The organism is Marinomonas pollencensis, assembly GCF_003387375.1.
GTDB lineage: Bacteria > Pseudomonadota > Gammaproteobacteria > Pseudomonadales > Marinomonadaceae > Marinomonas > Marinomonas pollencensis.
In genome coordinates, this window is sequence record NZ_QUNG01000001.1 from 439,194 (window position 1) to 633,630 (window position 194,437).

Below are 194,437 nucleotides of genomic sequence, written 5' to 3' on the forward strand. Positions count from 1 at the left end.
TAAGGGCTCTTGGGGCTAGCAGTGTCCTATTAAAAGGCGGGCATTTAGAAAACCAAGCAGAAAGCCTAGATTTGCTTATTAGCGCAAACACTGTGATACGACTTTGTGCACCACGCATCAATACAAAAAACACCCACGGCACAGGCTGCACCTTGTCTTCAGCTATTGCCTCCTATTTGGCTCAAGGAAAAAGCCTAGAGGATGCCGTCAGCCTAGCTAAAAACTACATTAGCCAAGCCATTACCCAAGCAGATGAACTCGCCATTGGACAAGGCCACGGCCCAGTTAATCATTTTTTTGCCTTGCCCAAGGGTGAGAGTAAAGCATGAAACAAACGCCGCTTGGTCTCACCATTGACAATGCAGGTTTACGCTATCCAAATGTAAATCAAGCCATCTTAGATAAGCTATCAATGCAAATTCCCGCAGGACAATGGACTTGTTTATTGGGCCGCAGCGGCAGTGGTAAAACCTCATTACTGCGTTACCTAGCGGGATTATTAGACTCAAATGTTGAATGGCAAGGTAACGTCATCTGCAGCGATGGGCTAGCCCTGCAACAGCGAATTGCTTATATGGCCCAGCAAGACCTACTTTTACCTTGGCTGTCTGTTGTAGATAATGTCTGTTTAAGCTATCGCTTTAACAAGCAAAAAATCACCCCTGAGGTGACAGAAAAAGCACTCGCCTTGCTCGATCAGGTTGGTTTATTAGCTGTTCGCCACGCCTTGCCACAGACACTTTCTGGAGGAATGCGGCAGCGCGTTGCACTGGCCCGCACCTTGATGCAAGACAAGCCTTTTATCTTAATGGATGAACCTTTTTCCGCTCTCGATGCCGTCACTCGCCATAAATTACAACAACTGTCCTACACACTATTAAAAGACAAAACCGTCATTTTAATTACCCATGATCCACAAGAGGCTGTGCGTCTTGCTGGACGTCTGTACATTCTAACGGGGCGCCCTGCACAGGCTGAGCACATCGCTCTGCCGATCTCCAGACCACCAAGAGACATAGATGCTGATTCTGCGCTGGTTCAGCAACGTATTTTTCATCTTTTGGAGCAAGACTATGCCTGATCTAAGCCCACTTGCTAGCACCCCGTCACGCCACCAACACACGGGGCAAAAGTCCACTCAACACCGTACACGGTCTGCGTCATTAGTTCGCGGCGTTATTATCCTCTGCGTTATGCTCGCTTTGTGGCAAGGGTTGATCTACGCCTTTGCCTTACCCTCATTTATCCTACCGACTCCCTTATCGGTGCTTGATCGCCTAGTTGCGCGGTATCCAATCCTGTTAGACCACACCTGGGTAACCGCACAAGAAATTATTCTAGGCTTATTACTTGGTCTGAGTATGGGACTTTTTTTTGCCCTTCAAATGCTGTTGTTTAAGCCAATAAAGCGCTGGCTATTACCGGTACTCATTGCCAGCCAAGCGATTCCTGTTTTTGCCATAGCTCCGGTTTTAATGCTGTGGCTCGACTACGGTATAGCGTCAAAAGTCGTCATGGCCGCCATTATTATCTTTTTCCCCGTGACGACCTGTTGCTATGACGGGCTGCGCAATACTCCTAGAGGTTTTCTTGACCTAGCCCACACATTACAAGCCAGCCGTTGGCAGCAACTTATTCATATTCAGCTGCCAGCAGCATTGCCCGCCTTAGCCTCAGGTATTCGTGTCGCCGTTGTTATTGCCCCCATTGGCGCCGTCGCCGGTGAATGGGTTGGCTCCAGCGCAGGCCTAGGCTACCTCATGCTACAAGCCAATGCCCGTATGATGATAGATGACATGTTTGCGGCTTTATTGATTTTGTCCTTGCTCTCTGTGGTGCTGTATTTCGTTACAGATTTCACTCTCAAAAGGGCCATACCTTGGGAACACTGACCAGATCCGAAAATGTAATCTCGCGACCAGTAACCAGCTGGTAGCGTGCCCACTTTACTAATAACAAAAGGAAAACTCGTGAAAAAACTGATCGTAAACACACTATTAACCTTAGCCACTGCCCTTGCCGCTGGCCACGCCCTGGCGCAAACACAGAAATTAACCCTCATGCTAGACTGGTTTGTGAACCCTAACCATGGCCCCATTGTAATCGCTCAGCAGCATGGCTACTTTAAGGAGCAAGGGTTAGACGTCACCATTCAAGAACCAGCTGACCCAAGCACGCCCGCTAAATTAGTGGCCGCAGGAAAAGTCGACCTAGCCGTTTCCTATCAACCCAGCTTGATTATGGATATCGCCCAAGGCCTACCTTTAGTGCGCTCTGGCACCTTGATTGCTACGCCTCTTAATTCGCTGATCACTTTGCAAAAAAGCGGTATCGATAGCCTAGCTAAACTAAAGGGAAAAACCATTGGTATTTCGATAGCGGGCAATGAAGAAGCCACTGTAGGCACCATGCTACACAGTGCTGGATTAAGCATCGATGATGTAAAAATCGTCAATGTCGGTTGGGCGCTTTCTTCATCCCTTGCTTCGGGTAAAGTCGATGCGATTTGGGGTGGGCTGCGTAATTTTGAAAAAAACCAACTGATCACTGAAGGCTACCAGCCTGTTATGTTTTACCCTGAAGAAAATGGCGTACCAAATTACGATGAACTGATCTTTGTCGCCAATGCTAACAAGCATAATAAAGAAGCCATTCGCGCTTTTAATACTGCCATTGAAGAAGCTACTACCTATATCCTGAATCACCCTGATCAAGCATGGCAAGAGTTTATTGCTTATGCACCAGACACTCTGGATAACAAGCTCAATAAAATGGCTTGGCAAGACACACTGTCGCGCTTTGCTTTGCGCCCTGCGGCGGTCGAAGTCGCACGCTATGATCATTACGCTCGCTTTTTATTGGAACATAAAATCATTACCAACTTGCCAGAAGCCAAAGACTACCTTCCTACTTTTTAAACGGGTGATTTATGCAATATCAAGATTTAATCGACGCCTGCCAAACAGAATGGCAAGCCTACACCAAGCATGATTTTGTTACCCAGCTAGCTGCTGGCAGCTTACCTCAGGAAAGCTTTTTACATTATTTAAAACAGGATTTTTTGTTTTTAAAACAGTATGCCAGAGCCTATGCTCTGGCGGTCTACAAAGCCAATTCTCTAGCGGATATGCGCCAAGCCTTGCCGACATTGAATGCGTTATTGAGCAGCGAGATCAGCCATCATGTTAGCTTTTGCCAAGACTGGGGCTTAAGCGAAGCGCAAATGGAACAAGAAAAAGAAGACTTTGGCACGCTCGCTTATACTCGATATGTGCTTGATGCGGGCATGAGTGGCAACCTAGTAGACCTATATGCCGCCCTTGCGCCTTGTGCGATAGGTTACGCCGTCATCGGTCAACAAATCAGTCTCGACCCTGATACTCTTTGGCACAACAACCCATACCAGAGTTGGATCGAGCTATACGCAGGAGAGGAATACCAAAACCACGCAAATCAAGGCGCTCTATACTTCAACAGCCTACTGGCCGAGATTGATATCAAGAGCGAGCGTGGCCAACAGCTGGTTGAGGTATTTAGTACCGCCACAAGAATGGAAATTGCCTTTTGGCAACAGGGCTTAAACGCAACCAACTAGGAGGATTGTTATGCATACACAGTTAATTCTCAATGCACTCCGCTCCTTGAGAGAACAAAAGCCATTAGTGGTTAATATTACTAACTACGTGGTAATGAACAACACGGCCAACGCACTATTGGCCGTAGGGGCATCGCCTATTATGGCGCATTCTCGTCAAGAAATGGCTGACATGATGAGCTTTGCTGGCGCCCTAGTCATTAATATTGGCACCCTAGACAGCGTCTGGATTGAACGTATGACGTTTGCCATTGAGCAGGCGAACCAGCATCAAAAAGTGGTTGTACTTGATCCTGTTGGCTGTGGTGCTAGCGCTCTTCGCACCGTGACATCCCGACGTTTTGCAGAACTGGCCGAACGCTTGATCATTCGCGGCAATGCCTCGGAAATCATCGCATTAGCTGGCGAAGCTTCTCAGGGTAAAGGAGTCGATTCACAAGACAGCAGCAATAGGGCAATCAAGGCCGCTATGATGCTAATGAAAACCTATGGTGCAAGCGTTGTCATTTCTGGAGAAACCGACTACATCATCCATCAAGCCTTTATCGAGCAAGAGAAGAATATTCTTGCTTTAGACAATGGTCATTCTATGATGCCGCTGGTAACAGGGATGGGCTGCTCTCTTTCTGCACTGGCTGGGGCATTTGCTGCCATTGGTGAAACCAGTGGCTTGGCTGCTGCTGCGGTGTTTGGCGTCGTTGGAGAGATCGCCGCCGAGCAAGCAAACGGCCCCGGCAGTTTGCAACTGGCGATTCTAGATGCGCTCTATCATCTCGATGAGGCGACACTCGCTGAGCGTTTGGCATTCACAGCAATCGATACCTCTGACAAAATCATAGGTTAATACCCGATGAACCCTTATCAGCTTTATTTAGTCACGGATGAGAACCTCACTCTAGAGCGGCTGAAATACGTCGTTCGTGAAGCCGTACAAGGCGGTGTAACCATGGTGCAGATTCGCGAAAAGCACCATGATGTGCGCGCCTTTATTGAACGGGCAAGCGCCATCAAAACCCTACTAAAAGGTACAGGTGTGCCGTTGATTATTAATGACAGAGTGGATGTGGCTTTAGCTGTGGATGCCGATGGCGTGCATTTAGGTCAATCAGATATGCCAGCAACGCTAGCACGACAGCTGATCGGCCCGGATAAGCTGTTGGGCTTGTCCATTGAAAACCATCAACAGTTAGACCATGTTCACCAACTGCCGGTTGATTACATAGGACTGAGTGCCATTTTTGCTACTCCGACAAAAACCGATACGCTCCACCATTGGGGAATTCATGGTTTAAAAGCCGCATTGCAAAGCAGCTCATTGCCGATAGTGGCCATCGGCGGAATCAATCACAACAACCTCAAAGAAGTCGCTACTACCGGTGTTCATGGCATTGCTCTGGTGTCGGCCATTTGCCAAGCCAAAGACCCTCGAGCCGCCACAGAACAAATCAAAGCCTTATTGTAGAACAAAAAAAACCAACCATTGGCCTTATCCAATGGTTGGTTTTAAAGAAGAGGCGCTTAATTTACCTCTTCCGTATCCTTGTCCATAAGGGCTAATTCGCCATTACAGTGACAATGTTTTTTCGCCGCGAGCCACGCCAGAAACACCAGTACGAACCACTTCAAGAAGATGTGCACCACCTAACGCTTGAAGGAAGCCATCCAGCTTGTCAGATTCACCAACAATTTGGACAGTGTAAATAGACGGTGTCATATCAACAATATTGCCACGGAAAATGTCTACCGTGCGCTTAACTTCTGCTCGTTGAGCGCCAGTTGCACGTACTTTAACCAGCATTAATTCACGCTCAATGTGCTGCCCTTCCGTTAGATCTACTAACTTAATGACATCAATTAACTTGTTTAATTGCTTGGTAATTTGCTCAACCACTTGGTCTGAACCAAACGTGGTTAGCGTCAAACGAGACAAGGTCGCGTCATCAGTAGCAGCAACGTTCAACGATTCGATGTTGAAATTGCGCTGTGAAAACAAACCAACAACACGTGACAAAGCACCTGGTTCGTTTTCCATCAATACAGAAATAATATGTCTCATGTTAGGTACGCTCCGTCTTGCTCAAGAACATATCGCGCATAGAGCCACGAGGCACTTGCATCGGATAAACGTGCTCTTCTGGGTCCACATAGCAATTAATGAAGACCAGCTGATCTTTCATTGCAAATGCTTCTTCCATCTTAGCGTCCAACTCATCTTTGCTGCGGATTTCTACGTATTGGTGACGGTACGCATCCATCAATACTTTGAAGTCAGGTAAAGAATCCATGTAGGAGTTAGAATAACGACCTTCATAGTTCATATCTTGCCACTGTCGAACCATGCCAAGATAGCCATTATTCAAACATAGAATCTTAACCGGCAAGCCGTACTGCAAGCAGGTTGAAAGCTCTTGAATATTCATCTGAATACTACCTTCGCCTGTAACACAGACTACGGTTTCTTCAGGGAAGCTCATTTTTACGCCCATCGCCGCAGGCAAACCAAAGCCCATGGTACCAAGACCACCGGAGTTGACCCAACGATTAGGCTTATCAAACTTGTAGTATTGCGCGCTGAACATTTGATGCTGACCAACGTCGGAAGCCACATATGCGTCCCCTTTCGTTGCTCTCCAGCAAGCTTCTACAGCCGCTTGAGGCTTAATCTTGTCGCTTGATGTGTCATAACGACCACCATGAACAAGACGCCATTCATTAATCTGCTTCCACCAGTTAGCGACCGCATCTGCGTTCGTGCTTTCACCTTCAATAAGTGACAGCATTTCTTCCAACACTTGGTCGACTGGACCGACAATCGGCACATCAGCACGGATAGTTTTCGAAATCGCAGCTGGATCAATATCAATATGAATGATTTTTGCGCCAGGACAGAATTTATCAGGGTCATTGGTAACACGATCATCGAATCGAGCCCCTACTGCCAAAATCAAATCACTGTGGTGCATTGTCATGTTGGCTTCATAGGCACCATGCATACCTAGCATACCCACAAATTGGCGGTCCGTTCCTGGGTAAGCACCCAAGCCCATTAAGGTATTCGTTACTGGAAAATCAAGTGTTTTAGCCAGTGTCGTCAGCAAATCAGACGCACCACCTAAAATCACCCCGCCTCCGGCATAAATAATCGGACGTTTGGCTGCCAGTAATAGGTCAACGGCTTTTTTAATTTGACCGCTGTGGCCTTTTGCTGGCGGCGTATAAGAGCGCAAAGAAACAGATTCAGGGTACTTATATTCAAACTTTTCGCCTGGCATGGTCATATCTTTAGGGATATCGACAACCACAGGGCCTGGACGACCTGAACTGGCAATGTAGTACGCTTTTTTGAGAATCATTGGAATCTCAGAAGGATGCTTAACCGTAAAGCTGTGTTTCACGATAGGGCGTGACACACCAATCATATCGGTTTCTTGAAAGGCATCTTCACCGATCAGGTAACTCATTACCTGACCACAAATCACCACCATTGGTATCGAATCCATATACGCTGTGGCAATACCTGTCACAGTATTCGTCGCACCTGGTCCGGATGTGACCAGTACGGTTCCTGCTTTACCGGTTGCACGAGCATAGCCATCGGCCATGTGCGTCGCGGCTTGTTCGTGTCTAACCAAGATATGCTTTACGTCAGATTGACGATGCAAAGCATCGTAAATATGAAGGGCGGCACCACCTGGATAACCATAGATATACTCTACTCCCTCATCTTTGAGAAAGCGGGCGATCATTTCACCACCGGATAATAACTCCACCTTGTTACCCTCTATTGTATTTATCTGTCTGCTAGTGTTATGCCGCTATTGTAACCGCATACGCCAAGCAGATAAAAGTTGATAGCACGAAGTTTGCAAAACTAATGAGACAACCTAAAACAAAGGAAAACTCAAACGCAATAAATCGCAGTGTTTACACTGTCCGCGTGTTTCGCGAGGAAGAATACAATAGGGCAATCATTTCGCCATATTCTATTTGTGCTTATCAGACATGCGTCTGATTGGAGGGGCTGATGGCCCACATATTAGGAAGTAATCGGCATGGGTAGCGCCGATAAATATAGACTAAGTATTCTCGCAACCAGACAAAAAACTGTCAACCCAAAGCCGCAATTTTGCAGGATAAAACTTGCTCTGACACGCACTTCGTGGTGTTATAGCCAGATAATTTGATTAGGAGTTTTACCCATGGCGAATGAGCTCAACCAACAGCGTATTATTGATGAATTTCTGCGCTGCTTTCGTAAAATGTTGATGGACCCAGAGCTTGCTGGAGACCTAGTTCGTATTGCAAAAGAAAACATCAGTGATCCCAATGCTTACCAGCGCATTGCCGAAGAAGTGTCTAATCAGACCACACTTAAAATTCAAGAAGAACACACTGAAGCTGATCGTATGTTTATCAAATTGCTTATGGACGTCGTCAAAGGTGACTCTCAGCTGTATTGATAATTAAACCGGCTAGGTGTCTCTTTCTCAGCACCTAGCTAGACCCCTTTTCTGGAAATTGTTTTGCTTCCTCCTTCTTTTTCTGACCCTCAAGACCTCGTCTCACTAGTTGATGATATTAAGTCATGGGCAATTGAATTTGGCTTTGCTGAAGCCCGCATTGTCGAGCCTGATTTAGAGCAATATCGTGACGGCTTTAACAACTGGCTTGCACAAGACTACCACGCTGGCATGGACTATTTAGCTAACCATGGTGACATTCGCTTTCAGCCTAACAAGCTTCATCCAGGTACCCGCCGCGTCATTTCTTTGCGCATGCACTACTTGCCGCAATCGGTCGCCACTGTAGAGCGCCTCAAAACCAAAAAACAAGCCTATATCGCACGCTACGCCCTCGGTCGTGACTACCACAAATTAATTCGTAAACGCTTAACTCAGCTGGCCAAAAAAATAGAAGAGAGAGTGGGAGAGCATGGCTACCGTGCCTTTGTTGACAGCGCTCCGATACTAGAGCGCCAAGTTGCAGAACAAGCAGGCATGGGATGGATTGGAAAAAACACCCTACTGCTCACCCCCAAAGCTGGCAGTTGGTTTCTGTTAGGGGAAATCTTTACTAACCTGCCGCTTCCGGTTGACCCACCCACTAAAACACGCCACTGCGGCAGCTGTGATGCTTGCCTGACTCAATGCCCAACCGATGCTTTTGTCGAACCTTGGGTGTTGGATGCTGGCAAGTGTATTTCTTACTTAACCATAGAGCACAAAGGTGCTATTCCTGTCGACCTGAGAGCAAAAATGGGCAATCGTATTTTTGGCTGTGATGACTGCCAACTCGTCTGCCCTTGGACGAAATTTGCCAAACACACCACAGAGCAGGACTTTCAGCCAAGACACAATTTGGATGCTGAAGATCTCGTCAGTTTATTCTTGTGGGATGAAACGACATTTTTAAAAAACACAGAGGGCTCGCCAATACGCCGTACAGGGTATGAGAATTGGCGACGAAATATTGCTGTTGCACTGGGTAATGCCCCCACAGAAGCCGCAATTATTGCGGCCCTTGAAAGCGCAGCAGACTCAAACTCAGAGCTGGTAAACGAGCATGTTCGCTGGGCCTTAGAACAACATGACATCCGCCTTAAAGGCGCATAGAAAAACCAAGACTTAGCCTATAACCGCTCCGAATCTTCAACGAAATAGCGGTCAACGCGACTCACCTATTTTCTGCTGAGCTTGAATAACACGATTGCGGCCTTTATCTTTCGCCCCATAAAGCGCCGCATCGGCGCGTTTTAATAACCTAGCTGCCGACTCACCTCTCGCTAATTCAGCAAGCCCTACGCTCATGGTAATATGTATATCATGCTCTTCAAATGAGGCATTTTCTAATGCGATCCGTAATTCTTCAGCCACCGTTGCCGCTTGATCTTGAGCATAATAAGGCAGCAGGATAACAAACTCTTCCCCTCCCCAGCGTGCGACGATTCCTTGATTAGCTACCTTATCGGAAAGCAGTTGGGCCGCTTTTTGCAGCACATGATCTCCAACCTGATGCCCATACCTATCATTAACCAACTTAAAATCATCTAAATCCACCAGCAACAAAGACAAAGCCGTTTGGTGCCTGACAGCTAACTCAACATGCTCCCTAAAGAGCAAATCGAATCGAGAGCGATTGTATACCTGAGTTAAAGCATCCGTGTTCGCCAAAATAGACAACTTTTGATTGAGCTCTATCAAGGTGGCGTTTTTTTCTTCAAGAGAGGCCGTTTTTTCATGGATTCGTGATTCTAGGCTCGCGTTCAATACAGCCAGCTCTTTGCGAGATAAAGCCAGGCTGTGCAGCATGCGATTGATGCTCGCCATCAGCTTCTGATATTCGACAAAACGAGATAACCTAGGGTCCCCCTGAAAGGGCTGAGGCTGATTTAAATCCAAAGACGCTAATTCACGCATCATAATATTCGTAGAGCGAGCGATGACTTTATTAAGCAGGTAGCGCAGTAAAAGCAGTAACAGTAACATTTGCACGCCGAGAAAAAAAAGGCAATGCAAGGCCTGTTGAACAACCGCATGCTTGATTCCCAAGCCTGACACTGTCAAAACAAGTTGTGCCGCGCTGCCAGCTTGAGGAAGTGGGTAAGAGTAAGTGCTCCCACTCTCAATTTCATCGGTTTCAGTACGTTCCACCCGCACCGGCACCACCAAGTCTTGAGTAATGATGGCAGCACTCACGATATTACTTAGGCTTTCTTGATTATCAAGCAAAGGGGCTAATTGCTTTTGCAATTGCGCCTTGTCTGATAAATCTAAAGGAGCCTCCCGTAAAGAGTGCTCAAAATCGCGCGCCAGCTTTGCTGCACTTTGTTGTTGGGCATCCGTTGACTCATAGTAGGTTACCATCAGCACTAGGGTGTAAACACACAAGGCAACAATAAAATAACCAGCTAAAATCTTATATAAAACATACGATGTGAAAGACTGCTGCTTAGCCACAAAAACCTCAATATCATCCATGAAAAGAGCTGTACCTCAAAGCATCTTAACCTGCGCTTAGCCGTGTCATCTTGACCCGTGTCACCCCAGCGCGAAAACCCTACCTTGAAATACCATTCGCTTTATTAATGCAACCACTAAAAGAGTATTAAGCGGGAGGTAAGTTAGCATACTCTCGCCGTTTTCCAACCCTATTTAATCTCTACCCTTAGGCCTTTTTGTTATAACGTATCAAACCTTCTTGCGCCGTCGATGCAACCAACTGCCCTGACTGATTAAATATCTGCCCTCTAACAAAGCCCCTTGACTGACTCGCTGACGGAGAATCGGCAACATACAACAACCACTCATCCAAACGGAATTCACGATGAAACCACATGGCGTGATCTAAGCTGGCAATGTTTAAATAAGGGTTACCTATTGATATGCCGTGGGGCATCAATGCTGTTTCTAAAAAACCATAATCTGTTGTGTAAGCCAGCATGGACTGATGCACTAAAGGGTCATCCGGCAGTTTATCCACACTACGTATCCACATATGTCGCTTAGCAATTCCAGGGCGCGGTCGAAAGGGGTTTTGGTTTTCAACAATGCGATATTCAATAGGCCGATCGGCGGTAAACAACTCTCTTACCTTTTGAGGAATTTCGTCCGCATGCTCCTGGTATAAGGACAGCTCAGACTTAAATAACTCAGGACCAGGCACATTTGGCATGACTTCTTGATGGTCAAACCCTTGCTCCGCTCTTTGAAACGAAATCGTCATCACTAAAATGCTTTTGCCAAACTGAGACGCGGTAACCCGACGCACACTAAAACTGCCCCCATCACGGACGATTTCAACATCGTATTCAATCGGCTGATTAGAATCCCCTGGGCGAAGGAAATAACAATGCAAGGAATGGGGCTGTCTATGCTCCACTGTTTGCGTGGCGGCGCTTAAGCTTTGCCCGACAACTTGCCCGCCAAAGACCTTAGGAAACCCTAAGTCTTGGCTACGACCAATAAACTTTGTCGTGGATAAGCGCTCGAGTCTTAACAGATCAATTAAGTTATTTACTACTTGCTTCATATTTGAACTCTACTGAATATAATTTGAGCTATTATGTAAGTAATTAAAACGGCAAACCTGTGATAAATATGCAGTTACCTAGGAAGCTTGCTCCTTAGTCGCCTATCCCTTTGAATTTGCCCGTTTACGTTTTGCCAAATGTACGTTTTTTTGCTTTGATGGACACTCACTTAACAAGGTATTTCACTTAGTAATGTCATCTTTAATTGATCCATACGGCCGTAAAATTGATTATCTTCGCATTTCGGTAACCGACAAATGTGATTTTCGCTGTACTTATTGTATGGATGAAGATGTTACCTTTTTGCCAAGAAACCAAATCCTCACGCTGGAGGAGATCGTCAAGGTCGCTAAAACTTTTATTGCCATGGGCACCAAGCGCATTCGTATCACGGGTGGCGAACCCTTAGTGCGTAAAAACCTTCTCTGGGCGCTAGAACAAATAAGCAAACAGCCGGGGCTAGAAGAGCTCACTATTACCACCAATGGCTCTCAATTATACAAAATGGCAGAGTCTCTTCTCAATGTAGGGGTTTCTCGGATAAACATCAGCCTAGACACCCTAAAAGCAGATCGTTTTTACGCCCTGACACGACGCGATAAATTTCAGCAAGTCATCGATGGTATTGAAAAAGCCGCTTCCTTAGATTTTAAGAAGTTGAAAATCAATAGCGTCATGCTTAAACACCATAATGACGATGAATTGCAGAACCTTGCGCAATTTGCGCTAGACCGACAGATGGACATTAGTTTCATAGAAGAGATGCCATTAGGCGTCATTACCGACCATGACCGAGCCGCAGCCTATTTGTCCAGCGATGAAGTAATAGAGCGACTTGAAACAAACTTTTCGCTCACTGAAAGCCAACACATTTCCAGTGGCCCTACTCGCTATTACGACGTTGCCGGCTATCGAGGGAGAATTGGCGTCATATCTCCACATAGCCACAATTTTTGCGACACCTGCAATCGTATTAGATTAACCGCCGAAGGGCGCTTGCTACTTTGCCTAGGTAATGAACACTCCAAAGATCTCAAACCTTTTTTAAGAGCGCCACAACAAGCCATGTCATTGGAACAAGGCATTATCGATGCGTTGGCGTTAAAACCGCTTAAACACCACTTTAATCTTGAAGAAGCCCCACAAATACTTCGTTTTATGAGCGCAACTGGAGGCTAAATAAGGACCCCTAATGAGTAAAATTCCAACCCCATTTCGACCATTGCAAATCAGTGTGTTAACGGTTTCAGATACACGCTCACTTGCCGAAGACACCTCAGGAGACGCACTGATTGCTCATCTTAGCGCAGCAGGACATTCACTTTATCAACGCCAACTAGTGAAAGACGATGTGTATGCCATGCGCGCGGTTGTCTCCCAATGGATAGCAGATTCTAACAATCATGTTGTATTAATCACTGGCGGCACGGGTTTTTATTCCCGCGACAGCACCCCGGAAGCGATGATTCCTTTATTTGATAAGCAAATAGAAGGTTTTGGCGAACTCTTTCGACAGATTTCTTACGAGGAAATAGGCACTTCTACTATTCAATCTCGCGCGGTCGCAGGCCTGGCAAATAAAACGCTTATATTCTGTTTACCAGGTTCGACAGGCGCTTGCCACACCGCCTGGAATGGCATTCTTAAAGAGCAATTGGACGCCACTCACCGCCCTTGTAACTTTGTTGAATTGCTCCTTGGTGCTTATCAACCAAAACTGCACAAGGTATAAAATGATGTCTGAGCTATTGCCCTTTGAAGAAGCTCTTGCCGCGATGGAAAATATCCAGAGCACACCACCTAATGAAGAACAAATTGAGCTAAATAAAGCCCTAGGTCGTATCACTTGTAACGACATTATTGCCACGAGTTTTGTGCCACCTGATGACAATAGCGCCATGGATGGCTATGCCTTTCGCTTCTGTGATTGGAGTCCTGAAAAAGTTTTCCCGATCAGCCAGCGAGTGCCCGCTGGACAGGCCCCAGCCCCTCTTGAAGAAGGCACCTGTGCACGTATTTTTACTGGTGCAAACATTCCCAAAGGCGCAGATACCGTAATTATGCAAGAGGAAGCACAACCACAAGAGGCTGGAATCCTCTTTCCTCACGCCAAGGCCAACAGCAACATTCGCCCACAAGGGCAGGACATTAAAAAAGGCCAAGTGATTATTCATAAAGGCACGAAAATCACACCAATGCATATTGGCTTACTGTCGAGTTTGGGACAAACAAAAGTCTCCGTTTTTTGCCCCCTCAAAGTCGGCATTTTAACCACAGGTGATGAGTTAATTCCTGCGGGAAACACACTTGCAGAAGGCCAGATTTTTAATTCGAATGGCCCCATGCTAAGCGCGCTCATCACGCAAGCTGGCTATCAGGTTTCTCAGTGCCTACATGCAAAGGACTCCCCACAAGCAACCGAATCTGCCATTCAAACTCTGCTTGAATGCAGTGATGTGATTCTGTCATCAGGTGGCGTGTCGGTAGGAGAAGAAGACCATGTTAAAACTGTGCTGGAGAAGCTCGGTAAGGTTCACTTATGGAAAATAGCCATTAAACCGGGTAAACCGTTAGTCCATGCGACCTTGGGCAACACCCCTTTTCTCGGCTTACCTGGCAACCCTAGCTCCACTTTGGTGACCTATCATTGGTTTGCTCGACGCTTACTCGCACGCTGTGCAGGACAAGAAAATCTATTCGATATTTCCTACCCAGTAGACGCCGGCTTTAATCGGAGTAAAACCATTAAACGAGACGAGTTCTTACGCGTTTCAATCAGCTCTGATGGTTTAGCCTATGCACACCCACAACAAAGCTCTGGCGCCTTAATCGCGGCCTGCGAAAGCCAAGGGTATTTACACATCAAAGCGCACACGCCAATCGAGTATGGCTGTTCTTACGCTTTTTACCCGTTTTCAGGGTTCTAGCCCCATCACTAGCTAGCAATAAGACACGCTACTTAGTCGGCTGGCCTTCTTCTTCGATAAAGGCGTGTCTTAATAAACCACGAAACCATTGATGGGCTGGATCGTGTTGAAAACGCTCATGCCAAATCATGGAGTAATCAAATGGGCGACTCGCAAAAGGCAACTCATATAATGCTAACCCTGATGCGGTCGCCACCATGTCTTCCGCAAACAGACGCGGCACCGTCAATAATAAATCACTGTCCATCACCACCCTAGCCGCTGGCACAAAAGTGGGTAACTGAACTGTCACATGACGCTTATGCCCCAGCCGATCCAGCTCTTTATCAACAGCAAAATAGGCTCTACGTCCCAGTACAACCTGCACATGATTCGACTGTAAATACGCTTCTAGAGTCAACTCCCCATGAATTTTAGGGTGCCCTTTACGCGCCAGACACACCATATAATCACTTTTCAAACGCATTGCCCTAATACCACCAGGAGGCTCTTTGGAAAGCACCGCTACCGCTAAATCTACCTCCATATGATCCAGCTCATTGGCGGTTTCTTCATCCCAAGCTTTCACATCCAAAATAGCATTGGGTGCAGCCTGCTGAAAACGATCTAACATTTTTGGCAAAACAGTTAAGGTACCAAAATCTGTGGTAGACAATACAAACCGACGCTGACTGGTTAAAGGCGTAAACTCACTTGGCTGAATCAAGCTTTCTAAGCCTTTTAACATATCAATCAGCACTGGAGTGAGTGTTTGAGTTTTCGTGGTGGGCGATAAGCCATGGGAGGTGCGAACAAACAGCGGGTCATCAAAGATATCCCTCAACCTAGAAAGCGATCGGCTAACCGCTGGCTGAGAAACATCCAGTCGGGCAGCGGCCTTGGTCACATTTAACTCTTCGATCAGGACTCGAAAAATATACAGTAAGTTTAGATCGATATCTGACAATCTTATTTCTGACAAGCGATTACTCCACCCAATAAGCCCAACAAGCCACCACTTTAATAATTAATTGGCTATGTCGCGGATTTGCTTAGAAGACATGCCTAGCAGGTATAAAATGCCATCTAAACCTAAATTATTCATAGGGCATGGGGCCTGCTCTCTAACCAGAGGCTTAGCATGCAATGCAACACCTAAAGCCGCTTTGTTAAGCATTAATAGGTCATTCGCACCATCGCCACACGCCAAGGTCTGGGCCCAATTAACCCCTGTATTTGCCACGATCTCAGACAACAACAGCTGTTTACGCTCAGCATCGACTATTGGTCCTAAATGCTTGCCTGTTAGCTTGCCCGCTTCTATTTCCAGTACATTGGCATGAACTTCCGCCATTGCATATTGATGCTGCACTCGATCTGCAAAATAAGTAAAGCCACCGGAAAGTATAGCAGTGTGCCAGCCAAAGTGATGTAACACCTTCATCAAGGTTTCAATGCCATCCATATGTACAATACGCTGATAGACGCCGTCCATCACATCGCTGCCTAGACCTTTTAATAGTGAAAGGCGCTGTACGAAGCTTTCCACAAAATCAATTTCACCACGCATTGCACTGGCCGTCACAGCGGCAATCTGCTCACCAATTCCTGCCTCTACCGCCAATTCATCCATTACCTCGGCTTTAATCAAGGTTGAATCCATATCAAATACAGCCACCCCTTGCTGATATAAGTCAGGTGTTTTTGATTGATAAATATGATCAATTTTTGTTGTGTCTGATAGCGCCAACAATGTTTGCTTAATATTGGCAAGCTGCTCATCAGGCAAGGCTTGCTCAAGCGCCACTTTAACCACGGTGTAAGCGTCTTGATCATCGCTCAATGTGTTGAACGTCCCAATGAGATGATGTTCATTTAACCAAGACTCAAATTGATTTAAATAAGCGTGTTGAAAAGACCCAATTAAAGTGATGCTGGCAGACATAAAAGCTCCTAATACAATAATCGCGCTACTATACCAAATAGCCCCATAGAAACTAAGCACTGCTTGCACTTTAAAGAACCAAGAAAAACAATGACACCCTGTGTATACTTTAGCGATTGTTTTATTGGTGAGTTTGAAGGACGTAAATGGAGACGCACATCAAAACCAAAAAATTAACACTTTTCCTCAAGAAAAGATTAACGGCATCCGCGGCCATTATCACGACATTCACTGGCTTGATGGTACTCACAGTCTGTCTTATTTGGTTTACTATGACTCAAGCTCTAGGGAGCTATTTGAACCAGCAAACCGAAGTGTTAGGCAGTAGCCTAGCCACTCAAGCGGCGTTCAATGCAACTCAATCCATCCTAACCAATGATTTATTAAGCTTGAATGTATTGCTGAACCGACTCGTGGTGGATGACAATATTCTCAGCGCTAGAGTCTACAATAAAAAAGACGAGCTGCTTGCCGAAGCAGACAGTGGTAACTCTGATGTTTCTAAAAATATCGACTTAAGACCTTCTGATAAACACCGCCTTTACAGCTCCAGCATTCGGTTTCGCGATGAAGTCGTTGGCCATGTTTTAATCACCCTGGATAGGACGCCAACCCAATCAACCCTTAAACACCTTAGCAATTTGCTTATTGGGGTCTCCATTTTTATCTGTGCAATCGCATTGTTATTGGTGATTCTGCTAGCTCGCTGGCTCTTTTCACCCATCAACGACGCCACCGATGCCTTAAAGGCATTAGCAAAAGGACATAAAGATACCCCTTTACCAAGCCCGTCATTTAAAGAAGGTCGTAAACTGTGCCAAGCCATTCAAAGCGTACAAACACTGGATTGGCCCATCAAAGAAGAGCCCGTGACGATCAAACCTGAGAGCCTTGAGCCTGCTAGCAAAACACAACTGGAAATGGACTTTGATAAAATCTTTGAAGAATCCAACAAGCGTAGCTGCCTGCTTTACTTTGACATCCTCAATATAAATGACTGGCACGAGGAAATGACGCAACTGCAAGTAGCCAATTTATTAACCCCGATATACCGTGCTATGTTTCAAGCCAGTGAAACCTTTATGGGGCAGGTACATCAATATAACAATGATTCTGTGGTTATCTTTTTCAGCGCGTCCACCAGTAAAGACAACCTATACCTTAACGCCATTAGCACTGGGCAACTCTTTTTAGGTCTTATGGAAGAGCTGCTGAACAATGAACTATATCAAGACACTCCAACACTGAACTTCCACCTTGGCTTGCACAAAGGAGGTCCAGAAATCACTGAAATGATGGCGACCAACACGTTTGATCGCCAAGCAATTCAACCCTTGCTCAACCAGGTCGAACAACTCAGTCACTCACAGAGCGTCAATAAACTAGTACTCAGTGACTCTATTTTTATGCTGAATGATATCCAACATCGTGTTTTTACAGGCCTGCCTGAAGTTATCGATATCGATGGCGATGAGGTATTGGCTTACGAAGTAAAAGGCATGGCCGAAAAGCTTCAAGAAAAAGTAAAGCAAAAACGTTTTGAAATACAGCAACACCAACTCGAATAAAATACGTTTTACAGAAACAACAAAGCCAGCTTGATAAAGCCGCTCAATCATGAGCACTCTATCTTGCTGGCTTTGCTTAGCGCAACTTAGCGCAACTTAGCGAGTAGAAGTAGGCACAAGCCCTCTCGCCTAGCTGTCAAAGCGAATAACATCGTCCAATGAAAGACCTTCTTTGTCCATCATTAGTCTTAGCTTACGCAGTGCTTCGACTTGAATCTGTCTTACTCGTTCACGGGTCAAACCAATCTCAGCGCCCACATCTTCAAGCGTACTAGGCTCATAACCACGCAACCCAAAACGTCGCGCTATCACTTCACATTGTTTTTCATTCAGCTCGCTCAACCAGCCCTCTATATTCTGTAATACATCCCCTTCCTGACGATCCTCTTCAGGTCCCTGATGCTGAGTGTCTGCAAGTACTTCAACTAAGCTTTTGTCATTATCCTCGCCACCCACAGGAGAATCTATTGAACTCACCCGCTCATTAAGGCCGAGCATTTTCTGCACATCCTCAACCGGACGATCTAGCATAAAGGCGATTTCCTCTGCGCTCGGCTCATGATCCAGCTTCTGTGTTAGCTCACGGGCTGCTCGCAGATACACGTTCAACTCTTTGACCACATGAATCGGCAAACGAATAGTTCGCGTTTGGTTCATTATGGCTCGCTCAATGGTCTGACGTATCCACCAAGTGGCATAAGTCGAGAAACGAAATCCCCGTTCTGGATCGAATTTTTCTACGGCTCGAATCAGGCCTAAATTACCTTCTTCTATCAGATCTAATAATGATAAGCCCCGGTTTAAATAGCGACGTGAAATTTTCACTACTAAACGCAAATTACTTTCAATCATACGCTTGCGGGCTTTTTCATCGCCTTTCAATGACAACCTAGCGAAATACACCTCTTCCTCAGCAGAAAGTAGGGGAGAGAAACCAATTTCGCTCAAATATAACTGCGTAACATCTAGCACTTTTCCACTGTCATCATCGCTATAACGAGCGCTAACAGCAGACTCAAACTCTTCATCTGTTGTATCAACTAATTCATTGTTATCTACATCAGGGTCATAATTAGACGTGTCTGGAATTCGTTTTGCTGCACTATTATTCGTTTCAATTGCTTTCATATTTCCTCCTTGTCCCCAGCTTTCTTTTATTTTCGGGGGAGTACTTTTAGCGGATCTATAGGTTGCCCATCACGACGAACTTCAAAATGCAGTAATGATTTTTCACTGCCTTTACCACCGATCACAGCCAGTGCATCACCAGCGCGAACAGCTTGTTGCTCTTTTACCAGAATCCTTTCGTTGTATGCATAAGCGCTAAGATAAACATCGTTATGTTTCACTATGACTAAATTGCCATAGCCAATCAAACCACTTCCCGCATAAACCACAGTTCCATTTGCAGCGGCTTTTACTAAATTGCCTTTTTGCCCCTTAATGTCTATACCTTTACTACTAACTCCGCCGCTTGAAAACCCCTTGACCACGGTACCATTAATTGGCCAGTGCCAAGATGAGACGACATTTGAACTTGAACTAGAAGATTTCGAAGCGACTTTTGGACGCGGTTTGGTTTTTTGCAGTTGGATATCTGAGGCGCTTTTTTTAACAACTGGGGCCCTAGACGGAGCTCTGGCTGGAGTAGCTTTGACGCTTTTCGCCATGGATCGACCTTTACTTCTTAGCCAAATTTTTTGCTTTGGATAAATAGTATAAGGCGAACGGATTTTGTTTAAACTCGCCACTTCTCTATAGTCAAGCCCATAGCTAAAAGCAATAGAAAACAAAGTTTCACCGCGTTTAACTCGATGATAACCAGAAGAAGGAACGGAACTCACACTAGCATTATTTGAGCGGTAGGATTGGCTGTTTTTGTTAGGAAAGTTAATGACCTGATAAGAACAGCCAGAAATAAAAAAACACAGCAACACCCCAACCTTAATTCCCCAGGAAGAGAGCCATGCCGTCGTTTTTTTAGACACAAAATTATTGATAACCTACCACCTCAAAAGTCACCTAAAAAACGAAAATATTACTTGTATGTTTTTCGTAAAGAAATGTAAGAAATAAGCAGAACACTCAAGAAACCCGCAAAAACAAAGATCAAAGGAAGCAATAAATTCTCCCAAGTTTGATAGCTAGCCGATTGCCAAGGCAGTATTAAATGTCCTTCTAATGGCAGTTTTTTATCACCAACAGTGACCCAAGCATCTGTCACTTTCCATGGCCAAACCTTCACCAAAGCACCTAACATAATACCCGTCAAAAGGGCTAAGGTCGTTTGCTTTGCATGCTGCAGCAAAGCATTAAGCAGTTTAGAAAAACTCAGCAGGCCCAGCAAAGCACCACTGGCAAAAATCGCCATAACCATTAAATCTAGGCTTTTAATCGCACCAATAATAAACCCATACATTCCCATCATCAGCAGCAAAAAACTACCTGAAATGCCTGGCAATAGCATGGCGCAAATAGCAATCATGCCTGATATAAAGATCATTGTATTTGAAATGTCTATTTGTATCGGCACGATCAGCGAAACCGCGGCACCAATCCCCACACCGATCAATAAAAGCAACAGATGACGCCCTGAAAACCCTTCTATCTGAGACGTTAAAAAAAACGCCGACGCCAAAATCAAACCAAAAAAGAAACTCCATAAATATTCAGGGTATGTCCCTAGTAAATGAGCGATTAGGCCTGCAATAGCAAAAATACTGGTTAAAATGCCAAGCCCAAGAGGCAATAAAAAACGCCCATCAAAATGCGCCCATAAGCCTTTAAAGTCCCCTTTACTAAGCAACTTAATACTGTCTTTATTAACACCACTTAATGCCTGAATTAAACGATCATAGAGACCTAATATAAACGCGATAGTACCACCTGATACACCAGGAACAACATCGGCTGCTCCCATCATTACACCACCCAGATATATTTTTAGCCAATTAGGCATATTCTTTACCTTCTAATAAGGGAACAAAATGCGCTGGCGCCGTTCCTAAACATTTCCACTGTTGACCTTTCTTTTGCCAGCAACCGATACAGGACGCTGGGCTATCAATTGGCATAATCAGAATGCCATTCTCTTTCAGGCAGTCGGTGAGTGCCAAAGGCACCTTACTTGCCATAGCGGTAATAATAACCGCATCCATGTCGATTTTTTGTGGCCATCCTGCCTGCCCATCACCAAAGTGACACTCCACATTATTCACCGACATTTTAGCCAAACGTTCTTTCGCTAATAAATACAAAGACTCTTGGCGCTCTATGGTATGAACTTTATTAAAGAAATGCGCCAATATGGCTGTCTGATAGCCAGACCCAGTGCCAATTTCCAACACACGACCACGACGCGCATGCTCTAATAGCCATTGGCTCATGCGTGCAACAGTGAGTGGCTGACTGATGGTTTGGTTACGACCAATGGGTAATGGTGTTGCTGAATAGGCAAGATGAGAAAAAGCAGGCTCAACAAACTCATGGCGAGCAAGCCCTCCCATCACAGCTAACAACTCTAAATGATGAATGCCCTGCTCTTTTAACTGAGCCACCATTTGAGCCGTTCTCGGCTCTGTATGCTTTACCAACCAGTTCAGATCGTATGGACTCATAACGTCAATGAAACAACCCAATCTTCTAACGGTTTTCTGGCTTCATGGCAGGTCATATCCGTGTGAATTGGAGTGATCGAGACATACCCTTCTTCAACCGCATGAAAGTCTGTTCCAGGTGATGCATCATGGGGCTCAGAAAGCGCGCCAATCCAAAAGCTCGGCAAGCCTTTAGGGTGTTGCGCGCTGATCGCCTCTTGTGCTCGATGGCGATAACCTAAGCGGGTAACTTGAACCCCTTTCAGCTGCTCATAAGGTACATCCGGCACATTGATGTTTAATAATATACCAGGCGCCAAAGTGAGCCTTGAGGAGTCTTCTATCAATTGCTGAACCACTTTAGCAGCCGTTTCAAAATAGGTGTCTCCCACTAAAGAAACAGCCAATGCAGGACGCCCAAGATGACGCGCTTCCATTGCCGCCGCCACCGTTCCAGAGTAAATAACATCATCCCCTAGATTTGCACCATGGTTAATACCAGAAACCACAAGGTCGACTTGTCCAGCAATGACTCCCGATAGAGCCAGATTGACACAATCTGTTGGTGTGCCATCCACTCGATAACTGTTTTCAGATACCTTAGTTGGCTGCAATGGCCTGGTTAAGGTAAGAGAGTTACTTGCCCCACTGCGATTACGATCTGGGGCAACCACTAACACTTCATAGTCCGTTGCTAAATTAAGCGCTAGCGTTTGTATCCCTAGCGCATCGATACCATCGTCATTGGCGATCAATATTCTCATGATGTTTCTCTACTGACATGTCTCTAAAATCCATCATTTCGCGCAATATACTGGTCGCAAAACACCCTTTAGACAAAGAGAACTCAACAATAAGCTGTGGCTTCTCATTAGCCCCTTGTAGCAATTCCCAGGCCATATTCATTGGCATTAACCTAGCCAGCCGACTCTCTCGAGAAAGGCCAAAATTAATTAACGCCTCAACCAGTTCTTGATTACCTGACAAACTTTCTTTTATCGCCAACTCACGCTGTGGCCCAGTGCCGGCTTCCCAGCCTTCACAAATCAGCGGCAACACTGGATGAACACCTCCTTGCATTGCCGTCAAATGCAGTCCTGCAGTCATATCCTTCACACGGAACTGCTCATCTTTTGCCTGATATTGAGCAATATCTCCATCACACAGGCGAGCCCACATCCCCGATTCGACCTGTTGACTCAGCGCTTCATTGAAACACCAAGAACGAATTGCAGATAACCAGAAGGATTCGGTCTTCGCCAGCTTGTTGCGGCCTTGCCTACCTTTAAGCACAAAGCCTTTGCCGTTATGCAAATTATTGCCGTTTATACCAAAGCGCTGAGGACCATAATAGTTTGGCACACCGCCTAATTTAATGAGCTCAAGACGGCTTTGTAATTCATCTAAATCCCCTTCAAGCTCACGTAATCTGAGGACAAAACGATTCGCAATATGACTGCCTGTTCGCAACTTTTTAGAATGGCGAGTTTGGCGAATAACACGCACACTTTCGGGTTCACGAAATGCATCTTGAATCCCAGAAAGATCTGGCGTTTGATTCAACACATGAAGACAAAACCACTGCCGTGTACAGGCATGACGATCTTTGACGCCACTATAGGTCACTTTATTAGGGGCAATACCCGCAATTTGAGCCAAGCGTTTCGCTAAGAAATCGGTGTTTACACCTTGTTTTTCAACAAAAACAAAACAGAACTCACCTTGTTCATCCGGCTCAAAACCCAGCACTTCCTCGACATAAAAGTCCTGCACATAAGTTTTTAAATCACCGCTAATCGTTGGCTTTGACCAAGCATATCGCCATTCGGTATTCATCATTCACCCTGCTTCACTATCAGCGCGACTGCCTCAACGGCAATCCCTTCTTTACGGCCGGTAAAGCCCAATTTTTCAGTGGTGGTCGCTTTCACATTTACCTGCTCTATGGTGACTTCTAAATCAGCAGCAATGTTCGCTCGCATTAAATCAATATAGGGACGCATTTTCGGCGCTTGGGCAATAATAGTGACATCCACATTGCCCACTATAAAACCCAATTTTTGAATTTCTTGGTAGGCGCGCTTTAATAAGATTCGGCTGTCCGCCCCAGCAAAAGCAGGGTCCGTATCAGGAAAGTGGGTACCAATATCCCCTAACGCAGCCCCGCCTAGCAAAGCATCGGTTAATGCATGCAGCACCACATCCCCATCGGAATGAGCAACCAAACCTTGAGAATAAGGAATACGCTCCCCACCCAAAATAATATGATCCCCATCGCCAAATTTATGTACATCAAAACCATGACCGATACGAAACGGTACCATGATAAAGTCTCCCATTTGCTAATTAGTGTCGTTGAGAAATAAGCGCTTCGGCAATCAATAAATCTTCTGGCAAAGTCACTTTAATATTACTACTTTCACCGACTACAAGGTCTGGATGCCAACCAATAAGCTCCATTGCAGAGCACTCATCGGTAACCGCTAACGCTTGTTGATCGGCTTTTTTTAACGCCTCATATAAAACGTCTGCGGGGAACTTCTGTGGTGTTTGTGCAAGCCAAATATGGTTGCGATCCAAGGTACCTTTTACCTTTCCAGTGTCCGTCTGGCACTTAACCGTATCACGGGCCGGAATCGCTAAAATGGCGCCTTGCGGATGATTATTCTCCACTATCCGCGCCAAACCAGTGGCGGTCAATAACGGGCGGGCAGCATCATGCACTAACACAGACTGACACCCTATTTGCTGCTGCTCATGTAGAAACTGCAGGCCATTACGTACCGTATCGCTGCGTGTGGAGCCGCCAACAAAAACCGCAACCTGCTTATGGTTCCGCCACTTGGAGTCTGGCCAATAGCCATCTTCGGCCCCCAATCCCACAGCAATACCCGCAATCATAGGGTGATCAATAAAAATCGAAATGGTTCGGTCTAAAATAGTGTCGCCAGCTAACGAAAGGTATTGCTTAGGAAAGCCTGCATTCATTCGCTGACCAACGCCAGCAGCAGGAATAATAACCCAGAGAGCTTGTGTCATTTTTCTACTATCCGATAAAAAACTTCGCCGTCTTTAATGTATTGAAGCTCGGTGCGAACATGCTCTTCCACCGCCTCTTCCCCTTGACGGAGATCATCCACCTGCGCTCTTAGCGCTTGGTTGCGATGTTTAAGGCGCTGATTAACGCGTTCTTGATATTCAATTTGCTTGGCCAACTCTTCCTGTCGCTTTATTCCTTGCTCGCCGTAATACAGGTGATAACCCTGATAACAGATCGCACAACTAAACAAAAAAAAGATCAATCGCGGCATAATGCCCTCAGCCTATCTACTCTCAATCCCTTATTATCAAAGGAAATAGAATAAAAAAAAATAAAAAAAAGGGAGAACCATGTTCTCCCTTTTTCAGATCAGTTTACATTACTGACCTTTGATCTCAGAAAGACCCTTGTATGGGGCTTTTCCGCCTAATTGCTCTTCAATACGAAGCAATTGGTTGTACTTAGCAACACGGTCAGAGCGGCACAGCGAGCCAGTTTTAATCTGTCCAGCCGCGGTTCCTACTGCTAGGTCAGCAATGGTTGCGTCTTCTGTTTCACCTGAACGGTGAGAGATAACAACAGTGAAGCCAGCGTCTTTCGCCATTTTGATAGCAGCCAAGGTTTCACTCAAAGAGCCAATTTGGTTGAACTTGATCAAAATAGAGTTAGCGATGCCATTGTCGATACCGCGCTTAAGAATCTTAGTGTTAGTCACGAACAAGTCATCACCCACTAACTGAACTTTATCGCCCAACAATTTAGTTTGATGCGCAAAACCTTCCCAGTCAGACTCGTCAAGGCCATCTTCAATAGAAACGATCGGGTATTGCTTAGTAAGATCTTCTAAGAAGAAGTTAAATTCCTCTGAAGTGAATTTTTTACCTTCACCCTTAAGATCGTAGATATTCGCTTCTTTATCGTAGAACTCAGACGCTGCACAGTCCATTGCTAGAGTAATGTCTTTACCCAGCTCATAGCCTGCCGCCGCAACGGCTTCTTTGATCACAGCCAAAGCTTCCGCGTTAGAGGCCAAATCCGGTGCAAAACCACCTTCATCACCAACCGCTGTATTCAAGCCACGACCATTCAAAACTTTTTTCAGAGCATGGAAAATTTCCGCACCGTAACGCAACGCCTCACGGAAATTTGGCGCGCCAACTGGCTGAATCATAAACTCTTGAATATCAACGTTATTGTCTGCGTGCTCACCACCATTGATGATGTTCATCATTGGCACCGGCATGGAGTACACACCAGGTGTGCCATTGATGTCTGCGATATGTGCATAAAGAGGCACTTTTTTAGCAGCAGCGGCGGCTTTTGCCGCGGCCAAAGAAACCGCTAGGATAGCGTTCGCACCAAAAGTAGATTTGTTTTCCGTGCCATCAAGATCAATCATGATTTGGTCAAGCTCGGCTTGTGCTAGCGCATCTTTGCCGATCAAAGCATCACGAATAGGACCATTAACAGCAGCAACGGCTTTTAACACGCCCTTGCCCAAGTAACGGCTCTTATCGCCATCACGTAATTCTAAAGCTTCACGAGAACCGGTAGAGGCACCAGACGGTGCACACGCTGAGCCTACTGAACCATCCGCCAATATAACATCGGCTTCAACAGTAGGATTACCACGAGAATCTAATACTTCTCTGGCTTTAATATCAACGATCTGACTCATAACAAACCTCTTAAAATAAATGAAAAACCACAAACTTTCTGTTTGTGCTAATTATTTTTCTTTACCTGCGTGCTTCAATGCTGCGTGAACAAATGCACTGAACAGGCCATGTCCATATCTAGGTGTAGAAGTAAATTCTGGGTGGAATTGACAAGCAACAAACCAAGGATGATCGGCGATTTCTACCACTTCAACCAAAGAATTGTCTTCTGAACGACCAGAGATCGTCAAGCCTGCTTTTTCTAACGCATCCAAATAAAAGTTATTTACTTCATAGCGATGACGATGACGCTCAGTAATAACTGCTTCGCCGTATGCTTCGAATGCCTTCGTGCCTGCGGTTAGGTTACAGTTCTGAGCACCTAGGCGCATCGTACCACCTAGATCAGATTCCTCTGACCGGATTTCTTTGGAACCCTCTGCATTGGTCCATTCGGTAATCAGACCAACAACTGGGTTCTCTGCTTTTAAATTAAATTCTGTACTGTGCGCGCCTGACAAGTTGGCCACGTTACGAGCAAATTCGATAACCGCAACCTGCATCCCCAAACAAATACCTAAATAAGGCACTTTGTTTTCGCGGGCGTATTTTGCGGTGGTAATTTTGCCTTCCACGCCACGCTCACCAAAACCACCAGGGACAAGAATCGCATCCATATCCTTAAGGATTTCGGTGCCATTCTCTTCGATGCTTTCCGAATCGATGTAATGCAACTTCACTTTTGTACGGGCATGAATGCCAGCGTGATCCATGGCTTCAATTAAGGATTTATAAGCGTCCAATAACTCCATGTATTTACCAACCATGGCGATATTGATTTGCTTCTCTGGATTTAATTTTGCCTGCGTTACTTTATTCCAGATACTCAGGTCTGGCATATCACAGTCAAGATTAAAACGCTCAACAATCAAGCTATCCAAGCCTTGGTCATTCAGCATTTGCGGAATGCGGTAAATCGTGTCCGCGTCCGGTAGAGAAACCACAGCGCGCTCTTCTACGTTAGTAAACAAAGAAATCTTTTTACGCTCTGGCGCTTCAATCGTCACTTCAGAACGACATACTAGAATATCAGGCTGAATACCAATTGAACGCAACTCTTTAACAGAGTGTTGAGTCGGTTTTGTTTTCGTTTCACCTGCCGTACGAATGTAAGGCACTAAGGTCAAATGCATGAATAAAGCGCGGTGAGAACCGACTTCTACCTTCATTTGACGAACCGCTTCTAAGAAAGGTTGTGATTCAATATCACCTACAGTTCCACCAATTTCAACAAGCGCAACATCCGCTCCTTGAGCGCCGGCTATGACACGACGTTTGATTTCATCCGTGATATGAGGAATAACCTGAACAGTACCACCTAGATATTCACCACGACGTTCTTTCTTCAGAACATGCTGATAAATACGACCTGTCGTAAAGTTATTACGCTTGCCCATTTTTGTTGAAATGAAGCGTTCATAATGGCCAAGGTCTAGATCGGTTTCGGCGCCGTCTTCGGTAACGAAAACTTCACCGTGCTGGAAAGGACTCATGGTGCCAGGATCCACGTTAATGTATGGATCCAATTTTAGCATGGTGACTTTCAGTCCACGCGATTCAAGGATTGCCGCTAGAGATGCTGCCGCTAAGCCTTTACCAAGTGATGAAACCACGCCGCCTGTGACGAAAATATATCGTGTCGCCATGAGTGTTTAACCCGCCTTAAAGAATGAGAAAATGAGATTTGATGGCGCATAATAATACACCTTCAGGACGGGAGAAAATGATAACATCGCCAGCCTTTTCACTCAATGTAAAACGCACCTGTTTTATAGGGAAGAAAACGAAAATAGCCTCTAAATTTTGCCAACACCTTGTAAATAGAGACTTAGATGTCAAGTTCCAGCATTGAGGTTTTTGCTCGTGAGCAACACGGCATGATCAGTTTACCTGAAGCTCGTTCACGCTCGCTAAGAAATGTATCCCTATGTTCAGGCACACCATGCACCACTGCCGTTTGGCAAGTACCACACACACCTTCCTCACAAGACACTGGAATAAACACACCATGCGCCTCTAACACTTCAGTGATGGTTTGCTCCGGCGCCACCTCTAACACCTCACCCGTGCTGTGGATTTTAATGCTAAAAACCGTGTTCTCAAGTGCTTCATGAGCGTCCTCTGGAGCAGAGAAATACTCTTTATGCACATAATCTTGAGACCAGCCAAAGCTCAATGCTTGTGATTCTAACTGCTGAATAAGGCCTGCAGGACCGCAAACATAAAGCCTTGTATTTAGCGCCTGTTGAGACAGTAGATGTACACAGTCCAAACGTCCAGAGCCTGACTCTTGACTAAAATGAAACTGCACTTTATCGGCAAAGGGTGAATCGGTGAGCCAATCAACAAAGGCCGCATTCTGCGAAGATCGAGCACAATAATGCAGCTCGAAAGGGCGTGCTGTTTTGTCTAGCTGCTGAGCCATTGCCAGCAAAGGCACAATCCCAATCCCCCCAGCCACCAGCACAAACTTACTTCCCGCATCGCTCAAGCTAAAATGGTTCTTAGGCTCGCTGATGGTGAGTTTTTCTCCTACTGAGAGGCGATGCATTTCTTCTGAACCACCCTCAGACGACGGTGTTTTCAGCACAGCCACCTGATAACTTGCTGCCGCCTCCTGCAACCAACAAAGTGAATAGGGTCGTATTCGACCACTTGGTAAATGCACATCAATGTGCGCCCCCGCCTCATACTCAGGCAACCGGCTTACCTCCTCGGCCTGAAACACAAGCCGCACAATACCTTCAGCTTCAATATGTCGCTCAGCAACAATAACAGAAATCATATGTCCCCTTAGCAAACGGTTATATGCGCATCAATTCTGCGCTTCCTTGCCCTGTGTCAATGCTCAGGTTTTACTTTATTGCTAAACATTAACTGCGTCATTCGTACTTAAAAAAGACCGTCATCTGGTTTACATCTATCACTCTGACGGCAACAATAAATCCCATCATGCCACGGTAAACGAAGGGAACCAATCAACAACGATCACTTAATAGGAGACGGTCATGAATCCAGAGCAAATACATAATTTATACGCCTATTCAAGCGACGTTGAGCAAGCGCTTATAAAACTTGAAACCCTGCTACAAAAGCCAACACGGTCAATTGTCGGCTTAATTGGATATCCAGGAGCAGGAAAAAGCACACTTGCTAACTACCTAGAATCAAGAATGGAAGAATTGCACCCAGGTCAAGTTATCAGCCTCTCCATGGATGGTTTTCACTTCCCCAAAGACACTCTTAAACAGTGGCCTAACGCTTCAGAGGCGCTTGCTAAGCGAGGCGCTCCTTGGACATTCGACAGCGCTGCATTGATTAATCGAGTTCACCAACTTCTCTTCCAATACCAGCAACAAGACGTCAAATGGCCTAGCTTTGATCACAGCGTAGGCGACCCTATTGAAGAAGATATCCTGATCCCACAATCCGCTAAAATCGTTATTATTGAAGGACTCTACCTTTTGCATAATGCAGATGGCTGGCAAGAATGCTGCCATTTACTCGATCAATGTTGGTTTTTAAATACGCCATTGGAGCTTGCGCTCGAGCAACTCGCCAAAAGGCACATGCAAGATTGGGGCTGTGACTATGATCAAGCTATGCTAAAAATTCAGCAAAGCGACGCGCCGAATGCGAACCTCGTACTGGCGAGCAAATCGGCCGCGGACTGGTCTCTCACCGTTTAATATGACTGAGCTTAAGCGTATGGGCAGTGCCTTAACACTTCCAATCAGTGTTAAGGCTTTCCTTCGGCAACCATGCTAGCACTGCGTTTTAAAGACAAGTTTATCCGCTGAAACATACCTTCAATCATGTCCGTTTGTGGCGAGTTTCCCACCCGCGCCACCAATTCATTGTGCAACTGCCGACAAGCGCTCTCAAACTCCTCGGTATGCTGTCCTTTGGTGGCAAATATAAAAGTCTTGGCTAATGCCGCTTGCCATTTCTCTAGCGCCTTTACATCCCCTCCGGCGATAGCTTCACATAAAGAATGCAGCCTGATGGAGACGTGCCCAAGATTTAAACCTGTCAGTCCCAAGTCCGTCACCACACGCGTTGTCGATCTTTGATCATAATTAATCAGCCGCAATAAACGATCTTCCATGCGCCCATTAAACCAATCTGCTGAATGGCTCTTGCGCTTTAATTGCGCCAGATCAGCAGTCGTTGCCTTAAACAAGCGACGCACTAACAATTGGTTACTGGGACCTTCTACTAGTTCAAAGACCCAATATAAAAGGCATACCCCAACAAAAATTGCCATCGCTGAGCTTAGCGTGTAATCCACAGAAAAGGGCAGCGACATATCCATCCCCGGACGGACTAAAATGCTAAATGGAATACAAAAACCTAGGCCATAAGGCAAGGTGTCACGCCTACCTAAAACCAACAAGCCCAGAAAAAATGGCCCTGCTAATACCAATAATAAGATTTCTAATTGGCCTGCGCTTTTCGCTAACAAATTAAGCGCATAAAAAATCGCAACGGGTATCGCGACCAAAACACCAACGAGAATCCGTCGCAACACCAACTTTAAAACCATACGCGGCAAACGCGCCAACATAATGGAAAAAATAGTCGGCAGTATCATAATCATTAAAGCAGCACTGGCTCCCGTGCTAATCCAGATTAAAGCGCCAAGCAAAAAAATTGCTGCCGTGCGTCCCCCAGTGACCAACCCCAGCAAAGGATCCCGGTGTGTTTGTGCACTTGGTGCTTTAAGCAGGCTATTATCCCTGTTTTCTAAAGCCCCGAAAGCGCGCAATAAAACCGCTAGATCTGCGGTTAAGTCTAACCCTACGGTAAGCATTCTTACTTCAAATGGCTGATCACTCGTGGTTTGTTGGCGTAATTCAATAAGCGTTTTTCGCAGCGCTCGAACGCGTTCATAACAATCATCAAAATCGTCCGAGGCCGCAATTTTACTAAAGACTTCCCTAAAGTGTTCCAACAATTCATTTAACGCTGGCGTCATCATTTCTGCATGCTGACGCTGCAAACGACCAAAAATCTGTATCACTGCTAACAAAGACAATACCTTATGACTTATTTGCTTAGCAGCACGAGCCCTCCCTGGTCCCTCTGGGCCTTCGTAGGCCACTGCGCTGGAATCATCACTGACCAAACTGAGCGTTTGAATAATACTGTCAATGTGCTGATGGCGTTGCTCATGGGTGCCAGACAGCGCCAACTCAGCCACCAAATAGTTTAACGTTTGGTTAATTACAGATCGTGACTGGGCTTGCAGCCCGTGTTTCACCTTCACCGGCCAAAACAAGTGGCTTACTAGCGCGGCACATATCGACCCTAACACTATCTCGCTTACTCTGGCTTGGGCCACATCAAACACCGCCTGACTGTCGGCAGTTGCAGGAGATACCATCACCAATAAGACTATGATTTCAGCCGTTACTCCAGCCATGGCGAAACCATAAATAAAATTGGCTTGCCTGACCATGGCGGAAAACGCCGCATTGAGACCAAGCCACAAGGTCACAATAGCAATGGCTAGGTAGGGGTAAGGCATAAAATAATTTAAAATGAGAATCCCGACCACACCACCAATAAGTGTACCGGCAATTTGGCAGATGGCTTTTTCAATTACCATGCCGCCTTCTGGTCTCATCTGTAAAAAGACCGCTGAAATTAATGCCCAATAAGGCCGGTCTAAATTCAGATACATGGCGATAGTCAGAGCCATCGCCATTGCGATGACACCTTTTAATGCGAACAGAATCGCGTAGCGCTCAGGTAAAAACAGTGCTTGAAACACAGCTGACATGTTATCCCCTACTGCTCTGAGAGGTGAATGGATACCGTCATACCAGCACTAAGCCGAATGTCTTGGGGAACAGAAGCTAACTTAATATCAACAGGAATGCGTTGCGCTAAGCGAACCCAATTAAATGTTTGCTGGATTTGTGGCAACAACTGATTATCGCTCTGTGTATTTGTATTCGCGATGGCCCGCCCTATACTCGCCACCTCACCTGTGAGCTCGCCCCCACCTAATAGGGTCACAGTGGCGTGCTGCCCCAGATGAATTAATGGAAGTTTCGTTTCTTCGAAATAGCCAGTTACATAAAAAGAGTCTGCTTTAACAATGGCTAAGACGGGCACACCTTGGCTAACATAGTTTCCTTGTCGCAAGTTTAAATTGATGATGTTACCCGACTCAGGGGCGTAGATTTTGGTTCTGTTAACATTTAACTTGGCGGTTTCTAACTCTGCTAATGCTAGCTTATAGTTAGCTTCTGCTATTTGGGTATTGATCCGTGCGACCTCTAGGTCTTCTGCACTAATTGATTGGCTTTTAACAAGCTGCTTACGGCGCTCGTATTTATGTTGCGCCAGTGCCAATGCATATTTTTCATTCTCGGCTGTCGCTTCACTTTTTGCTAACGCGGCATGATAGCGCTGGGCATCTACCTGAAACAACAATTGGCCTTTTTTCACCACGGCATCATGACGTACATCAAGTTTAGTGACCCAGCCAGATACATCTGGCGCGACCGTAATAATATCCGCTCTAACACGACCATCCCGAGTCCATGGTGAATACATATAATCATTCCAAACCCATGAGCCCGCACCCCCAGCAATCAGCACCAGCAATACAGTCACTAACACTCGCATCGTTTTCATCATAAACTTTATCTTCCACCTAATAAGTAGACCGTTGCGGCCAAGTAACAGAAAAACAAAGCAACTTCAAACCACGCGACCTTCCAAATTCGCTCACGAAGATGAAGCCAATGTAAAATAAAACGCGTTGCAGCCACCAATAAAAATGCAACCGGCAGTAAAACAACCAATGGACTAAACTCTAATCCTGCAAAAGAGACGGTTTGTAACATTTTACCTCACCATACGAGCTTATAAAGCAGCCGCAGACAGCCCTCAAAAAACCAACAATGGAAACAGACCTGACACAGTGCCGAAATTGGTCTTATAGCGAATAATAATTAACTCGCATAAGCCAGCAGATTCTCAAACGCGACTCGACAATAAAGTTCATAACTGTTTTTCTCAACATACCCAATGTGCGGCGTTGCCAATACATTTGGCATAGACAACAGAGGGTCTGATGGCGCTAAAGGCTCCTGTTCAAACACATCTACAGCGGCAAAACCTGGCGTACCTGCGCGTAACGCGTCCACCAAAGCGCCTTTTTCTAGCAATTCTGCGCGACTGATATTAACCAGTAAGGCATCACGCTTCATTTGTGTAAGATCGTCCTTTGTTACTATTCCTTTGGTCGTGTCATGCAACCTTAGATGCAGCGACAATACATCACTCTGGGCAAAAAACATCTTCTTAGAAGAGGCCGCGTCATACCCTGCATCGATTGCTTTTTGTCGAGACTCTTCACTGCCCCACACCAGCACCTTCATTCCAAAAGCGCTGGCATAACGGGCAATACGCTGGCCAATTTTACCAAAACCCCAAATACCGAAGGTTAACCCAGCTAACGTTCGCCCCAATCCTAACGGGCCAGAAGATTGCCACTGACCTTCCTCTAGGCGGCTAGCATAAGGTACAAGGTGGCGTGAGGCAGCCATCACAAGAGCCCAACACAGTTCAGCTGGCGCCACTGGAGAACCCACTCCCTCAAGCACAGTCACACCATATTTACGACACGCTTCTGGGTCCAAATGGTTACTGATTTTACCTGTCTGGCTAATAACTTTAAGATTCGGCAACGCGGCAAGAAAAGCCTCATCAATCGTGGTTCTCTCACGAATTAACACAACCGCCTCGATCTCTTTTAAAGCCTGTATTTTTTTTTCAGGGGTTAGAATATCGCTAACAATGGTAACGTCATGGGCTTCCAATAAGGACATGCAATCCAAATCTTTAATGACATTTTGATAATCGTCTAATATCGCAATTTTCATTCTAACCTCGTTCTAAAAGCGCTTGTTCAACAGGGAATGGCAGTAAGTCGTTTAACTGCCACTCGAAGGTAATATCCAAGTAACTAGGGTGCCGCCATAATGAGCCAATTGCAATCAACTCCCCCTCTAAATACAAATAAGGCAAATGATCACGCCACCAACTGGGTATTTTAAGATCATTAAACCATTTCTTTATTTTTCGCCTATGCCCATTGGCAAGCAGCAGCACAGCGCCTTGAGGCCGCTCACCTAAACAAAAACGCCCTTCCCCTAACACCAGTACTTGATCGAAAGCGCGCCGCAAAGGGACTCCAGAATGAAGCTCTCCAAGCTCTGCTGGTTGCTCCACCGGCAATACATATAACACGCCTTGGTGGCGCATAATCCGTCCAGTTGGAAAACAAAACTCGGGCTGCTTATGCTCCTCACCAAATACCATAGACAGCACATTTTCTAATTGTGCATAAGACAATGAAATACTTTTACCCTGTAAAAAAGAGCGCAACCAAAAGCGTTGCTTATCCTCTGGTAAGGCCTCCAAATGACGTAAAATTAATCCACCTGATAGATTGCACCAGTCCTTTAGTTGCACCTGTGCAAATTCCGCCAACATGGCGTAATCTGTTGCTATGCGCTGTGCTGCAGAGGCAATATTTTGTTCCATCTTAGGAAAACGCACCTCTAAGGTAGGCACTATTCGGTGGCGAATAAAATTACGCGTAAACCGCTCATCCTGATTTGATTCATCCTCCACCCAACAAAGCCCATGATGCTTGGCATAGGCATTAATACTGGATTTGGACATGGTCAGCATAGGTCGCAGCAACGCCCCCTTGCCTAACGCACGTATAGCGGGAATACCAGATAGCCCTTTTCCCCCAGTGCCACGCAACAAACGAAACAAGACTGTCTCAGCTTGATCTCCTCCATGATGCGCCATAAGCAGTACATCATCTTGGCTCAAGACCTCTTCAAACACTTGATAACGCGCTTTGCGAGCGGCGTCCTCCAGTGACGCCTGAGATGCTAAGCAAACTTGCCGAGAAACAAACTTCACCCCTAATTGCTGACAAACTGATTGGCAATGTTGCTGCCAACGGTCCGCATTTTCACTTAGCCCATGGTGTATATGTATTGCGGTTAATTTGGCTTTCTGCTCAACATTCAATACCGACACCAAAGCATGCAGCAACACATGAGAGTCGACACCACCGCTAAAACCAAGCCAGATTTGAGCATCACCTGAAAATAGAGCTGCAACCCACTCAGGGTTAAAACTCACGGTATCAGTCGAAGCCATTGGGGGCTGAGAAAAATAAGCATGCATAATCGAAATTGAAGGGCTCTTTTATTAAGGAATCAAGGGATACTATACCGAACGGGCAGTTTCTATAAACAAAAAAGCCCCCTAATATAGGAGGCTTTTAATATCCGAAATAAGTCTTATAGTCCGTAAGACATCAAACGATTATAGCGTCGAGCCAATAACTCTTCAGTAGTCAGTTCATCCATACGGCTTAAAGCAGTAAGGATATTTTCTTTTAAGCTATGGGCGATTTGCTCATGGGCAATATGTGCGCCACCCATTGGCTCCTTAATAATGGTATCCACAAAGCCAAGCTCTTTTAGTCGGTCTGCTGTGATGCCCATGGCCTTCGCCGCATCGGAAGCACGCTCAGCACTCTTCCAAAGGATAGATGCACAACCTTCTGGGGAAATAACCGAATAGGTACCGTATTGCAGCATCATTAGCTCATCGCAAACGCCAATCGCTAAAGCACCACCAGAGCCACCTTCGCCAATAACGGTCGAGATGATTGGCGTTTTAAGACGTGACATGGCAGCAAGGTTAAAAGCAATCGCTTCACTTTGTCCACGCTCTTCCGCACCGATACCTGGATAAGCCCCAGGTGTGTCAATAAGAGTAATAATGGGCATCTTAAAGCGTTCTGCAGTTTCCATTAGGCGCAACGCCTTGCGGTAACCTTCTGGGCGTGGCATACCAAAGTTGCGAAGTACTTTTTCTTTTACTTCGCGGCCTTTTTGATGACCAATGATCATCACAGGACGGCCGTCTAGGCGAGCAATACCACCGACAATAGCACGATCATCAGCGTAATGACGGTCGCCGTGCATTTCTTCAAAATCGGTGAAAACATGTTTGATGTAATCTAGTGTGTAAGGGCGCTTTGGATGGCGCGCTAATTGCGACACTTCCCAAGCTCCTAGATTACTAAACAAGCTTTTAATTAGCGCAACCTTCTTGTCTTCAAGACGGCTGATTTCATCACTAATATTGAGTTCGTTGTCGTTGCCAACTAAACGTAACTCTTCAATTTTTTGTTCGAGTTCAGCAATCGGCTGCTCAAATGGTAGATAATCTAAATTCATTGTTAATTACACTGCTGTTTGGTTGCCATCAAATACAAGACAAAAGACTTTTTGCCATCTGCTCTGTCGGCGCCGCTTCTCGCAACGCGCTTTTGTACAAATTATAAAATGAGGCTAAGTATACACTAGCTGAACATTTTGTTTACCGTATTGTTTCTGAAGTTCATGAATTAATTCGTCATCAGGTAAAATTTTCCAATTAGACCCGAGTCGAATATCACCATGAGCTTGATCCGTATCAAAGCCTATCACTACATCACAGCCGTTCCCTCGAAATGGTTCCATGTATTTAGCCAGCTGTTTAATCGCTTCACTTGTTACCGACGCTTCATCCCAGGTGATGCGTAAAGCCTCAACATAACGCACACGAGCTTGAGGAATATCAAAGATATTACGCGCAATCACTTTTTGACCGCCGCGAAACTCATCAACATTGATCTCCCCTTCTACCACAACCACTTCATCTTTTACGATGACACCTTTTAAGGTTTCGTAGTTATCTGGAAAAACGGTCACCTCAATACGAGCCGAACGATCATCCAAAGTCACAAAGGCGATATTGCCACCTTTTTTACTTTTGGTAATCCGCAAATCAACAATCAAACCAGCCATCACCTGAGTATCACCACGCTTTGGCTGCAAATCGACGATACGAGAACGCGCAAAGCGACGTATCTCTTTTTCGTATTCATCAATTGGATGACCTGTGACATACAAGCCTAACGTATCTTTTTCACCATCTAGCCGCTGTCGACCTGGCCATTCGTGACGAATGCCAACTTCGTCATAGGCATTTTCCGTGGGCTCTTCCACCGCAATACCAAACAAATCCATCATACCAGCGTCGTGGCTTTTGGCAGCTTGATCTGCTCGTTTCAGGGCCCCATCTATCGAGGCAAACAAAGTCGCTCGGTTTGGTCCAATCGTATCGAATGCCCCAGAACGCACTAATGCTTCCATTACACGCTTATTGACCTTGCGGCCCACACGTTGACAGAAATCAAAAATATGTTCAAATGGCCCATCCTTCCGAGCTTCAACAATGGCTTCAATCGGACCTTCACCAACGCCTTTAATTGCCCCTAATCCGTAGACAATTTCACCCGCTGGCGTCACGGTAAACTTGTAAACAGACATGTTCACATTCGGTAACTCTAGCGGCAGCTTCATGGAGCGACATTCTTCGATAAAAATAACGATTTTGTCGGTATTCTGCATATCGGCTGATAATACTGCCGCCATAAACGGCGCAGGGTAATGCTTTTTCAACCAGGCGGTTTGATAAGACACCAAAGCATAGGCTGCCGAGTGAGATTTGTTAAATCCGTAGCCCGCAAACTTTTCCATCAAGTCAAAGATATTACCGGATAACTCTTTGTCTACATTGTTTTTCAGCGCCCCTTCCATGAAGATTAAACGCTGCTCAGCCATAACTTCGGCTTTCTTTTTACCCATCGCACGACGCAATAAGTCAGCGCCGCCTAAAGAGAATTTAGCCAATACCTGAGCAATCTGCATAACTTGCTCTTGGTACAAAATAATACCGTACGTTGGCTCCAATACAGGTATCAGATCTTCATGTTGATAGTCTGGATGAGGAAAAGCCAGCTCGGCACGACCGTGCTTACGGTTAATAAAGTCGTCTACCATGCCTGACCCAAGCGGTCCAGGTCGGAACAAGGCCACCAAAGCGATAATATCCTCAAAACGCGATGGCAATAGCTTCTTAATCAATTCTTTCATACCACGGGATTCCAGCTGGAACACCGCGGTGGTTTCCGCCCGCTGCAACAAATCATAAACCGATTTGTCTTCAAGGTCGATTAACGCAATATCAAGTGGCGGCTTACCCGCAACCTCATGAATTTGGTTAATATTTTTAACCGCCCAATCCACAACCGTCAGTGTCTTCAGGCCCAAGAAATCGAACTTGACCAGGCCGGCCTCTTCCACGTCATTTTTATCGTATTGGGTCACCAAACCTGAGCCATCTTCTTCACAATACAAGGGTGAAAAGTCGGTCAGTTTAGTCGGGGCAATCACCACCCCCCCCGCATGCTTACCAAAGTTACGCACCACACCCTCAAGTGAAAAGGCCATTTCCATGACCTCTGCGGCGTCTTCATCTCCGGCCAAAAATTCAGGTAAAGCAGGCTCTTCTTCTAACGCTTTTTTCAGCGTCATGCCGATCTCAAAAGGGATCAGTTTAGACAGTTTATCACCCAGGCTATATGGCTTACCTTGCACCCGCGCCACATCACGAACAACGGCTTTCGCCGCCATGGCACCAAAGGTAATAATCTGTGATACCGCATCTCGGCCGTAGGTTCTTGATACATAATCAATCACTCGGTCACGATTATCCATGCAAAAGTCGATATCAAAGTCAGGCATAGAAACCCGCTCTGGGTTCAAGAAACGTTCGAAAAGCAAATCGTATTCAAGTGGATCCAAATCGGTAATTTTAAGTGCATAAGCTACCAAGGAGCCGGCACCAGAACCTCGTCCAGGCCCAACTGGAATATCGTTATCCTTCGCCCACTGGATAAAGTCCATCACGATCAAAAAGTAGCCTGGAAAGCCCATTTGATTAATGATGTTCAATTCGAAATCAAGACGATCCCAATATTCTTGACGACGCTTTTCTATGCGTTCTCCGTATTTATTAACGAGAAAATCAAAGCGTTCTTGAAGCCCGTCATAGGAGATTTTTTTGAAGAAGTCTTCCATGGTCATGCCGTCTGGCACAGGGAAGTCTGGCAAGAAGTATTTGCCCAGCAGCACATCAACACTACAGCGCTTGGCAATTTCTACGGTATTTTCTAACGCCTCTGGAATATCTTCAAATAAAGCTTCCATTTCATCGGCGGTTTTTAAGTACTGCTCTTCTGAGTAGCGGCGCTTACGGCGCGGGTCATCCAAGGTAACGCCATCATGAATACACACTCGCGCTTCATGGGCTTCATAATCTTCACGCTTAAGAAAGCGCACATCATTCGTTGCCACAACCGGACAACCTAGCTGGGCCGCGATGGGCACAACTTGATGAATAAAGCTTTCTTCACCTGGTCGGCTAGTACGCTGTAACTCGACATAAAATCGATCAGGAAAAACCGACATCCAATGCGCTAATTGCTGTTCTGCTTCGGCTGGGTGACCTTTTTCTAACAACAAGCCCACATCACCTTCACGGGCACCCGATAAGGCAATCACATCATTACTGTGCTCCTCGATCCAGGCTCGCTTAATAATCGGACGACCTTCCACCTGACCTAACTGATACCCTTTAGAAATCACCTTGATGATGTTCTTGTAGCCTTCATTCGACATGGCCAATAAAGTGAGGCGGGAGCGAGCACCAATCACGGCGTCTTCTTCTAGTACGACATCCGCACCACAAATCGGTTTAATTCCTTTGTCCATCGCGCCCTTATAGAAACGCACAAAGCCACACAGATTATTCTCATCAGTAATGGCCACTGCGGGCATGGTCATGCTTTCAGTCGCGCTCAACAGCCCTTTCACTTTCACTAAGCCGTCGACTAAAGAAAACTCTGTATGTACGCGTAAATGGATAAACGATGTGGACAAAATATTAGCCTTCTAAAATTTTCTTCACAGGCCCAAACGTACGCCTGTGAATCGGAGTTATTCCATATTGCTTGATGGCGGCAAGGTGCTGCGCCGTTGGATAGCCTTTGTGCTTTTCGAAGCCATATTGTGGATACTGTTGCGCCATTTTGACAATCTCTCTATCGCGCGTCACCTTTGCCAAAATTGAAGCCGCAGAAATAGCTGCATGACGAGCATCCCCTTTTACCACAGCTTCAGCCGAGCACGTTAAGTCTTTGGGCACACGGTTGCCATCAATCAAGGCATGCTCAGCAACAACAGGCAACTGCTGGATCGCACGGCTCATGGCAAGCATGCTGGCATGGAGAATATTGAGCTGATCAATTTCCTCTATACTAGCACTTGCTACCGCATAGGCTAATGCCTTGTGTTGAATTTCGACAAACAGGGCTTCGCGCTTTTTCTCAGTTAGCTTTTTCGAGTCAGCAAGGCCTGCCACTGGATTTTTTGGGTCCAGAATCACCGCTGCGGCAACGACTTCTCCGGCCAGAGGCCCCCTTCCTGCCTCATCGGCACCGGCAACAAGGTCACCAAAATATACATTACTTACGAAGGGTTCCATTAATCACGCTTTCCTTCAACTAGATCGACAATGGCTTGAGCGGCCGTTTCACCCGCATTTTTACGTAACAGCCGATGCAACGCCAAATAACGAGCTTGAATATTCTGATCCCCAATAAAAGACTGCCAGGTTTGCAATAACCGACAACTCAAGTTACTGGCGGTGGCCTGATCTTGAAGCAGCTCGGGCACCAACTCATCATTTGCCAATAAATTCGGCAAAGAGACATAAGGTACTTTTAGCATTCTCGACATAATCGCATAGGTTAGCTTACTAAAGCGATATGCCACCACCATAGGGCGCTTTACCAACATGGCTTCCAAAGCCGCGGTGCCTGATGCTAATAACAAGGCATCACTTGCTGCCATGACTGTCCTCGACTGACCGTCAATTAAAATTGCTTCGGCGTTGGCTTCCTGCAATAAAGCTGCAATTTGCTGTTTACGCTCTTGATTGGCTGCGGGGATTAAAAAACATGCCTCTGGCTGCTGTTGTTTAATCAGCTTCATAGTGTCAATAAATAAAGGCGCCAGCTTCGCAACCTCTCCTCCTCTAGAGCCTGGCAAAATACCAAAAACTGGCCCCGTCATTGCTGGCAAGGACAAAGCATTTCTAGCCGTTTCAGCATGGCTCTCTAAAGGAATTTCATCCGCTAATGTGTGCCCCACGCAGACCACAGGAATGTTATGCTGGTGATAAATAGGCAACTCAAATGGGAATAGTGCGAGCATTAAATCGACGGACTTTTTGATTTTAAAAATCCGTTTTTGGCGCCAAGCCCACACAGAAGGGCTGACATAATGCACCGTCTTGATACCCGCTTCTTTTAATTTTCTTTCAAGAGGAATCGTAAAGTCTGGGGAATCTATACCAATAAACGCTGTCGGTGGATCGGCAAGACAAGCTTTATATAACTGTTTGCGTATCCCTAATAACTCACGCAATCGACCGAGCACTTCGACTAGCCCCATTACGGACAGACGCTCCATTGGCACAACACTGGTCATACCTTGGGCTTGCATTAATGGGCCACCGATGCCTTCAAAGATCGCATCGGGCTGTAACAGTTTGAGATGAGCAATGAGGTTGGCGCCGAGAATATCGCCAGAAGCCTCTCCTGCTACAAGAACATAACGCGTCACCGCCATTCAATTTCTTCCATTCTGGGTAATAAAAAAACCCCGAAATAGTCCGGGGTTTTCTCTAACAATGCCAAGCAAACATTGTTTAACGAACAATGCCGCGTTCTGAGCGACGGATAGACAAAACAAAGTTGGCTACTTCCGGTATTTGATAAACAGCATCCTCTTCAAGCTCAGTCAACGCTTGCGTTAACGTCAGCCCCTTTAGATAAACCGTTTTATACGCTTTACGAAGCGCTTTAATCACCTCTGGTGATAGCCCCCTGCGGCGCATTCCCTCGAAGTTCATACCATGGGCTTTGGCTGGGTTGCCAGAAACCATCATAAACTGAGGCACATCCTTTGCCACCATAGACCCCATACCACACATGCTGTACGAGTTTACTTGGCAAAATTGGTGAATGCCTGTATAGCCACCTAAAATAACAAAATCCCCGACCTTTACGTGCCCCGCCAAAGCGGCGTAATTAGCAAAGATATTGTTATTGCCGACGATACAATCATGCCCGGTATGGGTGCTCGCCATAAACAAATTATGATCACCAATTTGGGTCAAACCATTATCTTGAACAGTGCCACGGTGAATCGTCGCATTTTCACGGATACTATTATGGTCACCAATAATCAGTTTTGTTGGCTCGCCTTTGTACTTCTTGTCTTGGTTCGCTTCACCAATCGAAGCAAATTGATAAATTTCATTATGGCAACCAATCGTCGTATGACCATTAATCACCACATGAGATTTAATAACGCTACCCGCGCCAATCTTTACATGAGGTCCAATGACAGAAAAAGGACCCACTTCAACACTGGAGTCTAATTCTGCTTTTGGGTCAACTAAAGCTGTTGGGTGTATCGTCACTATAATTTCCTGTCTGCACACATAATAGTTGCGGAACAAGCAAGCTCGCCATCGACGGTTGCTTTACATTCGAATTTCCAGATACCACGTTTTTCAGTAAGAATCTTAGCTTCTAATTGTAGTCTATCACCAGGCACAACAGGACGCTTAAAGCGCGCCTTATCAGAACCAACAAAGTAATAAATAGAACCATCTTCTGGGGTTTTACCCATTGTTTTGAAGCCCAATACACCCGCCGCTTGGGCCATAGCTTCAATAATCAACACACCAGGCATAACTGGGTGATCAGGGAAATGCCCGGTAAAGAAAGGCTCGTTCACTGTTACATTTTTATAAGCGACAATTGAATCATTTAGATTAATCTCAACAACTCGATCTACCAGTAGAAATGGGTACCTATGGGGTAAGTATTTACGGATTTCGTTTACGTCCATAATCATTTAGCATCAACCTTTTGTTAAAAGCTTATTAACTTGTTGTTCCAGTTTTGAGATTTGCTTTGCCATGTCATCGATTCTTCTTAGTCTTGCCGCCGAACGTCGCCATTTATCCGTCGGTTCTAAACCTGTCCCAGAAGAATATGATCCTTCTTGCAGAATTGATTTACTTACCAAACTCATCGCCGTTATATGTACACAGTCGGTTATTGTTAAATGACCAACTATTCCAACGCCTCCTGCAATCGTACAGAAAGCGCCTATTTTAGTGCTTCCAGCAATCGCTGCACAGCCTGCTATCGCGGTATTATCCCCAATAACAACATTATGAGCAATTTGAACCTGGTTATCGATTTTAACACCATCACCGATTTTTGTATTCTCTATGGCGCCACGATCAATCGTCGTATTCGCACCAATCTCAACTCGACTGCCTATTTCCACCGAACCAAGCTGATGAATTTTTTTCCAGCCATCTTTAGTTGGTGCAAAACCAAATCCATCGGCCCCAATCACTGCGCCACTATGGATTATGCAATCTGAGCCTATTATAACATCGTGATAAAGGGTGACATTAGGATAAATAAAGCATTTTTTAGAAATTCGAGCACCACGACCAATAACCGTACCCGCACCAATCACGCAACCTTCTTCAATAACTACGTCATCGTCTATCACCACATTCGGTGCGAGCACCACATCCTCAGCAATAACGGCCTTATCTGACACAGTACAGCTTGCATCCATGCCAGCCCATTTATGGGTAGCTGGAACAAACAAATGACTTAAGGCGGCAAAGGCAAGATAAGGATTTTTCACTACAATCGCGTTGTCCAACACCGCCGCTAGCTCATCACTTTTAACCAATACCGCACCAGCAGACGTCGTTGCTAACTGACTTTTGTATTTTGGGTTTGCTAGAAAGCCAATGTGATTTGATTTGGCATTTTCAAGAGTGCCTAATCCATCAATCCTTAACTCTGGGTCTCCTTTCACTCTACCCTGAACCGTTTCTGCTAACTGGGCTAGAGTATATTCCATGCTTTATTTACCCTTATTCATGCGTTCTATTAATTCTTTGGTAATATCGGCATTCGCCTTAGCGTAAATAATAAGCTCTCGATTCAATACTAAATCTAACTTACGCTCTTTGATGATTTCTTTTAATGCCGCTTCACCTTTAGGGGTCAGCTTCTGAATCAACTGTTGTTCTAACTGTTTCGCTTGACGCTGCATACCTGCCGCCATACTACGAACTTTATTTTGCCCTTGGGCGAGCTCAATCCTGCGCTTCTTTAACTCATCTGGCGCTAACGTCAATTCATCACGCTTCAAATTATTCGCCATTGTTTTCAGCTTTTCTTGCTCAGATTTCAGACGCGCATCCATTTCAGCCACTTGCTTTTTAGGCTCTACCGCTTCTTGTTTGCCTACATCACTTTGCAACAAAGCCGCGCGAAAATCGACAACAGCGACCTCATTAGCGTGCACACTGCCGATCAATAAAAGCCCGACAAGTGCGCCCAATAGGTTTTTCATATTCTATTCCTTTTTTATACGTTGCTATTGTTACCTTAGAAAGTAGTACCTAACTGAAATTGGAATACATCGGTGTCGTCTCCACTTTGCGCATTAAGTGCTTTCGCCAAATTAAATGACAATGGCGCAATCGGAGTAATCCAAGTCCAGCTAAAACCAACACTGTAACGCAAATCGCCTAAATCAACGCCTTCCGTACAGTTGGTACTCACAGAATAACAAGAGTCTGTGAATACATTACCTGCGTCTAAGAAAATAGAGGTTCGTACCGATTTATGATCTTCTACCATTGGCAGTGGGAAAATAATTTCCGCTGTACCTGTCATCAGGATATTACCACCCATCGCATCACTATCATTATCACTATCTGAGCTATAAGAGTTCTGCGGCCCTAAAGAAGACGAACTAAAACCACGAACAGACCCAGTACCACCGGCATAATAGTTTTCATAAAACGGCAAATATTCAGTATCGCCATAGCCATTACCATAGCCTGCACGGCCTTTTACATGGAACAGCCACAGGTTCGAGTTCTGAATATTCCAATATCTCTGCGATGTTAAACCTAACTTGAAATATTGTTGGTCACTACCAGGTGTTGCCACCTGCAAACTTGCACTGGTTGAATAACCATTGGTTGGCAATACACCACCGATCAAATCACTGTCACTCCACGAAATAGAGGCGATCAAATCGGTAAAACTATCCCCATTAGTATCCACAAAGTCGCTTGTTTCAAGTGATGGGTCATCACTTAAATTAATCGATGTTTGCTGCACCGTCGCACCGAAGGTAATACGCTGGGTGTCGGAAATTGGGTAACCATAAGTAAGCCCAGCTCCGACTTTATCCAGTTGGTAATCCTCGATATCGTCGTCATCATAGTCACTACTTTGATAGTAAATTTTCGCCCCACGACTGACCCCATCTACCGTAAAGTAAGGGTCGGTGTAACTAATAGTGTAATTCGTATAACTACTACCACGGGTCGCATTAAAAGCCAGCTTATTACCGCTCCCCATAAAGTTAGATTTAGAAATACCAAACCCTAAGATCAAACCATCTGAATCAGAAAAACCTATGCTCGCTTGAATGCTGCCAGAAGCCTGCTCTTCCACAGTGACATCCAAATCCACTTGATCCGTAGTACCAGGTACGCGACGCGTCTGCAGATCTACCTTACTAAAGAAACCTAAACGCTCTAATCGACGCTTTGACGCCTGAATTTTAGAATGCGTTGCCAATGCCCCTTCAAACTGAGTCATTTCGCGGCGCATTACTTCATCTTGAGTCTCGCTGTTGCCACTAAAGATAATTCGGCGCACATACACTTTAGGCCCTGGCGAAATTTGATAGGTCAAATTTACCGTATGATTATCAAGCTTTTCTGGAATCAAATTTACATTAGTGAACAAGTAACCATGATCACCCAGTTCTGCAGATATGTTGTCAATAATTGTCGTGACATGACTACGGGAAAATACATCGCCTTTTTTCTGATCAACTTGTTTCCACACCAAATCTTCAGAAATAGGCAAGCTACCACTTAACGAGATATTGTTGATGGTATAAGGCTTACCCTCTTCCACATTGACAACAATATATACATCACGTTTATCTGCCGACAAACTCACCTGGCTAGATTCAATATTGAAATCCAAATAACCATGGTCGAGGTAAAAACTCTTCAGGGTATCTAAATCCCCTTGCAGTTTCGCTTTGCTGTATTCATCGGCTGAGCTGAACGGGTTCCAAGAAGCACCTTCTTCACCAGATTGAAAATCTTTCGTTAGCTCTTCATCACTAAATGCTTGATTGCCGACGATATTAATATGGACGATTTTGGCTGTTTTACCTTCGTCTATGTTAATCGCTACCCGCACACGGTTTCGCGGCATGTCCTTGATCGACACGTCCACAGTGGCACCATAGCGACCTAAGGCATAGTATTGACGCTGCAGCTCTTGCTGGATTTTATTCAGTGTCTCTGGCTTGTAGATTTCACCTACTTCCAAGCCAGACAACTTAAGACCTCGTTTAAGGTCTTCCGTTTTAATTAGGTCATTACCTTCTATGGTCAAATCACCAATAGACGGCCTTTCATCAACCTTGAAGGTTAAGACATCTTTGTCTTCATAAACATCGATATTGCTAAAGTAACCGGTACCAAACAAAGCACTGATAGCCTGATACACTTTATCAGAGCCATAAGGCTGACCTTGTTCAAAACCAATCACATCAAAGGCTCTAGCTGATGGCATTTGCACTAAGCCGTCAATCCGTACGTCTTCTATATTTTTAGCGATACTTTGCACGCTTATCAAAGCCAGCAGTACTGCTGAAACGACTTTCATATATACCTCACTACAAACGGGCAATATCGTTAAAAATGGCAATCGCCATCAAAGTAAACAATAAAGAAGCGCCTATACGATAAGCCATACTCTGGATTCTTTCAGAGACAGGCTTTCGACGAACCGCTTCGATGCCAAAAAACATCAAGTGACCACCATCTAACATAGGAATAGGCAGCAAATTTAACACACCCAAACTCACACTAAGGTAGGCCATAAATTTAAGAAATGATTGCAAGCCGGAATCTGCTGATGCACTAGCAACTTTGGCAATCGTAATTGGACCTGACAAGTTATCAATGGAAATAAGGCCTTGTATCATTTTTCCAATAGAAGAAACCGTTAAAGCAGTCATTTTCCAGGTTTGCTGAGCGCCGTAATTCAGAGACTCGAACAAATTAAAATGGCGTTCTCGCAGTACACTCTCATCTAACTTAGGTGGCACTACTGCCAACCCAGCATAACCAACAATATCGTTACCTCGCTCTATTGAGCTAGGAACCATATTCAACACAGTACTTTTCCCTGAACGCATCACTTCAACAGCAACACGACTGCCTGGGTGGTTTTGAATCAAGATAACAAACTGCGTCCAACTATCGATAGGCTGTCCATTTGCCGCCACGACGCGGTCGCCCGCTTTGAACCCAGCCGCTTCAGCCGCGCCTTTCTCAACCACCTGAGCAATAACAGGAGCCACCTTGGGCTGCCATGGCATCACTCCAAACTCTTGAATCAAATTACTTGGATCTTGCCCTTTCAGCCAACGGTTTAATGTCAGCGAATCGCTTTCATTTTCTTTACTTATTTCTTCCTGATAGCGAACGGTAATGGTTCCGCTGGTTCCAATCAAGTCTGCTAACACTAAATTTACATCTTCCCACGAGCTTACCTTGCTACCATTAATAGCTAAAAGCTCATCACCAGGCTTAATATTGGTTTCAGAAATCGGACTATTGGGGGAAATATGACCCACTTTAGGTGCAAGTGACTGCAACCCCATAAGCGCAACCAATGCATAAATAACCACGGCTAAAATAAAATTCGCGAGCGGGCCTGCTGCCACAATAGCAATCCGCTGCCATACCGTTTTATTATTGAATGCCTGAGACTTCAAGGCGTCAGGGACATTACCTTCACGCTCATCGAGCATCCGAACATAGCCACCCAAAGGAATCATCGCAAGAGTAAATTCAGTCCCAGTTTTACCAATAAAGCGGTAAATGGGTTTGCCAAAACCAACCGAGAAACGCAACACCTTAACACCGCACTTACGCGCAACAAAAAAGTGACCAAATTCATGAAAGGTAATCAGCACACCCAGCGCGACAACAATGGAAAGAATGTCCTGAATCATAGCCAACCCTTCTTATTAATAATATTTGCTGTCGCCTGACGCGCTAGATGATCCGCCTCAAACACCACCTCCAGGGAGGTAACAGCATGACGATCAAGCTGATTCAATACCGCTCGATTGATTGTGGCAATATCAAGAAAGCCGATTTTCTTCTCAAGAAATGCGGCGACACTTACTTCATTGGCCGCGTTAAGGGTCGCCATCGCAGTACCGCCGGCATACCAAGCGTCTGACGCCAACTGTAAATTAGGGAAACGCTCTAAATCTGGCGCTTCAAAGTTCAACTGAGCAACCGACACCAAATCAAGCGCAGGCACCGCAGTTGTGATTCTTTCTGGCCAGGTCATGCCATAAGCAATGGGGATTTTCATATCAGGATTACCCATTTGCGCAATGACAGTACCGTCAACATAAGACGCCATTGAATGAACAATGCTTTCTGGATGCACCACCACATCAACCTCTGCAGGCGTTACCCCAAACAGCCAACAAGCCTCAATCAGCTCTAAGCCTTTGTTCATTAAGGAGGCGGAATCTATAGATATCTTTTGCCCCATAGACCAATTAGGGTGCTTACAGGCCTGTTCAGGCGTTACATGACGCATTTCTTCAAGCGACCAAGAGCGAAAAGGACCACCGGAGGCGGTGAGTAGCAATTTTTCGACGTGCTTTTTGTGCGCCCCTTGGGCATGCTGCGGAAGACTTTGAAAAATGGCATTGTGCTCACTGTCGATCGGCAGCAGCAATACATCATGATGCGCCACCTCATCCATGAATAACTGACCTGCGGTTACCAAAGACTCTTTATTAGCAAGCAGGATTCGCTTCTTTGCCCGAATGCCAGACAAGGTCGGCTTCAATCCAGCAAACCCCATGATGGCAGCCATCACTTGGTCGACATCATCATCCGCGGCAATGTCGGCTAACGCGTCTTCACCCCACTCAAAAGAGATATCCAGACCTTGACACTTTCGCGCCAGCTCATCACGCGCCTCAAGCGTCCCCATCACCACTCGATTTGGCTTAAAACGCTGACAGATATCAGCCATCTTATCGACACTAGAATGGGCAGAGGCGCAGACCAAATTGAATTTATCTGGGTGCTGCGCAATAATTTCCAGCGTACTTTGCCCAATAGAGCCAGTCGCACCAAGCAGACAAATACCTTGCATCACAACCACCCACAAATACTTAGCAGTAGCACAAATACAGGCGCAGCCGCCGTTAAACTATCCACGCGATCCATCACACCGCCATGCCCTGGAATCAAACGGCTTGAATCTTTTAATGACTCGTGGCGCTTAAACAAACTTTCAGTCAAATCTCCCAACACAGACACAGCCACAGTCAGCAAGCCGATCGCGGCTAACAGGGCCCATTGCAACCAGGAAAAATGAGAGATAACCGAAAACACCAGCAAACCAATTTGCGTAAACAACAAACCGCCAATCACACCTTCCCAAGACTTCCCTGGACTAACATGCACCGCCAGTTTATTTTTACCAAACGCCTTACCTGAGAAATAAGCACCCGAGTCTGCCCCCCAAATCAAGCCCATTAGCAACAACACCCAAACCACAAAGTTACTAGACTGTTTGAGCACGACTAAAGAAGCCCAGGTGGTAACAAGAATCAGCAAACCAAACAATAGACGGCCTATCGTATGCTGCCATCCCTTTAATGCTGGGTAGCTCATTACCCAATATAACGCGATCAGCCAAAGTATTGGGGCAACATATAGGATAGACTTCTGCAAATCCTGCTGATAAGTCAGCAGGCACAAGACGCCAACCAAAACAGAAAACGCTATTCGAGAAAATGCCTTTTGAACACCCGATAACCTTGCCCACTCCCAGCCAGCCAGCAGCACAACACCACCCATAGCCAGCATAAAGTTAGTTTCTTCTAAAACAAAGACAGCACAAACAAACAAGAAAACCATCACGATGGCACTGAGAATACGAGGGAGTAACATGAATTATCGACCACCATAGCGACGTTGGCGTTTTTGATAGAGCTGAATCGCTTCATCAAAATGCAATTGATCAAAATCCGGCCATAACACCGAAAGGAAGACAAACTCAGAATACGCGGTTTGCCATAATAAAAAATTACTTATGCGCTCTTCTCCAGAAGTGCGAATCAGCAAATCAGGCGCAGGAAGGTCCGCAAGCTGCATATGCTGCGCCAGCATCTCCTCATTAATTTCATCCGCTGAAATATTTCCTAACGCGACTTGAGCGGCAACTTTTTTAGCGGCTTGTGTAATATCCCAACGACCACCGTAGTTAGCCGCCACCACCAAAACCATCCCCGTATTACCAGAGGTTAACGCCTCAGCTTCTTGAATCTGTTGCTGGAGCTTTTCGCTAAAGCCAGACAGGTCTCCAACAATACGCAGGCAGATCTGGTGCTCATTTAAGCGCTTCACCTCTTTTTTCAGTGAACGCATAAACAACCCCATTAAGGCGTCTACTTCAGCCTGTGGGCGTTTCCAGTTTTCACTCGAAAAAGCAAACAAAGTAAGCACCTTAATGCCCGCTTTCGCTGCCATTTCTACCGTGCGACGAACCGCTGAAGCTCCTGCGGTGTGTCCTGCAATACTAGGCAGCAATCTTTTTTTCGCCCACCTATTATTACCATCCATAATAATGGCAATGTGACGTGGGATAGCATCAGAACACGTCCCTGATCCTGTCAATTTCGACATATATCTACCTTAGCCAATAAAAAGGGTGAGTCTAGCCCACCCCTTTCATTTAGATTTCCATCAAGTCTTTTTCTTTCGCAGCAAGACGCTCTTCAACTAAAGCAACGTATTTATCTGTGATTTTTTGCACTTGATCTTGACCACGACGCTCGTCGTCTTCGGAGATCTCTTTTTCTTTGACTAGGTCTTTCAAACTGCCATTCGCATCACGGCGAATATTACGGATCGCAATACGACCGCTTTCTGCTTCAGATTTTGCTTGTTTGAAGTAGTTACGGCGCGTTTCTTCCGTCAAAGCTGGCATAGGAATGCGAATCAAGCTGCCATTAGTAGCAGGATTCAGGCCTAAGTCAGACTTCATGATGGCTTTTTCAATTTCCGGAACTAAGTTGCTCTCCCAAGGCGAAACGCCTAGGGTACGTGCATCCTCAACGGTAATGTTCGCCACTTGGCTTAATGGTGTCTCAGAGCCGTAATAGTTCACTTTAACAGAATCCAAAATACTTGGGTGTGCACGCCCAGTACGGATTTTTTTAAATGCAGATTCAACAGAAGAAACCGCTTTACCCATGCGCTCTTCAGCATCTTTAAGAATTTCGTTGATCATAATATCCTCACTTAATCAGTGTGCCTTCGTCACCACCCACCATGATATTAGTCAAGGCGCCTGGCTTATTCATATTGAATACACGAATTGGCATAGCGTGGTCACGGGTTAAACAAATCGCAGTTAAGTCCATGACCCCTAATTGTTTTTCCAACACTTCGTCATAGCCTAATGTATCATACTTGACAGCAGATGGATCTTTCATTGGATCGGCAGAGTATACGCCATCCACTTTTGTCGCCTTCAACACCACGTCTGCATCAATCTCAATACCGCGTAAACAAGCAGCAGAGTCAGTAGTAAAGAAAGGGTTACCAGTACCAGCAGAAAAAATCATCACATCGCCTTCTTTAAGCAAACGCATTGCTCGGCGACGATCATAAGGCTCAACAATCCCAGTCATGGTAATCGCAGACATGACTCGAGTACGGATATTGGCTCGCTCTAGTGCATCACGCATTGCCAAGGCATTCATTACTGTTGCCAGCATCCCCATATGATCACCAGTCACACGGTCCATGCCCGCATTACTTAACGCTTGGCCGCGAAATAGGTTGCCACCACCGATAACAATACCCACTTCAACACCGATGCCACGCAACTGACCGATCTCAAGCGCAATTCTGTTCAATACTTTTGGATCAATACCAAATGATTCATCACCCATCAGGGCCTCACCACTCAGCTTAAGCAAAATTCTTTTGTAGTTTGGGCTCTTTTCTTTTGGCATCTCAATCTCCGACTAAGGTTATGTCTAAGGCAACAGATGGGTCTATTGGAACGACCTTTTTTCACACTCTTCTCTTCATAAAAAGGGGCAGTAAAACTGCCCCTTTTTTGAAAGACGTTACAGCAAGGATTAACCTTTAAGCTGTGCCGCTACTTCTGCAGCGAAATCTACTTCAGCAACTTCAATACCTTCACCCACTTCTAGGCGAATGAATGAAGCAACTTTAGCGCCAGCGTCTTTTACAAGTTGACCCACTTTAACTTCTGGGTTCTTAACAAAAGGCTGCTCAACTAGGCTGTTTTCAGCCAAGAACTTCTTCATACGACCAACAATCATTTTATCAACGATTTCAGCAGGTTTGCCCGCCATATCTGGTTGCGCACGAATAATTTCTTCTTCTTTCGCCAACACATCAGCAGGCATATCATCACCTTGCACAACGCGAGGAGAAACAGCAGCAACGTGCATAGAAACATCTTTAGCCAATTCAGCGTCACCGCCTTCAAGCTGAGTCAATACAGCGATTTGACCGTTACCGTGAAGGTAACCACCAACTAGACCACCCTCAACGATAACCGCACGACGAGGTGTGATGTTTTCACCGATTTTTTGAACTAGCGCTTCACGTGCTTGGCCAATTTCGCCAGCAAGCAATACTGCCATGTCAGTTTCTTTTGTTGCAAAAACAACATCAGCAACTTTGTTTGCGAAAGCAACAAAACCTTCATCGCGTGATGCGAAGTCAGTTTCAGAGTTGATTTCAACCAATACGCCGTAAGACGCATCGTCAGCAACACGCATAACGATAGTGCCTTCAGCAGCCGTACGACCTGCTTTTTTAGCAGCTTTCATACCACTAGATTTACGTAGCTCTTCAATTGCTACTTCGATGTCAGCGTTTGCTGCTGCTAGTGCTTTTTTGCACTCCATCATACCCAAGCCAGTGCGATCGCGTAGCTCTTTTACCAATGCTGCAGATACTGCGGCCATATCCAAATCCTCTTAATACAATTCAAATTTAAAAAAGGGGGCGAGATGCCCCCCTTTAGAAACCAGAACAAACTAAATAGTTTGCTTACGCTTCTGTAGCTTCGTTTACTTCAACAAACTCATCTGCAGAACCAGCTGTCGCAGAACGACCTTCTAGAACCGCATCAGCGAATGCAGAAACGTACAATTGAACAGCACGGATCGCATCATCGTTTGCAGGAATTACGTAATCGATGCCATCAGGATCGCTGTTTGTATCAACAATACCGATAACTGGAATACCAAGCTTGTTCGCTTCTTTGATGGCGATACGTTCGTGATCAACATCAACAACAAACATAACGTCTGGAAGACCGCCCATGTCTTTGATACCACCCATAGAAAGCTCAAGTTTTTCAAGCTCACGAGTACGCATCAAGGCTTCTTTCTTAGTTAGTTTTTCGAAAGTACCATCAGACATCTGAGCTTCAAGCTCACGAAGACGCTTGATAGATGTACGGATTGTTTTGTAGTTAGTCAACATACCACCTAACCAACGGTGGTTAACGTATGGCATGTTTGAACGAGCAGCTTGCTCTTTGATTGTTTTAGATGCAGCACGCTTAGTACCAACAAACAACACCTTGTTTTTGTTCTCAGCCATTTTCTTAACAAGCTCTAGTGCTTCGTTAAGAGCAGGAACAGTGTGCTCAAGGTTGATGATATGGATCTTGTTACGAGCACCAAAAATGAAAGGTTTCATTTTTGGGTTCCAGTAACGAGTTTGGTGACCAAAGTGTGAACCAACCTGCAATAGGTCGCGCATAGAAACTGTAGGCATTTTACTATCCTTTAATTTGGGTTATTTAAGCTTATCAACTAAGCGCATCAGCCAGACAAGGTTTAAAGCAACCATTGGCACCCCAGACACACTCACTTCACGTGATAAGATCGTTAGTTTAATATTTAGTTTTGCTTGCATTTGAGCATTAGCCCAACAAGCGGGCGATTTATACCATATTCTAGAACAAACCAAAAGACCTAAAGGGCGTTTTGCCAACGGCACATCCTCGCTTTTTTCACCGACAAAGGGGCGATTCTGCACAACAAGTCATGTAGAATAGCCACAAATTTAATACATCAAATATTGAAGACATTTTATTATGAGCAACGACATTTTAAAAAAAGTAGAAGCACTAACAAAAAATGGTCGCAGCGACGTTCCTTCATGGACACCTAGAGCCGCGGCCACTCGTTTTACTGATATCAGCGACATTGAAGGCATGCGCACGGCAGGAAAACTCGCGGCCGACGTTTTAGTTATGCTTGAAGAATTTGTCGTCCCTGGCGTCACCACCGAACAGCTAGACATCATCGCTCACAATTACATTATTGATGTGCAAGGCGCCATCCCTGCTCCACTAAATTACCACGGCTTTCCAAAGTCTTGCTGCACCTCAGTCAACGATGTTATCTGCCACGGCATCCCCAACGACAAAGCGCTAAAAAAAGGCGACGCCGTGAACATCGACATCACCATCATTAAGGACGGCTACTACGGCGACACCAGCCGCATGTTTTTTGCCGGTGACGCAGCCCCTCACATCCAGCGCCTTTGCAAAGTCACCCAAGAAAGTCTTTATCTTGCTATCGACATGGTTAAACCGGGCGTTCGCCTTGGTGACATCGGTGCCGCTATTTCAGCTTACGCCCACAAACACCACTACTCAGTTGTGGAAGAGTATTGTGGTCACGGTGTTGGCACCACTTTCCATGGCGAACCTCAAGTAGCCCATTACGGCACACCTGGAACGGGAGCCATTTTAGAAGAAGGCATGACCCTAACCATCGAGCCAATGATTAATGCGGGCAAAAAGCAGGTCAAACACACAGGTCCTGACAACTGGATAGCAAAAACTAAAGATGGCCGCCCTTCAGCTCAATATGAGCACACACTATTAGTGACAGCGACTGGCGTCGAAGTATTAACAAAACGCCCAGAAGAAACACGCTTCTATTAATATAGAAGCGTTCAGTCAGCCGTAACAAACACATTTAAGCTAATTTCTTGACCACCTACGCTCCGAGGCTTTTGTATGGATTTTCCTGCTTTTCCAGATGCTCCGCCGTTATTAACACAAGATGAAAAAGACGAGCTGGCAAAGCCATCCTGTCCAATACAGCGCTACAAAGCCATTTTGGAAGAGAAGACCGCCGCCTACGACAACCTTTTTCATTCTCTATACCCAATAGAGAAACTTGTAAAAGGCTTGTCTGCAGTTTACGACGAAGCCCTTCAATCGGCTTGGATTGCTAACGGTTTAGACACAGAAGAATCTGTCAGCTTGGTTGCCGTGGGTGGTTTTGGACGCAGCGAATTACACCCAAAATCCGACATCGACTTGCTTATTTTGGTGAAAGACGGCGCGACCCCAGAAAAAGATAAAATCGAAGCGTTTATTACCCTATTGTGGGACATTAACCTAGATGTCGGACATAGCGTGCGCACCATTAGCGAATGCGTCGAAATGGCTGCACAAGACATTACCGTCATTACCAACCTCATCGAATCCAGAACCCTATACGGCCCAGAAGAGCTGCTGGCCAATTTAAAGCTACACACTGACACTGCCCACATGTGGGACGGTCACACCTTCTACAAAGCCAAGCTAGAAGAACAAAAACGCCGTCACGCAAAGTACCAAAATACCGCCTACAACTTAGAGCCCAATCTCAAAGAATGCCCCGGCGGCTTACGAGATATGCAAGTCATTGATTGGGTTGCCAAGCGCCATTTACACACTCACCGCTTAAGCGCCTTAATTGATAAATCTTTTTTATCTGAAGATGAATACATACAACTAAAAGGCGCCGTTGGGCACCTTTGGCGCATTCGCTGGGCCCTGCATATGAATTCAGGACGCAAGGAAGACCGCTTACTGTTCGATCACCAGCGTACTTTAACCAAGGTATTCGGCTTTGACGACGATGACCTAAAGCGTAACGTCGAGCGTTTTATGCAAGGCTATTATCAAAGCGTGGCCGCTATTCAGCAATTAAACGATCTTCTATTACAACATTTTGAAGAGTCATTTTTATTGGCTGACGCCCAAGACGCCATCGAAGTACTTAATGAACGCTTTCAAACCTGCAATGGTCAGCTGGAAGCCAGATCCCCCACTTTATTCCAAGACAACCCGTCTGCCATGCTGGAAATGTACGTACTGCGAGGCAGTCACGAAAACATTAAAGGGATCCGCGCCAACACCATGCGTCAATTGCGCGACAGCCTAGATTTAGTCGATGACACATTTCGCAACGACAACAAAAATACCGCTCTATTTTTAGACATCATTGCCAGTCGATACCGACTGACCAGCATACTGCGCTCAATGAAACACATCGGCTTATTAGGGCGTTATTTACCTGAATTCGGCGCCATTATCGGCCAGATGCAACACGATCTTTTTCACATTTACACCGTCGACGCACACACTCTTCATCTGGTGGAAAACTTACGTCGTCTCTGGCTCCCAGAATTCAAGCAAAAGTTCCCTATTTCATCGCAAGCGATCCGCCACCTACCCAAAGTAGAACTGCTCTATATTGCTGGCCTATACCACGACATAGCCAAAGGCCGTGGCGGCGACCATTCCGAACTTGGCTGCATCGACGCTCAAGCATTTTGTGAACGTCACGGCCTCTCCAAAAGAGACACTGAACTGGTCGTTTGGCTAGTTCGAAACCACCTTTTCATGTCGGTTACCGCACAACGCAAAGACATCTCTGACCCTGAAGTAATTTGGGAATTTGCCAGCTACGTAAAAGACCAAGAACACCTTGATTACCTGTTCATCTTAACCGTCGCTGATATTAATGCCACCAACCCTACTATGTGGAACAGCTGGCGTGCCTCTTTAATGAGACAACTGTATCTAGAAACAAAACGCGCCCTACGTCGTGGCCTAGATTATCCAATAGACGCAGACATGCAGAGCGACGAACACAAACAACGCGCTTTAGAAGTCCTAATCGAACGCAACGTAGATTTTACCGATGCAGAAGAAGTCTGGTCACAAATTGAAGAGGAGTATTTCATTCGCTCAAATGGTGATGAAATTGCTTGGAACACTGAGGCCATTCTACGTCACCGTCCGAGCGTCAAACCTCTTGTGGCGATCAGCCCACTAGGAGGACGAAATTTCTCTGGTGCTAGCAAGGTCTTCATTTATACCCCAAACAGCCGTCATTTATTTGCCGTGACTGCCGCCATCTTCGAACAACTCGGCTTAACCATTCTCGACGCCAAAATCAGCAACACCACAGACAACTACACTCTAGACACTTTCGTGGTAATGGACGTTAATGAAAATGAAACCAGCCTGCATCTAGACCAACAAAGAATCACTGTGATTCGAGAAACACTGACGGAACAGCTCAACAATCCATCTATGTACGAAAGTCTAGTACAGCGCTACACACCTCGTATTTTAAAGATATTCAACTCCCCCGCGACCGCTCATTTTGTTAGCCAACCAGAAGAAGTCTGGTCAGCCCTTGAAGTAACAGCACCAGATCGCCCTGGTTTATTAGCCTTGATCGGTCAGTTCTTTGTGAACAACAAAATCATGTTACACAAAGCCAAGGTCGCGACCCTGGGCGAACGCGTAGAAGACACTTTTTATATCACCGAAGAAGATGGTGAGCTCATTACCGACAATGATCGAATGCGCTCTATTTGCGATCTTTTAAAAGAAAAAATTGACCGCTTTTCACAAGCCATGGACTAATTAGCCAATGAACCCTTTTATTGATTCTTTGCACCCTTATCCTTTTCAAAAGCTCTCTGAGCTTTTAGCAGGACATACACCCAACCCAGATAAGCCACTTATCCGTCTTACTATTGGGGAGCCGCAACACGACTCGCCAAAAATTGTCTTAGACACCTTGGCCAACACCCTCAATGGCGTCAATAAATACCCCAGTACCAAAGGGGAATTGGCCTTACGCAGCGCCATTGCGAACTGGACCAAATCACGCTTCCAACTGGATGAGCTTGACCCCGAAAGCCAAGTTCTGCCCGTCACTGGCACCCGTGAAGCCCTCTTTGCTATCACCCAGACGCTAGTCGGTGAAAAAGCCAATCCACTTGTCGTCAGCCCTAATCCGTTTTATCAGATCTATGAAGGGGCGGGTATATTGGCTGGCGCTGAACTTCACTTCTTGCCTTGTGGGCCGGATACCGCCTATAAAATCAACTACCAAGGCGTTAGCGATGACGTTTGGGCTCGCTGTGAATTGCTTTTTGTCTGCTCGCCGAACAATCCAAGCGGCAGCATCACCAGCTTAGAGGATTACGAGTTCCTGATCGCCAAAGCCAAGCAATTCAACTTCACCATTGTCGCTGACGAGTGCTACTCAGAAATCTATTTTGGCGACAACGCCCCTTTAGGATTGTTAGAAGCGTGCCAAAAACTGGGCAATACTTCATATGAGCATTGCCTGATTTTCCAATCCCTATCCAAACGCTCCAATTTGCCTGGCTTACGCTCTGGCTTTGTAGCCGGCGATGCAAGCTTACTTAAGCCGTTCTTGCTGTATAGAACCTATCAAGGTTGTGCCATGCCTATTCATCATCAAGAAGCGTCTATTACTGCCTGGAACGATGAAGAACATGTCGCACAGAATCGCGAAATCTACACACGTAAATTCAACAGCGTTCTCGAGATACTCAGCCCGGTAATGAAGGTCAGCAAACCAGAAGCGGGCTTCTATCTATGGCCGGAACTGGATATGGACGATGAAGCCTTCTGTATTGCACTGTACGAACAAGCCTCAGTACTGGTTTTACCTGGCAGCTACCTTGGCCGTGACGTTAACGGCAAAAACCCTGGCAGTAAACACGTCCGAATGGCTCTTGTTGCAGAAGAAGCACAATGTGTTGAAGCCGCCAAACGTATTCGCGACTTTATAACCACAAACAAATTAGCTAACAAATAATCCCTTAAAAACTCACTGGAGAACATAATGAGTGATCAAATTTTTGCATTCGGTCTTGGCATCGGCACCCAAAATAAAGAAGGCGACTGGCTAGAAGTTTTCTACCCTACACCAAGCACCAATGCAGAACAAAGCACCCTTGACGCCCTACTAGAAAGCACTAACTACGAAGGCGGAAACAGCACCCTAGTACTAGAAGAAGGCGACCTGAACCGCCTACACATGAGCCTTCTAAAAGCCGGCAACATTGAGCAAGCTGAGCTAGCGTCTCGCCTTAAAGCCTCTACACAACCTGTTGTATTGTGTGTTCTTGCGACCAATGAAGCCCCAACTAACCCAGCAGAAGCTTATCTTAAACTGCAACTAATCTCTCACCGTCTTGCACAACCACACAGTGTTGTTTTAGACGGCATGTTTGGTCTACTGATCAACACCGCATGGACGAGCGAAGGCCCAATTGATGTTCGCGAATTGGCAGACCGCCAACTCAGCGCACGCATGCAAGGTCGCACTATTGAAGTATTCAGTGTCGATAAATTCCCTAAAATGCTCAACTTTGTTGTACCTACCGGCATTCGTGTTGGCGATGGCGCACGCATTCGTTTAGGCGCACATCTGGGCGAAGGCACAACCGTTATGCACGAAGGTTTTGTAAACTTCAATGCCGGTACATTAGGCTCAAGCATGGTAGAAGGCCGTATTTCTGCAGGCGTAGTGGTTGGCAATGGCTCTGACCTAGGTGGCGGCTGTTCAACCATGGGCACATTGTCAGGCGGTGGTAACATAGTAATTGGCGTTGGCGAGAAATGCCTAATCGGCGCCAACGCTGGTATCGGCATCGGTCTTGGCGACCGCTGTACAGTAGAGTCCGGTCTTTACATCACAGCTGGTTCAAAAGTGGCCGTACTAGACGAAAACAACCAAGTTGTATCGACTGTAAAAGCCCGTGAGCTGTCAGGACAATCAGATCTACTATTCCGTCGTAACTCTGAAACTGGCGCAATCGAATGCAAAACCAATAAAACGGCGATTGCATTAAACGAAGCACTTCACGCACACAACTAATCAAACAAATAAGCCATGTCGACTAAGCTGACGACATGGCTTTCTTGGAGAGTAAAATGATTAGCATTTATGGCATAAAGAATTGCGACACCATGAAGAAGGCATTTCGCTGGCTCGATGAGCACAATATTGAGTATCAATTTTTCGACTACAAAAAAGTCGGTGTTGATAGCAAACTGGCAAAGCAATGGCTTGCTCAGCAAGATTGGCAACAGATCATTAATAAACGCGGCACTACTTGGCGCAAACTAGATGACGAAACAAAAGACGCCATGGACAACGCCAACGCCCTAGAAATCATGCAAGCTCAACCTTCTATCATTAAACGACCTCTTATTATCAAAGACAGCGAGATAATTTTAGGCTTCAATGCAGAAGAGTATCAGCGTCAATTTCTCAATTGACCGCTGATGGGTACACTCGTGGCAACTCTTTAGTTTGTTTTTTTACCACGGGTGTGACGCTAGGTCGATAACCTGCATTGGTAACATCAGACTGTATAACAGGGACAAAATAACTTTCCTGGGCAACCGGAGGCTCTAACAAGCTACAAGCACTCAACATGAACCCTAAAACAGCAATGACACTTAATTTCATAACCCACCTTTATCAAACATCCTGAATCTAGACAGGATAATTTATAAAGCAGTGAAAACCAATACAAAGGTAAAGAATGACTAACTTGTCCCCAACCCTAAAACTGGCCATCGACCTAATTTCTCGCCCTTCTGTGACACCAGAAGACGCTGGCTGCCAAGAAGTAATGATTCAACGCCTAGAACGTCTTGGTTTTCACGTTGAGTCCATGCCATTTGGTGAGGTTAAAAATTTCTACGCGAAACGCGGCTCATCTGGCCCTAATCTATGCTTTGCCGGCCATACAGACGTCGTACCAACAGGCCCTGAAGAAGAGTGGAAAGTTCCACCTTTTGCCCCAGAAATAGTCGACGGCATGCTTTATGGGCGCGGCGCAGCAGACATGAAAGGCAGCCTTGCAGCCATGGTCACCGCGGTTGAAAACTTTGTCACCGAACACCCGGACCATAAAGGGCAAATTTCCTTCCTCATTACCAGCGACGAAGAAGGCCCTTTTGTTGACGGCACCACTCGTGTTGTGGACGCACTCATGGCGCGCAATGAAACCGTAGATTGGTGCATCGTAGGCGAGCCTTCAAGCACAAATACATTGGGCGATATCATTAAAAACGGCCGTCGTGGCTCATTCAGTGGCAACCTAACCATTCACGGTAAGCAAGGCCATGTTGCTTACCCACACCTCGCAGAAAACCCAATTCATTTGGCTGCACCAGCACTTGCAGAACTGTCGAATACACACTGGGATGACGGTAATGAGTTTTTTCCACCTACCAGCTTTCAAGTGTCTAACATTCAAGCTGGCACGGGTGCCACTAACGTCGTCCCAGGAAAACTGAACACTCAATTCAACTTCCGTTTCTCATCAGAGTTAGACTTTGACACCCTAAAAGAACGCGTCATCGAGATACTTGATAAACATCAACTACGCTACGACGTAGAATGGACCTACAATGGCTTACCCTTCTTAACTCGCCCAGGTGAACTCGTTGACGCCATTACGACCGCTGTGCAAGATACCGTCGGCATTACCCCAGAACTGTCAACATCAGGCGGCACATCAGATGGCCGATTTATTGCTAAAATGGGCACCCAAGTTGTTGAACTTGGTCCTATTAACGCCACCATTCACCAACTGAACGAATGTGTTGATGCACAAAGCCTGAATCAGCTTAGCGATATTTACCAAGGCATATTAACCAATTTATTCGCCAACACTAGCCAAGCATGAAAATCCAAAGCCGCTTACATAAGTTAGCCATGAGACTGGGCAACAACCCCAGGATTGCGCTAATCAAAATGATCCAAGGCGGACTTTTATTTGCTTTTGGCGTTCTCATGATAATGGTATCCAACCAAGTTCTTAGCGACTCCATTAGCCAAGAATTTATCGCCCTTATTGGACTAATAGTGGCTGGAGCGGGCATACTCTGGAGCGCTGTTGGCTACCTATCAATGAGCGTATTAAGGCTGTATAACATGATCAATAAAAAGGATTAAAGGATGCAACCTGACATCGAAATATATGTATTATCCTGCCCAACTGATACTATTGTCAGCTGGCTGAGTCAGACATTTACTCTGCTCGAACAAAGCCAGCCTACTCCACTATGCACTAAAGTGACGCTGGAATTTAATGGCCACACCATCCCGGTAACCATTTTAGAGCAAGCTTCAGGAAAGCGTTTCACCTCCATTTGGTTTGACTCTAGCCATACGCCTTGGGAAACAGATATTCTCTGCGCCAAAGACGCTTACAGCAGCTTAAACTGCGAAGTGCGCTGCAATTATCAAGGCTGGGAAGAAGAAGGCGACCAAGACCCAGATCAATGGTGGAAAATTAACAGTCACGGTGAAGGTCCTTTTGTCTGGAACTGAATAACCGTCACACTCCTACTAACTATTCTATAAAACGATTAAGCGAGTCGATTCATGCAAATTACACTTCTAAAAGGCAAACTTCATATGGCAAGCGTCTCCCAAGCAGAGCTTTGGTATGACGGTTCATGCGCTATTGATAAAGACCTTGTAGAATTAGCGGGGTTTCGAGAGTTTGAAAAAATAGACATCTATAATGTTGATAACGGCGAGCGTTTTCACACTTACGTCATCCTAGCAGAAGCAGGCTCAGGCACCATTTCGATGAATGGCGCGGCGGCGCGAAAAGTTCAAGTTGGCGACCGAGTGATCATTGCCACTTACGGCCAGTTCGACGAGAAAGAAGCAGATAACTTCGAACCTAAACTAGTCTACTTAAACAAAGACAATACCGTCGAGCGCACGACTAACACCATCCCAGTGCAGAAAGACTAATCCGCTGCCAGCGCCAACAAAAAAGCCAGCTATTTAGCTGGCTTTTTGATTTTTAACGCAATACTTGATCTAAAGCAGGATTAACCTAATACAGCCAAAGCGGCATCATAATCAGGTTCATCTGCAATTTCAGCGACTTGCTCTGTGTACAGAACGCTGCCGTTTTCATCTAATACAATTACCGCACGAGACAACAAACCCACCAGCGGACCTGTGCTGAAAGTTAGACCGTAGTCATCGCCAAAAGAAGAACGGAAGCTTGAACCAGTATCAACATGATCAATGCCTTCTGCACCACAAAAACGCGCTGCAGCGAATGGCAGATCCGCAGAAACACAAAGCACATTAACCCCTTTTAAAGCGGCAGCTGACTCATTGAACTTTCGCACGGAAGTGGCACAAGTTGGCGTGTCAATAGAAGGAAAAACATTTAGAACTAGCTTAGCGCCTTGGTAATCACTCAATGTCGCCAAAGACAAATCCGTCTTTACTAATTCGAATGCTGGCGCCTGCGTACCAACAGCAGGAAGCTCACCTACTGTCTCGATTGGATTACCTTTCAGTGTTACTGATGACATGATCTTTTCCTTACCTATTTATAAGAATGTACTAGCCGCGAACAATAGATACGTTCTCAGCCTGTTTACCCTTTTCGCCTTCTGTTACATAGAAGCGAACCAGCTGGCCTTCAACTAAAAAACGGCGACCACGGCCACGAATAGCGCGGTAGTGAACAAAAACGTCGTCTCCATTTTCCATGGTTAAAAAGCCGAAGCCTTTTGAAGAGTTAAACCATTTTACCGTGCCTTGCTCACGATCGTCATCCTCATCTTCTTCAGATTGAGACGCCGCACTTGAGCCACGCTCTTGACTCACCATAGCACCAACGTAAACAGACACGAAAAGAAACGCAAAATAAACCAAATAGTTGCTACCTATTTCATCACCTAATACTGCGGCAATTAATAAAGGAACAACAAGAGCAATAATTAGACTGGTAACAAACGCACGCATTGAAAATAAAGCAGAACCAACAGAAGATCCTTTGTGACTCGTAACATTATCCTGATGATCATTCATAACTGTGTCTCTTGTTAAATTAATATATTTTATGATTCGAAAGGAGGAATTACCTAAGTAAAAAATCTCTCGTTAAACTCGTACAAATGTGAAAAGTTAAAAGTTTTTACCACTCTCTTACTAAATTAGCGTGTGAAGCGACATAAGATCATAGTAAAATAGCTTGCTTCTTTCAAAAGCAAACTCCGCGCCATTTTCTATTCTAATGTGCAAAGAAGATGCATGCAACATATAGAAAGGCTCCGAAATTAAGAGCTTAGCATATTAAGGTTAACATACTGATGCCACCAATGAATACCTTAGACACAGAGCAGCGTATTGACGAACTCGAATACAAACTTCAATTTCAAGAAGACACGATCGACAGTCTAAATCAGTCCCTAATTGTGCAACAAAAAGACCTACTGTTGATGAAAGAAAAACTCATCATGCTGGAGAAACAATTAGAAGCCAACCGCCAACAGCAAAATATCGTGGAAGGCGAAACACCGCCTCACTATTAATTAACTGTTACTGCATTTATCATCCAGCGATTTTAGAACATAAACATCAAAACGCCCTGCCTTACCCTCTAATTGATAAGTAGGCTCTGTATTATTTAAATAAGGAGCCCCTTTTGGGCGTTTTACCACCACACGGTAATTTGCAACTTCCAACGCTTTTGGCAGCAATAAATCTGCATCTTCGTCTTTCCCTACTAGATCCCTAAAAAACGCCATTTCTTTTTTCGCAGCAGCAGAAGATTTATCTGTATGCGGATACATGGGGTCAAGAAAAACCACATCAAAACGCGCCTCTGTGACACTCTTAATAGTTCCCTCCAGTAACGGCATACGAGCAACGATAGTAGACACTTCAGAATGATTTAAGGCACGACGCAGACCATCTTCTAATAACGCCCTAACAAACCCTACTCGCTCACATAAAGAAACGTGACAACCAAGGCTTGCTAACACAAATGCGTCTCGACCAAGTCCTGCGGTGGCATCTAATACGGATAAATTAGACTGCTTATTCAGCCCCACTGCTTTAGCAATATCCTGCCTTTTACCACCACCAAACCGTCGCCGATGGTCCACCGCCCCAGAAGTAAAATCAATCACCACTGGCTTTGGCGCACCTTTGCCGGTTTTCGCCAAGGCTAAGCTATGCTCACCCCTGATCAGTAGATAATCGAATTCATCAACGTATTTCAGCGCCACCTCTAAAGAAAAGTATGGCAACAAAAGTGCGCTCGCTAATGCTTGCGCATCGGCTTCACAACAAGGCGTATCAGTAGCAACAGCAAGAGAATTTAACAAAGCGCTTGTTCCAATAAGAAAATGACTAAAAAAAAGCAAGAAAGCACGGCGCACTAAGCGCAAGAGGAAACGAGAAAAACAATACTAAAGGAAACATAGAAAGGCGAGGAATAAAGAGAGCAAAAGAGCGCTTTGATGATTAAAGCCACTCTCCTTTTTCCTGTTTTCGTTATCTTTTACCTATTTTTGGCGCCTGCTTTTCCCAAGTAATTTCATCTCGTAAATAAATCGGCATCGCGTCATAGGCGGATACGGTTTTTCCTTGAGAGAATAACTCTTGGGCTAGCTGCGCAATACACGCTGCTCGTGGCGCAACCTCCAAGAGGACTTGGTCAGGCTTGCTTGGCAATAACTGGCTTAGCACTTCGTCATAAAGCCAACCAGAACCAACACCTTGGTAACTAACATCAAATTTAGGCAGGTTTTCAGGTTTGGCGACCTGCTCATCAAAGAGACAGTCAATCAGGTAATGCCCCTCGACCTTATTCACATGGTAGCCAGCCACATAAACTTCTCCCATACGAGCATCCAAAGCCGACAACCAATATGGCTGCCCAGTCTTTTGAAAACCCTCTAATGCTTGGGCTGCCAAGGTAGAAACGGGGATCACAGGCAGGTCAGCACCATATGCCAAGCCTTGAACCACGCCAGCACTGATCCTAAGCCCAGTAAAGGAGCCTGGACCACGACCGAACGCAATCGCGTCCAGATCAGCCAAAGCTAAGCCCGCTTGCGCAAGAATCTGTTCTACCATAGGCAAAATCAGGTCATTATGTTGACGCGGTGCCATGCGAAAATCTTCTAACACCACCCCATCAATGTTCAACGCCACTGAGCAAGCTGGCGTTGATGTGTCCAAAGCTAAAATTGCAGTCATTAAAAATTAAGCCTTTAATGAAGCCAACAAGCTTTGTTTGATTTCATTTAAATCACCCACGCCATTCACTTTCACAAACTTAGGGGCGTTAACGCTGTCCGCTTTCAACCAATCTTGGTAGTAACCGATTAGCGGAGCCGTTTGCTCATGATAAACACCAAGACGTTTGCGTACTGTTTCTTCTACGTCATCAATACGCTGAACAAGGTCTTCACCTGTCACATCATCTTTGCCTTCCACTTTAGGTGGATTATAAACAACGTGGTAAGTGCGGCCTGATGCTTCATGCACACGACGACCGCTCATACGTTTAACGATTTCTTCGTCTGCCACATCGATCTCAACAACATAATCGATTTCTACACCCGCGTCTTTCAATGCATCCGCTTGTGGAAGAGTACGTGGGAAACCATCAAACAAAGCACCTTTAGCACAATCATCTTGCGTTAGACGCTCTTTAACCAACCCAATAATAATATCGTCGGAAACTAATTGTCCGGCATCCATTACCGCTTTCGCTTTCAGCCCTAACTCACTACCTGCTTTTACCGCGGCACGCAGCATGTCTCCGGTAGAGATTTGTGGAATGCCGAACTCTTCCGTAATGAATTGTGCCTGAGTACCTTTACCAGCGCCTGGCGCACCTAATAATATTACTCGCATAAAAAAGTCTCCAAAAGTCAGTCTATAAACTGAAACACAAGTCTATCTGCCGTACTTTAAACGCACGCAAAAAAGGCGCGAAAAGACAGCGTAAAGGCAGACAACCTGCAAAGTAAAAATTGAATGGCTGCCAAGCATACCCAAGCAAGCCTTCAAGATGCAAATTTACTGTCCTATTTTCGCTATTTTCGCGCCTTTTTTGGTTAAAAACTAACCGTTTTTGATTTAGCCCGTGTTTTGCATGCCGCTCGCGATGCCAGCCATGGTAATCATCAGAGCTTTATTCACCTCAGGGTTTTCAGCACTCTTACGACTACGGTAGAGCAATTCAGCCTGTAAATAGTGCAGAGGATCAATATATGGGTTACGCACATCAATAGACAGGCGAATCGTTTTATTGTCTTCAATTAAACGCTGTTGCTGCTTAAGCTCTTTCACCAAACGACTTACCTGAGCTAACTTATTGCGTAATAGGCGCCCTAAACCTTGCAGCTCATCACCTACTAAACGCTTTTCATAATATTCGGAAATCTCAGGCTCGGCTTTTGCCAGCACCATGTCCAGCATATCTAAATAAGCACCGAAGAAAGGCCACTTACCGTGCATTTCTCGTAACTTGTCTAGATTACCCGACTCTATCGCCTGCTCCAGTGCGCTTTCAGCCCCTAACCACGCAGGCAGCATCAAACGAATTTGCATCCAGGCAAAGATCCAAGGAATGGCCCTCAAGCTCTCTACGCCGCCGTCAGAGCGTCTGCGGGCAGGTCTTGAGCCAAGCGGCAACTTAGCCAGCTCTTGCTCTGGCGTAGTGGCCCTAAAGTAAGGCACAAAATCCTCATGACCCAACACAATTGAGCGGTATTGATTCATCCCCACTTCAGCCATTTCATCCATAATGGCGCGCCACTCTTCTTTAGGCTCAGTCGTTGGCATTAATGTCGCTTCCAGCACCGCTGAGCAATAAAGCTCAAGAGAGCGTACTGCTATATCAGGGATACCAAATTTGAAACGGATCATTTCCCCTTGTTCCGTTACCCGAATCGCACCGTTTACCGACCCTGGAGGCTGAGACAAAATAGCCACATGAGCAGGACCGCCGCCACGACCAACAGTGCCGCCACGGCCATGAAATAAGGTCAGATGCACGCCATGTTTTTTGCATAAGCGAGTCAGCGCTTCTTGCGCGCGATATTGCCCCCAAGTGGCGGCTATTTGGCCAGCATCTTTTGCTGAGTCCGAATAACCTATCATGACTTCTTGGCGACCATCGATATAAGCTTTATACCAAGGCAAAGAAAACAATTGCTCGATAATTGGCTCGGCGTTATCAAGGTCTGCTAGGGTTTCAAAAAGCGGCACAATGCGCATTGCAAACGACACCCCAGACTCTTTCAAAAGCAACGCAACGGCCAGCACATCCGATGGCGCGCTTGCCATAGAAATCACATAGGAGCCAAATGAATTCGCCTCGCCTTTAGCAATCATCGAAAAAGTGTCTAGTACCTCTTTAACATCCGCGGTGGGAGACCAGCTTGAAGGCAACAAGGGGCGTTTAGAATTCAGCTCGGTCAATAGAAAAGCCTGTCGAGATGCTTCATCCCACTCTGCGTAATCCCCCACCCCGTAAAAACGCGTAATAGCAGATAGGGCTTCAATATGGCGCGAAGCATCTTGTCGTACATCCAAACGCACCAGCGTCATGCCAAACGTCGCGGCACAGCGAATCAAATCAAGCAAAGAGCCATTGGCAATCACCTTCATTCCGCAATCAATCAAAGACTGATAACACAACACCAAATCGTCGTAGAGCTCTCGACTGTTTAACATAATGTTATCATCCGCCACGGCTTTCCCATCGAGGCGGGCTTTGGCCCAATTTTTGGTGGCTACTATTTTGCTTTCCAAACGGCGTAATACATCCCGATATGGTTGCGCACTGTCACCAACACGAGCGCGCAACGCCGCATTACATTGCGTCATAGAAAATTCAGAACGCAATACACTCAAATCTTTAATATATAAGTCTGCCGCCATCCAGCGAGCCAGCAAAGTCACCTCTTCAGTCACTTTATGTGTCACATTCGGGTTGCCATCACGATCCCCACCCATCCAAGTGGCAAAGCGAATCGGAGCTAAATCAAGAGGTAACTGCAAGCCTTCAGCGTGCTCATTTATCTGCGCATCCAGCTGCCTGAAGAAACGCGGTACGGCTTGCCATAAAGACTGCTCTATAACCGCGAACCCCCACTTAGCCTCATCAACTGGCGTCGGTCTGTCTTCACGGATTTCATCCGTATGCCATGCTTGCGTGATAATTTCTTTGAGACGGCGTATATGCTTAGTTTTTTCCAGCGGCAATATATTGTCTTTGTCTAGCGCTTCTAATTCAGTGGAGATATTGTCGTATTTACGAATCAAAGAACGACGCACGACTTCGGTTGGGTGCGCTGTAAGCACCAACTCAATAGATTGTTCTTGCAAAGACGCCAACATTTGCTCACCCGACACTCCTTTGTCAGATAAACGCGAAAGCAAATCCCCCACTGGGTTGTGATACACCCCTAAACTCTCATTGGTACGGCGACGGTGAACTCTATGGTATTGCTCAGCAATGTTAGATAAGTTGAGAAATTGGTTAAACGCACGAGCAACGGGAACAATATCTTTATCATCCAGCGCTTCAAGGGCTTCGATTAACGCAGCAGAGTCCCCAGTTTGACGCCCCTCTTTTGATAGCAATCGAATGTTTTCAACTTTTTCTAAAAATGCATCCCCTAGATGATTACTCATGGTTTCCCCAAGGCAATCTCCTAAAAGTCGGACATTTTCCCGTAACGATGCTTGATTATCACTCACTTCACCCTCCTTCCGCTAAAAAAACGTTTCTAATTATTATGATGTATTAACCGTTTTTATTTACAAACCTTCTGCTTTTGCTTGCTCCCAATATTGATCCAATTCTTCAAGGGAACAATCTGTTATTTCTTTATTTTGAGACAATAGCAAGCTTTCAATTCGAGCAAAGCGTCGACGAAATTTTACATTGGTTCGATTCAAAGCCACATCTGGGGAAACCTTAAGATGGCGTGCTAAGTTGCTCATCGCAAACAATACATCGCCCATTTCTGCTTCAATATGATCTTTTTCTAAATCCTGAATAGCCGCCTCTAATTCGTCTAGCTCTTCTCGAATTTTGGCAAATACTGGTCCACTGTCTTGCCAATCAAAGCCCACTTTTGAGGCTTTTTTTTGCAATTTGGCCGCTTGCATTAGGGCCGGCATAGAAACCGGCACCTCGTCCAACAAACTGCCGACCTGTTGCCCTGCTTTTTCTTCGGCCTTAATTGCTTGCCACTGGGCTGATAAGTCTGCTGTCGTATTACTTGCACCCTGCCCAAAGCTCGTTAACCGGCCATCAGGAAAGACATGAGGGTGCCGACGGAGCATTTTCTCAACAATCCCCGACACCACATCATTAAAATCAAAATGACCGTCTTCTTTACCGATCTGTGCATAGAACACGATTTGGAACAGCAAATCACCAAGCTCTTCTTTTAAATGCTGATGATCTTCTCGCTCAATAGCATCGAGTACTTCATAGGTTTCTTCTAATGTAAAAGCCGCAATGGTTTTGTTGGTCTGCTGCTGATCCCAAGGGCAACCATGCTGCTTATCCCTAAGACAGGCCATCAAAGTTAGTAGCTGATTAATTACGTCACTCAAAAGTCTTTTTCTCTGAATACATTCAATACATTAGGCAACTGATCAATACGATGCAGCAATTTGCTCAATACGCCTAACTCTCCCACTTCAATGGTAAATCGTATGGTCGCGGTGTGACTATCTTGGGCAGACAAGGTATTCATCGACAATAAATTCACCTTCTCATTTGCCAACAAGCTAGTGATGTCATTCAGCAACCCTGTGCGATCATAAGCTTCAACCTGTATATTGACCGGGTACAGGTTATCCACCTCTTCACCCCAGTTCACTTCCACCATACGCTCTGGCTCATCCAAACTCATTTGCACTACATTAATGCAGTCCTCTTTATGAATAGAAACACCTCGGCCCTGGGTGATGTAACCAACAATGCTATCGCCGGGAATCGGAGAGCAGCATTTTGCCATCTGCGTTAATAACTTACCGACACCCAATATGTGTACATCATTGTCTGAGGATTTATGACGACTCTTTTTAAGACGAATTGGTCGTACGGTAGGCGTGTTACCATCCAAGCCATATAAATCATCAATCGCATGCAGCACACGCGATAACTGAATATCACCCGCTCCCAACGCGACATAAATATCTTCAGCATTCGAGAAATTAAATTTCGCAGATACTTTTAGTAAATCGACCTTACTGTCTTCCACCCCTAAGCGCTTCAGCTGTTTATCCAGTAAGCTTTTACCCGCTTCTAAATTTTTCTCGCGGTCTTCTTTTCTAAACCAATTTTGGATTTTTGCACGGGCCCGATTGGTTCGCACATAGCCAAATGTAGGGTGCAGCCAGTCGCGGCTAGGCACTCCCTCTTTGGAGGTTAAGATCTCAACCTTGTCACCCGTTTTCAAATGCGTCACAAGGGAAATAATCTTACCGTTCACTTTCGCACCACGACAGCGATGGCCGATCTCGGTATGAACCCGATAAGCAAAGTCAATCGGGGTCGAATTCACCGGTAGATCAACCACATGACCGTCTGGCGTAAAGACATAGATACGGTCTTGCTCAATGTCACTGCGCACTTGCTCAGAAAGAGATTCCAAATTACCTTGCACTTCATGGAAGTCCAAAATAGTACGCAGCCACTGTAACTTTTCTTCGTAGCTGGTACTGTTCGAACTAAGGTCTGTGCCTTTGTATTTCCAGTGTGCACACACCCCAAGCTCGGCATCTTCATGCATTTTATGAGTCCGGATTTGTATTTCGAGTGCGCGCCCTTGTGGCCCAATCACCGCCGTATGCAGCGACTGATAACCATTGGTTTTAGGATTGCTAATATAATCATCAAATTCTTGTGGAATGGGGCGCCAAAGGTTATGCACCACCCCTAAAACGCCATAACACTCCATTGTTTCATCGACTAAGATACGCACTGCACGCACATCATAGACTTCGTCAAAGCCAATATTTTTACGCTTCATTTTGCGCCAAATACTGTAAATGTGTTTAGCACGCCCCATTAGATCCGCATGAATATTAATATTTTCCAAACGCTCTCTAAGAACATTGATAACATCATCAATATACTGCTGACGATCTAATCGTTTTTCATCTAGCCAAGTTGCAATTCGCTTGTAATCTGAGGGATAAAGGTAACGGAAAGAAAGGTCTTCTAACTCCCATTTTATGTGGCCAATACCAAGTCGGTGAGCAAGCGGTGCGTATACACTTTGCACTTCTAGGGCAACCGCGACGCGCCTTGCCTCATCTTGGTGCTTAGCTTCTTTTATCGCGCAGGCGCGTTCCGCCAGTTTAATCAGCACCACACGCACATCATCAATGATGGAAACCAGCATCTTACGCAAAGATTCTAATTGGTTCTCACTGCTGCCTAATACTTCTGCTGCGGTATCCGCGGTGAGATTTTTAGAAACCTCACCCATACGAATAACCCCTTCAATCAAGGAGGCAACTTTACGCCCAAACATGTCGACAACACGAGACAGTGGCAACTGATCTTCGCGCACAGCTCGGTATAAAGCCGCGGCTAACAACGAATCTTGATCCGCACGAAAACCAGATAAAATCTCAACCATTTCAAGGCCGGCACGGAAGGTACTCGCTTGCGGTCCCCAATAGGAATGTCGTGGTGATTGAAGCTCTGCCTGACGTGCCAGTTCACAAGCCATGCGTAACGGCACTCTAGCGCCTTCATCTACTTTATCAGCAAATTGCTCCATCCAACGGTCTATATCAACCGTACCATCCCCTAAAATCGGGTGGTCTTTTCTGACTGTTACCATTTACTTGCCCTTCAATTTACTTCTTTTTTGCAGCAACATCATGGTCTCAACATGGGAAGTTTGTGGAAACATATCCATCAAACTCACCCGTAAGACCTGATATCCTTTTGCGACTAAATACTCGGCATCCCGTGCCAAAGTAGAAGCGTTGCAAGAAACATACAATATTTGTTCTGGTTTAATCTTTATAATGCTATCAAGGAACTCTAAAGCGCCAGCCCGAGGTGGGTCAAGCAACACTTTTGTCACACCCATTTTGACCAAGTCAGTCGAAACCGGTCGCGTTAAGTCTGCCGCCAAGAAGGTCACCTTGTCCAGTTGATTTCGTTGAGCATTTTTCTTGCCAGCTTCAACCATCGTTTCTTGAACTTCGATACCTAACACCTGCTTCGCCCGTTTCGCCAACGGTAATGAGAAATTTCCAACGCCACAAAACAGATCCAGAACAACATCATTTTCATGCGGTGCCAGCCACTCCATCGCTTGGCTAACCATCTTTCTATTTAAGGCTTCATTGACTTGTATAAAGTCTTGCGGATGATAATGAAAAGTCAGCCCATCTAACTCATAGCGTCTTAGAGACTCATCAGCTACAGGTGCCTTCGCTTCATTCGATTGCTGCCAATACAGCATGACACCGAGATCATTTGCCCAAGACTGCCACTCATTTCTAAGCGGGTCTGTGATAGATGCCGTTAAGCGAAATAATACCGAGCAACCTTGGCTATCTTCCAGTAACTCCAAATGACCTATTTTACTGGCTAAGGAGCTCTGTGCTAACTTATCTGACAGGGCTGAGTAAATCGCCTGAAGAGGCTTAGTAAGAACCAGGCATTGGTCTATCTGAATGATGTCTTTAGAGGCTTTTCCTCTAAACCCAATCAACAACTTGCCCTTTTGAGAGTGAACTGAGATACGCGCTCGGCGTCGATAATAAAGAGGTTGATCCGTTAGCATTTCCAGATCAAGATCGGCAGCAACATTGCGCAGCTGGCCTTGAAGCCATTGCTGTTTTGCTTCCAATTGCTGTGGTGCCGCTAGGTGTTGAAAACTACAGCCGCCGCACTGAGCAAAATGAACACACTCAGGCACAACTCGATGAGGGCTGGCTTCACTCACGTGAATTAACCGAGCTTCATCGAAACGTCGTCCTGTTTTGAAGACTTGAGCTTCAACAACCTCCCCAGGTAATGCACCATCAATAAAAGTGACTTTCCCTGATAGACGCGCGACCCCTTTTGCTTCGTGGGTCAAGCCATCAATTTGATAGCGTTGAACTGGGCCAAGTGGTTGTGCTTTTGGGGAACGGCGTGGCGCCTTTCTTGTTCTCAATGGTGACTCTCTAATTAAGCAGGGATCGATAAATTGCGCTATTCTAACGCATCTGCTTATTGATCCCTACTATTTATCACCTCACCACCAACAGCAAATTATGCTGGGTTAAACACGCCTGTCGAAAGGTAACGGTCACCACGGTCACACACGATGGCAACAATAACGGCATTATTAACGACTTTTGACAATTCCAAAGCCGCATAGACAGAGCCACCAGAAGAAACACCACAAAACACGCCTTCCTCTGTGGCTAAGCGACGCATGGTCACTTCCGCGTCTTCCTGACTGACATCCATGACTTTATCCACTCGTGTTTCATCAAAAATTGCGGGCAAGTAAGCCTTTGGCCAACGTCGTATTCCTGGAATACTGGCACCCTCTGTTGGCTGTAAGCCAACAATTTCAATCGCTGGATTTTGCTCTTTCAAATAATGAGACACACCCATAATAGTTCCAGTGGTCCCCATCGAGCTGACAAAATGCGTCACGCTACCTTGTGTTTGTTGCCAAATTTCAGGCCCTGTACTCACATAATGAGCATTCGGATTATCTTGGTTACCAAACTGATTTAACACCTTACCAAGACCTTGATCCTGCATTTCCATTGCTAAATCACGAGCACGCTCAATGCCTTCTTCTTTGGTGACTAGATGCAAGATGGCGCCATAAGCCGTCATTGCTGACTTACGCTCTTGGCTCATATTGTCTGGCATAATAAGGTGCATTTTATAACCTTTGATCGCCGCAGCCATCGCCAAAGCAATGCCAGTATTGCCACTGGTCGCTTCAATCAAGCTGTCACCTGGCTGGATATCACCACGACGTTCCGCTTGCACTATCATATTCAAAGCAGGTCGATCTTTTACTGAGCCAGCAGGATTCTGCCCTTCTAGCTTCAATAGCACAGTGTTACTTGCGTTTGGATTAATACGCTGCAAGCGTACTAAAGGCGTTTGACCTATAATGGACTCTATTGTTGGGTATTGGCTCATAAAAACTTCATTGACATTAATAACGTGGGGAATGAAACTTAACATTTCAATATATTTAAAAACACTCTTACTGAAGAGTAAAATAAGAAAGCGTTATAAACTTAGCCAAGAATTCACATTTGGAGCAAAAATATGCGCAGTTGTCTGTATGCAACCACATTAATTTCGCTATTGTTAGTCGCTGGCTGCGATATGTTTGCCGGGCCTTCTGCCGACATCCCTGATCGTGAACTCAGAAGCAAATGGCGCGAATGCAAACAAATTAAAAACCCTTCTCGCACTAAAGTGTTAGCCTGTGAAAACTATGAGCGCGAATGTGACCGTCGTAAAAACAAAGGCAACCTAGTGTGTTACTAAAGAAAACCTGCCATGCGAGTTAACATAAAGCGGCTCCCTCTTTCATTCAGCTTATCGCCAAGTCTCAAGCTTTTTTGGACCTTGTTCGCGCCAATTTTTACGCTGTCTCTGTTTTTCTGCATCTTTATTTTCATTTATCGCATACACGATTTAACCGCCCAGCTGGAAAACAAAGCCAAAAACATCACTCATCAGTTAGCGATCACTAGCGAATATGCTATATCAACCTCGAACGAGCAATTGATTTCACAACTTTTAGAACATGCACTGAGTTATGGCAATATCAATAACATCACGGTTTTCAATCAAAACAAGGAAGTGTCTTCTGAGATCGGACCAGCGGCCCACTTACCCACGCCCCCATTAACCGAGCAGACTTATAGCCAAAAATCCAATAGCTACCTAGTCACTACACAAGCTATTTACCTTAACTCACCACCGATTAACGACTTAGGCAACCAACCTGGCACCTTTAACAACAAACTCCAGCCCCGTATTATTGGCTGGGTAAAAGTAGAAACCAACATATCTCAACTTAACATCGCGCAATACCAACTTTTCTTTTTACTGCTATTTTTATTCACTGTTTTTAACGCTCTGTGCGCCTACCTTGTTTCACGAGTCACGACGGCACTTATTCAACCAAGTGAAAAGCTATCTATAGCACTTCGAAAACTAACCAAAGGGCAATATTCAGCGGCTAAGTCCATCAAACTACCCGCACAATACTCAGAAACCCAAAAAGACCTATTCGAACTCGCTGAGCGGCTTGAAAACCACAAAAAAGAACTGATGGCAGGCATTGAGCAATCTACAGAAGACATGCGTAGAAACATGGACAGCATGGAAGAAAAAAGTGCACAACTCTTCATCGCAAACAAAGAAGCAATGGAATCAAACCGCCTTAAATCTCAGTTTCTTGCTAACATTAGTCACGAGGTAAGAACCCCACTCAACGCTATTTTAGGCTACACAAAAATCCTTCAAAAAAACGTCAAGGACAACCAAAACAAACTCTATGTCGACACCATAGAGCAAGCGACTAATAGCCTATTGGCAATTATCGGCGACATTTTAGATTTCTCAAAAATAGAGGCAGGAAAACTCAGCCTAGACTATAGCCCAATCAACATAAGAGAACTGGTTGATGAGGTATACCAAACCCTAAGTGCCAACCTACTAACAGACGACAAGCAAATCGACCTAGTAACAGATTTTTCTCCCGACGTACCGAGCATCATGATTGGTGATAGCATTCGCATTCGCCAAGTACTGACAAACTTAATCAGTAATGCCCTTAAGTTCACCAATAAAGGAGCAATCACCACAAAAGTGATGCTCTCAGATAAGAGCGCAGACCAGCTCACACTTGCTTTTCGTGTCATCGACACGGGAATTGGTATTGCTGAAGATAAAATCAACCAATTGTTTAAGCCCTTTTCACAAGTGGATACCAGCACCACTCGAAAATTTGGCGGCACTGGCTTAGGTTTGGTGATTACTAAAAAGCTCGTGGAGCAAATGGGCGGAACAATTAAGATCAGCAGCACGCCAAAAATAGGCTCCACTTTCCACTTCAGTCTACAACTTAAACCCTCTAACAAACCTCAGCCAAAACCAGAAAAACTGGACAAAGTCGTCGTGTTTTTAGAGCCTAGCAATACTTATCGTCATTACCTTAAAAATTACTTTAGTGAAATTGGCGCCACAGGAATCGCCTGCTCTGGCGTTGAACAGGTCATCTCAAAACTTAACCAACAGCACGCCAAAATTGATGCCATTCTAGTTAACCTAATTCCGAACAAACAAAATGCCATGGATGCTATGGAACTGGCCACCTATGCGAGCACACAATTCAACATCCCTTGCATTTTAATGATTCAACCACCAGGCCAAATAAATCACTACCCTGAACTGAAATCGATCTGCAGCAACATCCTGCTTAAGCCTATCAGCCACAAGCATTTGTTTAATACACTGCAACATATTCAACCCCCTAACACCTTGCCAGCCATCGAGCAGACTTCCCATAATGAGCCCCCTGCGCCAGCCATTTCCAGTAAGCTTACTGGGTTAAAAATTCTGGCGGTCGATGACACCCAAATAAACTTACAACTTTTAAGCCATTGGCTTACCCCCCATGGACTGGAGATTTTTCTAGCCCGTAGCGGCCAAAAAGCAATAGACATGGCAAAAGAGCAGCAGTTTGACTTAATTCTTATGGATATACAGATGCCTGAAATGGATGGTTTAGAGACCACCCAACATCTGCGCAGTTTAGCAACCTACAAAGACACTCCCATTGTCGCGCTAACAGCACACGCTCTTGGCTCAGAGCAAGACAGAATATTAGCCTCCGGCATGAACGCCTATCTATCAAAACCGGTCGACGAACAGATTTTAATCAACACCATAGAAAAATGGTGCTTAAGAAAAGAAAGTGCGCAACAGCACATCAACACCCAAGTAACAAACGCCTTTGACCTCAGTAAAGCGCTGTCTATCGTTAACCAAAAAAGCGATATCGCCAAAGAGATGTTTGACATGCTGGCGGACTCTCTAAGCGATGAGAAAAAGCTTTTAAAACACCACTTTGAGCTCCAAGACACAGAAAAACTGATTCATGTTGTACACCGCATACATGGGGCCTCCAAGTACACGGGAACAATCGAATTGACTCGCCACGCAGGCTTTTTGGAAACTCACCTGAAAGAGTTTGGCATGGAAGATGTTGAAGGGGTTTTAAACGACTTTCTAGAAAGCATCGATATGCTTCTGGAGGTTAGGAGCTTTATTCCTTGGCCTCAAGAATAACAAACGCCTGCGCGTACGCTTTTTCATCCGTTAAGCTTAAATGCCATGTTACTGGCGAGGTAAAACGCGATGCTATTTCAGCACTCACCACTAAAATCGGTTGGCCGGTAGGTAAATTTTCCACTTGGAAATGCTGAAAACTGACCCCACGCCCAATCCCTGTACCCAAGGCTTTTACTGCGGCTTCTTTGGCTGCAAAACGTTTTGCCACAAACGCATCCCGTTTTAGTGGGTTCGATATCAGCGCCCATTGCTGCTTTTCATCTTGGGTTAAAATACGATCAATAAAACGCTCACCCAATTTAGCAACGGAGTCAGAAACACGAGCAATGTCGACTAAATCCGTTCCAATTCCAATAATCAAAATCACTTACCTACTGTCAATTTAAAACCATGATGGGCGCACCAGATAGCAATCTACGCTCATCTCCCCCAAGATCACACCAGGGCTCGAAAAATAGGCACACCATGCAAGCGTTCGCCTTGATAAGTCTGCTTAGGCAACAAGCGCCTAGCGCTGATTGACCTGCCATTAAGCAATCCGTCCAACCAAGAACGATGCAGCTCTTTAGCCAAACTTAAAACCTGCTTATTGGTCCAAGCGCCAGCATGATAATCCAATGCAAGCTGCCCTTCCACATACAGCAAGGGCAACTGTTTCGGCTTTTCTCCATGATATGGCCTTAAACCAAATTTGTGATGAAATTGATAAAGCTGCTTATGCTGCAAGGACTCACCACGACTCGTCGTTGCCATATTTATGGTAACCCCTAACTCAGCAAACAACCCGACTTCAAAGCGTCTTAAAATTGGCGCGACAGGAACACCAGCATGCAAACTACTGATCAGCCATTGATAAAGCTCATAAACCACGGGCAAAGGCAAATTAAGTGGCAGCAGCCTTTCTATTATTTCATGAATGTATAGACCGGCATAAAGCGGCATACCTTCTAAGTAAAAACCAGCCTGTACGGACTCCATACTTTTAATGGTTTTTAATTCGCCACGACCACTGCACTCAACTTCAAAGCATAAAAAAGGCCCAGGTATAACCCGAGCCTCTTTTTTAGGTAAGCGCCATACTCCTCGTATTAAACCTTGTTCGAAGCTAAGCAAATCCACTAGGATTTTGCCATCTTGAAAAGGACGAGTATGAATAACATACGCAGTCACGCGCATTCTGTTTACCCTTTGATAAGCAAATTATTCTTCTTGGTAGCCCAAGCTGGCAAGGGCACGCTCGTCATCAGACCAACCAGAACGCACTTTAATCCACAAATTCAGCATAACTTTGTGCTGGAATAAGTTTTCCATATCAATACGTGCTTCTTTACCAATCAGTTTGATTTTTTCGCCACGCTCACCAATGATGATGCGTTTTTGACCATTACGCTCAACCAAGATCAAGGCGCTAATATGAATCGCCGATTCCTCAAACACAAACTCTTCAATCTGTACCGCGACTTCGTACGGCACTTCTTGACCTAATTGTCGAGTGATCTTCTCACGAACAATCTCAGCTGCCAAAAAACGCGAGCTACGGTTGGTAATTTGATCTTCTGGGTAAAAGGCTGTCCCCTCAGGAATATAGCCTTCCACCAAGTGTTCAAGACGATCTAGATTTTTATTACGCAACGCTGAAATGGGTACTATCTGAGAGAAGTTCATGCGCTCAGACAAGTTCGCAAGACGCGGTAAGATATCGTCTTTATTTTCAATCTGATCGACTTTATTCGCCACTAGAACCACAGGACAACGAGCGTATTTTACTTTTTCTAAAACCGACTCATCTTCTTCCGTCCAGCGATTGGCGTCGACCACAAAAAGGATCACATCAACATCTTTTAATGCCGCTGAGGCTGTTTTGTTCATAAAGCGGTTAATCGCTTTTGTTTCGCCCAAATGGAGCCCAGGTGTATCCACATAGATAGCTTGGATATGACCTTCAGTTTTAACCCCTAGAATCTGATCTCGAGTTGTCTGCGGCTTACGCGAGGTAATCGACAGTTTCTGACCCAAAATATGATTCAGTAAAGTCGACTTACCAACATTCGGACGACCAACAATCGCCACATAGCCGCAATGAGTAATTTCTAGCTCAGACATTATTTCTTTTCCAGTTGTTTGAGGGCTTTAGCGGCCGCGTTTTGCTCAGCAATTCTACGGCTATTGCCTCTGCCTTCAATGGGCTCATCACTTAGTTCTATCTGACAATGAACAAAAAAGGTTTGATCATGGGGTTCACCGACGATTTTTACCACCTCGTACTGTGGCAAGCCATGCTTTCTTGCCTGCAAGAATTCCTGCAAGCGCGTTTTCGCATCCTTAGTGACAATTTTCAGTGAAGTCGCATCAAGGCGATCTTTATACCAAGCCAGTATGTGTTCACGACAAACGTCCATACCCGCATCTAAATACATACCACCAATGATCCCTTCTACGGCATCCGCAAGTATCGAATCGCGACGAAAACCACCACTCTTCAATTCACCTGCGCCCAACTTAAGAAAGTCACCCAATTGAAACTCACGAGCCAACTCTGCCAAAGTGTCACCTTTTACCAAAGACGCTCTAAGACGACTTAACTCGCCCTCTTTCGCCTTTGGGAAACGATGAAATAAATCTTCAGCAATGACATAGTTTAAAATCGAGTCGCCTAGAAACTCTAGGCGCTCGTTATTTTTACCCGCAAAACTACGGTGCGTTAGCGCCAGCTCAAGCAGTCCAAGGTCAGCAAAAAAATACCCTATACGCTGACACAACTTCTGATACAGTGAACTCAAAATTTCTCCAAAAATACTTATTCAATCAAACCATTATTTTTAAAACTTGGGATACTCAAAAACGAATTCCAATGCAGCCAAACGTAAAACGCTCGACCTTTTAGGTTCGCTTCCGGCACAAAGCCCCACTCTCGACTGTCCGCACTGTTATCACGGTTATCACCCATCACAAAGTAATGACCCTTAGGGACAATCCAGTCACCATCTGGCGCACCACGATGGTAAGAATTATAAGTTTCGTGCTCCACTCCACCTAGATCTTCCTGATACACCCGCACCGGCTCTTGATTTGGGTTCAGGGATATAGGCAGTTCAGCCAAAAACGATTTGCTCACCACCTCACCATTCACCATCAAGGTTTTATTGTGGTAACTAATAACATCACCTGGCAGACCAACTAAACGCTTAATATAGTTTAGACTAGGATCTCGTGGGTATTTAAATACCACCACATCGCCACGCTTAGGTTCCGTTGTTTCAATAATTTTAGTATTTAAAACCGGCAATCGAATGCCATAATCAAATTTATTAACCAAAATAAAATCGCCAATTTTTAACGTTGGCAACATAGACCCTGATGGAATTTGGAACGGTTCAACCACAAAAGAGCGCAAAAAGAAGATGACAGTGATGATGACAAAATAGGACTTCACCTCCGCCACATATTTTGGTGTGCTCGCCAATAGTGGCAAATCGCTCTTTTTCAACGCTGAACGTGCTTCTTCAGGCATGTCTGCCAAAATAGCTTTACGCTTAGGCGCAAAAACAATTCGGTCATACAACCAAAAACCACCTGTCACAAAAAAAGCGATGGTTAGTATTAATTCGAAATCAAGACCCATACATCTGTCTCCATAAGGGCATGAATCATCATGCCTGCTCTAGTGTCACGACAATTAGCTATCGATTTTTAACGCAGCAAGGAAAGCAGATTGTGGCACTTCAACATTACCTACCTGTTTCATTCGCTTTTTACCTTCCTTTTGTTTCTGTAATAGCTTTTTCTTACGACTCACGTCACCGCCGTAACATTTGGCAATTACGTTTTTACGTAACGCTTTTACCGTAGTACGAGAAATAACTTTTGCACCCACCGCACCCTGAATAGCAACATCAAACATTTGACGAGGAATCAATTCTTTCATCTTTTCACACAAAGCACGCCCTTTATACTGAACGTTATCCTTGTGCATAATCAACGCCAAAGCATCCACTCGCTCGCCATTAATAAGAACATCTAAACGCACCAATGGGGCTGGACTGAAGTGAGAAAAGCTGTAATCCAAGGAAGCAAATCCACGACTGCAAGACTTCAATTTATCAAAGAAATCTAAGACCACTTCATTCATTGGTAGTTCGTAGCGTAATTGCACTTGCTTACCAACATAAAGCATGTCTTTTTGAATACCGCGTTTTTCCACACAAAGGGTAATCACGTTGCCTAAATACTCTTGAGGAACCAAAATATTGGCTTCAACAATAGGCTCTCTCATTTCTTTAATGTTGCCTGGGTCTGGCATTTTAGATGGGCTATCAACATTAATAACATCGCCGTTATTAAGTTCCACCTCAAACACCACCGTTGGCGCGGTAGTAATGAGATCTAAGTCATATTCACGCTCTAAACGCTCTTGAATGATTTCCATATGCAACATGCCAAGGAAACCACAACGGAAACCAAAGCCCAGTGCATCAGAACTTTCTGGCTCAAAGAACAAAGACGCATCGTTTAGTGTCAATTTGTCCAACGCCACACGGAAGTCCTCATAGTCATCAGAACTTACAGGGAACAAACCGGCATAAACCTGAGGCTTTACCTTTTGAAAGCCTTCAAGTTGAGGCACATCAGGCGTACTAGAATGCGTAATGGTGTCACCCACAGGTGCACCATGTATGTCTTTAATACCCGCGACAACATAGCCTACTTCACCAGCTTTTAAGATGCCGGTTTCTTTGCGTTTAGGGGTAAAAATACCTGCCATATCCACAGGATGAACCTGTTTTGTGGATTTAATGAAAATCTTATCTTTTTTACGCAAGGTTCCTTGCTTGATACGCACCAAGGATACAACGCCTAGGTAGTTATCAAACCATGAATCGATAATCAGAGCCTGTAATGGCGCATCCACATCCCCTTCTGGAGGCGGAACCGTGGCAACAAGGCGCTCTAAAACATCTTCCACACCCATGCCAGTTTTTGCAGAACACGTTACCGAATCCATTGCATCGATACCGATAATCTCTTCGATTTCAGCACAAACGCGTTCAGGTTCAGCCTGTGGCAGGTCAATCTTATTTAAGACTGGCATTACCTCAAGGCCTTGCTCGATTGCGGTATAACAGTTAGCTACCGATTGAGCTTCCACGCCTTGAGCGGCATCCACCACCAGCAATGCACCTTCACAAGCAGCAAGCGAGCGGGATACTTCATAAGAGAAATCAACGTGCCCTGGAGTATCGATAAAGTTAAGCTGATAAGTCTGTCCATCTTTGGCATGGTAATCCAAGGTCACACTCTGGGCCTTGATAGTGATGCCACGCTCTCGTTCAATATCCATTGAATCAAGAACTTGAGCCGACATTTCACGCGCACTCAAGCCTTCACAATTCTGAATGAAGCGGTCTGCTAACGTCGATTTACCGTGGTCGATATGGGCGATGATCGAAAAATTTCGTATGTGCTTAAGATTATTTGAAGACACTATTTACTCACACTTTAAAAGCGATATTTGTTTGAATAACGGTTAATACATCATATGCGCTATCGATGATTGCTCAATAGTGCAGGCCTTATGCATGATTTACACAGCCATTTTGCCACTGCTATAACGCATTAACAGATTCTCAGGATAGAAATTGGCGAGCATTCTACCGAAAATCAACCAACTACTCCATTTATTTAAAAGTATGGTGACTTTCTCACAAAAGCTGCATCACTGGGTGTTTTTGTTCGCCAACCTCAAATTGTTATATAGCGCTATATCAAGGTAAAAGAATACCGCGTTCTTTTAACATACGCTCAACCGTGTCCACTGTTGCTTGAGTATGAGCATCGATTTCTAAATTCACTTTATCACCCAGCGTCAATTGCCCAAACGTGGTTAATCGTAAGGTTTCCGGAATCAATGAAACTTCAAGCCAGTCTTCACCAATATCACTGATGGTGAGACTAGAGCCATTTAAGCCTACATAACCCTTATCAAATAAATAACGTCGCGCATCCACTTCTTGCTGCCGGTCCGTCGTAAAGCGAATATGGACACTCTCTCCAACTTGTTCAATGCGAGAAACCGTCACCGAGGTCATAATATGGCCGGACATAACATGCCCTCCAACTTCATCGCCCATTTTGGCGGCACGCTCAAAATTCACGCTATCGCCAGCATTTAGCAAACCAATATTAGTTAAAGCCAACGTCGTATCGATTACATCAAAACTCAAAACATCATGGGCTAGAGCGGAAACCGTCAAGCAGACCCCATTAATGGCAACACTCGCACCTAACTGTTGATCTATCATAGCGCCAGCGGGGAAGAGGATTTCTAGGCGCTTATTGCGGCCAACCTCTGTTGAAGATTTCACCGATGCCACACCTTGAACAATGCCAGTAAACATGAAAGATCCTTTATAGAATTCAGAAGTATTTAACGTTAAAACAGCACTGATTTGATAACTTACGAGCAAATGAAGAAGAAATGAACAGCTTATCTCAAAGCACCGCTACATCTAGCATGACGCAAGTTATCACACAGTCACTAATAGGGTTATCCACAGCATGCGGGGATAACCCAAACTGCTCTAAGAAATGCGATCGAAATTCCATATTTCAAGGCAAACCGTGAATTAGATCCAGGATATTTGACTTCAATGGTCCATGCTTAGCGGTACATTGCAGGCGCTACCATAACGCCTGCAATATCATTAAATGCTATTTTTCCAGCAGTGCTTCAATCATAGCCTGAGTCACTAAAGTGATTCCGTCAGAATTACGATAAAAACGTGAAGCATCCGCTATTGGGTCTTCCCCTATTACAGTGCCTTCTGGTATTCGACAATCGGAGTCAACAACCACCCGAGTTAAGCGACAATTGCGAGCAATATCACAACGCGGCAGTACCACGGATTTATTCACATGAGAGTATGAGTTAACCCGCACATTATTGAACAAAATAGATTGCTCAACCGTCGACCCAGAAACAATACAACCAGCGGATACAACCGAGTTTAATGCGGTGCCGATACGTTCTTCATAATTGTAATTGAACTTCGCTGCTGGGCGCTGATAATGCGCTGTCCGAATGGGCCATTCTTCATCGTATAAGTCCAACTCGGGGACCAACTTTGTCAAGTCCATGTTGGATTCCCAATACGCTGTCAAGGTACCAACATCCCGCCAATAGGGTTTATTCGGGAAACTCTCATTGGCGATACAACTCTTGGAAAAATGGTGTGCCTTAATTTTGCTACGACCCACAAACAATGGAATCAGGTCTTTGCCAAAATCATGGCTAGAAGCGGTATCGCTGGCATCGGATTTTAAATGTTCACACAAAAACTTAGTATTAAAGATGTAAATACCCATACTTGCCAACGACACATTAGGGTTACCTGGCATGGTTGGCGGCGCACTCGGCTTCTCTTCAAAGGCGATAATATTATCACCCTCATCAACGTGCATAATGCCAAATTGGTCAGCCTCTTGCACCGGCACTTCAATACAAGCAACAGACACATCCGCCCCACTTTCCATGTGCTCTTTTAGCATAATGCTATAGTCTTGTTTATACACATGATCCCCAGCTAGGATAAGCACGTACTCACTATCCAAACCGTCTATCATGGTTAGATTCTGATAAACCGCGTCCGCTGTGCCTTGATACCAACTGCCATCGGTAAGCTGCTGCGCAGGCCAGAGTTCAATAAATTCATTAAAGTCAGAGCGTAGAAAGTTCCAGCCCCGCTGAACATGTTGGTTAAGGGTATGAGAGCGATATTGGGTGAGGACGGCAATGCGCCGCATGCCAGAGTTAATACAATTGGAAAGAGGAAAGTCGATAATTTTATACTTTCCAGCGATCGGGACAGCAGGTTTAGAGCGGTTGTCCGTTAACTGCTTCAGCCTAGAACCTCTACCACCAGCGAGAATGATAGACAAAGTTTTCATACATGCGGTATTTAAATCCATAATTTACCCTTAAAAGTTATCTACTAACTCTACTCCGAATTATATTTAGGTATACTATTCTCAACATGCCAAATCAATAAGATACGATATGATGAGAATACTATTTGCCGCATCCGAAATTTACCCTTTGATAAAAACAGGCGGTCTTGCCGATGTCGCCGGGGCACTTCCTGTGGCCCTCAGAGCGAAAGGACATGATGTAAAACTTATCATGCCTGCCTACAAAGGCATATTAGAAAAAGTCGAAGCCATCCATAAAAAAACTAATTTAGGAAACCCATTTGGGGTTGGCGACCTGATCCTCCTCGAAACACGCATTATAGAAAATGACACACCTATATATCTTCTGCAATGCCAAGCCTTGTTTGAACGTGATGCTGGACCTTATCTAGATCAAGATGGCACAGACTATGTTGATAACCACTTGCGCTTTGGTGCCTTTTCTTGGGCCATTGCTATGCTCGCCCAACACGGACACTTAATTGGTTGGCAGGCGGATATTCTGCACCTCAATGATTGGCAAACCGGTTTCGCTGCGGCTTATTTAAAAAGCTGGAAACTCAACCATATTCCAATCATCAGCACAGTGCATAACTTACGCTACAACGGCAGCTTTGAAATGAATAGATTTCCTGACATGAGGCTGTCCAGTGAACTGCTCGACATGCATGGCATGGAATTTTATGGACGTTTTTCAGGATTAAAAGCAGGCCTGGTTTATGCCGACGCCATCACCACGGTCAGCCCAACTTACGCGAAAGAAATAGTAACCAGTGAGTATGGTGACGGCCTGGACGGCACCCTAAGAGCAATGCGCTATAAGCTGCACGGCATCTTAAACGGCGTCGATTACGAACAATGGTCACCTGAAAAAGACCAGCTAATTTCACAAGCCTATAGCATTGATTCTATCGAGAAAAAGTGTGCGAATAAGCTCGCGCTACTCAATGAAAACAAGCTCCCAGAAGACCCCAGTACATTGCTATTCGGTATTGTCAGCCGCCTTACCGAGCAAAAAGGGCTGGATTTAGTATTAGAAGCGATTCCGGCGTTATTACAAAAAGGTTGCCGACTGATTGTATTAGGCTCTGGTGACAAAGCATTAGAATCAGCTTATCTGGCACTTCAGCAACAATACCCAAATCAGGTGTCCATCAAAATAGGCTACGATGAAGCCTATTCTCATCGTTTACAAGCGGGTGTCGATGCCCTATTAATTCCTTCACGCTTTGAACCTTGTGGGCTAACACAGTTATATGCTCTCAAATATGGCACCTTGCCATTAGTAAGAAAAACGGGGGGATTAGCTGACAGTGTGTTTGAAACGGGCGAACAAGCAAATGGCTTTGTCTTTGAGCAAGCCAATGCACAAGCCCTTAAAGAAGCTATGCTACGAACCCTGGCTTGCTTTGAAGACATTAACGCATGGCGTGAAAAGCAAAGTAATGCCATGGCTTATGACTTTAGCTGGGAGGGCACTACTGTTAAATGGGAGCAACTCTATAGCAGCTTATTAAATTAACTCGCCGCTCACTATTTAGTGATCATGCTGGCTCGCGCCTAAATTAAGTAAGGCCATGCTCTTCAGGCGCGACTGCTGCCACTCTTTTACCCCTTCAAGCAAGGCCTGCTCAGCAAAGCCTTGCTTATGAATATCGTATAAAGCCAACGCAATTTTGCGTTTTATCTCTGGCGTATTGCAGGGCGACGCTTTCGATAAGGTGAGATATAAGCCTTCACTACTCACAAAAGGCTGCACCATTTCTACCTTGTTATCCAAGCCAAGCATAGAGACATAAGCAATACCTGGGTTTTTCTCGTACAAAACATAATCCACATCATCTGCCATTAACATTTGAAATGCCGTCGCGACACTTGCCACAGACAAGATGTTTAACTTTTCTTGAGCAAAACGGTCAAATGCTTGACCAAAACTGTTACTCATTAGGGTTGCCCCCCACTTACCTTGCAAATCTTCCTTAGCGTAAAAAGGGAACCTTTTATCTTTACGCTGCCAGATCACACTCGTGGTATGTAGCATCACAGGATAAAAATAGTCCATGTAACTGGCTCGTTTATTGGTATAAAAAGCGCCCGCCATAATATCCACCTTGCCTCCCTTAACGTATGACAACGCATTGGACCAAGGACCTACATCCTCGAGCACAATAGGGATTTGAATACGGCGGCTCAATTCATCAATAATTAAACGATTGGCGCCCAGCAATTGTCGCTTTGCATCACCTACACGCCACAGAAAAGGTGGGTATTCCAAATTTCCTGTCGCCGTCAGAGAAGTGCATACAGCTTGATTGTGCGATTCACTGTTCGCAGCCTGAGAAAAGCTACTCACAAAAGCACTAGTAATAAAACACAGGGCGAGTGCTTTTTGTAATCCCATGGCGTGAAGACCCCTTTCAACAAAAAACCAGTAAAACATGCCTTACAATACGTAAGCTATTTCAGATCAAAATGGCCATATACAAGACGAAGAGCTTTTCGGCTGAGTGGCAGATAAAAATGCCAATGACACGGTATCATCACATCGGTCCGCAGCAATGCTAAATGATTTATTTAATACATTATAACGCGCAGCGCCCTGTGGCAACGCCTGTGGTAAAGATCGCGGATTAGTATGCTGAGTAAAATCGATCCATACTTTTTGCGCCCCCGTTGCACCGGTTATATTCATTGGCTCGTTGTCATCCATCCCCAACCATACTGTACTCGCATAATCCCCTGTAATCCCCTCAAACCAACTGTCTCGTAAATTATTACTAGTGCCAGTTTTCGCGGCAAAGGTCAGATTTGGAAAGTGCCCCTGAGCTGCCCTTGCGGTCCCTATTTTAGGTACTTTTGTCATCCCATCTAAGGTAATGGCCAACAAAGCATCACTAAACGGCACTCGAGTCGATCGATCAAAACGCTTAATAAGGTGGTCTTTTTGATCCATAACAGCCAACACGACGCCCAACTCACTACTTTGACCCCGCGAAGCAATCGGCTGATACAGCCTAGCAACTTCAAAAGGCGACAATTCCAACGCCCCCAATGCCATGGCCGGATGCATAGTAAAAGAACGCTTCACACCTAGCTTACGCAAGGTATCGCCAACACGATCAAACCCCACTTGCTGGGCCAAATTGATGGTTGCCAAATTATAGGATTTAGCCATCGCCTCATAGAGGTGGACTACCCCATGAGTTTCACGGTCGTAGTTTTCTGGCGCCCAAATTTTGCCAGCAATATCAAACCTAATACGTTTGTCTTCTATCGGCGACCACCAGGTAAATTGCTTCGTCGCTAAAGCTGACATATACAAAGGGGGTTTAACTAGAGAGCCAATTGGCCGCACCGCCCCTAAGGCACGGTTAAAGCCGGAATAGTATTTATCACTTGACCCAACAATAGCCCGCACCTGACCATTTAACCGATCGGTCACCACCATCGCACCTTGTAGCCCTGGTAATTTACGAGTGCGGCTAATCGCCTCCACTTGGCGGCGCATTGCTTGGCTGGCAGCTTGTTGTGCTCTAATGTCTACGCCGGTGTAGATTCGTAGATTCTCCGTTGCCAATGTTTTTTGATCAAAATCTCGAGATAACTGCATCGACACCAGATCCAAATAGTCGCCATATACGGAGCGTTCTTTATGCTTATCAGCCAAACGAATAGGCTGCTTTAACAACACTCGATAATCAGATTCCGTTAAACGTCCTTGATCTTTTAGTACCGCTAGCACCGTATTACGCCGTGCCAAAGCGCGTTTAGGGTGACGCTCAGGGTTATAAATAGAAGGGCCTTTCACCATACCAACTAGTAAGGCAAACTCGTCAATATTCAACTCTTTTAAAGGTCGGCCAAAAAAGTGTTGGCTGGCGGCGGCAAAGCCATGCAAACCTTCCCTACCGACTTGTGCCAAGTACACTTCGTTCATATAAGCGGTAATAATCGCCTGCTTCGAATAGTGATATTCAAGCAGCAAACTCATAACAACTTCAGTTAATTTGCGTGTGTAAGTGCGCTCTGAAGTGAGAAACATATTTTTCACTAACTGTTGGGTTAGTGTGGAACCCCCTTGTCGACGGGAGCCATGGGTTGCATTGACCCATGCCGCTCGAGCGATCCCTGTTAAAGAAATGCCCCAATGGTGATAAAAGTCGCGATCTTCTACTGTGGTTAGAATGTCAATCAGTGGCTGTGGAATGTCTTCATAAGAAAGAATTTCACGACGCTCAGTATTACCACCATATAAAAAACCGATGCGCTGCGGTTCAATACTCGCCTCAGCAACAGGGTCGCCATTGAGAGCTTGAATCGATAGCTTGCCGCCATCAAACGAGAAGATGCGTCGCTCACTAGGGTGGTAACCCGAGTAATCAACATAAGAGCGTAGGTGTGCACTGACCTTGGTTCGACTTCTTGCCGCCCACCCCACTTTTTGACTATTACGACCAAAACGGTAACCAGTCTCTTTAAGCAAGGCTTCAAGATCGGCTTTTTTCCAAGGGGCACCATTTTTCAGGTGAATCGGGGCACTATATACTTCAGAAGGAACTTGCCACTTTTGCCCCTCGAAGCGAGCGACAACTTTCTGGTCCAACCACCAGACCCATCCAGCAAACGGCATACTACCGATCAGACCAATAATGAGGCCCCATTTAAAAATAAAGCGCCATAATTTGCCCAAAAAGGAAGTTTTCGCTTTGCCTTTTCGATTCTTTTTCATTTTTGAAGTCGTCGACTTACGCGGAGATTTTGAGGGGGTTCTATTAGCCATCAAAGGAGTATAAGGAGCTTATCTCTGGCCCGCAATAAGCATTCAAAAACTATTACTTTTTCTTGAATTGATCGACAAAATTCCATCATTTAGGCCACTTTATATTGACAACACCCATCACAATCTGACACTTTCATGAGTACTCTATTGCAATGGATAAAGGAACATTTAGCCATGACAATAAAAAGATGGCATCTAAAAGCCACACCTGCGGTTAAACCTAAAAAAACTAAGAGTTCGATTAACATGAGTATGGTTTCTTTAGAAGATTTATTCAGCCCTATTGAAAAATTAGCAGCATTCCGCCAAAACAAAAAAATGGCTATTTCTTTACCTATTACTGTGTGGTCTCAGCATGTTTGATAAACACCTTATCCCCAACGCACAACATTTATCAGAAGGCAGCGCCTTACACTTTCAAACCGAGCAAACCGATTTTGTGATCGTAAAGCAAAAAGGAGAGCTGTTTGCTTATGAAAATCGCTGCCCTCACCAAAAGCGCTCATTAAACTGTTCTACAGAACCTTTTTTGGACGAAGAAGGTGATTATTTAAAGTGTCATCATCATGGGGCGCTTTTTACGCCTAATGATGGCCAATGCATTGCAGGGCCATGCCAAGGGAAAGCGCTAAAACGAGCTATACTAGGAGTAGAAAAAGGGAATTTTTATCTGCTTATTGGCGAGAATAACGCGGCAGTAGCCTAACATAGCCAGGCTTCAATAGAGTCTGTAACAGGGGGTGTCGTCAGGGCTTCTGAATAAAAGATATCACCAACAGATTCGGAGAACTCGATGAAACTTTATCAATATCATCACTGCCCATATTGCGTTCGTGCTGACATGGTGGCGAACTATAAAAACATACGTCACGAGAAAGTATATTTACTCAATGACGATGAACAAACCTGCCTGCAGCTCGTTAACCAGAAGATAGTCCCCATACTAGCCCTCGAAGACGGCACAGTGTATACAGAAAGTCTTAAAATAGCCGCTTATTTAGACAAGGTTGGCGATCACACAAAAACCATACGAAAAGCGCACGATAATGATGCTTTCAACCCAGTATTAGATGGCGTTCAGGACTCGATCAAGCGCCTACTCTACCCAAGAAACATCCTGTTGGGCCTGCCAGAATTTGTCACCCAAAGCGCCCGCGATTATTTTCAACTGCACAAAGAAAAAGCCCTAAATAGCACCTTTAATAAAGCGCTAGAAGAGTCGCCTAAACACATCAAAAATGTTTCAATGGCCCTAGCTCGGTTGCCGACATTGCCACTTCCTTCACAACACAACAACACCATTAGCTGGGACGATGTTCTGCTGTTTCCTAGATTAAGAAACCTCACCATGGTTTCGGGTCTCGTTTTTCCAGATCAAGTCATCAGATATTTAGAAGAAGTCTCAGCTTTAACCGACGTCCACACTTACTTTAACTTTGAGATTTAGTTTATATGTTTCACCCTTTACAACGCCGCTCTACCGCTCTTTTTTCAATTGTTTTAAAATTTCTCACCTTTGGCGCCTTTGGCATTTTTTCCGCTACCCTGCTCGCCCAACCATTACGTATTGCCGTAGCCTCAAACTTCACCGCGCCCATACAAAAATTAGCCCCTATATTTGAACAAGAAACCGGGCATAAAGTGCAGCTTTCCTTTGGCTCGTCTGGCAAGTTTTTCGCGCAAATACAGCATGGCGCTCCATTTGATGTTTTTTTATCTGCCGATCAAGCAAAACCAGATAAGCTGATCAAAAACAACCTAGCCATTAAAGACAGTAAAATCATTTACGCTAAAGGCGCTCTCGCGCTCTGGTCTGCCAACCTCAGCTCTGTTACTCCCATAGAAGCAACCCTGTTAGAGGCGCATAAAATCGCCATCGCCAACCCTAAACTGGCCCCTTATGGCCAAGCTGCAAAAGAAACATTAAACAAACTTGGGCTCTGGTCAAAACTGCAAGGTCATTTAGTTCAGGGTGAAAACATCGGTCAAACCTACCAGTTTACTTACAGTAGAAATGCCGATCTTGGCTTTGTTGCTCTGTCACAAGTTCTTGCGGGTGACAACAAAGGCCATTACTGGAAAGTACCCGCGCAGTACCACAAAGACATCAAGCAAGCCGCTGTTGTACTCAACAGCTCCCAACAGAAAACTACCGCGAGTGACTTCCTCGACTTTCTTATGCGCTCAGATATACAACATAAAATTGCTCAGTTTGGTTACCAAAGCGCAACTCAATAAGGCCTTCTAGATGCTATTAAGCGCCGGTGACATAGAAGCAATTTGGCTAACCATCAAACTGGCTGTACTGGTCACCTTATTACTGCTGATTGTTAGCACACCAATCGCTTGGTGGCTGGCACGCACAGGTTCTTGGTTAAAAGCGCCAATCAATGCCATTGTTGCTATGCCTCTCGTGTTGCCACCAACAGTATTGGGGTTTTATTTACTGATTTTTTTAGGCCCGGATGGCGCCTTGGGAGCTAGGTTAAATCAGCTTGGCCTGTCGCCACTGCCGTTTAGTTTTCGCGGGCTGGTAGTCGCATCCATGGTGTATTCTTTGCCTTTTGTTGTGCAACCGATTCAACAGGCTTTTTCCGCCATGGGACAGCGACCACTCGAAGTCGCGGCAACCTTGCGCTCTTCTCCATGGGACCGCTTTATTCATGTCGCCTTACCCTTGGCCAAACCCGGCTACCTAAGCGCAGCGGTTCTTGGCTTTGCTCACACGGTGGGCGAGTTCGGTGTTGTGCTCATGATTGGCGGTAATATTGAAGGGGAAACTCGTGTGCTTTCGGTACAGATTTACGATCACGTTGAAGCCTTAGAATACGGCCAAGCCCATCTACTTTCCTTACTGATGGTCGCATTTGCCTTTTGTGTATTAGCCCTACTTTACGCGGTGCAAAAACGCAGCAACAGCACCACAAGTATCGGACCTTATTAAGCATGAATGAGCTAACCATACGCATTAATAAAAAACACAGTGAAGCGTTTTCTCTGACGGTAGACTTGTTACTCCCCAATCGAGGTGTAAGTGCACTGTTTGGTCGCTCAGGCTCAGGAAAAACAACGCTTCTAAGATGCGTTGCTGGTTTAGAGAAAAGCGAAGATGGCGAGATTAAACTGAACGGTAAAAGTTGGCAAAGCGCTAACTATTGGCTGCCTGCACACAAAAGGCCAATTGGCTATGTTTTTCAAGAAGCGAGTTTATTTCCGCACCTTACCGCTAAGGGCAACTTAGACTTTGCGATAAAAAGAGCCGACAGCAAGCGAAAGGTTATTGATTACGCAGATGTTATCGACTTGATGGGCATAGCCCCCTTATTAGAAAAATACCCTCATCAACTTTCAGGTGGAGAACGCCAGCGTATTGCCATCGCGCGCGCGTTATTGATTCAACCAGAAATATTGTTGATGGACGAACCGCTATCGGCCCTTGATGATGAGCTAAAACATGACATTTTGCCCTACTTAGAAAACCTATGTCAGCGGGTGCAAATCCCTATTCTATACATCAGCCACTCAATTGATGAAGTCATTCGTCTGGCGGATTATTTGGTCATTTTGGAAAATGGAAAAGCCGTCGAGCAAGGTGCAACTCAGGCCGTGCTTGGTAAATTGCCCACTACCTTTACGCAACACCAAGATACCAGCATCTTAATTACTGGCACCATCATTGAACAAAACAACGAATGGGGACTGTCTACCTTACACTTTGACCAACATCGGATGATGATCAGGCAAGGTGATGAAAATATAGGCGACGCGGTACGTTTAAGAGTCCAATCAAGAGACGTGAGTATTTCACTGTCGGAAGAAGACAATTCAAGCATCTTGAACCGCTTGCCTGTGGTCGTTGATGCCCTAATCAAAGACCCACAAGATCCAAGTACCATAATGGTTCGAATGTTAGCCGGCAACACGCCTATTTTGGCGAGTATCACAGCCTTATCTGCTCAAAAACTTAAGTTGCACCAAGGCCAGCAAGTCATCGCGCAAATAAAATCTGCTGCGGTATTACGTTAAGCCAAAACAAAAACCGTTTGCAGCAGCAAATAATCACTCTATTTCCTCAGCAAGTTGATCCAGAAATGCATGCATTGATTGCTCTCTTAGCTTGCCTTCTTTACGAGCCGCATCAGTATGTAAGGTATTGGCAATGTGAAACAGCTTACGATAAAAATGATCCACACTAAAAGCGCTGTCGTCTGGCTCACGGTGCTCGCAAAAAGGATCATCTAATGAGTACAAGGTGCGCCCTAAGGCGCCGCTGACCTGCAAACAACGAGCGATACCAATCGCCCCTAAAGCATCCAGCCGGTCTGCATCTTGGACTATTTTTGCCTCTAAAGTGTCTGGAGCCACATTGGCACTAAAACTATGAGCTCGTATCGCATGATGAATTGCGTCAAAATAGCTTGATGAATAACCTATCTCGGACAAAAAACCTATGGCTTTATCTGCTGCCATGGTTGACGCCTTAGCCCTGTCTGGGTGATTCTTAGGTAAAGAAACACAATCGTGCAACCAAGCCGCTGGAACAATAACAGCCAGTTCAGCACCTTCAACTTGAGCGATTTTTTTCGCGACTGTAACCACTCGTTCAATATGATGAATATCATGAGCAACATCGGTTATCGCGGCTTGCTCAACAAATTGTCGGCATGCTTGTTCACATGCACTTAGCCTTGTATCCGGCATAAAAAACTCTCTAATTACCTTGATTGCTAGGCATCATACTCGGATTTAAAACGAACTTTAATAACGAGAGAAAAACCAAGCCTTCTCATTCGAGTGCTTTTTCTATACATTGCCGCTCTATTGCTGTTTTTTTTACTATCAACAGGAACACTTGATGGAGCCGTTTATTTCTCTTGTACTCGTCTCCGGTAAAGTGGGACTTGATATGGCTTTGCCTTAGAAAGTGCTCAATAATGCTATCTCACTCTATAGTCAGGTGATCAGGCTCAGGCTTTAACAAGTATCGCCACTGAAGACGCAATACTAAGGAATGTTGGCCCCTTTCAAAGCATCGCAATACAGAGTGACATTTTCTCTGAAACCCCCGGAGGACATGACCTAAAAGCTTGTTTTCTTTGTTAAGCATCTCGTCAATAGGCCCACTATTCACATTCAATGCTCGCCTCGAATAACAAGCTTTTATCCACATAATAAGGCCAGAGGCGGTGTTCGCACCTGCCCTAGAAGGAACAAGAAAAATGCTATTAACTGGGTAAAAACTCTTTCCCCCACCCCGTAGCTACAATCCCTTTCTCCAACATTAAATTAATCTTACGTTTACTATACCCTAAGTTAGTAAGAACCAACTTTGTAGAGCTGCCAAATTTCTCTGCTGGAGTAACCGCTGATACTTTTGATTCAGTCGGGCGAATGGAGTATGGATCCACTTGTGTGACCCTATGACCACTTGGGTGATCTGGGTAAATTGAAAAAGCATAACTGCCTCGCTCAATACCACTCGTATTATCTGATAGTCGACTATTTTCTTCTCGTAATGTTTGAATCGATAAGGGCTCTGCAGCGGCGATATCTGCCTGAGAAAATACCTCTAACCAATAAGAAGTTGAATGTTTTTTAAACTTATTCGCTAAAAAAAACATCGGATCATGACTAAACCAAATACCTTCCAACCCTCTTATACTATTCATTTTTTCTATCTCACTTTGATCAGAGTCTAAAAATAGCCAACCGTCACTCGTCTGATAAAAATGCGAAAATGGATGATTGCCAAGCGCTTCACGTCCAGAAGGCTCGTCGAAGGGGGCACGCCCTTCATAATCAAAAGCAAAAGGTATTTGCGCAATATTCGCTACCGCAGAAAGCGATGTTCTTACACGACTCACTTTGCCCGTTTTACGCTTTTGATAAAGAGCAACAGCTAACCCAAAAGCAGCCGAAAAACCACAATTGACATCAAGAGTACCTAAATGTGCGTGTTCTTCCGGAGTTTCTGGCTTACCAAAACGACTCATAATTCCACTGTTTGCCTGGGTAACATCATCATATCCAATATAGTTCGCTTTACTGCCATTACGTGGTCCGCCAAAACAATCTAAACGACAAAAAAGAATATCGGGGTTTATTTCCAATAAACTTTCATTATCAAGTCCTAATGGCTTCATCTGGCGTTCAACGGCATTAATTACTACGACATCGACACTTTTAATTAAACGCTCAAAGACTTCACGTCCTTCAGAATTTGTTATATCAATCAGAGTACTCTTTTTACCGACTCCTGTTTGGAAAGCAAACAAAATCCCAATTAGTGGATCATACAATGGAGTAACCGGGTCTAATTTAATAACTTGCGCACCAAAGCGAGACAGAAATGCGGTCGAATGAGGGCCAGCAATGACATTAGTTAAATCTAGTATACGCAGATCTTTAAGCCAACCATCTCCACTTGCAGGTAGAATTTTTTCACCTGTTGGTCGTGTAATAACCTCTGCATCTGATATTCTTTTCAATTTCTCCAATGCAGCACTATAGGTTACGTCTTCACGAGGCGTGGGAGTTAAAACCTCATCTTCCTGCTCTTCAAACCAAACAATTGGCCCTGGCTGACGCATTATGCCAAATTCAGGATCATTCACATCGACAAACAAACCAGATTCTTTATTGTAATTACTATTCACCCACTCTTGAGTGGTTCTATGTGGCGCACCAGGAATTTTCTCCTCACCAAAAATAACCTCCCACTCTTCTGAAGTCTTTTGTAAAAAAGCTTTTTTCATTTTCAAAGATATAATGTCTGCCCATTTTTTCGGTAAAGGGTAAACACCAATAGAGGTTTCTCCGTCCCACTGACTAATAGGTGCATGAAGGTCTTTAACTTCTGGTAACCCCTCTGAAATTAATTCATCATATATACCCAACACTTTTAAAGCTCGTTCTGCATGGTTTCTATGCGAAGGACAGACACAATAGAACATACGCCCATCTGCACACTGATAAGTACGATAAAAAGGATCAAGGTACTCCTGAAGCTCATGATAGCTAAGATCCATATCAATATTATTTTTCTGACGATGCTCTATCTCTAGCTCTCGCATCGTTTTGTAACGCTCTGGAAGAGCATCTATTAAATATGAGTTGTAAGACAAACCTTCCATTAAAGCTGCAGCAATAGGCACTTCAATAGTATCGCCTCTGCCTGTTTTTTCTCTTTCATAAAGCGCCAAAGCAATTGAACTTGCCGCTAAAGTAATTGAATAGGATGACCCGAGAGGAAGTGGAGAAAAACTAGGATTTACTCCCATTAATACTCTATTAAAACCCATATCGGTAAATACGCCTGAAGCGGCTGCGACAACAGCTTCTGTCGCTTTCCAGTCACGCCGTAGCTCATCATTAGTTGCAAAACCCGGCATAGATAAAGTAATTAATTCAGGGCGATTTTGACGCAGTTCAACAAAATCAACACCTAGTTTTTTCATAACACCTGGGCGAAAGCTTTCGATGACAATATCTACATTAGCAATAATTTCCTGCGCTTGTTCTAGCCCTTCTGCCGTTTTCAGATCAAGACGCAAGGTGGATTTGTTTCGGTTCAAAATAGCGTTAGCTGGATGCTTCCAGCTAGGCCCTAAAGGTGGATCAATATGTATCACCGTAGCACCTAGATCCGCCAGAACCATTGCAACCGCTGGACCTGCAATCTGCTGACCAAAGTCTGCGACTCGAATACCTGATAATGGCAACTTATTATTTTTGTTCATATTCGCTTCCACCATAATTAACCTAACCCCAACTAATACATTTTCTATATATCAGCCGAATCCATTTAGTTTAAATACAGCACTGAAAAAACTTTAAAATAGGTTTTAACAACCTTTCTCTCCAGCGCATCGGTAAAGCATACTATTAGCGTTTCACATACTGATCCAACAAAATAAAAACAGGCAAAGGCATCGTTTTTTTTATAGCAGCTAAAAACACCTCACCAGCACTAAGCCATAAATAAAACAGATACATAGACCTATTTTATTTTGCTTCTCAGCTTAGCAACACTGCATAACAATACTTCGGAAACATAAAAGAAGATCTATCCCACTGCATAAACAAATGATCAACATGATAGATTTATAAAACACAATAAAAATAAAGAAGTGAGCTTTTATCATGAAAATAAAAACAACAGATAACACCACCTCCTCAGAAAAACATTCCTACTATCAGAAACATGTTATGGAGGTAGGTAAATATGATTAAAACTACGTTTAAAACGCTTCCTAAGGCTGGATTTTTGAGCGGTACTAATCCCGTCATGGCAATTGGATCCGCAATAATTGTTACTGCCTTTGTTCTTTTTACAATCATCAACCCTTCTTACGCAAATAACGTTTATAGTTCAGCAAAAAGTCTTATCGCCTCAGAACTTAGTTGGTATTACATAGGATTAATGAGCTTCTTCTTGTTCTTCTCTGTGTGGTTAATATTTAGCCGCTATGGGTCTATTCGATTAGGAAAAGACACAGATCGACCCGAATTCAGTAACTACGCTTGGTTTTCTATGCTATTTGGTGCGGGAATTGGTATAGGAATTTTATTCTGGAGCATTGCTGAGCCTATCTACCACTTTCAAAGCAACCCTTTTATCACCTTAGGACAACAACAAACGGTAGAAGCCGCACAAGTAGCTATGCGCATCGCGATTTTCCATTGGGGGTTACATGGTTGGGCTTTATTCTCCGTTATTGGACTAATTTTGGCTTACTTTTCATATAGAAAAGGCTTACCTCTATCTATTCGCTCCAGCTTACATCCACTGTTTGGTGATCGAATTTATGGTCCTATTGGCCATATTGCTGACTTATTAGCCGTTTTCGGCACAGTGTTTGGCATTGCCACTTCGCTTGGCTTAGGCGCCCAACAAATGAACGCCGGTCTTTCTTACTTGATGGGAATTGATGTATCGATTTCTAATCAAATTATTTTGATAACAGTACTGTCTATCATTGCAACAGCATCCGTCTTAACCGGGGTCAATAAAGGAATCCGCATTCTTAGCGAGTGGAATATGCACTTAACGATTCTAGTTCTAGGGCTATTCCTTGTTTTTGGTCCAACCGTTTATTTACTCGGTGCTATTGTGACTAACTTAGGGGACTATTTCACACATGCTGTCCAACTAGGCTTTTGGGTAGACCCTAATAAAAATGATCATTGGCAGGCATCTTGGACGATATTTTATTGGGGGTGGTGGATTGCATGGGCACCATTCTGCGGTGTATTTATTGCACGTATTTCAAAAGGTCGAACTATTCGTGAATTTATCTTAGGCGTGTTGATTACTCCGACTTTACTCGCTGCTTTATGGATTACTATTTTTGGTAACACGGGCATGTTTATTCAACTTTTTGGATCTGGCGGAATTACTGAAGCAGTCAACACAGATTCAACTATGGCTCTATTTACAACCATTCAAAGCATGAATACCAATGGGCTAATTACTACTATCATTTCATCAATTTGTACTTTAATGTTGGTGACATACTTTGTAACTTCAGCTGATTCAGCCACACTCGTTATTTGTATGTTAATTTCAATGGGGAGTGAGCACCCACCCGCTAAGTTTCGTGTTTTTTGGGGTGTTGCAGTCGGAGCCGTAGCCGCTGTATTACTTTATGCAGGTGGTTTACAAGCACTACAAACAGCATCAATCATTGCTGCACTTCCTTTTTCTTTTATCATAATTTTAGCGACCTATGGATTAATAAAATCATTAAGAGAAGAGGTTCCATTAAAAAAACAAATACCCATTGGCATAACAGAGTGAGTGAAAAACGATTTATTTTATCTCTTAAATGTCAAAAATATAAAAACAATATAAACCAGAGTTCTTAAATAAATTTTAGAGGCTTTATATGTCTACTCAAATAATTCTCCCACGGATTTTGCAAGTTGGTGAAAATGCAAGTCATGCTGCACCAAATATACTAACCAGCCTAGGGTGTCATCGCCCATTGATAATCACAGATAAAATGATGGTTCAATTAGGTTATGCTGATGTCATTCAATCCATGCTCTCAGAACAAGATGTGCAGGCGGATATCTTTGATGATACCGTGCCTGAACCAACCATTGCCTCTATTCAAGCTGGTGTTGAAAAAGTTCAAAGCGGTAACTATGACAGTATTATTGCTTTAGGTGGAGGAAGCCCAATTGATAGCGCTAAGGCAATAAGCATTTTAGGAAAATTTGGTGGCGAAATGCGAGATTTTAAATTTCCTCGCATTGTCAGCGAAATGGGATTGCCAATTATTGCCATTCCAACCACGGCTGGTACCGGTTCAGAAGTGACAAAAGTGACAATTATCACCGATGAAAAAAACGATGAAAAAATGCTCTGTATGGGAATGGGCTTTATGCCGATAGCGGCGCTCGTTGATTATAGTTTAACGCTTTCTTTACCCAGCAGAACCACTGCAGATACCGGCATAGATGCTTTAACTCATGCAATGGAAGCTTACGTCAGTAAAAAGGCCAGTCTCTATAGTGATAGCCAAGCATTAGAAGCTATGCGCCTTATTGCACCTAACTTGCGCCGTGTTTACCACAATGGCGCAGACAAAGAGGCTCGTAAAGAAATCATGCTCGGTGCCACACTCGCAGGCATTGCATTTTCCAATGCCTCAGTCGCTCTTGTTCATGGTATGAGCCGTCCCATTGGCGCCGCCTTCCATGTGCCCCATGGATTATCTAATGCAATGCTGTTACCAACGGTTACTGAATATTCTATTCCCGCGGCGACTAAACGCTATGCAGATTGTGCCCGTGCTATGGGAGTAGCTAAACAGCAAGATGATGACTCTAGCGCAAATGAGAAGCTATTAAATGAACTCAAAGCACTCAACGATGAATTACAAGTTCCGACACTGGAACAATTTGGTGTTTCAAAAGAACACTTCATGGCACAGCTTTCTACAATGGCAGATCAAGCCCTTGAATCCGGTTCTCCAGGAAATAACCCAAGGGTACCAAGTGCAACGGATATTGTAGAACTTTATAAAAAACTTTGGGTGTAAATCGGCCTTATTCAAACTATAGAGAAAGTGCATGGCACTTTACTTCGACAGCTTATTCAGAGGAACGGAAAATGAAAACAATTGGACATTTTATTAACGGTGAAGTTTTTATCGAAGGCAATTGCCAACAAGATGTATATAACCCATCAAATGGTACTGTGAGCAAAAAGGTGGATATAGCCTCCAAAAAAACAGTTGAAGAAGCTATTGCTATTGCTCAAGCAGCCTATCCAGAGTGGCGCAATACGCCGCCAATAAAACGTGCCCGTATAATGTTCAAATTTAAAACATTATTAGAGGAGCATGCCGATACTATTTGTAAAATGATTGGCGAAGAGCATGGTAAAATTATTCATGACGCAGCAGGTGAACTGCAACGGGGTATTGAAAATGTGGAATATGCCTGTAGCGCACCAGATCTATTAAAAGGTGAACACAGTAAAAATGTTGGACCAAATATAGATGCTTGGAGCGAGTTTCAACCTCTTGGAGTCGTTGCTGGAATTACACCATTTAACTTCCCTGCTATGGTGCCTTTATGGATGTTCCCTATGGCTTTGGTGTGTGGTAATTGCTTCATTCTTAAGCCTTCGGAGCGCACTCCGAGCTCAACCCTTTATATTGCTCAATTATTACAAGAAGCTGGATTGCCAAATGGTGTCATGACAGTTATAAATGGCAACAAAGAGGCGGTTGATACTATTCTGCATGATGATCGAGTGAAGGCCGTTAGCTTTGTTGGCTCTACCCCTATTGCTGAATATATTTACAATACAGCCGCAGCCAATGGTAAACGTTGCCAAGCATTAGGTGGAGCTAAAAATCACGCAATTGTGATGCCTGATGCCGATATAGATAATGCCGTCAATCAATTAGTTGGTGCCGCATTTGGCTCATCTGGTGAACGTTGTATGGCGTTATCTGTCGCTGTTGCTGTTGGCGATCTTGCTGCTGACGCCCTTATATCTAAAATGAAAGAGGCCATGAAGACATTGAAAGTCGGCGCTTTTTCCGACGCAAGCAATGACTTTGGTCCTGTGATAACGAAAGAACACCAACAAAAGGTTATTGGCTATATCAACAGTGCAGAACAACAAGGTGCAGAGATTGTTGTTGATGGACGAGAGCTAAAAGTAACAGATCATGAAGCAGGCTTTTTTATTGGTGGAACCTTAATAGATAAGGTAACCCCAGAGATGCTTAGTTATAAAGCTGAAATTTTTGGCCCTGTGTTACAAGTTATTAGAGTGGATAGTATGCAACAAGCAATGGCGCTCATCGATGATCACGAATATGGAAACGGAACCTGTATCTTTACTCGTGATGGAGAAGCCGCCCGCTATTTTTCTGACAACATTCAAGTGGGCATGGTTGGTATTAACGTGCCTTTACCTGTACCAGTTGCTTATCATAGCTTTGGTGGCTGGAAGCGTTCATTATTTGGCGATTTGCATGCCTATGGACCAGACGCCGTACGCTTTTACACTAAGCGTAAAACAGTGACTCAACGTTGGCCTTCTGCAGGAGTCAGAGAAGGTGCTGAGTTCTCCATGCCAACGATGAAATAAGTTAAGGAAGGGTTTATTGGTACTTTCCTTAAACTAAATAAAAACAATAACATCTAGCCATTACGGTTTATAGTTATGGCTTTTTAACTAAAAATTGATGCGCAATGAAGAATATCATTTTTCATTGCGCATCAATTTTACATTGAGCTACAGCTTTGAGTTTATTTTATGAAAAAAAGACTACCTCCTTTAAATTGGCTACGCTCTTTCGAAGCTTCAGCACGTCATCAAAATTTCACATCCGCCGCGAATGAATTAAATTTAACTCAAGCAGCAATCAGTCAGCAGGTTAAAAACTTAGAGTCTCAATTAGGCGCTGTATTATTCAAACGGTTACCCCGTGGCATAGAACTAACAGATGCTGGGCTAGCTTATATGCCTGCGGTTCATGAATCCATTAATCGATTATCTTCCATCACAGATGAACTGTTTGGCAACAGCCAAAATCGACCTCTTATTATAAGAGCTAGTCTAGTATTCTTCACCACCTGGTTAGCACCAAGGGTCAATCGTTTTTATCAAGAGTTTCCTGATATTAACATTCGATTTACTAGCAATATTTGGCGAGAGGATAAAGATAAAAAGAACGAATACGACCTAGACATTCGTTATGGGCAAGGTAACTGGCCTGACATTAAAGCAGAGCAACTAACTTGGGACGAATTATTTCCAGTTTGTAGCCCTAATTTATTAATGGGGCTGTCTTCTCCTTTATCAATTGATATATTGAAAGAACATACATTGTTACACGTATTAGGCTACGAGGAAGGCTGGGGGTATTGGTTAAACACAGTAAATTCTGATAAAAAGAGCAAGCATTCAGGAATCCAGTTTGACACACTTATCTCGGCTTTAGAAATGGCGAAATTAGGTCAAGGTTTTGCTCTAGGTAGGACATCGTTAGTGAAAAGTATGTTAGAGAATGGAAGCCTAGTCGCTCCTTTTGAAGAAAGCATAAAGACCTCAGAAGCTTTCTATCTAACCTATCCAAACCACCAATACTTGACGCCAAACGCAGAGAAATTTAGACAATGGATATTAAATGAAAGCAAAATCTAGATTTCAAAATAAAACTATAAGATGAGGAATATCTTAAATGCAAAGTTTTACTAAAAAGAAAACAAGACTAGCTTTATGCTCTCGATTAATTGCCAAACAGGTACAGTCAACTCTATTACCTACTCACTAATCGGCGGCTTAATTGGCATGCTATTCCGCGGCGTATTGCACTTAATCATTTTCTAAGCCGCTCCTTTATAAACATGTATTTTGCCAGACACTTTTTTCCAGACAATGTAAAACGCCCCTATATTGGTTCTCTCATACAGGGGCGTTTTCGTAATCTTAACTTAGCTAGGGGCAATCACCTTTTAGAAGGTATAACCCACACCAAGCATAACGCTAACAGGGTCAATTTCTGTATGGATAGTACCAACTGCAGTGCGAACATCGGTATCAATATCCATGTACCAAACAGACGCATTGGCAAACCAGTTTTCAGCAAATTTGGCATCCACCCCAGCCTGCACCGTCCAACCCATAGAATCATCTACACTCACATCCGTTCCGGATAAAACCCCTTTGCCCTCTTCATCAAAGAAAAAAGTGTAGTTCACACCAGCCCCCACATAAGGGCGAATATCACTGTTTGCTTGACCAAAGTAGTATTGCGCCATCAAGGAAGGAGGCAACTGAGAAACTTCAGCCACTTTATCCCCATCAAGCTTAACATCATGGGTAAAAGGGGTTGCTAATAGTAACTCAACACCAATATTGTCTGTTGCCATGTAAGTAAAGGTTGCGGCTAGCTGAGTGTCATCATCAATTTTTAGCTCATTGCCATTATATTCATCACTGCTCTCATTGGGCATTACAATCGCGGCGCCACCACGAACGAAAAAATCACCTTCGTTATGAGCAAGCACAACAGAAGAACAAAGAGCAGAAACAAGAGCGACAGGGATAAATGCTTTCATCATCAGATTCCTTTTTGGTCAAACAAAATATCAATGACCAGCAAGGTAACAAGTCTGATAAAAATAAATCTTAATCTAGATCAAGGTTTTACAGAAACAAGCTTCCAAGCTGAGCAAATACTGGACCTAGATCAATAAAAGCAAAGTTTTCGTATTTGATCTGTTCCTAAAAAAACTTTTTTTAACCTGTTGAATCGCGCCAATGACAAAAACACACCACCAGTAAACCTAACCTTTTATTTAGGTAAACAGATTTACCAAAACCAGCGAAGTCGTTAAACTTAGCGCCACTTTAATGAACTTTTCTGGAATTTACCCCCATGCCAATACTTATTGCCGTCACCTTCTTATGGGCATTCTCATTTAGCCTGATCGGCGTTTATCTTGCAGGACAAGTGGATGCTTGGTTCTCAGTGTTAATGCGTGTCGCCCTTGCTACTCTCGTCTTTTTACCCTTCTTAAAATGGCGTCAAATAGAAGCAAAAGTCGCCATAAAGCTCATGATCTGCGGCGCTTTGCAGCTCGGCATCATGTATGGTTTTTATTACCAGTCCTTCTTATTTCTGTCAGTGCCTGAAGTCCTTCTCTTCACTGTCATGACTCCCATCTACGTAACTCTGATTAATAGCTTATTGGATAAGCGCTTTAATATTGGTTTTGTGATTAGTGCCGTGCTGGCGGTATTAGGCGCTGTCGCAATTCGCTATCAGGGGGTTAATGAAGGCTTTATTAAAGGCTTATTCATTGTGCAAGGCGCCAATTTAAGTTTTGCAGCAGGACAAGTAGGCTATAAACGTTTAATAGAAAAAGACCATGGCGAGCTACCACAGCGCACTATTTTTGGTTGGTTCTTTATCGGCGCTTTACTGGTCGTTACGCCATGCTTCTTATTCCTTGGCAATATCGACAAACTGCCCACTACGTCGCTGCAATGGGGCATTTTGACCTATCTTGGCGTCGTAGCCTCTGGCTTGGGCTATTTTACCTGGAACAAAGGGGCGACTTTAGTCAACATTGGGACCCTAGCGGTCGCCAACAACTTATTAATCCCACTCGGCATTTTGGTCAACGTGCTGTTCTGGAATCGTGATGCCGACATACTTCGTCTGGCTATTGGCGGCGGCATTATTTTGTTTGCCCTATGGATAAACGATCAGTTCAACCAAAGATTTATTAAACGCTCAGAAGCGAATAAGGCCTAATTGCGAAAGCAAAAAAAAACCTGCTTCATATGAAGCAGGTTCTTACTATTTTGACGCTAAATGCAATCTGTGCTGGTTTATTGAAGTAACCAAACTTGGAATGCTTTACGCTCTTCCGGTGTAGACTTGTTAAACCAGAATGTCAGCATTTCGAAATGCGTGTTTTTGACTGCGGGTTGATGCGTGTTATCGACCATCCAGACACGGAAATCCTTACGTGTCGCAGCATCCGATTTATTAAACCAGAACTGCATCATTTGGAACTCATTGGTTTCCGCCACTTCTTTTGGTGGTGGTGTAGGCGCAAAGGTAGATGCAGAACTCGCACTGCTCGCCACTTTCACACCAGTAAAGAGTTTGATCTCTTCTAAGTAATCCCGTGTTGGTTGAAACCCTGACTTCATTGGCAACATTTGATCTTGGTAATCATATTTGTTGCCTGTGTCAGCATCTACAATAGTAAATGTCGGCTTATCAGCGTATTTAGATGCTTTCTGATCTGAACGAATATACGGCGCTTTAAGCTCAAGTTTGGTGTCCTGCTCCACATCGAAATCGATGATGATAGGCTCTGAACGGTAGAGGTTTAAATCATCGCTGTTACGGATACTTTGGTTATAGCGAACAACGACTTGGTGATGACCTTTATCAAGCTGAATATCAAAATCTGAGCCAAATTTATTGGTGTTTTTCAGGTCAACGTACATAATTTCGTATGATACTGGGACTTTAAATTCTGCGGCCATTGCATGGCTTGTCATAGCTCCAAGTAAAATAGAGCCAGCTAAAAGTGTGGTGTGCTTAAAACGCATATTTTGCTCCCTAAAAGCGCGATTTGTGTGCTTCACAAATCTATCTTAAGTGATGTTATTATTCCGAATAAAGTCCGACTTCTGTTCTGTGACTCAATCTACCATAAAGCTAAAAACAGTGGCGATTTATCTTTCTATTCTTTGGCAAATTGTGGCTGTGACTTTTCCAGATATAAAGCAACTCATTAAATCACAAGCCATCAGGTAAAATAAATCCTAGCCAATAATAAAAAAGACGCCGTAGCGCCTTTTTTATTATCTGTGATGTGAAACATGACCTGCGTGCCGCCCGCCATGATGCCCATGAGGCATAAACACACACGCCGTTAAGCTCATCAATACCGAGGCTAACACAACCACTTTTACCGTATGCTTAAACGCTTTCATTTCACACTTTCTCCATCTTGCTCTTTAGCAAGAGTCTAAAACCATCATGGTTTAAGAGTAAATGAGAGCGTGCGAATAACCTTCAGCTATCCTTAATAATCACAAAAATCATTTGTTTGCTGACAAAAGCGGTGGCCGGTGATGGACATGCGCTATTGACTCGCCGTCGATAAATCTACGTTAAGCACATACAAACGGTTGTCGTCGACACGCTTCTGGTCTAAATATTTTTGCTCTAATTTGCCTTGCGTAGACCAAGTAGCAAAATCATCATCGTTTAAAACACCTAAATGATGTTGGTCAATCACCCATAAACCTTCCATTTTATCATGGGGATAATCCAGCCTTTTTGCCACATCAACCACTAAGGTTTTGCTCACAGGTTTAATGCCTTTCTTAGCTAATGCTGACCAACCTTCTTGTCCAACATATTGCTCTAATGTCAAACCATCTATCATCAAGCCAAGCTTAGCGTCCCGCGTCACACTGGCAGACAGGGCAACACTTGATAACGGGGTACCGCTGTTTAAATCAATTCGATAGACTTGTTTTTGGACATTCGGATTGGCTTGCCCACTCAAACCACCAAACATAAATCCACCGTCTCGCTCATCCACTAGGAATTCATGACCGCTTAACGCGGCTAACTCAGAGTTTGAATTCTGGGCTTTTTCTTGACGATACAAGTATTGTTCCGTTTGACCATTGTCTAAGCGCACACTTACGATACGAGTAACATCGCTTTTTTGCGCCGCTTTATTTGGATTCGCCAAGGTTGACTGCATAATCCCCACTAAGGTGCTGTTGTCCGGCGTCACAGCTAAGCCTTCCATTCCTCGATTTGCTCGGCGATTTTGTAACACGGCAGGCAAGTGGTAGGTGACTCTTGGATCATTTTTAAAGGCATTAATGCGACCTATTTCCACGCCATTGGAATCATAATGAACCAGATGTGGCCCATACTCATCACTGACCCAGAAAGTGCCGTCTTTCATTGCCACTAAGCCTTCACCGTCTAAACCATAATCGTCCAGTTTGATGGGATTCGTCTGTTTATTATAAGGCTGACTAGGGTCTTCTAAGATGGCATTACCTTGTGCATCATAGGGCGTTTCTCCAGTGCCCCCTAGGGCTGACGAATTTGGCAGGCCAGTAATCAAAGACGCATCGGGGCGTCTTAACAGAATGGTTTCTAATTGTTTTATCGAACCATCAGCTTGTACTTCGAACAGGCCAATACGCGGCGTATAGTCGGCTACGGGGAACATCTTGCCTTTTCCTAAAGCCCCAGTGTATGTGGCATTAGGGCCACGGTCCGTTAATGCATAAAACTGATTCGGATGATCAGGATGCCCTGTCATAGCAGAGCCGTAACCGCCGTTACGAATTTCAAACGCTTTACCTGTTCTGACATCCTGCAAGTCATTTCGCAACACCTGATAAGGTAATGGGCTACCGGTTTTCGGTACCGCATCAACAAAACTGCGCGGCTCTGTGCTACTACTATTGGCAGCACACCCTACTAATACGCCCACAGACACCACACTCACTAAGCAGATTTTATACGACATCTTTCCATCCCTTTGCTTTAGGGAAGACACAAACACCCCCTCTACCCCCTGCATGTCACTAAAACCTGTTGTTCGAGACGGGCATCGAATCTGAATAGTGGCTATCGACAAGATGCTTAACCAAGAATATAAGCTTTAGAGCACGCCCTTCGGGACTGAGACAAGTTATTCGCACCTTCCTGAACCTAATTCGTAGACTATTTTCCCTTGAGATAAACTAGATCAACAAAATGACATTGATATGAATAAGATATGACAAGCTTACTTGCCCAAGCACAGAACAAAAAAAAACCTGAGGACTCAGGCTTTAGACTCTTAATAGCGTCAGGTCACAGCCAACGCAGAGTAGGCGTTACTCAAGCAAGCTACTTGGACCGCCGCCTCTGTGATCACCACCTAGATACACCTCTTCAGTAGAGCTCTTTGCTGGAAGCTCACTCTCTTGGCTTGCCTCCTCAGCCGCTGGCACCTCAGCATCAATAACCTCAGGCGCAACACTCTCTATCTCCTGATTAGACAAAGGACCGGTAGGGCCGCCACCACGATGGTCGCCACCAACATAGGGGGCATTTTCGTCTTGCTCGGCTTTTATGTCTTCAGGGGCAATTTTCTGCGCCATTTCGGTTCCTGTTAAAGGCCCAGTCGGCCCACCGCCACGATGGTCGCCGCCTTCATAGCCCTCATTTGAGAACAACGCACACCCTGTTACCCCCATTATTATGGCAGAGGTGAATGTCACCATTTTTAACCCACTTTGCATTAGGCTCACTCGGTAGCCTCCTTTTTTTAATGTATTAAGCTAATGCTAAGTAGCCCAACGAACAAAGGCAAACCCATTGAAAGTTTATTCAGAAAAATACAGAAAAAAGGCCAGCAATCACAATATTGCTGGCCTTACAAAGACACACTTAAGGAAAATAGTTAAGGGAATAAACTAACCCTAAGAAGAAACAGCGAACTGATTCATCGTATTGTCTTTGCCTGACGCCTTCAGTGCCTGAGCCCCAGAGAAGTACTCTTTATGGTCATCACCTATATTCGAACCCGACATGTCTTGATGTTTAACACAAGCGAGTCCTTGGCGGATCTCTTTACGCTGCACTTCTTTCACATAGCCGAGCATTCCTTGCTCGCCAAAGTAGTCTTTCGCTAAATTGTCAGTGGACAAGGCCGCCGTATGGTAAGTCGGCAAGGTAATCAAATGATGGAAAATGCCCGCCTGCTGCGCTGCGTCTTTTTGGAAACAACGAATACGCTCATCGGCTTCGTTTGCCAATTCCGTGCCATCGTATTGAGAGGACATCAACTGATCACGCTGGTAATCTTGAGTGCTCTTACCTTCTTCCAACCAAGCATCAAACACTTGCTGACGAAAGTTTAACGTCCAGTTAAATGATGGGCTGTTGTTGTAAACCAGCTTGGCATTTGGCACCACGGCACGAATACGATTCACCAATTCCGCAATCTGGCCTATGTGTGGTTTTTCTGTTTCAATCCACAGCAAATCAGCGCCATTTTGCAGTGAAGTAATACAATCCAAGACCACACGATCCGCCCCTGTATTGGCCTTAAAACGCACCAAACCATTGGCTAGACGCGTAGGTTTGATCAAACGCTCTCCCTGTTTGATCGCCATGTCACCAGAGTACATATCCGCCAGTGAAGTCACCTCTTCACCATCAAGGTAAGCATTATATTGATCCGCCAAGTCACCTGGCTCACGAGACACTGGAATTTTTTGCGTCAAACCAGCACCAAGAGAATCTGTACGAGCCACAATGACGCCATCGTCTACCCCTAGCTCCATAAAGGCGTAACGTACCGCGTTAATTTTCGCTAAGAAATCTTCGTGAGGCACAGTTACCTTACCGTCTTGGTGACCACACTGTTTGGCATCAGACACTTGGTTCTCGATCTGAATACAGCAAGCCCCCGCTTCGATCATTTTTTTCGCGAGTAAATAAGTCGCTTCTTCATTACCAAAGCCTGCATCAATGTCGGCAATAATAGGCACAACGTGAGTTTCAAAGTTATCAATTTGTGTTTGTACTGCTTGCTCACGTACCTGGTCTCCCACCTCACGGGCTTCGTCTAAGTCTTTGAATAAATGCTGTAGCTCACGAGCGTCGGCTTGTTTTAAGAAAGTATAAAGCTCTTCGATCAAAGCTGGCACCGAGGTTTTCTCATGCATGGACTGATCAGGCAAAGGACCAAACTCGGAGCGCATTGCCGCCACCATCCAACCCGATAGGTACAGGTAACGACTGCGAGTGGTACCAAAGTGTTTCTTAATTGAGATCATTTTTTGTTGGCCAACAAAGCCATGCCAGCAGCCCAAAGATTGGGTGTAATTTCCCGCATCTTGATCATAACTCGCCATGTCTTCACGCATGATCTTGGCAGTGTATTTTGCAATATCTAAACCTGTGGCAAAACGATTTTGTAATTGCATTCTGGCCACGTTTTCAGGGTTAATTGCCCCCCATGTGCCTTGTTGCTGAATCGTTTGTGCTGCCTGCTGAGTTTTATTTTTGTAGTTTTGCATGGTTTAGCCCTCTTATTTAAGGTTAGGTTTTGAATCGTTTGGCATCTGCCAATAGGTTTTAAATAATCACAATCAATACTTGTCGGTGACTACTGCTTAGCAGCGGCTTTCGCACGTACCCGATAACTGTGTAATAAAGGTTCGGTATAACCGTTAGGCTGCTCCGTTCCTTTGAAGATCAAGTCTTTCGCTGCGTTAAAGGCAAAACTTGAATGCTCGTTCGCCGTCATGCCTGCTGGCGCCATAGGTTGATAACCAGGGGTAGCTTGGTTTTGCTCGTCCACCACCTTGGCCATGCGCTCCATCACCGCCATCACCTGAGTTTTGTTACATATTCCATGTAGCAACCAATTGGCCAAATGCTGGCTGGAGATACGCAAGGTGGCACGGTCTTCCATCAGTGCGGTATTGTGAATATCCGCAACTTTTGAACACCCCACCCCAGCTTCTACCCAGCGCACCACATACCCCAATAGCCCTTGGACATTGTTCTCAATTTCACTCTCAATGGTGTCGGAGGATAAGGCTTGTCCTGGTGCGATAACCGGAATCCGCAATAAGTCACTGAAAGTCGCGGGCGCTCGCTGTTTAATGGTCTCTTGTTCAGCAAACACATCCACTTGGTGATAATGCAAAGCGTGTAACGTGGCCGCTGTTGGCGAAGGTACCCAAGCGGTATTGGCACCCGCTTGCGGATGAGCGATTTTTGCTTTCATCATGGCCGCCATCTCATCTGGCATGGCCCACATTCCCTTACCTATTTGCGCTCGGCCTTGTAAGCCACACTGCAGGCCAATTTCCACATTACGGTCTTCATACGCTTGAATCCAAGCTTGCTGTTTGATCTGCTCTTTAGGCAAAAACGCCCCCGCTTGCATGCTGGTGTGAATCTCATCACCGGTGCGATCCAAAAAACCGGTATTAATAAACACCACACGCTCTTTCGCTCTACGGATGCATTCTTTTAAGTTCAGCGTGGTACGTCGCTCTTCATCCATAATGCCGATTTTTAAGGTGTTATTTGCCAACCCTAAAAGCTGCTCAACACGGGATAAAAGCTCGCAACTAAAGGCCACCTCTTCTGGTCCATGCATCTTAGGCTTAACAATATAAATACTGCCTGTTTTGCTGTTGCGTAGTTCTTTATCCTGTTGCAGGTCTAACGCACCGATCAAGGAGGTAACCACGGCATCAATAATGCCTTCTGGTACAAAGTCGCCCCGTGAATCTTGGATCAGGTCCGATTCCATTAAATGACCAACGTTTCGAATGAGCATCAAAGAACGTCCAGAAACGCGGTAAGTGCCACCCTCTAGATCGGTAAAAATACGATCAGGATTCATCCGACGAATCTGCATTTCACTGTCTTTCTCAAAACGCGCTTGTAATGTGCCTTGCATCAGACCCAACCAATTTTGGTAGACCTCTAATTTGTCTTCAGCGTCCACGGCGGCCACAGAATCTTCGCAGTCCATAATGCTTGTTAGAGCCGACTCAACCAGAATGTCATCAATATTCGCCTTGTCTGTGATGCCATTTTTGCCATTGCGATCAAACTTAATTTCCACGTGTAGGCCGTTATTTTTCAGCAACAGAGACTCTGGATCGGCTTTTTGGCCATTAAGAGCGACGAACTGGCAAGGTTGTTTTAACCCGGTTTGACGACCATCAGCGAAGAAGGCCAACAAATGGTGGTAATACACCATGTAACTGGTGACATCATGATGGGACCCTTCATCAAGCGGAAAAGTCTCATCCAGAAAATCTTTTGCTTTCGCGATAACCTGCTCACCACGCTGGGCATCAAAGCCACCAGCAAGAGGTTGCTCGCTCCCTGCTATCACATCAGTACCGTAAAAAGCATCATACAAACTGCCCCAACGCGCGTTCACCGCGTTTAATGCAAAGCGAGCATTTTTCAATGGCACCACTAATTGAGGGCCTGCTAAATGCGCGATTTCCTCATCAACATTGTCAGTCGTTACCGTGAAATCCTCACCTGCTTTTACTAGGTAACCGATCTCACTTAGGAAAGATTCATACTCGGCCGTGTCTATTGGCTGACCCTGCTGATCTTTGTGCCATTGATCTATTTTCTGTTGCAGACCATTTCGTGTCGCGAGCAACTGGCGATTAACCGGCGCCAGATCACCAATTAGTAGAGTCAATTCACGCCAAAATGTCTCAGAGTCCAGGCCATGTAGTGGCAGGACATCGTTATCAAGAAAGCGACGAAAATCATCATTTACCAACAGGTTAAAGCCATGTTGCATGTCATTATTTTTATTTTGTGATTGCTTCATCTTACTTTCCTTTTCTTATTTTCCGACCCTAACGGATCTTAGTATGTGGTTCCGATTGCTTGATTTTTAGTCTATGACAAACTAAATTAAAATTTCACAATAAGAATTACACAGTGTAAATTTTACAAAAATGAAAAATAAAAATAGCCTTATCCGTAAAGCCCATTTTTTGGGTACCAAAATCCGCAACCTCAGAAAACGTAATCGTTTGACGATGGAAGACTTGTCCGCAAGATGTGTAAAAGTGAACGCAGAATACGCACCGTCTGTGTCCTATTTATCCATGATAGAGCGCGGAAAGCGGGTTCCCAGTGAAGAAGTGCTGGAGATTATTGCCAGTGTTTTTCAGAAAAATATCGATTGGTTTTTGGATGACATCCCAGAAGAAGACGCTATTGTTCCGCAAAAAGGCTCTGCAGGCGGCATTAATGGCATGGCGCTTGAACCAAACTTCCTGTTCTCAAAAGAAATTCTGCAAATTGCCATTCCTGAAATGCTCTCGCAAACCGGCACCAGTGGACGTCAGTTTGCTCATCTGTTAATCCGTGCTCACCAAGAACACCATCAAAACCATTTCCCCGATTTGGAGCGCGCTGCGGAAGAAGTTGGCCTCAAACGTTTGCCCTTAAGTTTGGATGAGATCATCGCTATTACAAAACAAATGGGCTTACAAATTAAATGGTTCCGTAAAACACCTCTGTCTGTATTAGAGAGCATGGGGGTCAGTGACCATCACCTAGTCACCTCATTTTTTGAGCCACCCAATCAGATTTATATTAATCAAATCATGAAGTCACAGCCCCAGCGGCTGAAATACAACCTAGCGGTACACATTGGTCATGCGGTGCTACACGATAAAGATGGCATGAGAAATGTGCTGGTGACAGGACGCAATGAAATCTCTCCTTTACAAGCCCCCCATTCTCGTACTCAGGCCTCGGGAATGGACGCTCAAGATATTCTCTACGCATGGCGGGATTTTGAATGCAGTTTTTTTGCCGGTGCCTTACTTTGTCCTAAGGTTCCTTTTCGGCAGCTACTTGACCGAAATGGTTATGAAATTAATACAGCTAAGCTGGCAGGAGTATCCGCCTCAGTGGCGATGCGCCGTATGACCGCAGTGTCCCCCTACCCACATTGGCATTATTTTGATGCTTTCGCACCGGGTAAACTCAAAGCCGTGTACCGTGGAAACGGCATTCCTTTGCCTTGGGGCAACATGAGTGAGGTAGAAGACCCTTGTCAAAATTGGGCCGTTTTTCGCATGATCAGTGCGCCCACTTCGGGCACATCAGCCCAAATCTCCATCTTAAATAACGGCGACGAACCGCGCATTTATGCCTGTGAATCCATCAGGGTAGAAGACTTAACCGGAAGCAGCCATGTACTCTGCTCTGGCATCGATTTAAACCCCGCGATTGCCGCTCAAGGCAAAGACGCAATTGCCATTGCACAACAATTAAAACAAGCCTGTTTTAGTGGCGGCGGCACATCGGCGATTCCAAACGCGATGAAAAAAGACTTAATGAGCGTGGCCAAAATACTCAATATTAACTGGGTAGAACGCGGCATAGACAATGACGCTAGGCTAATTTGCCCGCGAGGTTCGGTTTGCCCAAGAACCCCAAGCTGTTATCAGCAGTGCGAAAGCTAGGGCTAGGGCATCAAAAACAGTCAGGCTTAAATAAGAAAAATCTTATCTGATATTTGCCCTAACGTCTTTGCGGCACAAAAAGAACCTAGAACCAAGGTTAGATATGTTTTTCATACGAATAAGAATCAGTTACAAACTATCTTAAAACTAATCGACGATTTCTTCCCATCGACCCTATCGCAATACGTCGACAAGTATTAAAATTGACACTATCCCCATACCCCCTCTAGTTAAGGATCTTTCATGACTTTGTCGACCGGTCAGCCAGCTAACATCGTAGTTGTTAGTAACTCTTCCGATAACCCATTTGCTATTGATATCGCCTATGCTATGGGCCAATACGATGACATTGCTGACTTGATCAGCATGAAACAATTCATGAACTCTGAATTCTGCCCGCGGTTTATTTCCGACGAAGCAGACTTTGAAAACATTGGCCGCAAGCTAAAAGGCAAATCGGTCATCATTGTCAGTACTGGCAGCCACGTAAAAACCCGCCAAGAGCTGGCAATGTCGAACTTCATTATCGCTAGGGCAGCGAAAGAAAACGGCGCCGCTCGTGTTATTCTTGTAGAACCAGACCTGTTTTACAGTGCTCAAGATCGCGGGCCTCACAAGAGCTTAGGTGAAACCAGCTTTGAACGTGATGTAAAAGACATCAAAAAATTTGATGGTCAGCCGTTTACTGCCAAGCTATACGCACAAATGTTGAAATTGTCTGGTGTCGATACCATAATGACAATCCACAACCACTCAGATTCAGTGCAAAAGATCTTCAATGAAGTTTTTGAAGGTGATTTCCATAACCTTATCCCTTATGAAATTTACGCCCACTATTTACTAAACTCAGATATCTTGCACTACGGAAAAGATGGTGAAGGTTTGGTACTGTGTGCACCAGATAAAGGGGCTCGTGATTTCGTTAAAGAAATGTTTAATACCCTTGGTCTGAGCAAAGCGAAATTCATCATGCTCGACAAAGAAAGAACCAATGAGCGCAAAGTTGAGATCACACTACACAAAGAAAGTGAGCACACTTTCGACGGCCTAGACGGTGCCAGCATTGTGCTGTTTGACGACATGGTTCGTACCGGCTCTACTGTGGTTAAATCTTGTCAGTTCTTACAGCAAATTAATCCTCAACGCATGGTCTTTGCAGTATCGCACTTTTATGCCAGCGACGAAGGTCGTGAGCGTATGGCTCATCCTGCTTTGGGTGAGATTCTAACGCTAAACACGCTACCTACTATTTTGAACCGTGACGAGCAAGGTCGTCTACGTAAGAAAATGGTGGTACTAAAAGTCGAGAAGTGGCTGGCTCAAGAACTTTGCAACATCCTAGGCTTCCCTCAAGCCCAAGAAGCCAACCCTTATAAAATCGACATGTCTTCTAAAAACCCGCGTTTCAAGCGTAAAATTTGGTTTAGCGAAGAGCTGTCTGAGCTTAAACCTGAGTAATTCATTAGCTTTATCAGCTCTTTGTACTGCAACAAATCATAAAAAAGCCGTGTTTTCAACACGGCTTTTTTATTTGTCACTTGATTGGCTAGAATATTCGTTAAGCTCGAAATGTCAGCAGTAAAATATCTTTTACTTTGCGGTTAATCTCGATGTCTGCGGTATCAAAATCTTCTTTTGTTGCCTTGTATAAAAGCGGCTGAACAGCACGTAACTTTTTAATCGCTTGAGGGTCTTCTGTCAGTAACACAGCCACATAAGAAAAAGCATCATAGTATGCTGGAACTTTTTCCCGCAATGCATTGAGATAGGAATCCACCGACTCTTCACCAAATACCTGCTTAATCGCCATAATCGCACCATAGATCACGGTCCCCTCACACAATGTAGTGCTGTTATGATCTTGTTCAGGGGCGGGAAATAAACCTCGTACCATTTCTTGGATAACATCCGCCAACAACATCACATCATTACTAAAACTGCGTGCTGGCATCTGGATCTTATACTGATAAGGAGCCGTCTCATTTTCAAATAAAGCCACAGGTTTTGCTGATTCTGGGTTCATTTCAAAACCTACAAATTCGGCTTCTGGTGCAGCTTCACCAAACAAAAATTCCACCGCTGGCAACCAAGCGCTACGCAATTTTTCTAATTTACTGATTTCTATCGATTGAGCGTCGGACACAACCTTTTTCCTCTAAATACGTCAATAATGTCTGTGCGCTTGTGACAAAACTGCCTTCGCACTATGAATAGCGGAACCTTACCACACAGAAGCACTTTGAGCAGTGAGAAATCCACAAGCAATAAGGATCCACTCGGTTAAGGCTGAACAGGAAAAATTGAGCCTATGAGTAACACAGGGTGGCACCACAGAAGTAGACACTACAGTCTACTTTTGCCACTATAATGGATCATTAGGAGCCATTATGAACACCAAACGCAAAATCCTTATCGACACAGCCCTTACACTTTTCTATCAAAACAGCATCTATTCTGTTGGCATTAATGAAATACTCAGTGTCTCTGGCATTGCCAAAAAAACGCTCTACCACCACTTTTCAGGGAAAGAGGCTCTGGTGCTAGCCACCCTAGAAAAAAGAGATCAAGGTTTCCAACAATGGCTAACAACTCAGCTATCAGGGGCAAAAAATGACACGGAAGTGATACACCAACTGTTTTATGGTTTAACGGACTGGTTTCATAGCCGAGTCCCAGAACTTGGTGATTTTCGTGGCTGCTTTTTTACTAACACATCGGCCGAGTTCAGTGATGAAAAAAGCGCGATTGCTCAATATTGTCGCCAGCATAAACAACAGGTTCGCCAGCTTATTAAACAAGCTCTCAAGCGTCAGGATGAAGCGTTTCTTGATTGGGTCTGCTTATTAAAAGAAGGCGCGATTAGCAGTGCTTATGTTAGCCAAGACCTTGACGCCGCTTTAAAATGCATCGCCATTTTAACCGCCTCAGAAGTGAAATATTAACGTCATAACGTCACTTTTTATTCGCCAAAAGCCTGCCATAAATCAACTCTCTGCTCAGCATAGAATGCCACACTCACCACTAGGTTATATAACCACTACCACTACTTGAGGTGAGGATAAGGTCATGAGCAGCACATTTTATATTCCAGCGGTTAATATTATGGGCGAAGGGGCACTTAATGATGCCATTACGCAAATCGAAAACCTTGGTTTTAAGCAAGCCTTGATTGTAACGGACCCAGGAATGACAAAACTTGGTGTGGCGGATGAGCTAACCGGCTTGTTAATAGAGCGCGGCATACAAAGCTTAGTCTTCGATGGCGTTCAACCTAACCCAACAGTCAACAACGTTAACGCAGGATTAGACGTATTACACACGCATCAATGTGATTGCGTTATTTCCCTAGGTGGCGGTTCAGCTCACGACTGTGCCAAAGGCATTGCTTTGGTGGCAACCAATGGTGGACACATTAGCGATTATGAAGGGGTAGATGTTTCCAAGAAGCGGCAGCTTCCCTTGATTGGCATTAATACCACGGCGGGAACGGCTTCAGAAATGACGCGTTTTTGTATCATCACAGACCAAGATCGCCATATCAAAATGGCCATTGTCGACCAAAATGTCACCCCGATTCTGTCGGTAAATGATCCTAGACTAATGGCAGGCATGCCAGCTTCCCTAACCGCTGCAACGGGTATGGATGCACTGACACACGCCATTGAAGCTTATGTTTCTACCGCAGCAGATCCCATTACAGACGCTTGCGCAATTAAGGCAATTGAACTTATCCGTGACAACTTGCACGAAGCGGTTCATAACGGCAGCAACATGGAAGCCCGAGACAAAATGGCCTATGCGCAATTCTTAGCAGGCATGGCGTTTAATAATGCATCATTAGGTTATGTTCACGCCATGGCGCATCAATTAGGAGGTTTCTACGACTTACCTCACGGTGTCTGCAATGCGGTATTACTGCCTCATGTGCAAAGCTTCAACGCGCAAGTCGCCGCGCCACGCTTAAAAGATATCGCCAGCGCCCTAGGTGCAGAAGTCAACGGATTAACTGACAAAGCCGGTGCGGATGCCGCCATTGCAGCCATAGTTAAACTGTCGCAAAGCGTTAACATCCCAGCAGGCTTAACCGAGCTTGGCGCAAAAGAAGAAGACTTCGCGACCCTTGCTGACAACGCAATGAAAGACGCCTGTGGATTAACCAATCCCATTCAGCCAACTCATGAAGATGTAGTCGCCATCTTTAAAGCTGCGATGTAACCGTAGAAAGCCATACCAAGCCTTGTCACTCTGAGCGACAAGGCTTTTAACGGCACGCATTAAGCCTATTATTTATCACGACCTCTAAAGCGTTTTATCATAAACAAGCTACCAGTGATCTGTTAGTCATTCTTCTATGGATTTAATCAGCAGGTTATTATTTTATTTAAACCACATTCTAAGCCCAGTAAAATCGTCAAGAAAAGTGACTTAACAGATATATACACAATGTGCTTATTTCTAATGAATACGATGATTAATTTGAATAATAGAATCTAAAGTGACACTGTGCTGGATAACATTTTTATTTTTCGTTTAGCTGATATTATTTAAAAAATAGAAACAACGTAGTCAATATGTCTATTAAACGAATTATATTTAAGGTGATAAATTATGAAAACTATTCTTAAAAGCGCACTAACTTTTCTAGCTGTATCTTCTATTGCTACTATGGCTTTCGCTTCACCAGGCGATGCTACATACGGTAAATCTGTACGCTCTCACGTTAGCTCTATTGAGGCTCAAGCACAAAACGCCAATGTAGGCCTTGATACTAATGCGGCTTACGCACCAACTATCAAAGCTTCTGCTGATAACGCACATCGTGCTGAGTTCTTGCAAAACCAAGTAAACTAAGCTTAGATAATTTTTTCTGTCTAAATAGACTAAAAAACACCTTATTAGCCAGCATGGGTAACTATGCTGGCTTTTTAATTGGCTAAAACTACTATCCCCCTCAATTAACACATCTACATTAAATATTTAACATAACACCCGGTACAAGCTTCCTTTCTTTAAAAAGCACTTCTTAAAACTAACGTCACTTTTATTCATAAAAAATAAAGGGGCGAACAGCTTTTTCCAAAAAAGACAAGCATTAGTTAACTCCCTCTATTACTTGCGCGCCCATACCAGTAGAAAGTTATTGGCTGGCATCAATATCTTTTTTGTTAGCTCCATATCCGGCGCCCACTCAATCAATTCTTCTATATCACGAATGCCGCCATAAGCATTTTGTTGCAACTGTTGATCAAATTCTCGGTTACCCTCACTGGTGTATTCACCATTTACATTCATCGGCCCATACTGACAAAATACACCGCCCGACTTTAAGTTAGCAGCTATAGTTTCCATCATTAATTTCGCGTCATCACGCTGCATAATATGGGTCGTATTGGCCGTAAAAACAGCATCCACGTCTAGCATTGGCCAGTCATTTTTACCAAAATGAAAAGCAATAGGAGCAACCAAGTTACTCAGTTTTTCATCATCGATCCATGCCTGAATACTGCCATGGTAGTCTGGCATATCACTGGTGTTCCAAATCAAATGCGGAAGATTTTTGGCAAAGAAAACAGCGTGTTGCCCTGTGCCAGAACCTATTTCCAACACTTGCTTAGAGTCTTTAAAATAAATTTTGAGTTGCTCAAGAATCGGTTGTTTATTTCGCTCACAAGAAGGGGAAAAAGATTTTAGCGTATGCTTTGTCATAAAAACTCATTGGCCAAATATGAAATAAATAGAGAATTGCTCTTAGCAGAAAACAGCCTCATAAAAGCTCATTTATTATCTGGTAAGGCATCGTAGTGAGGCAGTTCATCTGTCACATTGAACCAACTTATTCTTTCACTATCAAATACATGCCTTTCAGGCGGAAAGGCTTCCGGATTGTCTAAACTAGCAACAAAGAACCCCATAACAAGCTGGCCTTGCCACTCAGCCTCATAAGACAGTGACGTGCCACAACCAGAACAAAACGTCCTAATCACTCCGGGTGACGATTGATAGCTTTTTCGCTGGCCTTTAATAAACTGAACCTGATCAGGCAAATACACAGCATAAACAACCGCTAGCGCACCAGTAGACCTTCGGCAATCCTCACAGTGGCAAAAAGACACATACACAGGCTTACCGTCCAGCTGATATCTAATAGCGCCACAATGGCAGCCTCCAAATTGCGTTTCATCCCTTTTGTTCATGATCACCTTTAATAACCAGTTGATAGAAATAAAAGTTACCAGATTCCCAACTATTGCCCTTATAAAGACTCAGAGAGCTTGCTCCATTTTTGTTTTGATTCAGGATTAACCATGCCTGTCATAAATGGATTAACTAGCCCCAAGAAACGGACATTTTGAAGTACGAAATACCTGACTTTTGAAACTCCTCGCCTTCAACGCACAAGCCATATTTTTGATAAAAAGAACGAGCTGTGGCTCGAGCGTCACACCAGAAATAATTCACTTTAGCAAATTTCAAATCATCGACGAGATACTCAATTACCTGAGAACCAATTCCTCGACCTTGATATTCAGGCAAGGTAGCAAACTTTCTAAGCCTAGCCTCATGCCCGTTTCGATATACAGATGCGACGCAAACCAATGTATCCCCAATAAACGCACCATAATGCGTCGCAGAGTCATCCCCCTCCACCTCACAAAATGAAGGTAATTTATCAGGCCATAAAACTTGATGCCTAATAGGCAAAACCTCTTCTGTAGTGACTTGCTGTATATACATCTTTCCCTCTAAATTCATAGCCTCACACTATGCTTCAACCCACAATGAAAACACAGCCCCCCCAAATATGACAGGCACAAATCTATCTTTGACAGGCACAGTATAAAACCACTAAATACAAAGCCCCTAGAACAAGACAGGCAGCTTTTAAAAGCAGTAAAAACAAGCAATGAATGAACCGACTAAGAAATAATTAACTTGAACAAAGTACATGGGGAAATATTCGAGACGAAATCGCTCAATATTCCCTAAAAATGGAAGCATTAGTTTTTTTTAAACACCAGAACGCCTCAGCACAAGGCCGATAAGCAATAATGTGATTTTCTATTAGGCCAGTAGCTTAATGCTTTTCCTATTGCATTGTCGCTGGTGTGATTCACAGTAATGATCGATAGACAGTTCTTGTCCAACAACAGAACCTGTTCTCGCTTCAAACTCTGTCGCAATACAAAGCCAGTTTTCAGATGATATGTTCAACCTTTGCAGAATAGGAAGTAACGACACATCGATAGACCCTCTTTTACCAGCTTTCACTATTCGCCCTGTCATATCGAGCAGCACCAAGTAATCCACTAGTTCAAAAGGCAAACCGTTTGGGCTGCCTGTTCGTGGATTTCCAACAAAAGGGTATAACGCCTTGGGTTGATGCTTTGCTTTCACTGCCACCACTCGCTTCTTAATACTGGTGAAGTCTGAATCTTCTGGTGTCTCGCTGATACCTGACCTTATTGGATTTAAATCGACATACGCCATACAAGCCATAACCGCCGCTTCATCAAGCAGAGCCTGAGATTTAAAGCGACCTTCCCAAAAATGACCCGTACACTTATCTTCCGCATTGGCCTTTCGAGCAATCGGCTCATTCAGCTCTTTCATAAACCAGCTTAAATCTATTAAGCGTGCCCGATAGGTTTCTGCTGCGGCTTCTGCTAAAGCAATCACATAGGCGGGAAGCGTACCGCCGCCCACATATTGTTGAGTAAACGACGTACCTTTATGAAGTCGATGCCAACGCTCTAGCACCTCAAACACAGACCAATTTTTTGCGCTATCTGAATCAATATGGAGCACCACATGAAGATGGTTAGTCATCACAGCATAAGCACAAACATCTATCGAAAAGACACTCGCTAGAAACAGTAAACGACTCTCTACCCAGCTTCGTCTATGCTCGTAACTGGTACCGGTAAACGAGTCCTCACCACATAAAAATGCCCGGCGAACACATCGCGCAACACAATGGTAATAAGGGGTATCGTCCAAACAGACTTGCTGGCTTCTTGGCATTGGCATCCTTCAGCTCCTCTTCCTTGAGAAAACAAACCGTAAGTATAGAAGAGGTCTGGAAAATAAGCTGAAAAGAACTCAAAGGCGGTTATTCATTGACTTTGTAATATGCCTGTCTTGGTTGGACTTGGCATTAGCATCCTTCAGCTCCTCTTCCTTGAGAAAACAAACCGTAAGTATAGAAGAGGTCTGGAAAACAAGCTAAAAAGAGCTCAAAGGCTGATATTTATTGACTTTGTGATATGCCTGTCTTGGTTTGGAAGGGAAGGTATCTGTGATCTATACGTCAAATGACGTACCTCTCTGGGTCATTCTGCGAATACGTTTCTTGTGGCTTTCTAGGGATACTGGTCTGGCTCACGGAATACGAGGGTGTTTAGCCCACTACTCTGTTCTGTCATCAAGATTCCCCATTAGAAAGATAACGAATAGGAAGACTCAACAATGAAGATTAAAACGTTAGTTTCTGCGCTTGCTTTAACCGGCGCCACGCTGGTTGCTGTGCCTTCTTGGGCTGCAGACACGATTAAAGTCGGTGTGTTGCACTCTTTATCAGGCACCATGGCAATTTCTGAAAGCGCTTTGAAAGACACTGTGTTGATGCTGATTAAAGAGCAAAACGAGAAAGGTGGTTTGCTCGGTAAGCAGATTGAACCTGTGGTGGTTGACCCAGCGTCTAATTGGCCTTTGTTTGCGGAGAAAGCCCGCGAGTTAATCAGTAAAGACAAGGTCGATGTGATTTTCGGTAGTTGGACATCCGTGTCTCGTAAATCGGTGCTTCCTGTTCTTCAAGAGCTCAATGGCTTGATGTTTTATCCGGTGCAATTCGAAGGGGAAGAGTCATCTAAAAATATTTTCTACACCGGCGCTGCGCCAAATCAACAGGCTATTCCTGCAGTGGATTACCTAATGAATGACCTAGGTGTGAAACGTTTTGTACTGGCAGGCACAGATTACGTATACCCACGTACCACAAACAAGATTCTAGAAGCTTATTTGAAATCCAAAGGCGTCCCAGAAAAAGACATCATGGTGAATTACACGCCATTTGGTCAGTCTGATTGGCAGTCCATTGTTTCTCAAATCAAGAACTTTGGTAGCCAAGGGGTTAAAACCGCCGTGGTCTCCACCATTAATGGCGATGCCAACGTGCCTTTTTATAAAGAGCTTGCCAACCAAGGCATTTCGTCAGAAGACATTCCAGTGGTCGCTTTCTCTGTGGGCGAGCAAGAGCTTTCTGGTCTAGATGCTGAGCCCTTAGTCGGCCATTTGGCTGCTTGGAATTACTTTCAAAGCGTAGACACGCCTGAAAACGAGCATTTTATTGAGTCTTGGAAAACCTTTAAGCAGGATCCAAACGCCGTCACCAATGATCCGATGGAAGCCACTTATATTGGTTTCAATATGTGGGTTAACGCGGTGGAAAAAGCCGGTACCACAGACGTAGACAGTGTAGAAAAAGCCATGATAGGTCAGGAGTTTCCAAACCTGACAGGTGGCACTGCGGTAATGAATAAAAACCATTACTTAAGCAAACCGGTATTAATTGGTGAAATCCAAGACGACGGCCAATTCGAGACAGTCTGGGAAACCGACGGCACCGTGGCGGGGGATTCTTGGTCAGATTATTTACCAAGTTCTCAAAACGTGATTGCTGATTGGACTGCTCCGATCCATTGCGGACATTACAACACAGTGACTAAGAAGTGTTCAGGCGAGAACTAATTTCTCACCTGTTGCACACACCATAATAGACCTCTCCCAAGGTTGTTTGGGCTCTCCCCTAGCTAGGGTCGGAGCCCACTTTTTTCTGCTCGTAGTGGTTAATTCTCTCAGTTCACACTACGAGACTTGCAAGCGACATCAAGTTATTCATCACCCACGGAGCATGACCTTGAGACACTTCCTTGTACTTTTATGCTGTCTTGTCGGCCTCTTTTCTTCACCGGCTTTCAGTGCAGACTCTACCACCTCACACAGCCTCTCTGACAATCAGGCACCACCAGCGCTGGCTCCTCTGATGCTGAAACTTACCCAAGAAAAATACAGTAAGTTACTGCCCGTTTTGAAGGAGATCGAGGCCAATAGCAATGAAACTACTGCCTCTTTGTTTCGCATTATGATGCAGGGCGATTTGTATTTCATCAAAACCAACAAACAATTAGTCCAACATTTTAAAGACAATGGGAAAGACCTATATCAAGGAATTTTCAGCCAAAAAGTGATCGCTGATGTAACCAAGCGCAGCGTGACTAAAATAAAAGTGAATAATCGCTTGCGGGGTTATTTGCGCACTGCGATTGCTCGTATTCAGTTAACCTCTGCTTCTGCCGAGATACGCCTAAGCGCAGTCCAAGAGCTATTATCTAACTTAGATGATGACACCGTCGCCATGATAGAAGCCCTCTATTCCAGCGAAACGAACAAAGACGTTAAAGCAGAAATGGGGCTCGCCTTAGCCATTAACACCGCCCTAAGCACTGAGCTGCCGAACTCCACTCGTATTGCTGCAATACACCGCTTATCTAGCAGTTTGGAAAACACCGTACGTAATAAGCTCACTCAACTCACTAACCAAGACAACCCTGCTATTAAGACAGCGGCACAACAAGCGTTAAGTAGCATTAGCCAGCGCACCGAACGCTTTGCTTTTTTAAATCAATTATTTTTTGGTCTTAGCCTAGGTTCAGTACTGCTGCTGGCTTCCATCGGTTTAGCCATTACCTTTGGGGTGATGGGGGTAATCAATATGGCCCACGGTGAAATGATCATGCTCGGCGCTTACACCACGTATGTGGTTCAGTTGATGATGCCTAATTACATCGACTACTCGATTTGGGTAGCGATCCCGGCGGCCTTTATTGTGTCAGGCTTAGTCGGCGTGTTGATCGAGCGCCTTGTGATTCGCCATTTACACGGCAGGCCATTGGAAACCTTGCTGGCAACCTTTGGTATCAGTCTAATTTTGCAACAACTGGTACGTACTATTTTCTCGCCATTGAATCGTCAGGTGGCTTCCCCAAGCTGGATGAGTGGTTCCTGGGAAATCAACCCAGTGCTCTCCCTCACTTTAAATCGTTTGTATATTTTAGCCTTTTCCCTATTGGTATTTATGGCGCTGGTGATGGTGCTGAAGAAAACCTCTTTAGGGTTGAACGTGCGCGCCGTGTCGCAAAACCGCAACATGGCTAAAGCCATGGGCGTGAAAACAGATTGGATTGACGCCATAACCTTTGCTCTAGGTTCAGGTATTGCTGGAATCGCAGGGGTGGCTCTGAGCCAACTGACCAATGTCGGGCCAAATTTAGGTCAAGATTACATCATCAATTCCTTCATGGTTGTGGTGTTTGGCGGGGTAGGAAATTTGCTGGGCACCTTAGTCGCTGCGTTTAGTTTAGGCATTGCGACCAAGTTCTTAGAACCTATGACAGGAGCGGTTCTGTCCACCATTTTAGTCTTGGTATTTATTATCTTGTTTATTCAAAAACGTCCTAAAGGACTCTTTCCACAAAAAGGCAGGGCCGCAGAATGAGTTCCATTATTCAGTATTTTTCAGCTGGACGTCAGTCCGGTAAACACACCATGCCATTCGTGATTATTCTATTAACTGTCACTGCCTTGGCGTGTGTGTCTAATCTCTATTTGCCTGCAGATTCTGCCTTGCATGTGAGTACTTACTCCATCACTTTGCTCGGCAAATACTTATGCTATGCCCTATTGGCGTTGGCGGTGGATATTATCTGGGGATATTGCGGTATTTTGAGCCTAGGACACGGGGCTTTCTTCGCCCTAGGTGGTTATGCCATGGGCATGTATCTAATGCGCCAAATCGGTGACCGTGGCGCCTACGGCAATCCAGATTTACCCGATTTTATGGTGTTTTTAGGCTGGAAAGAGCTGCCATGGTTTTGGCACGGTATGGATCAGTTCTGGTTTGCCATGCTCATGGCGGTGCTGATTCCTGGCTTATTGGCGTTTGTGTTTGGCTGGCTGGCCTTTCGCTCACGGGTAACTGGGGTGTATTTATCCATCATGACGCAAGCACTCACTTACGCTCTGTTACTGGCTTTCTTTCGCAATGAAATGGGCTTTGGCGGTAATAATGGCTTAACTGACTTTAAAGATATCTTAGGCTTTAGTTTGCAGTCTGACACCACTCGAGTCAGCTTATTTGCTTTAACCGCTCTGGTGCTCGCGGTGGTGTTTGTTGTCAGCCACAAGATCCTTTCCTCTCGCTTTGGCAAGGTGGTGTTGGCGATCCGTGATGCGGAATCTCGGGCGCGCTTTATCGGCTATCGTACCGACCGCTATAAGGTTTGGTTGTTTGTTTTTTCTGCGGTCATCGCCGGCATTGCAGGCGCTTTGTATGTGCCTCAAGTTGGCATTATTAATCCTGGGGAGTTCTCCCCTATTAACTCCATCGAAATGGTGATCTGGGTCGCGGTTGGCGGTCGCGGCACCTTGATTGGCGCGATCATTGGCGCTCTCTTGGTGAATTATGCCAAAACCCGTTTCACCGCGATTTTACCCGAGGCTTGGCTGTTTGCTTTGGGTGGTTTGTTTGTCCTAGTCACTCTGTATTTGCCGAAAGGCATCGTGGGGTTATACACGCAACTGCTGTCAAAGCGCCAACCACCAGCCACTAAGGAGTCCGAAGCATGAGCGCGATTAAAAATACCGTAGAATCACTACGTGAGACCTTCCGGCCTGATCAGGTGTGGCCTTTTTTAGCACCCACTAATACTAAGGTGAATGTAGATAAAGAAGTCATTCTTTATGTGGAAGACGTCAACCTCAGCTTTGATGGCTTCAAAGCTCTAAACCATTTAAACCTTTATATTAATGATGGTGAATTACGCTGTTTGATTGGCGCCAATGGCGCAGGCAAGACCACCTTAATGGATGTCATCACAGGCAAAACCCAATGTGATTCAGGCAGCGTCTTTTTCGGTCAAAACCACAATCTTCTCAATAAAGGTGAAGCTGAAATCGCCCAGCTCGGTATTGGTCGAAAATTCCAAAAACCCACGGTATTCGAAGAGCAAACCGTGTTTGATAATTTAGAACTTTCACTTAAAACTGACAAAGGTGTGCTGCCGACACTCATCTCTCGACTTACGTCAACGCAAATAGATCGTATTGATGATGTGCTCAATATCATCGGTCTTGCTGGGCATCGTTTTTTGCTCGCAGGTGCCTTATCCCACGGCCAAAAACAATGGTTAGAAATTGGCATGTTACTTGTATCTGACCCTAGGCTGTTATTGATAGATGAGCCTGTCGCAGGCATGACGGCGCAAGAAACAGAACGCACCGCTGAGCTATTAACCTCTTTGGCGGGAGAGCGAACCGTCATAGTCGTGGAACACGACATGGAGTTTGTGCGCAGCATTGCTCGTACGGTCACCGTATTACACCAGGGTTCGGTGCTTGCTGAAGGCACTATGGATCAGATCCAAAACAACCAAGATGTGATTGAAGTCTACTTAGGAGAAGAGAGTCAAGAAGACGAGAGCCAAGGAGCAAACTCATGATTTCAATAAAAAATGTCGATCAGCTATACGGTGGCACGCAAATTCTCTGGGGGCTGGATCTAGACATTGAACCCGGTTCAATTACCTGCATTATGGGTCGAAATGGCGTCGGTAAAACCACCCTACTCAAGGCCATCATGGGGCTATTGCCAATAAAAAATGGTGAGATCATTATGAATGATACCGCTATTAATAAACAAAACCCTGAAAAACGCGCCTATGCAGGAATCGGTTACGTACCGCAAGGGCGAGATATTTTCCCGATGCTCACGGTAGAAGAAAACCTACGCATAGGCTTGCCGGTACGAAATAAAAAAAGCAAATTAAAAACCAACGAGATACCAGAAAAAATCTTTGATCTGTTTCCGGTATTAAAAGACATGCTACATCGTCGTGGTGGCGACCTTTCTGGCGGACAACAACAGCAATTGGCCATTGGCCGTGCACTAGTATTAGACCCAAAAGTTCTGATACTCGACGAACCTAATGAAGGCATACAACCCAATATTGTTAAGCAAATCGGCGATGTAATTTTAAAGTTAAACGCCGAAGAAGGATTAACCGTCATTCTTGTCGAGCAAAAACTAGGCTTTGCAAGACGTGTCGGGAAGGAATTCCGTTTAATGGAAAAAGGTCGTATTGTAGCAGCAGACAAGATGGACAAACTGAACGATACCCTGATCAAACAGTATTTGGCGGTGTAGCCCTAAATACTGCCTCAGGGCAATTTTTTGTTAAGGAAAAAATGCATAATAATCATAACCTTGCCTTGGTAACGCAGCCAGACACGAGTCAGCAGGAGGCGCCTCTCAAAAAGAGTGAGCCTTCTCAATGGCATGCTTTTTTAACCCTAGGTTTTCAAAAAACCGCACGCGGTACAGTTCTAAAAACCTGTGACCATAAAGGCCCTCTTTATGTACAAAAGCCGTTTTACCCAGAAGGAGCAGACACAGCTCACGTCTACCTGCTGCACCCACCTGGTGGCTTGGTCTCTGGTGATCGCTTAACCATTACCGCTAATCTTAGCGAAAACACCCATGTACTGATTACCACACCTGGCGCTGGCCGTGTTTACCGAGCGCGCGACGACAAAACCTTGCAGCACCAAGTCACTCAGCTCAATGTACCAAAAGACAGTGTCATGGAATGGCTGCCACAAGAAGCCATCCTTTACCCTAACGCCCACACCCGTCTTGAAAACCAAATCAACCTCACCGAGAACGCCAAATTTATTGGCTGGGAAGTCACCTGTTTTGGCTTACCCGCGAATCAAGCAGACTTTGCCGACGGGCAGGCAGAGCAAGGTTTTGAAATTCGCCAAGATGGCCGTTTAAAAGTGCGCGAGCGTTTGGTTATCGACGAACAAAGTCGAGCTATCTTCAAAGCAAAAGCGGGGTTAGCCAATAATCCAATAAATGGCCTGATGATTGCAGGACCTTTTGACCGATCGGACAAATATGACGAATTGATAGACACACTGCGCAGCCATTGCACTGAGCACCTTTCATTAAGCGGTGTGACCTTAGTCGATGAATACATCATTATCCGCAGTCTCCATCATGACTCGGAAAAGATGAGACAGCTGTTTACGCAATGTTGGCGAGAAATACGCCCAGCACTTATTAATAAAACCGCCTGTGAACCAAGAATTTGGGCGACCTGATCTAACATTAAAACTCAGTCAGGCACCTCAGAATAACGAAAAAGGGTTTAACAATGGAATTACTACCAAGAGAAAAAGACAAGTTACTCGTCTTTACTGCGGCATTATTAGCAGAACGTCGCTTAAATCGCGGCCTCAAGCTTAATTACCCAGAAGCCATGGCTTATATCACCATGGAAATCATCGAGGGCGCACGCGACGGAAAAACCGTCGCTGAGCTAATGAGCTTTGGGAAAACCTTACTCAGTGCTGACCAAGTAATGGACGGTGTGGTGGATTTGATCCATGAAGTGCAAGTGGAAGCCACCTTCCCTGATGGCACCAAACTCGTGACGGTACATAACCCGATCAACTAACCCGTTTTTTCCTTCTCTAAACGAACAGGGAGACACACCATGATTCCAGGTGAAATACAGGTAGCCGATGGTCATATTGAGCTCAACGTTGGCCGTAAAACCTTAACCATTCGAGTTGAAAACACGGGCGATAGACCTGTGCAAATTGGCTCCCATTATCATTTTTACGAAGTCAATCCAGCACTGTCCTTTGATCGCGAACAAAGCAAGGGCTTTCGCCTCAACATCGCCTCTGGCACTGCGGTTCGCTTTGAACCAGGACAAGGTCGAGAAGTCGAATTGGTCGAATACGCGGGCAGTAAAACCATTTACGGCTTTCGCGGTGAAGTCATGGGACCAATCAATAAAGGAGCGCAGTAATCATGGCGAACATGGACAGACAAAGTTACGCGCAAATGTTCGGCCCAACCACAGGGGACCGGGTTCGCTTGGGCGATACTGATATTTGGATTCAAGTTGAAAAAGACTTCACCACTTACGGCGACGAAGTAAAATTCGGTGGCGGCAAGGTGATCCGAGATGGCATGGGTCAAAGCCAGGTAACCAATGACATTGCTGTCGATTTGGTAATCACTAATGCTTTAGTGCTGGACCATTGGGGCATAGTAAAAGGCGATGTCGGCATTAAACAAGGTCGCATTTACAAAGTGGGCAAAGCCGGTAATCCAGATGTACAAGACAATGTGGATATCGTCATTGGGCCAGGCACAGAAGTCATTGCAGGGGAAGGCTCCATCCTGACTGCGGGGGGCATTGATGCGCACATTCATTTCATTTGCCCACAACAAATTGAAGAAGCCTTAACCTCAGGCGTGACCACCATGATAGGCGGTGGCACCGGGCCGGCGACTGGCACCAACGCCACCACCTGTACACCAGGGCCTTGGTATCTGGGTAAAATGTTGCAGGCCACCGACAGCATGCCGATGAACCTTGGTTTTCTTGGCAAAGGTAATGCAAGCCAGCCTGAAGCCTTAGCAGAGCAGCTCGAAGCCGGTGCTTGTGGCCTAAAACTGCATGAAGACTGGGGAACAACACCAGCCTCCATTGATTGCTGCTTAAGCGTGGCAGAAAAGTACGATGTGCAAGTAGCGATTCATACCGACACCTTAAATGAATCTGGCTTTGTCGACAGCACTCTTGCCGCGTTTAAAGACCGAGTCATCCACACCTATCACACCGAAGGCGCTGGGGGCGGACACGCACCAGATATTATCCGCGCCGCCGGTAACAAAAACGTTCTACCCTCATCGACAAATCCCACCCGCCCCTATACTCACAATACTGTCGATGAGCACTTAGATATGCTGATGGTATGCCACCATTTAGACAGTAATATTCCAGAAGACGTGGCCTTTGCCGACTCACGTATTCGCAAGGAAACCATTGCAGCAGAAGACATTTTCCACGACCGTGGTGCGTTTAGCATGATCTCTTCTGACTCCCAAGCCATGGGACGTGTAGGTGAGGTTATCACTCGTACTTGGCAAACAGCACACAAAATGAAGCAGCAATTTGGCCTGTTACCAGAAGACCAAGAGCTAGGTGCCGACAACTTTCGAGCTCGCCGTTACATTGCCAAATACACCATCAACCCTGCCATTGCCCATGGTATCAGTCACGAAGTGGGCTCTATTGAAGCGGGCAAACTGGCGGATTTGGTGTTATGGAAACCGGCGTTTTTTGGGGTAAAACCTTCCATGATCATCAAGGGAGGCATGATTGCCAGCGCCCCCATGGGTGACCCAAATGCCTCTATTCCGACGCCGCAGCCAGTGCATTATCGACCTATGTTTGGCAGTTTCGGCAAAGCCTCAGCTGCCACGTCAGTGACCTTTGTCTCCAAAGCCGCACTGAAAAATGGTTTAGCAGAGAAATTTGGCTTAGACAGAACCTTAGTCGCTTGTGGTAATACTCGTTCAATTTCAAAGCTCGATATGATCCACAACAACTGGTTGCCAGAAATAACGGTCGATCCGCAAACCTATGAAGTACGCGCCGATGGCGAGCTATTAACCTGTGAGCCAGCAAAGACATTACCCTTGGCTCAACTTTACACCCTATTTTAACCCTGGGCTTGACCCAAAAACTCACTTAGAGCGAATGCTTTAAGCAGTAGGAAAGAAGATGCTAGATATTTATCAACGACTTGGCACCCATTGCCATGAAGCCGTCTACACCACAGTCACTCTTACCCATGAGCAACGCGATCGTGGCCGACTAAAACTGGTTGGCGACAACAGCGAAGAAGTAAGGGTATTTCTTGAACGAGGAAAACCGCTCCAAGTTGGGGAGTTTTTGAGGAGCGAGTGCAACAAAATAGTGCAAATAAAGGGCGCTGTTGAAGAAGTCGCCCATGCAAGCTGCAATGATTGGGAAGCGTTTTCGAAGGCTTGTTACCACTTGGGCAATCGTCACACTAAGATTCAAGTCGGCGAACGCTGGTTACGTATTAAGCCTGATCACGTGCTGGAAGAAATGCTGCACCTATTAGGTTTGGTTGTCAGTCACGAAAATGCGGTCTTTATTCCTGAGTCTGGAGCCTACAGCCATGGTCATCACCACCACGGATAGTAGTTTATTACGCCTTTTACAATTGAGTAGCGTCAGTTTACCGGTAGGCGGCTATGCGTTTTCTCAAGGTATGGAATACGCCATTGACCAAGGTTGGGTGAGAAATAAAGCCCAGGTAGGCGATTGGTTAAGCTTACAAATGCAACAGTCTGTGGCGCGGGTAGACTTGCCTATTTTGCGTTTGTCCATGCTGGCAGCCCAGCAACAGGACAAAACTCGCTTATTAGAACTCAACGACCTTTCACTGGCATGCCGAGAAACCAAAGAGCTACGCCTGAATGATACCGCCATGGGCGAAGCCTTATCACGCTTACTAAGAAGTTTGAGCATATCGACACCGTTTCAGCGTTCAGAAGACATAAGTTTTGTCTGCTTATTTGCCGTAGCAGCGAATCATTGGGCGATCAACTTTGACACCGCTGCGCTGGGCTTTACTTGGTCTTGGTTAGAAAACCAAATTGCCGCGGCAACCAAGCTGGTTCCCCTTGGGCAAACCCAAGCACAAGAATTGCTGGGCGAATTACAGCCTCTAATCAGTGAAGCGATAAGCACCTCATTAAACATAGAGGAAGATAGAATTGGTGCAGGCTTACCGGCGATCGCCATTGCCAGCGCACAACACGAAACACAATATTCACGGCTATTCCGCTCTTAACTTATATTAGCAATAGCCATCATTTTAAGAGGACATAACATGAGTAAACCTAAACAAACATTACGTATCGGCGTCGGTGGCCCGGTCGGCTCTGGCAAAACGGCGTTATTGCGCTCTTTGTGCTCTGCCCTGCGAGACCATTACAACATCGCCGTGGTCACCAATGATATTTACACACAAGAAGACGCGAAATTCCTCACCGAGCATCAAGCTCTAGACGCGGACCGTATTCTCGGTGTTGAAACCGGTGGTTGCCCACATACTGCTATCCGCGAAGATGCTTCCATGAACTTGGCAGCCATTGATCAGCTACTAGATCGCCATGGTGAATTAGACGTGGTGTTCGTCGAAAGTGGCGGTGATAACCTAAGCGCTACTTTTAGCCCTGAATTGTCTGATCTGACCATTTATGTGATCGATGTCTCAGCCGGCGATAAGATTCCACGTAAAGGCGGCCCAGGCATTACCAAGTCGGATCTTTTGATTATTAATAAAACCGATTTAGCGCCATTGGTTGGCGCCTCTTTAGAGGTGATGGACAGAGATGCCAAAATGATGCGCGGTGAACGCCCTTTTGTTTTCTCCAACCTGAAAAAAGCCCAAGGCTTAGATGAAATCATTCAATTTATCATTACCGAAGGTATGTTAGAATCCAAAACGATTCCAGCCGCAAGAGCGGTGGTTTAATTCATTACTTTATTATTTAGGAGAACATCTATGCGTCTAAATACGCTAAAAGTGGGATTAGCCACTCTAATCGCTGCCCTTCCAACCTTGGCTCTTGCACACCCAGGTCACGAGCACACCACCAGCTTTTTCAGCGGTTTTATGCACCCTATGGGTGGCCTTGATCACCTATTGGCTATGATCGCAGTTGGCCTTTGGGCAGCAAGTATGGGCGGCAAAGCACTATGGGCCGTTCCTGCCGCGTTTGTTGGCACTATGATTCTTGGCGCCGCTTTGGGCATGGCCGGACTACAAGTTCCCTTTGTTGAACAAGGTATTGTGATGTCTGTGATTTTGATGGGTGCTTTATTGGTTGGCTCAGCGCGCTTCTCAGTGAGCACTTGTGCTGGTATTGCAGCACTCTTCGCCTTTTTCCACGGTGCAGCACACGGTATGGAAATGCCGCTAAACGCTCACGGTGCAGAATATGCACTAGGGTTTGCCGGCGCCACAGCCTTGTTACACCTTGTCGGCATGGGCCTTGGTAAAACCGTTTCTCGTATTCAAGCCCCAATCGTGACACGCATTGCTGGCGGCGCTATTGCTGCTGCTGGCGTTATGATGGCAGTCGCATAAGACCAACACAGCCACTATCAGCAGGCCCCCATATTAAGTTTTCTAAGGGCCTGCTTCAGTGGCTGTTGATTACCTTTATTAACACTTTGCCGTCACTTTGTTTATTTTTATAATCAATTTGTTATGTGTTATTGCACTGTATTTATTTCCCCTTTCATTCCATGTATATTCACCGCTACTTACTGATGCACTTTTTTGATTCGCCATTGATAAAAAACAATCTTTCTCATGTCTCTATTTCAATGGACTGATGCTATTTCAATCGCATCTATCAAACAGTAGAAAAGGAATGTATTGTTGATAAAAACAGAGCTAAAACAACACTTTGCGATTCTCATTGCCGGCATCATTTTTATCGCTGTTGTACTTTTTGGTCTTTATTGGACTTATTCGTCAAATCAAACAATCATCAAAGAGCAACAATTGCTTCTCGATGGTTTATCTCGCACTCAAGCCTCCACAATAGAAAGACGTTTATCCCTAGCCTTCACATCGACACAATTGTTAGCCATTGAAATAGAGCACCATAATGATGATTTCGATGGCGCTGACGATTTCGACGACTTTGATGAATACTCAAAGCACCTTATGAGCTTCATTGAGGGAATCTCCAGTTTGCAGCTCGCACCGAATGGTATTATCCAGAGAATTTTTCCATTAGAAGGGAATGAAGCCGCCATCGGCCTGGATATTTTTGCGAACTCAAAATATCGTGAGGCAGCACTTCAGGCAATCGAAGAACATAAAATGATTGCAATCGGCCCAGTGTCTTTAGTCCAAGGTGGCACTGCCGTCATTGGCCGTTCCCCTGTTTACCTTTATCGCGGCACACAAAGAGAAGTTTTTTGGGGCTTCGCATCCGCAATTATTAACCTGAATGATCTGTTAGAACCCACTCGCTTAAAAGAACTGGAAGCAGATGGCTACCAATACAACTTAACTCGCAAGCACCTAGATACAGGGAAAAGCTTAGTCTTTGCGCAGTCAGAAAAGCCCCTCAGCACTCCCCTTGCAACAGCACAGATCCACCTGCCTATTGGCGTATGGCAAATCAATATGAGCCGCGATATCCACACGCGCCTAGAAAGTAATTTCTTTGCTGGCGCTATGTTAACTCTGATCGTGGCGCTGCTAATTACCATAGGTTTTTACGCTATCTTAATTCAGCCTCTGCGTCTCAGTACCTTGGTCAGAGAAAAAACAGAAGAGCTACAACGTCTTGCTTACAACGACCCGTTGACGAAGCTGCCAAACCGCCGTTATCTCAATGATCAGTTACCTGCCTTATTAAAGAGAAATAAAAAACGCCGTCAGATCTCTGCCTTTATCTATTTTGATCTTGATAATTTCAAACGCATTAATGACACCATCGGCCATGATGTAGGTGATCAGGTGTTAGAAATTGTCGCCCAGCGACTTGATTCCTTATGTAAGGATGACGATAAAGTCGTACGTTTAGGTGGCGATGAATTTGGTATTTTCCTCAGCAATATTGCTAATAAACAAGCAGCAAAAGAACACGCTGAGCGTATCCTTGCTTATATCCACTCACCCATTAGTCTTGATACAAGAGAGTTTTTTCTAAGTACCTCTTTAGGCATTGCGATGATCCCAGAACATGGGAACACTCTCGTTTCCATCATGCAAAATGCCGATATGGCACTGTATCAAGCTAAGCAACGGGGTAAAAACCAGTCTGTTTTCTATTCTCATGATATGAAAACCACTGCCCTAGATCTTGTTGAAGCAGAAGAGGATTTGACTAAAGCCTTACAAAACAACGAATTTGAGCTTTACTATCAACCACAGTTCGACCTAAACACAAAACAGATTTTTGGTGCCGAAGCGCTGATCCGTTGGAACCATCCAACCAAAGGACTTATCTTTCCAGATCAATTTATTCAATTGGCGGAAAACACCGGACAGATTATCAAAATTGGACACTGGGTATTAGAAAATGGCATTTCATACCTAGCCAGACGCCGAGAACAAGGACTGCCTTATATTCTGTTGCATGTGAATTTATCCTCTCAACAGCTCTCTGATCCAAATTTAGCCACTATCGTCAAAGCCCTGCTCTATAAATATCAGGTACCTGCAAAATGGCTTGGAGTAGAAGTCACTGAAACCTCTTTATTAGAAGACGTCAGCTTAGCTAAAGCGCTCTTACAAACACTAAAAGACATGGGAATGTGCATTGCGATCGATGACTTTGGTACCGGCTACTCTTCATTGGGACAACTCAAAAACCTGCCAGTCAACTTGCTTAAAGTCGATCGCAGTTTTGTGATGGACCTAGAGCGAGATAAAGCAGATAGAAAAATCGTTGAAGCGATTATCGCAATGGCCCATAAATTAGGGATCAAGGTATTAGCAGAAGGCATTGAAACCAAAGAACAATGGGAGATGCTAACCGGGTTTCAGTGTGACTTTGGACAAGGTTATTATGTTAGTCGTGCAGTACCTGAAAAGGACTTTAACCAAGCCCCGCCTCTATACTAAGAAACTAGCCATCATAAAAAAACCGATTATTGTTCAACAATAATCGGTTTTTTTATCTCTAGACGAATTTAAGAGGCAAGGCAAATAGCACGACCGTGTTCATGCACTTCCACCAACTCTTTATGAAGACTACAAATAGTGCGCTCATAATCTTCTTCATCAACCACAAACTGCATATCTACTTGGCGCATCGATTGGTGCATTGCAATGACGTTAACATCTTGCTCTGCAATCGCTTTTACCGCTTTCGCCAACATACCTGTGGTTTTCATATCACTGCCAATGGCGGATACAATCGCCACTTTGCGCTGAGTAATTTCGGCATCAGGAAAACGCTCATGCAACACCTTCATAACGCGTTTAAGGATCTTCAAATTGATCGCTAAATAGTGAGTAATGGTATTGGCATTAATATCTTTAGCAATAATATGGATATTAAACTGACGCAGTACTTTAAGAATAGAAACATCAAATAAATCGATATCACCAGACATGTCTTGGTCAAATAACTCGACGGCAAACACACCACGAGAACCTGCGATAATCTCAACACATGGTGCATCACTGACATAATCACCGGTGATCAGAGTGCCTGTGTGTTCCGGCTCAAAGGTATTTTTCACCCGCAATGCGATGTTATTTTGACGTAGGCCTTTCGCCGCTTTAGGGTGGATAGCTTCCATCCCTAGGTTCGCTAGCTGATCGGCCACATCATAGTTAGTACGACCGATTGGTACGGCATTTTTCTCACCGACCAAGCGCGGATCTGCACTGCTTAGATGGAATTCTTTATGAATAACCGCTTCACGAGCCTGTGTTAAAACCGCAATACGACTAAAGATCATTTCGCTGTAGCCACGATCAAAGGTCGACATCAAACCGGTTTCGCTGTGGGCATAGCCAGTTGCGATTGGTAGCTGAGTATTCAAATCAACACTTTTAAAGGTGTCTTCAATACGCTCATCCAATGACATGTGCTGAGGACTATTCCAACCAGTTAGGTCAACAAATACCGCATTAACACCATCGCGCTGCAATAAGGTCGCCGTATTCCAAGCACTATGGGCTTCACCAATACTGGCTAACATTTCTCGCACTGTGGCTAAATGTTCACTTAGGGAGAAATGACCATGTTGGCACAAACGATGAAGGTCTTCTAAGCACTCTCTTGCGTCTTGCAAGCGGTGATTAATAAAGTCATTGGCTTTGTGCAGTAACTCACCTTCAAACAAAGAAGCATTAATTGCCAACATCGAATCGCAAACATCTTGCAATGCCGCCGACCAAGAGTCTTGTTTGCGTTCTAACGCAAATAACGCATAAACACCTGGCTCACCGGTTTTCTTATGCTCAAGCAACTTGTCTGTCATACCGCCGTAGGCCGATACAACAAAAACTCGATTATAAAGATCGTTCGTTTGAACGGGTTTAAAAATTATATTATCACGCACCGAATGGTAGTCACTCATGGACGTACCACCGATCTTTTCAACTGTATGTTGTCCCATTTTGCTTAACCTAATAAATTAAAGGGCTGTAGAGTAAACTTTAGCCATGTTCAAACGCTGTCACTATAGTGTCATAAGGTATGTGAAAAATTAAGTAGAAAAGCGACTTTTTAGCGCTTAAATCATGGCTGAGTGCCCTACTTTATTGCTCTTTTATTATTGACTAAATAGACAAGTTTTTCTTTAAAACTCAACGAATCTAGTTTCGCTAACTTAGCAACTAAGACCATGGTTTGAGACAGACTCTAGAGTGAGTCCTAGCCAACAATAACAAGAAGATTTTATAAGGTAGGGGCTAAATACGTCAGCCGTTAGGCCAACAAAGGCATCTTAGTCTTTAGTAGCGCTTTATTATAAAGCGCTACTAAAGAGGTATTTAATCAAGGAGCTCGTAGGCACCTTCTGAGTTATGCACTTCTTTTCCGGTAATTGGCGGATTAAAGACACAGGCTAACTTCAGCTCTTTAGAAGCTCGCAATGTGTGGGCATCGTGCTTATCTAATACATAAACCACACCAGGCTTAATCTGGTGCTTTTGACCAGTTTCACGGCTTTCCACTTCCCCTTCGCCAGAAATACAGTACACAGACTCAAGGTGATTTTGATAATGCATATCAAAATCTTTGCCTTCGTATATGGTAGTGATATGAAAAGAAAAACCCATATTGTCTTCTTTTAATAGCAAACGAGTACTTTCCCAGTTGCCATCAGGGGATACCACACGACGGTCCGTTTTTTCGCATTCAGCTAGATCACGTGCAAACATTTAGATACTCCTTAAGATAATAGAATCGGTAAAAGTGTCGGTGACTCAATCATCACCGACTAGAAACTTGAGGTATCGCAGTTATAATGTAAAACACTCAAGTATTTGCTAGGAACACCGCTTTCAAAACATAAAAACGGTGCTGGAGAAAGAAGCTAGACAGCGATGTCATAGTTCTCATCAAAGTAGCTTTTTGCTTCTGGCATATCGTCTTCTTTGGCACAAATATCACGAATGGCTTTTTCAAGAATATCGATGCCTTCTTTTAAGTCTTCATCAGGAATAATCAATGGACATAAGAATTTAACTACTTGATCATCCGCCCCTGACGTTTCGATCATCAAGCCGTTTTGGAAACATTTTTTGGTGATCTTGCCAGCCAATTCACCGCTTACACAGTTAATACCGCGCATCATGCCACGGCCTTGCAAAATGAAATTGCCTTCACCGTATTGATCTACAATCTCTTGAGTGCGCTGGTGAATATAATCTCCTTTGCGCTTGATCTCTTTTTCGAACGTATCGTCTTTCCAAAAAGTTTCAATGGCTGCTTTTGCGGTGACAAATGCCAAGTTATTACCACGGAAAGTACCGTTATGCTCACCCGGCTTCCATTCATCTAATTCTGGCTTCATCAGTACCACAGCAAATGGTAGTCCGTAACCACTCAATGATTTCGACATGGTCACTATGTCTGGAGTGATGCCTGCGCCTTCAAAGCTAAAGAAGGTACCAGTACGACCACAACCCGCTTGAATATCATCGACAATGAGTAAGACATCATGTTTTTTACAAACCGCTTCTAGATTTTGCAACCAATTAAAACTAGCAGCATTAATACCACCCTCACCTTGTACCGTTTCAACAATAACCGCAGCAGGAAGATCCACACCACTGCTTGAGTCACTTAACACCTTATCTAGGTACTCTGTTGTTTCAATGCCATCACCCAAGTAGCCATCAAAAGGGACAGTAGAAACACCTGCACCTAGACTAGTGCCGGCTGCACCACGGTGATGGGAGTTACCTGTTACGGATAGAGCACCTAGACTGCAACCGTGAAAACCGTTGGTGAAACTGACAATATTTTCTCGACCGGTGACGTTACGAGCCAATTTTAAAGCCGCCTCAACAGCGTTGGTACCTGTAGGTCCAGTGAACTGCATCATGTATTGCAGGTGACGAGGCTTTAAAATATTCTCGTTAAAGCTCTCCATAAACTCAGCTTTTGCCTTGGTATGAAAATCAAGACCGTGGGTAATGCCATCTTCCATGATGTATTCAACTAATTTTTTCTTAAATACTGGGTTGTTATGGCCGTAATTAAGAGTGCCCGCACCGGCAAGGAAATCAATGTACTTGTTACCGTCTTCATCAAACAGATGCGCGCCCTGTGCTCGGTGAAATACGCGTGGAAATGCTCGCGCGTAAGATTGTACTTCTGATTCCAATTCTTCAAAAATTTTCATGCTATTGCTTCCTCTTAATTAATCTAACAATGATCGACAGGGTGCAGGGATCAGGACGCCTTTAAAAAGGACCGATACGAACCAAATACTCACTGTCATGTTTGCCTTTAAAATGTGTTTCTTGATCGAATTTGACAGACTCTTCTAATGGCGCATTGAGTGCCTTTGCCAAACTTCTAAACAACGCCCAAGAACCGGCATTCGCTTGGGTAATGGTGGTTTCAATAAAGCGTACTTGCGAGCACGCAGAACGCGACAAAATCTCATTAAGCATTCGCTTCGCTAAGCCTTTACCACGCACCGTTTCACTGACGGCAACCTGCCAAATAAATAAGGTGTCTGTGCTAGCTGGTATTAAATAGCCAGATACAAAGCCTACCAGCAGCTGATTTCGCTCAGCCGCAACGCTGGTTTCTCTAAAGTGATCACATTGCAGCAGATTGCAATAAACCGAATTGCGATCTAGTGGCGCACAATCTGCAACCAACTGATTCACTTCCATACCCTTTAACGCACTTGGTTTTTTTAATTCTATTTTTTCTACAGTCATAACTTGACCCATTAGACAACAAAACAATAAATCAATATTAGGCCTACTCTAAGCTTAAAAAACGCTTCTATATCAACAAAAAAATCCGTGTATATGGAAGATCAGCGTCCCAAAAATTGATTTGATGTCTAACCATTCTATCTGGTTAAAATGCAATGTCCAGAACTTATTTAGAACACTAATGTTTTGTTGTGGAAGTATTTTCCAGTAAAAAACGCGCAATCCCTTGCTGTGTCTTGGTTTCCAAGAAATCACCGAATCCTTCATTTTTCAGTAAAAAATGTCATTTTTTGTTGCATGATGAGAGCAAAATTCGGAAAATCTTGCCCCTAAATAAAGTCATCCCTAAAAATAGATCCCTTAAATAAAGTGGGAATTATTGAGTGGTCTTAATAAGACGAGGCTTTGTTCGCTGTTTACGTATTTTGTTTTCAACTATTTAGAGATCATTTATGCAAGAAAAAACATCCATCCAGGGCTCGTGGGCGAGTCGTTGGATCTTTATTTTGGCGGCTACGGGATCGGCCGTTGGTCTAGGTAATATATGGAAATTCCCTTACATTACGGGTGAGAATGGTGGCGGTGCTTTTGTTCTCGTTTACTTAGCCTGTATTTTATTGGTGGGTATTCCTATCATGATGTCGGAAGTTTTTATTGGCCGCCGCGCACGTAAAAACCCGGTTCACGCATTAGAGGATAACGCAGAAGAATCTGAAACAACTCGTGCTTGGGGCTTGATCGGTGTGATGGGGATGCTGTCTGGCGTGCTTATCTTCTCTTTCTACTCTGTCGTGGCAGGTTGGGTACTTCATTATATTAAAGCGATGGCAACTGGCGAGCTGGCAGGTGCCACCTCAGAACAAGCCGGTGCTGCATTTAATGCTTTACTCGCCGACCCAATGACACTACTTGGTTGGCACACTCTGTTCACCATCATGACCATTATTGTTGTTGCCCGTGGTGTTAATAAAGGGTTAGAAACTGCCACCCGCATCATGATGCCTGCACTTTTCGTATTGTTATTGGTGTTGTTTGGTTATGCCATGACGACGAGTGGTTTTGCAGCTGGCTGGCACTTCATGTTTGATTTTGACTTCAGTAAAATCACTTGGGATTCTGTATTAGTCGCTCTAGGTCACTCTTTCTTCACTCTGTCTTTAGGGATGGGGACTATCATGGCTTACGGCTCTTATATGCCTAAGAAAGCTTCTATTGGTAGCACTGTGTTGGCCATTGGTGCTCTTGATACACTCGTCGCTTTAGTCGCTGGTCTATGTATTTTCCCGGTTATCTTTGCCAATGGCATGGACCCAGCAGCGGGCCCTGGCTTGATGTTTATCTCTTTACCTGTGGCATTTGGACAGATGCCTGGCGGACAATTCTTTGGTTTCTTATTCTTTGTTCTTGTCGGCGTGGCGGCTTGGACTTCGGCGATCTCCCTTATGGAACCAACCGTGGCCTACCTAGTTGAACGCTTCAAGATGGGACGCTGGAAAGCATCCATTGTTTTAGGCGCCGCTGTTTGGGCGCTGGGCATTGCTTGTCTAGGTTCTTTCAGCTTTATGAGTGATGTCACTTTATTTGGCAAAACCACTTTCGACTTCTTAGACTATATAACGGCGAATATCATGATGCCACTTGGTGGTATTTTGACCGCTATTTTTGCGGGATGGTATGTGAAGAGTCAATTTTCAAAAGAAGAGCTGAATATCTCTGAGAAATTTTATGCTTTCTGGCGCTTCTCGATACGTTTTATTGCACCAATCGCCATCGCGGTTGTGTTCTATTTAAACCTATAATCGAAAGCTAGTACAAAAAAGCCCTGTTGATGAAAGTTCGTCAACAGGGCTTTTTTATCGTCATGATAAAATGGAGAAAAAGCATCACAAAACACTCTAGTTAGCTTGCTGATGCACGAAACTTAAAGACCTCTCAAAGCATAGCTCTCACTCGCCGCTTGCCATGTACTATTGAATTTGGTGGTTTTTTTCGCACTCTCAAGCTTCGCCCAAAAGCGTTCATGAAAATAAAAAGCAACGGTGTTAATTGCCGGCTCGACGATGGCAACTAAGCCACCAACAATAAAGCTTCCAGTCAATAAATAAGCAACGCTAAAAGCGATCGTGAAATGCATAACAGCAAAAGTAATTGTCTTCGTCATGTGATTCTCCTTGGTTAATCTCTGTAGTAAAGATTAGCCAAGAAGCAAAAATAGATAAAATATATTGTATCTATATATCTGATAGCTTTATCAATGTCACAAAAAACAAAGCGCCGCCAGTTATTCAGAAATGCTTTCAACACCCAGTTTTTTTAGCATCATCAACACCCCTTCTAGCGCTTCAGAATACACCCGAACCCTACCAAGCTCAGTGATGTTATTACTGTGGGCGGCGAGCCAAAAACTGGCGCCGATTAATGCAACAGGCTCACCATAGGTATCTAAGCTGGCCAGTAACCTAGATGTTTTGGGTACCAACTCGGTTTCACAAAATGCCACAACCGCATTTGGGTCAAGCCCTTCTATTAAAGCTTGCCAGTCTTTTTCAGACGACATATGTGGTTGTACGCTACATGCAAAACCATGATCACTAAACAAAGCTGCCGCCATATAACACCACAGTGTCCGTTCACCGAATAAACCAGTAATCAACACACTAGGTGCATTCGTATGCTGATTTTTCAAAGAGGCCAGACGGCCCGCCAGACAACGACTGATAACGGCTTCACAAAAACGAGCATGAACGCCAGCTCCTAATTGCTCCAAACTTGGTAACAACCAATTTTTAATCACCACCAATGGTGGATATTGTGAGAACAACTGTTGGTACAAGTGCTCTATTTTGTCTTCATTAAATTGACGGGACAGAGAAACAAGTTCAATTTGCCACTCCAACCACTCCGTGCTGGGAGGAACATTCTCAATGCTTTCTTCTCGATCAAGCAAGGCTCTCACTTTACTGACAGCAACACCCTGCTGCATCCAACGGACAATCGCATCGACACGGGCAACATCCTCATCACTATAAAGCCTGTGGCCCTTTTCGGTACGTTTGGGTTTCAGTAACCCATAGCGACGCTCCCATGCCCTCAATGTAACCGAGTTTACGCCCGTTTTAGCCGATAAAGTACGAATCGGAAAAGATGTCGTTTCATCTTTTGTGCTTAATGTATTTTGATCCTGGCTCACGCAACCACTTCCTTTTCTATTCAGCCAATATATAGGCCATCTCATTACTCTTGTGGCCTATTTCATTTGCAAGCTAATTCATCATAGATCATAAAAAAATATTATACATTGTTTTTATTTGTACAACACTGTTGATTTATTATACATAGAACTATACTGTACAAGAAAATATGATACAAAATATAAGGCTGTACAAGTATGAATGACCATTTAAAGCACGACGAGGTTTCATCAACCTACGATGTCGCCATCATAGGTGCCGGCATTGCAGGCAGCCTTTGCGCCAACATATTGTATAAGGCTGGGCTTAAGGTATGTGTTCTAGAAAAGAGCCGCGGCACAGGCGGTCGAGCAAGTAGCAAACGTAGAAACCATTCTCCTAGTTGTGACCTAGGCACACCTTATATTTGTGCAACACATGCTCAGACACAAGCAACACTAAGTGCGCTAGAAGAGGTTGGCATTGCCACTCAGTGGCAAGACCCAGCCCTCGAGAAAACATCAAACAACCGCTGTTTTTATGTTGGTAATCCAACAATGAGCGCTATTACTCGACACTGGCTAGACACAGTTGACCTTATTACAAATACCCGTATTCATCATATTGAACGCGCAAAAAAAGACCATCAAGCAGGCTGGTTACTTCAAGATTACCACCTAGCCAAAAGTTTTTTTACGAAATACATCATTATTGCAACGCCCGCACCACAAGCCGCCATCTTACTGGCAAATATTGAGGACTCGGAAATATTGCTGCAACAAGCCACACAAGCTGGTGAAAGCTATCAAGCTCAGTGGGCTTTGTGGGTGGAAACGGAAAAAACTTCATTGCCAGCGATAGTCGAGCCGACTAACTCCCTTTTAAAACGTTTAATAAAAGACAGCCAAAAGCCCAATCGCGACACCAACCCACACGACTTATGGGTATTGCAAAGCACGCCTGAGTGGGCACAACAGCACTTAAACAACGAACCGAAAGACATTGCTGCACGACTAATATCAGCCTTTGAGGAGCACACCAAGCTCACTCCAAAAGCTTATGGCACGCCCCATCGCTGGTTATTAAGCCGGTCTCAAGCCGCAAAGGGAAACCATCCCTATATATGGGACAAATTGCAGGGTCTTGGCCTAACCGGTGACTGGCTTTGCCAAAATGATGCAGAAGGCGCCATGCTCAGCGCATATGCCTTGTGTGAACAAATTTTAAATGAAATCAATAACTAACGCACTTTCGCTGGAGAACATCATGACAAATATAAACGATATTTCAGGATCATCCTTCTCAGCAGACCAGTTAATTCACAAGATTCCTGTTGGCATCAGTGCCTGCTTATTAGGAGATAACGTTCGCTTTAATGGAGGCCACAGTCGCTCCGCTTTTTGCGACACTAATTTGAGCAATTATTTTGAGTTTCAGAAATTTTGCCCAGAAGTAGCCGCTGGGTTTGGCACCCCTCGACCAACAGTGCGCCTCGAAGGCGATCCTAAAAATCCTAGGATGGCGTACTCTAATCAAAAAGGCACTGACCTAAGTGACACTTTTATGGATGCCACACGCCCTTATTTAGATAAATTAGCCCATCTCGATGGCTATATTTTGATGAAAAACTCACCAAGCTGTGGCCTTGAGCGCATTAAGGTGTACCAAGAAAACGGCCATCCTCATATGGAACGCAGTGCGGGGTTGTTTACTAAAGCCCTAAAAGAGCGTTACCCACTACTTCCAATGGAAGAGGATGGACGCTTAAACGACCCTGCACTCAGGGAAAACTTTTTACTGCGTGTTTTTGCGCACCATGAGTTTCGCCATTGTGTCGCGGCTAAGCCGAGCATGAAAGCCCTCATCGTTTTCCATAGCCGCTACAAATATCTTGTTATGGCACACTCACAACCAGCTTATAAAACACTAGGAAAAATGCTTTCTGGTAACGATCCAAGGCCATTAAAAGAATTGCAAGATGCCTATTTTTATACCTTGATGACGACCCTATCTGAACCAGCAAAACGTAAAAACCATTGCAATGCTCTGTTTCATTTAGTCGGATATTTAAAACATTCGGTAGACGTATCGATTCGCAAAGACATTATTAGCGTCATCGAGCAGTACCGACGTGGTGAGGTCAACTTAGCCACCCCTATGACTTTGCTAACCCACTACCTAAATCACTACGGTAGCCAGTATGTTAAAGAACAACGCTATTTCGCTCCTTATCCGAGCGCGTTAGGCATTCGCAATATAATTTAGGAGCGTAAAATGGCGATAAAACACCTTGTATGGCTACGTAATGACTTACGCTGGCGGGATAACCCCGCCCTTTACTACGCCTCTCTTTCAGGCTCGATTCGAGTGCTGGTAAGCGCCACGCCTGAGCAATGGCAAGAGCATAATGAATCTAACGCCAAAACAGGTCTTAGGGCTGGCTTAATTCAGCGTTTATTTGAGCAACTGGCAACCTTAGGCATACCGGCAGAAGTGATTTGTGCACCGCGTTTTGAGGATCTTCCAAGCGCTATGGAAGACTATTGCTTAATGCATGGTATTGAGCACATTTGGTTCAACCAAGAGCTTCCTATCGATGAACAGCAACGGGACCAAATGGTCTGCCAGCAACTAAAAAGCAAAGGAATAGAAAACCACCCTCAAGCCACAGATTTACTTGTTTCACAGCCTGTTTTGAGCCAACAAAGCACGCCCTTTAAAGTCTTCACCCCCTTTTTCAAACGTTGGCTGAGCTTATTATCGGTACAAGATTGGCAACCACTTCCAGAGCCAGAAAAACAAGCCGATGCAATATCTTTTAAAGCCCCTGAAATGCCTTGGATACAGCCTTATCGTGAAGATTTATGGACACCAGACCAAGAAGTTGCTAAGCAGAAACTATGGCACTTTTGCCACACAAAAGAAGCGGACTATGAGACGCAACGCAACTACCCTATTGACCCAGCAACCAGCACCCTGTCCCCTTATTTAGCGCTGGGAGCGCTGGGCCCCAGAGAGTGCATATTTGCTATCATGTATGCTTGTGAGCAAGCTGGACGACGGTGGCAGGAGAGTGTCTGGCTTAAAGAGTTAGCATGGCGAGATTTCTACCGCCAATTAATGGGACACTTTCCTTTCCTCGCAATGGGTAAACCTTTTAAAGCTGAAACAGATTTTATCCAATGGAACCAAGAGGAAACCCTGTTCAATGCATGGACTCAAGGTAATACTGGTTTTCCTATTGTCGATGCTGCCATGAGACAACTGAATCAAACCGGCTGGATGCATAATCGCTTACGGATGATTAGTGCCAGTTTTTTAAGTAAGTTAGTTTTTGCAGATTGGCGCAAAGGGGAAGAATACTTTATGCGTCACTTAATAGATGGTGAGTTCTCCGCGAATAATGGTGGTTGGCAATGGAGCGCCTCCACAGGTTGCGATGCCGCACCTTATTTTAGGGTGTTTAACCCTACTCGCCAATCTGAAACCTATGACGCTAATGGAGACTTTATCCGACGCTTTGTTCCCGAGCTCGCAGAACTAGACGCTCGCTCCATTCATAACCCATCCGCGTCACAGCGAGCACAATGTCACTACCCTTTACCTATTCTAGATTATCGGACATCAAGGCTCGCGGCGATCCAAGCCTTTGCAGATTTAAAGGAGATAAAAATGCAAGGCTAAGACTACAGACACCCAGCAAATATGACTTGGCCGCTCACTTTCCCATTTTATAAATGCAGACTATGATTAGAGCTATAAATTGTTTATCTTATTAGAGGCTTACTCACCTAAAGTTAATAATTATAAAGAGTTTAATCGATAGCTTTGAAAGCATATAATTTGCGGAAATTTTTATGGATACCCCAAGCAAGATGTCAGAATCTCAACACCTTCATGATGTGCTCGTTCATCTGAGACGCATCATTCGCGCCACGGACTTACAATCAAAACGTGTTGTTAAAGCCTGCGGTCTTACTATCCCTCAAATTATGGTGCTACGCTCAATTGAAGAGCTCGGTGACGTGACTGTGCGTAAAATTTCCGACAGTGTTTCACTCAGTCAGGCAACGGTAACAACCATTTTAAACCGTCTTGAAGACAGAAAACTGGTGGAACGCGTTCGTGGGCAAAAAGATAAGCGTATCGTTAATGCCCGACTGACTGAAATCGGACGCTCTATTTTACAAACCACTCCACCACTATTGCATGAAAAATTTATTAGTGAATTTGAATCATTACAAGGTTGGGAACAAACCCAGGTGCTGTCTTCCCTTCAACGAATTGCGATTATGATGGACGCTGAAACAATCGATGCTGCTCCATTACTGGATATAAATTCACCAAACATTTAATCATTAACAAATTAACACAAAGCCCGCTTGGTTTAACTTAGCGGGCTTTTTTGTCATTTCAGCCGTGTAAATTAGCTAAATCTTGGTTAAATTCATCATCTACTAGTCTTTTTCAACAAAAAAATAAATCCCCTCTTTGCGCAAACATGACAAAAATTTGATAAATTTATTTAGATGTGTAAACTAAATTTAGTTTGATGACTAATAATTATAGATCAAAATAGGAACCGCATCATGTACAGCAAAAGCCTAATCGCAGGTGTTTTTACGCTTGCAGCAACCTCATCCTTTGCCGCCAGTAGCTGCGGCAAAGTAGAAATCGCAGACATGAACTGGAACTCAGCGTCTTTCATGGCCAATGTAGATAAATTTATTTTGGATCACGGCTATGACTGTGATGCAGAATTAGTGCCGGGGGATACCATGCCAACCAGTACTTCTATGATTGAAAAAGGTCAGCCTGATATTGCCCCAGAAATGTGGACCAACGCAGTCAGCGAACTGATTGAACGTGGGGTCAAAGAAAAGCGTCTAAGCATTGCAGGAAAATCGCTTTCCGATGGTGGTGAAGAAGGTTTTTGGGTACCAAAATACATGGTCGATAAGGACCCTTCACTCGCCACAATTCAAGGTATCATTAAACACGCAAAAGAATTCCCAAACCCAGAAAATAGCGCGATATCTGCGTTTTATGGCTGTCCGGCTGGTTGGGGCTGCCAAATCAGTGGCGGCAACTTATTTACAGCTTTGAATTTAAAAGAAGCGGGCTTTGAATTAATTGACCCAGGTTCGGCGGCGGGCTTATCCGGCTCTTTAAGTCGTGCATATGAGCGCCAACAACCTTGGTTTGGTTATTACTGGGCACCTACCGCTATTTTGGGTAAATACCCTATGGTGAAAGTCGATTTCGGCTCAGGTGTAGATAAAGAGCATTACATGAAGTGTATCAGTAATAACAGTTGTTTAGACCCTAAAGTCACCATGTACCCGCCTTCCCCAGTATACAGCATCACCACCACTGAGTTCGAGAAACGAGCACCGCAAGCTTACGCTTACACGGTAAATCGCTCGTTTACCAATGCTCAAATGAATACACTTCTTGCTTGGATGGAAGACAATCAGGCTGATGGTGAATATGCCGCTGAGAACTTCATGCTCAATCATGAAGAGATTTGGTCTAAATGGGTCAGTAATGACGTGAAAGCGAAGCTTGACAAAGCGATCGATAATCTATAATTCATAACAAAGAGCCATGCAATAGCATGGCTCAATACCCTGTTTTACTCTTTGAGATATTATTTATGATAGACAGCTCCTGGTTAACAGAATTTCCAGATATGAGCCGACGAGATCTTCTGGCCATACGACAAACCCTAGACGGCGCCTACCGAACTTTTTCACGCGCTTACGGCCAATCGATCGAGGACTTTTTTAACCCTCTCCTACACTTTCTTATTTGGTTTGAGAACCTGTTAATACAGACACCTTGGTGGATCGTATTAATTGCAATTATCGGATTAGTGTACGCCGCCACTAGATCATGGAAGCTCTGCACTGGGGTGCTGATATCCTTCCTTGCCATCGGCTATTTTGGCATGTGGGAAGACACCATGCGCACCCTCAGCATTATTACCGTTTGCACCATACTCTCCATTTGCATTGGGATACCAATTGGCATCTTGATGGCAGGCTCAGATCGAGCTCGCTCCATCATCACCCCTTTGCTCGACATTATGCAAACGATGCCCGCCTTTGTGTATTTGATCCCTGTGGTCATGCTGTTAGGTATAGGGAAAATACCCGGCGTTATTGCGGTTGTTATTTATGCGATTCCTCCTGTTATACGCTTAACCAACTTGGGCATTCGCTTAGTTAACAAAGAAACGTTAGAAGCCGCGACCGCCTACGGCGCGACGGCAACTCAGCGTTTATTCGGCGTGCAAATCCCTTTGGCTATGCCAACCATTATGGCGGGTATTAACCAAACAATTATGATGGCCTTAGCCATGGTTGTTGTTGCCTCCATGATAGGGGTTAAAGGCCTTGGACAACCAGTGTTGAAATCCATTACCAACCAATACTTCACTCTTGGACTGCTCAATGGTTTGGCCATCGTTGCCCTAGCCATCATTTTTGACCGAGTCTCTCAAACCTATGCAAAACGCGCTCAACGACATATGGAAGGGAGTGATAATGGATAATAACCGCGAAAACCTAATCGAAATTGAAGGCCTTTACCAAATCTTTGGCGAGCAACCGGATGATGTGCTGCCCAAAGTAAAAGCAGGCGCGAGCAAAGAAGATGTATTGGCAGAAACTGGACATACCGTAGGCCTTAGAGACATTAACTTAACCGTCAAACGCGGTGAGATATTTGTCATTATGGGGCTTTCTGGCTCTGGTAAATCCACGCTAATTCGCCACTTCAATCGCCTTATCGACCCAACAGCTGGGAAAATTAAAGTTGAGGGCGAAAATATCATGGAGCTTTCGCCAAAAGACTTAATCACCTTTCGTCGTCATAAAATGGCCATGGTTTTCCAACACTTTGGCTTGATGCCACACAGAAGCGTCTTAGACAATGTGGGTTATGGCTTATCTATTAAAGGGGAAAAGAAAACTGACTGGACCCCTAAAGCCACTCAATGGCTTGATACAGTAGGCCTTTCAGGCTATGAAGAACAATACCCTTCACAGTTATCAGGCGGGCAACAACAACGTGTCGGTCTAGCCAGAGCCTTATGTACAGACGCGGAAATACTGCTGATGGATGAAGCCTTCTCCGCTCTGGATCCACTGATCCGTAGCGAGATGCAAGAACAGCTGATTGAATTGCAGGAAAACCTTCACAAGACGATTATTTTTATCACCCATGACTTGGACGAAGCCTTGCGTCTAGGCGATAGAATTGCCGTATTGAAAGACGGTAAATTGGTTCAAATTGGTACACCTGTCGATATTATGCTGCACCCTGCTGATGATTACGTCAAAGCCTTTGCCAGTGATGTAAACCGCGCCAGAGCACTGTCAGTACAGACAGTGATGACCGCCAACACAGAAAAGCTAGAAGCGAATTCTGTGGCAGAAGCAAAAGCCAACTTCCCTCAAGACAAAGAATATGCCTTTGTCTTTAATAGTGAAGGCTATCAAGGCGTTTTAAGTAAACAGCAAATCGCAACTTTAAATGATGAGAACTCATTAAAAGAAGTGCTGCATCCGGTGCCTTCGGTACGCAAAGCCAATCTATTGCAGAAGGTTATTCCCCTGTCCCTTAACACTCGCTTTGACTTGCCTGTGGTCAATAAAGCAGGTGAGTTAACCGGACGACTTGAGGCTAGAAAATTAGCCGATGTGCTGTCTCCAGACTAATATTTAGCACTGAGTGTCTAGCTACAAAACAACATGAGCAATAAAAATGGCCGCAATTGCGGCCATTTTTTTAGTGTCTTAACGAGCCACTATTTCAGGTTCAATACATCCTGCATATCATACATAGCCGCAGGCTTGCCTGACAGCCAATTGGCGGCACGTACTGCGCCCTTGGCAAAAGTCATACGACTGCTGGCTTTGTGTACGATCTCAATTCGCTCACCTTCTGTGGCAAACCAAACGCTGTGCTCACCAACAACATCGCCTGCACGAATGGTTTCAAAACCAATTTCTTTTTGTGTACGAGCACCAGTCTGACCTTCTCGACCATAAACCGCACACTCTTTAAGATCGCGGCCTAATGCATCCGCGACCACCTCCCCCATACGCAGAGCGGTACCAGAAGGAGAATCAACTTTATGCCTATGGTGCGCTTCTACTATTTCAACGTCATAGTCATCACCAAGGATTTCTGCGGCCGTTGCAAGCAGCTTTAAGGTTAGGTTTACGCCAATACTCATATTCGGCGCAAAAACCACAGGAGCTTGCTCTGAAAAAGACGTAAGCGCTGCTTTCTCATCATCATTTAAACCAGTGGTCCCAACGACAATCGCTTTATTATGTTGCGCGCAAAAAGCCGCATTTTCTAACGTGAGTGCCGGCGTAGTAAAATCAATCAACACATCAAAGTCAGCAACACAATCTGCCAATGACGCTACCGCCACCACACCGAGCTTACCAATGCCTGCTATTTCGCCAGCGTCCGCGCCCACCAAAGAGCTTCCAGCTTTTACAATCGCGGCACCAAGAGAAACCCCTTCGGCTTCATGTGCAGCAATAATTAAATTTTTTCCCATGCGCCCAGACGCACCAATAACTGCTATTCGCATCTTTTTTCACCCTTAACAATAGATTGCGCAAACCATAACAAATACTGACGATTTTCTCAGCTATTAATACCATTAAAAAAGCCCAGAAGCCGCCCAGCAAAAATCACCAGCTCGTCTCCTAGGCCTTCTATTTAAAGCATTTTCTGGCGCTTTATTAAGATTTCATTCGCTCAGCAAGATTCCCCTGCTCATACGCTTCTTCTTCGATATGAGCGATGTTGGTCACGGTATTTTCCGCTCTTTCAATACTCACTAAGCTTAAAGCATCCACTTCTTGCATCTGATCATTCAAATTGCGGGCAACACCAGCCTGCTCTTCTGAAGAAACATTGATCTGTGCCGTCATCTCAACAATGTGTTTAATAGAGGCTTCTATTGTTTGCATTTTTTCAGCCACTTGCTCCACTCGGCTCACACCTTCTTGAGCAACGACACTGCCTTTATCAATCGCTACAGAGACATCTGAAGTGTTTTTCTTTAGCTCTTCTGTCATTTCATTAATACTTTGAGTTGCCGTTTGCGTACGGATAGCCAAGGCTCTCACCTCATCGGCCACTACCGCAAAGCCACGACCTGCCTCACCAGCTCGCGCTGATTCAATGGCCGCGTTCAAAGCCAATAAGTTAGTCTGATCAGCAATATCACTGATAGAGTTCACCACATTATTAATGCTATCACTACGTTCTGCGAGCACATCAACCACACTTTTCGCAGCGGATATGTCCGAATAAACTTGTCTCATCGTATCGCCAGTATCCAGTGCCAATGTTTGGCTTTCACGAGCTGAAACCGCCACCAACTCAGTTGCTTGCGCCGCACGGCCTACATGCTCCGCCACATCATTTACGCTTTGCAAAAGCTGCGAGCTCGCCGCAACCACACTTCTAAAGGTATCGCGCTGCTTGGTAAAGTTGTCTAGGTTTACTGCCACACTGGCTTTTACATTAGAGGCGCGTTTACGTAATTGCTCCGAGCTTTCATGTAAGCGATAGCGAAACGTGTGACTGGCAGCGTCTTGATGCGTATGAGCAAAACGTATTGCCGCTTTACTGCCTACCGTTTTACAGTACAAATATTGTCCAATTGGATTTTGAGCTTCGATTGGCAAGTTGCGTAAAGTGACCTCGAGCGCCTGTTTTTGAAGCAATAACAGCCACACTCCTAACGCGCCCGCAATAGCTCCAACAATTTGCAGAGGCAAATTTGCCGACAATAACGCCGCCACAGCCATTAGCAAGACAACGAACAACAAAGGCCATACACTGTTACTGAAAAAAGCAGCTACTTGTGTTGCCGTCGGGATCGCTTTTTTACCCGCATTCAATCTGTCATAAAAGGTTTGGGCATGAACAATTTCATCCCGTGTTGCTTTTCGGCGCACGGATTCATAGCCAATAATCTTACCGTTATCCAACAAAGGACTAACGTGGGCACTCACCCAATAGTGATCGCCGTTCGCACAACGGTTTTTCACCAAGCCCATCCAACTATTGCCTTTTTTCAGGTTGCTCCACATATCAGCAAACACAGCTGGCGGCATATCTGGATGGCGAATAACATTGTGAGCCTTACCGATTAATGACTCACGCTCATAACCAGCCACATCACAGAAGTGATCATTAACAAAGGTAAGACGCCCTTTTGTATCCGTACTTGAGACAATCTGATAATCCGCTGGAAAATCATACTCTTTGTTGGTAACTGGCATTTTTTTCATAAATTATTCCTGATCTCTTCATCATATTATTAGTCACAAACCTTGTGACTTTATTGTTGTCTTTATGGGAAGTTTACATGGCTCTAGTGACGAACCAATGACGCTTACTCATCATCAAAATCACGATAAGCATCGGGGGCAAGATCTTCAAACCGAGTGTATTTACCAACAAAGGCCAAGCGACAGGTACCTATTGGACCATTACGTTGCTTACCTATGATAATTTCAGCAATACCTTTATGCGGAGTGTCTTCGTGATACACCTCATCACGATAAACAAATGAAATAACGTCCGCATCCTGCTCGATCGCTCCAGATTCACGCAAATCCGAGTTAACAGGGCGCTTGTTTGGCCTATTCTCCAAACTACGGTTAAGCTGAGACAGCGCAACAACTGGGCATTCCATCTCTTTAGCGATGGCTTTTAATGATCGTGAAATTTCAGAAATCTCGTTGGTACGACCTTCTGTGTAGCCTGGTATTTGCATCAACTGAAGGTAATCGATCATGATCATCGCCACACCACCATCACCATGCTCTCGTGCAATTCGTCGTACTCGAGAACGCATTTCGGTTGGGCTGATGCCTGCGGTGTCATCAATGAATAACTTACGGTCTTTCAGCATTTTTACCGCTGACATCAATTTATCCCAATCTTCTTGTACCAATTGACCAGAACGCATCCGTGTCTGGTCAATCCGCCCCAGTGAGGACAACATACGCATCATTAGCTGCTCAGAAGGCATCTCAAGACTGAATACAATGACCGGCTTGTCTGTGATCATGGTGGCGTTTTCCACCAGATTCATGGCAAAGGTAGTTTTACCCATAGACGGACGACCCGCGACAATAATTAGGTCAGACTTCTGCATTCCTGCCGTCATACCATCTAGGTCAGTAAAGCCGGTACTTAAGCCGGTGATCGAACCCTCTTGATGATAAAGCTCATCAATCTTATCAACCGTCGAGCTTAAGATGTCGGAGGCAATCCGCGGCCCACCTTTTTTTTCACCGCCCTCGGCGATTTGAAAAATTCGCCGCTCAGCTTCATCCAGCACTTCTGCGGCGGTCATTCCTTCTGGGTGGAAGGCTCGAGCCGAAATTTCATTGGTGGTCGATATTAACCGTCGAAGCACCGAGCGCTCACGAACAATATCGGCATAAGAGGCAATATTTGAAGCACTGGGGGTCGCTTCTGCTACCTCAACCAAATACGCCATACCGCCAATCGACTCTAAGTCTCCGCGCTTATCAAGGCGCTCACCAATGGTTACCACATCAATCGGTTCCGACTCATCGGCCAGACGCGCAATCACGCCGAAAATTAGCTTATGTTCAGGGCGATAAAAGTCATCGGCAATGACCAATTCAGATACTTTTTCCCAAGCTTGTGGGTCCAGCATCAAGCCACCAACGACGGAGCGTTCGGCTTCAATGGAGTAAGGCGGTAACTTAATAGAAGCAACTTCAGAATCGTTTAATTGCACGTAAAAACACCCGAACCAGAATAGTAAGAAAACAAAGGGGTTAGCTTATCATGCCCACAAAAAAAGGGCATCTTGCATTGAGCAAGACACCCTTTTTTATTGGTCAGTTTTCGTCGTAACGAATTACTGAGCAACCACTTCCAAAGTAACAGTAACAACCACTTCTGGGTGTACTTGAACGTCAACTTCGAAAGAACCTGTGTGGCGGATAGCGCCTTCAGGAAGACGAATTTCAGCTTTAGAAACTTCTACTTCTGCAGAAATTACTTCAGCGATATCGCGAGTACCGATAGAACCAAAAAGCTTACCTTCATCGCCAGCATTCGCTTCGAATTTGAAAGTTTTGCCTTCTAGTGTTTGAGCACGAGCTTCAGCAGCCGCTTTACGCTCTGCAGCTTGTGCTTCAAGTTCAGCACGACGCTCTTCAAAGCTAGCCAAGTTAGCTTTAGTTGCCATTACAGCTTTTTTGTTCGGAATCAAAAAGTTACGAGCATAACCTGGTTTAACGACTGCAACGTCACCAATACCACCTAGCTTGTTTACTTTGTCGAGTAGAATAACTTCCATCTCGATCACCTCTAATTAATCATTCGCTATCACTTGATGCTGGATGATTTATCTTGGATTCGCTCTCGAATATTCACAAAACTATCAATCACACTGAGTACGATTAATATGTTTGTAAAATAAACATTTAGAACAAAGAATCCCACAAGATAAAATGCAATCAGTCCAACAATCCCAATTCTTTTTTTTGCTAGAACACCATGTACTAATGCAATGCCAGGCAACACTAAGGCTGGTACAGCTGCTTGGGATAAAACAAGGTACGATCCTCCTAGGCTTTCACCTAGCAACACCATTGCACCCAAAACCAAACTAAACGCTATTGGCAGTCTTAGCTGATGAAATTCACTGCGCAATCCACCAGGATTGTAGAGCCCTGCTTGCCATTTTCGCGCTAAAAAAAGCGAAAAAACAGCAATCATCGCTTGAATAACGGACAAAGCCATTACCGCCTGATGAAATATAATACCCTTATCGGGTACCGTAACCCCTTCTGATGTCAAAACTCGATGAATCAGTGTGGTCACTAAATTCAGCATATCTGACATAAGCAAAGGCTGCAGGAAGGTGCTAATAACAGCAATAAAGCTGCCAACCATTAACACCCAACTCCATGACCTTGTTTCCCTGAGTAACCAGGCCAACAAAGTCACATCAATCAACACCATCAGTGCTGTTGCATCACCTTGGTATGTCCACAAGACAATTGCAGGCAAACATCCCCAAGCTAATACAGGTATTCCTTCTTTAACACCTTTACGAAGTACTACCAAGCCAATAATGGCGGCAGATATCCAGAACAGTAAGGGAATGATACTGAAAACAGCAACACCAATAATGGCATTGCGCGGACGTGTCATAACCCATTTAGCTAAAGCGCTCATTCTGGTACTTCGTTCCACCTATTAATTGAAGTGGCTATCAGTGTAAGGAAGCAATGCAATGTAGCGAGCGCGTTTGATAGCAGTCGCTAATTGACGCTGGTAACGTGCCTTAGTGCCAGTAATACGGCTAGGTACGATTTTACCAGTTTCAGTAACATAACCTTTCAGTGTTTCTAGATCTTTGTAATCGATCTCTTTAACGCCTTCTGCAGTAAAACGGCAGAACTTACGACGACGGAAAAAACGAGCCATGAGTATCTCCTAGTTCAAATAAATTAATCTTCAGATTCTTCAGAAGAAGTTTCTTCAGTAGTAGTTTCTGTGTTGCGCTCTTCACGTTGAGGAGCTGAACGGCGGTCTTCACGACCTTCAGAAGCTTTGATAGGAGAAACGTCAGTTACCGCATCTTTACGACGAATCACCAAGTTACGGATGATCGCATCGTTGTAGCGGAATGTGTCGTTTAATTCAGACAAAACACTGTCAGAACACTCAATGTTCATAAGAACATAGTGTGCTTTGTGAATTTTGTTGATTGGGTAAGCAAGTTGACGACGACCCCAATCTTCTAGACGGTGAACTTGACCACCATCTTCAGTGATTAGGTTAGTGTAACGCTCAACCATTGCTGGTACTTGTTCGCTTTGATCTGGGTGTACCAGAAAGACGATTTCATAATGACGCATTTAAGCTCTCCTTATGGGTTCTTAGTCTCCACGCTTCCCCTGTTAAAAAGCTGTGAGACAAGGAGTATTGATTTACAGGGACGCGAATTGTATAGCATAGCGCACAATAAATAAACATATTTGAGCGCATCTATTAAAGGATTTTTAACTCGTTTCGAGTCCTGCTCAGAATTCATCAAAGTGACGTCACCGAGGTGTACACTGCTAGGCATACTTGATATTCATTTACATAATATAGGCGTCTATTTATTATAAAAAATTTCTTCAGCTATTAAGGAAGCCGCGCCATGATCTCGCGCCATGACCTAGGGATATTTACTCTTGCACTACTGCCATTTTCGCCTGCCATTGCTCACGCTGATGGTGACTTTAGCTTAGGCGCTATGGGTATCTACTCAAGCTCCATCTACAAAGATACAGACAGCGATGTCAGCGCTCTTCCGTTTGTCGCCTATACTGGTGAACACCTCTATTTAAAAGGACCGGAAGTTGGCTATAACTTATTACCAAACCGCTCATATAAAAATATAGGCTTTGGCTTAGCCTATGATTTCGCGGCCTTTGATCCGGATGACTCAGACGATGAGAACATTCAAAAACTGGACGACCGTGACGGCAGTTTAATGGCTATAGTACAAGCTAAAATAGGCTTTTTTAGTGCAAAACTTGCTCAGGATGTAAGCAACACCCACAACGGCTATTACGCTCAAGTCAAAGCAGATTACCCAATTCAACTACAGCGCTGGCGCCTTCTGCCCTCGATTAGCTATCGATATTTAAGCGGCCAAATGAGCGATTATCAATTTGGCGTAAGCTCGTCTGAATCCGCCAGTACTGGGGGCGCTATTCGCGCTTATGATGCTTCCTCGACCTCCATGACTCGTCTAACGCTAAACAGTTTTTATCCCATTAGCCAATCACTTACACTCAATTTAAGTGCCACTTATGTGAAATATAACGACAATGTTTTAGACAGCCCTATCGTCGAAAAAGATCACAAAAGCATGGCTAGGGCTGGCATTATTTATCGATTTTAAGCAAAGTAAGCAAACGCTCTTGAACTAAGCATCTTATGCTTAGTTCAACCTTAGCAAAGCACAATAAAAATAAGGATATTACATGCCTGCTTTTGTTTATTTATTATTGCCAGTACTCTTCTGGTCTGGCAATTACGTTCTAGGACGTCTTACTGTTTCGGAAGGCATAGACCCTTTTACGATCTCATTTTTACGCTGGAGCATTGCCTGCCTCATCATTCTGCCTTTTGCGTATAAAAAAGTCTGGGCAGAGCGTTCGGTCATCATCAAACATTGGCCATTGCTCATATTGTTTAGCTGGCTGGGGATCTGCAATTACAACCTTTTCCTGTACCTAGGACTAACCTCTACCAGCGTCACTAATGCGGTGCTACTTAACGCCATCATCCCCGTTATTATTCTGATCACAGCGAGAGTATTACTTGGCAATAAAACCAGCGGAGTTCAGAATCTCGGCATCTTGTTATCGACCATAGGTGCCATTGTGATTATCAGCCGAGGCAGTCTCGATACTCTGCTGCATTTAACCATGTCACAGGGGGATCTATGGATTATTGCAGCCGCCATTAGCTGGGCGGTGTATTCGGTACTAATAGCAAAACGCCCAAAAGACATGTCACTCATTGGCTTTTTTACGACTACGGCTTTGGTCGGCACAGCCATTCAAGCGCCACTTTTTATCTTCTTTGGCAGCACTGCTCTCAACGAGCTATCAGTCACTAATTGGGGCACTCTTCTTTATATGGGGCTGTTTGCATCCTTGGCGGCATTTTTATGTTGGAATTTGGGCGTACATAAACTCGGCGCCGCTACCGCTGGCCAGTTCATTCACCTACTGCCGGTGTTCAGTATATCCCTTTCGGTTCTATTTCTAGGTGAAAGTCTGTACTTCTTTCATTACCTTGGCATGCTGTTAATTTTTTCAGGTATTTTTGTCGCCACCTTGCTCAACAAAAAACTTAGCATGCAAAAAGCCATCAAGCAAAGCTAACCACTTTGCTTTTTGGCCATTCGAGTACTTATAAGAATACTTAAAAATATCAACAACATACCTGCATATGCATACACATCTGGCAGATGCCCCCAGACGAGCCATCCCCATAAACCGCTGAATACGACGCCAGCATAACTTACAGGGGAAACCACACTCGCAGGGGCATAACTGTAAGCTTTGGTGTATAAGAACATGCCAACGTACAAAGTAATACTGACAACCGCCACCAACGGCCAAGCAGGCATAGGCAACAATAAGCTCTCCCCTTGCAGTAAAGCCAACCCCAAAGACAAACCTGCTGAGATTAAAAAATACACCATCATGGTTTCTTCACTGCTCACCTGGTGGGACAGCATCCGTGTTGTCACCATGGAAAACGCCAACCCAATGGCTGAAAGAAAACCAATTAAATGCCAAGGATTAAGTTGCTCTGGGGTCGGTTGAATAATACATACCACCCCAGAAAAACCAATAAGAAGAGGCAGCCAGCGGGATTTAGGGACACTCGTTTTATGCATAATCAGCACCACAAATGGCACACAAAGTGGTGCACAATAACGCAACAAAGTCGCCTCAACCAAGGGAATATGGTTTAGCGCCCAGTAATAAAACAAAAAACCTGTAAAACCACCAACACTTCGCAGAAAATGGATTTTCCAGATCGTCACCGATCGAGGTTGCCAGCGACCTCGCAACTGAGGATACAGAACCAGAACACAAAATAGGCTTTGCCAAAATACCAGCACAGGGACTGCGATACTAAGCTGAACCTGTTTCGCCACCACCCCGGTTAGCGACATAACGAACGCATAGGCAATGGTTAATAAAATGCCTTTTGTTAACCGTTGTTTTTCATCTAACCACTGTGACACTCAAACCTCTCTTTCATACTACGAGCCTACTCAAACTGTTGATTTAATCTCGGCTCATGATTTTTGCTGCTGCACGACAGCGCTAAGAAAGATGCGAATAAGCCCTCCTGCCTCGCAGATGGATAGAAGCATGCTGTTCACCATGAGCATCGAAATTGAATTGACCAGATGCTTAACAAAGAAGACAAGCCGTTAGGCCATACCCTTCGAAGCGACAACGACTTATTCCCCCCTTCGCTAATCATTGACCACACCTAAATAGCGGGAAAAAGTCTCAGGCAAGAGGTCTGAAGCTAAAACACTCGCCTCCTCATGAGCAACAACGCGACCACCAGCAATCAGCATTACTTGCCCGCCAACTTGCAACGCTTCAGCAGGTAAATGAGACACCAACACAGTCGTCAATTGAAATTGCTGAGTAACCGTATTGACTAAATTGAGCATCTCTTCTCGCAACATAGGATCCAAAGCACTGAATGGCTCATCCAATAATAAAATAGGCTTTTTACGCACTAGCGCTCTAGCGATTGCGACTCGCTGAGCTTGCCCACCAGATAACGCCTGAGGGTATTGATCTTGTTTAGCAATCAATTGGGTTTGCTCCAATGCCCAAGCCACTTTTCCCCGCTGTTCATCAGTTAGTCTCATCGATGGCTCAAGCCCAATCGCCACATTTTGCCACACAGTTAACTGGGGGAATAAATTGTCACTCTGAAATAAAGTGGATATTGGCCGCTCAAAAGGGGCTGATTTAGAAAAATCTTCCCCGAGATAAGATACACTACCACGGCCTTTTAAATAGCCACCAAGGAGATGCAGCAAGGTACTTTTACCTTCTCCACTGGCCCCCAACAATGTCGTCATTCCTGGGCTAATAGAAACTTCATAAGCCGCATGAAACTGCTCCCAGTCGTATTGGAGATCAATCTCTAACATCTGGCTTCCCCCCGATAATTCGTGTTGCAAGATAAAATAAAATGAGGCAAAGAGAAATCAGTATTACCGCAACACACGCGCCCTCTTCTAACCGATAAGATCCCACCAGCTGAAATAAATAAAGAGGTAAAGAAACCAAGCCTTGGCTGCCAAATAATGCAATGACCCCCATATCCCCTAACGACAATAGCAACGCGTAGCCAATTGCTTGGGCAACACTTTTGCGGATCAAAGGCCATTCAATGAGCAAACGAGACCAACCATAAATGCCCAAACTCGAATACAGGTTACGATAACGCTTCTCCTGCTGATATAACACGGGCATTAGTACTCTTAGCACAAAAGGCAACGCCATCACGGCATTCACCCAAACCACAACCCAATAACTAGACTGAAAGCCAAAGCCTAAACTGCGCAACCAAAGAAACAACCCTGTTGCGAACACCAAGCCTGGCACCATCAATATGATATTCCCTAAGTGCTCAATCTTAGAGGGCAAAAGCCCCCACCAGCCGCGCCCCATAGCAGTACGAGCCAACACTCCAAAACAGCCCCCTAGCAACACACTTAACGCGGCGGCGGGAAGCGCTATAGATAAGGATACCCACATTGCTTTCTGGGTCGCCGAGGCGAGTAATGTGGGCAAAAACTGCGAAGAAAAAATAGGATCAAAAATCGCCAAAAAAGGTGGCAACACCAACAACAAAGCCAACAACATAGCCGTTATATCAAAACAACGCGCCACCACAGAGTCTTTCACAAAATAACATTGCGCTTTCAATAAGCTAACGTCCTGTTGATTTTTCGGCGCGACTTTATAAATCAAAATGGCGACCAGAGTACAAATTGCCACTTGTAACAAGGATAGAAAACTGGCTTTATCCAGGTCAAACTCAAAACGCAGGGCTTGATAAATCGCTACTTCCAGGGAGCTCGATTTCGGCCCGCCCCCCAAGCTTAACACCACGGAAAAGCTGGAAAAACAAAGCATAAAAATCAACACAAAAGCGCCGGGCAACACTTTTTTCAAATAAGGCCATTCAATAAGACGAAAGGAAGTTCCCCTTGAAAAACCTAATTGCGACGCCAGCCGCCATTGAGCAGAAGGAATCAAACCATAGCCCTGGATCAATAACCGCACCGCCAATGGCATATTGAAAAAAACATGGGCCAATAAAATACCAAGCAAGCCATAAAGAGGAACCGAAATTCCGAAACTACTGGTTAGCCAACCGGAACGACCATAGACGACGACAATACCTAAGATAGCAACAATAGTCGGCACCACCATAGACACAGCAAATAACTGCAACAGCAGATGCTTGCCTCTAAATTCTCGATGACTTAGGCAAGAAGCAACGGGCACGGCAATCAGCAAGCTAAGCACGCTACTTAACAAAGCCTGCCACAACGAAAAGCGAATAATTCGCCACAGATAAGAGTCTTGTAAATACCCCCACCATTGTGTCAGGTCCATATGATGTAAAAGAGCCGCCAAACTGGCGGCTCCAACAAGAGTAAAAACCAACACACCAAACAAGGCGGGAAACAGCCGCACCCCTTGGCGTAAAGTGGAAAAGCGTATCGGCATTAGCGCGTCGTTGCCTCAAGCCACTCGTTTATCCAAGCTTTACGATGTTGTGCCACATCGCCGGCAGACAAAGTAAGCACCTTGGTTGGCTTAGGCAAGGCACTAAACACGGCAGGCAATGGCTCTGCCAGTGGCACAACCGGGAACATCCAGTTGCCAGTAGCAATAGTCGATTGGAAACCAGGGGTTAAAATAAACGCCATAAACTGCTTAGCAAGCTCTGGATGAGGGGCATTTTTTAACATAGCTGCCACCTCGACCTGAGGGTAAAACCCTTCACTGGCTGGCGCGGCCTTATATTGAGTTTTACCTTCTGCTACCACATGATAAGCAGGTGATGTGGTGTAACTTAGCACCACATCGGATTCGCCTTTCAAGAATAAACTGTAGCCCTCATACCAGCCCTTGGTCACGGTTACAGTATGCTTAGCAAGAGTCGCCCAGGCATCAGCCGCTTTGTCACCATATACGGACTTCATCCAGAGCAATAACCCCAACCCCGGCGTGCTGGTTCTTGGGTCTTGATAGATCACTCGCAGATTTTGGTTTTCAACAATCTCTTTCAAACTGGCTGGCGGTGTTTCTAGGTTTGTTGAATTATAAATAAAAGCAAAATAGCCCTGATCAAAAGGAACAAACACAGAATCCTGCCAAGGCTGAGGCGTATTAACATGGCTTGTATCGACCCCAGAATCTACCAATAAGCCTGTTTGTTTCGCTTTTTGCATTAAATTCAGATCAAGCCCTAAGACAACATCGGCTTGGGAGGCACGGCCTTCCAACTGCACTCTTGATAAAATACCCACGGAAGAATCAACCGTGACAAAGTTCAGTTCACAATCACATTGCTTCTCGAAGTTGGCTTTGATTTTTGGCCCAGGTCCCCAATCAGAAGCAAAGGAATCATAGGTATAAACATTCACAGTCTCTGCAAATGCGCTATTCGAAAAAGACAATAAAGCGCCGACCATTACGCCAGCGGTCAAGGAAAACTTATTCATGGTGTCGCTCCTATAAAATGAGCGGCGTACAGGGAAATGGCAAGAGAAGAGCTTGCTACCTCAATTCCTACGCCAGCATAATCTGGATCAGGTTCAATGGGTTAGCAAAGCGCTTCTCAGTTCCAGTCAAAATACAACCAGAACACCCCATGAGATAATGATGTAGATATTGTAAAGAGTCGTTTAGCGGAAGTCTATTTCTGCCAGAACCCGCGTCACAGCCCCCTGATTTTGCTGAGCAAAACGCAGCGCGGCTTGCCCCAACCGATGACATTGGCTGTGCTTTCCTGCCAACGAAATAACGACCTCCTGTAAATGCTCCCCATTTTTACAACGAATCGCACCATGATGCTTAATCAAGAGCTCAGTAATATCGGCAAAGTTAAAGGTATAAGGCCCCACTAAGGTTGCGCGGGCTAACAAGGCAGGCTCAATGGGGTTATGTCCGCCACGCTTTACTAGGCTCCCCCCAACAAAGGCTAAATCAGCGGCCTGATAATAGTGCATCAGCTCACCCATAGAGTCGCCAATAACCACATTGTAGGCGTACCAATCTTTAGGTTCGACTTCACTGCGCAGTGCCACTTTAGAAAAGTATTCTGCCGCTAACTGATAAACACTTTGAAAGCGCTCGGGGTGACGCGGCACAAGAATCAGCAAGGCATCTGGATATTTTTCCAGCAGCGCTTGATGAGCTTTTAATAATGACTCATCTTCACCGTTATGAGTGCTGCCTGCAGTCCACACAAAGGAACTCGACATTTGACGATGCCAATTTTGCTCTGCAACAGCATCAGGTACGCTAAGATCAAATTTGATACTGCCTGTGACCAACACCCCACTCGCCCCTAATGCTTCAAAGCGCTCTGCGTCTGCTTGAGCATGCGCTAGAAAACGGTCAGGCAAACTCATGAGACGCTTAGATAAACGAGGAAATCGTTGGTACTGTTTAAAGGAGCGCTCGCTTAAGCGCGCATTAACAATGTTAATACGCAAACCTTTACGTTTTGCTTGCTGCAACAGGTTAGGCCAGAGCTCAGTCTCGACGATCAACAAATGCTCGCACTCTAGTTGCTTTAACGCCCGCTTAACCGCGCCGCGCCAATCCATTGGCAAGTATCGATGAATTGCGAACGGAAAGGTTGCTGCTACCTGTTCCGCTCCTGTCGGTGTCATGGTGGTAATCAAAATGGGCTTATCTGGGTACTTCTCAAGCCATTGAGCCACCAATGGCCGTACTGCTAAAACCTCTCCTACCGATGAACAATGCAGCCATAGACCCGCTTTCACCGGCTGCCAAAAACCAAACGCTTCTCGGGCTCGGTAGGCTGGATAGTTTTTCCTAAAACGCCGTACCTTCACCAAGATAAGCGGCGTTAACAACAGCAATAATAGACGATAAAGCCACATAATTATTCAGCAACATCACTAAACTGCTGGTTATGAAGCTTGGCATACGCCCCATTCATTGCCAGCAAATCACTATGGGAACCCTGCTCCACAATCTGACCATGGTCAACAACCGCAATAATATCGGCGTTTTCGATGGTGGATAATCTGTGTGCAATCGCAATGGTTGTACGATTCTCCATTAGGGTATCTAAAGCTTGCTGAATCGCTCGTTCAGATTCTGTATCCAACGCCGATGTCGCTTCATCAAGGATTAAAATAGGGGCATTTTTAAGAATCGCTCGTGCAATTGCAATACGCTGACGCTGACCACCAGAAAGCAAAACACCATTCTCACCCACTAGGGTTTTCAAGCCCAACTCCAACTCTTGAATAAAGCCCCAAGCATTTGCCGCTTTTGCAGCCTTAATAACCTCTTCTTCGGTCACTGTTTTAAGGCATCCGTAGGCAATATTATCCTGAATCGTGCCATTAAAAAGCACCACTTGCTGATTTACCAAAGCAATGTTTTTACGCAGATCATCCAATAGGTAATCATTGATGTTTTCACCATCAATGAGCAGTTGCCCATCGTTTACATCGTAAAAACGTGGTATCAAGTTCGCCAAGGTGGATTTACCACTACCAGAGCGCCCAACCAGTGCGAGCTTCTTACCCGCTGGTAGAGTAAGGTTTATATTATTGAGTGCCATTTTATCAACACCAGCATAACCAAAACTCAATCCATGCCAGCTAATGTCACCTTTTAGTCGATCAACCGCTTTGTTACCTGTGTCTTTTTCACTGTCCAGATCCAAAAAGGCAAAAATACTCTGCGCTGCCGCAATCCCTTTTTGCAAAATGCTGTTCACCGACGTTAACTGACGCATTGGTTTACTCAGCATGCCCGCAGCACCAATAAAAGCGACAAAGTCCCCTGCCGACATGCTGGCAGAAATAGTCGGCTCTAATGCCATCCAAATTAATGAAGACAGGGAAATCGCCACTATGAATTGAATAATAGGGACGTTTAAGGCCTTGGTTAATTCCATTTTCAGTTGGGAACGACGGTTTTCTTGAGCCGCCTTACGAAAGCGTTCGGTCTCATATTCATTGCCACCAAAAATCTTAATGACCTCATGACCTTTAATAGCTTCTGATGCCACATCCGTCACACCACCCATCGCGTTTTGTATTTTTAGGCTTAGCTTACGAAAGCGCTTTGAGGCATAACGAACCACCAAAGCAATAAAAGGGATCACAATCAAGAACAACAAAGACAAACGCCAGTTGATGTATAACATATACCCTAGCAAGCCAATGACCGTTAACCCTTCGCGTAAAATCACTTGAATTGCTTGGGTTACAGAATCTATCACACGCTCTGTATCGTAAGTCAGTTTTGCTAACAAACGGCCACTGGGCATGCTATTAAAATAGCTGGATGGCAAAGTCACCATTTTATTAAACATGCTGGTACGCAGGTCAAACACCACATTATTCGCCACTTTTGCCATGCAGTAGCTACCTAAAAAGGTACCTACACCACGCACTAAAAAGACGCCTAAAATGGCCAGTGGAATTAATGCTCTACCTTCAACCACAGTGCCATTCGACACCACATCTACAATATACTTAAGCAATGCAGCTAAAGCAGGCTGCATAGAAGAATATAAAATATAGCCAAAGACACTTAACAGAAAAAACGCTATCGATGGCCTAACATAGCCTAACAATCTGAAATAGAGTGACATTCCTGATGCGACTTGTTGTTGTTTATTCACACTCAATATCTCTTTGTCTTGCATTTAAAGATTTGCCTTTTCAATAATGGAGGTTGTTGAATAGCCATCAACAAAGGTCAATACTTTGACCTCACCACCATGGGACAACACATGTTCTGCGCCAACGATGCTTTCTATGGTGTAATCCCCACCCTTGACTAAAACATCTGGGCTAAGTGCTTCGATTATTTCTTTTGGAGTATCTTCATCAAACCAAGTTACCCAATCGATCGCACCAATGCCTTCTAACACAGCCATGCGGTGTTCTAAGTTATTAATAGGTCGCTTCTCGCCTTTTAAACGCTTTACTGAAGCGTCCGTATTGACGGCAACGATCAAGCGATCTCCCAGCGCCTTGGCCTGTTTCATATAAGCCACATGCCCTGGGTGTAGAATGTCAAAACAGCCGTTGGTAAAAACGACTTTTTCGCCACTAATTTGTGCCAATTTAATTTGCTCTAAAACCTTTTCAGGGGATAACACGCCAAAATTAGTAGTGCGATTTCGCTGGTACATTATGGCGTCTAGTTGTTCGGCATTAATGGACGCGGTCCCTAATTTGCCCACCACATAGCCTGCCGCTTGATTAGCATACTCTACCGCATCAATAAAACGCTGGCTGGTAACATACACGGCGGTTAGCACTGCCACGACGGTATCGCCCGCCCCGGTGACATCAAACACTTCCTTGGCGGCTGTCGCTAAGGAAAACGGTGCTTTATTATCGCTAAGCAGTATTAGCCCATCTTCGCCACGAGTGACTAATAAAGCCTTCCAGCCAAACTGTTCCCGTAACGCTTTGGCTTTTTCTTCTAGCTCTTTCACTGAATGACATTTACCAACGATGTTCTCAAACTCTAGTAAATTAGGCTTTACTAATGTCGCCCCTTTGTAGATAGAAAAATCATCGCCTTTTGGGTCGATAAAACTGGGCACCTTGGCGTCATTTGACAACTGTATCAATGTTTGAACATCGGCTAGGCAGCCTTTGGCGTAATCAGAATAAATGACAGCGTCCGTGTTCGGTAAGCACTCTTTGACCATGGCGGCCACGGCATCATTTTGCGACAAACTGTCTTCGCGCTCTTCAAAATCCAAACGAATCAATTGCTGATGACGGCTCATTACTCGCAATTTGGTGATGGTTGGTAAGCGATCAGAATAAACAAAACGGCAACGCACGCCTTCTGCTTCCAAACAACGACTCAACACCTCGGCATTTTCATCTTTACCGACAACCCCAATTAAGGTCACGGCAACGCCTAACTTAGCAAGTCCAAGGGCAACATTGGCTGCGCCACCGGGTCGATCTTCGATATTAGAGACCTTAACCACCTGTACTGGCGCTTCTGGAGATATTCGTGAAGTACCACCATGCCAGTAGCGATCTAACATAACATCGCCCACTACGAGGATGTGTTTATCCTTAAAATTTAAATATGAAGAGTTCATAGTCACATAATAATCGATTTTTGAGAGCGCTCATCCTATCATACTCACTCAATAAGTTGGACATAACGACATCACAAGTAATAAGGCAAATTTACTCATGCTTAATTCTCCCTTAACTTCCTGTAAAAGCTTTCTTTTTGATCAGCTGCTCGCCAATTGGGCAAAGCATGGCATAGACCAAGAATTGGGCTTTAGCTACGAGAGCATGAATCACGATTGGAGTAGAAACCAAGTAGGTCGCGTGCGCTTATTAACCCAGTGCCGCCAACTGTATACCTTTAGCCATGCGGTAAGCATGGGCGATAATGAGCAATGGCGAGCCAAACTATTGCCTTTGTTCGATTTTATTATTGAGCACTACTTCCAAGATGAACGCTGGATCTTCTCGCTCAATGACGATCTCAGCATAAAAGACACCCAATCCGATGCGTATGCTTTGGCGTTTGTTTTATTGTCTTTTAGCCATTATTACACGCTCACTAAAGACCCGCGCGCACTCTCTCTTATGCATAAAACCCATATTTTCTTAATGGAAAATATGCAAGCAGCTTCAGGCGGATTTTACGAAGCCTTCCCGGTGGACCCAGAGCAATTACGCCGCCAAAACCCCCATATGCATTTGTTGGAAGGTTATATTGCAGCTTACGATGCAACCCAAGATGACACTTACAAAGCACAAATAAGCGCATTACTTAAGTTAGCGCTGAAGCATTTTTACGACAAAAAAACAAAAACCTTACGAGAGTTTTTCACTCTCGATTGGCACCCTCACCCTACAACAGGCAACCAAGTTGAGCCTGGACACCACTTCGAATGGGTATGGCTACTCTTTCAGGCCAACAGAATTCTCCCGAATTCCGAGTATACCGAATTAGCTCAACAGCTCTGGCGCACCGCTACACGCTATGGCTTTGCCAGTAATGGTGGCCTTTACAACCAAATCGACGGCAATAGTTACCAGCCCTTAGACGAGGAAAAGCGCATTTGGCCAATTACTGAATACTTAAAAGCCATTACCGTCATGCCAATTGGTAAGGAAGAAAAAGTGCTACGCTTTACTGAAGCGCTCAATTTCCTTCAAAATCATTATTTTATAGAGAATGGCCGTTGGAATGAGTACCTTAAAGCTAACAATCAGCCGAAAGACTTCCCACTGCCTGGCACCAGCAGCTATCACATTTTTCTCGGCCTCGCCGAAGTGATAAGATGGCAACAATCTCATTCCGACTTGACTCTCTAAGGAAGCACAATTTATGTATATCGTAACTGGCGGCGCTGGTTTTATCGGCAGCAACATAATTAAAGCCTTAAATAACAAGGGTATCACTAACATCCTTTTGGTAGACGATCTAACTGACGGTAAAAAATGCCTTAACTTATCCGACTTAGATATCGCCGATTATATCGACATGTACGATTTCTTAGAGGCCATAAAAAATGACACTCTAGGCATCAAACCAACCGCTGTTTTTCATGAAGGTGCGTGCTCTGCTACTACTGAGTGGAATGGTAAATACGTTATGGACGTTAATTACCAATACTCGAAAGCCGTATTGGATTTTTGTTTAAAACATGGCGCGCCTTTCTCTTATGCCTCTTCTGCTTCTGTTTATGGCTCTGGCCCTGTATTTGAAGAGTCCCGCGAGAACGAAAAGCCATTAAACATGTACGCCTACTCTAAATTTCAGTTCGATCAGTATATTCGTGCCGTATTGCCTACAGCGAAAAGCCAAATTGTTGGCTTTCGCTATTTTAATGTTTACGGTCCTCGTGAGCAGCATAAAGGCAGCATGGCCAGCGTTGCTTTCCACTTACGCAACCAAGTTCTCGAAGGTGAAAACCCAAAATTGTTTGGCGCTTACGACGGTTATGAAGCCGGCGGACAAAGCCGTGATTTCATTTACGTAGAAGATTTGGTTAATACCAAATTGTGGTTTATGGATAACGCTGATAAATCCGGTATTTTCAACCTAGGTACCGGCAACGCTGAGCCCTTCCGCACTATTGCTGAAACTGTTATTGGGCATTATGGAAAAGGCGAGATCGAATACATTCCTTTCCCAGAACACCTAAAAGGTGCGTATCAGAGCTTTACTCAAGCCGATATCACCAAACTACGTGACGCGGGTTACCCTGGTAGTTTCCGTGGACTCGCCCAAGGTGTACAAGACTACCTGACATGGCTTGATACAAATGGCTAAATACTTAATTGTCGGTCCTTCGTGGGTCGGCGACATGGTGATGGCTCAAAGCCTCTTTATTACGCTGAAAGAGCGTGATAAAGAGGCCATTATTGATGTTATTGGGCCTAACTGGTCATCGCCTATTCTCGCTAGAATGCCCCAAGTTCGTAATGCCATCACGTTACCGACTGGCCATGGCGAATGGGGCATCAGCACCCGCAGAAAACTGGGTAAATCGTTACGTTCCGAGCACTACGATCATGCCATCGTCATGCCTCGCTCATGGAAATCAGCACTGGTGCCGTTTTTTGCTAAAGCCAAACATCGTGTTGGCTTCACTGGTGAGCAGCGCTATATTTTGCTCAATGAACGTCGCAAGCTGGACAAAGAAGTCTTAAACCAGACGGTAAAGCGCTTTACCTCTCTAGGGCTGCCTAGTGATGAAGCTTATCCGCCTAAGCAGCTTCCCAATCCAGCATTACGTGTTGACCCCGACAATCAAAAAGCCTTGTTTGCCACCTACCAGCTAGCCAAGCGACCGGCTATTGCTTTGATGGCTGGAGCCGAATTTGGCCCCTCCAAACAATGGCCTATCGCCTACTTTCATGACCTTGCCAAACAAGCAATCCAAGCAGGCTATCAAATTTGGGTCTTAGGCGGTCCTAAAGACGCAGAAGATGGCGATCAGATTACCCGCGGATTAGGGGAGTTTGCCTTTAACCTATGCGGCAAGACCAAGTTAGTGGATGCGATCGACTTGCTTGCCGCAGCAGAAAAAGCGGTCAGCAACGATTCTGGGTTAATGCATGTTGCCGCTTCTGTTGGCACCGAAGTTCATGGTATTTATGGATCTACCAGTGAGCTCTTCACACCTCCGCTGACAGAAAACAAGACCATTCATAACTTACACCTAGAATGTTCTCCATGCTTCAAACGCAATTGCCCTCTTGGCCACACCAACTGCCAAAACCAATTAACGCCTGACTTAGTTGCGAAATCTGTGCTGTCATGACGAATATAGTATTGCTCAGAAACAGACCACATTTTGGCGCGCAAATTACCGCTATTCCTGCGCTGCGCTTTTTTAGCCAACACTGCTGTAACGAAGAACCGCTAACGCTCCTTTCGAGACACAATGTTGGCTGGATTTTTAAGCAGCTGCCTTGGGTAAAAGACTGCCACCACTCTGAAAGCTATCTAGCTGAGCTCAAAGCGTTAAATACAAGTAACAATCTGCTGAACCTAAGACCCAGCAACCGGTTTCCCGTGTTGCTTTATAAAACCATTAAGAATGGACAAATCTTTGATTTCGTAAACAGTGATTTCGCCGGACTATCGTCCCATCAATATGGCATATTAGATGATGAAGAGTACCGCGCTCTAAACTATCTTAAGATCTTTACTAAAGACGAAAAAGAACTCTCTAAAGCTCTAGCGGCGCCATTTTTCGAACTCGCTAAAACCTCAGACTTAAGCATTGATATTGATTCAATCAATATTTTAGTCATGCCCGGCAGTGGTGGGGGCGAGCACAAAAAATGGGGGTTATTAAACTTTCTGCAAACAGGCAAAAACATTGCTCAATCATTCGCTAAGCCATGCAATCTTCACGTGCTGCTTGGTCCAGATGAGAAACAAGAAATCGAGCATATGAATCGCTTAGTCAACACTGACGAAAGACTGTTTGTACACACCGCCTTGCCCCTCAAGGAGATCACTAAACTGGTCTCTCTTTGTGATCTAACCATTGCCAATGATTGCGGTCCATCTCATATTGCCCAATGCATGCAAAAACCCTATATAGGACTTTTTAGGGAACCCAACCCTGAATGGTTTTTAGCGCATTCAAAATCCATTAAAGTAACACCTAATAACAATCAAGACGTTAAAACTATCAGCGTTGAACTGATAACAAAACACGCTACTCATTTATTAAAGCATTCCGATTAAAGAGCCCCATATGAAAATCTCAGGCAACATCATTACCCTTAACGAAGAGCAAAACATCGCCGCCTGTATACAGTCTATGCAGGAAGTTTGTGATGATATTGTTGTGGTTGACTCAGGCAGTACAGACAACACGGTTGAAATCGCGAAAAGCTTAGGAGCAAATGTTGTTCACCAAGCCTATTTAGGTGATGGCATCCAAAAAAATGTTGCCCTCTCTCACACTAAGCACAACTGGGTTCTTAGCCTAGACGCAGATGAACGCCTAACACCCGAAATGTCTCAAGCCATCGCTCAATTAGATTTGTCTTCAGCCACTGTAGAAGGCTTTTCATTTCGCCGTCAAAATATGATAGGTAGCCGCTGGATCAAGCAATGCGGCTGGTACCCTGATCGCTGCATTCGCCTTTACAACACCGACAAAACACGCTTTGCGGATGTTAAGCAACACGCCAGTGTACAAGCCAAATCGGTTCAAGACATCAATGCTGACATAGTGCATTTTTCTTTTAAAAATATCGGTGAGTTGTTCGCGAAACCAGGCCGCAACTTCAGTGGCCGCGCCGCAAAAATTATGTACGCCAAAGGCAAAAAAGCGAACGCTTTCTCCCCTTTTCTACACGGTTTAAACGCATTTATTCGCAAATATATTTTTCAGCGCGGCTTTCTCGGTGGGGTTGATGGCATGACAGTAGCACTCAGCTCCGCTATCAATAGCTATTTGAAGTATGCAAAATTACTTGAATATCAGCGCGACCCAAGTGTCACCAAGCAAGACGACTTTAACAATATCTGGTAATCAACTAGGCTGCTTATTTTGACAAAACAACTTACCGTAATGCACGTTAACCTTGCCAAAGGGTTTCGTGGTGGCGAAAGGCAGACTGAGCTGTTAATAACAGCTCTAGCCAAGCATTTTGATGTGAAGCAAATTGTCGCGTGTCGAGGCGATTCCCCTTTACGAAATAGATTAAAGGAGGTCAAAAATGTCAGTTTTTTGACCGCCAACCATCAGCTTGATGGCCACCTTTCAGCACCGAGAGTGGATGTTGTACACGCCCATGAGGCAAAAGCGGTCCACTGGGCTTATCTTCATAAGCTAATACGTAAAACACCCTATATTCTAACTCGGCGCGTTGATACTCCCATCAAAGACAAGTGGTCAAATACTCAGTCTTACCAACATGCTTTTGCTCGGGTGGGTATTTCAACATTAATCAGCGACCATATTCGAGATAAGGGCTGGGGAGTCGTTGAGCAAATACCAAGCACTTTGGCCCATCTAAAACGCAACAAAGAAGAAGGAGAGGCATTCAGATCCCTCTTTCCAGGCAAAACCATCATCGGTCACGTAGGCGCTCTTGTGGATCGCCATAAAGGTCAGAAGGTGCTAATCGATGCCGCCGCTAAACTAGCAACAAGCCACCCTGAATTTCAGTTTGTTCTCTTTGGTAGCGGAGCTGATGAAGACGAACTCAAAGCGTATTCTGGTAATCTCCAAAACGTAACTTGGATGGGGTTCAAGCCAAATATTGGTGATTATTTACCCTTTTTTGATCTCTTTGCGTTTCCATCAAGGAACGAAGGTTTAGGCTCTACCTTATTAGATGTCATGGATGCAGGCGTCCCTATCATTGCTTCTAATGTTGGAGGGATCCCCGACATCATTCTTGATCAGGAAACAGGTTTATTGGTGCCGCCTAATGACAGTGATGCACTCAAAAATGCCATTCTGTCACTGCATAATGACCAAGCATTACAACAATCATTGGTCTCTGGAGCGACTCGTCGCCTCAGTAATTATACACCCAAAAAAATGGCCGAGCGCTATTTAGCCCTATATAAAAAAGCACAGTAATACCCCAAGAGGGTAAATATAAAAGTTATGCATTTTATATTTACCCTACCTTTATTTGTTTGCTTTTTGTTTATCTTAAAAGAAAAAAATAAACAAATAAAATTAGGATTGTCTAATTCCATTTTTTTACTGCGAACTTTACTGATTTATAGAAAAAAATGACTATTATTAGCGATACAATAGTGTCGATTTGCCTAATCCTGAGAATAAAATGAACAACGTCATCGAAAAAATCAACAATAGCTTAAACTTACAAATGGGATTGGTAGTCCCCCCTGCCTCTCATCGCGAAGAGACACAGACACTAACCCAAAAGATTCTATTAAAGACAGAGCAGCTACCGGTGTTTTTAAACATTATCAAAAACGGCTGCCGTGAAAATGCTCTCAGCTTTGTTTTCGATAACAAAAGCCCCCACAACAAACTTCTGACCCTGATCACGCCAAGCTCAGAAGAGATTGCAATATTTCACATTATGCTTTCGAATAAAGGGCTATCTAACCCGCTAATCGAAAGTAACGAAGCTCTTACAGGTAACAGGAAAACACGTTTTCCTGTTACCCAGCTACGTCGCCATAAGTTGCTCACTAACAATTTCATTAGTTTAATTGGACCCGATGGCGTGGGAAAAACCACAATATCTTCTGCCATTCAACAAGCCATTCCCGCTAAAACATTTCGCTATAAAAGAACTTATCGCCGCTCTTTTATCTATAAAGCTCTTTATCTTTTGCGCAGAAGAAAACAATTACAAAAAAATGATTACGATGATCTTTACCCCAACAAGGTCTTAATCACCTCTTTATTGCGCCTTTATGTTCATTCGCTCTCCTCTTTTTTGTCGAGGAAAACCATACTCTGCGATCGCTATAGCAATGATAACCTTGCCTCCCAGCTAAGAGCGAAAGAACCCGCTAAAGCCAGTTCAAGAATGCTTCGTAAAAGTAGGTTTATACCTGCACCTAAAACAATTATTCAATTAGATGCTCCAGCCGAAACCATTTTATCAAGAAGAGCTGAACTTTCTGAAGACACGATTAACTTTTTAAGTGATTTCTATTTAGAAAGCTCTGTTCTTATCAAACCTAAAAAGTTCATCTACCTCAACACAAACATCCCCTTTGAGCGAACACAAAAACTTGTATTAAAACTACTTTCCATATAGTGCTAACACTATCGATGGCAGAAAAAAAGCGAATGAAATGTGAAGGTAATTAGAAACCTTAATCTATCAACCTAAAAAAAATGAAAAATAAATAAAAAAAATTTAACATAGCTGTAACGAAAACATGCTTTAAGGTGGAATTTTTATGTCTTCATTCAGCTTGGCCTTAGATCAACCTCTTCTCCTTAAAGAATCTGACTTTATAGGCAAGGGAAACGAGCGGGCTTGCTATACGAACCCCCTTAATGAAAAGCTCTGCGTGAAAGTGCAGAAAAGATCCCATAGAAGCCAAAATAAAATAGAAAAGTACTATTACACAAAGTTAAAAAAACGAAAAAACCTATCCCCTTTTATTTCCAAGTATTATGGTGAAGTAAGCACCAACATGGGTGAAGGCCTAGTATTTGAAAAAGTAACCGATCTCGATGGCAGCTCCAGTCAATCCATTTATGCGCTGCTAAAAAGTAAAATCATCAGTGAAGCAGAAGCCAGAGAAATTCTACGCACCGTTTTTAAAGACCTATACAAAAACGCGATTTTATTGGGTGATGTCACAAAAGATCAGATTCTTTTGCAAAAAACAGAAAACGGCTATATTCCTAAAATTATCGATGGCTTAGGCACTCGCCGCTATGGCCTTAAACTTTTTCTGGTTAGCAATTTCAAGTCATTTGCTCGATTTAAACTAGTCAAACGCTGGAAAACCCTAGAGCATGCTTTAGGCATATAATGCCTTATTATATAGGGCGTAAGGTTCTTTTTTACGCCCTTCTCTAGAAAAATGGAATGGGCCTTCCTTTTAGATTAGTGGCCTACACTAGTCATCTTGGTGTATAGATATCAATGAAGACAGAGCCCTCTTTATTTCCCTACCTCCCCATAAAAATTCCCGTGTAAAAAATACATAGTCAAACGCTGTATTTAAAACTACTCTAAAAGGAAACAACACGAGGAGTTCTCTATGAAGTTTGAACTGGTTGATCGTCAAGGTTATATCCCCGACCTAAACTATGGTGAAGCTGGACAGGAGTTAGCGTGTTTTGTCCCTTCAGACTACACCTTTAAACAAGTCTCCTATCACAGTGGCGAAGGTGAGGTGTCTATCGATAACCATCTTTGGCAGTTTTTTTTCACCCAAGAAGGCATTGGTGTGCGGTTACTCGATGGCATAGTGTCACTCAAAGAGGCGGAGACGTTTATTCTTGCAGTGAAGTCTCATATCTGGGGTGATGCCCATCAACAAGTGCAAACTTTCTTAGCCGGTGTGACACCTAAATAGAGCCACCCACACAAAAAGCCGTCGCTGGCAAACACGACGGCTTTTACTGACTTTACGTATCCATCTTAGCAGCACGCAGCATTCGCTTCGCCCATTGACTCCAGGAACCAACATATACCTGCTTCACGTCCAATCCCGCGTAGTTCATAGCAAGTACGTTGTGACAAGCGGTGATACCAGAACCACAGTAATGCACCAAATTTTCACCTTCTACTAACACGCTATTCCACTCGCTCACTAACGCTTCTTTTGCTTTAAAGACACCCGTTTCGGTGAGATTTTCAGAAAACGGACGATTCAAGGCCCCTGGAATATGCCCCGCTATAGGATCTATTGTTTCATTTTCTCCTTGGTAGCGATCTTGGCCACGAGCGTCCACCAGCAAAAAGGAACTTAACGCAAAGTTCTCAACAATTTGCTGCTCTGTAATTTGCCAAGGGAAAGACACTTTAAAGCGATAAGGCGATGGCTTGGATTGCTGATTACCCCTTTTGACTGCAAAACCTTGCTCTCGCCAGGCTTGTATTCCGCCATCCAACACCCTAACATCAACCCCCTGTTGAGCCAGCATCCACCAAGCGCGAGCGGCTATTGAACCTCCCATATCATCATAAACAATTACCGTAGAATTAGGCTCTATTCCCCATTCCTGTAATTGGTCAGCAAACACCTCAACATCTGGTAAAGGATGTCGACCTGTCCATTGTGATTCGCTTCCAGCAAGTTGCAGATGAACGTCTACAAAGATGGCTTGCGGTATATGGCCTTGGGCGTATTCTTCCCTACCTTTATCCAGATTTGTTAAATAAAAGCGACAATCAAGAACAATCGTCTCTTGTTGCTCAAGAGCCAACTTAAGTCCAGTGGCATCAATTAACGTATTTAACGGCATATTTCTCCCTTATCATTCATTTATCAGGCAAAATTCGTCTGTCTATCTTTATAAATCTACTTTGATTAAACAGTTTTTGCTAATATCCCGCCTTAACTTTAACACCTCAATTGAGCTAAAAATGATCCGTATCGACCTATTACTTACAGAGCAAGGCTTGGCTAAATCCCGCTCTCAAGCGCAAACCTTTATCAGTGAAGGCCGAGTGTCTTTTCTGCAAGGAAATAAGTGGATCATTGCAACCAAACCCAGTATTAAACTCGACCCTCAATGCGAACTTAACTTAGTCGCTGACGATGCTGACCGTTATGTTTCCAGAGGGGCGCTCAAGTTAGAAGGTGCACTGAAGCACACTCAGTTAGATATTTCTGGGTTTCATGTTCTAGATGTAGGTCAATCCACTGGTGGCTTCACCGATTGCGCACTTCAGCATAATGCAAAAAAAGTCGTTGGCATTGAAGTGGGCCATGATCAATTAGATAAACGCTTACGTAAGGCTGAAAATGTAGTTTGCTTAGAAGGGATCAATGCAAGGAACCTAACGAAAGAAGACTTACAAGGGCATTGTCCAGAAACAGGGTTTGATCTGGCGGTAATGGATGTATCCTTTATCTCGCAAACCAAAATATTGCCCCAACTTCCTTCTTTGTTAAAAGACTCAGGGCATTTAATCACGCTCGTAAAACCACAATTTGAAGTCGGTAAGGAATTTATTGGCAAAGGTGGTGTGGTGAAAGACAAATCACGTATAAAGCAACTTGAAGAAGACATTCAAGGCTTTATTAAGCAGTTAGGCATGAGAGTGAACTGCTACATTGAAAGCCCAATCACTGGTGGTGATGGTAACCGTGAATTTTTACTTTGGGCCACTAAAGAAGCCTAACACCACAACTAAAGAATCTCTTCGTATCCTAGACTTTGATCCGAAGAGAAGCTCTTCGCATCCTTAGCTTCTAAATCGGCGATATAATGACGGGCCAAATAAAAACCTAAACAGCCAAATATCACCGAGCCGACCGCTTGACCAAATAGCACCCCTTCCGCCCCCATAAAAAAGCCAAAGATAAAAATGAGCGGCCAGGTACCTAAGGTAGCTCTACCAAAGTTAAGCAGAGTACTATTAAAAGGCTTCCCTAGGTTGTTAAACACGGCAATGGCAATAAACAACAAACTCTGGAAAAAGAAACTAAACGATACATAGGTAGCAAAAAAACGAATCAGATCCGCAGCCCTAGGAGTAGCATTAAACACGCAAACAAGCCAATCCTGCATCAAATACAATGCGAAACATAAAATCAAGCAATAAACAAAAGCATAAATTACTGCACTGTAAATAGCCCCATGCATTCGATCAAAACGGCGGGCGCCGTAGTTTTGGCCAAGAATCGGTCCCACTGCACCAGATAAGGCAAATAATCCTCCAAACACCACAGGGATAATACGGCCAATTATCGCAACAGCCGCCACGGCATCATCTCCAAAAGTTGCCGTATGACTCATCATGATCGCGTTCGCTAGGGGTGAAGAAAGGCTTGTTAGCATGGCAGGTAGTGCGATCTTGCAAATCGGTTTGATGTCTTTAATGAAGTCAAAAAAGACAAACTTACCTAGCATTTTATGTATATGAACAACCCCATAATAAGACACCACCACCATGGATAGACGGGCGATTAAAGAAGCCAATGCCGCTCCTTGCACCCCCATACCAAATGCAAAAATAAAAATCGGATCTAAAATAGCATTTACAATGCCACCAACCAAAGTGGCATACATGGCACGTCGCGCATCCCCTAGCGCTCGCATAATGCCAGACCCTATCATGCCAATCATGACGGCCGGCATTCCTAATATCAGAATGCGCAAATAGCCACTGGCCAACTCCAATGATCGTCCAGTTGCACCAATAAAAGATAACAGTTCGTCAATATGAGGCCATAAGATCAGCACGATCGCCGTCGAGAAGAGCACCCCAAATGCGAGCACATTAATCGCCCGCCGCTTCGCTAACGCAACATTTCCCTCACCGATCGCCTTTGCGACCAAAGCGGTCGCAGCAACAGACACTGCGATACTCAAAGAAATGGTAAAAAACATAACGGTACCAGCAAACCCCACTGCTGCGACCGCTTCTTTTTCACCCAGCATGGAGAGGAACAGCATATCGACCAGATCAACCAAAAACATACACATCAAGCCAAGCGCACTGGTAAATGACATAGTCACTACATGCTTCAAAGTCGAACCTTGTGTTAGTTTTGCCTGATGCGGCATTCACGTCCCCTAGTCTCAATACGCCCATATGAAAAAGCCGGACGAGCAAACGCTTGTCCGGCTTTGTTATTTTCTCACGTATCTTTATCAGTGAGAATGCATTCTTTGAGAATATGACTAATGGACGTTGTTAGTGTTACTGAATACGATTTTTTCAACATCGGTAAAACGCTCAGCAAAATTCACCGTCACCCCTTCTTTAACCGAATCAGGTAACTCTTCATAATCTCGGCGGTTTGCTTCAGGCAGAATAACTTCTGTTATCTTGCTGCGCTTGGCGGCAATAATTTTCTCGCGAATCCCCCCTACTGCAAGCACCTGCCCCGTCAACGTTAGCTCACCTGTCATGGCTAGCCCTTTACGAATTGGTTCACCGCGGGCTAACGACATCAATGCTGTCGCCATGGTTACGCCTGCACTAGGACCATCTTTTGGTGTTGCGCCTTCAGGTACATGCAAATGCACTAGGCATTTATCAAAGAACTCCGGCGTTCGCTGGTAACTCTTAGTGTGAGAAAAGACATAAGAGTAAGCTATTTCTGCCGACTCTTTCATTACATCGCCAAGCTTGCCAGTTAGTTTTAAACCACGGGTCAGCTCATGCACTTTATTCGCTTCAATGGGTAAGGTTGCGCCGCCCATTGATGTCCAAGCCAAGCCAGTAACCACTCCTACGCCTTGCAACGTTTTTTCAGGTCGGAAATAAGGCATACCAAGCAGTGCTTCTACATCTTTTACCCCGACATTGATCGTTTCTTTTTCTCCGGTCATTAAACTTACCACAGACTTTCGCAAAATCTTCTGCAGTAACTTATCTAACCCTCGTACCCCAGCTTCACGAGCATAATGCTCAATAATATGACGCAGCGCAGCATCGGTAATGTTCAGTTGTTTCTTTAACAACTTATTTTTCTTAAGCAGTTTCGGCCATAAATGCTGCTTAGCGATGGCCAGTTTTTCATCGCCTATATAGCCAGACAGACGAATCACATCCATGCGGTCCAGCAAAGGCCCTGGGATAGTATCAAGCTGATTAGCGGTGCAAATAAACAACGCCTTAGACAAATCCACTCGCATGTCTAAATAGTGATCTAGGAACTCACTATTTTGCTCAGGGTCCAGTGCCTCTAACAATGAAGACGCTGGGTCGCCTTGAAAAGAAGAGCCAATTTTATCGACTTCATCCAACATGATCACTGGATTTTCGACTTCAACATCTTTTAATGCTTGAACAAACTTGCCTGGCAAAGCGCCAATATAAGTACGTCTATGGCCTTTAATCTCAGCCTCGTCTCTCATTCCCCCTAAGCTAAAGCGATAAAACTTACGATTCAACGACTCAGCAATGGATTTACCGATGGACGTTTTACCGACACCAGGCGGCCCTACTAACAGCAAAATAGATCCCCCCATTTCACCACGATGGGCACCCAGCGCTAAGAACTCAACAATACGATCTTTAATATCACTTAGACCTGCATGATGAGACTCTAGCACGCTGCGAGCAGCACTGATGTCGAGGTTATCTTTAGAATGAATCCCCCAGGGCAAGGATGTTGCCCAATCTAAGTAATTACGAGTAACGCCATATTCTGGTGAACCCGTTTCTAAAATACTGAGCTTATGCAACTCCTCTTGGATCTTCTCATGCACCGCATCAGGAACGGTTTTCCCCAACAAACGACTTTCAAATGTTTCAATATCAGAGGTGCGGTCATCTTTTGAGATTCCCAGCTCTTTTTGAATCACTTTAAGCTGCTCTTTTAGAAAAAATTCACGTTGATGTTGGCTAATCTTATCGTTTACTTCGGCACTAATTTCGTTCTGAAGACGAGCAATTTCCAACTCTTTCTTAATCAGAGTAAGCGCCAGGTGCATTCTTTTCTGCACCTCAGTGGTTTCTAATACCTGATAAAGATCCTGACCATCCGCAGATGTAATAGAAGCGGCAAAATCCGCAAGTAATCCTGGCTCATTAAAAGAAAAACGGCCGATGTATTGACGTAGGTCCTCACTGAAAAGAGGGTTCAAGCGGATCAGTTCTTTAATCGAATCGAGAATCGCAATGGAGTAAGCTTTTGCTTCATCATCACTTTGCGTTGAATCATTAATATAGCGAACACGCGCTAAATACGGTGTACTTTCACTTAACCATTCCACCACTTCAAAACGCTTAACACCTTGCGCTAAGAAAGTAATTTTGTCGTTTTGCTTATCCGCCTTGTGCACTCGCGCGACACAACCAATAGAACGAAATGATTCAACCGGTGGAGCGCCTTTTACTTTATCGACATAGACTAGACCTACCGCTGTTTGAGGGTTCTCAGCAATGCGCTCTAATGTATCTTCCCATGGGTCTGCATCCACCATCACTGGCTGCACTTGAGCAGGAAAAAAAGGACGACTGGAGATTGGCAAAATATACAAAGTATCGGGCAGCACATCATCAGGCAAGGCCAATGCTCTTGGGTCATTTACTGAGACACTGTCTTCATCAATGTCCGTTACTTGCTCTTCTATATCAGGGTACTGATCGTCATTATTCATAATCTACTTCTCAATGAATCCAGGTTTCACTCTCTATATTACGATTCAACATATCGCACTTGAATCTAGGAGAAGGTGCAAACAGGTCTAACTGTCTCGGCGGGTGAATAAAAAACGATAATTTAAGACGCATCGCAAAGCTGAATGGCAGTCTTATCTATGAGCGCCTCGGTAAAATCTCGTTCTTTTAATCACGTCCATCAGGACTGACAAGACGGATTCGCACACTTTCCTAACAGGGTTATTTAGTTATGTAATGCCAATCCGACTGAAAACAATCCCTCGCTGCACTTTTCCTATTCTTTGCCCATTCCAGAGAGCGCTAACCAAAAAGACAGGATTAGTAATTAATCAAGAAAACCATTGTGGTATCATTCCTGCACAGTATTTACTCTTCAAGCCCTGCTGCCATCAAAATAGAAGGAAACCACCATGACTCGCGATGAACTCCTCAACGCTTACCCAGATATTTTCGTGATCGACCACCCTTTTGTTAAACACAAACTCACCAGCTTGCGCGATAAAAACACCAACACTCGAGAGTTTCGCATGTTGGTAGAAGAGCTAGGCACACTAATCGGCTACGAAGCGACCCGTGATTTAGAAACAGAAGACGCCACAGTAGAAACCCCTTTAGAAACCACTTTAAGCCCTATGCTAAAAGGCAAAAAATTGTGCATCGTTACTATCATGCGAGCCGGTAATGGCCTCGCTGAAGGTGTCCTTAAATTGTCTCCTTCAGCACGTGTAGGGCACGTGGGCATGTATCGCGACCCAGAAACAAAACAGCCTGTTGAGTACTATTTAAAAATGCCTCATTCGGTGGATGAAAGAACCATTATTGTTGTTGACCCTATGCTGGCAACAGGCAATTCAGCGATTGCTGCCATCGATAAAATGAAAGAAATGGGAGCGAAAGATATTCGCTTCATCTGTTTGTTTGCCGCGCCTGAAGGCATAGAAGCGTTCAAAAAGTCCCACCCAGATGTACCAATGTATGTGGGCGCCATTGATAGAGAGTTAGACGAGCACGCCTACATTCGCCCAGGTGTTGGCGACGCTGGCGACCGTATTTACGGCACACGATAATAAAAAAGGCCATCTAGCGATGAGCTAGATGGCCTTAATATAATGCTTCACAATAGAGTGAGTGGACTATTTAAACCTTTTTCACTCCTACCCTTTGAGCCCTAGATAGCCTCCAGCTAACGCCATAATACTGCCAGCAGAACGGTTTAACCCTTTCATGGCTTTTTCTGACTTCATGTAGCGACGTGCTTGCGATGCACCAATGGCAATGACCGACAAACCTAACAATAAAGCTGAAAACGCAATCACAGAAGCCAATACAATATCAGCGCCATGCAGAGCAGTAACATCTATAAAGTTAGGTAAAAAAGCAATATAAAAGACAATCACTTTTGGGTTAGATGCCGATATCATAAAACCTTGAAAAAAGCCGTCTAATTTCTTTTCAGACTTTTGTTGAGAGGTGTTGCCCGCACTTCCCACCGACGCTGTCCACATTTTCCACCCTAGGTAAATTAAATAAGCTGCGCCAAGATAACGCACGACTAAAAAGGCCGTTTCCCACTGCGCAGCAATAGCAGCTAACCCATAGCAAGCCATTACCAAGTAAACGATGTCACTTAATGCCATGCCTACACATAAGCCAATGGAACGCTTGGCACCTTGCACCATACTACGAGCAATGATCGCAAACACACCAGGCCCTGGTGTCACGCTAAAAACAAAAATCGCAATAAAAAATGTAATTGCTCCTTGCACTGTCATCGTTATTCCTCCTTAACTCCACAGCCTGCTAAAACCATTCTAGTAATAAATTGTTTTGCCTCTTCGTAGTCACTTTCTTCTAAGGCTTCTTTATTAAATAGTACTTTAATTTGAGCGTCAAAGTCTGCGTAAGTTTGTGTCATTGCCCATAGGCTAATAAACAAATGCTCTGACGAGATAGGCGCCATTAGCCCTTGTTCGACCCAAGTTTCAATCGTCTTCTTTTCTCGGCTTAACTCAGTAACAAAGTTCTCGCGAAGATAATTCAGGATAAACTCATCCTCGCCAATTAACGCCATGGCAAAGACCTTAGAAGCACTCACATTAAGACGTGATTGATCTATTTTTTCACTAATGTAGCGAGTGAGGTTTTTTTTCGGACCATCTTCCAGCGTAAACTGACTGACAGACGCTAACCACAGGGCCAAAATACGCTCCAACACCGCCTCTAATAAGTCTTTTTTGGAGCGATAGTAGTAATGAATATTCGCTTTCGGCAAATTAGCTTCATTCGCTATCATCTGTGTGGTGGTTTTAGCCAAGCCTTGACGAGCAAAAACACGCTCCGCTGTTTCTAGGATAAGCGCTTGGTTTTGAGCACGTATGTGCGTCTTTAGCTGACCTTTGGCTCTCTTTACTTCAGACAAAATAATGCCTCATTTACTGACGGGTAGAAATAAAAAAGGGGGCATTGCCACTTCCAGCAGCAATATAGGTCGGCAAAGATAACACTCTTTTAAGAGCGGCAGAAGCAGGAGTGAAGAATCAGAATATTTAGCATAAAAAAAGGGAGCCGAAGCTCCCCATTTCCCCTCACAGCAGAGACGTTAAAACGACTATAGGCATTCATCGTTACGCTAACTGCTGCACCACGTTGGCTCAGTGATTGTGTAAAGCGGCATCCGCTTGTCACAATGTTCTTTGTGCGAGCAATCATTCACTGTGAATAATTCGCTCTAGCCAGCACCTCTGAATAAGGCACTGTGAATTCAATGGAGGGAATTATAAACAGCTGTTCAATAAGCGCAATAGATCGAGAGAAAAAAGTTGACCAATCGTACAAGTTTTTACAATTCATCTATTTTTTTAAGGCTGGAGCTTGAGTAACCTGATTACGACCTTTACGTTTTGCTTGATAAAGCGCCTCATCTGCTCGTTTCAATACATCATCAGGAAACTCCCCCTGGGAAGCAAAGGCAACACCAACACTGACCGTCACATTAACCATCACCTCTTTTTTCTTTTTAGGGTCAAAAACCAACACTTCGGCCAACTCTACCTGGGCGCGAATTTCTTCCAACGCATCTACGACCCCAGCTAGTCCGTTATGCCGAAAAACAACCGCAAACTCTTCTCCGCCATAACGGTATGCCCGCCCAGGATGTGCGTAACACTTCAACTGTGAAGCCACATTCTTAAGCACAATATCGCCCATATCATGCCCATATGTGTCATTAAATTTCTTGAAGTGATCCACATCAACCATCGCCAAGGCATACTTTTTAGGCAATCCAACCAGTTTTTCATTTAACGCTCGACGACCAGGCAATCTAGTTAGCTCATCTAGATACGCCATCCGGTGGCTTTCCATTAATAAAAACCAAATCCACAACAAAAATTGTGCCGACAGTAGAGCATCAAACTGACTTTGTGAAACAGAAAGGTTTGTTAAAACAATAAGACTGACAATACTAATCAGACCACTTGCTTGAAAGTTATCACCGCTTGCCCACCAACCAATAAGCACAAGCAGAGTACTAAAGCACAATACCAACCAGAGCAAGAAACTCGACCAGGTTATTTGGGAATGAAAAATCGGCTGATCTAGAAAGCCAAAAGACACCCAGCCAGATTCAACAGCAAAGCACCAACCTAGCAGCATACAAACAAACAAAAACCGATTAACGACAAAGCGGTTGAAAAAGCCCCTTTCTTTTACAAAAGACAAAAGAGCAATGCAAAAGCAAGACACAACCAAGTAGGCCGTGACTGATGCCTCATCCCCTCCCGTATGCACTTTGGGGATCAACAACAGACAAACCAGTATGAGCACCCGCCCTTTGTTGAAGTGCCAAGACAATAAAAGAGCGACCACAGAGAGTATAAAAGGGAAAAAAGGCAGCAGCCCGAACCACAAAGGAGGAAGAGTACCTACATATAAGCTAGCATATACACTGGCTAACAAAATTAAGCATGGAACCAAAAGAGACTGTAATCGCTCAACCATACAAGGCCTTAAAACATCAAATCATTCGATTAAATACAATCAATATTTTGCCCCGAAAATACATACATTTCATTAATAATACGTACCTAATTAAATAGGAGAGAACAATGGGATTACTTATTGAAGGTAAATGGGTTGATCAATGGTATGACACAAAAGCAACAAAAGGGAAGTTCGTTCGTTCAGAATCTGAATTTCGCCGGCAAATTGTACCCTGCACTGACGAACACGCTGACCAAGCGCTCTTTCCTGCGCAAGACAATCGTTACCACTTGTATGTTTCATTGGCTTGTCCTTGGGCCCACAGGACACTGATATTCCGCAAATTAAAACAGCTCGACAACATTATAAGTGTGAGCTGCGTACATCCAACCATGGCAGAAAATGGCTGGGAATTTAACAATGATCAAGCATTCTTTGACGATCACATTCCCATGGGAGACCCTCTGTATCAGTCTCATTTTGCACATCAACTCTATACCAGAGCAAAACCAACCTACACTGGCCGCGTGACGGTTCCTATTTTATGGGATAAAAAAACACACACTATAGTTTCCAATGAGTCCGCCGATATCATTAGAATATTCAACAGTGCTTTTAATGACATTACCCATAACAAATTAGACTTCTATCCAGCGGCATTGCGCTCTGAGATAGACAGTTTGAATGAAAGGATTTACAACACAATCAATAATGGCGTTTATAAATGTGGCTTTGCCACCACACAAGCAGCTTATGAAGAAGCCTTGATTCCTCTGTTTTCTACACTAGACTTCTTAGAAGAGAAGCTTAGCGAACAAGACTATTTATTAGGCGCACAGCCAACTGAAGCCGATTGGCGTTTATTTACTACCTTAATCCGTTTCGATAGCGTGTATTTCAGCCATTTTAAATGCAACCTAAAAAGGCTCTTAGACTACCCGATACTGAATGCCTATTTAAAACGTCTATATGAAACCGAAGGCGTTGCTGAGACCGTTAATTTCCGCCACATTAAGCACCATTATTACTATAGTCACCAGACAATTAACCCAACTAGAATAATTCCTGTAGGGCCTACTGTTTTATTTAATGAGTGACTTCCACAAAAAAGACGAATAAGGCAAATTAGAGGAGCTCAGGGATAACCCTATTAAAGCAAACGTTTTTTCGAGATAATACGCTTACTTTTTACTATTTTATAAACGTACGATGACACAGCCTTTGGTATCACAATCGCTTGATAGAACGTACGAAACTTGAGACTCGTGGTCATTTATGGAAAGAAAAATTCTCTGGCTTATTTCCTTTGCTTTGCTCTTCATTTTATGGCTAAAAATAGAGCCAGCTGATGATGTTGTTAGCGATCAATCTAAAAGTCAGGTCTTAGAATCGACAAATGACAAAGCTTCTGAGCGCTCCGGAGAAGCTACCACGGACGAAAAAAAGTATTTTAAAGCCCACCCAGTCAATAAAAAGACACCAAACTTCCTTGCTATAAAAGACATCAAGCAAAGAAAAATGGCCTTTTTTAATTTCTTAACGCCTTACGTAGATCAGAAGAACACCCTGCTGCTGGCTGAACGACAACGCCTTATAAAATTAAGAGAAAAAACCAATAGTTTGTCAAGAAAGGATAAAAACTGGATAAACGGGTTAATGTCTAACTATAAGCTTGATAAAGTAGAAAACATTAGCACTGCAAACATTGATGAACTGCTCACTCATATTGATATTGTGCCAACCTCTTTAGTACTAGCCCAGGCCGCTAATGAGTCCGCTTGGGGCACCTCTCGTTTCGCTACTGAGGGTAATAATTTCTTTGGTCAATGGTGCTTTCGCAAAGGGTGTGGCTTAGTACCTGAATCACGGGATGATGATGCAGACCACGAAGTCAGAAGGTTCGCAGATGCAAGAGAATCTGTCTTTGCTTACATTGACAACTTGAACAGCAATAATGCTTACCAAGAACTGCGTGGTATCCGTCGGGATTTGCGTCAAAATGGCGCTCCAATTACCGGACTTGAACTTGTGCATGGTTTAGACCATTACTCGCAACGAGGACAAGATTACGTTGATGAGATAGAAGGATTAATCCAATACAACAAGCTTTGGCGGTTCAACGCAGACAACCGCAACAAGCAAAATGCAAAAAAATAATTCACCACAGTGATTCTGTGCATGAAATTTTGATAGAGAGCTATGTATTTGAAACGAATTGCTTGTCACAGGGTGGCTAAGCAATCCCGCCTTCATTACAATAGTCTGATTATTTACCCACTCATAAAAACGAGGAAATTCAATTGGCCCGTTTACCTGTTATTGTTGGCTTTGGCGGAATTAATTCGGCTGGTCGTTCATCTTCTCATCAAGCCTACCGCCGAATTGTATTGGATCTCCTCCCAAGCGCTGTTCAGCAGGATGTATTGCTTGATCTTGCCACACTAACGAATGCTGCCGAGTTCAAAAATGGCGTATGGCATACTGCAGGTGGTGAGGAACTGGATGCAGCTACTCTTATCGATAGCATTGGCGAATCCTTATTAGCCCGCACTTTAATCCGTAGAATACACCCTAGCCTATTTGATGTTGATCACGTCACATTGCACAAATCCTCTGTGCTGACACCAAATAGTCAAGAAGAAAAGCTTAGCTTCACTATTAAAACTCGCTCGTTACCAGCCGACCGCCCTACTAATTGGCAGGTAACGCAAATATCAGACCATTTATCGAAAGTCACTATCGATGGCAACCTTGAAGCCTTTATCAAGGATTCGAAAGCCCTTTCTGTAAAATCGGCAGGCCAATTACCCACAGGCTTTGATGCCTCTAAACTTTACCAAAGTCGCAACCATCCTCGCGGCTTACAAATGACCATATATGGTGCTTCTGACGCGATTCAAAGCAGCGGCATTGATTGGGAATTGATTCGCAGTAAAGTCGCCCCTGATCAAATGGCGGTGTATGCGGCAAACTCCATTGGTCAAATGGATGATCTTGGTTTTGGCGGCATGCTTAAATCCGCTTTAATTGGCAAACGCACTACATCTAAGCACTTACCACTTGGTTATGCGCAAATGCCTGCGGATTTCGTCAACGCTTATATCCTAGGCAGCGTTGGTAATGTGGGTACTTCTATTGGTGCCTGTGCCACCTACTTTTTCAACCTTGAAAAAGCCGTTGAAGGCATTAAAAGCGGGAAGTTTCGTGTTGCTATGGTAGGTGGTAGCGATGCCCCTATTACGCCTGAGATCATCGAAGGTTTTCGAACCATGGGTGCTTTGGCCGAAGACACCGCCTTATTAGCACTTGACCAAATTACCAACCAAGAAGAACCTGACCACACCCGTAGTTGCCGTCCTTTTGCGCAAAACTGTGGCTTTACCATCGGCGAATCAAGCCAATGGACACTGCTTATGGATGATGCTTTAGCCATTGAATTAGGCGCAGAAATTTACGGAGCCATTCCTGCTGTGTTTGCTCACGCCGATGGCCATAAAAAATCCATTTCAGCACCAGGCATTGGCAACTATCTGACAATGAGCAAAGCCATGGCTTACCTACAAGACATGATTGGCAAAGAGGGTCTAACCAAGCGCACATTTATTCAGGCCCATGGTACCAGCACACCACAAAACCGTGTCACTGAATCTCATGTACTCAGCAAAGCAGCAACCAGTTTCGGTGCTACAGGCATGCCAGTTACCGCCCTAAAAGCCTATTTGGGGCACTCTCAAGGGACCGCCGGTGGTGATCAACTGCATCTGTCTTTAGGAGTATGGAAAGATGGCATTCTGCCCGGTATCACGACAACAACAGAACTTGCTGATGATGTTTATCAAGAGGGACTGCACTTCCAATTGAAGCACCAAAACTATGGCAAAGAGTATTTTGATGCCGCCTTGCTAAACTCCAAAGGATTTGGCGGAAACAATGGTACCGCGATTCTTCTGGCGCCTCATAAAGTAATGACGATGCTCAGCAAGCGTTACTCTGCTGAGGAACTTGAAGAGTATGCCAATAAGAATGCAAAGGTAAAAGAAGCTGCAGAAGCATACAACCAAGCCGCCATTCACGGACAAGTTCTCCCTGTCTACAAATTCGGCTTTAATGTTCTTGGCGGTGAAGACCTTGCTATCAGCGACAAAGAAATTCGCCTGCCTGGTTACGAAATGCCAGTAGCCTTCGAAACGAACACCGAGTTTGAAGACCTTTGTTAAACAAATCGAGTAGGGTGAGGCGTTACCGCCTCATCCCTCTCACAGAACCGTACGTACGGACCTCGTATACGGCTCATGTAAACGTCCATTCAGCATGTACGCTGAACACATACCCCGTTTTCACTTCTTCAAGATTTACTAAACCTTGTTCATCGAACCATTTGTTTGGCATCGCGTGACTGGCTAACGGACTCGCCGCATTCCTCCAACTCGTCATGGATATATACT

Annotated in this window: 182 protein-coding genes and 1 riboswitch (1 of these 183 running past the window's edge); of the genes, 81 read left to right on the forward strand and 101 right to left on the reverse strand. The window is 44.6% G+C overall.

The window, feature by feature from the left end; all coding sequences use genetic code 11:
• The 7 genes from thiD to thiE all read left to right on the forward strand — a co-directional run.
• Positions 1 to 329, forward strand: the final stretch of a protein-coding gene (thiD, locus tag DFP81_RS01990) for a bifunctional hydroxymethylpyrimidine kinase/phosphomethylpyrimidine kinase (protein ID WP_115896078.1). 544 nt of this gene lie to the left of the window's left edge; only the last 329 of its 873 coding nucleotides appear in the window; the start codon falls outside the window, past its left edge; it ends in the stop codon at positions 327 to 329.
• Complete coding sequence (locus DFP81_RS01995) at positions 326 to 1,081, forward strand: ABC transporter ATP-binding protein (protein ID WP_115896079.1); 756 nt, start codon at positions 326 to 328, stop codon at positions 1,079 to 1,081. The genes thiD and DFP81_RS01995 overlap by 4 nt, the downstream gene beginning before the upstream one ends.
• A complete protein-coding gene (locus DFP81_RS02000; protein WP_115896080.1) occupies positions 1,074 to 1,892 on the forward strand; it encodes an ABC transporter permease in 819 nt (272 codons plus the stop codon). Before DFP81_RS01995 ends, DFP81_RS02000 begins: the two co-directional genes overlap by 8 nt.
• 78 nt (positions 1,893 to 1,970) lie before the next feature.
• Positions 1,971 to 2,918 carry an ABC transporter substrate-binding protein gene (locus tag DFP81_RS02005; protein ID WP_245959055.1) on the forward strand — a complete coding sequence of 316 codons (948 nt, stop codon included), beginning with the start codon at positions 1,971 to 1,973 and terminating at the stop codon, positions 2,916 to 2,918.
• Positions 2,919 to 2,929: 11 nt separating this feature from the next.
• Positions 2,930 to 3,595: a thiaminase II gene (gene tenA / locus DFP81_RS02010; RefSeq protein ID WP_115896081.1), complete on the forward strand. Its 666-nt coding sequence runs from the start codon at positions 2,930 to 2,932 to the stop codon at positions 3,593 to 3,595.
• 10 nt (positions 3,596 to 3,605) lie between these two features.
• Positions 3,606 to 4,439: a hydroxyethylthiazole kinase gene (gene thiM / locus DFP81_RS02015; RefSeq protein ID WP_115896082.1), complete on the forward strand. Its 834-nt coding sequence runs from the start codon at positions 3,606 to 3,608 to the stop codon at positions 4,437 to 4,439.
• A 6-nt stretch (positions 4,440 to 4,445) separates the two neighbouring features.
• Positions 4,446 to 5,057: a thiamine phosphate synthase gene (thiE, locus tag DFP81_RS02020; protein WP_115896083.1), complete on the forward strand. Its 612-nt coding sequence runs from the start codon at positions 4,446 to 4,448 to the stop codon at positions 5,055 to 5,057.
• Between the two features lie 102 nt (positions 5,058 to 5,159).
• On the opposite strand, the gene ilvN is transcribed toward thiE, so the two are convergent.
• On the reverse strand, positions 5,160 to 5,651 hold the full coding sequence (gene ilvN, locus DFP81_RS02025; protein WP_115896084.1) for an acetolactate synthase small subunit: 492 nt from the start codon (positions 5,649 to 5,651) through the stop codon (positions 5,160 to 5,162).
• Between the two features lies 1 nt (position 5,652).
• Entirely contained in the window at positions 5,653 to 7,365 is a 1,713-nt protein-coding gene (locus tag DFP81_RS02030) for an acetolactate synthase 3 large subunit (RefSeq protein ID WP_115896085.1), read from the reverse strand.
• 429 nt (positions 7,366 to 7,794) lie between these two features.
• Here DFP81_RS02030 and DFP81_RS02035 point away from each other — a divergent pair, with 429 nt between their 5' ends.
• Entirely contained in the window at positions 7,795 to 8,055 is a 261-nt protein-coding gene (locus DFP81_RS02035) for a hypothetical protein (protein WP_115896086.1), read from the forward strand.
• A gap of 63 nt (positions 8,056 to 8,118) precedes the next feature.
• On the forward strand, positions 8,119 to 9,207 hold the full coding sequence (queG, locus tag DFP81_RS02040; protein ID WP_115896087.1) for a tRNA epoxyqueuosine(34) reductase QueG: 1,089 nt from the start codon (positions 8,119 to 8,121) through the stop codon (positions 9,205 to 9,207).
• A gap of 51 nt (positions 9,208 to 9,258) precedes the next feature.
• Here the strand turns inward: queG and DFP81_RS02045 are convergent, their stop codons facing one another.
• Both DFP81_RS02045 and DFP81_RS02050 read right to left on the reverse strand, forming a co-directional pair.
• A complete protein-coding gene (locus DFP81_RS02045; protein ID WP_115896088.1) occupies positions 9,259 to 10,572 on the reverse strand; it encodes a GGDEF domain-containing protein in 1,314 nt (437 codons plus the stop codon).
• Positions 10,573 to 10,759: 187 nt separating this feature from the next.
• Positions 10,760 to 11,623, reverse strand: a complete 864-nt coding sequence (locus DFP81_RS02050) for an acyl-CoA thioesterase (protein WP_115896089.1) — start codon at positions 11,621 to 11,623, stop codon at positions 10,760 to 10,762.
• Between the two features lie 193 nt (positions 11,624 to 11,816).
• On the opposite strand from DFP81_RS02050, the gene moaA reads away from it, so the two are divergent.
• From moaA to DFP81_RS02065, 3 genes are read left to right on the forward strand one after another with little or no spacing between them, the layout of a single operon-like run.
• Positions 11,817 to 12,803, forward strand: coding sequence for a GTP 3',8-cyclase MoaA (gene moaA / locus DFP81_RS02055; RefSeq protein ID WP_115896090.1), 987 nt, complete (start codon positions 11,817 to 11,819; stop codon positions 12,801 to 12,803).
• Between the two features lie 13 nt (positions 12,804 to 12,816).
• On the forward strand, positions 12,817 to 13,356 hold the full coding sequence (gene moaB / locus DFP81_RS02060) for a molybdenum cofactor biosynthesis protein B (RefSeq protein WP_115896091.1): 540 nt from the start codon (positions 12,817 to 12,819) through the stop codon (positions 13,354 to 13,356).
• Between the two features lies 1 nt (position 13,357).
• Positions 13,358 to 14,551, forward strand: a complete 1,194-nt coding sequence (locus tag DFP81_RS02065; protein WP_245959056.1) for a molybdopterin molybdotransferase MoeA — start codon at positions 13,358 to 13,360, stop codon at positions 14,549 to 14,551.
• A gap of 28 nt (positions 14,552 to 14,579) precedes the next feature.
• Here the strand turns inward: DFP81_RS02065 and DFP81_RS02070 are convergent, their stop codons facing one another.
• Positions 14,580 to 15,512, reverse strand: a complete 933-nt coding sequence (locus DFP81_RS02070) for a LysR family transcriptional regulator (protein WP_115896092.1) — start codon at positions 15,510 to 15,512, stop codon at positions 14,580 to 14,582.
• A 45-nt stretch (positions 15,513 to 15,557) separates the two neighbouring features.
• Positions 15,558 to 16,475 (reverse strand): phosphoserine phosphatase SerB, encoded by a 918-nt coding sequence (gene serB / locus DFP81_RS02075; protein WP_115896093.1) that lies wholly within the window; start codon positions 16,473 to 16,475, stop codon positions 15,558 to 15,560.
• A gap of 146 nt (positions 16,476 to 16,621) precedes the next feature.
• Here serB and DFP81_RS02080 point away from each other — a divergent pair, with 146 nt between their 5' ends.
• A complete protein-coding gene (locus tag DFP81_RS02080; protein WP_115896094.1) occupies positions 16,622 to 18,043 on the forward strand; it encodes an AhpA/YtjB family protein in 1,422 nt (473 codons plus the stop codon).
• 129 nt (positions 18,044 to 18,172) lie between these two features.
• On the opposite strand, the gene rpoS is transcribed toward DFP81_RS02080, so the two are convergent.
• From rpoS to DFP81_RS02140, 12 genes are all read right to left on the reverse strand, one after another.
• The gene (rpoS, locus tag DFP81_RS02085; RefSeq protein WP_115896095.1) at positions 18,173 to 19,171 is read right to left on the reverse strand and encodes an RNA polymerase sigma factor RpoS; all 999 of its coding nucleotides are present in this window, start codon (positions 19,169 to 19,171) and stop codon (positions 18,173 to 18,175) included.
• 26 nt (positions 19,172 to 19,197) lie between these two features.
• Entirely contained in the window at positions 19,198 to 20,031 is an 834-nt protein-coding gene (locus DFP81_RS02090; RefSeq protein WP_245959057.1) for a peptidoglycan DD-metalloendopeptidase family protein, read from the reverse strand.
• Between the two features lie 50 nt (positions 20,032 to 20,081).
• On the reverse strand, positions 20,082 to 21,002 hold the full coding sequence (locus DFP81_RS02095) for a DUF368 domain-containing protein (RefSeq protein WP_115896096.1): 921 nt from the start codon (positions 21,000 to 21,002) through the stop codon (positions 20,082 to 20,084).
• Entirely contained in the window at positions 20,995 to 21,660 is a 666-nt protein-coding gene (locus tag DFP81_RS02100) for a protein-L-isoaspartate(D-aspartate) O-methyltransferase (protein ID WP_115896097.1), read from the reverse strand. The genes DFP81_RS02095 and DFP81_RS02100 overlap by 8 nt, the downstream gene beginning before the upstream one ends.
• Positions 21,657 to 22,403: a 5'/3'-nucleotidase SurE gene (gene surE / locus DFP81_RS02105; protein ID WP_115896098.1), complete on the reverse strand. Its 747-nt coding sequence runs from the start codon at positions 22,401 to 22,403 to the stop codon at positions 21,657 to 21,659. The genes DFP81_RS02100 and surE overlap by 4 nt, the downstream gene beginning before the upstream one ends.
• On the reverse strand, positions 22,381 to 23,478 hold the full coding sequence (truD, locus tag DFP81_RS02110) for a tRNA pseudouridine(13) synthase TruD (protein WP_245959058.1): 1,098 nt from the start codon (positions 23,476 to 23,478) through the stop codon (positions 22,381 to 22,383). Before truD ends, surE begins: the two co-directional genes overlap by 23 nt.
• Entirely contained in the window at positions 23,475 to 23,963 is a 489-nt protein-coding gene (gene ispF / locus DFP81_RS02115) for a 2-C-methyl-D-erythritol 2,4-cyclodiphosphate synthase (protein WP_115896100.1), read from the reverse strand. The genes truD and ispF overlap by 4 nt, the downstream gene beginning before the upstream one ends.
• Positions 23,964 to 23,985: 22 nt before the next feature.
• Positions 23,986 to 24,678, reverse strand: coding sequence for a 2-C-methyl-D-erythritol 4-phosphate cytidylyltransferase (gene ispD, locus DFP81_RS02120; RefSeq protein WP_115896101.1), 693 nt, complete (start codon positions 24,676 to 24,678; stop codon positions 23,986 to 23,988).
• On the reverse strand, positions 24,675 to 24,950 hold the full coding sequence (locus DFP81_RS02125) for a septum formation initiator family protein (RefSeq protein WP_115896102.1): 276 nt from the start codon (positions 24,948 to 24,950) through the stop codon (positions 24,675 to 24,677). Before DFP81_RS02125 ends, ispD begins: the two co-directional genes overlap by 4 nt.
• 108 nt (positions 24,951 to 25,058) lie before the next feature.
• Positions 25,059 to 26,357 (reverse strand): phosphopyruvate hydratase, encoded by a 1,299-nt coding sequence (gene eno / locus DFP81_RS02130; protein WP_115896103.1) that lies wholly within the window; start codon positions 26,355 to 26,357, stop codon positions 25,059 to 25,061.
• 51 nt (positions 26,358 to 26,408) lie between these two features.
• Complete coding sequence (locus tag DFP81_RS02135) at positions 26,409 to 28,043, reverse strand: CTP synthase (RefSeq protein WP_115896104.1); 1,635 nt, start codon at positions 28,041 to 28,043, stop codon at positions 26,409 to 26,411.
• 182 nt (positions 28,044 to 28,225) lie between these two features.
• The gene (locus tag DFP81_RS02140; RefSeq protein ID WP_115896105.1) at positions 28,226 to 29,182 is read right to left on the reverse strand and encodes a PDR/VanB family oxidoreductase; all 957 of its coding nucleotides are present in this window, start codon (positions 29,180 to 29,182) and stop codon (positions 28,226 to 28,228) included.
• 223 nt (positions 29,183 to 29,405) lie between these two features.
• Between DFP81_RS02140 and DFP81_RS02145 the strand changes: the two genes are divergently transcribed.
• Positions 29,406 to 30,086 carry a nucleoside/nucleotide kinase family protein gene (locus DFP81_RS02145; RefSeq protein WP_115896106.1) on the forward strand — a complete coding sequence of 227 codons (681 nt, stop codon included), beginning with the start codon at positions 29,406 to 29,408 and terminating at the stop codon, positions 30,084 to 30,086.
• Positions 30,087 to 30,136: 50 nt separating this feature from the next.
• Here the strand turns inward: DFP81_RS02145 and DFP81_RS02150 are convergent, their stop codons facing one another.
• From DFP81_RS02150 to rpsB, 22 genes are all read right to left on the reverse strand, one after another.
• Positions 30,137 to 32,182 carry an FUSC family protein gene (locus DFP81_RS02150; RefSeq protein WP_115896107.1) on the reverse strand — a complete coding sequence of 682 codons (2,046 nt, stop codon included), beginning with the start codon at positions 32,180 to 32,182 and terminating at the stop codon, positions 30,137 to 30,139.
• Between the two features lie 8 nt (positions 32,183 to 32,190).
• The gene (locus tag DFP81_RS02155) at positions 32,191 to 33,048 is read right to left on the reverse strand and encodes an efflux RND transporter periplasmic adaptor subunit (RefSeq protein ID WP_115896108.1); all 858 of its coding nucleotides are present in this window, start codon (positions 33,046 to 33,048) and stop codon (positions 32,191 to 32,193) included.
• Between the two features lie 5 nt (positions 33,049 to 33,053).
• A complete protein-coding gene (locus DFP81_RS02160; RefSeq protein WP_115896109.1) occupies positions 33,054 to 33,257 on the reverse strand; it encodes a DUF1656 domain-containing protein in 204 nt (67 codons plus the stop codon).
• Positions 33,258 to 33,365: 108 nt separating this feature from the next.
• The gene (locus tag DFP81_RS02165; RefSeq protein WP_115896110.1) at positions 33,366 to 34,298 is read right to left on the reverse strand and encodes a D-2-hydroxyacid dehydrogenase family protein; all 933 of its coding nucleotides are present in this window, start codon (positions 34,296 to 34,298) and stop codon (positions 33,366 to 33,368) included.
• Position 34,299: 1 nt separating this feature from the next.
• On the reverse strand, positions 34,300 to 35,598 hold the full coding sequence (tilS, locus tag DFP81_RS02170) for a tRNA lysidine(34) synthetase TilS (RefSeq protein WP_245959059.1): 1,299 nt from the start codon (positions 35,596 to 35,598) through the stop codon (positions 34,300 to 34,302).
• Positions 35,599 to 35,741: 143 nt separating this feature from the next.
• Positions 35,742 to 36,689, reverse strand: a complete 948-nt coding sequence (gene accA / locus DFP81_RS02175; RefSeq protein WP_115896112.1) for an acetyl-CoA carboxylase carboxyl transferase subunit alpha — start codon at positions 36,687 to 36,689, stop codon at positions 35,742 to 35,744.
• Between the two features lie 114 nt (positions 36,690 to 36,803).
• Positions 36,804 to 40,280, reverse strand: coding sequence for a DNA polymerase III subunit alpha (gene dnaE, locus DFP81_RS02180; RefSeq protein ID WP_115896113.1), 3,477 nt, complete (start codon positions 40,278 to 40,280; stop codon positions 36,804 to 36,806).
• A gap of 4 nt (positions 40,281 to 40,284) precedes the next feature.
• Positions 40,285 to 40,884 (reverse strand): ribonuclease HII, encoded by a 600-nt coding sequence (gene rnhB, locus DFP81_RS02185; protein WP_115896114.1) that lies wholly within the window; start codon positions 40,882 to 40,884, stop codon positions 40,285 to 40,287.
• Positions 40,884 to 42,032, reverse strand: a complete 1,149-nt coding sequence (gene lpxB, locus DFP81_RS02190) for a lipid-A-disaccharide synthase (RefSeq protein ID WP_115896115.1) — start codon at positions 42,030 to 42,032, stop codon at positions 40,884 to 40,886. The genes rnhB and lpxB overlap by 1 nt, the downstream gene beginning before the upstream one ends.
• A 79-nt stretch (positions 42,033 to 42,111) precedes the next feature.
• The gene (lpxA, locus tag DFP81_RS02195; protein WP_115896116.1) at positions 42,112 to 42,888 is read right to left on the reverse strand and encodes an acyl-ACP--UDP-N-acetylglucosamine O-acyltransferase; all 777 of its coding nucleotides are present in this window, start codon (positions 42,886 to 42,888) and stop codon (positions 42,112 to 42,114) included.
• A complete protein-coding gene (fabZ, locus tag DFP81_RS02200; protein WP_115896117.1) occupies positions 42,888 to 43,328 on the reverse strand; it encodes a 3-hydroxyacyl-ACP dehydratase FabZ in 441 nt (146 codons plus the stop codon). Before fabZ ends, lpxA begins: the two co-directional genes overlap by 1 nt.
• 6 nt (positions 43,329 to 43,334) lie before the next feature.
• The gene (gene lpxD / locus DFP81_RS02205) at positions 43,335 to 44,366 is read right to left on the reverse strand and encodes a UDP-3-O-(3-hydroxymyristoyl)glucosamine N-acyltransferase (RefSeq protein ID WP_115896118.1); all 1,032 of its coding nucleotides are present in this window, start codon (positions 44,364 to 44,366) and stop codon (positions 43,335 to 43,337) included.
• 3 nt (positions 44,367 to 44,369) lie between these two features.
• Positions 44,370 to 44,864 carry an OmpH/Skp family outer membrane protein gene (locus tag DFP81_RS02210; RefSeq protein ID WP_115896119.1) on the reverse strand — a complete coding sequence of 165 codons (495 nt, stop codon included), beginning with the start codon at positions 44,862 to 44,864 and terminating at the stop codon, positions 44,370 to 44,372.
• A 35-nt stretch (positions 44,865 to 44,899) separates the two neighbouring features.
• Complete coding sequence (gene bamA / locus DFP81_RS02215; RefSeq protein WP_115896120.1) at positions 44,900 to 47,218, reverse strand: outer membrane protein assembly factor BamA; 2,319 nt, start codon at positions 47,216 to 47,218, stop codon at positions 44,900 to 44,902.
• A gap of 10 nt (positions 47,219 to 47,228) precedes the next feature.
• Entirely contained in the window at positions 47,229 to 48,575 is a 1,347-nt protein-coding gene (gene rseP, locus DFP81_RS02220) for a sigma E protease regulator RseP (RefSeq protein ID WP_115896121.1), read from the reverse strand.
• Complete coding sequence (ispC, locus tag DFP81_RS02225; protein ID WP_115896122.1) at positions 48,572 to 49,747, reverse strand: 1-deoxy-D-xylulose-5-phosphate reductoisomerase; 1,176 nt, start codon at positions 49,745 to 49,747, stop codon at positions 48,572 to 48,574. Before ispC ends, rseP begins: the two co-directional genes overlap by 4 nt.
• Positions 49,747 to 50,550 (reverse strand): phosphatidate cytidylyltransferase, encoded by an 804-nt coding sequence (locus DFP81_RS02230; RefSeq protein ID WP_115896123.1) that lies wholly within the window; start codon positions 50,548 to 50,550, stop codon positions 49,747 to 49,749. Before DFP81_RS02230 ends, ispC begins: the two co-directional genes overlap by 1 nt.
• 3 nt (positions 50,551 to 50,553) lie before the next feature.
• On the reverse strand, positions 50,554 to 51,285 hold the full coding sequence (locus tag DFP81_RS02235) for an undecaprenyl pyrophosphate synthase (protein ID WP_115896124.1): 732 nt from the start codon (positions 51,283 to 51,285) through the stop codon (positions 50,554 to 50,556).
• A 49-nt stretch (positions 51,286 to 51,334) separates the two neighbouring features.
• On the reverse strand, positions 51,335 to 51,892 hold the full coding sequence (gene frr, locus DFP81_RS02240; RefSeq protein WP_115896125.1) for a ribosome recycling factor: 558 nt from the start codon (positions 51,890 to 51,892) through the stop codon (positions 51,335 to 51,337).
• Between the two features lie 7 nt (positions 51,893 to 51,899).
• Positions 51,900 to 52,622, reverse strand: a complete 723-nt coding sequence (gene pyrH / locus DFP81_RS02245) for a UMP kinase (RefSeq protein ID WP_115896126.1) — start codon at positions 52,620 to 52,622, stop codon at positions 51,900 to 51,902.
• Positions 52,623 to 52,751: 129 nt separating this feature from the next.
• Positions 52,752 to 53,612, reverse strand: coding sequence for a translation elongation factor Ts (gene tsf, locus DFP81_RS02250; RefSeq protein WP_115896127.1), 861 nt, complete (start codon positions 53,610 to 53,612; stop codon positions 52,752 to 52,754).
• An 85-nt stretch (positions 53,613 to 53,697) separates the two neighbouring features.
• Positions 53,698 to 54,432 carry a 30S ribosomal protein S2 gene (gene rpsB / locus DFP81_RS02255; protein WP_115896128.1) on the reverse strand — a complete coding sequence of 245 codons (735 nt, stop codon included), beginning with the start codon at positions 54,430 to 54,432 and terminating at the stop codon, positions 53,698 to 53,700.
• Between the two features lie 322 nt (positions 54,433 to 54,754).
• Between rpsB and map the strand changes: the two genes are divergently transcribed.
• The 5 genes from map to DFP81_RS02285 all read left to right on the forward strand — a co-directional run bounded on the left by map (position 54,755) and on the right by DFP81_RS02285 (position 61,060).
• A complete protein-coding gene (gene map, locus DFP81_RS02265; RefSeq protein ID WP_220342778.1) occupies positions 54,755 to 55,612 on the forward strand; it encodes a type I methionyl aminopeptidase in 858 nt (285 codons plus the stop codon).
• A gap of 75 nt (positions 55,613 to 55,687) precedes the next feature.
• The gene (glnD, locus tag DFP81_RS02270; RefSeq protein WP_115896130.1) at positions 55,688 to 58,381 is read left to right on the forward strand and encodes a [protein-PII] uridylyltransferase; all 2,694 of its coding nucleotides are present in this window, start codon (positions 55,688 to 55,690) and stop codon (positions 58,379 to 58,381) included.
• Positions 58,382 to 58,388: 7 nt separating this feature from the next.
• A complete protein-coding gene (dapC, locus tag DFP81_RS02275) occupies positions 58,389 to 59,591 on the forward strand; it encodes a succinyldiaminopimelate transaminase (protein ID WP_115896131.1) in 1,203 nt (400 codons plus the stop codon).
• A gap of 27 nt (positions 59,592 to 59,618) precedes the next feature.
• The gene (gene dapD, locus DFP81_RS02280; RefSeq protein ID WP_115896132.1) at positions 59,619 to 60,656 is read left to right on the forward strand and encodes a 2,3,4,5-tetrahydropyridine-2,6-dicarboxylate N-succinyltransferase; all 1,038 of its coding nucleotides are present in this window, start codon (positions 59,619 to 59,621) and stop codon (positions 60,654 to 60,656) included.
• A gap of 56 nt (positions 60,657 to 60,712) precedes the next feature.
• Positions 60,713 to 61,060: an ArsC family reductase gene (locus DFP81_RS02285; protein ID WP_115896133.1), complete on the forward strand. Its 348-nt coding sequence runs from the start codon at positions 60,713 to 60,715 to the stop codon at positions 61,058 to 61,060.
• Here DFP81_RS02285 and DFP81_RS02290 read toward each other — a convergent pair.
• Complete coding sequence (locus DFP81_RS02290) at positions 61,053 to 61,253, reverse strand: hypothetical protein (protein ID WP_115896134.1); 201 nt, start codon at positions 61,251 to 61,253, stop codon at positions 61,053 to 61,055. The genes DFP81_RS02285 and DFP81_RS02290 overlap by 8 nt on opposite strands.
• 76 nt (positions 61,254 to 61,329) lie before the next feature.
• Here DFP81_RS02290 and dapE point away from each other — a divergent pair, with 76 nt between their 5' ends.
• The 4 genes from dapE to panD are packed head-to-tail and all read left to right on the forward strand — an operon-like array spanning position 61,330 to position 63,563.
• Positions 61,330 to 62,481 (forward strand): succinyl-diaminopimelate desuccinylase, encoded by a 1,152-nt coding sequence (gene dapE / locus DFP81_RS02295; protein WP_115896135.1) that lies wholly within the window; start codon positions 61,330 to 61,332, stop codon positions 62,479 to 62,481.
• Positions 62,478 to 62,750: a hypothetical protein gene (locus DFP81_RS02300; RefSeq protein ID WP_245959060.1), complete on the forward strand. Its 273-nt coding sequence runs from the start codon at positions 62,478 to 62,480 to the stop codon at positions 62,748 to 62,750. Before dapE ends, DFP81_RS02300 begins: the two co-directional genes overlap by 4 nt.
• Before the next feature lie 3 nt (positions 62,751 to 62,753).
• On the forward strand, positions 62,754 to 63,128 hold the full coding sequence (locus tag DFP81_RS02305; RefSeq protein ID WP_115896136.1) for a hypothetical protein: 375 nt from the start codon (positions 62,754 to 62,756) through the stop codon (positions 63,126 to 63,128).
• 54 nt (positions 63,129 to 63,182) lie between these two features.
• A complete protein-coding gene (gene panD / locus DFP81_RS02310; RefSeq protein ID WP_115896137.1) occupies positions 63,183 to 63,563 on the forward strand; it encodes an aspartate 1-decarboxylase in 381 nt (126 codons plus the stop codon).
• 80 nt (positions 63,564 to 63,643) lie between these two features.
• On the opposite strand, the gene tpx is transcribed toward panD, so the two are convergent.
• Positions 63,644 to 64,141: a thiol peroxidase gene (tpx, locus tag DFP81_RS02315; protein WP_115896138.1), complete on the reverse strand. Its 498-nt coding sequence runs from the start codon at positions 64,139 to 64,141 to the stop codon at positions 63,644 to 63,646.
• A 31-nt stretch (positions 64,142 to 64,172) separates the two neighbouring features.
• Complete coding sequence (locus DFP81_RS18485) at positions 64,173 to 64,643, reverse strand: cold-shock protein (protein ID WP_115896139.1); 471 nt, start codon at positions 64,641 to 64,643, stop codon at positions 64,173 to 64,175.
• A 281-nt stretch (positions 64,644 to 64,924) separates the two neighbouring features.
• On the opposite strand from DFP81_RS18485, the gene DFP81_RS02325 reads away from it, so the two are divergent.
• Positions 64,925 to 65,146 carry a SlyX family protein gene (locus DFP81_RS02325; protein ID WP_245959061.1) on the forward strand — a complete coding sequence of 74 codons (222 nt, stop codon included), beginning with the start codon at positions 64,925 to 64,927 and terminating at the stop codon, positions 65,144 to 65,146.
• Here the strand turns inward: DFP81_RS02325 and DFP81_RS02330 are convergent, their stop codons facing one another.
• From DFP81_RS02330 to cysM, 8 genes are all read right to left on the reverse strand, one after another.
• Positions 65,147 to 65,944, reverse strand: a complete 798-nt coding sequence (locus DFP81_RS02330; RefSeq protein WP_115896140.1) for a class I SAM-dependent methyltransferase — start codon at positions 65,942 to 65,944, stop codon at positions 65,147 to 65,149. It abuts the gene before it with no gap.
• A 169-nt stretch (positions 65,945 to 66,113) separates the two neighbouring features.
• Positions 66,114 to 66,821 carry a tRNA (adenosine(37)-N6)-threonylcarbamoyltransferase complex dimerization subunit type 1 TsaB gene (gene tsaB, locus DFP81_RS02335; RefSeq protein ID WP_115896141.1) on the reverse strand — a complete coding sequence of 236 codons (708 nt, stop codon included), beginning with the start codon at positions 66,819 to 66,821 and terminating at the stop codon, positions 66,114 to 66,116.
• A gap of 6 nt (positions 66,822 to 66,827) precedes the next feature.
• Positions 66,828 to 67,484, reverse strand: a complete 657-nt coding sequence (adk, locus tag DFP81_RS02340) for an adenylate kinase (RefSeq protein WP_115896142.1) — start codon at positions 67,482 to 67,484, stop codon at positions 66,828 to 66,830.
• A gap of 225 nt (positions 67,485 to 67,709) precedes the next feature.
• Complete coding sequence (gene ppc / locus DFP81_RS02345; protein WP_115896143.1) at positions 67,710 to 70,340, reverse strand: phosphoenolpyruvate carboxylase; 2,631 nt, start codon at positions 70,338 to 70,340, stop codon at positions 67,710 to 67,712.
• A gap of 60 nt (positions 70,341 to 70,400) precedes the next feature.
• Complete coding sequence (gene mazG, locus DFP81_RS02350; RefSeq protein WP_115896144.1) at positions 70,401 to 71,207, reverse strand: nucleoside triphosphate pyrophosphohydrolase; 807 nt, start codon at positions 71,205 to 71,207, stop codon at positions 70,401 to 70,403.
• Positions 71,204 to 73,453, reverse strand: coding sequence for a GTP diphosphokinase (relA, locus tag DFP81_RS02355; RefSeq protein WP_115896145.1), 2,250 nt, complete (start codon positions 73,451 to 73,453; stop codon positions 71,204 to 71,206). Before relA ends, mazG begins: the two co-directional genes overlap by 4 nt.
• Positions 73,454 to 74,785 (reverse strand): 23S rRNA (uracil(1939)-C(5))-methyltransferase RlmD, encoded by a 1,332-nt coding sequence (gene rlmD, locus DFP81_RS02360; RefSeq protein WP_115896146.1) that lies wholly within the window; start codon positions 74,783 to 74,785, stop codon positions 73,454 to 73,456. It abuts the gene before it with no gap.
• Positions 74,786 to 74,883: 98 nt separating this feature from the next.
• Positions 74,884 to 75,780, reverse strand: coding sequence for a cysteine synthase CysM (gene cysM, locus DFP81_RS02365; RefSeq protein WP_115896271.1), 897 nt, complete (start codon positions 75,778 to 75,780; stop codon positions 74,884 to 74,886).
• Positions 75,781 to 75,912: 132 nt separating this feature from the next.
• Between cysM and DFP81_RS02370 the strand changes: the two genes are divergently transcribed.
• Both DFP81_RS02370 and DFP81_RS02375 read left to right on the forward strand, forming a co-directional pair.
• Positions 75,913 to 76,137 (forward strand): hypothetical protein, encoded by a 225-nt coding sequence (locus DFP81_RS02370; RefSeq protein ID WP_115896147.1) that lies wholly within the window; start codon positions 75,913 to 75,915, stop codon positions 76,135 to 76,137.
• Positions 76,138 to 76,149: 12 nt separating this feature from the next.
• Positions 76,150 to 78,951: an ATP-binding protein gene (locus DFP81_RS02375; RefSeq protein ID WP_115896148.1), complete on the forward strand. Its 2,802-nt coding sequence runs from the start codon at positions 76,150 to 76,152 to the stop codon at positions 78,949 to 78,951.
• Here DFP81_RS02375 and acpS read toward each other — a convergent pair.
• The 8 genes from acpS to glgC all read right to left on the reverse strand — a co-directional run bounded on the left by acpS (position 78,929) and on the right by glgC (position 86,919).
• Positions 78,929 to 79,315: a holo-ACP synthase gene (gene acpS, locus DFP81_RS02380; RefSeq protein ID WP_115896149.1), complete on the reverse strand. Its 387-nt coding sequence runs from the start codon at positions 79,313 to 79,315 to the stop codon at positions 78,929 to 78,931. The genes DFP81_RS02375 and acpS overlap by 23 nt on opposite strands.
• Before the next feature lie 74 nt (positions 79,316 to 79,389).
• Positions 79,390 to 80,130, reverse strand: coding sequence for a DNA repair protein RecO (gene recO / locus DFP81_RS02385; RefSeq protein ID WP_115896150.1), 741 nt, complete (start codon positions 80,128 to 80,130; stop codon positions 79,390 to 79,392).
• A 24-nt stretch (positions 80,131 to 80,154) separates the two neighbouring features.
• Positions 80,155 to 81,057, reverse strand: a complete 903-nt coding sequence (era, locus tag DFP81_RS02390) for a GTPase Era (protein WP_115896151.1) — start codon at positions 81,055 to 81,057, stop codon at positions 80,155 to 80,157.
• Positions 81,057 to 81,734, reverse strand: coding sequence for a ribonuclease III (gene rnc / locus DFP81_RS02395; RefSeq protein WP_115896152.1), 678 nt, complete (start codon positions 81,732 to 81,734; stop codon positions 81,057 to 81,059). The genes era and rnc overlap by 1 nt, the downstream gene beginning before the upstream one ends.
• Positions 81,735 to 81,751: 17 nt before the next feature.
• A complete protein-coding gene (lepB, locus tag DFP81_RS02400; protein ID WP_115896153.1) occupies positions 81,752 to 82,576 on the reverse strand; it encodes a signal peptidase I in 825 nt (274 codons plus the stop codon).
• A gap of 54 nt (positions 82,577 to 82,630) precedes the next feature.
• Positions 82,631 to 84,436 (reverse strand): translation elongation factor 4, encoded by a 1,806-nt coding sequence (gene lepA, locus DFP81_RS02405; RefSeq protein ID WP_115896154.1) that lies wholly within the window; start codon positions 84,434 to 84,436, stop codon positions 82,631 to 82,633.
• A 280-nt stretch (positions 84,437 to 84,716) separates the two neighbouring features.
• Entirely contained in the window at positions 84,717 to 85,349 is a 633-nt protein-coding gene (locus DFP81_RS02410; RefSeq protein ID WP_115896155.1) for a riboflavin synthase subunit alpha, read from the reverse strand.
• Positions 85,350 to 85,662: 313 nt separating this feature from the next.
• Positions 85,663 to 86,919 carry a glucose-1-phosphate adenylyltransferase gene (glgC, locus tag DFP81_RS02415; RefSeq protein ID WP_115896156.1) on the reverse strand — a complete coding sequence of 419 codons (1,257 nt, stop codon included), beginning with the start codon at positions 86,917 to 86,919 and terminating at the stop codon, positions 85,663 to 85,665.
• Between the two features lie 88 nt (positions 86,920 to 87,007).
• On the opposite strand from glgC, the gene glgA reads away from it, so the two are divergent.
• Positions 87,008 to 88,441: a glycogen synthase GlgA gene (glgA, locus tag DFP81_RS02420; RefSeq protein WP_245959062.1), complete on the forward strand. Its 1,434-nt coding sequence runs from the start codon at positions 87,008 to 87,010 to the stop codon at positions 88,439 to 88,441.
• 15 nt (positions 88,442 to 88,456) lie between these two features.
• Here glgA and DFP81_RS02425 read toward each other — a convergent pair whose 3' ends face one another.
• On the reverse strand, positions 88,457 to 89,320 hold the full coding sequence (locus DFP81_RS02425) for a substrate-binding periplasmic protein (protein ID WP_115896158.1): 864 nt from the start codon (positions 89,318 to 89,320) through the stop codon (positions 88,457 to 88,459).
• A 66-nt stretch (positions 89,321 to 89,386) separates the two neighbouring features.
• Entirely contained in the window at positions 89,387 to 91,648 is a 2,262-nt protein-coding gene (mrcB, locus tag DFP81_RS02430; RefSeq protein WP_245959063.1) for a penicillin-binding protein 1B, read from the reverse strand.
• 225 nt (positions 91,649 to 91,873) lie between these two features.
• Between mrcB and DFP81_RS02435 the strand changes: the two genes are divergently transcribed.
• The 6 genes from DFP81_RS02435 (at position 91,874) to modC (ending at position 95,725) form a co-directional block, all read left to right on the forward strand.
• Entirely contained in the window at positions 91,874 to 92,062 is a 189-nt protein-coding gene (locus DFP81_RS02435) for a hypothetical protein (protein WP_115896160.1), read from the forward strand.
• The gene (locus DFP81_RS02440; protein ID WP_115896161.1) at positions 92,055 to 92,405 is read left to right on the forward strand and encodes a Rieske (2Fe-2S) protein; all 351 of its coding nucleotides are present in this window, start codon (positions 92,055 to 92,057) and stop codon (positions 92,403 to 92,405) included. The genes DFP81_RS02435 and DFP81_RS02440 overlap by 8 nt, the downstream gene beginning before the upstream one ends.
• An 87-nt stretch (positions 92,406 to 92,492) precedes the next feature.
• Positions 92,493 to 93,146 carry a glutaredoxin 2 gene (grxB, locus tag DFP81_RS02445; protein WP_115896162.1) on the forward strand — a complete coding sequence of 218 codons (654 nt, stop codon included), beginning with the start codon at positions 92,493 to 92,495 and terminating at the stop codon, positions 93,144 to 93,146.
• 5 nt (positions 93,147 to 93,151) lie between these two features.
• Positions 93,152 to 93,937, forward strand: coding sequence for a molybdate ABC transporter substrate-binding protein (gene modA, locus DFP81_RS02450; protein ID WP_115896163.1), 786 nt, complete (start codon positions 93,152 to 93,154; stop codon positions 93,935 to 93,937).
• A gap of 10 nt (positions 93,938 to 93,947) precedes the next feature.
• On the forward strand, positions 93,948 to 94,643 hold the full coding sequence (gene modB / locus DFP81_RS02455; RefSeq protein WP_115896164.1) for a molybdate ABC transporter permease subunit: 696 nt from the start codon (positions 93,948 to 93,950) through the stop codon (positions 94,641 to 94,643).
• A gap of 2 nt (positions 94,644 to 94,645) precedes the next feature.
• A complete protein-coding gene (gene modC / locus DFP81_RS02460; protein WP_115896165.1) occupies positions 94,646 to 95,725 on the forward strand; it encodes a molybdenum ABC transporter ATP-binding protein in 1,080 nt (359 codons plus the stop codon).
• Between the two features lie 33 nt (positions 95,726 to 95,758).
• Here modC and DFP81_RS02465 read toward each other — a convergent pair whose 3' ends face one another.
• Positions 95,759 to 96,400 (reverse strand): HD domain-containing protein, encoded by a 642-nt coding sequence (locus DFP81_RS02465; protein WP_115896166.1) that lies wholly within the window; start codon positions 96,398 to 96,400, stop codon positions 95,759 to 95,761.
• A 524-nt stretch (positions 96,401 to 96,924) separates the two neighbouring features.
• A complete protein-coding gene (locus DFP81_RS02470; RefSeq protein WP_115896272.1) occupies positions 96,925 to 99,438 on the reverse strand; it encodes a CoA transferase in 2,514 nt (837 codons plus the stop codon).
• Between the two features lie 485 nt (positions 99,439 to 99,923).
• On the opposite strand from DFP81_RS02470, the gene DFP81_RS02475 reads away from it, so the two are divergent.
• From DFP81_RS02475 to DFP81_RS02490, 4 genes are all read left to right on the forward strand, one after another.
• Positions 99,924 to 101,498, forward strand: coding sequence for a BCCT family transporter (locus DFP81_RS02475; protein ID WP_220342781.1), 1,575 nt, complete (start codon positions 99,924 to 99,926; stop codon positions 101,496 to 101,498).
• A gap of 88 nt (positions 101,499 to 101,586) precedes the next feature.
• The gene (locus DFP81_RS02480) at positions 101,587 to 102,747 is read left to right on the forward strand and encodes an iron-containing alcohol dehydrogenase (protein ID WP_115896167.1); all 1,161 of its coding nucleotides are present in this window, start codon (positions 101,587 to 101,589) and stop codon (positions 102,745 to 102,747) included.
• A gap of 71 nt (positions 102,748 to 102,818) precedes the next feature.
• On the forward strand, positions 102,819 to 104,315 hold the full coding sequence (locus DFP81_RS02485; RefSeq protein ID WP_115896168.1) for a CoA-acylating methylmalonate-semialdehyde dehydrogenase: 1,497 nt from the start codon (positions 102,819 to 102,821) through the stop codon (positions 104,313 to 104,315).
• 168 nt (positions 104,316 to 104,483) lie between these two features.
• Positions 104,484 to 105,374, forward strand: a complete 891-nt coding sequence (locus DFP81_RS02490) for a LysR substrate-binding domain-containing protein (RefSeq protein WP_115896169.1) — start codon at positions 104,484 to 104,486, stop codon at positions 105,372 to 105,374.
• Positions 105,375 to 105,685: 311 nt separating this feature from the next.
• Here the strand turns inward: DFP81_RS02490 and DFP81_RS02495 are convergent, their stop codons facing one another.
• Positions 105,686 to 106,294: an OmpW family outer membrane protein gene (locus DFP81_RS02495; protein ID WP_245959064.1), complete on the reverse strand. Its 609-nt coding sequence runs from the start codon at positions 106,292 to 106,294 to the stop codon at positions 105,686 to 105,688.
• Between the two features lie 317 nt (positions 106,295 to 106,611).
• Here DFP81_RS02495 and DFP81_RS02500 point away from each other — a divergent pair, with 317 nt between their 5' ends.
• Positions 106,612 to 107,493, forward strand: a complete 882-nt coding sequence (locus tag DFP81_RS02500) for a carboxylate/amino acid/amine transporter (RefSeq protein WP_115896171.1) — start codon at positions 106,612 to 106,614, stop codon at positions 107,491 to 107,493.
• A gap of 77 nt (positions 107,494 to 107,570) precedes the next feature.
• Here DFP81_RS02500 and DFP81_RS02505 read toward each other — a convergent pair whose 3' ends face one another.
• The 6 genes from DFP81_RS02505 to DFP81_RS02525 form a co-directional block, all read right to left on the reverse strand.
• Positions 107,571 to 108,305, reverse strand: coding sequence for a YccT family protein (locus DFP81_RS02505; protein WP_115896172.1), 735 nt, complete (start codon positions 108,303 to 108,305; stop codon positions 107,571 to 107,573).
• Between the two features lie 255 nt (positions 108,306 to 108,560).
• On the reverse strand, positions 108,561 to 108,692 hold the full coding sequence (locus DFP81_RS18490; RefSeq protein ID WP_281272005.1) for a hypothetical protein: 132 nt from the start codon (positions 108,690 to 108,692) through the stop codon (positions 108,561 to 108,563).
• 152 nt (positions 108,693 to 108,844) lie between these two features.
• On the reverse strand, positions 108,845 to 110,263 hold the full coding sequence (locus DFP81_RS02510; protein ID WP_115896173.1) for an esterase-like activity of phytase family protein: 1,419 nt from the start codon (positions 110,261 to 110,263) through the stop codon (positions 108,845 to 108,847).
• A gap of 352 nt (positions 110,264 to 110,615) precedes the next feature.
• Positions 110,616 to 111,032 carry a hypothetical protein gene (locus DFP81_RS02515; protein WP_115896174.1) on the reverse strand — a complete coding sequence of 139 codons (417 nt, stop codon included), beginning with the start codon at positions 111,030 to 111,032 and terminating at the stop codon, positions 110,616 to 110,618.
• 171 nt (positions 111,033 to 111,203) lie between these two features.
• Positions 111,204 to 112,808: an isocitrate lyase gene (locus DFP81_RS02520; protein ID WP_115896175.1), complete on the reverse strand. Its 1,605-nt coding sequence runs from the start codon at positions 112,806 to 112,808 to the stop codon at positions 111,204 to 111,206.
• Positions 112,809 to 112,897: 89 nt separating this feature from the next.
• The gene (locus DFP81_RS02525; protein ID WP_425453659.1) at positions 112,898 to 115,111 is read right to left on the reverse strand and encodes a malate synthase G; all 2,214 of its coding nucleotides are present in this window, start codon (positions 115,109 to 115,111) and stop codon (positions 112,898 to 112,900) included.
• Between the two features lie 130 nt (positions 115,112 to 115,241).
• On the opposite strand from DFP81_RS02525, the gene DFP81_RS02530 reads away from it, so the two are divergent.
• Both DFP81_RS02530 and DFP81_RS02535 read left to right on the forward strand, forming a co-directional pair.
• Entirely contained in the window at positions 115,242 to 116,765 is a 1,524-nt protein-coding gene (locus DFP81_RS02530) for a DUF3612 domain-containing protein (RefSeq protein WP_115896176.1), read from the forward strand.
• 243 nt (positions 116,766 to 117,008) lie between these two features.
• Positions 117,009 to 118,223 (forward strand): phosphoribosyltransferase family protein, encoded by a 1,215-nt coding sequence (locus tag DFP81_RS02535; RefSeq protein ID WP_115896177.1) that lies wholly within the window; start codon positions 117,009 to 117,011, stop codon positions 118,221 to 118,223.
• Between the two features lie 100 nt (positions 118,224 to 118,323).
• On the opposite strand, the gene DFP81_RS02540 is transcribed toward DFP81_RS02535, so the two are convergent.
• Positions 118,324 to 118,908, reverse strand: coding sequence for a hypothetical protein (locus tag DFP81_RS02540; protein WP_115896178.1), 585 nt, complete (start codon positions 118,906 to 118,908; stop codon positions 118,324 to 118,326).
• Between the two features lie 244 nt (positions 118,909 to 119,152).
• Here DFP81_RS02540 and DFP81_RS02545 point away from each other — a divergent pair, with 244 nt between their 5' ends.
• From DFP81_RS02545 to DFP81_RS02555, 3 genes are all read left to right on the forward strand, one after another.
• Positions 119,153 to 119,707, forward strand: a complete 555-nt coding sequence (locus DFP81_RS02545) for a TetR/AcrR family transcriptional regulator (RefSeq protein ID WP_115896179.1) — start codon at positions 119,153 to 119,155, stop codon at positions 119,705 to 119,707.
• 124 nt (positions 119,708 to 119,831) lie between these two features.
• Positions 119,832 to 120,980, forward strand: a complete 1,149-nt coding sequence (gene yiaY / locus DFP81_RS02550) for an L-threonine dehydrogenase (protein ID WP_115896180.1) — start codon at positions 119,832 to 119,834, stop codon at positions 120,978 to 120,980.
• A gap of 393 nt (positions 120,981 to 121,373) precedes the next feature.
• The gene (locus DFP81_RS02555) at positions 121,374 to 121,616 is read left to right on the forward strand and encodes a hypothetical protein (RefSeq protein WP_115896181.1); all 243 of its coding nucleotides are present in this window, start codon (positions 121,374 to 121,376) and stop codon (positions 121,614 to 121,616) included.
• Between the two features lie 258 nt (positions 121,617 to 121,874).
• On the opposite strand, the gene DFP81_RS02560 is transcribed toward DFP81_RS02555, so the two are convergent.
• The 4 genes from DFP81_RS02560 to DFP81_RS02575 all read right to left on the reverse strand — a co-directional run bounded on the left by DFP81_RS02560 (position 121,875) and on the right by DFP81_RS02575 (position 124,793).
• Complete coding sequence (locus tag DFP81_RS02560) at positions 121,875 to 122,471, reverse strand: DUF938 domain-containing protein (RefSeq protein ID WP_115896182.1); 597 nt, start codon at positions 122,469 to 122,471, stop codon at positions 121,875 to 121,877.
• 68 nt (positions 122,472 to 122,539) lie between these two features.
• On the reverse strand, positions 122,540 to 122,959 hold the full coding sequence (locus tag DFP81_RS02565) for a GFA family protein (protein ID WP_115896183.1): 420 nt from the start codon (positions 122,957 to 122,959) through the stop codon (positions 122,540 to 122,542).
• Between the two features lie 133 nt (positions 122,960 to 123,092).
• Entirely contained in the window at positions 123,093 to 123,500 is a 408-nt protein-coding gene (locus DFP81_RS02570) for a GNAT family N-acetyltransferase (protein WP_115896275.1), read from the reverse strand.
• 327 nt (positions 123,501 to 123,827) lie between these two features.
• Entirely contained in the window at positions 123,828 to 124,793 is a 966-nt protein-coding gene (locus tag DFP81_RS02575) for a transposase (protein WP_115896184.1), read from the reverse strand.
• A 438-nt stretch (positions 124,794 to 125,231) separates the two neighbouring features.
• On the opposite strand from DFP81_RS02575, the gene urtA reads away from it, so the two are divergent.
• The 14 genes from urtA to DFP81_RS02650 all read left to right on the forward strand — a co-directional run bounded on the left by urtA (position 125,232) and on the right by DFP81_RS02650 (position 139,373).
• Complete coding sequence (gene urtA / locus DFP81_RS02585) at positions 125,232 to 126,512, forward strand: urea ABC transporter substrate-binding protein (protein ID WP_115896186.1); 1,281 nt, start codon at positions 125,232 to 125,234, stop codon at positions 126,510 to 126,512.
• Between the two features lie 163 nt (positions 126,513 to 126,675).
• On the forward strand, positions 126,676 to 128,319 hold the full coding sequence (gene urtB / locus DFP81_RS02590) for an urea ABC transporter permease subunit UrtB (RefSeq protein WP_115896187.1): 1,644 nt from the start codon (positions 126,676 to 126,678) through the stop codon (positions 128,317 to 128,319).
• The gene (gene urtC, locus DFP81_RS02595; RefSeq protein WP_115896188.1) at positions 128,316 to 129,449 is read left to right on the forward strand and encodes an urea ABC transporter permease subunit UrtC; all 1,134 of its coding nucleotides are present in this window, start codon (positions 128,316 to 128,318) and stop codon (positions 129,447 to 129,449) included. The genes urtB and urtC overlap by 4 nt, the downstream gene beginning before the upstream one ends.
• Positions 129,446 to 130,321, forward strand: coding sequence for an urea ABC transporter ATP-binding protein UrtD (gene urtD, locus DFP81_RS02600; protein WP_115896189.1), 876 nt, complete (start codon positions 129,446 to 129,448; stop codon positions 130,319 to 130,321). The genes urtC and urtD overlap by 4 nt, the downstream gene beginning before the upstream one ends.
• The gene (gene urtE / locus DFP81_RS02605; protein WP_115896190.1) at positions 130,318 to 131,025 is read left to right on the forward strand and encodes an urea ABC transporter ATP-binding subunit UrtE; all 708 of its coding nucleotides are present in this window, start codon (positions 130,318 to 130,320) and stop codon (positions 131,023 to 131,025) included. The genes urtD and urtE overlap by 4 nt, the downstream gene beginning before the upstream one ends.
• Before the next feature lie 41 nt (positions 131,026 to 131,066).
• Complete coding sequence (locus DFP81_RS02610) at positions 131,067 to 131,984, forward strand: urease accessory protein UreD (protein WP_115896191.1); 918 nt, start codon at positions 131,067 to 131,069, stop codon at positions 131,982 to 131,984.
• A 53-nt stretch (positions 131,985 to 132,037) separates the two neighbouring features.
• Complete coding sequence (locus DFP81_RS02615; protein WP_115896192.1) at positions 132,038 to 132,340, forward strand: urease subunit gamma; 303 nt, start codon at positions 132,038 to 132,040, stop codon at positions 132,338 to 132,340.
• A 39-nt stretch (positions 132,341 to 132,379) separates the two neighbouring features.
• Complete coding sequence (locus DFP81_RS02620) at positions 132,380 to 132,700, forward strand: urease subunit beta (RefSeq protein ID WP_115896193.1); 321 nt, start codon at positions 132,380 to 132,382, stop codon at positions 132,698 to 132,700.
• A gap of 2 nt (positions 132,701 to 132,702) precedes the next feature.
• On the forward strand, positions 132,703 to 134,409 hold the full coding sequence (gene ureC, locus DFP81_RS02625) for an urease subunit alpha (RefSeq protein ID WP_115896194.1): 1,707 nt from the start codon (positions 132,703 to 132,705) through the stop codon (positions 134,407 to 134,409).
• Positions 134,410 to 134,467: 58 nt separating this feature from the next.
• On the forward strand, positions 134,468 to 134,914 hold the full coding sequence (ureE, locus tag DFP81_RS02630) for an urease accessory protein UreE (RefSeq protein ID WP_115896195.1): 447 nt from the start codon (positions 134,468 to 134,470) through the stop codon (positions 134,912 to 134,914).
• Entirely contained in the window at positions 134,892 to 135,569 is a 678-nt protein-coding gene (locus tag DFP81_RS02635) for an urease accessory protein UreF (RefSeq protein WP_115896196.1), read from the forward strand. The genes ureE and DFP81_RS02635 overlap by 23 nt, the downstream gene beginning before the upstream one ends.
• Positions 135,570 to 135,608: 39 nt before the next feature.
• On the forward strand, positions 135,609 to 136,256 hold the full coding sequence (ureG, locus tag DFP81_RS02640; protein WP_115896197.1) for an urease accessory protein UreG: 648 nt from the start codon (positions 135,609 to 135,611) through the stop codon (positions 136,254 to 136,256).
• Between the two features lie 30 nt (positions 136,257 to 136,286).
• The gene (locus DFP81_RS02645) at positions 136,287 to 136,871 is read left to right on the forward strand and encodes a HupE/UreJ family protein (protein ID WP_115896198.1); all 585 of its coding nucleotides are present in this window, start codon (positions 136,287 to 136,289) and stop codon (positions 136,869 to 136,871) included.
• Positions 136,872 to 137,165: 294 nt separating this feature from the next.
• Positions 137,166 to 139,373, forward strand: coding sequence for a bifunctional diguanylate cyclase/phosphodiesterase (locus DFP81_RS02650; RefSeq protein ID WP_245959066.1), 2,208 nt, complete (start codon positions 137,166 to 137,168; stop codon positions 139,371 to 139,373).
• Positions 139,374 to 139,441: 68 nt separating this feature from the next.
• Here the strand turns inward: DFP81_RS02650 and DFP81_RS02655 are convergent, their stop codons facing one another.
• From DFP81_RS02655 to ectA, 4 genes are all read right to left on the reverse strand, one after another.
• Positions 139,442 to 140,881, reverse strand: a complete 1,440-nt coding sequence (locus DFP81_RS02655; protein ID WP_115896200.1) for an aspartate kinase — start codon at positions 140,879 to 140,881, stop codon at positions 139,442 to 139,444.
• A 376-nt stretch (positions 140,882 to 141,257) separates the two neighbouring features.
• Complete coding sequence (locus DFP81_RS02660; RefSeq protein WP_115896201.1) at positions 141,258 to 141,647, reverse strand: ectoine synthase; 390 nt, start codon at positions 141,645 to 141,647, stop codon at positions 141,258 to 141,260.
• A gap of 155 nt (positions 141,648 to 141,802) precedes the next feature.
• Positions 141,803 to 143,116, reverse strand: a complete 1,314-nt coding sequence (gene ectB, locus DFP81_RS02665) for a diaminobutyrate--2-oxoglutarate transaminase (protein WP_115896202.1) — start codon at positions 143,114 to 143,116, stop codon at positions 141,803 to 141,805.
• A gap of 61 nt (positions 143,117 to 143,177) precedes the next feature.
• Positions 143,178 to 143,666: a diaminobutyrate acetyltransferase gene (gene ectA / locus DFP81_RS02670; protein WP_115896276.1), complete on the reverse strand. Its 489-nt coding sequence runs from the start codon at positions 143,664 to 143,666 to the stop codon at positions 143,178 to 143,180.
• Positions 143,667 to 144,118: 452 nt separating this feature from the next.
• Here ectA and DFP81_RS02675 point away from each other — a divergent pair, with 452 nt between their 5' ends.
• Complete coding sequence (locus tag DFP81_RS02675; protein ID WP_115896203.1) at positions 144,119 to 145,465, forward strand: sodium-dependent transporter; 1,347 nt, start codon at positions 144,119 to 144,121, stop codon at positions 145,463 to 145,465.
• Between the two features lie 122 nt (positions 145,466 to 145,587).
• Here DFP81_RS02675 and DFP81_RS02680 read toward each other — a convergent pair whose 3' ends face one another.
• Together DFP81_RS02680 and DFP81_RS02685 are read right to left on the reverse strand one after the other, a co-directional pair.
• Positions 145,588 to 145,827, reverse strand: a complete 240-nt coding sequence (locus DFP81_RS02680) for a DUF2061 domain-containing protein (protein ID WP_115896204.1) — start codon at positions 145,825 to 145,827, stop codon at positions 145,588 to 145,590.
• A 120-nt stretch (positions 145,828 to 145,947) separates the two neighbouring features.
• Entirely contained in the window at positions 145,948 to 146,856 is a 909-nt protein-coding gene (locus tag DFP81_RS02685; RefSeq protein WP_181903023.1) for a MerR family transcriptional regulator, read from the reverse strand.
• A gap of 198 nt (positions 146,857 to 147,054) precedes the next feature.
• Between DFP81_RS02685 and DFP81_RS02690 the strand changes: the two genes are divergently transcribed.
• The 7 genes from DFP81_RS02690 (at position 147,055) to DFP81_RS02720 (ending at position 154,560) form a co-directional block, all read left to right on the forward strand.
• Positions 147,055 to 148,080: an NAD(P)/FAD-dependent oxidoreductase gene (locus DFP81_RS02690; RefSeq protein ID WP_115896206.1), complete on the forward strand. Its 1,026-nt coding sequence runs from the start codon at positions 147,055 to 147,057 to the stop codon at positions 148,078 to 148,080.
• A gap of 22 nt (positions 148,081 to 148,102) precedes the next feature.
• The gene (locus DFP81_RS02695) at positions 148,103 to 149,101 is read left to right on the forward strand and encodes a YbgA family protein (protein WP_115896207.1); all 999 of its coding nucleotides are present in this window, start codon (positions 148,103 to 148,105) and stop codon (positions 149,099 to 149,101) included.
• Positions 149,102 to 149,110: 9 nt separating this feature from the next.
• A complete protein-coding gene (locus DFP81_RS02700; protein ID WP_115896208.1) occupies positions 149,111 to 150,520 on the forward strand; it encodes a cryptochrome/photolyase family protein in 1,410 nt (469 codons plus the stop codon).
• Between the two features lie 191 nt (positions 150,521 to 150,711).
• Positions 150,712 to 151,191 carry a MarR family winged helix-turn-helix transcriptional regulator gene (locus tag DFP81_RS02705; RefSeq protein WP_115896277.1) on the forward strand — a complete coding sequence of 160 codons (480 nt, stop codon included), beginning with the start codon at positions 150,712 to 150,714 and terminating at the stop codon, positions 151,189 to 151,191.
• Positions 151,192 to 151,425: 234 nt separating this feature from the next.
• Positions 151,426 to 152,427: an ABC transporter substrate-binding protein gene (locus DFP81_RS02710; RefSeq protein ID WP_115896209.1), complete on the forward strand. Its 1,002-nt coding sequence runs from the start codon at positions 151,426 to 151,428 to the stop codon at positions 152,425 to 152,427.
• 65 nt (positions 152,428 to 152,492) lie between these two features.
• Positions 152,493 to 153,392: an ABC transporter permease gene (locus DFP81_RS02715; RefSeq protein WP_115896278.1), complete on the forward strand. Its 900-nt coding sequence runs from the start codon at positions 152,493 to 152,495 to the stop codon at positions 153,390 to 153,392.
• Complete coding sequence (locus DFP81_RS02720; RefSeq protein ID WP_115896210.1) at positions 153,385 to 154,560, forward strand: quaternary amine ABC transporter ATP-binding protein; 1,176 nt, start codon at positions 153,385 to 153,387, stop codon at positions 154,558 to 154,560. Before DFP81_RS02715 ends, DFP81_RS02720 begins: the two co-directional genes overlap by 8 nt.
• 89 nt (positions 154,561 to 154,649) lie before the next feature.
• On the opposite strand, the gene dapB is transcribed toward DFP81_RS02720, so the two are convergent.
• The 7 genes from dapB to rpsF form a co-directional block, all read right to left on the reverse strand.
• Positions 154,650 to 155,450 (reverse strand): 4-hydroxy-tetrahydrodipicolinate reductase, encoded by an 801-nt coding sequence (gene dapB, locus DFP81_RS02725; protein WP_115896211.1) that lies wholly within the window; start codon positions 155,448 to 155,450, stop codon positions 154,650 to 154,652.
• Positions 155,451 to 155,604: 154 nt separating this feature from the next.
• On the reverse strand, positions 155,605 to 157,167 hold the full coding sequence (locus DFP81_RS02730) for a methyl-accepting chemotaxis protein (RefSeq protein ID WP_115896212.1): 1,563 nt from the start codon (positions 157,165 to 157,167) through the stop codon (positions 155,605 to 155,607).
• A 104-nt stretch (positions 157,168 to 157,271) separates the two neighbouring features.
• Positions 157,272 to 158,654: a replicative DNA helicase gene (gene dnaB, locus DFP81_RS02735; RefSeq protein ID WP_115896213.1), complete on the reverse strand. Its 1,383-nt coding sequence runs from the start codon at positions 158,652 to 158,654 to the stop codon at positions 157,272 to 157,274.
• Positions 158,655 to 158,777: 123 nt separating this feature from the next.
• Positions 158,778 to 159,221, reverse strand: a complete 444-nt coding sequence (rplI, locus tag DFP81_RS02740; protein WP_115896214.1) for a 50S ribosomal protein L9 — start codon at positions 159,219 to 159,221, stop codon at positions 158,778 to 158,780.
• A gap of 29 nt (positions 159,222 to 159,250) precedes the next feature.
• On the reverse strand, positions 159,251 to 160,105 hold the full coding sequence (locus DFP81_RS02745; protein WP_115896215.1) for a YybS family protein: 855 nt from the start codon (positions 160,103 to 160,105) through the stop codon (positions 159,251 to 159,253).
• A 21-nt stretch (positions 160,106 to 160,126) separates the two neighbouring features.
• Positions 160,127 to 160,357 carry a 30S ribosomal protein S18 gene (rpsR, locus tag DFP81_RS02750; RefSeq protein WP_115896216.1) on the reverse strand — a complete coding sequence of 77 codons (231 nt, stop codon included), beginning with the start codon at positions 160,355 to 160,357 and terminating at the stop codon, positions 160,127 to 160,129.
• A 23-nt stretch (positions 160,358 to 160,380) separates the two neighbouring features.
• On the reverse strand, positions 160,381 to 160,791 hold the full coding sequence (gene rpsF, locus DFP81_RS02755; RefSeq protein WP_115896217.1) for a 30S ribosomal protein S6: 411 nt from the start codon (positions 160,789 to 160,791) through the stop codon (positions 160,381 to 160,383).
• Positions 160,792 to 161,078: 287 nt separating this feature from the next.
• Here rpsF and DFP81_RS02760 point away from each other — a divergent pair, with 287 nt between their 5' ends.
• Both DFP81_RS02760 and DFP81_RS02765 read left to right on the forward strand, forming a co-directional pair.
• Positions 161,079 to 161,828, forward strand: a complete 750-nt coding sequence (locus DFP81_RS02760; RefSeq protein ID WP_115896218.1) for a MipA/OmpV family protein — start codon at positions 161,079 to 161,081, stop codon at positions 161,826 to 161,828.
• Positions 161,829 to 161,910: 82 nt separating this feature from the next.
• Positions 161,911 to 162,819 carry a DMT family transporter gene (locus DFP81_RS02765; protein WP_115896219.1) on the forward strand — a complete coding sequence of 303 codons (909 nt, stop codon included), beginning with the start codon at positions 161,911 to 161,913 and terminating at the stop codon, positions 162,817 to 162,819.
• On the opposite strand, the gene DFP81_RS02770 is transcribed toward DFP81_RS02765, so the two are convergent.
• From DFP81_RS02770 to hldE, 7 genes are all read right to left on the reverse strand, one after another.
• Positions 162,816 to 163,694, reverse strand: coding sequence for a DMT family transporter (locus tag DFP81_RS02770; protein ID WP_245959067.1), 879 nt, complete (start codon positions 163,692 to 163,694; stop codon positions 162,816 to 162,818). The genes DFP81_RS02765 and DFP81_RS02770 overlap by 4 nt on opposite strands.
• Positions 163,695 to 163,931: 237 nt before the next feature.
• Positions 163,932 to 164,630, reverse strand: a complete 699-nt coding sequence (locus tag DFP81_RS02775) for a thiamine ABC transporter ATP-binding protein (RefSeq protein ID WP_115896220.1) — start codon at positions 164,628 to 164,630, stop codon at positions 163,932 to 163,934.
• Positions 164,617 to 166,221: a thiamine/thiamine pyrophosphate ABC transporter permease gene (gene thiP, locus DFP81_RS02780; protein WP_115896221.1), complete on the reverse strand. Its 1,605-nt coding sequence runs from the start codon at positions 166,219 to 166,221 to the stop codon at positions 164,617 to 164,619. Before thiP ends, DFP81_RS02775 begins: the two co-directional genes overlap by 14 nt.
• The gene (thiB, locus tag DFP81_RS02785) at positions 166,221 to 167,222 is read right to left on the reverse strand and encodes a thiamine ABC transporter substrate binding subunit (RefSeq protein ID WP_115896222.1); all 1,002 of its coding nucleotides are present in this window, start codon (positions 167,220 to 167,222) and stop codon (positions 166,221 to 166,223) included. Before thiB ends, thiP begins: the two co-directional genes overlap by 1 nt.
• A gap of 46 nt (positions 167,223 to 167,268) precedes the next feature.
• Positions 167,269 to 167,382: riboswitch (TPP riboswitch) on the reverse strand.
• Positions 167,383 to 167,405: 23 nt separating this feature from the next.
• On the reverse strand, positions 167,406 to 168,632 hold the full coding sequence (locus DFP81_RS02790) for a 3-deoxy-D-manno-octulosonic acid transferase (RefSeq protein WP_115896223.1): 1,227 nt from the start codon (positions 168,630 to 168,632) through the stop codon (positions 167,406 to 167,408).
• Between the two features lie 2 nt (positions 168,633 to 168,634).
• Positions 168,635 to 170,419, reverse strand: coding sequence for a lipid A export permease/ATP-binding protein MsbA (msbA, locus tag DFP81_RS02795; protein ID WP_115896224.1), 1,785 nt, complete (start codon positions 170,417 to 170,419; stop codon positions 168,635 to 168,637).
• A complete protein-coding gene (gene hldE / locus DFP81_RS02800) occupies positions 170,420 to 171,847 on the reverse strand; it encodes a bifunctional D-glycero-beta-D-manno-heptose-7-phosphate kinase/D-glycero-beta-D-manno-heptose 1-phosphate adenylyltransferase HldE (RefSeq protein ID WP_115896225.1) in 1,428 nt (475 codons plus the stop codon).
• 97 nt (positions 171,848 to 171,944) lie between these two features.
• Between hldE and DFP81_RS02805 the strand changes: the two genes are divergently transcribed.
• From DFP81_RS02805 to DFP81_RS02845, 9 genes are all read left to right on the forward strand, one after another.
• The gene (locus tag DFP81_RS02805; protein ID WP_115896226.1) at positions 171,945 to 173,087 is read left to right on the forward strand and encodes an AGE family epimerase/isomerase; all 1,143 of its coding nucleotides are present in this window, start codon (positions 171,945 to 171,947) and stop codon (positions 173,085 to 173,087) included.
• Positions 173,088 to 173,100: 13 nt separating this feature from the next.
• The gene (rfaD, locus tag DFP81_RS02810; protein WP_115896227.1) at positions 173,101 to 174,048 is read left to right on the forward strand and encodes an ADP-glyceromanno-heptose 6-epimerase; all 948 of its coding nucleotides are present in this window, start codon (positions 173,101 to 173,103) and stop codon (positions 174,046 to 174,048) included.
• A complete protein-coding gene (gene waaF / locus DFP81_RS02815) occupies positions 174,041 to 175,042 on the forward strand; it encodes a lipopolysaccharide heptosyltransferase II (RefSeq protein ID WP_115896228.1) in 1,002 nt (333 codons plus the stop codon). Before rfaD ends, waaF begins: the two co-directional genes overlap by 8 nt.
• Positions 175,039 to 175,980, forward strand: coding sequence for a glycosyltransferase family 9 protein (locus DFP81_RS02820; RefSeq protein ID WP_115896229.1), 942 nt, complete (start codon positions 175,039 to 175,041; stop codon positions 175,978 to 175,980). The genes waaF and DFP81_RS02820 overlap by 4 nt, the downstream gene beginning before the upstream one ends.
• A gap of 10 nt (positions 175,981 to 175,990) precedes the next feature.
• On the forward strand, positions 175,991 to 176,776 hold the full coding sequence (locus DFP81_RS02825; protein ID WP_115896230.1) for a glycosyltransferase family 2 protein: 786 nt from the start codon (positions 175,991 to 175,993) through the stop codon (positions 176,774 to 176,776).
• 18 nt (positions 176,777 to 176,794) lie between these two features.
• Positions 176,795 to 177,835: a glycosyltransferase family 4 protein gene (locus DFP81_RS02830; protein WP_245959068.1), complete on the forward strand. Its 1,041-nt coding sequence runs from the start codon at positions 176,795 to 176,797 to the stop codon at positions 177,833 to 177,835.
• Positions 177,836 to 178,046: 211 nt separating this feature from the next.
• On the forward strand, positions 178,047 to 179,000 hold the full coding sequence (locus DFP81_RS02835) for a hypothetical protein (protein WP_115896232.1): 954 nt from the start codon (positions 178,047 to 178,049) through the stop codon (positions 178,998 to 179,000).
• Between the two features lie 145 nt (positions 179,001 to 179,145).
• Positions 179,146 to 179,730: a YrbL family protein gene (locus tag DFP81_RS02840; RefSeq protein WP_115896233.1), complete on the forward strand. Its 585-nt coding sequence runs from the start codon at positions 179,146 to 179,148 to the stop codon at positions 179,728 to 179,730.
• Positions 179,731 to 179,961: 231 nt separating this feature from the next.
• Positions 179,962 to 180,279, forward strand: coding sequence for a hypothetical protein (locus DFP81_RS02845; RefSeq protein WP_115896234.1), 318 nt, complete (start codon positions 179,962 to 179,964; stop codon positions 180,277 to 180,279).
• A 52-nt stretch (positions 180,280 to 180,331) separates the two neighbouring features.
• Here the strand turns inward: DFP81_RS02845 and DFP81_RS02850 are convergent, their stop codons facing one another.
• Positions 180,332 to 181,171 carry a sulfurtransferase gene (locus tag DFP81_RS02850; RefSeq protein WP_115896235.1) on the reverse strand — a complete coding sequence of 280 codons (840 nt, stop codon included), beginning with the start codon at positions 181,169 to 181,171 and terminating at the stop codon, positions 180,332 to 180,334.
• A 121-nt stretch (positions 181,172 to 181,292) separates the two neighbouring features.
• On the opposite strand from DFP81_RS02850, the gene DFP81_RS02855 reads away from it, so the two are divergent.
• A complete protein-coding gene (locus DFP81_RS02855; RefSeq protein ID WP_115896236.1) occupies positions 181,293 to 182,054 on the forward strand; it encodes a TlyA family RNA methyltransferase in 762 nt (253 codons plus the stop codon).
• Between the two features lie 8 nt (positions 182,055 to 182,062).
• On the opposite strand, the gene DFP81_RS02860 is transcribed toward DFP81_RS02855, so the two are convergent.
• Both DFP81_RS02860 and lon read right to left on the reverse strand, forming a co-directional pair.
• A complete protein-coding gene (locus DFP81_RS02860; protein ID WP_115896237.1) occupies positions 182,063 to 183,442 on the reverse strand; it encodes an MATE family efflux transporter in 1,380 nt (459 codons plus the stop codon).
• Positions 183,443 to 183,559: 117 nt separating this feature from the next.
• Positions 183,560 to 185,989, reverse strand: coding sequence for an endopeptidase La (lon, locus tag DFP81_RS02865; protein ID WP_115896238.1), 2,430 nt, complete (start codon positions 185,987 to 185,989; stop codon positions 183,560 to 183,562).
• 432 nt (positions 185,990 to 186,421) lie between these two features.
• Here lon and upp point away from each other — a divergent pair, with 432 nt between their 5' ends.
• Positions 186,422 to 187,078 (forward strand): uracil phosphoribosyltransferase, encoded by a 657-nt coding sequence (gene upp / locus DFP81_RS02870; protein WP_115896239.1) that lies wholly within the window; start codon positions 186,422 to 186,424, stop codon positions 187,076 to 187,078.
• 87 nt (positions 187,079 to 187,165) lie between these two features.
• Here upp and DFP81_RS02875 read toward each other — a convergent pair whose 3' ends face one another.
• The 3 genes from DFP81_RS02875 to DFP81_RS02885 all read right to left on the reverse strand — a co-directional run bounded on the left by DFP81_RS02875 (position 187,166) and on the right by DFP81_RS02885 (position 190,010).
• On the reverse strand, positions 187,166 to 187,783 hold the full coding sequence (locus DFP81_RS02875; RefSeq protein WP_115896240.1) for a LysE family translocator: 618 nt from the start codon (positions 187,781 to 187,783) through the stop codon (positions 187,166 to 187,168).
• A gap of 2 nt (positions 187,784 to 187,785) precedes the next feature.
• Positions 187,786 to 188,430 (reverse strand): TetR/AcrR family transcriptional regulator, encoded by a 645-nt coding sequence (locus DFP81_RS02880; RefSeq protein ID WP_115896241.1) that lies wholly within the window; start codon positions 188,428 to 188,430, stop codon positions 187,786 to 187,788.
• A gap of 431 nt (positions 188,431 to 188,861) precedes the next feature.
• Positions 188,862 to 190,010 carry a GGDEF domain-containing protein gene (locus DFP81_RS02885; RefSeq protein ID WP_115896242.1) on the reverse strand — a complete coding sequence of 383 codons (1,149 nt, stop codon included), beginning with the start codon at positions 190,008 to 190,010 and terminating at the stop codon, positions 188,862 to 188,864.
• Between the two features lie 107 nt (positions 190,011 to 190,117).
• Between DFP81_RS02885 and DFP81_RS02890 the strand changes: the two genes are divergently transcribed.
• The 3 genes from DFP81_RS02890 (at position 190,118) to DFP81_RS02900 (ending at position 194,209) form a co-directional block, all read left to right on the forward strand.
• Positions 190,118 to 191,089: a glutathione S-transferase family protein gene (locus DFP81_RS02890; RefSeq protein ID WP_115896243.1), complete on the forward strand. Its 972-nt coding sequence runs from the start codon at positions 190,118 to 190,120 to the stop codon at positions 191,087 to 191,089.
• Between the two features lie 178 nt (positions 191,090 to 191,267).
• Complete coding sequence (locus DFP81_RS02895; RefSeq protein WP_115896244.1) at positions 191,268 to 192,149, forward strand: glucosaminidase domain-containing protein; 882 nt, start codon at positions 191,268 to 191,270, stop codon at positions 192,147 to 192,149.
• Between the two features lie 143 nt (positions 192,150 to 192,292).
• The gene (locus tag DFP81_RS02900; RefSeq protein ID WP_115896245.1) at positions 192,293 to 194,209 is read left to right on the forward strand and encodes a beta-ketoacyl synthase; all 1,917 of its coding nucleotides are present in this window, start codon (positions 192,293 to 192,295) and stop codon (positions 194,207 to 194,209) included.
• Positions 194,210 to 194,437 lie beyond the last annotated feature (228 nt).

Coding starts and splice junctions, on each gene's coding strand:
- DFP81_RS01995 (WP_115896079.1), top strand. CDS start 326: ATGAAACAAACGCCGCTTGGTCTCACCATTGACAATGCAGGTTTACGC.
- DFP81_RS02000 (WP_115896080.1), top strand. CDS start 1,074: ATGCCTGATCTAAGCCCACTTGCTAGCACCCCGTCACGCCACCAACAC.
- tenA (WP_115896081.1), top strand. CDS start 2,930: ATGCAATATCAAGATTTAATCGACGCCTGCCAAACAGAATGGCAAGCC.
- thiM (WP_115896082.1), top strand. CDS start 3,606: ATGCATACACAGTTAATTCTCAATGCACTCCGCTCCTTGAGAGAACAA.
- thiE (WP_115896083.1), top strand. CDS start 4,446: ATGAACCCTTATCAGCTTTATTTAGTCACGGATGAGAACCTCACTCTA.
- ilvN (WP_115896084.1), bottom strand. CDS start 5,651: ATGAGACATATTATTTCTGTATTGATGGAAAACGAACCAGGTGCTTTG.
- DFP81_RS02035 (WP_115896086.1), top strand. CDS start 7,795: ATGGCGAATGAGCTCAACCAACAGCGTATTATTGATGAATTTCTGCGC.
- DFP81_RS02045 (WP_115896088.1), bottom strand. CDS start 10,572: ATGGATGATATTGAGGTTTTTGTGGCTAAGCAGCAGTCTTTCACATCG.
- DFP81_RS02050 (WP_115896089.1), bottom strand. CDS start 11,623: ATGAAGCAAGTAGTAAATAACTTAATTGATCTGTTAAGACTCGAGCGC.
- moaA (WP_115896090.1), top strand. CDS start 11,817: ATGTCATCTTTAATTGATCCATACGGCCGTAAAATTGATTATCTTCGC.
- moaB (WP_115896091.1), top strand. CDS start 12,817: ATGAGTAAAATTCCAACCCCATTTCGACCATTGCAAATCAGTGTGTTA.
- DFP81_RS02065 (WP_245959056.1), top strand. CDS start 13,358: ATGATGTCTGAGCTATTGCCCTTTGAAGAAGCTCTTGCCGCGATGGAA.
- serB (WP_115896093.1), bottom strand. CDS start 16,475: ATGTCTGCCAGCATCACTTTAATTGGGTCTTTTCAACACGCTTATTTA.
- DFP81_RS02080 (WP_115896094.1), top strand. CDS start 16,622: ATGGAGACGCACATCAAAACCAAAAAATTAACACTTTTCCTCAAGAAA.
- rpoS (WP_115896095.1), bottom strand. CDS start 19,171: ATGAAAGCAATTGAAACGAATAATAGTGCAGCAAAACGAATTCCAGAC.
- DFP81_RS02095 (WP_115896096.1), bottom strand. CDS start 21,002: ATGCCTAATTGGCTAAAAATATATCTGGGTGGTGTAATGATGGGAGCA.
- DFP81_RS02100 (WP_115896097.1), bottom strand. CDS start 21,660: ATGAGTCCATACGATCTGAACTGGTTGGTAAAGCATACAGAGCCGAGA.
- surE (WP_115896098.1), bottom strand. CDS start 22,403: ATGAGAATATTGATCGCCAATGACGATGGTATCGATGCGCTAGGGATA.
- truD (WP_245959058.1), bottom strand. CDS start 23,478: ATGATGAATACCGAATGGCGATATGCTTGGTCAAAGCCAACGATTAGC.
- ispF (WP_115896100.1), bottom strand. CDS start 23,963: ATGGTACCGTTTCGTATCGGTCATGGTTTTGATGTACATAAATTTGGC.
- ispD (WP_115896101.1), bottom strand. CDS start 24,678: ATGACACAAGCTCTCTGGGTTATTATTCCTGCTGCTGGCGTTGGTCAG.
- DFP81_RS02125 (WP_115896102.1), bottom strand. CDS start 24,950: ATGCCGCGATTGATCTTTTTTTTGTTTAGTTGTGCGATCTGTTATCAG.
- eno (WP_115896103.1), bottom strand. CDS start 26,357: ATGAGTCAGATCGTTGATATTAAAGCCAGAGAAGTATTAGATTCTCGT.
- DFP81_RS02135 (WP_115896104.1), bottom strand. CDS start 28,043: ATGGCGACACGATATATTTTCGTCACAGGCGGCGTGGTTTCATCACTT.
- DFP81_RS02140 (WP_115896105.1), bottom strand. CDS start 29,182: ATGATTTCTGTTATTGTTGCTGAGCGACATATTGAAGCTGAAGGTATT.
- DFP81_RS02145 (WP_115896106.1), top strand. CDS start 29,406: ATGAATCCAGAGCAAATACATAATTTATACGCCTATTCAAGCGACGTT.
- DFP81_RS02150 (WP_115896107.1), bottom strand. CDS start 32,182: ATGTCAGCTGTGTTTCAAGCACTGTTTTTACCTGAGCGCTACGCGATT.
- DFP81_RS02155 (WP_115896108.1), bottom strand. CDS start 33,048: ATGATGAAAACGATGCGAGTGTTAGTGACTGTATTGCTGGTGCTGATT.
- DFP81_RS02160 (WP_115896109.1), bottom strand. CDS start 33,257: ATGTTACAAACCGTCTCTTTTGCAGGATTAGAGTTTAGTCCATTGGTT.
- DFP81_RS02165 (WP_115896110.1), bottom strand. CDS start 34,298: ATGAAAATTGCGATATTAGACGATTATCAAAATGTCATTAAAGATTTG.
- tilS (WP_245959059.1), bottom strand. CDS start 35,598: ATGGCTTCGACTGATACCGTGAGTTTTAACCCTGAGTGGGTTGCAGCT.
- accA (WP_115896112.1), bottom strand. CDS start 36,689: ATGAATTTAGATTATCTACCATTTGAGCAGCCGATTGCTGAACTCGAA.
- rnhB (WP_115896114.1), bottom strand. CDS start 40,884: ATGGAACCCTTCGTAAGTAATGTATATTTTGGTGACCTTGTTGCCGGT.
- lpxB (WP_115896115.1), bottom strand. CDS start 42,032: ATGGCGGTGACGCGTTATGTTCTTGTAGCAGGAGAGGCTTCTGGCGAT.
- fabZ (WP_115896117.1), bottom strand. CDS start 43,328: ATGATTATGGACGTAAACGAAATCCGTAAATACTTACCCCATAGGTAC.
- lpxD (WP_115896118.1), bottom strand. CDS start 44,366: ATGGAATATACTCTAGCCCAGTTAGCAGAAACGGTTCAGGGTAGAGTG.
- DFP81_RS02210 (WP_115896119.1), bottom strand. CDS start 44,864: ATGAAAAACCTATTGGGCGCACTTGTCGGGCTTTTATTGATCGGCAGT.
- bamA (WP_115896120.1), bottom strand. CDS start 47,218: ATGAAAGTCGTTTCAGCAGTACTGCTGGCTTTGATAAGCGTGCAAAGT.
- rseP (WP_115896121.1), bottom strand. CDS start 48,575: ATGATTCAGGACATTCTTTCCATTGTTGTCGCGCTGGGTGTGCTGATT.
- ispC (WP_115896122.1), bottom strand. CDS start 49,747: ATGCAAGGTATTTGTCTGCTTGGTGCGACTGGCTCTATTGGGCAAAGT.
- DFP81_RS02230 (WP_115896123.1), bottom strand. CDS start 50,550: ATGTTACTCCCTCGTATTCTCAGTGCCATCGTGATGGTTTTCTTGTTT.
- DFP81_RS02235 (WP_115896124.1), bottom strand. CDS start 51,285: ATGTCGAAATTGACAGGATCAGGGACGTGTTCTGATGCTATCCCACGT.
- frr (WP_115896125.1), bottom strand. CDS start 51,892: ATGATCAACGAAATTCTTAAAGATGCTGAAGAGCGCATGGGTAAAGCG.
- pyrH (WP_115896126.1), bottom strand. CDS start 52,622: ATGCCAAAAGAAAAGAGCCCAAACTACAAAAGAATTTTGCTTAAGCTG.
- tsf (WP_115896127.1), bottom strand. CDS start 53,612: ATGGCCGCAGTATCTGCAGCATTGGTAAAAGAGCTACGCGATCGCACT.
- rpsB (WP_115896128.1), bottom strand. CDS start 54,432: ATGCCTACAGTTTCTATGCGCGACCTATTGCAGGTTGGTTCACACTTT.
- map (WP_220342778.1), top strand. CDS start 54,755: ATGAGCAACGACATTTTAAAAAAAGTAGAAGCACTAACAAAAAATGGT.
- glnD (WP_115896130.1), top strand. CDS start 55,688: ATGGATTTTCCTGCTTTTCCAGATGCTCCGCCGTTATTAACACAAGAT.
- dapC (WP_115896131.1), top strand. CDS start 58,389: ATGAACCCTTTTATTGATTCTTTGCACCCTTATCCTTTTCAAAAGCTC.
- dapD (WP_115896132.1), top strand. CDS start 59,619: ATGAGTGATCAAATTTTTGCATTCGGTCTTGGCATCGGCACCCAAAAT.
- DFP81_RS02285 (WP_115896133.1), top strand. CDS start 60,713: ATGATTAGCATTTATGGCATAAAGAATTGCGACACCATGAAGAAGGCA.
- DFP81_RS02290 (WP_115896134.1), bottom strand. CDS start 61,253: ATGAAATTAAGTGTCATTGCTGTTTTAGGGTTCATGTTGAGTGCTTGT.
- dapE (WP_115896135.1), top strand. CDS start 61,330: ATGACTAACTTGTCCCCAACCCTAAAACTGGCCATCGACCTAATTTCT.
- DFP81_RS02300 (WP_245959060.1), top strand. CDS start 62,478: ATGAAAATCCAAAGCCGCTTACATAAGTTAGCCATGAGACTGGGCAAC.
- DFP81_RS02305 (WP_115896136.1), top strand. CDS start 62,754: ATGCAACCTGACATCGAAATATATGTATTATCCTGCCCAACTGATACT.
- panD (WP_115896137.1), top strand. CDS start 63,183: ATGCAAATTACACTTCTAAAAGGCAAACTTCATATGGCAAGCGTCTCC.
- tpx (WP_115896138.1), bottom strand. CDS start 64,141: ATGTCATCAGTAACACTGAAAGGTAATCCAATCGAGACAGTAGGTGAG.
- DFP81_RS18485 (WP_115896139.1), bottom strand. CDS start 64,643: ATGAATGATCATCAGGATAATGTTACGAGTCACAAAGGATCTTCTGTT.
- DFP81_RS02325 (WP_245959061.1), top strand. CDS start 64,925: ATGCCACCAATGAATACCTTAGACACAGAGCAGCGTATTGACGAACTC.
- tsaB (WP_115896141.1), bottom strand. CDS start 66,821: ATGACTGCAATTTTAGCTTTGGACACATCAACGCCAGCTTGCTCAGTG.
- adk (WP_115896142.1), bottom strand. CDS start 67,484: ATGCGAGTAATATTATTAGGTGCGCCAGGCGCTGGTAAAGGTACTCAG.
- relA (WP_115896145.1), bottom strand. CDS start 73,453: ATGGTAACAGTCAGAAAAGACCACCCGATTTTAGGGGATGGTACGGTT.
- cysM (WP_115896271.1), bottom strand. CDS start 75,780: ATGAGCCAATACCCAACAATAGAGTCCATTATAGGTCAAACGCCTTTA.
- DFP81_RS02370 (WP_115896147.1), top strand. CDS start 75,913: ATGCGCAGTTGTCTGTATGCAACCACATTAATTTCGCTATTGTTAGTC.
- DFP81_RS02375 (WP_115896148.1), top strand. CDS start 76,150: ATGCGAGTTAACATAAAGCGGCTCCCTCTTTCATTCAGCTTATCGCCA.
- recO (WP_115896150.1), bottom strand. CDS start 80,130: ATGCGCGTGACTGCGTATGTTATTCATACTCGTCCTTTTCAAGATGGC.
- era (WP_115896151.1), bottom strand. CDS start 81,057: ATGTCTGAGCTAGAAATTACTCATTGCGGCTATGTGGCGATTGTTGGT.
- lepB (WP_115896153.1), bottom strand. CDS start 82,576: ATGGGTCTTGATTTCGAATTAATACTAACCATCGCTTTTTTTGTGACA.
- DFP81_RS02410 (WP_115896155.1), bottom strand. CDS start 85,349: ATGTTTACTGGCATTGTTCAAGGTGTGGCATCGGTGAAATCTTCAACA.
- glgC (WP_115896156.1), bottom strand. CDS start 86,919: ATGGATTTAAATACCGCATGTATGAAAACTTTGTCTATCATTCTCGCT.
- glgA (WP_245959062.1), top strand. CDS start 87,008: ATGATGAGAATACTATTTGCCGCATCCGAAATTTACCCTTTGATAAAA.
- DFP81_RS02425 (WP_115896158.1), bottom strand. CDS start 89,320: ATGGGATTACAAAAAGCACTCGCCCTGTGTTTTATTACTAGTGCTTTT.
- mrcB (WP_245959063.1), bottom strand. CDS start 91,648: ATGAAAAAGAATCGAAAAGGCAAAGCGAAAACTTCCTTTTTGGGCAAA.
- DFP81_RS02435 (WP_115896160.1), top strand. CDS start 91,874: ATGACAATAAAAAGATGGCATCTAAAAGCCACACCTGCGGTTAAACCT.
- DFP81_RS02440 (WP_115896161.1), top strand. CDS start 92,055: ATGTTTGATAAACACCTTATCCCCAACGCACAACATTTATCAGAAGGC.
- grxB (WP_115896162.1), top strand. CDS start 92,493: ATGAAACTTTATCAATATCATCACTGCCCATATTGCGTTCGTGCTGAC.
- modA (WP_115896163.1), top strand. CDS start 93,152: ATGTTTCACCCTTTACAACGCCGCTCTACCGCTCTTTTTTCAATTGTT.
- modB (WP_115896164.1), top strand. CDS start 93,948: ATGCTATTAAGCGCCGGTGACATAGAAGCAATTTGGCTAACCATCAAA.
- modC (WP_115896165.1), top strand. CDS start 94,646: ATGAATGAGCTAACCATACGCATTAATAAAAAACACAGTGAAGCGTTT.
- DFP81_RS02465 (WP_115896166.1), bottom strand. CDS start 96,400: ATGCCGGATACAAGGCTAAGTGCATGTGAACAAGCATGCCGACAATTT.
- DFP81_RS02470 (WP_115896272.1), bottom strand. CDS start 99,438: ATGAACAAAAATAATAAGTTGCCATTATCAGGTATTCGAGTCGCAGAC.
- DFP81_RS02475 (WP_220342781.1), top strand. CDS start 99,924: ATGATTAAAACTACGTTTAAAACGCTTCCTAAGGCTGGATTTTTGAGC.
- DFP81_RS02480 (WP_115896167.1), top strand. CDS start 101,587: ATGTCTACTCAAATAATTCTCCCACGGATTTTGCAAGTTGGTGAAAAT.
- DFP81_RS02485 (WP_115896168.1), top strand. CDS start 102,819: ATGAAAACAATTGGACATTTTATTAACGGTGAAGTTTTTATCGAAGGC.
- DFP81_RS02490 (WP_115896169.1), top strand. CDS start 104,484: ATGAAAAAAAGACTACCTCCTTTAAATTGGCTACGCTCTTTCGAAGCT.
- DFP81_RS02495 (WP_245959064.1), bottom strand. CDS start 106,294: ATGATGAAAGCATTTATCCCTGTCGCTCTTGTTTCTGCTCTTTGTTCT.
- DFP81_RS02500 (WP_115896171.1), top strand. CDS start 106,612: ATGCCAATACTTATTGCCGTCACCTTCTTATGGGCATTCTCATTTAGC.
- DFP81_RS02505 (WP_115896172.1), bottom strand. CDS start 108,305: ATGCGTTTTAAGCACACCACACTTTTAGCTGGCTCTATTTTACTTGGA.
- DFP81_RS18490 (WP_281272005.1), bottom strand. CDS start 108,692: ATGAAAGCGTTTAAGCATACGGTAAAAGTGGTTGTGTTAGCCTCGGTA.
- DFP81_RS02510 (WP_115896173.1), bottom strand. CDS start 110,263: ATGTCGTATAAAATCTGCTTAGTGAGTGTGGTGTCTGTGGGCGTATTA.
- DFP81_RS02520 (WP_115896175.1), bottom strand. CDS start 112,808: ATGCAAAACTACAAAAATAAAACTCAGCAGGCAGCACAAACGATTCAG.
- DFP81_RS02525 (WP_425453659.1), bottom strand. CDS start 115,111: ATGAAGCAATCACAAAATAAAAATAATGACATGCAACATGGCTTTAAC.
- DFP81_RS02530 (WP_115896176.1), top strand. CDS start 115,242: ATGAAAAATAAAAATAGCCTTATCCGTAAAGCCCATTTTTTGGGTACC.
- DFP81_RS02535 (WP_115896177.1), top strand. CDS start 117,009: ATGACTTTGTCGACCGGTCAGCCAGCTAACATCGTAGTTGTTAGTAAC.
- DFP81_RS02545 (WP_115896179.1), top strand. CDS start 119,153: ATGAACACCAAACGCAAAATCCTTATCGACACAGCCCTTACACTTTTC.
- yiaY (WP_115896180.1), top strand. CDS start 119,832: ATGAGCAGCACATTTTATATTCCAGCGGTTAATATTATGGGCGAAGGG.
- DFP81_RS02555 (WP_115896181.1), top strand. CDS start 121,374: ATGAAAACTATTCTTAAAAGCGCACTAACTTTTCTAGCTGTATCTTCT.
- DFP81_RS02560 (WP_115896182.1), bottom strand. CDS start 122,471: ATGACAAAGCATACGCTAAAATCTTTTTCCCCTTCTTGTGAGCGAAAT.
- DFP81_RS02565 (WP_115896183.1), bottom strand. CDS start 122,959: ATGAACAAAAGGGATGAAACGCAATTTGGAGGCTGCCATTGTGGCGCT.
- DFP81_RS02570 (WP_115896275.1), bottom strand. CDS start 123,500: ATGTATATACAGCAAGTCACTACAGAAGAGGTTTTGCCTATTAGGCAT.
- DFP81_RS02575 (WP_115896184.1), bottom strand. CDS start 124,793: ATGCCAATGCCAAGAAGCCAGCAAGTCTGTTTGGACGATACCCCTTAT.
- urtA (WP_115896186.1), top strand. CDS start 125,232: ATGAAGATTAAAACGTTAGTTTCTGCGCTTGCTTTAACCGGCGCCACG.
- urtB (WP_115896187.1), top strand. CDS start 126,676: ATGACCTTGAGACACTTCCTTGTACTTTTATGCTGTCTTGTCGGCCTC.
- urtC (WP_115896188.1), top strand. CDS start 128,316: ATGAGTTCCATTATTCAGTATTTTTCAGCTGGACGTCAGTCCGGTAAA.
- urtD (WP_115896189.1), top strand. CDS start 129,446: ATGAGCGCGATTAAAAATACCGTAGAATCACTACGTGAGACCTTCCGG.
- urtE (WP_115896190.1), top strand. CDS start 130,318: ATGATTTCAATAAAAAATGTCGATCAGCTATACGGTGGCACGCAAATT.
- DFP81_RS02610 (WP_115896191.1), top strand. CDS start 131,067: ATGCATAATAATCATAACCTTGCCTTGGTAACGCAGCCAGACACGAGT.
- DFP81_RS02615 (WP_115896192.1), top strand. CDS start 132,038: ATGGAATTACTACCAAGAGAAAAAGACAAGTTACTCGTCTTTACTGCG.
- DFP81_RS02620 (WP_115896193.1), top strand. CDS start 132,380: ATGATTCCAGGTGAAATACAGGTAGCCGATGGTCATATTGAGCTCAAC.
- ureC (WP_115896194.1), top strand. CDS start 132,703: ATGGCGAACATGGACAGACAAAGTTACGCGCAAATGTTCGGCCCAACC.
- ureE (WP_115896195.1), top strand. CDS start 134,468: ATGCTAGATATTTATCAACGACTTGGCACCCATTGCCATGAAGCCGTC.
- DFP81_RS02635 (WP_115896196.1), top strand. CDS start 134,892: ATGGTCATCACCACCACGGATAGTAGTTTATTACGCCTTTTACAATTG.
- ureG (WP_115896197.1), top strand. CDS start 135,609: ATGAGTAAACCTAAACAAACATTACGTATCGGCGTCGGTGGCCCGGTC.
- DFP81_RS02645 (WP_115896198.1), top strand. CDS start 136,287: ATGCGTCTAAATACGCTAAAAGTGGGATTAGCCACTCTAATCGCTGCC.
- DFP81_RS02655 (WP_115896200.1), bottom strand. CDS start 140,881: ATGGGACAACATACAGTTGAAAAGATCGGTGGTACGTCCATGAGTGAC.
- DFP81_RS02660 (WP_115896201.1), bottom strand. CDS start 141,647: ATGTTTGCACGTGATCTAGCTGAATGCGAAAAAACGGACCGTCGTGTG.
- ectB (WP_115896202.1), bottom strand. CDS start 143,116: ATGAAAATTTTTGAAGAATTGGAATCAGAAGTACAATCTTACGCGCGA.
- ectA (WP_115896276.1), bottom strand. CDS start 143,666: ATGACTGTAGAAAAAATAGAATTAAAAAAACCAAGTGCGTTAAAGGGT.
- DFP81_RS02675 (WP_115896203.1), top strand. CDS start 144,119: ATGCAAGAAAAAACATCCATCCAGGGCTCGTGGGCGAGTCGTTGGATC.
- DFP81_RS02680 (WP_115896204.1), bottom strand. CDS start 145,827: ATGACGAAGACAATTACTTTTGCTGTTATGCATTTCACGATCGCTTTT.
- DFP81_RS02690 (WP_115896206.1), top strand. CDS start 147,055: ATGAATGACCATTTAAAGCACGACGAGGTTTCATCAACCTACGATGTC.
- DFP81_RS02695 (WP_115896207.1), top strand. CDS start 148,103: ATGACAAATATAAACGATATTTCAGGATCATCCTTCTCAGCAGACCAG.
- DFP81_RS02700 (WP_115896208.1), top strand. CDS start 149,111: ATGGCGATAAAACACCTTGTATGGCTACGTAATGACTTACGCTGGCGG.
- DFP81_RS02705 (WP_115896277.1), top strand. CDS start 150,712: ATGTCAGAATCTCAACACCTTCATGATGTGCTCGTTCATCTGAGACGC.
- DFP81_RS02710 (WP_115896209.1), top strand. CDS start 151,426: ATGTACAGCAAAAGCCTAATCGCAGGTGTTTTTACGCTTGCAGCAACC.
- DFP81_RS02715 (WP_115896278.1), top strand. CDS start 152,493: ATGATAGACAGCTCCTGGTTAACAGAATTTCCAGATATGAGCCGACGA.
- DFP81_RS02720 (WP_115896210.1), top strand. CDS start 153,385: ATGGATAATAACCGCGAAAACCTAATCGAAATTGAAGGCCTTTACCAA.
- dapB (WP_115896211.1), bottom strand. CDS start 155,450: ATGCGAATAGCAGTTATTGGTGCGTCTGGGCGCATGGGAAAAAATTTA.
- DFP81_RS02730 (WP_115896212.1), bottom strand. CDS start 157,167: ATGAAAAAAATGCCAGTTACCAACAAAGAGTATGATTTTCCAGCGGAT.
- rplI (WP_115896214.1), bottom strand. CDS start 159,221: ATGGAAGTTATTCTACTCGACAAAGTAAACAAGCTAGGTGGTATTGGT.
- DFP81_RS02745 (WP_115896215.1), bottom strand. CDS start 160,105: ATGAGCGCTTTAGCTAAATGGGTTATGACACGTCCGCGCAATGCCATT.
- rpsR (WP_115896216.1), bottom strand. CDS start 160,357: ATGGCTCGTTTTTTCCGTCGTCGTAAGTTCTGCCGTTTTACTGCAGAA.
- rpsF (WP_115896217.1), bottom strand. CDS start 160,791: ATGCGTCATTATGAAATCGTCTTTCTGGTACACCCAGATCAAAGCGAA.
- DFP81_RS02760 (WP_115896218.1), top strand. CDS start 161,079: ATGATCTCGCGCCATGACCTAGGGATATTTACTCTTGCACTACTGCCA.
- DFP81_RS02765 (WP_115896219.1), top strand. CDS start 161,911: ATGCCTGCTTTTGTTTATTTATTATTGCCAGTACTCTTCTGGTCTGGC.
- DFP81_RS02775 (WP_115896220.1), bottom strand. CDS start 164,630: ATGTTAGAGATTGATCTCCAATACGACTGGGAGCAGTTTCATGCGGCT.
- thiP (WP_115896221.1), bottom strand. CDS start 166,221: ATGCCGATACGCTTTTCCACTTTACGCCAAGGGGTGCGGCTGTTTCCC.
- thiB (WP_115896222.1), bottom strand. CDS start 167,222: ATGAATAAGTTTTCCTTGACCGCTGGCGTAATGGTCGGCGCTTTATTG.
- DFP81_RS02790 (WP_115896223.1), bottom strand. CDS start 168,632: ATGTGGCTTTATCGTCTATTATTGCTGTTGTTAACGCCGCTTATCTTG.
- msbA (WP_115896224.1), bottom strand. CDS start 170,419: ATGCAAGACAAAGAGATATTGAGTGTGAATAAACAACAACAAGTCGCA.
- hldE (WP_115896225.1), bottom strand. CDS start 171,847: ATGAACTCTTCATATTTAAATTTTAAGGATAAACACATCCTCGTAGTG.
- DFP81_RS02805 (WP_115896226.1), top strand. CDS start 171,945: ATGCTTAATTCTCCCTTAACTTCCTGTAAAAGCTTTCTTTTTGATCAG.
- rfaD (WP_115896227.1), top strand. CDS start 173,101: ATGTATATCGTAACTGGCGGCGCTGGTTTTATCGGCAGCAACATAATT.
- waaF (WP_115896228.1), top strand. CDS start 174,041: ATGGCTAAATACTTAATTGTCGGTCCTTCGTGGGTCGGCGACATGGTG.
- DFP81_RS02820 (WP_115896229.1), top strand. CDS start 175,039: ATGACGAATATAGTATTGCTCAGAAACAGACCACATTTTGGCGCGCAA.
- DFP81_RS02825 (WP_115896230.1), top strand. CDS start 175,991: ATGAAAATCTCAGGCAACATCATTACCCTTAACGAAGAGCAAAACATC.
- DFP81_RS02835 (WP_115896232.1), top strand. CDS start 178,047: ATGAACAACGTCATCGAAAAAATCAACAATAGCTTAAACTTACAAATG.
- DFP81_RS02840 (WP_115896233.1), top strand. CDS start 179,146: ATGTCTTCATTCAGCTTGGCCTTAGATCAACCTCTTCTCCTTAAAGAA.
- DFP81_RS02845 (WP_115896234.1), top strand. CDS start 179,962: ATGAAGTTTGAACTGGTTGATCGTCAAGGTTATATCCCCGACCTAAAC.
- DFP81_RS02850 (WP_115896235.1), bottom strand. CDS start 181,171: ATGCCGTTAAATACGTTAATTGATGCCACTGGACTTAAGTTGGCTCTT.
- DFP81_RS02855 (WP_115896236.1), top strand. CDS start 181,293: ATGATCCGTATCGACCTATTACTTACAGAGCAAGGCTTGGCTAAATCC.
- DFP81_RS02860 (WP_115896237.1), bottom strand. CDS start 183,442: ATGCCGCATCAGGCAAAACTAACACAAGGTTCGACTTTGAAGCATGTA.
- lon (WP_115896238.1), bottom strand. CDS start 185,989: ATGAATAATGACGATCAGTACCCTGATATAGAAGAGCAAGTAACGGAC.
- upp (WP_115896239.1), top strand. CDS start 186,422: ATGACTCGCGATGAACTCCTCAACGCTTACCCAGATATTTTCGTGATC.
- DFP81_RS02875 (WP_115896240.1), bottom strand. CDS start 187,783: ATGACAGTGCAAGGAGCAATTACATTTTTTATTGCGATTTTTGTTTTT.
- DFP81_RS02885 (WP_115896242.1), bottom strand. CDS start 190,010: ATGGTTGAGCGATTACAGTCTCTTTTGGTTCCATGCTTAATTTTGTTA.
- DFP81_RS02890 (WP_115896243.1), top strand. CDS start 190,118: ATGGGATTACTTATTGAAGGTAAATGGGTTGATCAATGGTATGACACA.
- DFP81_RS02895 (WP_115896244.1), top strand. CDS start 191,268: ATGGAAAGAAAAATTCTCTGGCTTATTTCCTTTGCTTTGCTCTTCATT.